159 protein-coding genes, 4 pseudogenes and 4 riboswitches (1 of these 167 running past the window's edge) are annotated in these 216164 nt (G+C 65.1%); of the genes and pseudogenes, 71 read left to right on the top strand and 92 right to left on the bottom strand.

Translation table 11 applies throughout. From position 1 onward, the window contains the following. The first annotated feature begins 143 nt into the window (after nucleotides 1–143). The 3 genes from WBP06_RS27860 to WBP06_RS27850 all read left to right on the top strand — a co-directional run bounded on the left by WBP06_RS27860 (nucleotide 144) and on the right by WBP06_RS27850 (nucleotide 3138). Entirely contained in the window at nucleotides 144–1031 is an 888-nt protein-coding gene (locus WBP06_RS27860; RefSeq protein WP_395335966.1) for a LysR family transcriptional regulator, read from the top strand. A gap of 87 nt (nucleotides 1032–1118) precedes the next feature. Then, nucleotides 1119–2138, top strand: coding sequence for a DUF1611 domain-containing protein (locus tag WBP06_RS27855; RefSeq protein WP_395335964.1), 1020 nt, complete (start codon nucleotides 1119–1121; stop codon nucleotides 2136–2138). Between the two features lies 1 nt (nucleotide 2139). Then, the gene (locus WBP06_RS27850; protein ID WP_395335962.1) at nucleotides 2140–3138 is read left to right on the top strand and encodes a dipeptide epimerase; all 999 of its coding nucleotides are present in this window, start codon (nucleotides 2140–2142) and stop codon (nucleotides 3136–3138) included. Between the two features lie 57 nt (nucleotides 3139–3195). Here WBP06_RS27850 and WBP06_RS27845 read toward each other — a convergent pair whose 3' ends face one another. The 3 genes from WBP06_RS27845 to WBP06_RS27835 all read right to left on the bottom strand — a co-directional run bounded on the left by WBP06_RS27845 (nucleotide 3196) and on the right by WBP06_RS27835 (nucleotide 28117). Further along, the gene (locus tag WBP06_RS27845; RefSeq protein ID WP_395335960.1) at nucleotides 3196–8802 is read right to left on the bottom strand and encodes a hypothetical protein; all 5607 of its coding nucleotides are present in this window, start codon (nucleotides 8800–8802) and stop codon (nucleotides 3196–3198) included. Nucleotides 8803–8908: 106 nt separating this feature from the next. Then, nucleotides 8909–27070: a hypothetical protein gene (locus WBP06_RS27840; protein ID WP_395335958.1), complete on the bottom strand. Its 18162-nt coding sequence runs from the start codon at nucleotides 27068–27070 to the stop codon at nucleotides 8909–8911. A gap of 252 nt (nucleotides 27071–27322) precedes the next feature. After that, nucleotides 27323–28117, bottom strand: a complete 795-nt coding sequence (locus WBP06_RS27835; RefSeq protein WP_395335956.1) for a SapC family protein — start codon at nucleotides 28115–28117, stop codon at nucleotides 27323–27325. Between the two features lie 479 nt (nucleotides 28118–28596). On the opposite strand from WBP06_RS27835, the gene WBP06_RS27830 reads away from it, so the two are divergent. Beyond that, nucleotides 28597–28896, top strand: a complete 300-nt coding sequence (locus WBP06_RS27830) for a hypothetical protein (RefSeq protein WP_395335954.1) — start codon at nucleotides 28597–28599, stop codon at nucleotides 28894–28896. A 56-nt stretch (nucleotides 28897–28952) separates the two neighbouring features. Here WBP06_RS27830 and WBP06_RS27825 read toward each other — a convergent pair whose 3' ends face one another. The 3 genes from WBP06_RS27825 to WBP06_RS27815 form a co-directional block, all read right to left on the bottom strand. After that, the gene (locus WBP06_RS27825; RefSeq protein ID WP_395335952.1) at nucleotides 28953–29450 is read right to left on the bottom strand and encodes a GNAT family N-acetyltransferase; all 498 of its coding nucleotides are present in this window, start codon (nucleotides 29448–29450) and stop codon (nucleotides 28953–28955) included. A 78-nt stretch (nucleotides 29451–29528) separates the two neighbouring features. Beyond that, complete coding sequence (locus tag WBP06_RS27820) at nucleotides 29529–29999, bottom strand: hypothetical protein (RefSeq protein ID WP_395335949.1); 471 nt, start codon at nucleotides 29997–29999, stop codon at nucleotides 29529–29531. A gap of 8 nt (nucleotides 30000–30007) precedes the next feature. Beyond that, nucleotides 30008–30805: a DUF4198 domain-containing protein gene (locus WBP06_RS27815; RefSeq protein ID WP_395335947.1), complete on the bottom strand. Its 798-nt coding sequence runs from the start codon at nucleotides 30803–30805 to the stop codon at nucleotides 30008–30010. Nucleotides 30806–31009: 204 nt separating this feature from the next. Here WBP06_RS27815 and WBP06_RS27810 point away from each other — a divergent pair, with 204 nt between their 5' ends. The 4 genes from WBP06_RS27810 to WBP06_RS27795 all read left to right on the top strand — a co-directional run bounded on the left by WBP06_RS27810 (nucleotide 31010) and on the right by WBP06_RS27795 (nucleotide 34961). After that, nucleotides 31010–33244: a TonB-dependent hemoglobin/transferrin/lactoferrin family receptor gene (locus WBP06_RS27810; RefSeq protein ID WP_395335945.1), complete on the top strand. Its 2235-nt coding sequence runs from the start codon at nucleotides 31010–31012 to the stop codon at nucleotides 33242–33244. Nucleotides 33245–33271: 27 nt separating this feature from the next. Then, a complete protein-coding gene (locus tag WBP06_RS27805) occupies nucleotides 33272–33874 on the top strand; it encodes a biliverdin-producing heme oxygenase (RefSeq protein WP_395335942.1) in 603 nt (200 codons plus the stop codon). After that, complete coding sequence (locus WBP06_RS27800; RefSeq protein ID WP_395335940.1) at nucleotides 33858–34310, top strand: YbaN family protein; 453 nt, start codon at nucleotides 33858–33860, stop codon at nucleotides 34308–34310. The genes WBP06_RS27805 and WBP06_RS27800 overlap by 17 nt, the downstream gene beginning before the upstream one ends. 258 nt (nucleotides 34311–34568) lie before the next feature. Continuing rightward, nucleotides 34569–34961, top strand: coding sequence for a hypothetical protein (locus WBP06_RS27795; protein WP_395335939.1), 393 nt, complete (start codon nucleotides 34569–34571; stop codon nucleotides 34959–34961). Nucleotides 34962–35155: 194 nt separating this feature from the next. Here the strand turns inward: WBP06_RS27795 and WBP06_RS27790 are convergent, their stop codons facing one another. Together WBP06_RS27790 and WBP06_RS27785 are read right to left on the bottom strand one after the other, a co-directional pair. Further along, nucleotides 35156–35755, bottom strand: coding sequence for a class GN sortase (locus tag WBP06_RS27790; RefSeq protein WP_395335936.1), 600 nt, complete (start codon nucleotides 35753–35755; stop codon nucleotides 35156–35158). Next, nucleotides 35752–37896: a marine proteobacterial sortase target protein gene (locus WBP06_RS27785; RefSeq protein ID WP_395335933.1), complete on the bottom strand. Its 2145-nt coding sequence runs from the start codon at nucleotides 37894–37896 to the stop codon at nucleotides 35752–35754. Before WBP06_RS27785 ends, WBP06_RS27790 begins: the two co-directional genes overlap by 4 nt. Nucleotides 37897–38077: 181 nt before the next feature. Here WBP06_RS27785 and WBP06_RS27780 point away from each other — a divergent pair, with 181 nt between their 5' ends. Then, on the top strand, nucleotides 38078–38866 hold the full coding sequence (locus WBP06_RS27780) for a multiprotein-bridging factor 1 family protein (RefSeq protein WP_395335930.1): 789 nt from the start codon (nucleotides 38078–38080) through the stop codon (nucleotides 38864–38866). 106 nt (nucleotides 38867–38972) lie between these two features. Here WBP06_RS27780 and WBP06_RS27775 read toward each other — a convergent pair whose 3' ends face one another. The 3 genes from WBP06_RS27775 to WBP06_RS27765 are packed head-to-tail and all read right to left on the bottom strand — an operon-like array spanning nucleotide 38973 to nucleotide 41097. Beyond that, nucleotides 38973–39242: a DUF3325 domain-containing protein gene (locus WBP06_RS27775; RefSeq protein ID WP_395335927.1), complete on the bottom strand. Its 270-nt coding sequence runs from the start codon at nucleotides 39240–39242 to the stop codon at nucleotides 38973–38975. Continuing rightward, nucleotides 39239–40789, bottom strand: coding sequence for a PepSY-associated TM helix domain-containing protein (locus WBP06_RS27770; RefSeq protein ID WP_395335924.1), 1551 nt, complete (start codon nucleotides 40787–40789; stop codon nucleotides 39239–39241). Before WBP06_RS27770 ends, WBP06_RS27775 begins: the two co-directional genes overlap by 4 nt. Then, nucleotides 40786–41097 (bottom strand): hypothetical protein, encoded by a 312-nt coding sequence (locus tag WBP06_RS27765; RefSeq protein WP_395335922.1) that lies wholly within the window; start codon nucleotides 41095–41097, stop codon nucleotides 40786–40788. The genes WBP06_RS27770 and WBP06_RS27765 overlap by 4 nt, the downstream gene beginning before the upstream one ends. A 280-nt stretch (nucleotides 41098–41377) precedes the next feature. Next, a riboswitch (cobalamin riboswitch) is annotated at nucleotides 41378–41624 on the top strand. Nucleotides 41625–41824: 200 nt separating this feature from the next. Between WBP06_RS27765 and cobW the strand changes: the two genes are divergently transcribed. The 4 genes from cobW to bluB are packed head-to-tail and all read left to right on the top strand — an operon-like array spanning nucleotide 41825 to nucleotide 47872. After that, the gene (gene cobW, locus WBP06_RS27760) at nucleotides 41825–42874 is read left to right on the top strand and encodes a cobalamin biosynthesis protein CobW (RefSeq protein WP_395335920.1); all 1050 of its coding nucleotides are present in this window, start codon (nucleotides 41825–41827) and stop codon (nucleotides 42872–42874) included. After that, nucleotides 42874–46611 (top strand): cobaltochelatase subunit CobN, encoded by a 3738-nt coding sequence (gene cobN, locus WBP06_RS27755; RefSeq protein WP_395335917.1) that lies wholly within the window; start codon nucleotides 42874–42876, stop codon nucleotides 46609–46611. The genes cobW and cobN overlap by 1 nt, the downstream gene beginning before the upstream one ends. Before the next feature lie 2 nt (nucleotides 46612–46613). Next, nucleotides 46614–47219, top strand: coding sequence for a cob(I)yrinic acid a,c-diamide adenosyltransferase (cobO, locus tag WBP06_RS27750; protein ID WP_395335914.1), 606 nt, complete (start codon nucleotides 46614–46616; stop codon nucleotides 47217–47219). 59 nt (nucleotides 47220–47278) lie between these two features. Then, complete coding sequence (bluB, locus tag WBP06_RS27745) at nucleotides 47279–47872, top strand: 5,6-dimethylbenzimidazole synthase (protein WP_395335911.1); 594 nt, start codon at nucleotides 47279–47281, stop codon at nucleotides 47870–47872. Here the strand turns inward: bluB and WBP06_RS27740 are convergent. Then, complete coding sequence (locus WBP06_RS27740; RefSeq protein ID WP_395335909.1) at nucleotides 47859–48743, bottom strand: ABC transporter substrate-binding protein; 885 nt, start codon at nucleotides 48741–48743, stop codon at nucleotides 47859–47861. The genes bluB and WBP06_RS27740 overlap by 14 nt on opposite strands. A 140-nt stretch (nucleotides 48744–48883) precedes the next feature. Here WBP06_RS27740 and WBP06_RS27735 point away from each other — a divergent pair, with 140 nt between their 5' ends. Together WBP06_RS27735 and WBP06_RS27730 are read left to right on the top strand one after the other, a co-directional pair. Beyond that, nucleotides 48884–49828, top strand: coding sequence for a FecCD family ABC transporter permease (locus WBP06_RS27735; protein WP_395337596.1), 945 nt, complete (start codon nucleotides 48884–48886; stop codon nucleotides 49826–49828). Further along, complete coding sequence (locus WBP06_RS27730; RefSeq protein ID WP_395335908.1) at nucleotides 49822–50604, top strand: ABC transporter ATP-binding protein; 783 nt, start codon at nucleotides 49822–49824, stop codon at nucleotides 50602–50604. The genes WBP06_RS27735 and WBP06_RS27730 overlap by 7 nt, the downstream gene beginning before the upstream one ends. Before the next feature lie 6 nt (nucleotides 50605–50610). Here the strand turns inward: WBP06_RS27730 and WBP06_RS27725 are convergent, their stop codons facing one another. Beyond that, nucleotides 50611–50772, bottom strand: a complete 162-nt coding sequence (locus WBP06_RS27725; RefSeq protein WP_395335905.1) for a hypothetical protein — start codon at nucleotides 50770–50772, stop codon at nucleotides 50611–50613. 121 nt (nucleotides 50773–50893) lie between these two features. Next, on the bottom strand, nucleotides 50894–51787 hold the full coding sequence (locus WBP06_RS27720; RefSeq protein ID WP_395335903.1) for a LysR family transcriptional regulator: 894 nt from the start codon (nucleotides 51785–51787) through the stop codon (nucleotides 50894–50896). A gap of 115 nt (nucleotides 51788–51902) precedes the next feature. Here WBP06_RS27720 and WBP06_RS27715 point away from each other — a divergent pair, with 115 nt between their 5' ends. The 3 genes from WBP06_RS27715 to WBP06_RS27705 all read left to right on the top strand — a co-directional run bounded on the left by WBP06_RS27715 (nucleotide 51903) and on the right by WBP06_RS27705 (nucleotide 58321). After that, complete coding sequence (locus WBP06_RS27715; protein ID WP_395335900.1) at nucleotides 51903–52700, top strand: SDR family NAD(P)-dependent oxidoreductase; 798 nt, start codon at nucleotides 51903–51905, stop codon at nucleotides 52698–52700. Between the two features lie 213 nt (nucleotides 52701–52913). After that, the gene (locus tag WBP06_RS27710; protein WP_395335898.1) at nucleotides 52914–55208 is read left to right on the top strand and encodes a DPP IV N-terminal domain-containing protein; all 2295 of its coding nucleotides are present in this window, start codon (nucleotides 52914–52916) and stop codon (nucleotides 55206–55208) included. A gap of 2 nt (nucleotides 55209–55210) precedes the next feature. Further along, complete coding sequence (locus WBP06_RS27705; RefSeq protein WP_395335896.1) at nucleotides 55211–58321, top strand: glycoside hydrolase family 2 TIM barrel-domain containing protein; 3111 nt, start codon at nucleotides 55211–55213, stop codon at nucleotides 58319–58321. Between the two features lie 58 nt (nucleotides 58322–58379). On the opposite strand, the gene WBP06_RS27700 is transcribed toward WBP06_RS27705, so the two are convergent. Beyond that, on the bottom strand, nucleotides 58380–59600 hold the full coding sequence (locus WBP06_RS27700) for an NAD(P)/FAD-dependent oxidoreductase (RefSeq protein ID WP_395335894.1): 1221 nt from the start codon (nucleotides 59598–59600) through the stop codon (nucleotides 58380–58382). 254 nt (nucleotides 59601–59854) lie between these two features. On the opposite strand from WBP06_RS27700, the gene WBP06_RS27695 reads away from it, so the two are divergent. The 5 genes from WBP06_RS27695 (at nucleotide 59855) to WBP06_RS27675 (ending at nucleotide 69001) form a co-directional block, all read left to right on the top strand. After that, the gene (locus WBP06_RS27695) at nucleotides 59855–60511 is read left to right on the top strand and encodes a GntR family transcriptional regulator (RefSeq protein WP_395335892.1); all 657 of its coding nucleotides are present in this window, start codon (nucleotides 59855–59857) and stop codon (nucleotides 60509–60511) included. 33 nt (nucleotides 60512–60544) lie between these two features. Beyond that, nucleotides 60545–61963, top strand: a complete 1419-nt coding sequence (locus tag WBP06_RS27690) for an amino acid permease (protein WP_395335890.1) — start codon at nucleotides 60545–60547, stop codon at nucleotides 61961–61963. A gap of 71 nt (nucleotides 61964–62034) precedes the next feature. Continuing rightward, nucleotides 62035–63579 carry a glycoside hydrolase family 27 protein gene (locus tag WBP06_RS27685; RefSeq protein WP_395335888.1) on the top strand — a complete coding sequence of 515 codons (1545 nt, stop codon included), beginning with the start codon at nucleotides 62035–62037 and terminating at the stop codon, nucleotides 63577–63579. A 102-nt stretch (nucleotides 63580–63681) separates the two neighbouring features. Beyond that, nucleotides 63682–65826, top strand: a complete 2145-nt coding sequence (locus WBP06_RS27680; RefSeq protein ID WP_395335886.1) for a molybdopterin-dependent oxidoreductase — start codon at nucleotides 63682–63684, stop codon at nucleotides 65824–65826. Between the two features lie 283 nt (nucleotides 65827–66109). Continuing rightward, nucleotides 66110–69001 (top strand): TonB-dependent receptor, encoded by a 2892-nt coding sequence (locus WBP06_RS27675; protein WP_395335884.1) that lies wholly within the window; start codon nucleotides 66110–66112, stop codon nucleotides 68999–69001. Nucleotides 69002–69113: 112 nt separating this feature from the next. On the opposite strand, the gene WBP06_RS27670 is transcribed toward WBP06_RS27675, so the two are convergent. The 9 genes from WBP06_RS27670 to WBP06_RS27630 all read right to left on the bottom strand — a co-directional run bounded on the left by WBP06_RS27670 (nucleotide 69114) and on the right by WBP06_RS27630 (nucleotide 83263). Beyond that, the gene (locus WBP06_RS27670) at nucleotides 69114–70166 is read right to left on the bottom strand and encodes a threonine aldolase family protein (protein WP_395335882.1); all 1053 of its coding nucleotides are present in this window, start codon (nucleotides 70164–70166) and stop codon (nucleotides 69114–69116) included. Nucleotides 70167–70222: 56 nt separating this feature from the next. Then, nucleotides 70223–70329: riboswitch (SAM-I-IV-variant riboswitch) on the bottom strand. Between the two features lie 157 nt (nucleotides 70330–70486). After that, entirely contained in the window at nucleotides 70487–71485 is a 999-nt protein-coding gene (locus WBP06_RS27665; RefSeq protein ID WP_395335880.1) for a 4-hydroxyproline epimerase, read from the bottom strand. 10 nt (nucleotides 71486–71495) lie between these two features. Further along, the gene (locus WBP06_RS27660) at nucleotides 71496–72410 is read right to left on the bottom strand and encodes a dihydrodipicolinate synthase family protein (RefSeq protein ID WP_395335878.1); all 915 of its coding nucleotides are present in this window, start codon (nucleotides 72408–72410) and stop codon (nucleotides 71496–71498) included. Nucleotides 72411–72630: 220 nt separating this feature from the next. Continuing rightward, nucleotides 72631–75366 (bottom strand): TonB-dependent receptor, encoded by a 2736-nt coding sequence (locus tag WBP06_RS27655; protein ID WP_395335876.1) that lies wholly within the window; start codon nucleotides 75364–75366, stop codon nucleotides 72631–72633. A 233-nt stretch (nucleotides 75367–75599) separates the two neighbouring features. Next, a complete protein-coding gene (locus WBP06_RS27650; protein ID WP_395335873.1) occupies nucleotides 75600–77192 on the bottom strand; it encodes a family 43 glycosylhydrolase in 1593 nt (530 codons plus the stop codon). Then, nucleotides 77182–78909, bottom strand: coding sequence for a DUF885 domain-containing protein (locus WBP06_RS27645; protein ID WP_395337595.1), 1728 nt, complete (start codon nucleotides 78907–78909; stop codon nucleotides 77182–77184). The genes WBP06_RS27650 and WBP06_RS27645 overlap by 11 nt, the downstream gene beginning before the upstream one ends. A gap of 73 nt (nucleotides 78910–78982) precedes the next feature. Next, nucleotides 78983–80011 carry an Ldh family oxidoreductase gene (locus WBP06_RS27640; protein WP_395335871.1) on the bottom strand — a complete coding sequence of 343 codons (1029 nt, stop codon included), beginning with the start codon at nucleotides 80009–80011 and terminating at the stop codon, nucleotides 78983–78985. Between the two features lie 11 nt (nucleotides 80012–80022). Then, entirely contained in the window at nucleotides 80023–82389 is a 2367-nt protein-coding gene (locus WBP06_RS27635; protein ID WP_395335869.1) for a beta-L-arabinofuranosidase domain-containing protein, read from the bottom strand. 142 nt (nucleotides 82390–82531) lie between these two features. Then, entirely contained in the window at nucleotides 82532–83263 is a 732-nt protein-coding gene (locus WBP06_RS27630) for a FadR/GntR family transcriptional regulator (protein ID WP_395335867.1), read from the bottom strand. Between the two features lie 138 nt (nucleotides 83264–83401). On the opposite strand from WBP06_RS27630, the gene WBP06_RS27625 reads away from it, so the two are divergent. Then, nucleotides 83402–85807, top strand: a complete 2406-nt coding sequence (locus WBP06_RS27625; protein WP_395335865.1) for a DPP IV N-terminal domain-containing protein — start codon at nucleotides 83402–83404, stop codon at nucleotides 85805–85807. A gap of 20 nt (nucleotides 85808–85827) precedes the next feature. Then, nucleotides 85828–88581: a DUF5695 domain-containing protein gene (locus WBP06_RS27620; protein WP_395335863.1), complete on the top strand. Its 2754-nt coding sequence runs from the start codon at nucleotides 85828–85830 to the stop codon at nucleotides 88579–88581. 245 nt (nucleotides 88582–88826) lie between these two features. On the opposite strand, the gene WBP06_RS27615 is transcribed toward WBP06_RS27620, so the two are convergent. The 3 genes from WBP06_RS27615 to WBP06_RS27605 all read right to left on the bottom strand — a co-directional run bounded on the left by WBP06_RS27615 (nucleotide 88827) and on the right by WBP06_RS27605 (nucleotide 95944). Continuing rightward, nucleotides 88827–89714, bottom strand: a complete 888-nt coding sequence (locus WBP06_RS27615) for a LysR substrate-binding domain-containing protein (protein WP_395335861.1) — start codon at nucleotides 89712–89714, stop codon at nucleotides 88827–88829. A 117-nt stretch (nucleotides 89715–89831) separates the two neighbouring features. Beyond that, nucleotides 89832–94019: a molybdopterin-dependent oxidoreductase gene (locus WBP06_RS27610; RefSeq protein ID WP_395335859.1), complete on the bottom strand. Its 4188-nt coding sequence runs from the start codon at nucleotides 94017–94019 to the stop codon at nucleotides 89832–89834. Between the two features lie 215 nt (nucleotides 94020–94234). Further along, a complete protein-coding gene (locus WBP06_RS27605) occupies nucleotides 94235–95944 on the bottom strand; it encodes a chloride channel protein (protein ID WP_395335857.1) in 1710 nt (569 codons plus the stop codon). Nucleotides 95945–96098: 154 nt separating this feature from the next. Here WBP06_RS27605 and WBP06_RS27600 point away from each other — a divergent pair, with 154 nt between their 5' ends. Next, the gene (locus tag WBP06_RS27600; RefSeq protein ID WP_395335855.1) at nucleotides 96099–96506 is read left to right on the top strand and encodes a MarR family winged helix-turn-helix transcriptional regulator; all 408 of its coding nucleotides are present in this window, start codon (nucleotides 96099–96101) and stop codon (nucleotides 96504–96506) included. Nucleotides 96507–96593: 87 nt separating this feature from the next. On the opposite strand, the gene WBP06_RS27595 is transcribed toward WBP06_RS27600, so the two are convergent. The 9 genes from WBP06_RS27595 to WBP06_RS27555 all read right to left on the bottom strand — a co-directional run bounded on the left by WBP06_RS27595 (nucleotide 96594) and on the right by WBP06_RS27555 (nucleotide 107334). Further along, a complete protein-coding gene (locus tag WBP06_RS27595) occupies nucleotides 96594–97817 on the bottom strand; it encodes a molybdopterin molybdotransferase MoeA (RefSeq protein WP_395335853.1) in 1224 nt (407 codons plus the stop codon). After that, a complete protein-coding gene (cobA, locus tag WBP06_RS27590) occupies nucleotides 97814–98593 on the bottom strand; it encodes a uroporphyrinogen-III C-methyltransferase (RefSeq protein ID WP_395335851.1) in 780 nt (259 codons plus the stop codon). The genes WBP06_RS27595 and cobA overlap by 4 nt, the downstream gene beginning before the upstream one ends. Beyond that, nucleotides 98590–98925, bottom strand: a complete 336-nt coding sequence (gene nirD / locus WBP06_RS27585; RefSeq protein ID WP_395335848.1) for a nitrite reductase small subunit NirD — start codon at nucleotides 98923–98925, stop codon at nucleotides 98590–98592. The genes cobA and nirD overlap by 4 nt, the downstream gene beginning before the upstream one ends. A 5-nt stretch (nucleotides 98926–98930) precedes the next feature. Further along, nucleotides 98931–101459, bottom strand: a complete 2529-nt coding sequence (gene nirB / locus WBP06_RS27580; protein WP_395335845.1) for a nitrite reductase large subunit NirB — start codon at nucleotides 101457–101459, stop codon at nucleotides 98931–98933. 219 nt (nucleotides 101460–101678) lie between these two features. Then, nucleotides 101679–102884, bottom strand: coding sequence for a hypothetical protein (locus tag WBP06_RS27575; RefSeq protein ID WP_395335843.1), 1206 nt, complete (start codon nucleotides 102882–102884; stop codon nucleotides 101679–101681). 74 nt (nucleotides 102885–102958) lie between these two features. Then, a complete protein-coding gene (locus WBP06_RS27570) occupies nucleotides 102959–104230 on the bottom strand; it encodes a nitrate/nitrite transporter (protein WP_395335840.1) in 1272 nt (423 codons plus the stop codon). Between the two features lie 288 nt (nucleotides 104231–104518). Continuing rightward, nucleotides 104519–105730 (bottom strand): ABC transporter substrate-binding protein, encoded by a 1212-nt coding sequence (locus WBP06_RS27565; protein WP_395335837.1) that lies wholly within the window; start codon nucleotides 105728–105730, stop codon nucleotides 104519–104521. Continuing rightward, nucleotides 105727–106308: an ANTAR domain-containing response regulator gene (locus WBP06_RS27560; protein WP_395335835.1), complete on the bottom strand. Its 582-nt coding sequence runs from the start codon at nucleotides 106306–106308 to the stop codon at nucleotides 105727–105729. Before WBP06_RS27560 ends, WBP06_RS27565 begins: the two co-directional genes overlap by 4 nt. Nucleotides 106309–106359: 51 nt before the next feature. Continuing rightward, nucleotides 106360–107334 carry a LysR family transcriptional regulator gene (locus WBP06_RS27555; protein WP_395335833.1) on the bottom strand — a complete coding sequence of 325 codons (975 nt, stop codon included), beginning with the start codon at nucleotides 107332–107334 and terminating at the stop codon, nucleotides 106360–106362. Nucleotides 107335–107439: 105 nt separating this feature from the next. Here WBP06_RS27555 and WBP06_RS27550 point away from each other — a divergent pair, with 105 nt between their 5' ends. Next, nucleotides 107440–108483, top strand: coding sequence for a Rieske 2Fe-2S domain-containing protein (locus WBP06_RS27550; protein WP_395335830.1), 1044 nt, complete (start codon nucleotides 107440–107442; stop codon nucleotides 108481–108483). Between the two features lie 47 nt (nucleotides 108484–108530). Here WBP06_RS27550 and WBP06_RS27545 read toward each other — a convergent pair whose 3' ends face one another. Beyond that, nucleotides 108531–108845, bottom strand: a complete 315-nt coding sequence (locus WBP06_RS27545; protein ID WP_395335827.1) for a TraR/DksA family transcriptional regulator — start codon at nucleotides 108843–108845, stop codon at nucleotides 108531–108533. 408 nt (nucleotides 108846–109253) lie between these two features. Here WBP06_RS27545 and WBP06_RS27540 point away from each other — a divergent pair, with 408 nt between their 5' ends. Continuing rightward, nucleotides 109254–111254 (top strand): hypothetical protein, encoded by a 2001-nt coding sequence (locus WBP06_RS27540; protein WP_395335825.1) that lies wholly within the window; start codon nucleotides 109254–109256, stop codon nucleotides 111252–111254. Between the two features lie 258 nt (nucleotides 111255–111512). Then, entirely contained in the window at nucleotides 111513–111926 is a 414-nt protein-coding gene (locus WBP06_RS27535) for a cupredoxin domain-containing protein (protein ID WP_395335823.1), read from the top strand. Between the two features lie 107 nt (nucleotides 111927–112033). On the opposite strand, the gene WBP06_RS27530 is transcribed toward WBP06_RS27535, so the two are convergent. Together WBP06_RS27530 and WBP06_RS27525 are read right to left on the bottom strand one after the other, a co-directional pair. Then, nucleotides 112034–114124 (bottom strand): TonB-dependent receptor, encoded by a 2091-nt coding sequence (locus tag WBP06_RS27530; RefSeq protein ID WP_395335821.1) that lies wholly within the window; start codon nucleotides 114122–114124, stop codon nucleotides 112034–112036. Between the two features lie 288 nt (nucleotides 114125–114412). After that, entirely contained in the window at nucleotides 114413–115837 is a 1425-nt protein-coding gene (locus WBP06_RS27525) for a fibronectin type III domain-containing protein (protein WP_395335819.1), read from the bottom strand. Nucleotides 115838–115854: 17 nt separating this feature from the next. Beyond that, nucleotides 115855–116030, bottom strand: a riboswitch (yybP-ykoY riboswitch). A 104-nt stretch (nucleotides 116031–116134) separates the two neighbouring features. Further along, a riboswitch (yybP-ykoY riboswitch) is annotated at nucleotides 116135–116301 on the top strand. Nucleotides 116302–116306: 5 nt separating this feature from the next. On the opposite strand from WBP06_RS27525, the gene WBP06_RS27520 reads away from it, so the two are divergent. Further along, complete coding sequence (locus tag WBP06_RS27520; protein WP_395335816.1) at nucleotides 116307–117314, top strand: sodium:calcium antiporter; 1008 nt, start codon at nucleotides 116307–116309, stop codon at nucleotides 117312–117314. A 48-nt stretch (nucleotides 117315–117362) separates the two neighbouring features. Here WBP06_RS27520 and WBP06_RS27515 read toward each other — a convergent pair whose 3' ends face one another. Beyond that, on the bottom strand, nucleotides 117363–118286 hold the full coding sequence (locus tag WBP06_RS27515) for a LysR family transcriptional regulator (RefSeq protein ID WP_395335814.1): 924 nt from the start codon (nucleotides 118284–118286) through the stop codon (nucleotides 117363–117365). Between the two features lie 93 nt (nucleotides 118287–118379). Between WBP06_RS27515 and WBP06_RS27510 the strand changes: the two genes are divergently transcribed. The 5 genes from WBP06_RS27510 (at nucleotide 118380) to WBP06_RS27490 (ending at nucleotide 122353) form a co-directional block, all read left to right on the top strand. Further along, nucleotides 118380–119531: an aldehyde dehydrogenase family protein gene (locus WBP06_RS27510; RefSeq protein WP_395335812.1), complete on the top strand. Its 1152-nt coding sequence runs from the start codon at nucleotides 118380–118382 to the stop codon at nucleotides 119529–119531. Next, complete coding sequence (locus WBP06_RS27505; RefSeq protein WP_395337594.1) at nucleotides 119450–119803, top strand: aldehyde dehydrogenase family protein; 354 nt, start codon at nucleotides 119450–119452, stop codon at nucleotides 119801–119803. Before WBP06_RS27510 ends, WBP06_RS27505 begins: the two co-directional genes overlap by 82 nt. A 28-nt stretch (nucleotides 119804–119831) precedes the next feature. Next, on the top strand, nucleotides 119832–120704 hold the full coding sequence (locus tag WBP06_RS27500; protein ID WP_395335809.1) for an SDR family NAD(P)-dependent oxidoreductase: 873 nt from the start codon (nucleotides 119832–119834) through the stop codon (nucleotides 120702–120704). Nucleotides 120705–120797: 93 nt separating this feature from the next. Further along, nucleotides 120798–121835, top strand: coding sequence for an alpha/beta fold hydrolase (locus WBP06_RS27495; protein ID WP_395335806.1), 1038 nt, complete (start codon nucleotides 120798–120800; stop codon nucleotides 121833–121835). Further along, nucleotides 121835–122353 carry a cytochrome P460 family protein gene (locus WBP06_RS27490; protein ID WP_395335803.1) on the top strand — a complete coding sequence of 173 codons (519 nt, stop codon included), beginning with the start codon at nucleotides 121835–121837 and terminating at the stop codon, nucleotides 122351–122353. The genes WBP06_RS27495 and WBP06_RS27490 overlap by 1 nt, the downstream gene beginning before the upstream one ends. A 95-nt stretch (nucleotides 122354–122448) precedes the next feature. On the opposite strand, the gene WBP06_RS27485 is transcribed toward WBP06_RS27490, so the two are convergent. From WBP06_RS27485 to WBP06_RS27475, 3 genes are read right to left on the bottom strand one after another with little or no spacing between them, the layout of a single operon-like run. Beyond that, the gene (locus WBP06_RS27485; RefSeq protein WP_395335800.1) at nucleotides 122449–123264 is read right to left on the bottom strand and encodes an alpha/beta fold hydrolase; all 816 of its coding nucleotides are present in this window, start codon (nucleotides 123262–123264) and stop codon (nucleotides 122449–122451) included. A gap of 12 nt (nucleotides 123265–123276) precedes the next feature. Beyond that, nucleotides 123277–123690 carry an organic hydroperoxide resistance protein gene (locus WBP06_RS27480; protein ID WP_395335798.1) on the bottom strand — a complete coding sequence of 138 codons (414 nt, stop codon included), beginning with the start codon at nucleotides 123688–123690 and terminating at the stop codon, nucleotides 123277–123279. A gap of 23 nt (nucleotides 123691–123713) precedes the next feature. Further along, nucleotides 123714–124967 (bottom strand): epoxide hydrolase family protein, encoded by a 1254-nt coding sequence (locus WBP06_RS27475; RefSeq protein ID WP_395337593.1) that lies wholly within the window; start codon nucleotides 124965–124967, stop codon nucleotides 123714–123716. Between the two features lie 224 nt (nucleotides 124968–125191). Here WBP06_RS27475 and WBP06_RS27470 point away from each other — a divergent pair, with 224 nt between their 5' ends. Together WBP06_RS27470 and WBP06_RS27465 are read left to right on the top strand one after the other, a co-directional pair. After that, nucleotides 125192–126298, top strand: coding sequence for a redoxin domain-containing protein (locus WBP06_RS27470; protein WP_395335795.1), 1107 nt, complete (start codon nucleotides 125192–125194; stop codon nucleotides 126296–126298). Between the two features lie 149 nt (nucleotides 126299–126447). Beyond that, complete coding sequence (locus WBP06_RS27465; protein ID WP_395335792.1) at nucleotides 126448–129336, top strand: ATP-binding protein; 2889 nt, start codon at nucleotides 126448–126450, stop codon at nucleotides 129334–129336. Here WBP06_RS27465 and WBP06_RS27460 read toward each other — a convergent pair. The 3 genes from WBP06_RS27460 to WBP06_RS27450 all read right to left on the bottom strand — a co-directional run bounded on the left by WBP06_RS27460 (nucleotide 129302) and on the right by WBP06_RS27450 (nucleotide 133053). Then, the gene (locus WBP06_RS27460) at nucleotides 129302–130084 is read right to left on the bottom strand and encodes a creatininase family protein (protein ID WP_395335790.1); all 783 of its coding nucleotides are present in this window, start codon (nucleotides 130082–130084) and stop codon (nucleotides 129302–129304) included. The two genes, WBP06_RS27465 and WBP06_RS27460, sit on opposite strands and share 35 nt — an antisense overlap. A gap of 372 nt (nucleotides 130085–130456) precedes the next feature. After that, nucleotides 130457–132862, bottom strand: a complete 2406-nt coding sequence (locus tag WBP06_RS27455; RefSeq protein WP_395335788.1) for a TonB-dependent receptor — start codon at nucleotides 132860–132862, stop codon at nucleotides 130457–130459. Next, the gene (locus WBP06_RS27450; protein WP_395335787.1) at nucleotides 132859–133053 is read right to left on the bottom strand and encodes a hypothetical protein; all 195 of its coding nucleotides are present in this window, start codon (nucleotides 133051–133053) and stop codon (nucleotides 132859–132861) included. The genes WBP06_RS27455 and WBP06_RS27450 overlap by 4 nt, the downstream gene beginning before the upstream one ends. Before the next feature lie 58 nt (nucleotides 133054–133111). Between WBP06_RS27450 and WBP06_RS27445 the strand changes: the two genes are divergently transcribed. Both WBP06_RS27445 and WBP06_RS27440 read left to right on the top strand, forming a co-directional pair. After that, entirely contained in the window at nucleotides 133112–134251 is a 1140-nt protein-coding gene (locus tag WBP06_RS27445) for an AraC family transcriptional regulator ligand-binding domain-containing protein (protein ID WP_395335785.1), read from the top strand. A 170-nt stretch (nucleotides 134252–134421) separates the two neighbouring features. After that, nucleotides 134422–135540 (top strand): zinc-binding dehydrogenase, encoded by a 1119-nt coding sequence (locus WBP06_RS27440; RefSeq protein WP_395335782.1) that lies wholly within the window; start codon nucleotides 134422–134424, stop codon nucleotides 135538–135540. A 31-nt stretch (nucleotides 135541–135571) separates the two neighbouring features. On the opposite strand, the gene WBP06_RS27435 is transcribed toward WBP06_RS27440, so the two are convergent. From WBP06_RS27435 to WBP06_RS27395, 9 genes are all read right to left on the bottom strand, one after another. Continuing rightward, nucleotides 135572–136207, bottom strand: coding sequence for a DUF1109 domain-containing protein (locus tag WBP06_RS27435; RefSeq protein WP_395335780.1), 636 nt, complete (start codon nucleotides 136205–136207; stop codon nucleotides 135572–135574). 1 nt (nucleotide 136208) lies between these two features. Beyond that, complete coding sequence (locus tag WBP06_RS27430; protein WP_395335778.1) at nucleotides 136209–136766, bottom strand: sigma-70 family RNA polymerase sigma factor; 558 nt, start codon at nucleotides 136764–136766, stop codon at nucleotides 136209–136211. A gap of 38 nt (nucleotides 136767–136804) precedes the next feature. Continuing rightward, nucleotides 136805–138082 (bottom strand): protein-disulfide reductase DsbD family protein, encoded by a 1278-nt coding sequence (locus tag WBP06_RS27425; protein ID WP_395335776.1) that lies wholly within the window; start codon nucleotides 138080–138082, stop codon nucleotides 136805–136807. A gap of 69 nt (nucleotides 138083–138151) precedes the next feature. Beyond that, entirely contained in the window at nucleotides 138152–138709 is a 558-nt protein-coding gene (locus tag WBP06_RS27420; RefSeq protein ID WP_395335773.1) for a peroxiredoxin, read from the bottom strand. A gap of 398 nt (nucleotides 138710–139107) precedes the next feature. After that, a complete protein-coding gene (locus tag WBP06_RS27415; protein WP_395335771.1) occupies nucleotides 139108–139383 on the bottom strand; it encodes an HU family DNA-binding protein in 276 nt (91 codons plus the stop codon). Between the two features lie 272 nt (nucleotides 139384–139655). Continuing rightward, nucleotides 139656–140384 carry a phospholipase A gene (locus WBP06_RS27410; protein WP_395335769.1) on the bottom strand — a complete coding sequence of 243 codons (729 nt, stop codon included), beginning with the start codon at nucleotides 140382–140384 and terminating at the stop codon, nucleotides 139656–139658. Nucleotides 140385–141331: 947 nt separating this feature from the next. Next, nucleotides 141332–143926 (bottom strand): TonB-dependent receptor, encoded by a 2595-nt coding sequence (locus WBP06_RS27405; RefSeq protein ID WP_395335767.1) that lies wholly within the window; start codon nucleotides 143924–143926, stop codon nucleotides 141332–141334. A gap of 270 nt (nucleotides 143927–144196) precedes the next feature. Further along, a complete protein-coding gene (locus tag WBP06_RS27400; RefSeq protein ID WP_395335765.1) occupies nucleotides 144197–144535 on the bottom strand; it encodes a hypothetical protein in 339 nt (112 codons plus the stop codon). Between the two features lie 179 nt (nucleotides 144536–144714). Continuing rightward, nucleotides 144715–145062 carry a hypothetical protein gene (locus WBP06_RS27395; protein ID WP_395335763.1) on the bottom strand — a complete coding sequence of 116 codons (348 nt, stop codon included), beginning with the start codon at nucleotides 145060–145062 and terminating at the stop codon, nucleotides 144715–144717. A 47-nt stretch (nucleotides 145063–145109) separates the two neighbouring features. Between WBP06_RS27395 and WBP06_RS27390 the strand changes: the two genes are divergently transcribed. From WBP06_RS27390 to WBP06_RS27365, 6 genes are all read left to right on the top strand, one after another. Beyond that, complete coding sequence (locus tag WBP06_RS27390) at nucleotides 145110–145325, top strand: hypothetical protein (protein ID WP_395335760.1); 216 nt, start codon at nucleotides 145110–145112, stop codon at nucleotides 145323–145325. Nucleotides 145326–145654: 329 nt separating this feature from the next. Then, nucleotides 145655–146545, top strand: coding sequence for a ThuA domain-containing protein (locus WBP06_RS27385; RefSeq protein WP_395335758.1), 891 nt, complete (start codon nucleotides 145655–145657; stop codon nucleotides 146543–146545). Between the two features lie 41 nt (nucleotides 146546–146586). Next, nucleotides 146587–147201: a gluconate 2-dehydrogenase subunit 3 family protein gene (locus WBP06_RS27380; RefSeq protein WP_395335755.1), complete on the top strand. Its 615-nt coding sequence runs from the start codon at nucleotides 146587–146589 to the stop codon at nucleotides 147199–147201. A 14-nt stretch (nucleotides 147202–147215) separates the two neighbouring features. After that, nucleotides 147216–148904 (top strand): GMC oxidoreductase, encoded by a 1689-nt coding sequence (locus tag WBP06_RS27375; RefSeq protein WP_395335753.1) that lies wholly within the window; start codon nucleotides 147216–147218, stop codon nucleotides 148902–148904. Continuing rightward, complete coding sequence (locus tag WBP06_RS27370; RefSeq protein ID WP_395335750.1) at nucleotides 148904–150025, top strand: ThuA domain-containing protein; 1122 nt, start codon at nucleotides 148904–148906, stop codon at nucleotides 150023–150025. Before WBP06_RS27375 ends, WBP06_RS27370 begins: the two co-directional genes overlap by 1 nt. A gap of 19 nt (nucleotides 150026–150044) precedes the next feature. After that, the gene (locus WBP06_RS27365) at nucleotides 150045–150764 is read left to right on the top strand and encodes a TetR/AcrR family transcriptional regulator (RefSeq protein ID WP_395335748.1); all 720 of its coding nucleotides are present in this window, start codon (nucleotides 150045–150047) and stop codon (nucleotides 150762–150764) included. Nucleotides 150765–150942: 178 nt separating this feature from the next. Here the strand turns inward: WBP06_RS27365 and WBP06_RS27360 are convergent, their stop codons facing one another. From WBP06_RS27360 to WBP06_RS27330, 7 genes are all read right to left on the bottom strand, one after another. Further along, nucleotides 150943–152685 (bottom strand): IS1634 family transposase, encoded by a 1743-nt coding sequence (locus tag WBP06_RS27360; protein WP_395337553.1) that lies wholly within the window; start codon nucleotides 152683–152685, stop codon nucleotides 150943–150945. Between the two features lie 964 nt (nucleotides 152686–153649). Beyond that, nucleotides 153650–154894, bottom strand: a complete 1245-nt coding sequence (locus WBP06_RS27355; RefSeq protein ID WP_395335745.1) for an NAD(P)/FAD-dependent oxidoreductase — start codon at nucleotides 154892–154894, stop codon at nucleotides 153650–153652. Further along, nucleotides 154894–156096 (bottom strand): 3-oxoadipyl-CoA thiolase, encoded by a 1203-nt coding sequence (gene pcaF, locus WBP06_RS27350; RefSeq protein ID WP_395335742.1) that lies wholly within the window; start codon nucleotides 156094–156096, stop codon nucleotides 154894–154896. Before pcaF ends, WBP06_RS27355 begins: the two co-directional genes overlap by 1 nt. After that, a complete protein-coding gene (locus tag WBP06_RS27345; RefSeq protein ID WP_395335740.1) occupies nucleotides 156096–156413 on the bottom strand; it encodes a ferredoxin in 318 nt (105 codons plus the stop codon). The genes pcaF and WBP06_RS27345 overlap by 1 nt, the downstream gene beginning before the upstream one ends. A gap of 26 nt (nucleotides 156414–156439) precedes the next feature. Beyond that, nucleotides 156440–157105, bottom strand: coding sequence for a 3-oxoacid CoA-transferase subunit B (locus WBP06_RS27340; protein ID WP_395335737.1), 666 nt, complete (start codon nucleotides 157103–157105; stop codon nucleotides 156440–156442). Beyond that, nucleotides 157102–157812 carry a CoA transferase subunit A gene (locus WBP06_RS27335; RefSeq protein WP_395335734.1) on the bottom strand — a complete coding sequence of 237 codons (711 nt, stop codon included), beginning with the start codon at nucleotides 157810–157812 and terminating at the stop codon, nucleotides 157102–157104. Before WBP06_RS27335 ends, WBP06_RS27340 begins: the two co-directional genes overlap by 4 nt. A gap of 5 nt (nucleotides 157813–157817) precedes the next feature. Next, complete coding sequence (locus tag WBP06_RS27330) at nucleotides 157818–159032, bottom strand: cytochrome P450 (protein WP_395335732.1); 1215 nt, start codon at nucleotides 159030–159032, stop codon at nucleotides 157818–157820. 292 nt (nucleotides 159033–159324) lie between these two features. Here WBP06_RS27330 and WBP06_RS27325 point away from each other — a divergent pair, with 292 nt between their 5' ends. Continuing rightward, nucleotides 159325–161499 carry a TonB-dependent receptor gene (locus tag WBP06_RS27325; protein WP_395335730.1) on the top strand — a complete coding sequence of 725 codons (2175 nt, stop codon included), beginning with the start codon at nucleotides 159325–159327 and terminating at the stop codon, nucleotides 161497–161499. A gap of 174 nt (nucleotides 161500–161673) precedes the next feature. On the opposite strand, the gene WBP06_RS27320 is transcribed toward WBP06_RS27325, so the two are convergent. Further along, nucleotides 161674–163158 (bottom strand): aldehyde dehydrogenase, encoded by a 1485-nt coding sequence (locus WBP06_RS27320; RefSeq protein WP_395335727.1) that lies wholly within the window; start codon nucleotides 163156–163158, stop codon nucleotides 161674–161676. Nucleotides 163159–163249: 91 nt separating this feature from the next. Between WBP06_RS27320 and WBP06_RS27315 the strand changes: the two genes are divergently transcribed. Beyond that, nucleotides 163250–164005 (top strand): SDR family NAD(P)-dependent oxidoreductase, encoded by a 756-nt coding sequence (locus tag WBP06_RS27315; protein ID WP_395335724.1) that lies wholly within the window; start codon nucleotides 163250–163252, stop codon nucleotides 164003–164005. A gap of 120 nt (nucleotides 164006–164125) precedes the next feature. Here the strand turns inward: WBP06_RS27315 and WBP06_RS27310 are convergent, their stop codons facing one another. The 5 genes from WBP06_RS27310 to WBP06_RS27290 are packed head-to-tail and all read right to left on the bottom strand — an operon-like array spanning nucleotide 164126 to nucleotide 169788. Further along, complete coding sequence (locus tag WBP06_RS27310) at nucleotides 164126–165298, bottom strand: SRPBCC family protein (RefSeq protein WP_395335722.1); 1173 nt, start codon at nucleotides 165296–165298, stop codon at nucleotides 164126–164128. A gap of 10 nt (nucleotides 165299–165308) precedes the next feature. Next, nucleotides 165309–166433, bottom strand: a complete 1125-nt coding sequence (locus WBP06_RS27305) for an acyl-CoA dehydrogenase family protein (RefSeq protein ID WP_395335719.1) — start codon at nucleotides 166431–166433, stop codon at nucleotides 165309–165311. Next, a complete protein-coding gene (locus WBP06_RS27300) occupies nucleotides 166430–167398 on the bottom strand; it encodes an acyl-CoA dehydrogenase family protein (RefSeq protein ID WP_395335717.1) in 969 nt (322 codons plus the stop codon). The genes WBP06_RS27305 and WBP06_RS27300 overlap by 4 nt, the downstream gene beginning before the upstream one ends. 11 nt (nucleotides 167399–167409) lie before the next feature. After that, nucleotides 167410–168552, bottom strand: a complete 1143-nt coding sequence (locus WBP06_RS27295; protein ID WP_395335715.1) for an acyl-CoA dehydrogenase family protein — start codon at nucleotides 168550–168552, stop codon at nucleotides 167410–167412. Between the two features lie 33 nt (nucleotides 168553–168585). Beyond that, nucleotides 168586–169788, bottom strand: a complete 1203-nt coding sequence (locus WBP06_RS27290) for an acyl-CoA dehydrogenase family protein (RefSeq protein WP_395335713.1) — start codon at nucleotides 169786–169788, stop codon at nucleotides 168586–168588. A 216-nt stretch (nucleotides 169789–170004) separates the two neighbouring features. On the opposite strand from WBP06_RS27290, the gene WBP06_RS27285 reads away from it, so the two are divergent. Together WBP06_RS27285 and WBP06_RS27280 are read left to right on the top strand one after the other, a co-directional pair. Further along, on the top strand, nucleotides 170005–170490 hold the full coding sequence (locus WBP06_RS27285) for a nuclear transport factor 2 family protein (RefSeq protein WP_395335711.1): 486 nt from the start codon (nucleotides 170005–170007) through the stop codon (nucleotides 170488–170490). A 2-nt stretch (nucleotides 170491–170492) separates the two neighbouring features. Then, nucleotides 170493–171275, top strand: coding sequence for an SDR family oxidoreductase (locus tag WBP06_RS27280; protein ID WP_395335708.1), 783 nt, complete (start codon nucleotides 170493–170495; stop codon nucleotides 171273–171275). On the opposite strand, the gene WBP06_RS27275 is transcribed toward WBP06_RS27280, so the two are convergent. From WBP06_RS27275 to WBP06_RS27255, 5 genes are all read right to left on the bottom strand, one after another. Beyond that, a complete protein-coding gene (locus WBP06_RS27275) occupies nucleotides 171260–172126 on the bottom strand; it encodes an alpha/beta fold hydrolase (RefSeq protein WP_395335707.1) in 867 nt (288 codons plus the stop codon). The two genes, WBP06_RS27280 and WBP06_RS27275, sit on opposite strands and share 16 nt — an antisense overlap. A gap of 2 nt (nucleotides 172127–172128) precedes the next feature. Next, on the bottom strand, nucleotides 172129–173355 hold the full coding sequence (locus WBP06_RS27270; protein ID WP_395335704.1) for an acetyl-CoA C-acetyltransferase: 1227 nt from the start codon (nucleotides 173353–173355) through the stop codon (nucleotides 172129–172131). A 25-nt stretch (nucleotides 173356–173380) separates the two neighbouring features. Further along, the gene (locus tag WBP06_RS27265) at nucleotides 173381–174154 is read right to left on the bottom strand and encodes an SDR family NAD(P)-dependent oxidoreductase (RefSeq protein WP_395335701.1); all 774 of its coding nucleotides are present in this window, start codon (nucleotides 174152–174154) and stop codon (nucleotides 173381–173383) included. A gap of 17 nt (nucleotides 174155–174171) precedes the next feature. Continuing rightward, nucleotides 174172–174948 carry an SDR family NAD(P)-dependent oxidoreductase gene (locus WBP06_RS27260; protein WP_395335699.1) on the bottom strand — a complete coding sequence of 259 codons (777 nt, stop codon included), beginning with the start codon at nucleotides 174946–174948 and terminating at the stop codon, nucleotides 174172–174174. A gap of 98 nt (nucleotides 174949–175046) precedes the next feature. After that, nucleotides 175047–175514 (bottom strand): PaaI family thioesterase, encoded by a 468-nt coding sequence (locus WBP06_RS27255; protein WP_395335697.1) that lies wholly within the window; start codon nucleotides 175512–175514, stop codon nucleotides 175047–175049. Between the two features lie 92 nt (nucleotides 175515–175606). Here WBP06_RS27255 and WBP06_RS27250 point away from each other — a divergent pair, with 92 nt between their 5' ends. From WBP06_RS27250 to WBP06_RS27240, 3 genes are read left to right on the top strand one after another with little or no spacing between them, the layout of a single operon-like run. Then, nucleotides 175607–176041, top strand: coding sequence for a Zn-ribbon domain-containing OB-fold protein (locus tag WBP06_RS27250; RefSeq protein ID WP_395335695.1), 435 nt, complete (start codon nucleotides 175607–175609; stop codon nucleotides 176039–176041). 59 nt (nucleotides 176042–176100) lie between these two features. Continuing rightward, complete coding sequence (locus WBP06_RS27245) at nucleotides 176101–177258, top strand: thiolase C-terminal domain-containing protein (protein ID WP_395337592.1); 1158 nt, start codon at nucleotides 176101–176103, stop codon at nucleotides 177256–177258. Continuing rightward, nucleotides 177258–178772, top strand: coding sequence for a class I adenylate-forming enzyme family protein (locus tag WBP06_RS27240; protein WP_395335692.1), 1515 nt, complete (start codon nucleotides 177258–177260; stop codon nucleotides 178770–178772). Before WBP06_RS27245 ends, WBP06_RS27240 begins: the two co-directional genes overlap by 1 nt. A 172-nt stretch (nucleotides 178773–178944) precedes the next feature. Here the strand turns inward: WBP06_RS27240 and WBP06_RS27235 are convergent, their stop codons facing one another. Continuing rightward, a complete protein-coding gene (locus WBP06_RS27235; protein WP_395335690.1) occupies nucleotides 178945–179517 on the bottom strand; it encodes a helix-turn-helix domain-containing protein in 573 nt (190 codons plus the stop codon). A 249-nt stretch (nucleotides 179518–179766) separates the two neighbouring features. Here WBP06_RS27235 and WBP06_RS27230 point away from each other — a divergent pair, with 249 nt between their 5' ends. From WBP06_RS27230 to WBP06_RS27210, 5 genes are all read left to right on the top strand, one after another. After that, nucleotides 179767–180993: a cytochrome P450 gene (locus tag WBP06_RS27230; protein ID WP_395335687.1), complete on the top strand. Its 1227-nt coding sequence runs from the start codon at nucleotides 179767–179769 to the stop codon at nucleotides 180991–180993. Nucleotides 180994–181004: 11 nt separating this feature from the next. Next, complete coding sequence (locus WBP06_RS27225; protein ID WP_395335685.1) at nucleotides 181005–181328, top strand: ferredoxin; 324 nt, start codon at nucleotides 181005–181007, stop codon at nucleotides 181326–181328. Between the two features lie 51 nt (nucleotides 181329–181379). Then, nucleotides 181380–182543 carry an SRPBCC family protein gene (locus WBP06_RS27220; RefSeq protein ID WP_395335682.1) on the top strand — a complete coding sequence of 388 codons (1164 nt, stop codon included), beginning with the start codon at nucleotides 181380–181382 and terminating at the stop codon, nucleotides 182541–182543. 46 nt (nucleotides 182544–182589) lie between these two features. After that, the gene (locus tag WBP06_RS27215) at nucleotides 182590–183780 is read left to right on the top strand and encodes a cytochrome P450 (protein ID WP_395335679.1); all 1191 of its coding nucleotides are present in this window, start codon (nucleotides 182590–182592) and stop codon (nucleotides 183778–183780) included. A 140-nt stretch (nucleotides 183781–183920) separates the two neighbouring features. Further along, nucleotides 183921–184238, top strand: a complete 318-nt coding sequence (locus WBP06_RS27210) for a 2Fe-2S iron-sulfur cluster-binding protein (protein ID WP_395335677.1) — start codon at nucleotides 183921–183923, stop codon at nucleotides 184236–184238. Between the two features lie 119 nt (nucleotides 184239–184357). Here WBP06_RS27210 and WBP06_RS27205 read toward each other — a convergent pair whose 3' ends face one another. Together WBP06_RS27205 and WBP06_RS27200 are read right to left on the bottom strand one after the other, a co-directional pair. Then, complete coding sequence (locus WBP06_RS27205; RefSeq protein WP_395335675.1) at nucleotides 184358–184918, bottom strand: metallophosphoesterase family protein; 561 nt, start codon at nucleotides 184916–184918, stop codon at nucleotides 184358–184360. Then, entirely contained in the window at nucleotides 184915–186393 is a 1479-nt protein-coding gene (locus tag WBP06_RS27200; RefSeq protein WP_395335673.1) for an enoyl-CoA hydratase-related protein, read from the bottom strand. Before WBP06_RS27200 ends, WBP06_RS27205 begins: the two co-directional genes overlap by 4 nt. Nucleotides 186394–186515: 122 nt before the next feature. Here WBP06_RS27200 and WBP06_RS27195 point away from each other — a divergent pair, with 122 nt between their 5' ends. The 4 genes from WBP06_RS27195 (at nucleotide 186516) to WBP06_RS27180 (ending at nucleotide 190710) form a co-directional block, all read left to right on the top strand. Continuing rightward, a complete protein-coding gene (locus WBP06_RS27195; protein ID WP_395335671.1) occupies nucleotides 186516–187487 on the top strand; it encodes an NAD(P)H-dependent flavin oxidoreductase in 972 nt (323 codons plus the stop codon). Further along, complete coding sequence (locus WBP06_RS27190; RefSeq protein ID WP_395335668.1) at nucleotides 187480–188211, top strand: enoyl-CoA hydratase/isomerase family protein; 732 nt, start codon at nucleotides 187480–187482, stop codon at nucleotides 188209–188211. Before WBP06_RS27195 ends, WBP06_RS27190 begins: the two co-directional genes overlap by 8 nt. Beyond that, nucleotides 188208–189818, top strand: a complete 1611-nt coding sequence (locus WBP06_RS27185; protein WP_395335665.1) for a GMC family oxidoreductase — start codon at nucleotides 188208–188210, stop codon at nucleotides 189816–189818. Before WBP06_RS27190 ends, WBP06_RS27185 begins: the two co-directional genes overlap by 4 nt. Nucleotides 189819–189888: 70 nt before the next feature. Beyond that, nucleotides 189889–190710, top strand: a complete 822-nt coding sequence (locus WBP06_RS27180) for an IclR family transcriptional regulator C-terminal domain-containing protein (protein ID WP_395335662.1) — start codon at nucleotides 189889–189891, stop codon at nucleotides 190708–190710. 18 nt (nucleotides 190711–190728) lie between these two features. Here WBP06_RS27180 and WBP06_RS27175 read toward each other — a convergent pair whose 3' ends face one another. The 3 genes from WBP06_RS27175 to WBP06_RS27165 all read right to left on the bottom strand — a co-directional run bounded on the left by WBP06_RS27175 (nucleotide 190729) and on the right by WBP06_RS27165 (nucleotide 193990). Next, nucleotides 190729–191532, bottom strand: a complete 804-nt coding sequence (locus WBP06_RS27175; RefSeq protein WP_395335660.1) for an enoyl-CoA hydratase/isomerase family protein — start codon at nucleotides 191530–191532, stop codon at nucleotides 190729–190731. Nucleotides 191533–191561: 29 nt separating this feature from the next. Continuing rightward, complete coding sequence (locus WBP06_RS27170) at nucleotides 191562–192758, bottom strand: cytochrome P450 (RefSeq protein ID WP_395335657.1); 1197 nt, start codon at nucleotides 192756–192758, stop codon at nucleotides 191562–191564. A gap of 74 nt (nucleotides 192759–192832) precedes the next feature. Next, nucleotides 192833–193990, bottom strand: a complete 1158-nt coding sequence (locus tag WBP06_RS27165) for an alpha-hydroxy acid oxidase (RefSeq protein ID WP_395335654.1) — start codon at nucleotides 193988–193990, stop codon at nucleotides 192833–192835. Nucleotides 193991–194122: 132 nt separating this feature from the next. Between WBP06_RS27165 and WBP06_RS27160 the strand changes: the two genes are divergently transcribed. Together WBP06_RS27160 and WBP06_RS27155 are read left to right on the top strand one after the other, a co-directional pair. Further along, a complete protein-coding gene (locus WBP06_RS27160) occupies nucleotides 194123–195475 on the top strand; it encodes an MFS transporter (protein WP_395335651.1) in 1353 nt (450 codons plus the stop codon). After that, nucleotides 195472–196317 carry an SDR family NAD(P)-dependent oxidoreductase gene (locus tag WBP06_RS27155; RefSeq protein WP_395335648.1) on the top strand — a complete coding sequence of 282 codons (846 nt, stop codon included), beginning with the start codon at nucleotides 195472–195474 and terminating at the stop codon, nucleotides 196315–196317. Before WBP06_RS27160 ends, WBP06_RS27155 begins: the two co-directional genes overlap by 4 nt. Before the next feature lie 51 nt (nucleotides 196318–196368). Here WBP06_RS27155 and WBP06_RS27150 read toward each other — a convergent pair whose 3' ends face one another. After that, nucleotides 196369–196686 (bottom strand): helix-turn-helix domain-containing protein, encoded by a 318-nt coding sequence (locus WBP06_RS27150; RefSeq protein WP_395335645.1) that lies wholly within the window; start codon nucleotides 196684–196686, stop codon nucleotides 196369–196371. Between the two features lie 437 nt (nucleotides 196687–197123). Between WBP06_RS27150 and WBP06_RS27145 the strand changes: the two genes are divergently transcribed. The 6 genes and pseudogenes from WBP06_RS27145 to WBP06_RS27120 form a co-directional block, all read left to right on the top strand. Continuing rightward, nucleotides 197124–197618, top strand: a complete 495-nt coding sequence (locus WBP06_RS27145) for a hypothetical protein (RefSeq protein WP_395335642.1) — start codon at nucleotides 197124–197126, stop codon at nucleotides 197616–197618. 98 nt (nucleotides 197619–197716) lie between these two features. Then, nucleotides 197717–198178 (top strand): annotated as a pseudogene (locus tag WBP06_RS27140) (IS21 family transposase); the annotation flags it as partial. A 5-nt stretch (nucleotides 198179–198183) separates the two neighbouring features. After that, nucleotides 198184–199593: pseudogene (gene istA / locus WBP06_RS27135) on the top strand (IS21 family transposase); the annotation flags it as partial. Further along, nucleotides 199590–200438: pseudogene (gene istB, locus WBP06_RS27130) on the top strand (IS21-like element helper ATPase IstB); the annotation flags it as partial. The pseudogenes istA and istB, both read left to right, overlap by 4 nt. An 82-nt stretch (nucleotides 200439–200520) precedes the next feature. Beyond that, nucleotides 200521–202080, top strand: coding sequence for a transposase (locus WBP06_RS27125; RefSeq protein ID WP_245892799.1), 1560 nt, complete (start codon nucleotides 200521–200523; stop codon nucleotides 202078–202080). Nucleotides 202081–202202: 122 nt separating this feature from the next. Beyond that, nucleotides 202203–202343, top strand: a pseudogene (locus WBP06_RS27120) (IS5/IS1182 family transposase); the annotation flags it as partial. Nucleotides 202344–202366: 23 nt separating this feature from the next. Here WBP06_RS27120 and WBP06_RS27115 read toward each other — a convergent pair. From WBP06_RS27115 to WBP06_RS27090, 6 genes are all read right to left on the bottom strand, one after another. Further along, the gene (locus WBP06_RS27115) at nucleotides 202367–202867 is read right to left on the bottom strand and encodes a lytic transglycosylase domain-containing protein (RefSeq protein WP_395335639.1); all 501 of its coding nucleotides are present in this window, start codon (nucleotides 202865–202867) and stop codon (nucleotides 202367–202369) included. Then, complete coding sequence (locus WBP06_RS27110; RefSeq protein ID WP_395335637.1) at nucleotides 202867–203448, bottom strand: restriction endonuclease; 582 nt, start codon at nucleotides 203446–203448, stop codon at nucleotides 202867–202869. Before WBP06_RS27110 ends, WBP06_RS27115 begins: the two co-directional genes overlap by 1 nt. A gap of 11 nt (nucleotides 203449–203459) precedes the next feature. After that, nucleotides 203460–206414, bottom strand: coding sequence for a MobF family relaxase (mobF, locus tag WBP06_RS27105; protein ID WP_395335634.1), 2955 nt, complete (start codon nucleotides 206412–206414; stop codon nucleotides 203460–203462). Further along, on the bottom strand, nucleotides 206411–208504 hold the full coding sequence (locus WBP06_RS27100; protein ID WP_395335632.1) for a type IV secretion system DNA-binding domain-containing protein: 2094 nt from the start codon (nucleotides 208502–208504) through the stop codon (nucleotides 206411–206413). Before WBP06_RS27100 ends, mobF begins: the two co-directional genes overlap by 4 nt. Continuing rightward, entirely contained in the window at nucleotides 208501–208800 is a 300-nt protein-coding gene (locus tag WBP06_RS27095) for a CopG family transcriptional regulator (RefSeq protein ID WP_395335630.1), read from the bottom strand. The genes WBP06_RS27100 and WBP06_RS27095 overlap by 4 nt, the downstream gene beginning before the upstream one ends. 355 nt (nucleotides 208801–209155) lie before the next feature. Next, nucleotides 209156–209983 carry a DUF5710 domain-containing protein gene (locus WBP06_RS27090; RefSeq protein ID WP_395335628.1) on the bottom strand — a complete coding sequence of 276 codons (828 nt, stop codon included), beginning with the start codon at nucleotides 209981–209983 and terminating at the stop codon, nucleotides 209156–209158. 254 nt (nucleotides 209984–210237) lie between these two features. Between WBP06_RS27090 and WBP06_RS27085 the strand changes: the two genes are divergently transcribed. Continuing rightward, complete coding sequence (locus WBP06_RS27085; RefSeq protein ID WP_395335626.1) at nucleotides 210238–210981, top strand: hypothetical protein; 744 nt, start codon at nucleotides 210238–210240, stop codon at nucleotides 210979–210981. 463 nt (nucleotides 210982–211444) lie between these two features. Here WBP06_RS27085 and WBP06_RS27080 read toward each other — a convergent pair whose 3' ends face one another. Then, a complete protein-coding gene (locus tag WBP06_RS27080) occupies nucleotides 211445–211792 on the bottom strand; it encodes a hypothetical protein (RefSeq protein ID WP_279729539.1) in 348 nt (115 codons plus the stop codon). Nucleotides 211793–211997: 205 nt separating this feature from the next. On the opposite strand from WBP06_RS27080, the gene WBP06_RS27075 reads away from it, so the two are divergent. Beyond that, nucleotides 211998–212234: a hypothetical protein gene (locus tag WBP06_RS27075; RefSeq protein ID WP_279729538.1), complete on the top strand. Its 237-nt coding sequence runs from the start codon at nucleotides 211998–212000 to the stop codon at nucleotides 212232–212234. On the opposite strand, the gene WBP06_RS27070 is transcribed toward WBP06_RS27075, so the two are convergent. The 5 genes from WBP06_RS27070 to WBP06_RS27050 all read right to left on the bottom strand — a co-directional run. Further along, a complete protein-coding gene (locus WBP06_RS27070; RefSeq protein WP_279729537.1) occupies nucleotides 212235–212756 on the bottom strand; it encodes a hypothetical protein in 522 nt (173 codons plus the stop codon). Between the two features lie 280 nt (nucleotides 212757–213036). Beyond that, nucleotides 213037–214020, bottom strand: coding sequence for a DUF2493 domain-containing protein (locus WBP06_RS27065; RefSeq protein ID WP_279776315.1), 984 nt, complete (start codon nucleotides 214018–214020; stop codon nucleotides 213037–213039). Between the two features lie 402 nt (nucleotides 214021–214422). Further along, a complete protein-coding gene (locus tag WBP06_RS27060) occupies nucleotides 214423–215433 on the bottom strand; it encodes a DUF2493 domain-containing protein (RefSeq protein WP_395335622.1) in 1011 nt (336 codons plus the stop codon). A gap of 83 nt (nucleotides 215434–215516) precedes the next feature. Further along, entirely contained in the window at nucleotides 215517–215798 is a 282-nt protein-coding gene (locus WBP06_RS27055) for a hypothetical protein (protein ID WP_279727980.1), read from the bottom strand. An 83-nt stretch (nucleotides 215799–215881) separates the two neighbouring features. Beyond that, nucleotides 215882–216164: the 3' portion of a DUF736 domain-containing protein gene (locus tag WBP06_RS27050; RefSeq protein WP_086493719.1), read on the bottom strand. Its footprint extends 185 nt past the window's final position; the window shows 283 of its 468 coding nt (coding positions 186–468); its start codon lies beyond the right edge, outside the window; the stop codon is at nucleotides 215882–215884.

The following is a 216164-nucleotide window of genomic DNA, read 5'->3' as shown; positions in this document are numbered from 1 at the left end:
CATCTCCAAAATGTGGCCGTTTTCCGCCGCTTCCAACCGCTTCGAACACACAGATGGGTATCGAGGGCCTTCGAATCAAGCCGCAGCCGATTCGCTCATTGCGAGGCTTGGCGCATTCCCGCGTGCGTTCTAAAAACGGCCCCATGAACCTGCGCCATATCGAAGTCTTCCACGCGGTCTACACCACAGGATCGGTCAGCGCGGCGGCGCGGCTGCTTCATGTATCTCAGCCGGCAGTCACCAGCCTGCTGCGCCATGCCGAGAGCGTGCTGGGTTTTCCCCTGTTCGAGCGGACACGCGGGCGACTGGTGCCGACCGCCGATGCCCATGATCTTTACGAGCAGGCCGACGCCATTCAGGACAAAGTCCGCCAGATGCGCGAAACCGCACGCAACATGCGGCACGGGCGCGGCACGACTTTGCGGCTTTCCACCCTGCCGGCGCTGGGCATGGAACTCCTGCCCGAAGCGCTGGCGGGCTATCTGGCCCGCCACTCCGGTGTTTCGATCGAACTGCACACGATCCATCACGACGACATGGCCGACAAGCTGCGCGAGCGTGAGACCGACATGGTGATCTGCTACACTCCGCCGCGCGACGCTCTGGTGGCAAGCACGCCCATCGGCGGCGGCGAGATGGTCGCCTTCTTCCGCGAGGGAGACTTTCCCAACGCGCCAGAGCGGTTGCCGTTGTCCGCTCTGGCCGGTCGCTCGTTCATCGCCACGTCCGACAGTGGGCCGCAAGGCCGCGCGGTTGCCGACGAAATGGCACAACAGGCGATCGAGACAGATCCGGTGGGCGCATCGCGCACCTTTTTCGTTGCCGCCGCCATGGCGCGTGCGGGATTGGGCTCCACCATCGTCGACCTGCACACCGCTTTGGCCATGCGTGCGCCAGGAATGGCGCTGCGTCCTCTCGACCCGCCGCAGCCTTATCAGATGCACGCCGCCTATCTGGAAGCCCGTCCGCCATCGCGGCTCGCGCTCGATTTTCTGGATCATTTGCGCAAATGCCTGCACGATTATAAGTGAAGGTTATGGATCGAGCCCATATCGCGATGATTCAAGCCGAGAGGGCCATGGTATTGCCCCGTCACTGACAGACGGAAAGCGAGTTTCATGATCCCCGGCCCCTTCCTCCTCTACATCGGCGACAAGCGTAACCCTTTGGACATCAAGACCTCTCGCGGGCTGGCGACATTCCGGCGCGAGGATTGCATCGGCGAACTGCGCGAGGCGGACAATCCCGTGACCCTCGGCCTGCCGCGCATGGATGTGGCAGAGGCCGCCGCAAAGGGGGCAAGGGCACTTGTCCTGGGCGTCGCCACCAGCGGCGGTCGCATGGACGAAGCAATGATCCCGCATATTCTTGCCGCGCTGGACGCCGGGCTTCATGTCGTTTCGGGCCTGCACCAGCACCTTTCCAGCGATCGTCGCATACGCGAGCGGGCTGATGAACTTGGACGCCAGCTGATCGACGTGCGCGCCGCGCCGGAAGGACTGAAAGTGGGCACGGGTGCACGCCGCCCCGGTCGCCGTATCCTGACGGTCGGCACCGACTGTGCGGTCGGCAAGATGTATACCGCCCTCCACCTTGCCGACGCCTTGCGCGCTCGGGGCATTCCCGCTCGTTTCCGCGCCACCGGCCAGACCGGGGTACTGATCGCCGGCGAAGGCGTGGTGGTCGACAGCGTGATCGCCGATTTCATCTCCGGCGCCGCCGAAGCACTTTCCCCCGCGCGGGACAGCAATGTCTGGGACGTGATCGAGGGGCAGGGATCGCTGTTCAACCCTTCCTTCGCCGGCGTTTCGCTGGGCCTGCTGCATGGCGCGCAACCGCAGGCGCTGGTCATGTGCCACGATCCCGCGCGCCCGCACATGCGTGGGCTGCCGCACATGCCGGTGCCCGGCATCGCCGCCTGCATCGAGGAAAACCTGCGCAGCGCCCGACTGACCAGCCCCGATGTCGAATGCGTGGGCGTTTCCATCAATGGCTCCGGCCTTGAGCCCGCCGCGGCCGAGGACTTGCGCGCCGCGATCTCGGCCGAAACCGGCCTGCCCTGCGTCGATCCCGTGGTCACCGGCATGGGTTCCGTGGTCGACCGACTGGTCGAACGCTTTCCGGCAAGCGCGTCCTGACGTGAGCCGCAGCCTCTCTGCCGCAATCGCCCATCACCGCCTAGCACAACCCTTCGCCATCGCGCGCGGCACGCGTGAGGCTATCGACTTGGTGCGCGTGACTATCGCGCACGAGGGGCGTGAGGGAAGCGGCGAAGGCGCTCCCAATGCCCGCTACGGCGAATCCGCGCCCGATGTCCTGCAGCAGATCATGGCGATGGCGCCGAGCATCGCGCAAGGCATCGGGCGGGAGGAGCTGCTTGCCATGATGCCGGCCGGCGCCACTCGCAATGCCATCGATTGTGCGCTTTGGGATCTTGAAGCCAAGCTTTCCGGCGTGCCGGTCGCCACCGAAATGCCGGCAGCACTGGTGACCGCCGTCACCGTGGGTATCGCCTCTCCCCGGGACATGGCCGAACGCGCCCGCATGCTGGTCGCACGCCACGGCGCGGATGGCCCGCCGCCGCTGCTCAAGATCAAGCTGGATGGGCATCATGTCGAAGACCGGATTGCCGCGATCCGCGCCGCCGCGCCGGGTGCGGTGCTGATCGCGGACGCCAACGAGAGCTGGGACATGGCGCTGCTTCGGCGCGTGCTGCCGGCCTTGGCGGCGGCGCGCGTCCAACTGTTGGAACAGCCGTTGCCCGCCGGGCGAGACGATGCGCTGGAGGGCTTTCGATCCCCCGTGCCGCTTTCCGCCGATGAATCCGCGCATGTTGCCGCCGATGTCGCGCAGCTGCGCCGACGCTACGCCTATGTCACCGTGAAGCTGGACAAGTCCGGCGGCCTTACCGGCGCGCTGGCATTGGCGCAGGCCGCGCGCGATGCGGGCATGGGCGTGATGACCGGGTGCATGCTCTGCTCCTCGCTCTCGGTCGCGGCGGCCTGGCCGTTGGCGGCGCAGAGCCGCTTCGTCGATCTGGATGGCCCGCTATGGCTGGAAAGCGATGTCCCTGGGGGATGCCAAGTTGAGCAAGGAATGTTGCGCGCGCCCGATGCGCTTGGCTGGGGTCGCCCGTAAGGAAAAGGGCCGACGCACCGAAGTGCGCCGGCCCTTTTCCCGCAACAATCGCGCCGTTTACCAGCGGACGGAGACACCCGCGCGGCCGGCAACGCCGCTGGAGCCCGATCCGGTGACGCCTTCGACCTTGACGAAGGCAGACAGGCCCTGCGAAGCGCCCTGGATGCCCACTTCCCAGCGCGCGCGACCACCTTCGGAGGCATCGCGGAAGTAGAGGTCCTCACCGCCGGAAGACAGCGTGGCGCCCGGACGGCCGTTCAACTCGCCTTCGTAGTTCACGCCGACATAGGGCTGCAGCGCCCAGTCGCCCGACTGGGTTTCGATGCCCGCACGCACGCCGCCGCGGCCATAGAAGCTCTGGACATGATCGAACTTGGCACCGACGCCGCCGGTCGCGGCGAAACCGTCCAAATCGGCATCGGTCCACGAGGCGCTGGCCGAAGGCTCTACGAACATCGTGCCGGCGCGGATGTGGTAGCCCGCTTCGATCTCCACGCCATAGCTGGTGCCGTTCGACTTCGGCGCGCTGGCGCCGTTGCCAAGGTCGTACTTCAGCGAATAGCGATCCAGCTTGGCCAGCGCGTGGGCGAACAGGCCATCTTCGCTGCGGTAGCGAGCATAGAGGCCCACGTTCCCGCCGCTCAGTTTGATCTTGTCGCCCGTCGACTTCACCTTGCCGTCCTGCGAGACGTAGCCGCCGGTCACGCCAAGGCCCCAGCCGGTGCCATTGGCTGCCGAACGGCCCCAGTCGAGTCCGAACTGGCCGCCGAACCAGCTATCCCTCACGTCGAGGTTCGGCGCGAAGCTGGTCGCGGTGCCCAGCACGGTTGCCGAATAGAGCGGACGCGAGCGATTGGTCTCGCTGCCGCCCAGCACCTGACCCCAGAACGCCATGCCGTCCTGCGGCGAAAGCGCGCGCATCTGTTCCGACCAGGCATCGCCCGAACGGCGCCAGTAATGGCGCACTTCGGCTCCCGTACGGACAAGCTCGAAGGCCTGCGTGCTGGGCACGCCGACCAGATCGAGATTGCCCGCTGCGTCGGTGGCCAGCTGGTAATCGACGAAGCCCTTGTTCACAGCGCCGCCTTCCAGAACGAAGGCGCCGTTGGCGATCGATGCAGCGTTGACCAGACGGATGCCGTCAAAGTTGAACTTCGCGCCGGTGGCGCCGCTCAGGTCCTTGATGGAGATCGTGGTCGTGCCGGTCACGGCGCCGACGGTCAGTTGGTCCGCCGTCTGCGCCGCACTGGCGCCCACGGCCGTCGAACCCAAGTTGGCCTCCAGCACCACGCGCGAATTGCCGCTTCCCACGAAAGCCGCATTGCCCAGATCGAGCACATCGCCGGTGTGGCCGTTGACAAGGCTGATCGTCCCGCTGTTGCGGAAGGTGGAGACACCGGTCAGCTTCATCGTTGCGGCGGCGGCTGCCGCGGCGTTGATGTTCAGCGTGCCGCTGTTGATCACCGTGGCATTGCCCGCGAAGGTGCTGTCACTGCCCTGCGCATTCCAGGTGCCGGCGTTTGTCAGCATGGTGGAGGCCGTGTCGAAGGTCATGAAGCCGTTGATCGTGCCGTTGTTGGTCAGCGTGGCCGCACCGCCCGAAAGCGCAACGGCATGGTTGCTGGCCGCACCCACCGTGCCCGAAAGCACCACGGTCTGCCCACCTGCGGCATCCGAGAGAAGGCCATAGGTCGCGCCCTGCAGCGTGGCGGTGCTGCCCTGCGTCACCGAAGCGCTGCCGCCTGTGGTGATGGCAAGGCCCGCACCCGTCTTCGAGACGGTGGCACCGCCGCTTGCCAGCGTGGCCGAGACATTGCCGCTGGTCGAAGTCAGGAACACGGCATCGCCGCTCGCCGCCGAAACGCTGCCGCTGGACAGCCCGATCGCGCCGCTGTCCGACGTGGCGACAACGCCGCGCGAACCCGCGCCAGTAACGGCAACGCTGGTCAGGGCCAGCGTCTGCGCGCCCGATCCGGTCTGCACAGAAACACCATCCGAACCCGCGCCGGTGGTGGTCACGGTGGCGCTGTTGACGGCGATCGATCCGGCGCCGCTAGCGCTGGCGGCAATGCCGAGAGAATTGGCGCCGGTGGTCGAAATCGTGCCGAGGTTGGTCAGCGTGCCCGCACCGTCGACAACCGCGAAAGTGACGCCATTGGCGTTGTCACCCTGGGTCGAGACGCCGCCGGTCGTGGCGGCGGCGGCGGCCGTCACGGTCCCGGTCGAGCGTACTGCCGCAGCCGCGCTGGCACCCACGGTGAGCGAGGTCGTGCCCGACTGCGATCCCTGCACGGTTACGCCCGTGGCGCCGGTGCCGATCGTGGCGACAGAGCCGAGGCTGGCGGTGATGTCGCCGCTGGAACCGGTGCCGGTCTGGCCAAGGTTCACGCCGATCACATCGTCGCCCGCCGTCTGGACATCGGCCAGCGAAACCGAGATCGCACCATCCGTGCCGGTGCCGATGACCGACACGCCGGTGCCGCCCACGCCGTTGACGGCAACCGAGCCGGCATCCGCCAGCGTAATCGCGCCGCTACCGGAGAGATCGACGCCCAGAACCTCGCCACCGGTCGCGCTGACGGTGACATTGCCCAGTTGCACGTTCTGCGCGCCGGTAAAGCCGGTGGACTGGACGCCCACGGCGTTGCCAGCCGCCGAAACGGTCACATCGGAAAGCGCGTCGATCGCCAGCGCCGCGCCGTCCGCGGCCTGGATGCCGACGGCATCCGCCGTGCTGCTGGTGACATTGAGGCCGGCCGCAAGGTCAAGGCTGGCCGTACCGGTGCCGTTGGCCAGGGCCACGCCCGCCGCGCTGCCCACGCCGTTGACGGTCAGCAGGCCGCCCAGCGTCGCAGTCTGGTCGGTGCCGCCGTCGATCGACAGACCAAGGGCATCGCCGTTGGCACTGGTGACGGTGACGGGCGCATTGGCCGCCAGTTCGATGGCGCCGGTATCCCCGGTAAGATCGAAGCCGGTGGCCGTGCCGTCCGCAGAAACTGTGACGGGACCGGTGAGCGCGATATTTTGCGCGCCGGTTCCCGCAACCGACACGCCCGTGGCGCTGCCGCCTGCCGAGGCGGTATCATTGGCCACGCTCAGCCCGCCGCCGAAGGTGAACTGCGCGTCGCCCGAAAGCGTCGCGACAAGACCCGTAGCATTGGCGCCGTTGGCTGAAACCGTCACGTCCTTCGCCAGCGAAACCGTGGCGTCATTGCCGTCCAGCAACACGCCGGTGACCGATCCGCCGTTCGCAGTCACAGTGAAGGTGCCGCCGACATCGAGGCTGGAGCTGTCCGCCGCGGCCGACTGGCCCACGCCGACCAGATCGCCCGTCGTGCCCGTCAGATCGAACGCGCCGTCAAGGACGATGGTCTGCGCGCTACCTCCGCCTTGCTGGAAGCCTTGCTGCAGTTCGGTACCGGTGAAATCGCCCGCGATGGTCAGCGAGATGGGGCCCGTGGCCCCGCCCTGCAGCGCGCCGATGCCTCCGCCGGAACTGGCGACGATCAGATCGCCGTCAAAGCGCGCGTCCTGCGACGTGCCACCCACCATATAAGCGCCGAAGACCAGGTTGCTGCCGGCGGTGACCGAGAAGTCATCCGCCGAAGTCAGCGAGAGCGCGCCGCTGCCGCCCACGAAGGCGCCGGCAGCGTAAGTGCCGCCCTGCACGTTCAGGCCCTTGGCGAAATTCACCGCAACGTCGCCATCGCCCGACGCCATGACGCCGATGGCGGTATTGCCCGTGCTGGTCACCGCGAAAGCGTCCGCAGCCGTGATCGAGACGTTCCCCTGGCTGTCCTGCGCCTGCACGCCATAGGATGCGCCGGTGCCGGAAACGGTCAGTGCGCCATTCAGCGCAACGGTCTGGCTGGCGCCATCGCGAACGAAAATGCCATTGCCCTGACCGGCGCCGCCATCCACGGTGAGCGTGCCGGTGCTGGTCACTGCCAGCGCACCGCTGCCGCCGTCCAGGCTGACGCCCATGGCGCCGCCCGCGCCGACAACGGTAGCGCCATTGCCCAGCGTAACCATCTGGTCGGTGCCGTCCGCCAGCGCCACGCCGGTGGCCGTGCCCGTCGTGCTGGTTACGGCCAGCCCACTACCGGCCGTCACAGCCAATGCGCCGGTGCCGCCTTCCAGGCTGATGCCCGTAGCGTCCGCCGACCCCGACACGGCCGCGCCGTTGGTCAGCGTCACCGACTGAGCGGTACCGTCGGCCAGCGAGATGCCGGTGGCCGTCCCTGCCAAAGTGCTGACGCTCAGGCGATTGCCGAAGCTCACACCCTGCGCGCCGCTCGCGCCGGAGGTGGAAACGCCGGTGGCATCGCCGCCGGCCGCCGAAACCGTTAGCGCCGCGCCCGTACCGCTCACCGCGATGTCGACCGAACTGCCACCCGTTACGTCGATGCCGATCGCGCTGCTGGCCGTGCTGGTTACCGAGAGGCTGGCGCCGGTGAAGCCGACCGAGACGGCATCGCTCGCCCCGCTGAGCACCACGCCGCTGGCATCGCCAGCCGCGCCCACCACCAGGTCACCCGAATAGGCGGTGCCACCCAAGGTGGCGGGCGCAAAGGCGACCGTCTGCGTGGTGCCGCCGGAAACCGAAACGCCGGTGGCGGAGGTCGTGCCGGTAACGCCGACCGCCTGACCCGAGCCTGTCACGCTGACCGCACCGGTTGCGTCGGTGACGGCAAAGCCCGTGGCATCGGCACCGGAAACCGTGAAAGTGCTGGCGGCGTTGGCGCGCGTGGCGGCCATGGTCACATCGGTGCCCTGATCGACAGACATGCCCGTCGCGCTGCCGCTGGTGGAGGTGACCGAAAGCGCACCGGTATTCGTCAGCGTGCTGGCTCCGGCGGAGCCGTCGCCGATGACGGCAAGGCCGGTGGCGCTGCCGGTATTCGACGATACGGTGAGCGTGGCGTTGTTGGCAAAGACGAAGTTGCCGGCACTCGGCAGGGTGCCGATGCCCACCGCGTCGGCCGCATCCGTGGCGACCGATACCAGATTGGAGTTGGTGGCCGTCAGCGTACCGCCGCCGAGGCCAGCGGCTCTGAGACCGAAGAACTGCCCTGCCCCGGCCGAATTGACGGTAACCTTGCCCTGGTTGACGATGCTACCGTTGGTGCCGGTGATGGCAAGGGCCGCCCCGCCGCTGACGCCCCCGGTGGACGGTTGGGTCACGGTGACGGTGCCGTCGCTGGCATTGGTGATCGTAGCCGAACCGGTGCCGAGCGCAGCGGAAAAGGCACCCAGGCCGCCGGCGTTGACGGTGCCGTGGTTCACAATATCGGCATTGCCGATCCCCGAAGTCTGCGCCTGCAGACCGGTCTGCGTCCCGGTGATCTTCGAGCCGTTGCGCGCACCGATCAGGGCGTTGTGATCCACCGATCCATTGATGCTGACCGCAGTGGGCGTGCCGGTCGCGTTGACGACGGCGGTGCCGTAGATGTCGATCTTCAGATTGGCAGGCGTGCCATAAGTCGACTGGTCGTAGCTGATGCCATTGGCGAAATCGGTGCTGTCGCTGATGCACGATGCCACGTTGGGATCAGCCGAAGTATTCGGCACGCCGCAACTGGTGGGGACCACCGCCTGGGCGACGCCGGGTGCAAACATCACGAGGGTCAGCGCCGACGCGCCGGCCATGAGCTTGGTCTTCAAGGCAATTCTCCTGTTAGCGCATTTTCTGTTGGCCGGGTCCGCGCGGACCCGGCCGAATTGGGGAAAGTTAGGAAAGCGGGGATGCAGTCATGGCGTGCGTCACGGATCACATGTGGAACCGGACGCCGACCATGGCCGTCACGTCGTTGTAGCCTTTGCCGATATCGGCCCCGATGCTGGCCTGCAGGTCGACGTTGCGCATCTGCAACGTCGATCGCAGGTCGATCCGTCCGGTATTGGCCGCCGCTTGCGCACCCGAAGTCGTGAAGCGGTAGTTCGTCGCCCCGGCAAAGGACGCGGTGACCGAGCGATCGGTATCGAAGTCATGGACCCAAGCCGCCCGCAGCGTGGTGACCAGCGCCTTGCCCTGCGACAGGTCGATGCGGCTCGCGACATTGGTGCCCAGCAGGCTGCGCACGCGTGTCCAGTCCTTTCCGAAGAAGGCCAGGCCCAGCGTGGCATTGTCCTGATCCTCGCCGTGGCCTTCGACGAAGTTCGGCAGCGACAGGCGAGTGGCCTCGATGGCGGCGAACGGCTGGAACACCACGTTGCCATTGCCGAACTGGCGGGCAACCTGGGCACGGCCGGACCATGCGTGCATCTTGAAGCTGCCCCGCGCCTGCACGTTTCCGTCGGCATAGAGCCACATGTCGCGCAAGTAATCAGTATTGGCCACGCTGTAGAGCAGGTCCGCGCTGAGCGTCCAGGCGCCGGGGTGGAAGCCGCCATAGGCGCCCACGGTGTAGACCCTGGCCTTGCCCGAAGTGCTTGCCCCCGGAACCGAGAAGCTCTGCGGATCGAAGCCGAAGCTGGCGCCGACCACGCTGCGCGCATCCGGGCGATAGTCCCAACCACCCTGCACCACGTAGCCATCGGTGCGCGTATCGTGCGCCCCGTCGGTTCCGTCCAGCCGCTGGCGGCCGCCCTGTGCCGACATCCACAAGTTGCCCAGCGGTTCCTTGCGCCAGGGCGCGGCGAAGGTGCCGACACGGCTGACGATCTGATTGTCGATCACATCGTGGTTGTTGCCCACCGCAGTTAGCGCCGCGCTTTGCGCCGCGACCACGCCTTCGCCGGTCAGACTGTCGTAGACCGTGCCCAGTGCCCCCACCGTCGGGATCGAGATGATCGCGGCGGCCGTGGGCGCGAAGGCATCGGTCGGCGTCTGCTGGATCTGGTCGAGCACGTTGCCAATCATCGACTGGCGCGCGCTCAACCCGGCCGGAGCGAATTCGATCGTGTAACGGATCGCCTGCTGTGTGGCCGAGGGATAGTCGAGGGCGAAGCTTGCCACTGCCGAATTCGGCGCGACCAGCGTGACCGAATCCTGCCCGGTGATACCGCCGGCTGCCTCCAGGATCACCGCCTCGTTCGCCCCGGTCCGGGCGTGGCCCAGATTGAGGAGATTGGTGGTGACCTTGCCCGCCAGCACCGCCGCACCGGATACGACGACCCGGTCCGCAGTGTTGGTCTTCATATCAAGGTCAAGGTTGTACTCGCTCTGCGCCGTCAGCGTCAGGCCACCCTTCACCGCCAGTTGCGACACGACGCCGCCACCGCCCGGATTGAGGATGCCAGAGTTCACGAACGAGCCCGCACCCACGTTGACCAGCGAACCGGCCAGGAAGATCCCGCCATTGACGTTGGTGAAGCTGTTGACGCCATCGCCCAGGTCGATCGAGCCGACGATGGTGCCGGAGTTGACGATCGTGTTGTTGCCGCCCTCTGCATAGATCACCAGGCCTTCCTGCCCGTCCATGGTCTGCAGCGTGCCCGCCGACGTCACCGTGTTGTCCGCACCGCCCAGCAGCGAGACGGCATGGCCGCCAAGGCCGCCGACGACGTTGACCGCGCCGATATCCAGCGCAATCGCGCTGCCGCCAAGGCCGCCCGTGCTCTGCGCGACGAGGGCGCTGGAACCGGAACCGGTGGTCACCACATCGGCCTTCACGGTCAGGTTCACCGTATTGCCGATGCCGGAGCTACCCAGCACGCTGGCGCCCGAACCCACGGCCGCACCGCCGCCACCCACGGACTGGACGACCACGCCGTTGGCATTGGCGCCGCTGGTGCGGATCGCCGCGCCCACGGTGACGTCGACCGAACCGGCATCGACGCCGTTGGCGATCGCTGCAGTCTGAGCGATGGAGGCCATGCGGGCCGCACGCAGCGTGCTGACCGCGCTTGCATCCACCACGTCGAGGGTCTGGACCGTGCCGTCCGCGCCGACCACGGATGCCGCGCCACCGCCGCCGCCGATCGACTGCACCAGCAGCGCCGTCGAACCCGCGCCGGTGGTGGTGATCGTCTGGTTGATTGCAACCGAAACATCGCCACCGCTGCCGGTCGCGCCGTTCGAAGAGCCCAGCGTCAGCGTGCCGTCGGCATTCGCACCCACGGTGCTGACGTAACCGCCACCCCCGCCGATCGACTGCACAACGACACCCGCCGCACCCGCGCCAGTCGTCTGGACACGGCCATCGAGGGTGAAGTCGATAGTGCCGCCCGAACCGCTGGCCGCGCCGCCGAGATCGACGTTGGTGACCGTGCCGGTGCCACCGGTGTTGTCGAGGGTCGCCAGACCGCCGCCGCCGCCGATGGACTGCACGAGGATCGCATTGGCGCCGGTGCCGCTGGTGACGACATCCGCCTTCTGGTCGAGCGTGATATTGCCGCCGTCACCGCCTGCACCGCCGGTAGAGCCAGCTGCCAGAGTGATGTCACCCAGCGCTCCGCCTTCCATCGAGGACAGCGTGGCAACGCCGCCGCCACCGCCGATCGACTGGACAACCAATGCCGAAGCGAGATTGCCCGAAGTGCCGATGGCACCGGTGGAGGTCGTGAAGGTCACGTCACCGCCGTTGCCCGCCGTGGTCTGCGAACCGCCGACATTCAGCGAAGCGCCCGAGAGCGAACCGTCGGCCAGGCCAAGCGCCATCGTGCCCACGCCGCCGCCACCGCCGACCGACTGGGCGAGCAGGCCAAGGGCCCCGTCGCCTTCGGTCACGATCGTCGCGCTGTTGGCGATGGTGATCGCCGCGCCCGAACCGGCCGAGTCTCCGCTGCCGCCGACCACGGTGGACCAAACGGCATCGCCGCTGCCGAACACCACGTCGCCGGTAACGCCCTCGGTACCGCCGCCGCCGCCGATCGACTGCGCCGCGAAGCCGATGGCGCCTGCGCCCTTGGTCTGGATCTCGTTGGCGTTGGTCACGTCGATGACGTTACCGTCACCGGCCACGCCGCCGGTGCTGCCCACTTGCAGGGTCAGACCGTTGGAGCCGACTTCCAGCGGATCGGGCACGGAGAGCGCGACGTTGCCGCCGCCCGCACCGATGGCCTGTGCCAGCAAGCCGTAGGAAAGCGCGCCCGCCGTCTGGAGCACACCGCCCGAGAGGTTGACGACGACCTTGCCCTGCTTGCCGCTGATCCCTTCGCCCTGCGCGCCCAGCGTCAGGTTGACGCCATCGAACGCGCCTGCCTGCGCCGCGATGGCATAGGCCGACTGGCCGCCGCCGCCCGCGATGGACTGGGCCAGCACGGCGATGGAATCGTCCGCCATGGTGACGATGCTGCCGGTCGAAGTGACAGTGACGTCGCCGCCGTCGCCACCCGCGCCGCCGGTCCCGCCCACTTGCGTGTTCAGCGAACCGCCGGTGACCGCCAGCGAGCCGGTGAAGCCGCCCGCACCGCCGCCGCCGCCGATGGACTGGGCCAGGATGCCGACCGACGCCGCGCCTTCCACCAGGATCGTGCCGGTGTTGGTGACGGTGATGTCACCGCCATTGCCGCCAGCACCGCCGCTGCCGCCGAGGGCAGAGGTAAGGCCGCCAAGCCCGGTGCTGAGCGTGCCGGAAACCACCATGCCGGCCGTGCCGCCACCGCCGCCGATCGACTGCGCGAAGACGCCGTAGGACAAGTCGCCCTTGGCATCGATCACGCCGCTGTTGCTGACCGTGATCGTGCCGCCGTCACCGCCGGCTCCGCCCGAGCCGCCAAGGCTGGTCGTCGTGGAGCTGCCGGTGCTGAGCGAGCCGGAGATCGACATGCCGCCAAGGCCGCCACCGCCGCCGATCGACTGCGCGAAGACGCCGATCGAATTGGCTTCCAGCGTCTGGATCACGCCGCTGTTGGTCACCGCGATGTCGCCGCCGTTGCCGCCGCCGGCACCCGCGCCGCCGATGCTCTGGCTGATCGCGCCGCCTGCGCCGACGGAAAGCCCGCCGGCAAAGCCGCCCGCACCGCCGCCGCCGCCGACCGACTGGCCGAAGACCGCGACCGAACCCGCGCCTTGCGCCAGCACGTTGCCCGCATTGGTTAGCGTGATGGCGCCGCCATTGCCGCCACCGCCGCCGGAGCCTGCGCCGAGGGTCGAATTGACCGCGCCGCCAGTGGCAATCGTACCGTCGACCGCGAAGCCGCCGGAACCGCCGCCGCCGCCGATCGACTGTGCGAACACGCCGTAGGACAGGTCACCATCGACCACGATGGTCGCGCCCGCCGCGTTGGAAACGCTGATCGCGCCGCCGTCACCGCCGGCTCCGCCCGAACCGCCAAGCGTGTTGGACAGGCTGGAGACCGCGCCGCTCGCCGCCAGCGAGAAGCCGCCAAGGCCGCCGCCGCCGCCGACCGACTGGGCGAAAACGCCCGCCGAATTGGCGCCGCCGGCATGGATCTGCCCGCTGTTGCTGACAGTAATGTCACCGCCCTGGCTGGCATCGCCACCGGCACCACCGATGGTCGAGCCGAAAGCGCCGTCGCCAGAGCCAGTGAGGCCACCGGCGAAGCCACCGGCACCGCCGCCACCACCCACGGACTGGGCGAAGACCGCAACCGCGCTGGCGCCCAGCGTTTCGATGGTACCGCTGTTGGTCAGCGTGATCGTGCCGCCAAGGCCGCCGCCACCGCCGGCACCGCCGCCGATGGTCGACCGTGCATCGCCGGTCAGGGCCACGGTGGCACCGGCCGCGAAGCCGCCGTTGCCGCCGCCGCCGCCGATCGACTGCGCCTGGATGCCGTAAGCGAAGGCGCCTTCGGTGTAGACTGCGCCGCTGGTGTTCACGGTTATGTCGCCGCCGATACCGCCCGCGCCGCCGCTGCCGCCGATCGTGTCGGACACGGCATCGAGCTGCGAAGCTGCACCGCCGACGGCAAAGCCGCCGACACCGCCGCCGCCGCCGACCGACTGGGCAAGGATCGCCACCGCCTGGTCGCCGGCCGTCGCCACGAGGCCGCTGTTGGAGACCGTGATATTGCCGCCCGCACCGCCGTCGCCGCCGGCTCCGCCAACCGACGAACTGGCCGAGGCGCCTTCGGCCGAAAGGCCGCCGCCTGCCGCAAAAGCACCGGCACCGCCGCCGCCGCCGATCGATTGCGCGAAGATCGCAATCGAGGCGTCACCCAGCGTGACGATCTGGCCGGCATTGTCGATCGCAATCGTGCCGCCAAGCCCGCCTGCGCCGCCGATACCACCGCCGACGCCGTTCTCCACGTCGTCGCCCAGCGCCAGTGCGCCGCCGGCCGCGAAGCCGCCCGCACCGCCGCCACCGCCAACCGACTGCGCGAAGACACCGTAGGAAATGGCGCCATCGGTCTCGATCTTGCCGCCCGCCGCGTTGCTGACGATGATGTCACCACCGTCACCCGCCGTGCCGCCGTCGCCGCCGACCGTCTGCGAAACCGCACCGGCCTTGGAGGCCGCGCCGCCGGTCGAGAAGCCGGCAACACCGCCGCCGCCACCCACCGACTGCGCGAAGAGCGCGGTCGCATTGCTGCCGAGCGTCAGGATCGATCCGCCGTTTTCCAGCGCGATCGTACCACCCGAACCGCCCGCGCCGCCCGAGCCACCGACCGTGTTCGACGTCGCGCCGCCTTCGGCCGAGAGACCGCCACCGGCCGCGAAGCCACCGGCACCGCCGCCGCCACCGATCGACTGTGCGAAGATCGCAATCGCGCCCTCGCCCGCCGTCTGGATCGCGCCGAGGCTGCTGAGCGTGACGTTGCCGCCGATACCGCCTCCGCTGCCCGCGCCGCCGCCGACGCTGGAGTCCACGTCGCCTTCAAGGCTCAGCGCACCGCCCGCAGCAAATGCGCCCGAACCGCCGCCGCCGCCAATCGACTGCGCGAAGACCGCGTAGGAGAAGTCACCCAAGGTGGTGATCGAGCCGCCCGCGCCGTTGTCGATGGAGACTTCGCCGCCATCGCCGCCAGCACCGCCCGAGCCGCCGACCGTGTTCGAGGCGCTATCCGCCTTCGATGCGCTGGCGCCGACCGAAAAGCCGCCGGCACCGCCGCCGCCACCCACGGACTGCGCATAGACCGCCGTGGCATTGGCGCCTTCGGTGCGGATCGAACCCGTGTTGACCAGCGAAACCACGCCGCCGGCACCGCCGATGCCGCCCGCGCCGCCAACCGAGTTGGAGGCTGCGCCGCCTTCGATGGTCAGGCCGCCGCCCGCCGCAAAGCCGCCGGCGCCGCCGCCGCCGCCCACCGACTGGGCGAAGACTGCGATGGAGCCGTCCCCGGCCGTGCCGATCTTGCCGGCATTGCTAAGCGAAACCACGCCGCCGATGCCGCCGCCGGCACCCAGGCTCGCGCCGACCGACGAATTCGCGTCACCTTCAAGCGAAAGCGCACCGCCGGCCGAGAAGCCGCCCTGGCCGCCGCCGCCGCCGACCGACTGCGCGAACACTGCGTAGGACAGCGTGCCCAGCGTGACGACTTCGCCGTCCGCGCCATTGGCGACGGAGACTTCGCCGCCGTCGCCGCCCGCGCCGCCGCTACCGCCAACCACGGTCGAGGCACTGTCCGCCTTGGACGCCGAGGCACCCACGGCAAAGCCGCCCTTGCCGCCGCCGCCGCCGACCGACTGCGCGAAAATCGCGGTCGCATTGGCGCCTTCGGTCTGAACCAGGCCATCGGTCGTGATCGAAACCACGCCGCCGGCTCCGCCCGCGCCGCCCGAGCCACCAACGCTGTCGGATGCGGAGCCGCCCTCTGCGGTCAGGCCTGCACCCACCGCGAAGCCACCCGCGCCGCCGCCGCCGCCCACGGACTGGGCGAAGACCGCCACGGAGCCCACGCCCTTGGTCGCGATCGTGCCGGTGTTGTCGAGGCTGACGAGACCGCCAGTACCGCCGCCACCGCCGCTGCCGCCGCCCACGCCGGACTCGGCATCGCCTTGAAGGCTGAGGCCCGCGCCGGCCGCAAAGCCGCCCGAACCGCCGCCACCGCCGACCGACTGCGCGTAGACCGCGTAGGACAAGTCGCCATCGGTCGTGATCGTGCCGCCGTTGTTGGCGATCGTGACGTTTCCGCCCGCACCTGCCGCACCGCCGCTGCCGCCGACGAGGTTGGAGGCCGCGTCCGCGCTGGCCGCTGCCGCGCCGGCGGAGAACCCGCCGGCACCGCCGCCGCCGCCCACCGACTGCGCCAGGATCGCGGTCGCATTGGCGCCCAGCGTCTGGATCGTGCCGCTGCTGGTGACCGAGACGAGGCCGCCGTCGCCTCCGCCCGCACCCTGGCCGCCGACCGCGTTGCTGGCCGCGCCGCCCTTGACGCTGAGGCCGCCTGAGACGGCGAAGCCGCCCGAGCCGCCACCACCGCCGATCGACTGCGCCAGCACCGCCAGCGAACCGTCGCCGCGCGTGCCTATGTCGCCCGCGTTGTTGATCGAGACCACGCCGGCCGAACCGCCCGCGCCGCCCGAACCCGCGCCTACAGTCGAGCTGGCATCGCCTTCGAGAGCGAGACCCGCGCCGACCGAGAAGCCGCCCGAACCGCCGCCGCCGCCGATCGACTGCGCCTGGATCGCGATCGACATCGCGCCTTCGGTAACGATCGTGGCGTTCGCCGTGTTGACCAGCGTAACGTCGCCCGCCGAACCGGCCGTGCCGCCGTCACCACCGATGGAGGTATTCGCCGCGCCGCCCTTGGCCAGCGCGCCGCTCACCGCGAAGGCACCGTTGCCGCCGCCGCCGCCGATCGACTGCATCAACACCGCCGTGGCGTTGGCGCCCTGCGTCAGGATCGTGCCGTCGTTGTAAAGCGAGACCGTACCCGCCGAGCCGCCGCTGCCCGCACCGCCACCGATGGCGTTGGACAGCGTGCTGTCGCTGCCGCCGGCAAGGCCCGCGCCGACCGCAAAGCCGCCCGAGCCGCCACCGCCACCGATCGACTGCGCGAAGACCGCCACGGCGCCGTCGCCGCTGGTCTGGATCAGGCTGTAATTGTTGACGCCGACATTACCGCCGTCACCCGCCGCGCCGCCTGCGCCGCCGCCGACCGAGGAAGTCGCCCCTTCGGACAGCGAGAGTGCGCCACCCGTGGCGAAACCGCCCGAACCGCCACCGCCGCCGATCGACTGGGCAAGGATCGCGTAACCGAAGTTGCCGGTGGTCACGACCGTGCCGGTCGAGCCATTCGCCACTTCCACCGTGCCGCCATCGCCGCCCGCGCCGCCGCTGCCGCCAACCGCGTCGCTGGCCGATGCCGCCTTCGAGGCTGCCGCGCCCAGCGAGAAGCCCGCCGAACCGCCGCCGCCGCCGATCGACTGCGCGACGATGGCGGTGGAGCGATCGCCCAGCACCTGGATATTGCCGGTGGTGACGACCTTGACCGCACCGGCATCGCCACCGACGCCGCCCGATCCGCCAAGGCTGTTCGCCACGGCTTCGGAAGTGGAGGAGATCGTCAGCGAGCCGGAGAAGCCGCCGGTGCCGCCGCCGCCGCCGATCGACTGCGCCACCACGCCGTTCGATGCCGCGCCGAAGGTGTAGATGTCGCCGGTGTTCTGCACGGTGACCGTGCCCGCGTCCTGACCCGAACCGCCGGCGCCGCCAGTAGCGCTCGAAGCCGCCTTTTCGCCCAGCGCCAGCGTGCCGGCCACGGCGAAACCGCCCGAACCGCCGCCACCACCGATCGACTGCGCCAGCACGCCATCCGACAGCGCGCCGTGCGTCTGGATCAGCGCACTGGTCGAGACGAGGACATTGCCGCCCACACCGCCATCGCCGCCCGATCCGCCGGTGACGGCGCTAGCGCCCTCACCATCCGATGCCGCCGCCAGGCCGAGCGAGAAACCGCCCACGCCCCCGCCGCCGCCGATCGACTGCGCAACCACCGCCGCCGAGCCATTGCCCAGCGTGCCGAGCGCGCCGCTGAGCGTCAGGTCCACATTGCCCGCGTCGGAACCGATTCCGCCCGCACCACCGACCGAGCTGACCGCTGCACCGCCGCCCAGCGCCGCCGCGAGGCTGCCCGAGAAGCCGCCCGCGCCGCCGCCGCCGCCAATCGACTGGGCAAGCACCGCGTTGGTGGCATCGCCCGAAGTCAGAACCTGACCGGCCGAAACGACCGTGACATTGCCTGCCGCATTGCCGGCGCCGCCTGCGCCGCCGACACTGTCGGACGCGCCCGAGCCCTTGGTGGCAATCGCGCCCGACACGGAGAAGCCGCCGGTGCCGCCACCGCCGCCGATCGATTGCGCCACGATGCCGCGACTGTGATCGCCATCGACCTTGATGTTGCCGATCGAGGTCACGGTCACATTGTCGGCCGAACCGGACGATCCGCCCGCGCCGCCGGTAGAGCTAGAAACCGCATCCGCGCCCGAAAGCGCAAGACCGGCCGAGACCGAGAAGCCGCCGTTACCGCCGCCGCCGCCGATCGACTGCGCGACGATGCCAGTGGAATTGGCGCCGTGAGTGTAGATGTCGCCGGTATTGGCCACGTCCACAGTGCCGGCATTGCCGGCCGATCCGCCCGCGCCGCCGCCGATGGCGGAATTCGCCTCACCCTCGACGCTCAGCGCGCCGCCGACCGAGAAGCCGCCCGAACCGCCGCCGCCGCCGATCGATTGTGCCAGGATCGCGCCCGATTGCGCGCCGAAAGTCTCGATGCCGCCAGTGTGGGTGACGGAAACGTCGCCCGCATCGCCTGCCGAGCCGCCGTCGCCGCCGGTCGATTCCGCCGTGGCGCCGCCGCTGCTGGACAGCGCCGCGCCTACCGCAAAGCCACCCGCACCGCCGCCGCCGCCGATCGACTGCGCCAGCAGCGCCACAGATGCCGCACCTTTGGTGACGACATTGCCGTCCACCGCAACGCTGACGTTGCCCGCATTGCCCGAGGAACCACCAGCGCCGCCGCCGGTCGCCGATTCCGCATCGCCTTCGATCGAGGCCCCGGCACCGACCGCAAAGCCGCCCGAACCGCCGCCGCCCCCGATCGACTGCGCGACGACGCCGCGCGCCTGCGCACCGTCGGTCTGGATATCGCCATCGACCGACACGCTGACCGAGCCGGCATCGCCCGAGGAGCCGCCCGCGCCGCCGGTCGAATCCGAGGCCGCACCGCCCGAGGAAGAGAGCGCCGCAGAGACCGAGAAGCCACCGACGCCGCCGCCGCCGCCGATCGACTGGGCCAGCACGCCATTGGCCGCCGCACCCGAAGTGATCACCGTGCCGGTCTGGTCGACCGAAACATCCGAAGCCGAACCCGCCGCGCCGCCGGCGCCGCCGCCGACGCTGGACTTGGCGTCCGAATCCATCGAGGCGCCAAGGCCCACGGCAAAGCCGCCGACACCGCCGCCACCGCCGACCGACTGGGCGAAAATGCCGTTGGCCGACGCGCCGGAGGTCTGGATATCGCCGTCATGGCTGACCGAAACCGTGCCCGCGCTGCCGCCCGCGCCGGCCGAACCACCGACGCTGGTGCTGGTCGCGCCGCCTTCAAGGCTGAAGCCCGCGCCGACCGAGAAGCCGCCCGAACCACCGCCGCCGCCCACGGACTGCGCGAAGATGCCGTTCGAATTGGTGCCGCTGGTAACAATCGTGCCCACGTCGGAAACGAACACGTCCGCGCCGTCGCCGGCCGTGCCACCTTCGCCGCCACCAACGCTCGATTCCGCATCGCCTTTCATGGATGCGCCAAGACCCACGGCGAAGCCGCCGTTGCCGCCACCGCCGCCCACAGATTGGGCCAGGATGCCGTTCGAATTGGCGCCGCTGGTGCCGATGTCGCCTGTGCGGTCTATCGTGACGGTACCGGCATTACCGCCGCCGCCGCCAGAGCCGCCCACGCTGTCGCTGGTCGCCGTGCCATCGAGGCTGAGGCCCGCGCCGACCGAGAAGCCGCCGTTGCCGCCGCCGCCGCCGACCGACTGCGCGAAGATGCCGTTGGCCTGATCGCCCAGAGTGACGATCGTGCCGGTTCCGGTCACGGTCACATCGCCCGCGTCCGAACCGGTTCCCGCGCCGCCGCCGCCAACCTTGGAATCCGCATCGCCCTTGATCGAAACACCGAGGCCCACGGCAAAACCGCCGTTACCACCACCGCCGCCGATCGACTGCGCCAGGATGCCGTTCGATCCGGTGCCCTTGGTCTGGATGTCGCTGTCGGCATGGACGGTGACGTTGCCCGCGATCGCGCCGCCCGCACCGGCGCCGCCGACGCTGGTGGAAGACGAACCGCCCTCGCTGGAGAAGCCCGCGCCGACCGAGAAACCGCCGTTGCCGCCGCCGCCGCCAACCGACTGCGCGAAGATGCCGGCTGCCGCCGCGCCTTCAGTCCAGATCGTGCCTTCGGTGGTGACCGAAACGTCGCCCGCGGTGCCGCCGAGCGAACCGTCGCCGCCGCCCACATTCGATTCCGCGTCGCCCTTCAGTGATACGTCGAGGCCTACGGCAAAGCCGCCCGAGCCGCCGCCGCCGCCGACCGACTGCGCGAAGACGCCGTTGGAACCATCGCCCTTGGTGGTAATGCCTTCGCGCGCCACGACCGTGACGTTGCCGGCGTTGCCACCCGAACCGCCACCGCCACCAACGCTGTCGCTGGTGGAATCGCCTTCCGCGCTGAAGCCTGCGCTGACCGAGAAGCCGCCGGTGCCGCCGCCGCCGCCGACCGATTGCGCCAGCACGCCGTTCGACGCGGCACCTTCAGTGTAGATCGCGCCGGTAGTGTCTACGCTGACGTCGTCCGAATTGCCCGCCGCGCCGCCTTCACCGCCGCCGACGCTCGATTGCGCGTCGCCCTTGATCGAAACGCCCGCACCGACGGAGAAGCCGCCGTTGCCGCCGCCGCCGCCGACCGACTGTGCGAAGATGCCGTTGGCGATATTGCCGGTGGTCTGGATCTTGCCGACGTTGACGACCTCAACGGTGGAAGCGTTGCCGCCTGCGCCGCCGCTGCCGCCCACCTGGTTGGACGATGCATCGCCCTCGCCCGAGAATGCGCCGCCGACCGAGAAGCCGCCGGAACCGCCGCCGCCACCGATCGACTGCGCGAGGATACCGTTGGAACCTGTTCCCGATGTGACGACGGAATAGTCCGCGATGCCTGCGTTGGCGCCGGCCGTGGCCGAGACGCTGACCGTGCCCGCGTCATTGCCGGTGCCGCCGTTGCCGCCGACGCTCTGGGTATCGGAGTCGCCCTTGGCCGACAGGCTGGCAGAGACCGAGAAGCCGCCATTGCCGCCACCGCCGCCGACCGACTGCGCGAAGATGCCGTTGGCGATTTCGCCGGTGGTCTGCACGGTGCCCAGGCTGGTCACGTCGACATTGCCGGCAAGGCCGCCGCTGCCGCCGGTGCCGCCGCTGCTGTTGCCGATCGACTGCCCCTCGACCGTGGCCGAAGCCGTCAGGCTGAAGCCACCGTTACCACCGCCACCGCCGATCGACTGGGCCTGAATGCCCGCCGCAAGGTTGCCCGAAGTGCTGATGTTGCCGGTCGATCCGAGCGAGACATTGCCGGCCGTATTGCCGGTGCCGCCCGATCCGCCAATGCCGACAGCCACGGCATTGCCCACCGACAGCGAGAGCGCGCCGGCGAAACCGCCATTGCCGCCGCCGCCGCCCACGGATTGCGCGAAGAGGCCGACCGAACTGGCGCCGCTGGTGGAAATATCGCCGGTGCTGATCAGCGAAACGTCGCCCGCCTCACCGCCCGAACCGCCCTTGCCGCCGATCGCGACCGAGGCCGAAACGCCGTCACTGCTGGCGGTCAAAGTGCCGGAAACGGCGAAACCACCGTTACCGCCACCACCGCCGATCGACTGGGCAAGGATGCCGTCCGCCTGATCGCCCAGCGTCGTAATGTTGCCTTCGGAAACAACCGAAACCGCCTTGCCGGCGCCGCCCGAGCCGCCCGAACCGCCCAGCGCCAGCGCCGCCGATGCATATTGCGCGCCCGCGACGGCGACCGAGAAGCCGCCGTTGCCGCCACCGCCGCCGACCGACTGCGCGAAGATACCGTTCGACAGCGTGCCTTCGGTGTAGATATCGCCAGTGTTGGCCAGCGTGACCGTGCCCGCGTCGTTGCCGGTGCCGCCGGTGCCGCCGAACGAGAGCGCTGCCGCGCCGTACTGCGCGCCTGCGACGGCAGCGGAGAAGCCGCCGTTACCGCCGCCACCGCCGATGGATTGCGCGACGAGGCCACTCGACTGGTCGCCCTGCGTAGCGATCCGCCCGGTAGAGGTGAGCGTTACGTCACCCGCCGTGCCGCCCGCGCCGCCCTTGCCGCCGAAGCCGATGGCCACAGCGCCGTACTGGCCGCCCGCCGCGCTGACGCTCCAACCGCCATTGCCGCCGCCGCCACCGATGGACTGGACTTGCGCGCCGGCGCTGAAGTCGCCCTTGGTGACGATATCGCCGGTGTTGGTGAGATCCGCGTCGCCCGCCGCACCGCCGGTGCCGCCGGTGCCGCCGAAGCCGATGGCCGCCGCGCCGTACTGTGCGCCTGCGGCGCTGACGGAGAAGCCGCCGTTGCCACCACCGCCGCCGACCGACTGGGCAAACAGACCCTGCGAATAATTGCCCTCGGTCCAGATATCGCCGGTCGAGGTCAGCGTGACGTCGCCCGCCGCGCCGCCCGTGCCGCCGTCACCGCCGAACGAAAGCGCGACGGCGCCGAACTGGGCGCCCGATGCAGAGATCGCAAAGCCGCCGTTACCGCCGCCCCCACCGATGGATTGCGCACGCACGCCGGCCGAGAAGTCGCCCGAAGTCGTCAAGTCGCCATCGGAATCGACCGACACGTCGCCCGAGGAACCACCGTGGCCGCCGGTACCGCCCATCGACAGGCTGACCGCGCCGAACTGGCCACCTGCCGCCGAAATCGCGAAGCCGCCATTGCCGCCGCCGCCGCCCAACGACTGCGCGAAGATCGCATCGGCATTGTTGCCCAGCGTCTGGATGTCGCCCGTGCTGTCGATGCTGACATCACCCGAAGAACCGCCGGCGCCACCATCGCCGCCGAACGAGGCCGAGATGCCGCCGCCCTGGCCGCCCGAGGCCGCGATGGCACCGCCGCCATTGCCGCCGCCGCCGCCAACCGATTGTGCGAAGAGGCCTTGCGAGCTGTCGCCCTCGGTCAGAATATTGCCGGTGCTGACCAGCGTGACCTTGCCGCCGGTGCCGCCATTGCCCGCGCCACCGCCGAACGCCAGCGAGGCGCCGCCGGCCCAGCCGCCGCTGGCCGAAATCGCCAGACCGCCGTTGCCGCCGCCGCCGCCGACCGACTGAGCCAGGATACCGGCTGCCGCCGCGCCTTGCGTCCAGATGCCGCCGTCCGAGGTGACCGAAACTTCGTCCCCATCGCCACCGTTCGCGCCTGATCCGCCCATCGACACGCCTGCCGCGCCGATGCCACCGCCAGATACGGCCGCCGAGAAGCCGCCGTTACCGCCGCCGCCGCCCACCGACTGGGCGAGGATGCCGTTGGACAAGTCGCCGATCGTGGTGATCGTGCCGGAGCTGTCGACCGTCACCTTGCCGGCCATGCCGCCGTTGGCGCCGCTGCCACCGAATGCCGCCGACATCGCGCCCACGCCGCCTGCCGAGCCGGACACCGCAAAGCCGCCGTTGCCGCCACCGCCGCCGACCGACTGCGCGAAAATGCCGTTGGAGCTGACACCCTCGGTCGCGAGATCGCCCGTCGAGGAAACGGTGACGTCGTCACCCGCGCCGCCGTTGCCGCCGCCGCCGCCGAAGGTCAGGCTGGCCGCGCCCGCCGCGCCGCCGGCAAGGCCGACCGCGAAGCCGCCGTTACCGCCGCCACCGCCGATGCTTTCAGCGAAGATCGCGTCGGACTGGGTGCCCTTGGTCGAAATGTTCCCCACGGAAACGACGGTGACCTTCGAACCGTCCGAACCGGCGCCGCCGACGCCGCCGAACGTCGAGGTGATCGCCCCGACGCCGATCGCCGCGCTCGCCGCGAAACCGCCGTTGCCGCCGCCGCCGCCGACCGACTGCGCGAAGATCCCGCGCGACTGTTCGCCTTCGGTAGAGATGGTCGTCGCGCTCTGCACGTCGACCAGGCCGCCCGTGCCGCCCACGCCGCCGGCGCCGCCGTAGCTCATCGTCAGCGAACCGCCGAGCGAGGCGCCCGCTGCGACCGAGAAGCCGCCGTTACCGCCGCCGCCGCCGACCGAGCTGGCAAGAATGCCATCCGAAAGATCGCCCTTGGTCGCGATCGATCCCTGCAGGCCCACGCGCACTGCGCCGCCCGCACCGCCGGATCCACCCGAACCACCGAAAGCGATCGACGCCGTCGCGCCAAGGCCTGCAGAGGCCGAAAGCGCGAAGCCACCGTTGCCGCCGCCGCCGCCGACCGACTGCGCGAACAGGCCGGTCGAACGGTCGCCGAACGTTTCGATATAGGCCGCGCCCATGCTGGAGCTGGCGGTTGTGCAGGCCGAGTTGGTATTGACGCAGATGTCGCCGCCGGCACCGCCGCCGCCGCCCGAACCGCCGAAGGCGGCGCTCACGAAGAGCCCCGCCGAAACTGCCGAACCACCATTGCCGCCGCCGCCGCCGACCGACTGCACGAAGATCGCCGTGGCATCGTCACCCGATGTGGAGACCAGGCCGGTATGGTCCAGGACGACCTTGCCGCCCTTGCCGCCGTTGCCGCCATCGCCGCCGATCGCCAACACGCCGGTGCTGGAACCGCCGTTGCCGCCGCCGCCGCCGATCGACTGCGCGATGATGCCCAGGGCCCCATCGCCCTTGGTAGTGATCGTCCCGCTGTTGGATACGGTGACGATCCCGCCGGCGCCGCCGCCGCCGCCCGAACCGCCGATCGAGATCAGACCGGTCGAGCTGCCACCGTCGCCGCCGCCACCGCCGACCGACTGGGCCTGGATGCCGATGGAGCGCACGCCCGCCGTCGAGATCGAGCCGCCGTTGGTCACCGTGACATTGCCGCCCGGGCTGGTGCCCGAACCGCTGCCGCCGATCGCGGCAAGGCCGGTCGAATTGCCGCCGGAACCGCCGCCGCCGCCAACCGATTGCGCGAAGATGCCGCGCGCATAATCGCCAGTGGTCTTCAGCGCGCCTTCATTGTCGACGATCACGGTGCCGCCAAGGCCGCCACTCGCACCCGAACCGCCAAGGCCGACCAGACCGACCGAACCGGAGCCCGAACCGCCGCCGCCACCGACCGACTGCGCGAAGATCGCATCGGCCCATGCGCCCGAAGTGGTGATCGATCCGCCGGACGTCTGGCTTACCTGTACCAGGCCGCCATTGCCACCGCCCGCGCCCGATCCGCCGAGCGAGACGAGCCCGCCAGTGCCGGCCGCCGAACCGCCGCCGCCGCCGATGGACTGCGCGAAGATGCCCTTGCCCGAATAGCCGGTGGTCACCATCGTCGCGCCCGAAGACACGATAACGGTATTGCCGTTGCCGCCGCCGGCGCCGGTGCCTCCCAGAGCCGCGAGGCCGCCGCTCACGCCGGCGTTGCCGCCGCCGCCGCCGATCGACTGGGCCAGAACGCCGTAGGAGCCGATCCCCGCCGTCGACACGAAGGCGCCTTCGTCGATGCTGATGTTGACGGTGCCGGCGTCGCTGCCCTGGCTACCGGAACTGCCCAGCGCGACCGCGCCGATCGTCGTGCCCCCGTTGCCGCCGCCGCCGCCCACGGACTGCGCGAAGAAGGCATGCGCATAGTCGCCGGTCGTCTTCGTGGAGGAATCGGAACTCGCGGTAATCGTGGCATTGCCGCCGGGGCCGCCCGCGCCGCCCGAGCTGGAGTCGGCGAAAACGCCGCCGCTGGTGCCGCCGCTGCCACCCGAACCGCCAATCGACTGAGCCAGCACGCCGTGCGCGCCATAACCCGATGTCTGGACGACGCCGTCCTGGTTGACCTGGACATCACCCCCCTTGCCGCCGAAGCTTCCGCCGCCGCTGGAAGCGACAAGGCCGAAGCTGTCGCCGCCGCTGCCGGCCGTACCGCCAAGGCTCTGCGCCAGAATACCGATCGAGCCGGCACCACTGGTAGCAACGCTGCCGTTGTTGGTTACCGCAGCGTTGCCGCCCACGCCCGGCGAACCACCGCCCGAACCGCCACCGGAAAGCCAGCCATCGCCGCCAGCACCGCCCTTGCCTGCCGAACTGCTGACCAGGATGCCGTAAGCATTGGTGCCGGTAGTGACGACGCTGGCATTGCTGACGAGATTGACGTTGCCGCCCACGCCGGCCGTGCCGCCGGTACCACCGTCGGAGCCCAGATAGCCGTCACCACCGTTACCGCCGTTGCCACCGATGCTCTGGACGATAACGGCCGCAAGCCCGCTGGACTGCGAGCTGATCGATCCGTTGACCGTATCGGTGATGTTCGGGCCATTGGAACCCGAACCGCCGTCTCCGGCGGAAATGAACAGCAGGCCGATATGACCGTTGCCGCCGCTGCGGCCGCGCTGGACGTTGCGGTAGGTATTGTCGCCTGGATTGCTGGGCAGCGCGATCGTATCGGCACCGGTGGCATTCGTCGCCGGCGCGATCGAGGTCACGGCGGCATTGTCGCTGATCTTGTCGTTGGCGGAGTTCGAGAGCTTGACCGAGGTCACCGTCCCGTTCCCGTCCTTGGTGACTTCGGTGACGGTATAAGTGGTGCCGGAAACTTCGAACGTCTGGCCGACCTCATCCGCCAGCAGGATGACGTTATCGCCGTCCGTCTTCACTTGGGCGGGCGACAGGACTTCCGTGACAGTCTCGAACGCGCCGGTTTCCGGGTTCTTGATCTGCGCGCCGACCTGCGGCGTCGTGATGGGAGATACCGCGGGCGTGGGCGTGGGGGCCGGAGTGGGCGTGGGCGTCGCGGAAGCTTCCATCGGCACCATGCCGCCCAGAACCATCATCGCCGCCAGCGTGGCGGCGGACGCCCCCATCCGAAGCTTGCGCGCCGGGCGGCTTGCCGCCTCAGCTTCGCTGGACAGACGGCTGGTCGCCTCGCCTTCGGTCGAACGGCCGGCGAATGGTTCAAAGATGTTCAAGGTAAGCCCCCCCGGCTCTGGACCGGTAATCCGCTCCGCCCACCCTCCCCGGGGCAGGTTTCCGAGGCTGTACGGCACGCGCCAAACAGCAGGAATCCGGAACAACACATAAAATTTCAGGAAAATTATTCTCTTATGCGAATTTCAAGAGAACATGTTTCCAGCCGTTTTCCTGGCGTTCGGGCGCAGGAAACCACCCCACCCGCTTTCACGCATGCACGAAAAGCGGGTGGGTGATGGATCGATTATGGATCAGGTTTGGCCGGCGATCGCCGCCAGCGCTTCCCACTTCGCCTGCGATGCGATCTGCGCGTGGATCGCCGGCAAGGCCCCGGCATCGCGCAGTCGCAGGAAGGAATCGGCCGGCAGTGCCTCGAAACGGGCGCGATCGACCGAGCGGTATTCCACCAGCAGGCTGGGCGCGGTGGCGCCGGGCGCGGTGTAATGAACGCTCTTCACCTCGAAGAGGTCGAATTCATCCAGAAGCTCAATCAGCAGGCGCGTGCGGGCCTGTGCTGCTTCGTAGTTTTCGCAGAAGCGCAGCGCCTGCAAGGTCAGTTCGGTGGGCGTGCCATCATCGAACAGCGCAACCGCGCCTTCATCGCCCTTGTTCGCCACACGGCCCGAAGCGTGATCGAGGCAGAGGATCAGACGATCGCTACCCTCGTCGCGCGCAAACACGAAGGGGTAACGGCGCAGGTAGGCGGGAATGTAGGCGCCAAGGCGGTATCCACCCTCCGTCACGAACAGGTTCTTTTCCGCTTCAAGCGCGGTGACCACGTAGGGTTGGCGATCATCGCCGAAGAACAGGATCGGATAGTCCAGCGCGGCGCGCTCGAACTCGTCGACCGAAAGCTGCACCATCGGCGCACCGGCGGCGAAACCGAAATCGGTGGGCGCAACGACCACCGCCGAATTGGCATGGGTGGCGCCATGAACCGGGCGCGGATCGCGATAGAGCGGCAGGCTGCCGTTCACTTGTGGAGCCGCCGCCGCCTTCTGCGCTGCGTCGGTTGCCTTGCGATTTTTCTGCTTCGATTCCGTCATATGCCCCACCAGTAAATTCCAAAGTCCGTCGCGCACCGGCCGCATCGCAAGCGATGCCCCATGGCCGGCAAATGAACATCGTTCACGTGTTAGATCAGCGACTTACAAGCCGCGCCCTTAGTGCAAAGGTTTACAGGGGCGCAAGCATGTGTGTCGCCTTTCTTTCGGCGTGTCGCCAAATTAGCGCAATCCGTTCATCTACTTATAGACGCAATCCCGCCAGGAACGGCGGTTTACGCGCTTTTAACCAAGCTTTTGCGGTGAGCCGAGAAAGGGGTGATTTCCGACATCGATGTCAGCAATTTGTCAGGCCTGTCGGATATTTCGAAATAGTCGTTTTTCAGCAGCGTGTTAACTGACGACCTGAGCCCGATCGCAAGCGCGATTGCATAAATCGATCCGATTACCGCCCTTGTATTCCTGGCGTGAACACCGCACTATGCTGCAATGCACAATTACTCGATCCCGGATGCTCGCGCATGAGCGAGACCCGCATGCAGATCATGGCTGCCATTGCACACCAGCGCACCGTGATGACCCAATACAACGGCGCCGCCATCAAGCTGGCGCCGCATCTGCTGTTCGAACGTCATGGCGATCTGTTCGTCAGCGCGCTGAACATGAGCAAGGCCTGGCGTACGCCCGAGGAGCAGCGGCTGGGTCAGTTCAAGCTGGCCGGGCTCTCGGAAGCGCAAATGCTGGAAGAAACGTTCGCGCCACTGCCCGGTTACGAAGCCACGTTGCCACGCGAAGGCGACAAGCTGGTACTGGCGCTCTGATCAAGGCAGACGTCGGAATTTGAGGGCTGCGGATAGTCTGATCGCCTTTTGGGCCGCTATCCGGAAGCAAGTTCCAACGCGTAAAATCGCGTGTCCACAGCCATGCGCGGAAAGCTTGCCGGAAGGTCTGCCACATCGATCAGGCGAAAGCCGTGCTTTTCGTAAAAGCGATGCGCGGCGAGGAAGCGGTCGGTCGTACCAAGATAGACCTCCCGCATCCCCGCCGCGCGCGAGCATTCGAGCAGCCGGGCCAGAAGCGCCTGCGCCACGCCGAATTCCCTGCCCCGGAATTCGGCCGTAACGAACATCTTGCGCAAGGCCCCCATCTTGCGTCCGATGTCCTTCATCGCGATCGTGCCGACGATCCGCCCGTCAAACTCCGCGATCAGGAATTCGCCGGAACCGGTCTGGTAAAAGGCCGGAACCGCGCGAAGATCGGGTTGATCGTCGGCCGTGATGGCAAGGCCGAATTCCTCCCGCTGGATCGGGAGGATCACGTCGACGACGCCCTGTTCGTCCGCAGGAACGAAGGGCCGGATCACAAGGCTGCTCATGCCCGCCGGTTAGGCAGCGCAACGGATCAAGGCAAGAGATCCGCCGCGCTGTCGCTGGGAGCCTTTATGAAGCCGTCATCAGGAATCCGCGTCCTGCTTGACGTTGGCGTCTTCCGCCGAGACGAAGCCATCGTGGTTGGCATCATGGCGCAGGAACATCGCCCAGCCCGATGCATCGAACTCGGCATGGGTGATGCCGCCGGACTTGTCGCTGTCGAGAACGCCGAAGCGCACCTCTGCCTGGCGCATCTGGCGGGTGCGCTCTTCCTCGCGCGAGGCGGCGGGTTCGGTCAGCAGTTCCTTTTCCAGCCGCTCGCGATAGTCACCGACATATTCGTCGTGAGACAGCACACCGTCGTGATTGCGGTCCATCCGCGCGAATTCGGCGTCGCGGCCGCGCTGGTATTCGTCCTTGCCAACCTTTCCGTCACCATCAAGGTCCTGCTCTTTGATGAAGGTGGCCCGGTCGTGAGAGGCGGCCTGGGCAGTGCCGAAGGCAGTCAGGGATGCTGCGAGGGCGAGGGCAATCTTGATCGTGTTCTTGGTCATGGGTCTTCTCATTCGCTTACGGAATAGGTCAGGGCATAGGTGTAGCTGCGTGCCGGATCGCTCCCGGCGGCGTTCACGCGATGGCGGGTCATCGCGAAGTAGAGGCCCGGCTCCGGCGCGGTGATGCTGAAGCGGCCTTGCGCATCGCTGGTGATCAGCGGCAGGCGGCGGTTCTCAAGCTCGCCCGGCCGGGCTGCCTCCACCTCAACATCGGCATTGGCCAGCGGCTTGCCGTTGAACAGAACCTGGAATTCGGCGGGCTTTCCGACGCGTATCGCCGCCGGGTGCGTGATCGCGCGATATTCGATGCCCTTGCCGGTGGGCGCCAGCGCTGCCTGCGTCGGGCTGCCACGGCTGACGTAGGTTTCCGCCTTGGTCATGCTCTGCATGTCCACCGGCGTCACCCCGGCGGGGAGCGGGCGGCGTGGGTCAATGAATTCCCATTCGCCATCTATCAGCGCGGCCTTGGCGACACGCCCCTGTCGTTCGCCACTGCTGATGCGATACGTGCCATCGGCCGGCGTCGGTACTTCCAGCACGGCAAGATCGCGGAGCATTACCGGCTTCAGCGGCGCTGCCTGCCCATCGGGACCGATCACCTGATAGGCGTCCGACGGCATGGCGATGGCCGGCACAAAGACATGTTCACTGAAGGCCGCTTCCACGGTCACGTGATCGGCCTGCCCCAGCGTGAAGGCGTTGGGCAGCAGATAGGGCGAATGCGCGAGCGCCGGTGCCGCCGCAAGCACCGGAAAGGCGCAGCCGGCCAGGGCGAGCGCCAGCCGGAGTCGGTTTGAACGAGTCATGTAATCCATCCCCTGAAAAAGCGAATGCGCGGCTCGTCTCACAAACTCTATTGCGAATCAATAGCAGTAAGATAAATGAGCGGCGTTGGCGCTCTTGGGGACGCGCCTGGGGCTCTCACTTTTCGGCGGGGAATCGCGGTCACTCGCGACGTTTCCGCCTCTTCTTATTGCTATTGCCTCGCATTCGTGGAAAGGAATCATGTGATGGATATGGGTCTGCTGACAGGAACGAGCAAAGCGAGCATCGGCTGGGCCGTTGCGGCGCTGATGTTTGCCGTTCCCTGCACCCCTGCGCTGGCGCAGACGACGGATGGCGCCTCGAAGGACAATGCGGTTCGCCTGGGCAGCTTCCCGGTCAGGGCGAGCGCGGAAACCGACGATGCCGATGCCGATCACAGCAGCATCGGCAAGCCGCGCGTGCTGACCACCACGACCACGGCAGAAACGCTGCGCGAACGCATGGTGGACAGCCTTTCGGACTATGCCCGCCGCGTCGATGCCGGCGTGAACTTCAATCCGAATAACAATTCGATCAACATTCGCGGGCTTGATTCGAACCGCGTGCTGACCACGATCGACGGCATTCGCACACCTTGGCTGGAAGACGGCGCGCGCGGCGTGCAGGGCGGCGTCGCCTCGTTCGATTTCAACTCGCTAAGCGCGATCGACGTGGTGAAAAGCGCCGATTCCAGCTTCTTCGGCACTGGCGCGCTGGCCGGTACGCTAGCGCTGCGTACGCTCGACCCGGAAGACCTGCTGGTAGACGGCAAGACGCAGGCCGGCCTTGGCAAGGTGACCTATGACAGCGCCAGCGACAGCATCTTCCTGAACCAGGCCGCCGCCGTGCGCAGCAAGGATACGCTGTTCCTGATCCAGGGCGGCTACCAGAACGGCAACGAGACCAAGAACCAGGGCAACACCGGCGGCACCGGCACCACCCGCACCGATCCGAACCCGGCCAGCTATGACCAGCTCAACCTGCTGGTAAAGCTGCACCAGTACCTGCCGGGCGGCCATCGCCTGGGCCTGACCGGCGAAATCTTCTCCCGCGATTACAACGAGAACACGCTGACCAGCGTCGGATCGACCTATTCCACCTACCTCACCGACGAGAAGACCAAGCGCAAGCGCATCTCCGGCAGCTACGACTATCAGGGCGAAGGCGGCACCATCCGCGAGGCGCATCTGGTCGGCTACTGGCAGCGCAGCAACCTGCAGACCTACACCGACGGCACGCGCAAGACCGCGCCGATCGGCCAGTACATCCGCGACAGCGACCTGCAGGTGGAGATGTTCGGCCTGAACGGCAACATCACCGCCGATTTCCAGACCGGCCCGATCTCCCACGCGGTGACCGTGGCGGGCGAAGCCTATCGCACCAACACCAGCCAGTACGCCGCTGGGCAGGACAACTGCACCGCCGCGATCTATTCCTGCTCGTTCCTCCATGTGAACCAGTCGGACATGCCCACCGTCCACGGCACCGACCTGGGCCTCGTCATCCAGGACCGCATCGGCTTCGGCGCGGCGGATTGGCTGCACGTGACGCCGGGCATCCGCTACGACTACTACCGCCGTTCGCCGCAGGACACGCCCACCTACACCCAGAACGCCGCCTATGAGGGCCTGCCCGCAAAGTCTTCGGACACGCGCTGGTCGCCCAAGGTCTTGGTGGAGGCGCAGGTACTGTCGAAGCTGACGCTTTACGGCCAGTATTCGCAGGCCTTCCGCGCGCCGTCGGCCACCGAGCTTTACCTTACCTACGGCGGCACCGGCAGCTACGTCAGCATCGGCAACCCGGATCTGAAGCCCGAAACCAGCAAGGGCTACGAGTTCGGGGCCCGCTTCGGTGACGACAAGCGGGGCCTGCGCGTGGCCTATTACCACAACAACTATCGCAACTTCATCGATACGGTGACGACCACGGCTGCCGCCGCCGGCCTGTCCGGCAGCTTCCCCTTCGGCGTGTTCAAGTACATGAATCTCGACCGCGTGCGCATCTACGGCATCGAGGCGAGCGGAAACTGGGAATTCTCGAAGAGCTGGCGGACCTGGACCTCGATCGCCTATGCCAATGGAAAGAATACCGAGGACGACTATCACCTGAACTCCATCCCGCCGCTGCGCGCGGTGCTGGGCGTGGGCTACAGCCACGAGAACTTCGGGCTGGACCTGTCCGGCACGGTCGCCGCATCGCGCAACAAGGTGGAAAATCCGGCGTCGGACCTGAACAAGACGCCCAGCTATGGCATCATCGATGCAACCGCATGGCTGCGTCCTGCGTTCGCGGAGGGCTTGCGCATTCAGGTCGGTGTCTACAACCTGCTGGACAAGACCTACTACAACGCGCTCGACCTGCCGGACAGCGGCAGCATCGGCAAGCTGTTCTATTCGCAACCCGGCCGCACCGTGAAGGCGACCGCGCTGATTTCATTCTGACCCGTTCTGAAAGGCCCTTACCGGATCATGACCCAACCTGCTGACAACGCGCTGGCACCCACCCTGGTGCAATCGCTTCGCGCCGGGACGCACGACATGCATGATCGCCTGGACAAGGCGATCATGGCCGCCGACCCCTTCGCCAGCGTGCCGGGCTATGCCCGCTTCGTGGAGATGCAGTACCTGTTCCACCGCGACATCGCCGCGCTCTATTCGGTGGAGGCCCTGCAGTACGTGCTGCCGGGCCTTGCCGAACGGCAGCGGATAGACCTGATCGCGGCGGACCTGGCCGATCTGGACCGCGAACTGCCAGAGGCCGATGGCCCTCCGGCATTCGCGGCCGGCACGGCAGTGGACGTGCCCACCGCACTCGGCTGGCTCTACGTTGCCGAAGGCTCGAACATGGGCGCGGCGTTGCTGCGCAAGGAAGCCGCCAAGATCGGCCTTTCGGACAATCACGGCGCGCGCCATCTCGCCCCGGCATCGGAAGGTCCGGCGGCGCACTGGCGCGCTTTCGTGGCGGGGCTGGATGCGGCCAATCTCACCGAAGAGGAAGAAGAGCGCGCCGTGGCGGGCGCCAAGGCCGCATTCGAACGCGTCCGGTCGCTCGCCGATGCCCGCTTCGCCTGAGCGGCCCGACACTACCGACGTCCTGCTCAAACGCGGGCGGGCAGCGCGCTGGGTCTGGCTGACGCTGGGCCTGGCGTTGGTCGGCGTGGGGGTGATCGGGATCTTCGTCCCGCTGCTGCCGACGACCGACTTCATGATCCTCGCCCTGCCTTGCTTCGCGCGGTCTTCACCGCGTCTGGAAGCCTGGCTGCTCAATCATCCCCGCTTCGGCCCCGGGCTTCGCGCCTGGCGGGCGGAGCGGGCGATCCCGCGTCACGCCAAATACGCTTCGTGGATCGGCATGACGATCGGCTTCACCTCATTTTGCCTGCTGGCACGGCCGAGCCTGATGGTGGCGCTGCCCGTGGCGGCGCTGCTGCTGTGCTGCGCCATCTGGGTAGGGCGGCGGCGAGAGCCGGGGCAAGTAACGACCGAAGTGGAAGCGGAAAACGCTTAGACGGGGTGATTAGCGTTCCTGCAGTCTGCGGCAGCTAACCTCAATTATCCTGTTCAATTTGCCATTCCGAATTCGCCAACGTAGCGGATAAAACCGGCCTGTCAGGAACCGCCAGCATGGCTGTTCATCGACAGAAAAGTCCCTGGATCGTAATGCTCTGGATCTTGCACTTCAAGGGACTTGGAAATGCGCTCTCGGCGTTGGGCTTCGTATTTGCAGACAATCTCAAAAATCAGAGCGATCTTTGGCATTTCCCCAATGTCTAATAAATATGAACCTGACACATTGGGCCTTACCCGCGAACTCTTAAGTTCAGTTCTCAGTCGGGCCGATTACACTGTGATTGGCAATGCCCCCCTAGATGATGGCGGGATTGATTTTGTCATATCCAAGAAAGATGGGCCGGCAGTCATTGCTATGATAGCTGTCGAAATCGATCATCTAGGCGACGCGCAACTTCGCGAGCACCCGACATATGGAATGCAGCTTAGCGATCGCTGGATAGCGGCATGTATTGAAGCTCAGCCGCAGCAGTCAGTCGTTCGGAGTGTTCTTCGAGATGCAGTCGACAATTTAAAATTGACCAAAGCGATTGGCGGTGTTGATAAAAAAACTGGTAATGTAGTGCTCACACCGGTAAATGTAGAATAAAACTCATCTTGATGATCTAAAAAATTGCCGATCCTCCGCCCTTGAGTCTCGAAAAGCGCGGCCTTCTGACACCATGAAATAGTTTTTTTGGCTATGCTTGCCGAAAGGCTTACCCGCACTCTCCGCTGTTCAACATCTCCCTCTAAACCACCAAAAGCAGGCGGTCATGCAAGTTTCTCCTCACGCCTAAAACCTTAAATCCGCTCCGTGTGGAGCACATAGCGCCACGGCCCGTGCCGAACCGCGTCGAAGGGCCAGCACGTGACGAGGTCCAACCGCTCGCCCGCAGCCAGTTCAGGCACTGCGTAGCCATCCCAGCGCACGACATCCGATCCGGTGACGCGATAGCGGCGCTTCAACCCGTCGCGCGTCTGGACGGTAATCTCGTCGCCCTTGTGCAGGTCGCGCAGGAAGCGGAAATGCGTATCGCGATGCGCGGCGACGACAGTGGTTCCGGTTTGACCGAAGGCTGCGCCACCGGGCAGCAGCGCAGGCCCGAACGCCATCGCCTGCCCCGATCCGCTGTCCAGCACCACCCTCGTCACGCCGAGCCGAGGCGCGGAAATCCGTGCAACCGGCGTCATGTCGGCCCAGGCCCAGGGCTTTTGCGGGGCATGGACGGCCAGGCTGCGATCGAAGGCCCGGTCCAGCAAAACCTGAGCGACCATCGCCTTCGCCGGGACATAGAGCCCGCGCCCGATCTCTGCGACGCCCGCAAGGCACAGCGCCGAAAGCAGGAGGACCAGAAGGCCGCGCCCGCGCGCGGCCTCCTTCAGCTGAGCCAACCGGATCATGCCGCCCTCCGGCGCAGCAGGATGGCAAGGCCGGTCAGGCCGGCCAGCAGCATCGCCAACCCCATGCCTACCAGCCCGACGAAGCCGGTGGCAGTCTGCGGCAGTTCCAGCGCGTCTGCCTGTGTTGCCGAAAGGTCTCCACCGGGCTGCGCCTGCAACGCATCCTTGCCGAACAACGTGCCGAAGTCCCAGCCGGCCGGCAGGTTGATCGGCAATTCCTCCTTCGTCAGCCGCGCGCCGGCGGGGCGTGAAGGTGTCTCGTCCACGGCGACGAGGCTGGTACGGCTGGTGACGATGCCGTTTTCCATGCCTATCCGTTCGACCTCGGCATCGGCGGCATCGTCCTCCAGCTTGCCGAGCGCGCGGTCGGCCTCGACATCGCTGATGCGGCGGTGGGCCCAAAGCTTCTCGATCGCGGGGCTCGGCAGGGCGGAGGCAAGGTCCACGCGCCGTTTCCAGTGCTTGCCGCCGATCGTGCCGCTGACCGTCAGGGTGCCGGCAAGGTGCGCGGTCCGCCCCACCAGCACCAGCGGCCGGCCGGCATAGACATCGGGCAGACGCGAGGGCGTGAGATCCAGCGAACCGCCCTCCACCCGCACCGAAAGGTCGCGCACCGCCGGATGGCTCAGCACGTCGAGCAACGGCATCATCTTCGCCGCCACCTCCGCCGGTGCACCGACATGGGTGTAGACGCCGCCGCCGATGGTCGACATCCGTTCCATCAGGTAATCGTTCGGCGCCGATCCGATGCCGACCATGAAGACATGGCTGCGCCCGCCGTCCGCCCCGATCGCCGCCATCATCTCGCGCTCGTTGGAGATCTCGCCATCGGTGAGGAACACGATCTGGCGCAGCGCATCGGGGCTGCCGCCGCTGCCCGCATCCTCCAGCGCGGCCTTCAGCGCGGGCAGCATCTCCGTGCCTCCCTGCGCCTCCAGCGATCCAGCGAAACGCCTGGCCAGCGCCACCTGATCGGGCGTGGCGGCGACGCTGTGCTCGAACAGGCGCGTCATGGTGTCGTCGAAGCGGATCACGTTGAAGTGGTCCTGCGGGCGCAAGGTGCCCAGCGCGTGGATCAGGCTGGCCTTGGCCTCATCCATCGAATCCCCGCCCATCGATCCGCTGTTGTCGATAACGAAAACCATCTCGCGCGGCGGCGTCGGCAGGTTCGAAAGATCGGCGGGCGGCGTGACCGAGGCCATGACATAGTCGCCCTTGTCGGTGTGTTGGGCGAAGAGGCCCAGCGTCGGGTCGGCCGAGGCAGAGCGCCAGTCGAGCACGAAATCGCGATCCGCCGGCACGCTGGCATCGGCCAGGTTGATCGTCCGATTGTCGAGCGGGCCCGTGATGTTCACCTTGTGATAGCGGCTGATGAGGTTCGCCACATCGAACCCGGGTGCGAGATGGACCGAGATCGTCGTGGGGTTCAGTCCGGTCCCAGTCTTCGGCCCTACCTTCGGATCAAGCACCGGTGCAGCCGTCACGGCGTTGGCGTCGGCCACGGCGGCCTGCGTATCCAGCGTGTGCGGCGGGGTGTAGCGCGGACCAACCACAAGCGGCAGGCGCAGCGAGAAAGTGCCGTTCGCCTGCACAACCGGGGCCTGATACTCGATCGAGATCAGCACCGTCTCACCCGGGCCGACATTGGCAACCATCGTCGTGAACATGTTGGGGCGCTGCTGTTCGACCAGCCCGGCCTTGCGGCCGCTGGCCTTCGCGGCTTCATACGTCTCGCGCGCCTTTTCACGCGGCTGGATGTGGCCGACGATCACCCGCTGGCCCACCACCATCTTCAGCGAGTCCACCGCCCCATCCTGTGGCAGCGGATAGAGGTAATGCGCCTCCATCCACGTGTCCGAGGTGTTGCGGAACGCCTGCGTCACCCGCACGCGGGCGACCTGCCCGGTCACCGTCATGTCCATGTCGGTGCCCAGGCGCACGGCGGGGAGGCTCCGGGCGATGCCCTGACCGGTCAGCATCAGGGTACCGGCCGCCGGGCCTTCGTCGCCATTGGCGGCAGCGTCGTCGGCATCGTCCGCGGCGACAGCGGCAGTGGTGTGAACGGCCAGCGCTACAGGCGCCGCCATCAAGAGCATGGCGGCGGGGATCAGGGCGCGGCGGAAAGTCAGGAAGTGCGGCATGACAGGCTCCTTCGTTGATCTGGCGATGATCTGGAGCCCTCCCTCTATGCGCAGGCCTGCCCGCACAGCCACGAGCAGTCTTGGCCACTTCTCGCCGTCCCCGTGCGGAATATGTGCGGGATATGCGCAATGCGCGGCGACCATTGACGAGATGTGCGCATTTGTGCGGAAATAGGCGGGCATGATTACGCCAGAACCCGACATCGCCGATTCCGCCGCCCTCTCCGCCGAGAATGCGGAGACTGCCCGCCTCGTGCGTGAGGAGATCGCCCGCCGCCGCATATCCCGCCAGGCGCTGGCGGACATGGCACGGATCAGCCTTTCCACGCTTGAAAAGGCGCTGGCCGGCAAGCGCCCGTTCACTCTGGCCACGCTGCTGCGGATAGAGGAGGCGCTGGGCGTGACCCTGCGCCCTGCCGACCCCGTCGCCCCCGCGCCGGCGGGCCGCGATGTCGCGCCCGATGACCTGGGCGCCTATGCGCACTCCGCCGTCGCATGGCTGGAAGGTTGCTATCTTACCCTGCGGCCCAGCTTCGGCACGCCGGGCGGTCTGTTCGCCTACCTGACCACGATCCGCTGGGACGCGGCCGGCGCCTGCCTGGCCTTTGCGGAATCAGGCCGATCCGACGGGCGGTTCGAGCAGACGGGGCGAGTTTCGATGCCCAACCTTTCAGGCCATATCTACCTCGTCACCAATGAGCAGGGGCAGTACCGGCTTGCCATCCTCTCGCGCCCGACGATCGACGGCGCGCTGTTCGGCATCCTGACCACGCTGGAGGTAGGCAAAGGATCGCAGCTGGTCCCCGCCGCCGCGCCGATCGCCTTGCGCAAGCTGGCCGAGGGGGAGGATCCCGCACTTGGACTGGTCATGCCGGACATGCCGCATTTCGCGCTCTATCGCGATATGCTGGGTCGCGCCGTGGAAGACGATTTCGCACGCCTGCACGCGCCGCCGCTCCCTGCGATCTAGGGCAGTTTCCGATCCGATTGCATCGGGTCTACTTGTCTAAATTTTTTGGTTTTTCACGATTTCCGAGTCACCAGGCGATTCCACCTGAGTAGAAAACGCTCGAGGGTCAGGCCTTGCGCCAGTGGAGCAACGCGATGGTCAGCCACGCCCCCACCGACAGGTGCGCGCACCAGGCCACCGCACCATAGCCACCGCCGAACGCCGCGATGTCCGCCACGAATGCCAAACCCAGCAGCGCATAGCCGCCTGCGCGGGCGGTGCGCGCCTGAGCTTTCGCCAGCACGCGCCCGGCAAGGTCGCGCTGGTGGCGCGACATCGACAGGGCAAGCGCGATGAACCCGCCCAGCGTCAGCAGGATCGCCAGAATGTGGATCATGCCCGCACCGCCCTGCCGCGCCGCGTGGTATTGCCGGCGACTGGCTTGCGCGAGCGGGCCGAGAGCTTGGCCGCGCCCAGTCCGAATATGACCGCAAGCCCCAGCATGACCAGATCGAACGAGACGAACAGCCGGTCCCCGCGCATGATGCTGGCCGGCAGGCCACGGCTGGTGGTAAAGGCGTTCACGACTGGAACTGCGGCATAGAGCAACGCGGCCAGCGCCAGCCCTTCCACCCAAGCGCGGGCAGCTGGGCGCACCAGCGCCCAGAGCAGCACGCCCAGCCAAACTGCAAACAATGTGTTGATCTCCCACTCCGGCCGATGCGCCAGGCCGGTGGGCACCACGCGGTTGGCCAGGAAATAGGCCGGAATGCCCGCGCCAAGGCCTGCGACCGCGGCGATATTCAGCCGTTCGACCAGCCGGAAACCGAAGTGGGGCCGCTGCGGATCGGGCAAGCGCTGGCGACGCTTCACCGTCCACAGCACCAGACCGGTACCGACCATGGCGGTGCCCGCAAGGCCGCTGAAGAAATAGAGCCAGCGCAGGGCGATCTGCGCAAAGCGACCGGTATGCAGCCCGATCATCACGCTTTCGGTCTGAAGTGCGGCGCCCTTCGGCAAGCTGCCGCCAAGGACGCGGCCGCTCGTGCCGGAGAACGTCAGCACGTCTCCGCGCGATCCCATCGCTTCGCCCGGCCCCCGCGTCAGCGCGACGGTTGCCGCCCTGTCGCCGGGGTTGTCGATCCGCACGAAGCCGACTTCGCGCCCGTCCCAATGCGCAGAGGCGGTCCGCATCAGCGGCGCGATATCGACCAGCGGCGCCTTGGTGCCGCTGCGCTCGGCCGCGACGGGCTCCCCGAAGACTTGCGCCTGGAACGTATCCGGCGCGGCGTAGTTCGCCAGGATGCCCCAGGGCACATACATCGCCATCAGCGTCACCAGACCGGTGAAGGTGATCATCAGGTGGAACGGCAGGGCCAGAACGGCAGTGACGTTGTGCGCATCCAGCCAGGATCGCTGCCCCTTGCCGAAGCGCAGCATGAAGAAATCCGCGAAAATCTTCTTGTGCGTGATCACACCCGAAAGGATCGCCACCAGCATGAACATCGCCGCGATGCCCACCAGATAACGCGCCCAGAGCACCGGCATGTAATGCAGGTCGAAATGGAAGCGATAGAGGAAGTAGCCGCCGCGCGTCTCCCGCGCGGTAACTTCATCGCCGTTTTGATCGACCACGGCCTGCGTCTGCGCATCGGCACCGTTGCCGGGATACCAGAACAACTGCGTGGTCGCGCTGCGCCCATTGGGCAGAGAAAGATACCAGAAGCTGGCGTCGGGCGCCTTGCGCTCAAGGAAACGGATCGCCCCTTCTGCCGATTTGACCGGATCGGCATCGCCGGTCACCTCCGGCTGCATCCAGCGCGTGATCTCGTCCTGGAAATAGGCCGAAGTGCCCGTCGCGAACATGGCGAACAGCAGCCAGCCGAGCACCAGGCCCGACCAGGTGTGGACCAGCGCCATCGATTGCCGCAGGCTATCCTTCACAGACGGCCTCCCGCATGCAGCGAAAGCCACAGCCAGCCGGCCATCACCGCTCCGGAAACGACCATCCCCAGCCAGAACCGCCCGATCGACCGCACGCCGAAGGCCACCAGAGCCAATGTCGCGAAGATCGCGAAAGACAACAGCGTGCCGGCCACGCTGGCCTCCGCGGCGGAAACGTTCAGGCCCTGCGCAAGGCCGCGTGCGATGCAGGCCGTCGCCAGCGAGGAGACGATATAGTTCGCCGGAATCGCGGCCGTCAGCCGGGCCGCGAGGTTCGCCTTGCCGATGCCGCTTGGCGGGGATGCCATGACTGCTTCGTTCCTCAGATCAATTTACCGGCAGGATTCGGCCGCTGGAGAGGGGAAGTTGTTGTTTTCACGCACACCACGTCCTCTCAAGCTGCTATTGCGAGCCATTCGCATTTTAACCGCTGCTAAGCGCTGACCGGGGCCGAGTCAATCGCGCCGTCCAAAAAGTTGCCCAAGGTGGATCGGCGCCGGAAGAGCAGCGGATCGGCGGCGAGGCTTGCGGGCCGGGGCCGCTGAGGCTAGGAGCCTGCCTGTCCGGCATCGCGGCGAAAGCGGCGGCGGCGGGCAAGATCGCGCCGGTGCCCCGCAAGGGGCTTAATACGGGAACACGGTCAGAGCGGCGCTGCCGCTCGAATCCGGGGCTGTCCCTGCAACTGTAAGCGGCGAGCGCGATGCACATCGCCGGCGGAACAAGGGTTTTCGCCGCAGCCACTGGGCCGGACGCTAAGTCATGCGGGGCCTGGGAAGGCCGTGCATCGTGCCGTGACCCGTGAGCCAGGAGACCTGCCGGCGTCGATGTCGCTCTCGCCCGGGTCCAGGGAATGGCCAAGGCACGGTAACTCTTCCGTCTGAGCGACGTGATGCACGCGGCCGGGGCCGCAACGGCATGCCACGTCGGGCGCCCGCGCGCCTGTCCGTCGTCGCAGCCGAGCGTCGCGTTTGGCTCGTCCGGACGCGGCGAGACGCTCCGCCCGCTTTCGAGTTACCGGCGCGCGGGAGAAGACCGTTGAGCAAAGTTCCCACCACCGTCATCACCGGCTTCCTAGGCGCCGGCAAGACCACGCTGATCCGCCACTTGCTGCAGAACGCCAAGGGCCGCCGCCTGGCGCTCATCATCAACGAGTTCGGCGACGTCGGCGTCGACGGCGAACTGGTGAAGGGCTGCAATGACGAGGCGTGCCCGGAAGACGATATCGTCGAACTGGCCAACGGCTGCATCTGCTGCACCGTCGCCGACGACTTCCTGCCGACCATGCAGAAGCTGCTCGACCGTGAGAACAAGCCCGATCACATCATCATCGAGACCAGCGGCCTCGCCCTGCCCAAACCGCTGGTGAAGGCCTTCCAGTGGCCCGATATCCGCACCCGCGCCACGGTGGACGGCGTGGTCGCGCTGATCGATGCCGATGCCGTGGCCGCCGGCCGCTTCGCCACCGATGAGGCCGCGCTTGCCGCCGCCCGCGCCGCCGATCCGATGCTGGACCATGAAAGCCCGCTGGAAGAACTGTTCGAGGAACAGTTGGGCTGCGCCGACATGGTCGTGCTCAACAAGACCGACCTCGTCGATGCCGATGCCCTCACCCATGTCGAGACGCTGGTGCTGGCCGAAACACGCCCCGGCGTGAAGATCGTGCGTGCCGATCATGGCGCCGTCGATATCGCCGCGCTGCTGGGCATCACCGCAGCGGCTGAGGACGATCTCGATTCCCGCCCCTCGCACATCGACGGGCTGGACGAGGATCATGACCATGACGACTTCGACAGCTTCGTCGTATCCGGCGGCGACGTGGCCGATCTCGACGCCCTGCTCGCGCGCCTCAAGGACCTGATCGCAGCGCACGATGTGCTGCGCGTGAAGGGCATGGTCGCGGTCGGCGGCAAGCCCAGTCGTCTGGTCGTGCAGGCCGTCGGCCCGCGCATCCAGCACTTCTACGATCGCGCCTGGCTCCCGCAGGAAGCGCGCCGTACCCAGTTGGTCGTCATCGGCCAGAAGGGGCTGGACCGCGCCGCCATCGAGGCGGGGCTGGCGGACGTTCTTGGTGCCGTAGACGCCTGATGCACCTGCTGTCCGCCACGCCGGGGACAATTTCCAACGGCGAGGAGGCGATCGACCTCGACCAGTCTCCCGGCGACATGGTGATCCTCACCGTGGCGGACAGCGAACTTGCCTGCTTTGCGGGCGCGGCGGCGCGTTTGCCGGAGGGCGCACCCCCCAATTCCACGCCAAGCGTCCGCCTCGCCAACCTGCTGCAATTGCGCCACCCCTACTCGATCGACCTCTATGTCGAGAAAGTGATCGCGAAGGCCAAATTCGTCTGCGTGATCCTGCTCGGCGGCAAAAGCTACTGGGGCTACGGCATCGACGAGATCGCCCGCGTCGCGCGCGAGAACGGCATTGCCTTCGCCGCCATCGCCGACGGGCGTGAGGCCGATCCCGCGCTCGATCGCGCCTCCACCCTCCCCGCCGAACTGCGCGAGCGGATGCGCGACTATCTGCGACAGGGCGGGACCGCCAATGCCCTCTCGTTCCTGCGCACCGCCGCCCGCGCGATCGGCCATGACGCGGGCGAGCCGGACGACCCGGTGCCGGTGGCCGACGCCGGGCTTTATCTGGCCGGCACCGAGCGTGCGGGCCTTACCGAAGTGCAGGCGGGCTGGGTCGAAGGTCGCCCGCTGGCGCTGCTGGTGTTCTATCGCGCACTGATGATCGCGGGAACGCTCGATGCCGTGGACGCCATGATCGCGGCGCTGCGGCAGCGGGGCTTCAATGTTGCGGCCGTGCATGTCCGCGCCCTGCGCGAACCTTTCGCGGTGGACTGGCTGGGCGGCCTGCTCGGCGAAATCGCGCCCGACGTGATCGTCAACGCCACCAGCTTCGCCTCCTCCTCGGCAGGCGACGACCGCAAGCCCGGCATTCTCGAAAAAGCGAACTGCCCGATCCTGCAAGTCGCCTACGCAGGCGTCGAGGAAACCGATTGGCAGGGCGCGGCGCGCGGCCTCGGCCCACGGGACCTCGCCATGAACGTGGCGCTACCCGAAGTGGACGGCCGCATCTTCACCCGTGCCGTCGCCTTCAAGGCGGCCGAGCGTTTCGACGACGTGACCCAGTGCGGCATCGTCGTCCCCCGCGTCGCGCCGGACCGGGTGGCTTTCGTCGCCGATCTGGCCGCCGCATGGGCCGACCTCCGCTGCAGCGCTCCGGCCGAGCGCCGAGTGGCCCTGGTGCTGGCGAACTATCCCAACCGTGACGGCCGCATCGGCAACGGCGTCGGCCTCGACACGCCCGCAAGCACCGCCGCCATCATCGCCGCGCTGGCCGAGGCGGGTTACGATATCGGCGATGCGCCAAGGGATGGCGCCGCGCTCATGCGGATCATGACCGGCGGTGTCACCAACGATCTTACATCGCTCGATCGGCCCGGCGAAGTCTCGCTACCGCTAGCGATATACGAAACCGCTTTCGCCGCGGTCCCCGAAAGCGCGCGCAAGTCCATGCTGGAGCGCTGGGGCGAGCCTTCCGCCGACCCCTTCGTGCGTGACGGCGCCTTTCGCCTACCGGTCCATCGCTTCGGCAAGCTCGCCATCGCGGTGCAGCCCGCGCGCGGCTACAACATTGATCCCAAGGCCAGCTATCACGACCCCGCGCTGCCCCCGCCGCACGCTTACCTCGCCTTCCATGTTTGGCTGGCGCAGGACTTCGGCGCGCAGGCGCTGGTCCATGTCGGCAAGCACGGCAATCTGGAATGGCTGCCCGGAAAGGCTATCTCGCTTTCGCGCGATTGTTTCCCGGAAATCTGCGCCGGGCCGGTGCCGCAGCTCTATCCCTTCATCGTCAACGATCCCGGCGAAGGCACGCAGGCCAAGCGCCGCATCAGCGCGGTGGTGATCGATCACCTCACTCCGCCGCTCACCCGCGCAGAGACTTACGGCCCGCTCAAGCAGCTGGAAGCGCTGGTGGACGAGTACTATCTCGCCGCCGGCATGGACCCGCGCCGCCTGGACCGCCTGCGGCGCGACATCCTCGACCTTGCCCGCAGCCATGGACTTGACCGCGATGCCGGAGCCAGCGGCGACGGGGACGACGCGCTTTCGGCCATCGACAACTACCTCTGCGAGTTGAAGGAATTGCAGATCCGCGACGGACTGCATGTCTTCACGCAATCCCCCGAAGGCCGGTTGCGGCGCGATCTGCTGGTGGCGCTGGCGCGCACCCCGCGTGGCTACGATCATGCCGGGCAAGCCTCGCTTCTGCGGGCCATGACAGCGGACCTTGGACTCGACTTCGACCCACTCGACTGCCGCATGGGCGATCGCTGGGACGGCGCGCGGCCGGAAGCGCTGGCGGCGATTTCGAATGAACCGTGGCGCACGCATGGCGATACGGTGGAGCGATTGGAACTGCTGGCGGCGGAACTGGTCGAAACGCCAGCCATTGACCTTGGCCCCCAGACCGCCGCCGTCCTCCACGCCATCGCCACAGACCTTGCGCCCCGCATTGACCTCTGCGGCCCACGTGAGGCCGAGGCGCTGATCGCCGGGCTCGACGGCCGCTTCGTCTTGCCCGGCCCTTCCGGCGCACCGACGCGCGGGCGGCCCGACGTCCTGCCCACCGGGCGCAACTTCTACTCGGTCGATACCCGAGCCGTGCCCACTGCCGTTGCCTGGGAACTGGGCCGCAAGTCCGCCGACCTGCTGGTTGAAGACTACCTCCAGCGCGAGGGCGAATACCCCGAGGCCATCGCCCTCTCCGCGTGGGGCACCGCCAATATGCGCACCGGCGGCGACGACATCGCGCAGGCCCTCGCGCTGATGGGGGCTCGGCCGCGCTGGGACTGGACGTCCGGCCGCGTGGTCGGCTTCGAGATCATGACCGTGGCCGAACTCGGCCGTCCGCGCGTGGACGTAACCTTGCGCGTCTCCGGCTTCTTCCGCGATGCCTTCCCCGAACAGATCGACCTGATCGACAGCGCCGCGCGCGCCGTGATGGCGCTGGACGAGCCTCTGGGCGACAACCCCGCGGCCGAACGCCACCGCGCCGAAGCCGCCGCACTCGTCGAGGGTGGCGAGGCTGAAACGCAGGCCACCCGCCGCGCCGGCGCGCGTGTCTTCGGATCGAAGCCGGGCGCCTACGGGGCCGGACTTCAGGCCATGATCGACGAGAAGATCTGGCACGAACGTGGCGATCTGGCGAATGTCTATCTCGATTGGGGCAGCTACGCCTATGGCGGCGGCGTGGAGGGCGATGCCGAGCGCGACCTGTTCACCGCCCGCCTCGCCTCGGTGGACGCCGTGGTCCAGAACCAGGACAACCGCGAACACGACCTGCTCGACAGCGACGACTACTACCAGTTCGAGGGCGGCATCGCCGCCGCCGTCGAGCATCTGAAGGGCCGAGCGCCGCTCAGCTACCACAACGACCACAGCCGCCCGGAACGCCCGGTGGTGCGCACGCTGGAGGACGAGATCGGCCGCATCGTGCGCGGGCGCGTCACCAATCCCAAATGGATCGCGGGCGTGATGCGGCATGGCTACAAGGGCGCGTTCGAAATCGCCGCCTCGGTCGACTACCTCTTCGCCTTTGCCGCAACGACCCACGCGGTGAAGGATCACCATTTCGACGCCGTCCACGCCGCCTTTATCGAAGACGAAACGGTGCGGGGCTTCATGGCGGAGGCCAACCCGGCGGCCTTGCGCGAAACTGCCACGCGCCTGGCCGAAGCGCTGGAGCGCGGCCTTTGGAAACCCCGATCGAACAGTGCGGGCCTGACGCTCGCGGCCCTCTCAGGAGTATGACCATGGTGCAGCGTACCGACGAACAGCACGCCGAGAAGATGAAGAAGAAGCAGGCCGCGCATGACAAGATCATGGCCGGCAAGACGGTCGAAAAGGGCCTGCTGATCGTCCACACCGGCAAGGGCAAGGGCAAGACCACCGCTGCGCTGGGCATGGTGGTGCGCATGATCGGCCATGGCAAGAAAGTGGGTGTCGTCCAGTTCGTGAAGGGCGCGATGACCACTGGCGAGAAAGTCGTCTTCGATGCCTTCCCCGATCAGGTGGAGTTCAAGCCGATGGGCGAAGGCTTCACCTGGAACACACAGGACCGTGCCCGCGACATCGAACTCTCACGCCAGGCGTGGGAGGAAGTGAAGCGCATGGTGGCCGATCCCGCCTACGACATGGTGCTGGCGGACGAGTTGAACATCGTGCTGCGCTATGACTATCTGCCACTCAACGAAGTGCTGGACGTGTTGACGGCGCGCGGCGCGATGAAGCATGTGATCGTCACCGGCCGCAACGCACCCGATGCGCTGATGGAAGCGGCCGATCTGGTGACCGAGATGACCCTGGTGAAACACCCGTTCCGCTCCGGCGTGAAGGCACAGGCGGGAATCGAATTCTGACTCGGGACGATCCCCAGGGGCCGCCCCGCTTCGGCCCCGATTTTCTGGACGACCTTGCCGTGCTGCTGGCGTGGCGGCGCGACGTGCGCCATTTCCGCCGCGATCCGCTGGACGAGCAAACGGTGGCCGAACTCATGGCAACCGCGCAACTGGCGCCGTCGGTGGGCAATTCGCAGCCCTGGCGCTTCGTCCGCGTGCGCTCTGCCGACTTGCGCGAGGCCTTGGCGCTTCATGCCGATGCGGAAGTCACCCAGGCCGGCGAAGCGATGTCGGAAGAACGGCGCGCCAGCTATTCCGCACTGAAGCTCCACGGAATGCGCGAAGCGCCCGAAGTGATCGCGGTGTTCTGTGATGAGGCAACGCCCATCGGCGGCGGCCTTGGCGCCGCAACGATGCCGGAAACGCGCGCCTTTTCGGTCGTGCTGGCGATCCACACGTTATGGCTGGCGGCACGGGCGCGGGGCCTGGGGCTGGGCTGGGTGTCGGTCGTGAAGGCGGATTACGTGGCCGGGCTATTGCAAGTGCCGCAGGAGTGGCGCCTGATCGCGCTGCTCTGCCTGGGCCATCCGCTGGAGCCGGACGTGGTGCCCGAACTCGAACGGCGGGGCTGGCAGGCGCGGCTGGATTGGCGCGACAATGTCAGCGAGCGCTGATCCCTTGGCGCTGCACTTGCGCCGCCAAGGTCCTGGCCGCCTTGACATAGGCGGGGCCGCCGCAGACCGTCCACGCCTGCGGGATGGTCAGGCGCGGAATGTCCGCCAGGATCGGGTGATGGATCATCTCGGTGCCCTGATCGGCCACTTTCACCGTGGCACTGTCCATCACGATGAAGTCGGGATGGGCGGCGGCCATTTCTTCCAGGCTCATCTGCGAAAGCGCGGGCTTGCCCAGCTTTGCGGCCAGATTGACAAGGCCGATGCGGGTCATGAGATCGTCCACCAGCGTGCCGGTGCCGGTAAGATAGCCGCGCCGCTGGTAATAGGCGGCCACGCGACCATGGCCCGCGCTGCGAAGGCCCGCCAACTGGGCATTCATCCGCGCGATCATCGCCTCTCCCCGCTCGGGATGACCCACGGCGCGGGCAACGTCGCGGATCGAGGCGAGGATGCCCGGATAGTCATGCGCCGACATGAGGTCGAGCGAGCGGTAATGCTGCCCCTTCAGCACGGCTATGGCCGGGTTGCGGCGGGCGGGCATGCCGATGACGAGGTCCGGATCGGCCGCCAGCACTTCCTCCGCTGCCCCGCCGAACACCGGCAACCCGCGGGCTGCGGCCGCGACGTCCGACATCTCCGGATCGGTGGCGTAGCGCGTAAGCCCGGCAATCTGGTCCCGGTCCGCCAGGGCGACGATCAACTGGTCCGCGCAGAGGTTGAGCGAGACGATCCGGTGCGGGCGCGCCGCCGTGGAGCGAGCCACTTGCGCCGGCGGTGTCGCCGCGCTTTCCACCGCCATGCCGGGCAGCACCGCAAGGGCGATACAGGCGGCAAGACGCAGGCGATGATGTATTTTTCCGAAGCCCATGGCATGGGCTCCTTACCAACACGTACCCGGGACACAAGCGTGACGGGGAACCCATCCAATGCGAGGTTTTCGTGCCGTCGTTCCACAGTTCTTCTTCCACCCGCCATCCGGCGCTGATCCCGGCGCTCGCCTGCGCGGTGATGGCGGTTGCGATCGCTTCCCTGGCGCTGGGTCCGGTATCCCTGGCGCCGGGGCGCATTCTGGCGGTGCTTCTGGGCGACGGGGACCGCGTGGCCCGCGCGATCCTGCTGGAACTGCGACTGCCGCGCACGCTGGTGGGGCTGATGGTCGGCGCCATGCTGGGCCTGTCCGGGGCGGTGCTGCAAGGCTATCTGCGCAACCCGCTGGCCGAACCGTCGGTGCTGGGCGTGTCCAATTCGGCAGCGCTGGGCGCGGTGATCGCACTCTATTTCGGGCTTTCCGAATGGCATAGCGCGATACTGCCGCTCTTGGCCATCATCACATCCCTCGTCGCGATCGGCCTGCTGTTCCTGCTGGCCGGCCGGTCCGAAAGTCCGCTGAGCCTGATCCTGGCCGGCATCGCGGTGGCAACGCTGGCGGGTGCCGGAATCAGCCTTGCGCTCAATCTCTCGCCCAATCCCTTCGCGGCGATGGAGATCATGTCCTGGCTGCTGGGCTCGATCGAGAACCGGGCGATGGAGCACGTCTGGATCGCGCTGCCCTGCGTGGTGATCGGCGCGGCATTGCTGCTGGTCGATCCGCGTGCGCTGGATGCCCTGTCGCTGGGGGAGGACGGTGCCCGGTCGCTGGGTGTGGACCTGCGCCGCACGCGCCTGCGGCTGATGCTGGGCCTGGCCATCGGCGTGGGCGGTGCGGTGGCGGTTTCGGGTGCCATCGGCTTCGTGGGCCTGATCGTGCCGCATCTGATCCGCCCGCTGACCGACCGCAGCCCCTCGGCCCTGCTGGTCCCTTCCCTGCTGGGCGGCGCGGTGTTGCTGACCGGGGCGGACATCCTGGTGCGCCTGATCCCCACCGACGCCGAGCTGAAGCTGGGCGTGGTGACCGCATTCCTGGGCGTGCCGGTCTTCCTTGTCCATCTGCTGCGGGAGCGCCGCCTGTGGTGACCATCGCCATCAACGATCTTGCGGTCCGCCTTGGCAAGCAGGACGTGCTGCACGGGATCGACGCCCGCTTAGAACCGGGCACGCTGGTGGGCGTGATCGGCCCCAATGGCGCCGGCAAATCCACGCTGGCGCGTGCGCTGCTTGGCCTGATCGACGCGCACCGGGGCACGATCACGCTGGACGGGCAGGATTTCTCCGCCCTGCCCGTGCGGGAACGGGCGCGGCGCATCGCCTATCTGCCGCAGGGGCAGACGCTGCACTGGCCGCTGACCGTGGAGCGGCTGGTCTCGCTGGGTCGGCTGCCCCATCTGGGGCCGATCTCGCGGATTACCGCAGCCGATCAGGCGGCGATCGATGAGGCGATGGACCGCGCGGACGTGCGCCACCTGGCCACCCGCGTCGCCACCGAACTGTCGGGCGGCGAACGCGCCCGCGCGCTGCTGGCGCGCGCGCTGGCGGTGGGGGCGGAGGCGCTAGTGGTGGATGAGCCGCTGGCCTCGCTCGACCCCGGCCATCAGATCGATGTGATGGAAATGCTTTCGCGGGAAGCGAAGGGCGGCGCGCTGGTGCTGGCCGTGCTGCACGATCTCAATCTCGCGGCCCGGTATTGCCACCGGCTGCTGGTAATCGATGAGGGGCGGCTGGTGGCCGATGGCTCGCCGGCCGAAGTGCTGTCGGAAGAGCTGCTGCGGACGGTCTACGGCGTCACCGGGTTCAGCAGCACGTTGGACGATGCGCCGTTGATCGTGCCGCTGGCGCGCTGTCCGAAGCGATAGCGGGGATCAGTGCATCCGGCGGCGGCGCAGCGCGCGATCGGCCAGAAGGCCGATGGCGACCATGGTGCCGCCGGTCAGCCCGGCGGTTCCCAGTGCGACGATCACGGGTTGGGCGATGTCGGCGAAAGGGCGGGTGCGGTCGCTGAGGGCTTCGATCATCCGGGTCATGGCGCTTCTCCTGCATGGTTTGCCGGAGGGGCCGGCTGCCGTGCAGCGGGAATGCGCCTTTATCGCTTATCCAAACAGACGGATAAACTTGCTCCAATCGTTCGATAAACTGGAAAAGAGATTACGGCAGCCGCAAGTCGGCCTCCAGAAAGTCCAGGAATGCCCGGATGCGTGAAGCCAGCCGCCGGTGGCCGACATAGAGGGCATGAATATCCTCTCCGTCCCCCGGGTGGAAGGCCGTCAGGATTTCCACCAGCCGCCCCGCCGCCAGATCGGCCGCGACGTGAAACCGCCCGAGCCGGGCAATGCCGCCGCCGGCCACCGCCATCATCCGCACCACTTCGCCTGAATTTCCCAGAAACGCCGCTTCCACCGGGCGCTGTACCAGCGCGCCGTCTACGCGGAACGGCCATGTGTCCAGCGAGCGACGGAAGCTGAATTGCAGGCACGCGTGCTGCGCAAGGTCGCGCGGATGGGCCGGCGTGCCCCGCGCGGCGAGATAGGCGGGGCTGGCAACCAGCGCCATGGCGCAGCGCCCCAGCTTCTTCGCCTTCAGCCCGGTATCGCGCAGCGGCCCGATACGGATGGCGATGTCCGCGCGTGATTCCACCAGATCGACCAGTTCGTCCGACAGGGCGAGGTTGACCTGCACCGAAGGATGGCGCGCCGTGAAGCGCGGCAGGATCGGCAGCAGACATTGCGTGCCGAAGGGTACCGAACTGTTGATCCGCAAGGGGCCGCTCGGCGTGTCCGGCGCGCCGCCAAGGTCACGCTCCACATCGTCCACTTCGGCCATCAACCCGGCCACGCGATCGCGATAGACCTCTCCCTCCGCCGTCAGCGACAGTGCGCGGGTAGTGCGTGCGATCAGCTGCACGCCCACGCGCGCCTCCAGCCGGGCGATCGCGCGGCTGACGGCGGAAGGCGTGAGGCGCAACGCCCGCGCCGCGCCGGCCAGGCTGCCGCTTTGCGCGACTGCCAGAAAAATCTGCATTTCACCGAAACGGTTATCCACCGCGTCACTCGTGATTTTGATGCAATTCTGAGATGCCTTGATACGATCTAATCATCAATCCCCGATCCGCCTATCTTGCGGCTGTTCCAACCTCTCCCCCCGAAGGAATTTCCGCATGGATCTGAAATTGAACGGCAAGACCGCCCTCGTCACCGGCTCCACCGCCGGCATCGGCCTTGCCATCGCCGAACGACTGGCCGCCGAAGGTGTCGACGTGATCATTTCCGGCCGCAACCAGGAAAAGCTGGACGCCGCTGCCGCGAAAGTGGCCGCCGTCGCGGCCAACGGTGGCAAGGTCCGCGCCGTGCTGGCCGATCCCGCGACTGCCGAGGGCGCCGAAACGCTGATCGCCGCCGCGCCGGATGTCGACATTCTGGTCAACAATCTGGGCATCTATGAGGCCAAGCCCTTTGCAGAGATCACCGATGCCGACTGGCACCACTTCTTCGAGGTGAACGTGGTCAGCGGCGCGCGCCTTGCCCGCCACTATTTCCCGAAGATGCTGGAGAAGAACTGGGGCCGCGTGATCTTCATCGCCAGCGAAAGCGCGTTGGTGATCCCCGGCGAGATGATCCACTACGGCATGACCAAGACCGCCCAGCTTGCCATCGCGCGCGGCCTTGCCGAACAGACGCGCGGCACCGGCGTCACCGTCAATTCCGTCATGCCCGGGCCCACACGATCGGAAGGGATCGTGGACTTCATCCGATCCGTGGTCGACAACAAGGACGCGCCCGAGGCTGAGCGCGAGGCGGAATTCTTCGCCAAGATGCGCCCGCTCTCGCTGATCCGCCGCCTGATCGAAGCGGACGAGATCGCCGCACAGGTGGCGCTGCTGGCCAGCCCGCTGGGTGCGATCACCAACGGCGCGGCGATCCGCGTCGAAGGCGGCATCGTCCCCACCATCGCGTGACCATGCCGTAAGCCCCGGTGCCGACCTGCGCGCCGGGGCTTACGGTCAATATCCCGGTTGCCGATACTGAAATATAGTATACGATACCAAAGTCACACTGTCGGGGTCTTTCTGCCATCATCGAAGGCGCACGCGTTTTGCAACCCATGCGGGTTGCGAACCGACAGCGTCGATCGGAAGGGAATCCCGGCAAAAGCCGAGGTATCGCTTCCGATGAAATCCCCCCCGCTTCGCTCCCGCCTTGCCGCCACGCTACTGGCCTGCACTGCCGTGCTGCTGCCGGTAGCCGCCATGGCCGCGCCGAGCGAGGCGGAGATTGCGCGCTCGGTCGCCCTGCGGGCGGACTGGCAGTACCTGACGCGGGAAATCGCCTGGCCGGCGACCTGGACGCCGGACGGCAGCGCCTTTTCCTATCGCAAGACGGTGGAGGGCGGCTTCGCCTTCGAAACCTACGACCTGCAGACCAAGGCCAAGTCGGCCGCGTTCGACCAGCAGCGACTGGCCAATGCGCTGGGTGATGCGATGGGCAAGCCGATCGATCCACTGCGGCTGCCGTTCGAACAGTTCTCCTACGCCGGTGATCGCCAGACGATCGCGTTCGAGATCGACTACGCCGGCTGGACCTGCACGCTGAGCGACTACCGCTGCGAGGCGCAGGTCGATCCGCGCCGCCCGCGCGGCTTCGGCGTGGTGCGCGATCTCTCCGTCGCGGCCGACAATCACCCCCGCCTGTCGCCCGACGGCAAGTGGGAGGCGACCGTGGAGGATAACAACCTCGTCGTCCGGCCTGCTAGGTCATTGGGGGCTGGTTCCAGGGAAGCTATCCGCCTCAGCAGCGACGGCACCGAGGGCAATTTCTACGATCCCGAGACCATCGAATGGTCGCCGGACAGCCGCCATGTGATGATCTATCGCGTGCGCCCCGGCTTCGCGCGCCACGTCCTGCGCGTGGAAGCGGCGCCCGATGGTCAGCTTCAGCCGGCGCTGCGCAGCCAGCTCTATCCCAAGCCCGGCGATGCCGTCGATCAGGAGCAGCCGGTGCTGTTCGACGTGGCCGCGCGGCGCCAGACGGTTGTCGACCCCACGCTGTTCCCCAACCCTTACCAGCTTTCCGAGGCACGCTGGCGCGCGGACAGCAAGAGCGTGGAATTCGATTACGACAAGCGCGGCTTCGGACAGGCGCGCGTGATCGCCGTCGATGCCGAGACGGGCGCCGCCCACGCCGCCGTCACCGAAGATGCCAAGACCTTCTTCTACGCCGACCGCCGCTTCGCGCATGACGTGAACGACCTTGGCAGCGAGATCGTCTGGGCGTCCGAACGCGACGGCTGGAACCACCTCTACCTGATGGACGGCAGAACCGGGAAGGTGAAGAACCGCATCACCACCGGCGCCTGGGTCGTGCGCGAAGTGGTGAAGGTGGACGACAAGAAGCGCCAGATCTGGTTCGCCGCCAGCGGCATGAACGCGGGCGAAGACCCCTATTTCCGCCATTACTACCGCATCGATTTCGACGGACGCAATCTCACCCCGCTGACGCCGGAACGGGCCGATCACACCGCCCGTTTCTCGCCCGACATGCAGTTCTACGTCGATACCTATTCGCGCGTGGACATGCCGACCGTCAGCGAACTCCACCGTGCCGGCGACGGCGCCGTGGTGGCGACGATCACCAAGGGCGACATCAGCCGCCTTACCGCCGCCGGGTTCCACGCGCCGGAAGTCTTCACCGCCAAGGGCCGCGACGGCAAGAGCGACATCTGGGGCTTGGTCGTTCGCCCGCATGACTACGATCCCGCCAAGAAGTACCCGGTGATCGAGAATATCTACGCCGGCCCGCACGACAGCTTCGTGCCCAAGACCTTCTGGCCCTTCGGCTACCATTCGGGCGGCGACAAGGTGATCGGCATGCAGGCGCTGGCCGATCTGGGCTTCATCGTCGTGCAGATCGACGGCATGGGCACGGCCAACCGTTCCAAGGCGTTTCAGGACGTGGCGTGGAAGAACCTGCAGGATTCGGGCTTCCCGGACCGTATCCTCTGGCACAAGGCCTTGGCCGCCAAGGATCCGTCCTACGACATCAGCCGCGTCGGCATCTACGGCGCGTCGGCGGGCGGGCAATCGACCCTCAATGCCCTGCTGTTCCATCCCGAATTCTACAAGGCCGGCGTCGCCATGGCGGGCTGCTACGACAACCGCATGGACAAGATCAGCTGGAACGAACAGTGGCTCGGATGGCCGGTCGACAAGAGCTATGCCGATGCCTCCGGCGTGGACAATGCCGCAAAGCTTCAGGGCAAGCTGTTCCTGATCGTGGGTGAGCAGGACAGCAACGTCGATCCCGCCTCCACCATGCAGGTGGTGAACGCGCTAGTGAACGCGAACAAGGATTTCGATCTCCTCGTCGTGCCCGGCGGCGAGCATACCGTCGGACGCTCCACCGGCCCGATCGACTATGTGACACGCCGCCTTTCGACCTTCTTCGTCCGCAGCCTTCAGGGTCAGTGAACATGCGATATCTTCTTCAGGGCTGCGCGATCGGCAGCCTCGCGCTTGGCCTATCGCTGGCGCCTGCCCATGCCGAAACCACGCCGCCCGAGTGGGAGCAGCCCGAAGTCATCCGCCAGGGCGCCGAGCCCATGCACACGACGTTCGACGGGTTCGAGACGCGCGCCGGCGCGCTTTCGCGCGACGTTTCGAAGTCGCGCTATCACCTCTCGCTCGATGGCGAATGGAAGTTCCACCTCTCACCCAATCCCGAGGCGCGCCCGGCGGACTTCTTCAAGCCCGGCTTCGACGTGAGCGGGTGGGAGACGATGAAAGTCCCCGGCATCCTGCAGGCCGAAGGACATGGCCGTCCGGTTTTCGTGGGCAGCGGCTATCCGTTCCCGCGCAACCAGCCGTGGATCGAGCATGACCTCAACGAAGTCGGCTCCTATCGCCGGGAATTCACGGTTCCGGCCGATTGGTCCGGCCGCAAGCTGCTGCTGACCGTCGGCGCGGCGGGCGCGGCCTATTACATCTGGGTCAATGGCCAGCGGGTCGGTTATTCGGAGGATTCCAAGCTTCCCGCCGAATTCGACGTGACGCGCTTCGCCCATGCCGGCACGAACACCGTCGCCATCGAACTCTATCGCTTTGCCGACGGCAGCTATCTGGAAGATCAGGACTTCTGGCGCGTCAACGGGATCGAGCGCAGCGTCACGCTCTACGCCGCGCCGGCAACGCATATCCGCAACCTGACCGTCGATGCCGGGCTTGAGAACGACTATCGCGACGGCACGCTGGGGCTGAAGGTCGATCTGGCCGGCCAGCCAACCGCCGTGCGGGTGCGCGCGACCGTGCTTGATGGCAAGCGAGAGGTGCTGACGCGCGAAGGTACCCCAAGCGGCACCACCGTCTCGCTCAACGCCAGCGTACCCACCGTGCGTACATGGTCGGCCGAGGATCCGCAGCTCTATACGCTGCTGGTCGAACTGCTCGACGCCCAGGGCAAGCTGGTGGAGGCAACCAGCCGCCGCATCGGCTTCCGCACGGTGGAGATTGCCGGCGGCGAAGTGCGCGTGAACGGCAAGCGGATCATGATCCGCGGCGTCAATCGGCACGAACACGATCCCAAGACCTTCCACGTCGTTTCCGAAGCGACGATGCGCCGCGATATCGAACTGATGAAGGCGGCCAACGTCAACGCCGTGCGCACATCGCACTATCCCAACGATCCGCGCTGGTACGACCTTGCCGACGAATACGGCCTCTACGTCATGGACGAGGCCAATATCGAGAGCCACGGCTACCTAAGCCTGTCGCAAGAGCACGACAACGATCCGAAGTACCTGCTGGCCAACGATCCCAAGTGGCAGGCCGCGCACCTCGACCGCGTCGAGCGCATGGTGGAGCGCGACCGCAACCACCCCTCGATCATCTTCTGGTCGCTGGGCAACGAAAGCGGCGTCGGCGCCAATTTCGAGGCAGCGGGCAAGTGGGTGCGGGCAAACGATCCTACCCGTCTGATCAACTTCCTCGGCTGGAGCATGAGCGGTTGGCGGCATCCGACCAACAGCTACGTCGATATCTTCGCGCCGATGTATGACGATGTGCCCAAGCTGATCGACTATGCGAAGGATCCGGCCTTCACCCAGCCGCTGATCCTGTGCGAATACGCGCATTCGATGGGCAACAGCCTGGGCGATCTGCAGGGTTATTGGGACACCATGCGCAGCTACCCAAAGCTGCAGGGCGGTTTCATCTGGGACTGGGTGGACCAGACCATGGAGTTGAAGAACAAGGACGGCCGCACCTACTGGGGCCAGGGTCTGGACTACGATCCCGATCCCAAGGCGCCGGGCGTGCATGGCGACGACAGCCCGGTGGGCGACGGCGTGATCCAGTCCGACCGCACGCCCGATCCGGAATACTACGAACTGGCCAAGGTCCAGGCACCGATCGCCTTCACGCATGACGCGAACGGCTACCGCGTGGTCAATCGCCACGACCATATCGACCTGTCGCGCTTCACCCTGGACTGGACGGTCATGGAGAATGGCAAGGATGTCGCTAGCGGTACATTGGCGACACCTAGCGTGACACCGGGTGCCTCCGCGCCGCTGATCGTGCCGGTTCCGGCCGCAAAGGACGCTTCTGCCGAGCGCATCCTGGTTTTGCGCGCCCGCGCCAAGGCCGGCGCGGTGCCGACTCAGCCTGCCGGCCACGTCGTCGGCTGGGAGCAGTTCGAACTTTCCGCCCCGGCGGTGGTGCCGGTCGCCGCCGGTGCGGTTGCCCCCAGCGAGACCGCTTCGACCCTGCGCCTTGCCAGTGGCGATGCCGTACTGGAGATCGACAAGGCGACCGGCCTCGTCACCCGTTACGAACGCGGCGGCAAGTTGCTGCTGACCGGGGGCGCGCCGAACTTCTGGCGCTCGCCCACCGATAACGACGTCGGTTCCGGCGTGCCCAAGAGCCATGCGATGTGGCAGTATTTCTCGGCGCACCGCCGGGTCGAGGCCATCGAGCGCGACGGCAATACCATCGTCGTCCATCACGACATGGGCGTCGGTTCGGTGAAGACCGAGACGCGCTGGACGATGGCCGCCGATGGTTCCGTGGGCGTCACCGTTCATTTCGAGCCGCTGCGCGATACCCTGCCCGATCCGCTGCGCGTGGGTCTGGCGTTCGAGACGCCTGCGATGCTCGATCAGGTCCGCTGGTTCGGACGCGGGCCGCAGGAGACTTATGCCGATCGCAAGACCGGCGGCCTGATCGCCCAATGGCAGGGCGCGCTGGCGGACCAGTTCCACGATTACGCAAGGCCGCAGGAATCGGGCAACAAGACCGATGTCCGCTGGATCGAATTGACCGGTGCCAAGACCGGCTTCCGCGTCACCGGCGCACAGCCGCTTTCGGTCAACGCGCTGGCCTTCCCTTATGCCGATCTGGCGATGAAGCCGCCTTCGCAGGCGCACAGTTCGGACATTCGCCCGCACGGCAATGGCACGCTGTTGATCGATGCCGCACAGGCGGGCGTGGGCGGCGATACCGGCTGGAATCTCGATGGCCGGGCGCACATGCCCTATCGCATCGCGCTGAAGCCGCTGACTTATTCGTTCACGATCGGCGCGCCCTGACGCGAAAAAGGGCGGCGGTTCCGCACCGCCGCCCCTTATTCACCCGCAAGTACGATCTTCAGCCGAACCGGCGAATGTCGAACGGTTCCAGCGGCACCGCCGGCTGCTCGCCCGCCATCATCGCCGCAACCAGCTTGCCGGTGATCGGCGCCAAGGTCAGCCCCAGATGCTGGTGCCCGAAGGCGTAATAGAGATTGTTCGCCTTGGCCGAGCGGCCGATCGCGGGCAGGTAGTCCGGCAAAGTCGGGCGGCAGCCCATCCAGCGCCGGAACGGCCCGCTGACCGGCAGCCCCAGTTCGGCGACATGCTGCTCCAGCCGTTCCCACTTGCGCGGATCGGCTGGGGCATCGACCTTGCCCAGTTCCACGAAGCTGGCCGCCTGCAGGCTGTCGCGATAGCGGGTGACGATCATCGACCGCTCCTCGAACACCACCGGCGGCATGTCCTTGGGCCATGCGGCCGCGTCCGCGCGGATGTGGTAGCCGCGCTCCGCGATCATCGGCACCTTGAGCCCCAGCGCCGCCATGATCGTGCGCGAGCGGACACCCGCGCAGACGACCACGCGATCCGCTTCCACCCCGTCCACCTCAACGCCGTTTCCGACGCGGCGAAGCGTTGCCGTGCCGGAAACGATCGTGCCGCCCCGCGCGGCGAAGGCGACGCGCAGGGCATCGCGCAAGTCGCCCAGATCGGCGATCTGTCCGCTGCCGGCGAAGCGGATCGCCCCCGCCACCGTGAAGCGGCCCAGCTTGCCCAGCGCTTCCAGTTCGGCCGGCGCGGCAGGCTTGACTTGCGCAACGCCGGTATCCGCCGATTCCCACGCAGCCTTGCCGGCAATCGCCTTGCGCGGCTCGTTCCAGAGCACGAAGTGGCCATCCTGCTTCAGCAGATCCGGCGCGCCGATCCGCTCCACCAGCGATGCCCAGGCCGGCATCGCCTGCTCCATCAGCGGACGCAGCGCCGCGCAGCCCTTGCGAAAGCGCGAAGGCGACGATGCCGCAAGCAGCTTCAGCCCGAACGGCAGCCATGCAGCCACCGCCGCCGGCGGAAAGGACAGCGCGCCGCCGCGCAGGAAGAGGCGCTGTGGCATCGACTTCACTGCCTCGAAAGAGGCCAGCGGCTCCACCTGTTCCACCGCAACATGGCCCGCATTGCCCCAGCTCGCCGCCTGCGCCGCATCGTCGTTGTCGATCAGGACGACCGCGTGCCCGGCATCGAGCAATTCGATCCCTACCGACAGGCCGACCACCCCTCCGCCGACGACTGCTGTGCGAACCACAAAAACTCCATTGCAAAGCTAGAATACGATCGTATACGATATAAGCACATCATGATTTCCACGCAAGGCGGCGCGTCGCGAATGGTTTCCGTTTTCCCCGGTACGAGCAGGCAACCCTGGCAGCGCCCCGCTGCATTGCAAAGCTTTGCGCGGTGGACGGCGAGATTGCGGGGCTTTGATACATCATCTACCGTATACGTCAGCCCTGACGCGGCATCGCGCCGCTCGGGGACGATCTATATGGAGACCCTCTGGTGACAATCGTCGTCCGCACGCTTGCCGAACGTATTTTCGACGTGATCCGTGAAAGGATCGTCGAAGGGAAGCTGCCTGTCATGGAGCCGGTCCGGCAGGATGCGCTCGCCGCCGAACTGGGCGTCAGCAAGATCCCGCTGCGCGAAGCGCTCGCCCGTCTGGAACACGAGGGTCTGCTGACCAGCCAGGCCAATCGTGGCTGGTTCGTCCGCCCGATGTCCAGCGACCAGGCCGAAGAAATCTACCAACTGCGCCTGTCGATCGAACCGGCCGCCGCTGCCTATGCCTCCACCCTTGCGGAAGAGGCGGACAGGGAAGCCGCGATCAAGGCGTTCGAAGTGCTGGACGCCGCCGCATCGGGCAACCTGACCGACGTGGCCGTGCGCAACCGCGAATTCCATGTCGCGCTCGTGCGCCCGGCCAAGCGCCTGCTGACCACCCAACTGGTCGAACGCCTGGAAGTGCTGGCCGAACGCTATGTGCTGGCCCATCTCGAACCGGCCGGCCGTGGCGACCGCGCGCATACCGAACACCGTGACCTGCTCGAAGCCTGGCTTGCCGGAGACGCGCCCCGGGTAAAGAGCCTGCTCACCAGCCATATCGCCAGCACGCTGGAAGACCTGCGTGCCCATTTCAACTCTGAACAGACCGGCTGAACAAACCGGCTGACATCATCCTTGGGGGACCGAATGCTCGGACCGCGTAAATCCATAGAAAAACTGTCGCAACGCGATTCCGGACATTCCCTGGCCAAGACGCTGAGCTGGCCGCACCTGATCGCCCTGGGCGTCGGCGCGATCGTCGGCACCGGCATCTACACGCTGACCGGCGTCGGTGCAGAGCGCGCCGGCCCGGCCGTGATCCTGGCCTTTGCGGTCGCCGGCGCGGTCTGCGCCTGCGCGGCGCTGGCTTATGCCGAAATGGCCACGCTGATCCCCGCCGCGGGCAGCGCCTATACCTTCTCCTACGCCGCGATGGGCGAAACCGTCGCCTGGGTGGTGGGCTGGAGCCTGATCCTCGAATATTCGCTGGCCTGTTCGACCGTGGCGGTCGGCTGGTCGGGCTATCTGGTCGGCTGGATCCAGTCCGCCGGCGTCCACTTGCCCCATGCCCTGCTGGTCGGCCCGCATGGCGGCGGTATCATCAACCTGCCCGCCGTGCTGGTGGCGCTGGCGGTGATGGGCATGCTGATCGCCGGCACGCGCGAAAGCGCCACGCTGAACATCGTGCTGGTCATCATCAAGCTGGTTGCCCTGTCGATCTTCGTCGCCTTTGCCGCGCCCGCCTTCACGGCCGACAACATGCACCCCTTCATGCCCTATGGCTTTGCCAGCACCGAAGTGGGCGGCATGCAGCGCGGCGTGATGGCCGCGGCGGCCATCGTGTTCTTCGCCTTCTACGGCTTCGACGCGGTTGCCACTTCGGCGGAAGAAGCCAAGAATCCGGGCCGCGACCTGACCATCGGCATCGTCGGTTCGATGGTGGTCTGCACCGTGATCTACATGGCCGTTGCCGTGACCGCGATCGGCGCACTGCCCTTCCAGCAGCTGGCCAACTCGCCCGAACCGCTTGCCCTCGTGCTGCGCCAGCTGGGCCAGCCGGTCGCCGCGCACCTGATCGCTCTGGCCGCCGTGCTCGCCCTGCCCTCGGTCATCCTGGTCATGATGTACGGCCAGAGCCGCGTGTTCTTCGTGATGGCGCGTGACGGCCTGCTGCCGCGTAGCCTGGCCAAGATCAGCCCGCGCACCGGCGCGCCCACCCGCATCACGCTGATCACCGGCATTTCGATCGCCCTGGTCGCCGGGGTGTTCCGCCTGGACGAGATTGCCGAACTGGCCAATGCCGGCACGCTGATCGCCTTCATCTCGGTGGGTGCCTGCCTGATGATCCTGCGCCGCCGCTTCCCCGAACTGCCGCGCCTGTTCAAGTGCCCGCAGCCCTACATTGTCGGCACGCTGACGATCCTGGGCTGCGCCTACCTGCTCTTCAGCCTGCCTTCGACGACTCTGGTGCGCTTCGGCATCTGGAACGTCATCGGCCTCGTCGCCTACAGCCTTTATGGCCGTACGCGCAGCGAAGCCGCCCGCGAAGCGAGCGTCGTGGCGTAAGCCACGGCGCCAGCCGCCCCCCTTTTTCCGCTCCACCCTTCCCGAATGCGACACGGTCCAAGGAGATCGCGATGAAACACGCCCTGATCAAAGCCGCTGCGTTTGCCCCAATGCTGGCAGGCGCCCTGCTTGCCAGCACTTCCCCCGTCCTTGCCAAGACCGCCTATGACGGCGTCTGGCTGTTCGACGATACCCCGCCGACGCCCGGCGTGACGATGATGGAAGTCACCTCCAAGGGTGGCAAGATCGCCGGTTCGGTGACCACCAAGTGGTACGGCCCGGTCGAGATGATGAACCCGCATATCGAAGGCGGCGTGCTGAAGTTCGAGGCGCGAAACCTCAACGACCGCGATCACCTGACCCGCCAGTGGAGCGTCGCCATCGAGGACGGCCGCGCCCACCTGAAGGGCCAGATCTGGGAGTCCGAAGTCGACAGCACCGGCCGCCCCGGCACCGCAACGGACGCCAAGGCGCGCGCCTTCCAGTTCTCCGCACTCCCCCCGCTGGGCGCACCGATCCCCAGCAAGCTGGCCGCCACGCCGCCGATGGGCTGGAGCAGCTGGAACAAGTTCGCCGACCACATCGACGACAAGACCGTGCGCGCGATGGCCGATGCCCTGGTCTCTTCCGGCCTGCGTGATGCCGGGTACATCTACATCAACATCGACGATGGCTGGCAGGGTGAGCGGGATGCCAAGGGCGTGCTCCAGCCCAATGCCAAGTTCCCGGACATGAAAGCGCTGACCGCCTATGTCCATTCCAAGGGGCTGAAGATCGGCATCTACTCCTCGCAGGGGCCGAAGACTTGCGCGGGCTACATCGGCAGCTACGGCCATGTGAAGCAGGATGCGGATACCTATGCCGACTGGGGCTTCGACTACCTGAAGTACGACCTCTGCTCGGGCGAATGGTTCTATGCCGATGCCGATACCGTGAAGCGCAGCTATTACGAGATGGGCAAGGCGCTGCAGGAAGCCGGCAAGCGGACCGGGCGCGACATCGTGTTTTCGCTCTGCGAGTATGGCCGCTTCGACGTGGGCAGTTGGGGCCGCGACGTGGGCGGGGTGCTGTGGCGCACCACCGGCGACATTACCGACGACTATCCGACGATGGCCAAGATCGGCTTCGACAAGAACGGCAATCCCGCCTGGGCCGGCCCGCATGGCTGGAACGATCCCGACATGCTGGAAATCGGCAACGGCGGCATGACCGCGGACGAGTACCGCACGCACATGTCGCTCTGGGCCATGTCCGCCGCGCCGCTGATGATGGGGCATGACTTGCGCGAGATGAGCGCGGAAACGATGGCGATGCTCACCAATCGCCGCGTCATCGCCGTCGATCAGGACGCGCTGGGCGTGCAGGGCAAGCCGGTGCGCAAGGCGGGTTCGCTGGAAGTCTGGGCCAAGCCGCTGTCCGACGGACGCGTGGCGCTCGCTCTGTTCAACCGGGGTGACAGCGCGGCGCCGCTGGCGCTGACACCTGCCGATGCCGGGCTTGCCTCGGTCAACGCGGTGGAAGACCTCTGGAGCGGTGCCAAGGCCGGCGCCCTGCCCGCCGGCTATCAGGTTCCCGCGCGCGGCGTGGTGCTGGTGGCGGTGCGCGGCGCCAAGTAAACCGGGCTCGATCGGGTCGTGGACGGCGGGCCTGCTTGCCCCTGACGGCAAGAGCCGCCGTCCGCCCTTTCATCGCCGATCGGGCGGTCGCATCGCTGGGCGATGGAGACCGTCCGCACCTTCTGCCGCAATTGCAGCGCCGCCTGCGCCATGGCGATCGAGGTCGATCAGGGCCGCATGACCGCCGCGCGGCCCGATGGCGAAGTCTCCCCCTATGGCGCCTATCTCTGCCCCAAGGGGCTGGCCTCGGTAGAGTTCCACAATGGGGCGGAGAACCGGCTGCTGCATTGCCTCTCCCGTAGTGCGGACGGGGCCTTCACACCCATCGCGGCGGGACAGGCGCTCGACGCCATCGGCGCCAAACTGGCGGCGCTGGTCGCGGAGCACGGCCCGCGTTCGGTTGCGGTCTATCACGGCACTGGCGCCTATCGCAGCACCCTGGGCGGGCTGATGGAGCGGGCCTGGGTCTCCGCGCTCGGCACGCCCAACTTCTTCTCGACGATGACGATCGACCAGTCGGCCAAATGGGTGACGATGGCGCGCTTGGGCACGTTCGCCAGCGGCCGCCATGCCTTTCGCGATCTCGACGTGGCGCTGCTGGCCGGCGGCAATCCGGTCGTCACGCATCAGGGCGCTCCTTTCGCGCTGATGGAAAGCGGCGCGCCCGGCCGGGCGCTGGAGGCGGCACGGGCGCGCGGGATGAAGCTGATCCTGATCGATCCGCGCCGCACGGAAACCGCGCGCCATGCCGATCTGCTGATCCAGCCCCTGCCCGGCCACGATGCCGCGATCTTCGCCGCCTTGGCCCACGTCCTCCTGCGCGATGGCGGATACGACAGCGGCTTCGTCGATCGCTGGTGCGCGGGGTTGGACGAAGTCCGCGCGCTGGTGGCCGAAGCGACACCCGAATGGGCCGCAAGCCGCGCCGACGTTCCGGCCGAACAGATCGAACTGGCGGCGCAATGGCTGGGAGAGGCGCGCAAGGTCGGTGTCGGCAGCGGTACCGGTCCTTCGTTCTCCGCCCATTCCAACCTTGCCGACCACATGATCGAGCTGGTGAACGTGCTCTGCGGCGGATACCGCCGCGCGGGCGACCTCGTGCGCAATCCCGGCACCTTGCGCCCACGCAGCTTCACCGAAATGGCCGTCCCGCCCTCTCGCAGCTTCGAACGCGCACCGAAATGCCTGAGCGCGGACACCGGCCAGCTCCTCGGCGAGTTTCCATCCGCACTGCTACCCGGAGAGATCACGGCAAACTCGCCGGAACGCATCCGCGCGCTGATCGTCTTCGGCGGGGATCCGCTGAAGGCCGTGGGCGATCCCGCGCTGGCCACCGCCGCTTTCGACACGCTGGACCTGCTCGTCTCGCTCGACTCCCGCCTCAACGAGACCGGAAAGCGCGCGCACTACGTGATCGCCGCCAGCCAGCCCTTCGAACGCCATGACCTGACCCTCGCCGCCGACGCGCTCTATCCCGAAGCTTTCGCGCAATATGCCCCGCCGATCGTCGCCAGGCCGCCCGGCTGCCTGCACGACTGGGAGTTCTTCTGGGAAGTCTCCACGCGCATGGGCCTGCCGCTGACCTTCAAGTCATGGAGCTACGGCCAGCGGTTCGAGGACATCGCCCGGGGCCTGCCGCTCAGCCTGACCGACAAGCCCGATCCCGAAGCACTCTGCCGCTTTCTGGCGGGCGAAGGAAAGGTCGATTTCGACAGCCTCGTCGCCCACCCCGAAGGCCTGCGGCCCGAGAGCGGACCGGCCTTCGTGCAACCCGCGCCCGACGCATCGGGCAGGCTTCAACTCATGCCCGCCGATGTCGCCGCCGAGTTCCTCGACTATGCCCGTGAGCCGCTGGACGATGGCTATCCGCTGCGCCTCACCTGCCGCCGCGTGCTCCATGCCCTGAACGGCGCCTTCCGTGACTCCCGCGCGGCGCGCAAGCGGCACCCGGTCAATCCGGCCTGGATGAACCCGCTCGACATGGCCGATCTGGGGCTGGCCGAAAATGCGCGGGTGGAGATCACCTCCCCACACGGCGCGATCCGCGCGGTGGCGCGCGGCGAGGACCGGCTGCGGCGCGGCGTCGTCTCGATGACGCACATGTTCGGCCCGCTGGTGGGCTCCGGCGATCCCGTCGCCGATGGCGGCTCCAACCCCGGTGAACTGACATCGCTGGTCGATAGGCTGGAGCCGATCAACTTCATGCCGCGCTTTTCCGGCATACCGATCCGCGTCACCGCCGCCTGACCCGCGCCCCCTTCTGCCATCAATAGTCTGACGATTCGGCGCACCCTGCGCAGGCCGAAACGGGCCTTGCCGGACTCCCGAGGTAGCTAACGAGGCCCTGTCGCCGTCCCCGAAAAGCCCGGAAATCCGCCTAACTTCATGCCATTGCGGCATTTTTGCGACAGATAACTTATTTCGTATACTATATTTGACATGACGCGAAATGTGTCGCAACACTGTGACATTGAACAAGGGAGTCATGCCCATGAGGGGTCGAAACAAGGCACTTTATTGCGCGGCAGCAATGTCCGCGATCATCGCGGGCACCACCTGCTCCACCACCACATTCGCGCAGGACGCGGCTGAAGCGGGCCCTGCCGCCGACATCGTCGTCACCGGCACCCGCATCAAGCGCGCCGATCTGGAGAGCAACAGCCCGCAGACGGTCGTCAGCGCCGACGAGTTCAAGTACCAGGGCGCGACCACGGTCGACCAGGTGCTGAACCGCCTTCCCCAGTTCACTGCCGACGCCAACGAGAACGTCTCGAACGGTTCGGACGGCACCGCCAAGATCAACTTGCGCAACCTCGGCTCCAACCGCGTGCTCGTGCTGGTCGACGGCCAGCGCCTGATGCCCTCGCAGGCGGTCAACACCAACTTCATCCCCAGCAGCCTGGTCGAACGCGTCGACGTGATGAGCGGCGGCGCTTCGGCCGTCTATGGTTCGGACGCGCTTTCGGGCGTGGTCAACTTCGTGCTGAAGAAGGATCTGGACGGCGTCCGCATCGACGCGCAGACCAGCTTCGCGCAGCACACCAACAACAACAGCTCGATCCGCGATCTGGTCAGCGCCCAGGGCTATGACCTTGCGCCCAAGTCGGTCGCCGATGGCGGCAAGCAGGACATCACGATCTCTGCCGGCAAGAACTTCGCCGAAGGTCGTGGCAACATCACCGTCTATGGCGGCTATCGCCATGTCGATCCGGTGAAGCAGTCCAGCCGCGACTATTCGTCCTGCGCACTCAACCAGCTCGACGATGCCGGCACCGCGCTCTATTGCGGCGGCTCCAGCAACACCCCTTACGGTTCGTTCGTGCCGCTCTCCGACAAGAGCGCCTATCAGGGCCAGACCCTGATCAACAACCGCGACGGCACGCAGACTTTCGTGCCCTACGACAACAGCTACGCCTACAACTACGCACCGGACAGCTACATCCAGCGTTCCGACGAGCGTATCAACCTGGGCGGCTTCGCGCACTTCGACATCAGCAGCGCCGCGCAAGTCTACGGCAGCTTCATGTACATGCGCGATCACACCTTCTCGCAGGTTGCGCCTTCGGCGATCTTCCTGGGCGAAGCGTTCCCGATCTCATGCAACAACCCGCTTGCCAGCGCCAGCCAGCTGCAGGCCATCTGCGGCGCCGATGCCGGCACCGCCACCACCGCGGATTCGCTGGTCGGCTACCGCATGTCGATCGCGCCGCGTCGTGACGACCTGAAGTACAACGACTATCGCTATAGCGCGGGCGTCAAGGGCGATCTGGGCAGCGGCTTCAGCTACGACGTCAACTACAACTACTCGCTGGTCCGCTTCGACGAGACCTACCTGAACAACGTGGATTCGGTGAAGGCGGCCCGCGCCCTCAACGTCGTCAACGTCAACGGCGTGCCGACCTGCCAGTCGGTTATCGACGGCACCGACCCGAACTGTATCCCGGTCAACGTGTTCTCGGCCGGCGGCGTCACCGCCGAACAGGGCCAGTACCTGTTCTCGCCCAGCCACACCTCCTCGCGCAATTCGCTGCGCGTGTTCTCGGGCAGCCTCAGCGGCGACCTGGGCAAGCTGGGCGTCACGCTGCCTTGGGCCAGCCATGGCGTGGGCATCGCGCTGGGCGCCGAACAGCGCCGCGAGACGCTGAACTACTTCGCGGATGAGGTTGCCCAGCAGGGCGGCGCCACCAATTCCGACGGCATCATCAGCGTGGCCGAAGCCTATGGCGAAATCGAAGTTCCGCTGATCGAGGACAAGCCGTTCTTCCGCTCGCTGACGATCAACGGCGGCCTCCGCTATTCGTCGTACGACAACAAGCAGGAATCGACCGGCATCAAGTCGGGCTATAACGTCTGGACTTACAAGGGCGAGCTGAGCTGGCAGCCGATCGACGATCTGCGCATCCGCGCCAGCTACAACCACGCGATCCGCGCACCCAACGTGGGCGAACTGTTCGCCTCGCAGTCGGTCGGCAACGTCGCCGCGCAGGATCCCTGCGCCGGCGCCAGCCCCAGCGCCTCGCTGGAAGCTTGCGAAATTACCGGCGTGACGGCTGCACAGTACGGCAAGATCCCCGAATGCCCGGCGGATACCTGCTCGGCACTGGGCGGTGGCAACATCGCGCTGAAGCCTGAAACGGCCGATACCTACACGGTCGGCTTCGTGCTGACGCCGAAGGCGCTGCGCCGCTTCTCGCTCTCGGTCGACTACTACACGATCAAGGTGAAGGACTACATCACCGCGATCCCGCCGTCGCTGTCGATCAGCCAGTGCGCGACCACCGGCGATCCGTACTTCTGCAGCCTGTTCCACCGCGATCCCCGCTCGGGCGCACTGTTCGGCACCAATGCCGGCTACGTCGTCTCGACCACGATGAACACCGGCTACCTGCAGACCTCGGGCATCGACGTCACGGGCGACTACACGTTCAACGTCGGCAATGCCGGCAGCGTGAACGTGAACATGGTCGGCACCTGGCTGGCTCAGCAGAAGTCGCAGCCGATCTCGGGCCTCGGCACCTATGACTGCAAGGGCCTCTACGGCTACACCTGCGGCCAGCCGAACCCCGAATGGCGCCATGTGGCACGCATGACCTGGATCGCGCCGAGCGAAACCGCAGTCTCGCTGTCGTGGCGCTACATCGGTGGCACCAAGCTCTCCAGCCTGTCGGACAATCCGTTCCTGGCCGGCACGCCGAGCGAAGTGAACCGCAAGATCGACGCCTACAACTACTTCGACCTGTCGCTGACGCAGCCGATCGGCAAGCAGTTCACCCTGCGCGCCGGCGTGAACAACATGTTCGACAAGGATCCGCCGGCGATCGCCGCAGGCATCCTGTCGGCCTTCGGCAACGGCAACACCTACCCGGGCGTCTACGACTCGCTCGGCCGCACGATCTTCGTGGGCTTCACCGCGAACTTCTGATCCCGTCCCGCACGGCGGCTTTCGTTCCGTATCCCGAAAGCCGCCGTGTCCCTTCCTCGGGATCTGTGCAAGGCCCGTCCGGTCAGCTGACCGGGCGGGCCTTTTCGCATGATCAGGCCGGAACCGTCGATGCGGCGGCGATCTCGCGAATGTCGCGCGCCAGTTCTTCCACGCGGGCAAGGTCGGTGTCCCAGGCGAACATGAAGCGGGCGCTGCCGCCGATGAAGGTGTAGAAACGCCAGCCGCGTTCGCGCAGGGCCTCCAGCACCTCGACCGGCGCCTCCAGGAAGACCGAGTTCGCCTGCACCGGGAACTTGAACGACAGCCCCGGCAGTTCGCCCACGAGGTCTGCCAGGCGGCGGGCGCAGGCATTGCCGTGCTCGGCATTGCGCAGCCAGGCGCCGCTCTCGATCAGGCCGATCCACGGCGCGGAAAGGAAGCGCATCTTCGAGGCGAGCTGGCCCGCCTGCTTGCAGCGATAGTCGAAGTCCGCCGCCAGCGCGCGGTCGAAGTAGAGGATTGCCTCACCCACGGCCATGCCGTTCTTGGTGCCGCCGAAGCAGAGCACGTCCACGCCCGCCTGCCACGAGATTTCCGCCGGGGTGCAGCCCAGCGTGGCGCAGGCGTGGGCGAAGCGGGCGCCGTCCATGTGCAGCTTCAGCCCCAGTTCGCGGCAGACGGCCGAGATTGCCTTGACCTCTTCGATCGAATAGACCTGCCCCGTCTCGGTCGGCTGGGTGATGGTGACCACGCGTGGCTTGGGGAAGTGAATGTCGGACCGGCTGGCGGCGAGCGCGCGGATGGCCTGCGGCGTCAGCTTCCCGTCCTCCGACTGGGCGACCAGCAGCTTGGAGCCGTTGGAGAAGAACTCCGGCGCGCCGCACTCGTCGGTCTCCACATGGGCCGAGGAGGAGCAGATCACGCTGTGGTAGGACTGGCAGAGCGAAGCCAGTGCCAGCGAGTTCGCGGCCGTGCCGTTGAACACGAAGAACACCTCCCCATCGGCTTCGAACAGGCTGCGGAAGCTGTTGGCGGCGCGCAGCGTCCACTCGTCGTCGCCATAGGCCACGGCCGAACCGGCGTTCGCCTCCATCATCGCGGCTAGCGCCTCGGGACAGATGCCGGCGTAGTTGTCGCTCGCGAACTGCTGGGGGTGCTGTGTCATGCTCGGTTCCTCAATGCTTCGAATGCAAGCACCGGATCGACGTATGACAGTGGCGAAAGGTCCCGTTTAGTTGCCGGCCCGGCCACATCCCTCCCTTCGGAGGCACCACCTTGCTCGGGGAGCAGGTTGGCGTCGGACGTCGGTCCGACTCTTGATGCTGAGCCGGTTGATAGAGGCGATTGCCCGTCAGCGCAAGACTGTTACGACAGGACGCACGAATAGTACGGCACAAAAAAAGCCCCCGCCGACAGTGCGGCGGGGGCTAAAAAGGGATCGGCGGAGAGGGAATTGCAGACCCGCCGATCGGGTGGGTATCGTAATCAGGTGACCTGGAAACCGGCCCAGAACGGGTCTTCGCGGTCGATCCAGATGGTGTTGAAGCCGGTGGCGATGGCCGAACCCTCGATCGAGGGGATGATCGCCGGCTGGTCGCCCAGCATGACTTCCTGCTCCACGCGGCCGATGAAGCGGCTGCAGATGTAGCTTTCGTGCACGAAGCGGTCGCCCACTTTCAGGCGGCCGGTGGCGTGCAGATGCGCCAGGCGTGCCGAAGTGCCGGTGCCGCAAGGGCTGCGGTCGATCGCCTTGTCACCGTAGAACACCGCGTTGCGGCCATCGGCGCCTTCATGCTTCGGCTTGTCGGCCCAAAGAATATGGCTGACGCCGCGGATCGTCGAATCGAGCGGGTGGACCGGCTCATACTTCGCGCGGACAGCCTCGCGGATGCGGCCCGAAAGCTCTATAATGCGCGAAGCGCCGAGATCGTCGAGGCCGGTGTAGGCACCCTGCGGTTCGACGATGGCGTAGTAGTTGCCGCCGTAGGACACGTCGATCGAGAGTGGGCCGATGCCTTCCACGTCCACCTCGATGCCGCGTTCGGCGACATAGGCGGGGACATTGGTGATGCGCACCGAAGTGACTTTGGGACCATTCGTCTCGTAGGCGATCTCGATCACGCCCGCCGGAACCTCGACGCGCAGCTTGCCCGGCGTCGCCGGCTGGATCAGCCCGTGCTCAAGGCCAAACGTGACCATGCCGATGGTGCCGTGCCCACACATGGGCAGACAGCCCGAAGTCTCGATGAACAGGATGCCGATGTCGTTGGCCGGATCGCAGGGCGGATAGAGGAACCCGCCCGACATCATGTCATGCCCGCGCGGCTCGAAGCAGAGCCCGGTGCGAATCCAGTCGAAGCGCGACAGGAAATCCTGTCGGCGTTCGGACATCGAGGCGCCCTTCAACAGCGGAGCCCCGCCCGCCACAAGGCGAACGGGGTTACCGGCTGTGTGGCCGTCGATGCAGAAGAAAGTGTGCCGCATCGACGCTCCCTTAGGCTGCTGCCGCGACCGTCAGGTCGGGGCGGGTGGCGGCGGCGCGCTCGACCATCGCGATCACTTCCGCGCGGCGCTCACCTTCGAGGACGTAGCGCGGAGGCAGAACGCGCTCCGAACCGCGACCCATGACCTGCTCGGCCAGCTTGATCGACTGCACCAGGTCATGCTCGGCATCGAGGTGGAGCAGCGGCATGAACCAGCGATAGATTTCCATCGCCTTGGCATGGTCACCACGCTCGAACGCCTTGACCAGCTCGACCGATTCCTTCGGGAACGCGTTGGTGAGGCCCGAAACCCAGCCCTGCGCACCGAGGTAGAGACCTTCCAGAGCCACGTCGTCGAGGCCGGCGAACAGCGTGTAGCGATCACCGAAGGTGTTGCGGAAATCGGTGAAGCGGCGGGTATCCGGCGCCGATTCCTTGACCGCGACGATGTTCTTCACGTCGATCAGGGCGGTCAGCACGGCCTTGTCGATCACCGTGCGGTAGGCCGGCGGGTTGTTGTAAAGCATGATCGGCAGGCCGGTCTGCTCCGCCACGCCCTTGAAGTGCGAGACGAGTTCGTGCGGCTTGGGCACGTAGACCATCGGCGGCAGCAGCATCAGGCCGTTGGCGCCGGCCTTTTCAGCGGCCTGCGCGTAACGCACCGCACGGCGGGTATCGAATTCCGAAACGCCGGTGACGACGGGAACGCGGCCGTTCACGGCTTCGACGATCGCGGTCAGAACCTGAACCTTCTCGTCGTATTCGAGCGAGTTGTTCTCACCCACGGTGCCGAGCGCGATGACGCCGGTAACACCGTCGTTGATGAGATCGTCGACGACGCGCTGCGTGTCAGCGAGATCGAGGGAGAGGTCTTCACGCACCTGAGTCGTGACCGCGGGGAACACACCCTTCCAACCAATTGCCATAATGAGAATCGTCCTGCGATGTTTCTGGTTAATCTAGATATCGTATACGATATTACAAATTAACCTGCAATTGCATTATTCGCACCACCAGGTGCGTGTGGAGTCAAACGAAATCCGGGGCTTGGCGCCAGTGGGGACAAATCCTCTCTGGCGAAAAACGAAAAAGGGGCGCCGAGCACGATGCCCGCCGCCCCCCTCTCCGGTCACGCCGAAAGGATCATCAGAAACGGAAGCGTACGCTGCCCTGAACCGTCCGCGCCATCGTGCGAACGCCCAGCGGCAGGAGTGCGCTGCTACCATGATAACGATAGATGTCGTTACCGAGGATGTTCGAAGCTTCCAAAGAAAGCGTCATGAATGCGACAGGTGTATAGTTGATCGCCGCATCGAGCTTGCCGGTATCATCCTGATAGGGCGAATATTCCGGATTATCCGTGAAGACGTTGATCCGGTAAGATGAGCGCCAGTTGTATGCCACGCGCGCACTGAACTTGGGCGTATCGTAGAACAGCGTTGCGTTAGCGGTCCATTTCGACGTGTTCGGTGAATCGTACGCGCCTGGGAAATCTTCAGGGTAAGGATATTCGATACGAGCCTTGAAGATGTGGCTCGCATTGAAGCTCACACCGAAGTTGCTGAACACGCCCGGCAGGAAATCGAAGAACGACTGTACCGTGCCTTCCATGCCTATGAAGGTGCCGTCACCAGCGTTGCGCAATTGTTCGACATAGCCGATGCCGGAAGTGTAGTTGGACAGGTCCACGCCATAATTGGCAAGTTCCTGAGCGCTCACCTGATTTCGGCTGTAGTACAGGAAGCCGGTCGCCTTCTTGTAGTAGCCTGCCAGCGAGATCTGCCCGCCACGACCAAAGTAGTATTCGGCACTGGCGTCGAACGAATGTTCACGCTGAGCCTTCAGGTCAGGGTTGCCGGCATAGACCACCGGCGATGCGCCACGCGTCTCCGCGTAGTAGTAGGGCCGCATGTCGTAAAAGCCTGGGCGCTGCACGTTGGTCGTGTAGGATAGACGAAGCTGGGTCTTGGGGTTGAAATGGATCAGTGAGGTGAAGCTGGGCAGCACGTCGAAGTAGTTGCCATGGCCCGGCGAAATCTGGACGATGTCCTGATAGCCGTTGGTCACGTCACCAGGACGGTAATTATAGCTGAGCGACTTGCCCCAGGTGTTGGTGTAGCGCACGCCGGCAAGGCCATCGACCTTGATCGTGCCCACATCGAATGCATAGTTCACTTGCGCATAAGCAGCGAAGTTGTGCTCTGTAGAGTTGAACGTCTGACCGTTGTCGCTGGGCGGATAGAGGCTGGCGAAACGCGCAGCGTCTGCCGGGTCGTACTGCTGGATATATTCGCGGATGTCCGCGATATTGGACATGACAACGGAACCCGGAATGCGATACCATTCCGTTGAAGAACCGCTGAAATCCGGACCGACCAGCGAAGCTGAGTCATAGCCAGGGAAAGTGCTGAGCGGCGCATAAGTGCCATTCACGCGCGGGAAGCCATCGCGATAGCCGTAATATTTGCTGGTCACGCGGCGATTGAAGCGGGCACCGATCTGCAGATTGCGCAGCAAGCCTTCAGGCATGATGTCCAGCGTCAGGTCGGCCTGCGCTGCGAATTCCTTGTTCTTCGAACCACCATGGTTGTCCTGGAAGCGATCCACCACGTACTTCGAGATGTCGGAGAGGTCGACATTGTTGAACGTGATCGAAGGCGCGCCCTTGCTGTACGCATCGGATGCAAAGTCGATATTCGCCGACGTCAGCGTGCCCGGCCGAATGATGGTTTCAACGAAGTAGTTGCCTTCGTTCGACCAGTTGTACTGAGCACTGGCATTGAGGTGCATGATGCCGGAATTGTAATGAGCGACAAAATTGGTCGTGTAGAGGTTCGAGTGGATTTTGTTGTACTGGCTATCAATGCCGGCCCCAACGCCATTGGGGTTGCTGTAGGTGGCCGATTTTACCGTGCGCCCGTCAGGCATCAGGACAATGTCACTGAGTTCGCCGACAAACGGCATGTCCTGCACGTAGAGGCGTTCCACCGAACGATTCTCACGCGAACCCAGGTATCCGCCCTCGAACACGAAATCGAGCTTGTCGTTGGCGCGCCATTGCAGCGACGCGTTGATCGCAGGCCGCTTCACGCTGCCTTGCTCGAGCCCGGTATAAGCTCGGTAGGGGATGACCACCTGCGAGCCATCGTCGAGATCGACCTCGTAAGGTGACTCGCTCTCAATGTAGTTTTCGCGGTAGTTGGTCTTGGTGTACGACGCGTTGACCAGGAAACCGACCTCGCCAATACCGGTATCGAAACGGTTTGCGACCAGAAGGCTGCCGAACGGGCTTACCTTCTTCGAAATGTCGTCATAGGCGCCGCGAAGGCTGCCTGCGATCGTCCACCCCTTCTTGAGATCGAAGGGCCGGCGTAGTTCGACATTGACGGTGCCGGCGATGCCGCCTTCGACCTGATCGGCAGTACGCGTCTTGTAGACGTCCACCTGCTTGAGCAATTCGGCCGGAATATCGGCGAGGTTGAGCGAGCGATCCTCGCCAAGGTTGGTGTTGTTGCCATTCACCGTGGTCTGGACTTCGGCAAGGCCACGGATGGTCAGGCTCTGGCCCTGGCCGCGTGCGCGATCGATCTGCACGCCGGTGACGCGCGCGAGTGCGTCCACCACGTTGTTGTCGGGCAGCTTGCCGACGTCCTCGGCCACAACCGAGTCAACGATCTGCTTCGACTTCTGCTTGTGGGTCGCGGCGGCCTCGACCGCGCCGCGCACGCCGGTGACGACGATGTCGGTCTTGGGTGCTTCAGTCTGGTCTGACAATTCGGCGTCAGAACCGGCTTGAGCCTGTGCCCATGCGGGCGCAGCGATGCCCATGGCGATCACGGATGTGAGCGCGGTGGAAAGCTTCAGTATCCCTAACGATTTCATAAGCAAAACCCCCTGTTTCGATCCCTGCCGCCGGCCTGCCGGTCGTTGTTTATATCGTATACGTCGTACGATATCTGAATCGAGTCAAGGCGTTTGTGACACTTCTTGTAATTTTTTGTCTGAGTAATGACGTCTGATGAGATTTCCGGAATGCGAACGCAAAACGGGGCGCAAGTCTGCTGACTTGCGCCCCGTCGAACGGCCGAACCGGGTCGGCCGGATTTCCGCGGTTATCAGGTGCAGGGTGTCGGCGCGGGGCCGTCCTTGCGAATGACGGGCGCCGTTGCCTTGCCCGCCAGCACTTCCCATTCCTGTACGGCCAGCGCGCCGTAGGTCTTGCCGTCGGTGGAGGCATCCATCACCGCACGAAGGCAGCGGGTGGTGATCGGGCGGAACGACACATTCTGGAAAGCGTCGGTCGCAGCGCCGTAAGTTCTGGCACCGGGGACCGGTTTCCAGCCCTTCTGCCAATATTCCAGGTGCCATTTCGCCGGCGGAGCGACGCCCACGCCCGAACCGGTGGGCTGGTCGTTCCAGAAGCGGATGCGCGATCCGTTCACCGTTACCGGCTGGTCCCAGCGATATTCGATCCACTGGCGGGGCGGGTTGTTCGGCGACCAGCTGCCCCACATGTCGGGCGGCAGCGGAGCTTCCTTCACCACGCCGTCGTTCAGCGACTTGATCCAGAACTGCACCGGCACCGGATCGTTGGAAGCCGTGGCCCAGGCGGAGCGTGCGATATTGCGCGTTGCTGCCAGCGGTGGCTGCGGGCGCAGCGTCGGCACCACCGGCAGGATGCGCGCGGGCGAGACGCTGTCGTCCCACTCCATCTTGTCCAGCGCGACGCTGCGGCGGAAGTGGCCGCCGCCCTTGGCGTCCGCCGTGTGGTAGGCAAGGTACCACTGCCCCTTGAACTCCACCGCGCCCGAGTGCGAGGTGGTGGAGGACACCGGCTTCAGCACCACCCCGCGATAGGTCCACGGCCCCATCGGCGACGGCGCCGTGCCATAGGCGATGCAGGCGTGATAGACGGCGGGCGTGCAATCCGAAGTCGGGCCGGCCTTGTTGCCGGCGTAGAGCATATAATAAGTGCCCTTGCGCTTCATGATCCACGGCGCTTCGAAGAAGCCGGTCAGCCCGTTCATCGCCAGCTCCGGCCCCTTGGGCGTGATCATGTCGCGCTCAAGCTCCATCCCGCGAAGCTGGCCGAACGTGCCCCAGTAGATGTAGACCCGGCCATCGTCGTCGATCATGATCGTCGGATCGATGTTCTGGATATCGTTGGCGACCGGCACCTTCTGCGAGATGATCGGGCCGGAGGGATGCGCATCGCGCCAGGGGCCGAGCGGGCTGTCCGCCACGGCAACGCCGATCGCGAAGCGGTCCTTGGCATCGCTGTTCTTCTCCAGCACCGGCGCGTAGAGGTAGTAGCGCCTGTCCCCATTTGGACTCTCGGGCGCTTGAATGATCTGGCCGGCATAGGCGCGGGCCTCTTCGGCCCAGGCGAAGACGTTCTCAGGCTTGATGATCGCAGGATAATGCGTCCATTTCCCGGAGGCCGGATCGGCCGTCTTCAGCAATTGCCATTCGGGCATGATGAAGTCGTTGACGTCGCTTGCCGCCTCGTCGCGGCCGGCGAGGATCCAGAGCTGACCGTCCGCCACGAAGGGCGCGGGATCGGTGGAATAGTAATCCCCGTCCGCCAGGATCGGGTTGCCCGGAATGCTCAGTTCGCGCGCGACGGGGGCCTGCTGCGCTTGAACGGGTGCCGAGGCGGCCGAGGCAATTGCCCCGGCCGCCAGAACCATTGCGAGACTATTCCTCATCGGGGTAAGGCCCCTTGCCACCATCCTTGATCAGCTGGTCGACACGCTGATCGATCACCGGCAGCGGTACCCCGCCCAGTTCGAGCACGGCATCGTGGAAGGCGCGGATGTTGAACTTCGGCCCCAGTGCGGCCTCCGCCTTCTTGCGGGCGTCCACGAAGGCCAACTGGCCCATGTAGTAGGACAGCGCCTGGCCCGGCCAGGAGATGTAGCGATCCACCTCGGTCTCGATCTCGTGATCGGAAAGCGCGGTGTTGTCGCGCAAGTATTGCTGCGCCTGTTCGCGCGTCCAGCCCTTGGCGTGGATGCCGGTATCGACGACCAGGCGCGAGGCGCGCCAGGCCTGATAGCTGAGCATGCCGAAGCGGTCATAGGGCGTGTCGTACATGCCCATGTCCTCACCCAGCGCCTCGCAATAGAGCGCCCAGCCCTCGCCGTAAGCTGAGAGGTAGGTGTCGCGGCGGAACGCCGGCAGGTCCTTGTTCTCCATCGCCAGCGGCATCTGCATGGCGTGGCCCGGCGCGGATTCGTGCAGGGTCAGCGCGATCTGCGAGTAGAACGGGCGGCTGGGCAGGTCATACGTGTTGACGAGGTAGATACCCGGCCCACCACGCCCGCCGGTGTAGAACGGCGCAACATCGTCTGGCACCGGCTTGATGGCGAAGCGGCTGCGCGGCAGGTGACCGAAGAACTGCGATGCCTTGCCGTCGAAGGTCTTGGCGATCCACGCGGCGCGGTAGAGCAGCTCGTTCGGCGTCTTGGGATAGAACTGCGGATCGGTGCGCAGGAAGTGCAGGAACGCCTTGAGGTCGCCCTTGAACTTCACCTCCTGCATCACCTCGTTCATTTGCGAACGGATGCGCGCCATTTCGCTGAGGCCGATCTGGTGGATCTCCTCCGGCGACTTGTCGAGCGTGACGAACTCGGCGATCTTCGACTGGTAGTAGGCCTTGCCATCGGGCAGGGCGTAGGCCGCCAACGTCTTGCGCGCCTGCTTCTCATACTCGCTGCGCATGAACGTCAGCAGCTTGGCGTGCGCGGGCACGACGCTGCCGGTGATCGCCTCACGCGCGGCCGCGCGCAGCTTTTCCTGCTCGGCAGCCGGGATCGTCGAGGGCAGCTTCCTGAACGGCTCGTAGAACGGCGAATCTTCGGGCGTCTTGGCGTCGACGACCAGTTCAATGCCCTTGTCGCGACCGGTCAGCGTCACTTGCGGGGCGGAGAAGCCGCGCTTCAGGCCCGCGCGCATATTGTCGATCTGCTGATCGTAATAGCGCGGCACTTCGCGCAGCATCTCGATGAAGTCTTCGGCGCCCTGCTGATCGCGCAGCGGCGTGCGGGCCCAGTCGGCCAGTTCGCCCCAGAAGCTGGTGTCGGCGTTGAAGGGCTTTTCGTAGTCGCGATAGCGCTGCGATGCCACGAAGGCGTCGATCTGGCCCTTGTAGACCGCGAAGTTGACGCGGTTCGCAGGCGAAAGCTTAGCCGGGTCGATCGCGGCCAGTTGCTTTTCCACCTTCTCCCACGCGGCGAGGCGATTGGCCTGCGCCTTGGCGCCCACGTCGGGAAGCGCAAGGCGCTGGGCCTTGGGGCCATCCTCGCTGGGGCCGCTCTGCTGCAGGCGCCAGGCGTATTCGGCGGTGTAGATCGCTTCGAAAGCCGCGTCGGGAGTCTGGGCTGCGGAAGTCTTTGATGCCGACTGAGCGGCGGGTGCGGCCATCGCGGCGTGGGCGACGCCCACGGCCAGCGCCGCGCCTGCCAGCAGCAGCGCGCGGCCAAGCGTATTCTTCACGTCAATTTCCCCTTTCGAGAATTTCGAGAATGTCCTGATGCAGCTGCGCCGGGATGCGCACGCCTTCCACTTGCGAGCGCGCGCGGGCCAGCAGGCGGCGCGAGCCCGGCAGGCGGGCGCCCTGCCCTTCGATGGTTTCGAACATCGTTTCGGCGCGCTGGAGATACTCGCCCACGCTGTCGCCCAGGAAGCCGACCGGATCGATGACGACGATCAGTTCGCCACCGATCGGCGAACCGCCGCGCCCTTCGTCCGCCGCCAGCGATTCCGCGCTGGTCATGTCACCGATCAGCGGCCCGGCCAGAAGTTCGACCATGGCGGCCAGCGCCGATCCCTTGTGCGCGCCGAAGGTACGCATCGCACCGTCGAGCACGGCCTTGGCATCGGTGGAGGGGCGACCATCGGCGTCATAGCCCCAGTCCGGCGGGATCGCCTTGCCCGCGCGGCGATGCAGTTCGATCTCGCCGCGCGCGACCGCGCTGGTCGCAAAGTCGAACACGAACGGCGCACGATTGGGGCGCGGCCAGCCAAACGCGATCGGGTTGGTGCCGAACACCGGCTTGGTGCCGCCTTCCGGCGCGACCCATGCGTGGCTGGGGGTGAAGGCCAGCGCGACAAGGCCCTGCTCGGCCAGCGCTTCCACTTCGGGCCAGAGCGCCGCGAAGTGAACCACGTTGTTCAGCGCCATGGCGGCAATGCCATACGCCTTGGCCTTCTCCACCAGCAGCGGCATGCCAAGCTCGAACGGAAGCTGGGCGAAGCCGCCCTTACCGTCCACCTTAACCAGCGCCTTGGCCGGCTCGCTCACTTCGGGCACCGCATCGGGCACCACCACGCCGCGCGCCACCGAATTGGCAGCGACCAGCAGGCGGTAGAGCCCGTGTGACGTGCAGCCGTCGCGCTCGCCCGAAACCATCGTTTGGGCCACCGCAGCGGCGTGATCGGGCGCCAGCCCGCAGGCCACCAGGACCTTGCGGGCCAGTGCATCGGCTTCGTCGAGCGTGAGCGCGACTTCGTTGAGGGCAGTCATTGTCTGTGAACTCACTTCGTCGTCTTCGCCGTGAACAGACGCATGCCGAAGATCGGACCGGCCGAGCTGCGGTCATGCGGCACGACGCGCACCTTGACCTGGCTCTTGCCCTTGGTCAGCGCCTCGGGCAGCGGATAGTCCACGTCCATGAACTTGCCCGGCGTGTCGTTGTCCAGCTTCTGGGTGGCGATCTTCACGTCGTCGACCAGGATGTCGAACACGCGCGAACGCTCGCTGCCCCAATACGTGGCCTGAAGCAGCAGCGCGCCGGGCTTCACCTTCATCGTGAACTCGAAATAGCCGCCCGAACGGGCATCGCGTCCATTGCGACCGCGATAGGAGACCGGGTACGAGATTTCCGAGGTAAGGTTGTGGTCGCGCTCGGGCTGCATTTCGCCCAGGTGCATGACGTCGATCGAGCGGGCGGCGATGTCCTTCTGGCGTGCCTGCTCTGCCAGGAACGAGGCTTCCTCGGTCTTCCAGCCGGCTTCGGTGAAGCGCTTGAAGTAGACGGCGCTGCGGCGGTCGTACTGGCTGTAGAACGGCACGAAAGTCAGGTCCGCCGGGCGCATCACGCCGGTGGTCTGGAAGCGCGGACGGTCGGAGACGATCGGCGAGAAGGCGGACAGCGGATTGTCGCCCACCATCGCCGGCTCCACACCGGTGAAGTCCATTTCGGCCGGGCCAAGGTCCGCCGCCATGACCAGCGGACCGCGCAGCACGGCCACCACGTCCTGCGAACCGGCTGCCGCCTCGAACCGCAGGTCGAGCGGCAGGGTCAGGGTGATCGTGTCGCCCTTCTTCCAGCGGCGGTCGATCACGGCATAGCCGTTCACCGCATTGGCGGGAACCGGCGCACCGTTGACGGCCACCAGCGCGCGGCCGTTGGCCCATGCCGGAATGCGCAGCGCGATGGTGAACTTGGCATTCTTCACCGCGTCCAGCGTCACGCCTACTTCGGACTTGAAGGGATATTCGGTGGCCAGCGTCAGCGCCACGCCCTTGGCCTTCCATTCCGCCTTCGACGGGATGAAGAGGTTGACGAACAAGGTATCGTCACCCTGCCAATAGATGGAATCGCCGTGCTTCGAATGGCTTTCCATGCCCGAACCGACGCAGCACCAGAACGCCTCCTCACCCGGCTGCGAATAGCCGCGCGGGGCGCCGCTCATCATCGGCGTCATATAGGTGAAGCCGCCTGTGTGCGGGTTGTGTGCCGACATCACGTGGTTCAGGTGCGCACGCTCGTAATAGTCGAACAGCGCGCCGTCCGGCTGCCACGAATAGAGCTGACGGGTCAGCTTCAGCATGTTGTACGTGTTGCAGTGCTCACAGGTCGATTCCGTGAGGTGCAGCGCGATGTTGTCGGGCTCGAAGAAGTACTCACGGTCGGCATTGCCGCCGATCACATAGCTGTGGTGCTGGGTCACGCGTTCCCAGAAGAAGCGGGCGGCGCGGCCCGGCTCGTCCTTGCCGGTCAGTTCGTGGATGCGCGCCAGGCCGATCAGCTTGGGCACCTGCGTGTTGGCGTGGAAGTTGGAGAGCTTGTCCTCCTGCGCCACCAACGGATCGAGCACCTTCTTGTCATAGATGCGTTCGGCCACCTTCAGCCAGCGCAGATCGCCGGTCTGGGCGTAGAGCTCGGCATAGCTTTCGTTGAGGCCGCCATATTCGCAGCCGAGAAGTTCCTGCATCTGCTTGTCGTCAAGCGCGGCGAAGACCTTCTCGAAGTAACCGCCCAGGCCGATGACCACTTCCAGCGCCTTGGCATTGCCCCAGGCCGAATGGATATCGAGCAGGCCGGCGAAGTACTTGTGCACGGTGTAGAGCGGCGACCACGAACCGTTGAGGTCGAACCCGCCGGACTTGATCTCTCCGCGCATGACTTCGGGGAAGATTTCCTGCCCGTCGACGACCTTGCCGTCCTTGGTCTTGCGGCCCAGCGCGCCGATGTAGCCATCGCTGCGCTGCGCCTGGCATTCGGCCAGTTCATCGACGATATAGTCCGCGCGGCGGCGGCATTCGGGATTGCCGGTCTGCTGCCAGGCCAGGACCAGCGCGGTCATGTAGTGGCCCAGCGTGTGGCCGGCGATCGTGTCCGATTCCCAGCCGCCGTAGATCGGCGCCTTGGGCTCAAGCCCCGCGTACTTGCGGAAGTTGTGCAGGAAACGATCGGGGCTGAGCGACATCAGGTAATCGACATTGACGTCCACCGCCGTCGCATAGTCCGACGGCGCCAGGCGCACGTCGGTCAGCGGCAGCGGCTTTGCCTTGATCGGCAGCTTGGGTGCGATGACAGCCGCGAAGCCCTTGAGAGGGACAGAGCTGACAGCCAGCGCCGCCACGCCAGCCATCCATTCGCGCCGATTGGCCTTCATCACCAGAAACTCCTATCGAATATCGTATACGGTTATTGATAAGTATCAGGGGCTGCGAGTCAACCCCGTCGAGCCGTGCGGTGGCAGCGACAGGTCGACCGCCTGCTTGGGAAATCCAGCGACGCCGGATTTTCAAACACCCTCAACGGCGAAGCGCGACGCGTGTGTCCGCATGGGCCAGATCGATCAGCGCGATCATCGCCTTGCGCGCCTGCTTGGCGTTGCCCTCCGCAATGCAGCGGTAGAGCGTATGGTGTTCGGGCATCGGATCGCGCGGCGAATCCTGCACGCGCTGCTTGATCGCGGTGGTGGAGGCGATGGCCGTGGAGATCGAGGTGGAGAGCGCCCGCATCAGTTCGTTGCGCGTCGCCTCCAGCACCAGTTCGTGGAAGCGGATATCGGCCGCGCGCCCCTTGTCGGTGGTGAGCGTGCAGCGCTCCATCGTTTCCAGCGCATTGGCCATATCGGTCAACTGCCGTTCGTCACGGCGCTGCGCGGCCATTTCGGCGGCCTGCGGCTCCACCACCATGCGCAGTTCGAACAAGTCGCGCAGGAATTCGTCGCTGGCGCCGCACTGGATTTGCCAGGCCAGCACATCGGGATCGAGCAGGTTCCAGCTCTTGCGCTCATTCACGCGGGTGCCGGCCTTGGGGCGGCTGCTGACCATGCCCTTGGCGGTCAGGATGCGGAAAGCCTCGCGCAGCACCGATCGGGAGACACCCAGCCGCTCCGCATGTTCGACTTCGGCCGGAAAGATGTGCCCGGCCGGCACTTCGCCGCTGACGATCGCGGTCGCCAATTGGCGCGCAACCGCATGATGAAGGCGGCCGCTGGCAAGTGGAAGCGCGGTTTCGGCCGGCAGTGGTGCGGTCATCTTTGTCATCCCCAGCCAATGGATCGAAGCAAGATTTGAAATGCTCCGATCATATATCGTATAATTTTTCTTGACCCTTTCCGTGATGGGCGTCAAGAACCCATGCATCTTTCCGAAGCCAAGCGATGGGTACATGCCATGAGCACCCCCTTGATTTCTCGTCATTTCGTTCGTGTCTTGAAAAAACCTGCCGCAGTCAGCCTGCTGGCGCTTGCGATGGCCCTGCAACCGGGCGCCGCGCAGGCACGCCAGACCCCTGCGGCCACGGCCCAGACGCCGCCGCCCAGCATAGCGGATCGCTATGCGGCGGCCGACACCTTCCTGGGCAGCGGCATCGCCGATCTGATCGACAATGCCAATGTCGCGCCCAGCTTCGTGGGCGGCGACAAGAACGCGGGCCTGTTCTACCGCACCGGCAACCGCAGCAGCCAGCGCTTCCTGTTCCTGGACCTTGCGACGCAGCAAGTGCGCGAAGTGGCGACCACCGCCAGCCTGATCGCCGCGCTGTCGCAGGCGAGCGGCAAGGCCGTGACGCTGGACGACGCGCACCTCGCCGATGTCGACTACGATCCGGACAAGGCCACGCTGGCCTTCGCGGCGCTGGACGCACACTGGCGGATCGGTGCCGATGGCAAGGCCGAGAAAGTCGCGCCGGAAGCACCGCAGCTCGATCTGCCCTCGCCCGATGGCAAGACCAGGATCGTCGCGCGCAACTACAACCTCTATGCGGTGGACGTGGCATCGGGCCGCGAAGTGGCGCTGACCACCGATGGTACGCGCGAACAGCCCTATGGCCGCTCGATCCCCGAACTCTCGCAGATCCTGCGCGAAGGCACCGAGGAACCGGCCATGCCCGTTTCCGGCGCCTGGTCGCCCGATGGTCGCTATCTGCTGAGCTGGCGGCTCGACACGCGCGATGTAAAGAAGCTCTCGATCACCCAGCAGAACCCACCGGGCAGCTTCTATCCGCGCAGCTTCAATTACGTCTATCCGCTCGCTGGCGCCGAAAAGCTGCCGCAGGCGACGCGTTTCGTCGTCGATGTGCAGGCCGCGCTGAAGACGGGCAAGGCAAAGGTCGTGCCGGTGCAGATGCCGGCCGAATCCATCCTCTATCCCTCCCCGCCCGACATGAACTGGGTGGACGGCAAGCCGCGCATGCAATGGACCGAGCGCGGCTATCGCCAGCAAGCCGTCTACGTGGCCGATCCGGCCACCGGCGCGACAAAGATCGTCGCGCATGAGGCGGTGAAGCCGGTCATCACCGTCACGTCCTCCATGATCTTCCCCGCTCCCGAACTGGGCGGCGAACTCTCGATCTCCGAGCGCAGCGGTTGGGCGCAGCTTTATCTCGTCACCCCGGACAACCCGGATGGCGGCCCAGATGGTGGTAGGGCGCTGACCACCGGCAACTGGGAAGTGCTCTCGGTCGACAACGTGGCGCAGGACAAGTCCTCGCTGATCGTCACCGGCGTCGGGCGCGAGGAAGCCCGCAATCCCTATTGGCGCGCGCTTTACCGCGTTTCGCTGAAGGGCGGCGGTTTGACCGAACTGACGCCCGAGCCGCTCGACCATGACGCGCAAGTCTCGCCCGACGGCAAGTGGATCGTCGACCAGATGTCGAGCCCGACCACGCCGACCCGTGCCGTGCTGCGCGACGGCACGACGGGCAAGATCGTGATGGAACTGGCCAAGGCCGACAACAGCCGCCTTCTGGCTGCCGGCTATACCCCGCCCGAACCGTTCAAGGGCGTGGCGGCGGACGGCAAGACGCCGATCTACGGCATGATCTTCCGCCCAGCGCATTTCGATCCGAAGCGCAGCTATCCGGTGATCGACAACGTCTACACCGGCCCCACCACCACCGACGTTCCCTCCACCTGGGGCATGGCGCTGCGCGTGCCGGGCAACAGCGTGGCGCAGATCGGTGCCGTGGTCGTGATGATCGACGGCACCGGCACATCGCGGCGCGGCCAGGCCTTCCGCCTTCCCGCCTACCAGAACCTGGGCGAAGTGGGGCTGGACGATCACATCACGCTGATCCGCCAGATGGCGGCCAAGTACCCCTACATGGACGTGAACCGCGTGGGCGTGTTCGGCGGCTCGGCCGGCGGCTACGACACCGCGCGCTTCGTGCTACGCCGGCCCGACTTCTTCAAGGTGGGCGTTTCCGCCTCCGGCAACCACGACCTCAGGCTGGACAAGACCTGGTGGCCGGAAGTCTCGATGGGCGAAGCGGATGCCGCGACGTGGGAGCGCAATTCGAACATGGCGGTGGCGAACCAGCTCAAGGGCCATCTTCTGCTCGTCCACGGCGATATCGACGACAACGTGCCAATCACCGAGAGCTTCCGCCTGGCCAAGGCGCTGATCGATGCCGGTCGCGACGTGGACATGGTGGTGGTGCCCAATGCCACGCACAACGTCTACCAGCCCTTCTTCTGGAAGAAGCTGCGCGACTATTTCACCCTTTACCTGCTCGGCGAGACACCGCCGCCGCTTGGCCCCGTGAAGCCTGCCGCCCCGGCAGTCGCGCTGGCCCACTGAATACCCACGAGGTCTTGAACATGAAGCGTCTTCTGAAGCCCCTCCCCCTGATCGCGCTGGTGCTGGCGCCGGTTCCGGCCATGCTGCCAATGGCGGCAGCGCAGGCACAGGAAGCCGAGAAGCCCAAGCCTGTATATGCGCCGATCCAGAAGACCGAGATGCAGACGCCCGCCTTCGATCTGGCGCTGCGGGCGGATACGCAGACGCTGGCGCACCTTTCGCCCAAGGGCAACGCCGCGTTCGACTTCGTGCCTGCGGGCCGTGAGGCGGAGCGCGCCGCCGACGGCTACGTCCACATCGGCGACATCCATATCCGCCTGAAGACGGCCGGTTCGGATTGGCAGGACTTCTCCTCTGCCCACGCGCGCAAGCAGATTGCCGCGCTGACCGGTGGCAAGGGGGTGCTCGCCGCCGCCGACATCACCGCCTCGATGGGAGCCGGAATCCCGCTGCGCGTGGAACGCCGCTGGGTGAATGAGGATGGCGTGCTGGTCCTGCGCTTCACGCTGGTCAACACCGGTAGCGCGCCGGTGGAGATCGGCGGCCTCGGCATGCCGATGGTGTTCGACAACATCATCCTCGACCGCGATCTCGACTCCGCGCACGCGCAGGCCAGCTTCGTCGATCCCTATATCGGCCGTGACGCCGGCTACCTTCAGGTCACGCGCTTGAACGGCGAAGGCCCGGCGCTGCTGGTGCTGCCCGAAAAGGGCACGCCGTTGGAAGCCTATCGCCCGATTGCCGAGGCGCGCGCCGCGCGCAATGGCGACATCTTCACCGACAAAAGCCAGCGCAGCCAGGTTTCCGAAGGCTTCTACGACTGGACCGTCGCCAGCAAGGGCTTTGCCGAAAAGGAATGGGCAAAGGCCGGCCAGCAGTGGAACGAGCCGACCAGCTTCACGCTTGCCCCGGGTGAGAGCCGCACGATCGGCCTGCGCTTCGTGACCGCGCCGAACATCCGCGCGATCGAGGATACCCTCGTTGCGCAGAAGCGCCCGGTCGCGGTCGGCATTCCCGGCTACGTCGTGCCTACCGACCAGACTGCCAGCCTGTTCCTGAAGACGCCGAGCAAGGTGGCCAAGATCGAATCCTTCCCCGAAGGTTCGCTGACCGCCACCTCGGAGAAGAGCGGAACCGGTTGGGCCCGCTACCAGATCAAGGCCAGCGGCTGGGGCCAGGCGCGCCTGACGGTTACTTACGCGGACGGGCAGAAGCAGACCGTCAGCTACTACATCACCAAGCCGCTCGATCAGGTGATGGCCGATATCGGCCACTTCACCACCACCGACCAGTGGTTCGAGGGCAAGGGCGATCCCTTCCACCGCAGCCCGGCGATCCTCTCCTATGACCGGGAGGACAACAAGATCCTCACGCAAGACGGCCGCGTCTGGGTTTCGGGCATGAGCGACGAAGGCGGCGCCGGCTCGTGGGTGGCAGCGGCCATGAAGCAGCTCGACAATCCGAACCCGGAAGAAGTCGCCAAGCTGGAACGCCTCGTCAACGAGACCGTGCTCGGCACGCTTCAGGTCAAGGACGGTCCGCACGCCGGTGCCGTCAAGAAGAGCATCTTCTACTACGATCCGGTCGAGTTCCCGAACTACTACGATCCCAAGATCAACTGGAAGAACTGGACCGCGTGGTCGAAGAAGGATTCGGACGATCTCGGCCGGTCCTACAACTATCCGCACGTCGCCATCGGCCACTGGGTGCTCTACCGCCTGGCGCGCGACAATGCCGGGCTGGTCAAGCAGCACGACTGGAAGTTCTACCTTGAGTGGGCCTACCGCACCACCGTCGCGATGATGCGCGATGCGCCGTATTATGCCGAATTCGGCCAGATGGAAGGCGACGTCTTCGTCGATATCCTGAAGGATCTGAAGCGCGAAGGCATGACGGCAGAGGCCACCGAGATGGAAGGGCTGATGAAGGCCCGCGCCGATCACTGGCGTTCGATGAAGTATCCGTTCGGCAGCGAAATGGCGTGGGATTCCACCGGCCAGCCCGAAGTCTATGCCTGGATGCGCTACTTCGGCTTCCAGCCGCAGGCGGACGAGACGCGCGAAGTGATCCTGGGTTACGACCCCACGATCCCCAGCTGGGGCTACAACGGCAATGCGCGCCGTTATTGGGACTTCCTCTACGGCGGCAAGGTTTCGCGGATCGAGCGGCAGATCCACCACTACGGCTCCGCGCTCAACGCGGTGCCGCTGTTCGACGCCTATCGCCAGAACCCGACCGATCTGCACCTGCTGCGCGTCGCCTATGGCGGCATGATGGGCGGCATCACCAACATCGATCAGAAGGGCTTCGGCTCGGCCGCGTTCCACTCCTGGCCGGACATGATGAAGTGGGATGCGATCACCGGCGATTACGGCATGGGCTTCTACGGCCATGCGATCACGGCGGCGAGCTACATGGTCAACGACCCGCAGTTCGGCTGGATCGGCTTCGGCGGCGACCTGACGACGAAGGGCAAGCAGGTGAACCTGGTGCCGAAGGACGGTGCCCGCCGCCGCCTGTTCATCGCGCCCGCCGGCCTGTGGATCACGCTGGAAGCGGGCCGCATCCAGAGCGCCAGCTACGACGCCGCCACTGGCAAGGTCGCCCTGACGCTCGACCCGGCCAGCGCCACCGATCCCGCCGCGCGCCTGCTGTTCCAGACCACCACCGCCGGTGGCCGCACTTATGCAACCGACACCGGCACGGCGGATCGCGACGGCTATGCCATCGCGCTCGGCGGCAATCCCACGGTGGTGACGCTGACACCGCGCTGAGCGGCGGCAAGCACCTAGAGCAGTTGATCCGATTGCATCGGATCAACTGCTCTAAGATTTTGGTTTGCCGCGTTTTCCGAGTCATCAGGTGATTCCACCTGATTAGAAAATGCTCTATCCCCACAAGAACCACGTCGCCCCCGCGCAGGCGGGGACCCCGCTTCCTTCTCGCTACGTCTGCAAAGAAAAGCGGGGTCCCCGCCTGCGCGGGGGCGACGTGGTTCAAGGCTGCAAAATTCTGCGCCTCACGGAAACTCCGCCCGCAATCGCACGCCCAGCCACGCTCCGAACGCGGCGATGGCATCCCGCCGGGGCTTGGGCGTATTGGCGTCCCAGACGAAGTGGTAAGCCCCCTCGAACGGGATCTCCACGTCCGAAAGCCGCACCAGCCGCCCGGCCTGAAGCGCATCGTGCGCGATCACGCGGCGCGCCAGCGCTATGCCGTGACCGGCGATGGTCGCCTCCAGCATCAGCGCCGCATCATCGTAAGGCAGGCTGTCGGCAGGTTCGGGCAAGGCGAGACCCGCGCGCTGGAACCACGGCGTCCAGGTCTGCCAGCTGTTGCGCAGCAGGCGACACCGCGCGAAGTCCGCCACGCTCTCGATCCCCATCCGCGCACGATATTCGGGCGAGCAGGCCGGGAACAGCATATCGGTCAACAGCCGCTCGGCGGCGAGGCCTGGCCAGTTCCCGCTGCCATAGCGGATCGCCGCATCAGCGCCATCCGCGCCGATCCGGCTGACATCGATCCGCGCGTCCAGCGCGATCGAGATGCCGAGATGCGCTTCGTGAAAGTCCGCCAGCCGTGCCACCAGCCACTGCGCGGCGAAGGAGGGCAGCACCGCGATCTTCAGGACCTGCCGCTCACCCTGCGGTGGAGGGGGAAAGATGCTGGCGATCAGCTCCAGCGACTGACGCACTGTCGGCAGGATCTGCCTCGCGGCCAGCGTCGGCTCCATCGTATTGCCGCGCCGCTCGAACATGACCGCGCCCAGTCGCTGCTCCACCTCGCGCACGCGGTGGCTGATCGCACCGTGGGTGATGCCCAGTTCCTCCGCCGCGCGGGTGAAACTGCGATGACGCGCTGCCGCTTCAAGCGCGCGCAAGGTGTTGAGCGAAGGCGGACGATACATGGCCCGGCCATACTTAGGTCTCAGAGTAACGGCAGTCCACCAATCGTGCCGAACAGGACGAAGGCGCTTGGCTGCAGTTTTTTGTGAGGACGCCTGCGGGAAGGGCTCATGCCGGGATCAATAGACATCGCGCAGGTACCGCTTGTCGCTCTGCATCTGCGCCACATAGTCCTTCGCCGCCTCTTCCTTCATGCCGCCGTGCCGCGCAACGATCGCCTTCAGCGCGCTGTCCACGTCCTTCGCCATCCGGCTGCCGTCCCCGCAGACGTAGAAGTTCGCGCCGGCCTCCAGCCAGCGCCACAGTTCCGCGCCTTCCTCCAACATGCGGTGCTGCACATAGATCTTGTCCGCCTGATCGCGCGAAAAGGCCAGGCTCAGCCGATCCAGATGGCCGCTCCGCCGCCAGTCGGCGATCTCTTCCCGGTAGTAGAAGTCAGTCGCCTCGTGCTGCTCCCCGAAGAACAGCCAGTTGGCGCCCGTCGCGCCGGAGGCTTGCCGGTCCTGCAGAAAGGCCCGGAACGGGGCGATCCCGGTGCCCGGCCCGACCATGATCGCTGCGCGCGCGGGATCGGCGGGCGGCCGGAAGTGGGACGACGATTGCAGGAAGATGCCCGGATTTTCCGCTTCGGCCCGGTCGGCCAGAAAGGCCGATCCCAGCCCCATGCGGCGGCGGCCCCGGCAGGTGTAGCGGACGACGGAGACCGTCAGTTGCACCTCGTCCGGCTCAACCAGCGGGCTGGACGCGATCGAATAGTAGCGCGGCTGAAGCGGCCGCATCACCTGCGCCAGATCGTTGGGGCTGAGCTGGACCCCGGTTTCATGCAGCACATCGGCGATCTGCCGGCCCCACAGCCACTGGTCGAATTCCGGCTTGCGATCGGGGTCGAGCAGCGGCGCGAAGGCCGCCTCCGGCTGCCGCTCAGCCATCAGTTCCAGAATGTTGCGGTTCAGCCGGGTGATGTCCCAGTGGCGGACAAACGCTTCAAGCAGCGGCAGTTCGCCGACTTGCTTCACCATGACCGGCGCCTCCGGCGAAAGGTCCAGCACTTCCAGCATCTCGCGGGCGAGCGCCGGACAATTGACTGGCCAGACGCCCAGTGAATCGCCCGCCCGATAGGCGAAACCGCGCCCGGCAATGCCCATGCCGATCTGCCTGACTTCCTTTTGCGCGCCCAGTCCGCTCAGCAGGACATTGCGCGACAGGGCGGTGCGGCACGGCGACTTGCGCGAATATTCGGCGAGTTGGACAGCCGTGGCCGGGACCGAAGCCTCGACTGTCGGTTGAAGCCCGGCCGAAACCGACACGGCGACTTCGCCGCCCGGATCCACGCCGCCCCGATTTCCCTCGGCAAGTGCTGTCGCCACCTTGTCCAGCCATTGTCCGGCGGTTTCCTCGTAGTCCGGCTCGCAATCGGCGCGCGGTGCCAGCCGTGTCGCGCCCAGTTCGTCCAGTCTGGCGTCCAGCTTGCGCCCGAAACCGCAGAACTGGTCGTAGCTTGAATCTCCGAAGGCCAGCACCGCATAGCGGAGGTCACCCAGGCGCGGCGCCGCCGGATCTGCCAGAGCCGACCAGAAGCTGCCGCCGTTGTCGGGGGCATCGCCATCGCCGAACGTGCTACAGACCAGCAGCACCACGCGCGCCGCGGCGATATCCGCCACTCGCGCCGCATCCATCGCCAGCAACCTGACATTGTGCGACCGTCCGGCAAGGTGGCTGGCGCATTGGCCGGCAAATTCCTCGGCATTGCCCGTCTGCGAGGCCCAGATCAGTAGCACTTCGGGCCCAGCCGTCTCGATCACGGGCGCAAGGTTCGCTTCGGCCGCCGCCGCGTGCTGCCCGTCTCCTGCCGGCGCGCGGGCGAACAGACCGGCCAGCAAGCCATTCACATAGTGGCGTCGGCCCGGCTCGAACGGTGCGCCGGGGGGCAGCATGGGAACCCCGCCCACCTGCCGCCCCTCGGCAGAGCGCAGCGAGGTCGTGAAACCTGCCAGATAGGCCCGCTCATCCTCGCGAAGCACCCACGGACGGTCATCGCCAAGCCCCAGCATTCCGGCGAAAGCATCCACCAGCGCCGGCTCCAACGATGCCGATGGCGAAGATGGGGCGGCAGGCGCCAGCGCGGGCGGTTCGCACACACCCTCATCCGCTTGCGGCAAGACCGCGTCCTCCACCGGGCCGGACAGGCGGGACAGCACCACGGCCGAACACTTGAATTCCGGCTGGAGCGAAATCGGATCGACGGCATCGCTGGTCACCGCATTGATCGCCAGGTTCTCTCCGAAAGTGTCGTTCCAGTGGAACGGCGCAAAGCAATTGCCCGGCCGCACACGGTCGGCGATCACGGCAGGAAGAATCGCGGTGCCCCGCCGCGATCGCACTTCGACGCGATCCCTTTCGGCAATTCCCAGCGCCGCCGCGTCCTCGGGGTGGATTTCCACGAAGGGTCCGGGGTTGAGCTTGTTGAGCGTGGGGACTTTCCCGGTCTTGGTCAGCGTATGCCATTGGTGTTGCAGGCGGCCGGTGTTGAGCACCAGCGGGAAGTCCTGATCCGGCATCTCCCGCGGCATCAGGTGCGGGCGCGCCCAGAACTGCGCCTTGCCGCTATCGGTCGGGAAAGTGATGGAGGCGGGCGTTTGGTCCTCATCGGCGCGCAAGTATCGGATCGGGTTGCGCGTCCCTTCGCCATCCGGCGCGCAGGGCCACTGCAACGGGCCTTCGCGAAGCCGATCGTGGCTGGCGCCGCGAATGTCGTATCCGGTGCGCGGGTTCCAGAACCGGCGGATTTCTTCGAACACCTCGGCTGCCGAGACATACGTGAAGCCTTCCACATATCCCATCTCGCGCGCGACCCGGGCGATGATCTCCCAGTCCGGCAGCGCCTCGCCCGGAGGGTCCACGGCCTTCTGCATCAAGGTGAGGTTCCGCTCCGAATTGATCATCACCCCTTCCGCCTCGGCCCAGAGCGCACCTGGCAGGATCACGTGGGCATAGCGGTTCGTCTCGGTATCGACGAAGACGTCCTGGCAGATCACCAGTTCGGCCGCTTCCAGCCCGGCGATCACCGTCTTGCGGTTGGACACGCTGGCCACCGGATTTGTGCAGATGATCCAGCAGGCCTTGATCCGGCCCGCCGCCATGTCCTCGAACATGCCGATCGTGCCCGAACCGCTCTCCGCGCGCAGCGTGCCGCGCGGGATGGCCCAGATGTCCTCCACGAAATGGCGGTCCGCCTCGCTCAGCGTCGATCGCTGGCCGGGCAGGCCGGGGCCCATGTAACCCATCTCCCTTCCGCCCATGGCGTTGGGTTGCCCGGTCAGCGAGAAGGGCCCGCTGCCGGGCCGGCAGATCGCGCCGGTGGCGAGGTGCAGGTTGCACAAGGCATTGGTGTTCCAGGTGCCATGCGTGCTCTGGTTCAGCCCCATGGTCCAGCAGCTCATCCATTCGCGGGCCTCTCCGATCCAGTCGGCGGCCTTGCGCAGGTCCTCCTCGGCGATGCCGGTGATCTGCGCGACGGCGGCGGGCGGATAGTCCGCCAGGAACGCCGGCATCGCATCCCATCCATCGGTATGGGCGGCAATGAACGCTTCGTCGATTTTGCCGTCCGCCAGCAGAAGATGCAGCAGGCCGTTCAGCAGCGCCAGATCGGTGCCTGGCTTCGGCTGCAGGAAAAGGTCCGCCTTGTCCGCCGTCGCGGTGCGGCGCGGGTCGACGACGATCAGCTTCGCGCCGGCCTTCACGCGGTCCATCATGCGAAGGAACAGGATCGGGTGGCAATCGGCCATGTTGGCCCCGGTCACCAGGAACAGGTCCGCCTTGTCGAAATCCTGGTAGGAGCCCGGCGGCCCGTCGGCGCCCAGCGAAAGCTTGTAGCCGCTGGCCGCGCTGGCCATGCAGAGGCGGGAATTGCTCTCGATATTGTTGGTGCCGATGAAGCCCTTGCACAGCTTGTTGGCCAGGTATTGCGCCTCCAGCGACATCTGGCCGGAAACGTAGAAGGACACCGCATCGGGGCCGTCCCGATCGATGATCGCGCGCAGGCCGGCGGCGGTGCGATGGATGGCTTCCGCAATCGGGATGGCGCCCTGATCCTTGCCGCCGGCGATCCGCGCATAGGCGGCCGCTGCCCGACCGGGGGCATCGACGGGGACGTTGCAGCTGCCGCCCTTGGTGCAGAGCCGGCCGAAATTCGTGGGGTGCGCCTTGTCGCCCGAAACCTTGACGATGCGGTTTCCGTCGACCTCCATCACGATGCCGCAGCCCACGCCGCAATAGGGGCATACGCTTTTTACAGTACGTTTCGTCACGCCGGCCGTCCCAACAAAAAAGGCGCCATCGACCGCATCCGTTGCCGGATGCGGTCGATGGCGCCTTTGCCATTCCATGGTGCTCTCAAGGAGCGGAGCCGTGCCCGCTGCGCTGCGGGTGGGGCTCGATATCTGGGCTTTATCCTGTCAAACCCGCCCGCCGGACGCAAGCCTCATTTTGCGTTGCAGCATTGCGCCCAGCGGATGCGCGATATTCAGCTCGCGTCCTGAACCAGACGAACCCGTCCGCGTTCACGCTCCTGACTGGAATGGGCCTTGCGAAGCTTCAGGATGTCCTGACGGGTCAGGATGCCGACCACGCGATGCGTCGCCGCGTCGACGATCGGAATGCGGCCGTGATCCGCCTCCAGCATCAGGTCGACGATGTGCGCCACCGGATCGGCAGGCACACCGCTGGGGCAGGACGCGTCCGACAGCGCTTCGGCAAGGGTGGCCGCCAGATCGGCCCCACACGTCCGCCAGCGCAGGGCATCGCCGCGCGAGACCAGGCCCTGAAGCCTGCCGGCCTCGTCGACCACCGGATAGCTGCGGTGCCGGGCGTCATTCTCGAAGAAGCCGATCACGTCCGCCAGCGCCATCTGCCCCGGCAGGGTTTCGGGCTGAACCGTCATCACCTGCCCCGCCTGCTGGAAATCCAGCGGATCGACCGAATACTCCTGCAGGACATGGCGGCCGCGCCGGGCGATCTTCTCGGTCAGGATCGACCGGCGCATGACCAGTACGCTGACGGCGTAAGCACAAGTCGATGCGGCAATCGTCAGCGGTATCATCGCGAAATCGCCGGTCAGTTCCACTGCGAACAGCGCGGCCATGATCGGCGCGCGCATGGCACCGCTCAGAATGCCGGCCATGCCGACAAGCGCCCAGACCGCGCTGCCACCGGGCAGGAAACACCCCAGCAGGAACCCAAGCGAACCACCCAGCAGCAGCAGCGGTGCCAGCACGCCACCCGAAGTGCCGGATCCCAGCGCGATCAACCAGATCACCGCCTTGACCAGCAGCAGCGTCACAACCGCGCGGATCGCGAACGAACCGTCCAGCAGGCTCTGGATGCTGCCATACCCCGCGCCCAGCGCATTCGCGTCCACCAGGCCGCCAATGCCCACCACCAGGCCGCCAAGCGCCGGCCACCACATCCAGTGCAGCGGCAACCGCGCGAACATATCCTCGATCCGGTACAGCGCGCTGGAAAGCAGCGATGCCTGCGCCCCCGTCAGCATGCCGACGACAGCCGCCACGGCGAGCATCGACGGGGTGATCGCCACGGCATGATGGACCGGGAACAGCGCGCCGGAACCGATCAGAAACGGGCGCCACAGCCATGAAACCATGACCGCGCAGACAACGGGCACGAAGCTGCGCGGCTTCCATTCGAACAGCAGAACCTCGATCGCCAGCAGGATCGCGGCCATCGGCGTTCCGAAGATGGCGGTCATCCCGGCTGCGGCACCGGCGACCAGCAGGGTCTTGCGCTCCGCCGCGCTGAGATCGAACGCCTGCGCGAGCAGGGAACCGATGGCCCCGCCGGTCATGATGATCGGCCCTTCCGCGCCGAACGGGCCGCCGCTGCCGATCGAGATTGCCGACGACAGCGGCTTCAGCAGCGCGACTTTCAGCGAGAGCCGGCTTTCGCCGAACAGGATCGCCTCGATCGCCTCGGGAATGCCGTGGCCGCGAATCTTTTCAGACCCGAAGCGCGCCATCAATCCCACGATCAGGCTGCCCACCACCGGAACGGCCACCAGCCACAGGCCCAGCGCGTTGTCTGTAATCGACAAAGGCGCGGCGGAAAGGCGGCCGAACCAGAACAGGTTGGTGGCGATGGCGATCGCCTTCATCAGCACCCATGCCCCCATTGCCCCTCCGCTGCCCACGACCAGCGCCCCCGCGGCAAGGAACAACATCCGGCGGTCTGCACTGTGATCTGCCAATGGGCGTGAAGAAGGGAGGAAAGAAGACATTATCAGATGACTCATGTTGAAGAATGCTGTGCCATTTATATCGTAATGCGATATAAATCAAGATTGACAAAATCACCCTTCGATGCGGACTGATACTATGCCTGCAGAACTGACCGACGCCGACTATGCCGCCCTTGCCGAATTTCGCTTCTCCTTGCGGCAATTCCAGGCTTTCAGCGAAATTCAGGCCGGCAATTGCGGGCTGACGCCGCAACAGCATCAGGCATTGCTGGTCATCCGGGCCGCGCCGCAGGGGGCGGCAACGGTGGGCCACGTGGCGGAACGGTTGATCCTGAAACCGCACAGCGCGACCGGGCTGATCGACCGGCTGGTCGCGCTGGGCCACGTGCAGCGGCTTCCCTCCCCGCACGACAAGCGGCAGTCCCTGCTTGAACTGACGCCGCTCGCGCATGAGACGCTGGAAAGCCTGAGCGCCGTGCACCGGGATGAAATCCGCCGCCTGCGCCCCATGCTGCTTGCCCTGCTGGACAAGCTGCAGGATTAGAACGTTTTCCAATCAGATGGCATCACCTGATGTCTCGGAAGACACGATAAATCAGAATCCTGGAGCAGTTGATCCGATGCAGCCGGATCAACTGCTGGCCAGATATCGCGACGGAGCGGTTGAAAATTGGGCATCCTCTCCGGACGAGGCGGGCCAGCCGAGCAGATCCGCCATTCTCGTTCCGAAATCGGTCTGGCGGCACAGCGCATTGGCACCCAGCAACGGGCTGAGTGCAGCGCTGTCCTCCATGCCGATGATATCGACGCCGTCCCCGGATCGCCGCGCGAAGCGGACCCGTTCGCCGCCAGTGCCGGCGCGGACCGGCATGGATGCGCAGGGGCGCCATGCCATCACCGGAGACAACCCCTGCGCGGCCATCAATGTGGGCACTACGAAAAGCTCCAGCGCGGCCAGCGCGGCGACGGGGTTACCCGGCAGGCCGACGACCAGCCGTTCTCCGTCCCGCCCCCAGCGGCCGAACCAGAACGGCTTGCCGGGCCGCATTCGGACGGCAGGAACCAGCACCTCCAGTCCCATCGGCCCCAGCGCGGCGCGCACCCTGTCATGCCGGCCGCCCGAAGCTCCTCCGGTGACGATCAACAGCCGCGCATCGGATGAAATGGCGCGATCGAAAATGCTGCCGTCGTGGTCCGGCGCCACGCCAAGATCGGTGATCGTCGCGCCAAGCTGCGTCATTCGCGCCCAGAGCGCGGGCGAAAGCGCATCGTAATTCCCGCCCGGCCCGGCCACCGCGCCGGACACGACAATCTCGTCCCCGGTCGCCAGCAAGGCCAGATTCGGTCGGCGCGCAACGCACAGATGGGCCAGGCCGGAGGCTGCCAGGCGGGCAATGTCGAAATGATCGATCTGCCGGCCGGCCGCCAGCAACAGGTCCCCCTTCCGGAAATCGCAGCCCCGTTGCCGCATGTCGCGCCCAGGCGCGATCTCCCCGGCGATGAGGGTCTGCCCCCTGACCATGCCGCGTTCGCGCCGGACGATCGCGGTGGCGCCTTGCGGGATCACCGCCCCGGTCGAGATATGGACGGCTTCCCCGGCTTCGATGGCCCGGTCGAAGCCCACCCCGGCGCGGCTCTCGCCCACGATCCGGTATTCATGGGCGCCTGCACCATCGGCGACGGCCCAGCCATCCATCGCCGAGGAATCGAAGCGGGGTTGATCGCCACCGGCGCGGATATCTTCGACGTTGCAGCGGCCGAACGCCTGGCGCAGCGGCACCGTCTCGGTCGCATGGGTCGCCGCGACGGCATGAGTGACGATCCGCCAGGTCTCGTCGATCGACAGTGCGTTCACGCCCAGCTTGCCACTGCCGCCTGTTCCGCCACTGCGGAACGTCGCGTGCCCACCGCCTCGCCGATCAGCAGCAAGGTGGGATCGTCGTCGCTGATCGTGGCGACGAGGAAGGCGAGTGCCGACAGCTTGCCGCGAACGAGGCGCTCATCGGGCAGCGAGACATTCACGGCAATCATCACCGGCGTATCGGGATCATGTCCGGCGGCGATCAGCGAGCGGCTGATTTCCCCCGCCGCCGCACGGCCCATATAGACGCCGAGCGTACTGCCCGGCCGGGCCAGCGTTTCCCAATCGAGCTGAAGCGGTTCGCCCGCCTTCAGATGCGCGGTCACGAACGTGACGCCGCACGCCACCCCGCGCAGGGTGAGCGAGGCAAGCCCGCTGGCCGCCGCCGCGCTGGCGGTGGTCACCCCGGGGCAGATCCGCACCGGCACGCCCGCTGCCGCCAGATGATCCATTTCCTCCCCCGAACGGCCGAAGATCGAGGGATCGCCGCCCTTCAGCCGCACTACGCGCTTGCCCGCGCGGGCCGCTTCCAGCAGCAAGTCGTTGATCGAACCCTGCGCCTTGCTGTGCCTGCCGGATCGCTTGCCGACGCCCACTTGCTCGACCCCCGCCGGGATCAGGTCCAGCACGCCGGGTCCGACCAAGGCGTCGTAGAACACCACGTCCGCCGCCGCGATCAGCCGTTCGGCCTTGCGGGTGAGGAGGTCCGGATCGCCCGGCCCGGCGCCGACCAGCCAGACCTCGCCCGGTTGGATAAGAACCGCGCTCAAGCGGCCACCTGCAAGGTCTGCGGGGGCGCGATCAGGATGCGATCGCCCTCCTGCCGCACCGCGATCGTCGGCGTGCAGCCCTTGTCCTCGCCCTGCGCCTCTCCGCTGGCGAGCGCGATGTTCCAGTTGTGCAACGGGCAGGCAACCGAGTGGCCGTGGACGATGCCCTGGCTGAGCGGCCCCTTCTTGTGCGGGCATTCGTTGACGAGCGCGAAGACGCGGTCATCCCCGGTGCGGAACACGGCGATCTCCTTCTCGCCCGCGATCTGCACGGTGCGTGCGCCGCGCAGGGGAATGTCGGACAGGGTGCCGATGTCGATCCAGTCGTTCATGTCATTCACTCCGCTGCGGCCAGTTGTTTGGGGGCGAGGGGTTCAAGGTGCTGGTGCAGTTCGGCCTGATGGCCAGCCGCGCGTTCGGCCCAGGGGTCTTCCTGGCTGAAGCTCTGCGAATAGAGGAAGCGGGCACGCAGGGCTTCGCGCCCCACTTCGTCCTCGACGATCCGCTGCTTCACGTAATCGACACCGACGCGCTCGATCCACGGCGCGGTGCGTTCCAGATAGCGTGCTTCCTCTCGATAGAGCTGGACGAAGGCCGCGCAGTAATCGAGCGCTTCCTGCTCGGTGGCCACCTTGCAAAGGAAGTCGGTGGCGCGCACGTGGATGCCGCCATTCCCGCCGACATGGAGTTCGTAGCCCGAGTCCACACAGACGATCCCGAAGTCCTTGATCGTCGCTTCGGCACAATTACGCGGGCAGCCGGAGACCGCGATCTTGAACTTATGCGGCATCCAGGAACCCCAGGTCATCCGCTCCGTTTTCACGCCCAGCCCGGTGGAATCCTGCGTGCCGAAGCGGCACCATTCGGACCCCACGCAGGTCTTCACCGTGCGCAGCGATTTGCCATAGGCATGGCCCGAGACCATCCCGGCGGCGTTGAGATCGGCCCAGACCGCGGGCAGGTCTTCCTTCTTGATCCCGAAGATGTCGAGCCGCTGGCCGCCGGTCACCTTGACCATCGGCGCATCGTACTTCTCCACCACATCGGCAATCGCGCGCAACTCGCGCGGGTTGGTGAGGCCACCCCACATGCGCGGGACCACCGAATAGGTGCCATCCTTCTGGATGTTGGCGTGCATGCGCTCATTGACGAAGCGGCTCTGCTGGTCGTCCTCGTACTCGCCCGGCAGCGCGCAGAGCAGGTAGTAGTTGAGCGCGGGACGGCAGGAAGAGCAGCCGTCTGGCGTCGACCAGTGTAGCTTCTGCATGACTTCGGGGATCGACTGCATCCCCTGCGCCACGATCTCCCGCCGCACGTCGTCGTGGGTAAAGCTGGTGCATTTGCACAAGGTCTTCGGGCCGGACTTCACCTCGTCGCCAAGGGTCAACGCCAGCAGGCTTTCGACGATGCCCGTGCACGACCCGCAGCTGGCCGAGGCCTTGCAGGTCGCACGCACGGCATCGAGGCTGCAGGCACCGCCCGCGATCGAGGCGACCACCTGCCCCTTGGAAACGCCGTTGCAGCCGCAGACTTCCGCATCATCGGGAAGCGCCGCCACCGCCGCCAGCGGATCGGCAGCGCCGCCCGAAGCGAAGGCTTGGCCAAGGATCAGGGAATCCCGGATTTCCGAAACATCCTCGCCCTTCCTGAGCAAGTCGAAGTACCAGTTTCCGTCCGCCGTATCGCCATAGAGCACGGCGCCGACCACCTTGTCGTCCTTCACGACAACGCGCTTGTAGACCCCGCGCGAAGCATCGCGCAGCACGATGTCCTCGCAACCTTCTCCGCCCGAAAAATCGCCGGCGGAAAACACGTCGAGCCCCGCGACTTTCAGCTTCGTCGAGGTGACGGAGCCGCGATAGCCGCTGTGGCGATCGGTCAGGCCATCGGCCAGGCTGCGGCACATATCCCACAGCGGCGCGACAAGGCCGTAGACATTGCCGTCATGCTCCACGCATTCGCCCACGGCCAGCACGGCGGGGTCGCTGGTGACCATGTGGTCGTCCACCTTGATCCCCCGCCCGACATCGAGCCCGGCATCACGCGCCAGAGCGGTAGAGGGCCGGATGCCGACCGCCATGACCACCAGGCTGGCGGGAATCTCGCGCCCGTCCTTCAGGCGCACGCCCTCCACCTTGCCCTCGCCGTAGATTGCGGCAGTGTCCGCGCCGGTCAGGATCGTCTGCCCACGTGCTTCCAGCGCCGTCTTCAGCAGCCATCCCGCCGCTTCGTCCAGCTGCCGCTCCATCAAGGTGGGCATCAGGTGGATCACGGTGACCTTCATGCCGCGCAAGGCCAGCCCGTGCGCCGCTTCCAGGCCCAGCAGACCGCCGCCGATCACCACGGCGTCGCCGCCCTTGCCGGCCGCTTTCAGCATCAGGTCCACGTCCTTCATGTCGCGGAACGAGATGACGCCGGGCAGGTCCTTGCCCGGGACCGGGATGATGAAGGGGTCGGATCCGGTGGCGATCAGCAGCCTGTCGTAATGGACCTTGCGACCCGACTGCGCGGTTACCGTCTTCGCCGCACGGTCGATGGCGACAACGGGATCGGAGGTGACCAGTTCGATGCCGTTGTCATCGTACCATTCGCGCGGGTTGATGACGATCTGGTCGAAGCTCTTCTCGCCCGCCAGCACGGGTGAGAGCATGATGCGGTTGTAGTTCACATGCGGCTCGGCCCCGAAGATGGTGACGCGGTAGCGCGATGCATCACGCGCCAGCAGTTCCTCCACCGCGCGGCACCCGGCCATGCCGTTGCCCACCACCACCAGATGTTCGCGCACATCGTCCGATGGTACGATCAGCGCGTCCTCATAGTCCGTCGCCAGGGTCTGCTGGGGTTCGATCCCGTCCTGAAATTCCATTCCCGCGCCTCCAGAAATTCAAAGGGGAGAACGAGAAAAGGCCGCCATCCAGACCCCCGGTTCGAAACCGGAAGTCTGGATGGCGGCCTTGCCATCGTTCGGGCCTCCACGACCCGCCGATGGGCCGCTTCGGCAATGTAGGAAGGACAACCTTGTCCTTTGCACTGCACCATATGTGGAAACGCCCGAGGGCTCAAGCGATTCCGTCACGCCTTTCGTTCAATAGGTCCAATCCAATTGAATCCAGTACTTATCGGTATCCGTGGCCATTTCGCGCGCGTCATAATGCGCATAGCGCAAGGAAATCGCGGTCCTGCGCAGCTTCGCAGATGCGAGAAGATCGACCTCGTTGCCATAGTGCTGGTCCAGCCGGTCGCTGTCGAAACGATGCCAAGCCGCTTGCAGCGATACGGCCGAAAGCGGACCCAACTGCTTCCAGCCATGGCCGCCGCCGAAATAGAGATCGCGCACGCCGTTGGCGGGCGTGGTCAGGAACTTGTCCGCCCAGCCCTGAAACTTGAAATTGGTGCCCAGCGGCGTCTGGAAACTGGTGAGCGCAATGCCGTTGTCGGCGCCCAGCACTTCATAACCGGCGTTCAGCTTCCAGCCCTTCGCATCCAGCGTGGCATCGGCCAGCCAGTAATCGGCACGATAGTCGTTGGGATTGTGGTGCCAGTCGGACTGGCGGGCGTAGCTTGCCTGATAGGCCAGCTTCACGGCCGGCGAAAAGGCGTGGCTGCCGGCCAGCCGCACGCCGTACGTCTGGCTGGACAGGCGAAATCCCTGCACCGGCGCCTCGTCCTGATCGACCAGATAGGCAAAGCCCGTCAGCGTGCCAATCGGCGTGGCATAAGAAAGATTGCCAAGGACGTTGTCTCCCGTGATCGCCTGCTGCCGTGCACCGTGCCCATCCACGCCCCAGATCGTCCGCACGCTCCAGGCATAGGACAGGTCCAGTTTCAGCCCCTTCAGCGGCGTCACTTCGGCCCGCATGGCGTCGAACGTCTGCGCATTGTCGCGAAACCCGACATTGCCGACGAAGCGCTCGTCATCCAGCGCGATCTTCTGCCGCCCGGCAGTGAGTGCCACGGCCTTGGTCCGGTACTGCAACTGCGCCAGATAGAGCGCGACGTTCTGTGGATCGGCCACCAGCGGACGGTTCGCCGCTCCGTGAAGGCCGTCGTAATAGTCATCCACCACGGCCAGCGTGCCCTGGGCGACCACGGTTGCGCTCAAGGCGCCCGTGGTGGCAGTGGCACCGCCGCGAACGCGCAAGATCAGCGCATCGGCGGCCTGATCCAGCCCATCCTGATCGACATGTTCGTACCGCGCGCGTGCTTCCACGATCGGCTTCAGGCTCACTTCCTGGGCGTGAGCGGACCCCGCGACGGCCAACGCGGCCGCCGTTCCCATCAGATATCGCATGGCTTGTTTCCCCCCTGGATCGCGGCGGCGGATCCAGCGCCGTGCCGCTGGATCCACCGCCCTTCCCTCTCCGATCAGATGCGTGCGGCGGTCTTCCAGGTTGCCCGCCAGCGCGTCTTCACCAGCGCCACGGAGGCAAGGGCAAGCACCGCCAGGCCGGCGAAGATCAGGAAACCGGGCGCGAAGCTGCCGGTCATCTGCTTGGCAAGCCCAAGCGAGCTGGCAAGGTAGAACCCGCCGATGCCGCCCGCCATGCCGACCAGCCCGGTCATCACGCCGATCTCCGCCCGGAAGCGTTGCGGCACCAACTGGAACACCGCGCCGTTGCCCGTGCCCAATGCCAGCATGGCCAGCACGAACATGCTGAGAGCGCTCGGCAGGCTGTGCGCCTGGGCCACGCCCACCAGCGCGATGGCGGCCACGGTATAGACCATCATCAGCGCCTTCACGCCGCCGATCCGGTCCGCCAGCGCGCCGCCCATCGGCCGCACCAGCGATCCGGCAAAGACGCAGCCCGCCGTGCAATAGCCGGCAACAATGGTGGTGAGGCCGAACTGATCGGTGAAGTAGATCGGCAGCGAGGCGGCAAGACCCACGAAACCGCCGAACGTCACCGCATAGAACGCCATCAGCCACCAGGCGTCGGCCTGCTTCAGCGGCTCGAAATAGTCGACCAGCTTGCGCGGCGCCGGCTGGTTGGGGGCGTCCTTGGCCAGGATCAGATAGACGACGAAGACCACCGAAAGCGGGATGCAGGCCAGCCCCAGCACCGCGTTCCAGCCGAAAGTCTTGGCCAGCATCGGCGCGAAAAGGGATGCCAGCACCGTGCCCGAATTGCCCATGCCGGCAAGCCCCATCGCCTTGCCCTGATGCTCGGCCGGATACCAGCGGCTGGCCAGCGGCAGCGCGATGGCGAAGCTTGCCCCCGCAAAGCCCAGGATCACGCCCAGCGCCAGCGTGCCGCCGAAGCTGTTGACGCCCATGAACCAGGCGAAGAACAGCCCGGCAATGACGATCAACTGGCTGATCGCGCCAGAGCGTTTGGGTCCGATGCGATCCACCAGCAGCCCGTTCACCACCCGCAGCAGCGCGCCCGCAAGCGTCGGCACCGCCACCATCAGGCCCTTTTCGGCAGGCGTGAGGCCCAGGGTTTTGGAGATTTCCGGCGCCAGCGGTCCCAACAGTACCCAGACCATGAAGGCCAGATCGAAATAGAGGAAAGCCGCGATCAGCGTGGGCGTGTGCCCGGCCTTCCAGAAGCTGGTTGCCGGTGCCACAGGTGCGATTTCGGGTGCATTTTCGGCCGTCGCGGCCTCTCCATCTCGTTCCCAGTAAGCGGTTGCCATCGTCAGGTTCCCCATAAAACGGACACGAAAAAAGCCGCAGGCCGGACATCACCCTTTGGTGAGCCCGGTCAGCGGCTTTGCTGCGAAATTCGGTGAGGATGGCGCTCCACCGTTGGAGCAGCGCATCCGAGTATGGTCACGCGGCGTCGCGTGAGGCCTGCATCATCAGGCGATTCGCGCCATGTTGCAAGGCACAAAATCCAAGCCCCGCCGATTAGCGCGGATCCAGTGTTTTTCAGCCAGGCACATGCTGCGCCGCCGCAAGCCGACGCTCCGTTTGGCGCCCGGTCAGCGGGGGGTAAAACCTGCCAGATAGTCGTCGATCCGCTCCGGATCGAACACGCGGCCGTCGAAGAAGCGATCCGGCCCCAGCGTCAGGTCCCCCTTGCGAGAACCGACGGCCAGCGGCGCATCCACCGCGCCTTCCAGCTTCATGCTGGCCCCCGGCATCGGCACGTCGCTGCCCGCCAGCGCCCGACGAAACACGTCGGGCCGGAACACCGCCCCGGCCTTGGCGGCGTTTTCGGGCGAGTGGTCCACCATGTTCCAGCGCACCAGTTGCGAATAGATCCACAGCGCCTGGCTGCGCCACGGGAACGAAGTCGCCTCGCGGGAGAACAGCACGAAGTCCGAACAATCGACCGCACCATCGCCCGCGCGCGGAACGATCCGCCCGGTCAGCGCCCGCAGGATCAGGTCCGCCGGTTGATCGACATAGCGCGGATCGGCCAGCAGATGCGCCAGAGCCTCGCGATTATCCGGCTCGTCGCACCACGCGGCGGCCCGGGCCAGCGCGCGCAGCAGGCGATCGACCGTCTCCGGGTTCTCCTCCAGCCACGGCTCGCGGAACGTCAGCACTTTCTCGACACCGCGCTGCCAGATCCGTTCGCCAATGGCGACGGCTTCGGCCCGGCCTGAATCGATCGCGGCACTGCCCCAAGGCTCGCCGGCGATGAAGCCATCGATCTCCTCGCCATGGATCGCCTCCACCGTCAGCGAAGGCGGCAGTACGCGCAGCACCACGTCGCGATCGGGATCGATGCCCGCACTCGCCAACCAGTAGCGCAGCATCAGCGCGTGGCTGGAAAAGCGATGGACCACGCCGATCACCGGCTTGCGCCGCCACAACCCGATGGCAGAGGCGAAGTCATGCGCGGTGCCCAGCGGATCGGCCAGACGGCGCACCGGATCGGGATCGAGCGCGGCGGCGAAATCGCGCGCCATCACCAGCATGTTGCCGTTGACGCCCAGCTTGTAGGGCGCGACCAAGGCGGCAGGCTGCTGGCTCAACCCCAGCGTCACCGCCACGGCCAGCGGCGCCAGCATGTGCGCGGCCTGCACCTGCCCGTAGACCAGCCGATCGCGCAAGGTCGCCCAACTGGTGGTACGCACGAGGTCCAGCGAAATGCCTTCTTCCTCGGCAAAGCCCCGCTCCCGCGCGGCGGCAAGCACGGCCACGTCGTTCAGCGGCAGGAAGGCGATGCGCACATTGGTCGTCATAGTCCGCCTCCCAGCAGGTCGCTGGCGGTAATCAGCGCCTGCGCCACGTCCACGATCTTCTTGCCCTGGTTCATCGCGCTGGTGCGCAGCAGGTTGTAGGCATCCTGCTCCGAAAGGCCGCGCTGGTTCATCAGGATCGACTTCGCGCGGTCTATCACCTTGCGGTCCCCCAGCGCCGTGCGCGCCTCTTCCAGCTCCGCCTGCATCTTCGAAAAGACGTTGAAGCGCCGCACCGCCAGTTCCAGCACCGGCTTCACCCGCTCCTTGCGCAGCCCGTCCACCACGTAGGCGGAGACGCCTGCATCGATGGCGGCACCGATCATCGCCTCGTCCGACTGATCGACGAACATCGCGATCGGCCGCGCCAGCGCGCGGCTGACCAGCAGCATTTCCTCCAGCGTGTCGCGGCTGGGGCTGCCAAGGTCCATCAGCACGACATCAGGCGCCATGCGCTCCAGCCGCGCAACGAAAGCGCCGCGCGGTGGGACGATATGGATATCGTCATAGCCCGCCTCACGCAGCCCTTCCTCAAGGACCGTCGCGCGCAAGCCACTGTCGTCGATGATGACGATTCTCATTCCACCCCACCCGGTGCCATGCAGCGCACATCGCCGAGCACCGGCCATGCGTCAATCCGTCAATGCCTTGGCGCTGCCGTCGAATGGCCGAAAGGCGGTAGACAAGAGAGAGGGATCCCGGCCCAGGAAAAGTTCGGCAATCAAGTTGCGAAGCCATTGCATCGAGGGCTCGCCATGCACGCGCCGATGCCAGAATTGCTGCAAGTTGATCATCGGGGACGGAAGCGGCGGCGCAATCAGCTGAAGCGGCGCCATTGTCGCAAAAATGGCGCCAACGGCGGCCGGCACGGTGCTGATCAAGTCCGACCCGGCGACGAGAAGCGGAACGCTCATGAAATGCGGCGATTGCAGCTGAATTCTTCGGGAAAGCCCTTTTGCAAGGAGCGCTTCCTCGAAAAGTTCCTGGCTTCGCCCGCGCTGGGCGACGACGATGTGCCCCAGATCCAGGAATGTATCCAGCGACCACCCCTCTCTGGCCGCGGGATGCCCATCACGGGCAATGCAGGTGAAGGGATGGTCGAAGAGCTTCTGGGTCAGAAAGTTACTGCCCAAAAGGTCTGGAAAATACCCAAGCGCAAGATCGACCTCCCCGTTCGACATCGCCAATCGAAGTTCGTCCGGCGCCATCGAGCGGGATTCCAGCGTTATGCCCGGGGCTCTCGCTTCCAGTTCCATCATCAGGCGCGGAAGAAAGACAAGTTCGCCGATGTCCGAGGTGCTGATCACGAATTTACGGGCAGCGGTTTCCGGATCGAACTTGTGCTCGGCCAGCACTTCATTTTCCAGCATGCCCAGCATTCTGCGCAGAGGATCGCGCACCGCCTCTGCAAGCGCGGTAAGCTGCATCCCATTGCCCGCCCGCACCAAAAGCGCGTCATCGAACTGCGTGCGCAGCTTGTTGAGGGCGAAGCTGACGTTGGGCTGGCTCATGCGCAGTCTGCGCGCCGTGGCGTTGACGCCCTTCTCCTCCAGCAAGGCATCGAGCACGATCAGCAGATTGAGATCAAATCGCCGGTAATCCATCATGCAATCCGCCAGAGTGATAACCTATATCACAACAACTCCTCCTGCGGATCAAGTTCGACGGTGATAGCCTTCCCGCGAAGAACACACCGGGCGAGAGGAAAATCCGTGGACGAGGCGCGTTACCTGAAGAATGTCTGGTATGTGGCGGGCTGGAGCAGCGAACTCGCGCCCGGCGATAAAGTCGCGCGCACATTTCTTGAACAACCCGTCGTGCTTTGGCGTTCCAGCGATGGCGCCGTGCATGCGCTTGCCGACCGCTGCATTCACCGGGCGATGCCCCTCTCCGCCGGACCTGTCGACGGGAACGTCATTCGCTGCCCTTACCATGGCCTTGAATACGGCCCTGACGGCAAATGCGTGAAGATCCCGGCCCAGGACAAAGTGCCGTCCAGCGCACGCGTGCGGGCCTATCCGATCGTGGAGCGACAGGGGCTGATATGGATCTGGATGGGCGAACATGACCAGGCGGAAACGGCCTCGGTGCCCGATTACCCGATCCACGACGATCCAAAGTACGCATGGCGGAGCGCCCATTATCCGGTGAACGGAAACTGGCAGCTACTCGTCGACAATCTGATGGACCTGTCTCACCTGCCGTACATCCACGCCAACACGATCGGCGGGAATCCGGAATTGCACTTCAAGACGAAGACGGAATCGGAAAAGCTGCCAAACGGCGTGCGCGTAACCCGTTACATGCCGGATTCCGTCCCTCCTCCAACGTACGTGGATGCAGGCGGCTTTACTGGCAGGGTGGACCGATGGCAGGAGATCGAGTTCGAACCCGTCCTCATCCGCATTCATACGGGCGCGTGCGATGCCGGCACCGGCGCCTATGAAGGGTTACGAGAGCACGGATTCTCGATGCGGGGTTTCCACGGGATTACGCCGGAAACCGCGACGACGACGCACTACTTCTGGTCGATGGCGACCAACAAGCTCAATGACGGGATGCCGGACGAGGTATTCGAACAAACCGCTCGCACGTTCAAGGAAGACCAGGACGTCCTTGAATTGCAACAGCTTCGGATGTCCGAAGACCCTACCGGCACAATGATCGACATCGCCAGCGACGTGGGCGGACGGCATACTCGCCAATTCATCGCCCGCCGACTTCGCGAGGAGGCGACGGCAACCATCGCAGCCTGACACGGGTTGACGCGCCCTCCCGCTGGAGCCGCGAGGGCGCGGCCAGGTTACTGCTCGGCGTTGGCGCAGTCGATGCAAAGGGCCGCTTCGGGGCGGGCTTCCAGCCGCGCCGGCGAAATTTCCTCAGCGCACCGCACACATTCGCCGTATGTCCCGCTGGCGATGCGATCCAGTGCACGCTCGACCGACGCAATCTCCCGTTGGATCAGCGCCGCCTGACCTTCCAGCGGCACGTCGTCCTCCGTTTCGACCGCTTGCTCAGAACTGTCGGGGTCCAGCGGTTCCGCCAGATCCTGCTCGATGCGGCCATACCGGTCCTTGAGCTCGGCCAACCGTGTTTCGAGACGCGCCTTGTTGGACATAGCAAACTCCCGTTCTCTTCGTGCCCATTCCTGCTGCGGCGACGCAAGCATGCCGACCGCCGTGCGGACCATCCCCTGAGTCAAGGCTGGCTCGCTATCGGGAAAAACCCGATGCCGGCTGGGCTTGGCGTTCGCCGTGGATGGGATCACCGTCTGATACCTGCAAGACATCCGGTGTCATGGACGGCGAATGCGGCACCGCGCGCCATTCCCTTCGCTAATTATGGCGATTAATCCAAAATGCGCGCGGAAGTTTTCTATATTACCAATTCGGACAGGTAATACGTCGGGCATATCTGCAATTTTTTTAGGGAAGAAGCATTTTATAAACCAAAAATTCCGACATTTCGATTCGCCAAAACCGAACCTCGATCGAATGTATCCGGAATTCGTACTTTAGACTTTAGCATGTTAAATTTTTTTAATCCTACAAGCCTCCTCTTCGGAGGAAAATTTCATCCAGGTGAATTGGAAGTGTGGTCGGTTATGTCAATTGGATTGGGTTTTGGTAGTCGGCTGAGTCCGGGCAAATTTCAGAGGTCGTCGCGCGCGTTTCTGATCGCAATACTTTCGACTTCCCTGCATACACCCAGTGTCGCCCAAGCCGTTTCCCAACAGGCTCTTTCCAATCAGACCGTTTCAAATCAGGCCGTGCCAGTACCCCCTCCGGTGCTGCTACCCGCCCCTCCACAGGCAACACTGCCCCCGCAGGCTTCCGTTTCGACACCCGCAAAGCCGCCATCAGAAGAAGCCAGTTTCCAGCGGTGCGATGGCTATTACGCTCCGAACGGCAAGGTCGACCACTTTGTCAGGGAATCGACTTTCTTTGGTTTGGCCTCGCAGAAGCAGGACCTCCGGCAAAGTCGGGATATTGCGCCTGGAGCGACGGGCGTGGCCGCGTGCGAGACTGCACTTGCCAGTCCGTTGCTCAAGCCGGAGTTTGCATATCGACGCTTGAACCTGATGCAGGCGCAGGCGGTCCACCTCATCGGTGCGGGCGACCCGGCGCGTGCCCTGGCGGTGCTTGAACAGGCAAGCCGGTTCACGGTCGAAATCCCTGCGACGTTGCGGGCGAAGGGTTTCGACCTGGCAAACAAAGCCATTCGAACTTACGCGCTGATCAAGTCCGGCAAACTCGACGGTGTTGAAACCTCGATCACGGAAATCGCCGCGCAGCGCCCATATTCGCCATCCGTTCAAGAACTTGCCGACCTGCTCAGGGTCGAACTTGCCAGCGCCCGGGGCAGCGCGCCGACTGCCGAATCCATGCTGGAATTGAGATGGCGCGAGGTGCCGCAGTCCCCTCAATACATCGCACCGATGTTGCTCTCTGCATTTCAATTATCGCGTTTCGCCGACGTCGCTAAATTAGGCGCAGGTTTCAGCATTTCCCAACCCATATCGCAGGGTCGCTGGGAATATCAGGGTGCCGTTTTCGACAAGGATGCACGGCTCGATCTGCGCATTCTTGTTGCCGGCATGACGGCGTATTCGGAAGCCGCCCTCGGCAAGACCGCAGCCGTAAACGACATCAACGCAAGGACGCTTGCATCGATCGACGCTGAAGCCAATATCCCGCCCCCTGACGAAAAGGGCGTGCTATTGGGCCTTATTCGGCCTTCCAAATCGGAACGCGAGCAAGATCTCAAGCGCTACCAAGGCTATCTGAAGCATCTGGAACGCGCCCGACTTGATCTGGCCGCCTGGAACCGGCTGATCGAGTTGAGGGAGAAGGCTGCCACACTGCCTGCGGCTGCTCTTCGTGCGGAAGTGATGTCTTTCGGGCCGAAAGGCATTCTCGTCCTTGCAGACATGCTCAGCCAATCGCCCGATCTGGCCACTCCAGAAGGACGAAAGCAGATAGATCTGCTGCAGAAGCTCACGCAGGCGCAGCGGCAGAATCTTGAAAAGTATTCGCTAACGAGATTTCTGAATTCGTTGCCTAGAGCCGAGATGCCGGAGACCCAACCGCACTTCATGGACGCCAAAAGTGGCGGTATCTTAAGACCTCTTGTGCCGCTTTCCGGGGGAACCGCAGAAAAGATGGACGCAGAAAACCATTGGACTGTGCATTACTCCGCCCCTCTGGCAAGTTCCGCGACAACAGAGGAACTTGCATTGTTAAACGCAGCTCTGCTGGCAAAAAGCCAAGGCTATGACCGTATCATTATCGAGTCACGCTTTGTTGTACTCAGAACATTGAATCTGCGCATAACCGGGCCCTATTATACTTCCAGTGCGATCAGCAACAATGCGGGACGTGACGCCATCATGACTGTTTGGCTGGTGAACAGCAATGAAGCCTTGCCGAAAGAGCTGTCCGGATCTGAGTGGAGGGAGATCGAAGTTGATCCGATCATCACCGATCTGTCGTCAGAGTATCATGACCTCATCAGCCAGACGGCTTAGAACAGTTTCCGAGCCAACAGGTGATACCGCCCGATTAGGAAGCGCGCTGGCACTGTACCGGAAAAGCAAGCTTGTCAGGCGGCCTGGTCTTGGAGGAGAACATTGACCTGACGGGCTTCCACTATGAAGAAAGAAGCTTTTGCAAGCGAGCCCGGGGCGAAGGCGAAATGGCGATATCCTCTTCAATTCGAACCCCGAAAATGCGATAATCCGCTGCAAAGTCAGGGTTCCCATTGGAGAGGATGCAGGAGGCTGGACATGATCGCTCGTCACATGGTTACCGCAGCGGCATTGGCACTTGTGGCGGCACAGGCGTCGTCGCAGGCGCCGCAAGGTACGACCGACTGGTCTCGCGCGGAGCCCGTCACCGTAGAGCTTTCGAATTTCAAGTTCTCGCCCTCCGCTATTCAGCTCAAACAGGGGCGGGCTTACGACCTGCGCTTGGCGAACATGGCGTCGGGAGGACACGACTTCTCCGCCGGTGAATTCTTCGCGGCCGCGCGGATCATGGATGCCGATCGGGCGAAGATCACCGAAGGAAGGGTTGCGGTCGCCGCTGGAAAAAGCGTCGACATCCATCTGGTCGCGCCCGCTCCCGGCACCTACAAGCTGCGATGCACGCATTTCATGCATAGCTCGTTCGGCATGACGGGGGAGATCGTGGTGCAGTAATGGGGCACACTGCCTGATCTCAAGCCTGAATGGCGCCCTAATCAAAGCAAGGCGAAGCCGGGCTCCTACAAGCCCGGCTTCGCCTGATGATCACAGCGCCCCGATGATCAAAGGGCGAAGCGGATTGTCCCCAGCACGGTCCGCGGTGCTCCCGGCAGGTTCAACAGCGGCGATGTGCCGTGCCCGGAAATGATGTAGTTCTTGTCGAACAGGTTGTAGACGTTGAGCTGCAGGCGGGCGGGACCAACCTGGGTCCATGCCATCGCATCGGCTGTGAAATAGTGCTCCAGAACCGTGGTGTTTGCCGGGTCGGCCCAGCGATTGCCGACGTAGTTCGCGCCCGCCCCGACACCGAACCTGTCGCCAAAGCTCTTCGTGATGAAGGCGTTTGCCGCGTTCTTCGGCGTAAGCGTCGCACCCTTGTCGACAAAGGCAGGATTGGCCGATTCCGTGACACGGGCATCGAGGTAGGCGTAACCCACGATGGCGCGGAAGCCCGATGGCAGGTCGAGCGCGCCGGACACCTCGATCCCGCGCGTGCGCTGGGTGCCGATCGGGATCACGACTTGCGGGTTGGCGGGATCGCTGCCCTTGATACCGCTACGGCGCAGGATGAATGCCGAAAGCTGGATGTTCAACCGGTTCTGCAGCAGCGTGTACTTGGCACCGATTTCCTTGTTTGTGGTCTTTTCAGGTGCGATATCAGTATTGTTCGCTGCCAGAGCGAAGGTTTCCGCCGATGGCTGGAAGCTGGTGCTCCACGATGCGTAGTAGGATTGCAGCTCGTCCGGCTGGAAGACAAGGCCGACACGCGGGCTCCACTTCTTGTCCGTGCGTTCCAGCGGCTGTGCCCGCGCAGGGATGATCAGGTCCGTCTTCTGCTTGAACCAGTCATAACGGATGCCGGCGAGCGCCTTGAAGCCGGCCCCCAGTTCGACGAAGTCCTGCACGTAAAGCCCGCGCGTATCGAATGTCGAAACCGACTTTGCGCTGAGAGCGGTAAAGTCGGCGTTCGAGATCGTGGGAAGCACGGGATCCAGGGCCGAGGTGATAGCGACGACGCGCGAAGCGATCGTATCGGCATCCTTCACCTGGCGCGAAATCTCCACGCCATACAGCATGGTATGCCGCGTGCCGCCCAGTTCGAACTTGTGCGTCAGTTCGGACTGGTTCGACCAACCGTCTTCATCGCGCAAGATGCCGCCGTGAGACAGCGTGACCGTACCGGCCGCAGCATTGACCGCGGTGGTATTGGTGTTGTGCCGGTCCAGCGTGTAGCGATAATGGCGGAAACCATTGCGGAACGACAAGGCGTCCGAAAAGCGATGCGCCAGCGTGAGCGTCTGCGAGAGCACTTCCGACCGGCTCACATCCGCATCGCGGGCATTGGCGGCGCCATAATACGTCGAGCGCGGGACGTCGACGACCTGGCCGTTGATCGCCGGAATGCCGAAATCGGTCAGCCGTCGATCCTTCAGGTAATCGGCCTGGATCAGGATGGTGGTGTCCTTCCCTTCACCCAGCAAAATCGACGGTGCAAAGGCCACGCGCTTGACGAATTGCTGGTCGCGGAAGCTGTCGCTGTCCTCCAAGGCTCCGGTGACGCGAAATCCCACGCCGGAAGCGGGATCGAACCGGCCCAGATCGATCTCTCCGCGCTTGGTATCCTGCGAACCATAAGTCAGCGTTCCCGCCAGCACGTCGACATCCGGCTTCTTGGTAACGCGATTGATCAGTCCGCCCGAAGAGCCGCGCCCGTAGAGTACCGCCGCAGGCCCCTTGATCACCTCCACCCGCTCCACGTTCGAAAGATCGCGGAAGTAGAGGCCGTCGTCGCGAAATCCGTCGACATATTGATCGGCAATGGCCGTAAAGCCACGAATCGTGACCTGGTCCCGCTGGCCGTCACCATGCGAAAACGAGACGCCGGGCACATTCTTGAGCGCATCCTGCAACGACAGCGCGCGCTGATCGCGCAAGACTTCGGAAGGGACGACCGCAACAGCTTGCGGCAGATCCTTCAACGGAATATCAATCTTCGCGGCGCCGGAATCCTGCGGGACATAGCCATCGTTATCGCGAGCGCCCGTGACGATGATCGAGCCATGTTGGTCACGATCAGTCGTCTCAGCAGCCGTCTCGGCCGAGGCCGCGGAAGCAATCGGGAAAGCAATGGCAGTTGTTGCAAGAAGGCGCACGAAAGCGCCCTTCGAAACGAAGAGTGAATGCACGGACAAACGGAGAATCCCTCATCAAATTTACTGCGACCGCGTATCAATAGCATCTCATCGTTGCAACAGATTGTTACATCTCGTTACACCGTGTCACCGCAAAATTGCCCGAGGATGGCACGCGAGCCGACGGGAAGAGACCGCAAACTGTCAGCCCCGCTGCAGGTGTCGGGTATTCCCTGCGACGTATCGTCCGACTCCCCAATGTTGCATGCCGGGGCAATCGGCCCCGGCATACCTTCGTCATGATAAAGGTTACTTCGCGCGTCCAAGGCAGGCCGCACCATCCGGCCCGGTGGCGCCCGAACAATGGCGCTCCGGAACGGTGGCAGCATCCGGAACACCCAGCCGGTTTGCACCCGATGCCGATCGCTCCAGATCGAACGCATCGTAAAGGCGGCCCGTCGCGGTGTACGACCGATACCGCAAGGTGGTCGCCCCGAAGTCGATCAATTGATAGAGCTGCGTATCGGCGGCGGCCTTGTCCGGCTGTACGGTGGCGCGATTGTTGAGCCCGTACATCTTCGATCCCACGACCGAGACAACGTAGACAGGACCCTGCGGCTTTCCTGCCGCACGGGCCGCATTCGACGCCGCCCGGCCCGCCGGATCGGTCACCCGGCTGTAGCAGTGATCGTGGCCCTGCAGGACCAGATCGACCTTGCGCCTCTCGATCACCGGCTTCCACGCGTTCTGGATCGCTGGAATGTCTTCAGGCCGCGCGCACGTAAAGATCGGTTGATGAACGACCACGACATTCCAGCGCGCCTTGCTGGCAGCCAGAGTACGGTCCAGCCACTCGGTCTGCACGGCAACCTTGCCGAGATCAGCCGCAGCCGTCCCGTCCAGCACCACGAAGCGCACGCCCTGATAGTCGACGTAGTAGGTCGTGGCCTCCAGTCCGGGAACGCCATTGCCGGGCAGGCTGAACTGGCGCGCCCAGTAGGCCCCTAGCTCGATTTTCTCGGTGCCGTCCGGCAAATCTTCCTTGGCATATTCATGGTTGCCGGTCGCCGGCATCTGCGGAACGATGGCATAGTTGTAGCCGCCCGCCTCGTTCCACTCGCCCCATTCGTCGTCATGGTCGAGATCGTCACGCTGGGCGACCTGATCGCCGGTGTGAATGGCCAGCGCGATGTCGCCGCCGGAATGGAACGCCTGCCGGATCACGCGAGAGGCGTATGGCAGAATTCCGTTCTGCACATCGGCCAGATAGAGTGCGCGGAACGGCCGGAAGCTTTCAGCCGCCGTGCGGAATTGCAGCCACTCGCTCCAGCCCGCGCTGCCCTTCAGGCGATAGGCGTAGACGGTATCGGGCTTGAGCCCCGTGAACTGGACATGGTGATAATTGGCGGCGCCGTTCGTCGTCTCGGCAAGCGTGCTCGTCCCGGAAAGGGTGCGGGCGCCCCGCTCCAGCGTGGGGCTGTCCACCGCCTCAACGATCTGCGCCTGTGCGGCGGCCTGTGCACGGTCCGTGCGATAGCTGACTGCCATGTCACGCGCGGGATTGGCCCCCGGAGTCAGGACGATCCGATCCGGCAACGCGCCTGCGGTGTAGGTCTTGCCGGGAGAACGAGGCACGGCTGCAGGTATTGGGGCGGCAGCGGCGGCCACGCCGGTGACAGCCAGACCGACTGTCGCAAGCGCCAGGCAGGCACGGATTTGGAGGGGGAACTTCAAAACGGGTCTCCGGGCCGGGCGGTTGCGAAAGCCAACAACACCGCACTCCCCGCCCGGCCTGGACGGAGATACGATGCCATTGGTCTCGCCCGAGCAAAACATGCTCCCGACGCGCCATGACCTCTCGGCCAAGTATGTTGACGCGCCAGCCCGCCACGTCGTGACGGTCGGCTACTCCCCAGATGACGTGAAAAGCCCGCTAGCCGAATAGAATGACAGTTTTGTGGCGTAACGATGATATCGCCGCCCATCGCCCGGGCGCGTTGACAGCCGGGTGCCGCTGCGTCAAAGGGGCGGCAACCCTTGGGGAGTAACCGCCCGCATTGCAGCGGGGCGCGCGTCAACAGACTTGGCTTCGGCCATGGCGCGTGCGGCCTTACAGCTTGGTGAGACCATGGACCGACGGAAACCCGGGGCCGGGATTTCCGCCTCGGTTCATGTCTGTCGTCTCCGGCCCCGAGGATTTTGAATGCACTCTCTCTGGATCATGGCCGGCTTGCTGCTGGTCTCTGCGGTGGTGATCTATCTCGCCTGCGAGTTCTTCGTGAACGGCGTGGAATGGGTCGGCCACAAGTTCGATGTCGGCCAGAAAGCGACGGGGACGATTCTGGCGGCCTTCGGTACGGCCCTGCCGGAAAGCATCGTTACGCTGGTGGCGGTCACTTCCGGCAACGGCCCTGCCTCGAAGGAACTGGGCATCGGCGCCGCGCTGGGCGGGCCCCTCGCTCTATCGACGATCGCCTATGCAACGGTCGGCGTTACCCTGCTGCTGTCGCGCCAGAAGCTGGGTCGCGATACCGGCGTGCAGAACATCTTCCGCCGGCTGAGCCGCGATCAGGGATGGTTCCTGGCGATCTTCGCGCTGAAGATCCTGCTGGGCTGCGTCGTTTTCGCCTGGAAGCCCTGGCTGGGCGTGGCGTTTCTGGCGGCCTATGCCCTCTATGTCCGTCAGGAAATGACCGGCGAAGCAGAGGAAGAGGAAGGCGAGCTGGAGCCGTTGAAGTTCCAGCCCAAGCGGGAAACCCCCGCGACCGCGATGGCCGTGTTCCAGACGCTGTGCGCCCTTGTCGTCATTTTCGTCGCCTCGCGGGTTTTCGTCAGTCAGTTGGAGGGTCTGGGCCCGGTCCTAGGCCTGCCTCCGCAATTGCTGGCCCTGCTGCTCAGTCCGATCGCCACCGAGCTTCCCGAGACGATGAACGCGGTGATCTGGGTGCGCCAAGGCAAGTATCGACTGGCGCTGTCCAACATTTCCGGCGCCATGATGATCCAGGCGACAGTGCCGACGGCGCTGGGCCTGTTCTTCACGCCCTGGCTGCTAAGCACGCCGCTGCTGGTCGCCGCCGGTGCCACCGCTCTGGCCGTCCTGATCATGTTCGTGGCTTTTCGCATGGGATATGTCGCCCGGCGACTGCTGGCCGGAATGGGACTGCTCTATGCCGTCTTTGCGGCGACCGTTGTGGCGCTTCACCTGGCCTGACGGTCATGCATGGGGAGGACGGAGCGGCGTCTTAACTGTCCTCCCCACTTAACTGCCCTGCCCAGTTGTGAACGACGCTCGCTGGGCATGACGGCGCGCGAGTTCGATGAAACTCCGCAGCTTGGCCGGGATATGGCGGCGGCCGGAATAATAGAGGCAAAGTGGCGGTTCTTGCGGCATCCAGTCCGCCAGCAGCCGGGTCAACCGGCCTTCCCGAACATGCGGTGCCACGGTTTCCTCGGCCAGATAGCCCAGCCCCATCCCGGCCAGCGCGGCATCGAGCATGAGCCCGCTGTCATCCAGGATCAGGCGGCCGGGTACGTCCAGTTCCAGCCGTTCGCCGTCCCGCGCAAATTCCCAGTGATAGATGCGCCCGCTCCCCATCCGGTAGCGGATGCACTCGTGCGCAAGGAGATCGCGCGGGACGATCGGCAGGGGGCGATCCTGCAGATAGCCCGGTGAGCCGACGACGACCAGGCGCACTTCGGGGATGATGGGCACCGCGATCATGTCCGGCGGAACGGCGTCTCGCAGCCGGACGCCGGCGTCGAAGCCCTTGCCGATCACATCGACCAGCGCCGCTTCGCTGACCACCTCCACCTGCATCCGGGGGTAGCGATCCAGATAGTCGCGGATCAGCGGCGCCATGATGAACCGCGCCGAGCCAGCCGCCATGTTGAGCCGCAGCAGTCCCGAGGGCTCCCCCGGATCGTCTCCCGCGTTCTCGATCGCCCCGTCGATCGCGGCGAGTGCGGGGAGAATTTCCTCAAGAAACCGCGCGCCTGCCGCCGTCAGCGCGACGCTGCGGGTGGTGCGGTTGAACAGGCGCACGTTCATGCGCTCCTCCAGTGCCGCAATGGCATGGCTCAAGCCGGAGGAAGACACGCCCAGTTCGCGCGCGGCGGCGCGAAACCCGCCCCGTCGCGAAACCGTGGCGAAGGCTTCCAGTTCGGCAAGACTTGCCTTGGGCATTGCGCAATATCTTTCATCAGCCTGTCCATCATTGTCCTACTAATCCGAACAAGCGGCCTGCGCCATATCCCCGATGCAGAATGGAGACGCACCATGCGGACTATCGACCAGATCTACATCGACAGCGCTTTCGTGACCCCGCACGGCAGCGAACGTTTCGACCTTTTCAATCCCGCCACCGAGGAAAGGATCGGTTCCGTCCGGCTGGGCGATGCGGAAGACCTGCGTCTGGCCGTCGCGGCGGCCAGGCGCGCGTTTCCCGCCATGGCGCGCACCACGAAGACGCAGCGGATCGCAATGCTCCACCGGCTTTGCGACGCGGTGCAGGCCCGAACCGACGACCTCATTGCCGCGATGACCGAGGAGTACGGCGCACCGGCTTACTTCACGCGATTTTCGGTGCAGAACACCGCCTCCGTCTTCGAGGTCATGGCCGCTGCGCTGGAAGATTATGCCTTCGAGCGGACTGCCGGGACCAGCGCGGTGACGATGCTGCCGCTCGGCGTGATCGGGGCAATAACGCCGTGGAACAGCAACTTCGGCTTCATCGCCACCAAGCTGGCCCATGCCATCGGCTCGGGATCGACGATCGTCATCAAGCCCGCGGAACAGAGTGCGATCCAGACGCAGGTCCTGCTCGAATGCCTGCATGAAGCGGGGCTGCCGAAGGGCGTGCTCAATGTCGTCAACGGCACCGGGCCGGAAGTCGGCGCGGCGCTGACGGCGCATCCCGACGTGGCGCTGATCACGTTCACCGGCTCCACCCCGGCGGCGAAAATCGTCCAGCGTTCGGCGCTGGAGACGATGAAGCGGCTGGTGCTGGAACTGGGCGGCAAAAGCCCGACCATCATCCTCGACGATGCCGATCTCGATGCGGCGATCCCCGTCGCGCTGATGAGCGGCTTTGCCAACAGCGGGCAGGCCTGCGTCGCCGGATCGCGCATTCTGGTGCCGCGTTCCCGCCGGGACGAAATCGTCGCGCGCCTGAAGCAGGAGGCGGAAAAGCTCAAGGTCGGCGCCCCTGCCGACCCGGAAGTGCGCATCGGCCCGCTTGCCAATGCCGCGCACTGGGAACGCGTGCAGGGCTGGATCCGGCTCGGCCTGGAAGAAGGCGCCAGCCTTCTGACCGGCGGTGAAGGACGGCCCGAAGGACTGGAGCGGGGCTGGTTCGCAAGGCCGACGATCTTCACCGATGTCACCAACACCATGCGCATCGCCCGCGAGGAAATCTCGGCCCGGTCCTGAGCGTCATCACTTATGAAGACGAGGCCGAAGCCATCGCGATCGCCAACGATTCCGATTTCGGGCTTCAGGCCTATGTCCTCTCCTCCGACGAAGACCGTGCCCTGCGGGTTGCCCGGCAGTTGATCGCCGGACGCGTGGTGATCAACGGCGCGCCGCACGATCCCCGCGCCCCCTTCGGAGGGTTTCGTCAATCCGGCCTCGGTCGCGAAATCGGGGCTTACGGCCTCGATGCCTTCCTGGAACCCCGCGCGATCCTGAAGCCCGCCGCCTGATTCCCGCCCTCACTCGAAAGATACGGATATGCAGAAGACCTGGATCATCACCGGAAGCGCGCGCGGACTTGGCCGCGCCATCCTGACCGCCGTGCTGGAAAGCGGCGACAACGTGCTGGCCACCGCCCGCAACCCCGCGCAGTTGGACGACCTCAAGGCGCTTTACGGCGACCGTCTGGAAGCCTTCGCGCTCGATGTGACCGACGAAGACCGCGCCCACACCGCCGCGAAGGCCGCCATCGCGGCTTTCGGACAGATCGACGTGCTGGTGAACAATGCGGGCTATGGCCATTTCGAGGCTTTCGAGCAGAAATCCTCCGCCGATTTCCGCGCCGAAATGGAGACCAACCTGTTCGGCGTCATCAACATGACCCGCGCGGTGCTGCCCTCCATGCGGGAGCGCCGTGCGGGGCACATCCTCAATGTCTCCTCCGTGGGCGGACGGGTCGGCACGCCGGGGCTTTCCGCCTATCAGGCCGCGAAATGGGCGGTCGGCGGCTTCACCGAAGTGCTGCGCGGCGAGGTCGCCCCTCTGGGCATCCGCATCGTGTCGCTGGAACCGGGCGGGATGCGCACGGACTGGGCCGATATTGCCGGCAATGCCGCCGCAAGCACGGTGTTGCCGGACTATGCCGATACCGTGGGTGCGACACGCGCGCGGATCAGGGCCTATGCGGGCAACGAAGTGGGCGACCCGGCGCGCATCGCGCAAGTCATCCGGGCGCTTGCCCGCCGCGATGACGTGCCCGCCCATCTGGTGCTGGGCACCGATGCGCTGGCCTCGTTCGACGCCGCCGAAGCCGAACGCCGGGAGGCCCATGCACGCTGGCTGGGCGTCAGCCGCGCCACTGTGTTCGACGGTCCCGAAAGCGAAGCGCTCGGCGCGTTGCTGCCGGGCTGACGATTCTAACAGGGCATCACAGGGCCTAACACCCGCCTCATGGCAAAGGGTCTATCACCGGGCTTCCAGTCACGAAGTCAAAGGAAACCACTCATGTCGAACAGGTCTCTCGGGGTTGCCGACCTGCCCCGCCGCGATTTTCTGCGCTTTGCCCGCCTTGCTGCCGCAGCCGCCACGACCCTGACGGCCGGAGCCTTTCCGGCGCGCGCCGCCACGCCGACGCCCGGCGTCGTGCCGGCAATCAAGCAGATCGACGCCGGCGTCCTGAACATCGGCTATCTGGAATATGGCCCCGCCTCCGGCACGCCGGTGCTGCTGTTCCATGGCTGGCCTTATGACATCCATGCCTTTGCCGAAGTCGCCCCGCTGCTCGCCGCCAAGGGCCACCGCGTGATCGTGCCGCATCTGCGCGGCCATGGCACCACCCGGTTTCGTGCGGACGCCACCATGCGCAACGGCCAGCAGGCCGCGCTGGCGGCAGACGGCATTGCGCTGATGGATGCGCTGGGCATCCGCACCGCGGTGGTCGCGGGTTTCGACTGGGGCGCGCGCACCGCCGATATCATGGCCGTGCTCTGGCCGGAGCGGTGCCGCGCGCTGGTGTCGGTCAGCGGCTATCTGATCGGCAGCCAGGCGGGCAATGCCAAGCCGCTGGCCCCCGCCGCGGAGCTGCAGTGGTGGTATCAGTTCTACTTCGCCACGGAACGGGGCAAGCTGGGCTATGCCGCCAACACCAGGGCCTTCAACAAGCAGATCTGGCATCAGGCCTCGCCCGAGTGGAACTTTGACGATGCAACCTTCGACCGCTCGGCAGCCTCTTTCGACAACCCCGATCATGTCGCCATCGTGATCCACAACTACCGCTGGCGCCTTGGCCTTGCCGAGGGCGAGAGCCAGTATGACGCAATGGAGGCCAGGCTTGCCGCCGCCCCGCCGGTGACGATCCCCGCCATCACCATGGAAGGCGATCGCAACGGCGCGCCTCACCCCGCGCCCGAAGCCTATCGCGCCAGGTTCACCGCCGCCTATGAGCATCGCACCATCAACGGCGGCATCGGCCACAATCTGCCGCAGGAAGCGCCGCAGGCCTTCGCCCAGGCCGTGCTGGACGTCAGCCGGAGGGCCGGCTGATGCGCACCGGCGCGCTGCTGGCGCTCTCCACCCTGATCCTGGGAGCCTCCGCCCTCTCCGCCACCGTGCGAGAGCGGGTGGAGGCTTCTCCCGTCTATGGCGTTACCCTGCCCAAGGACTATCGCCACTGGACTCTGATCAGCGTGGCCCAGGAAAACGGCAAGAACAACGATATCCGGGCCATTCTGGGCAACGACATCGCGGTGGAAGCCTATCGCAAGGGCAAGCGCCCCTTCCCCGACGGCGCCGTGATCGTGCGTCTGGCATGGCGCTATCAGTCCTCCTCGCGCAACGATGCGGTGTTTCCGGCGCCCCAGTCCTTCGTGGCAGGCGCGGCGACCAATGTTCAGGTGAGCGTGAAGGACAGCAAGCGCTTTCCCCGCAGCGGAGGCTGGGGCTATGGCCAGTTCGAGAATGGCGTGGCCAACCCCGATGTCACCCTGATGCAGTCCTGCTTCTCCTGCCATAACAAGCTGGAAAAGAGCGAGGATCTGGTCTTCACCGCCTGGTCGCCCTGATCCCCCCGCAGGGAACCACCCCTGCCCGACAGGTAACAAAAGGCCCGGTAACGCCAAAAGCGTTGCCGGGCCTTTTGTGTTTCGGGTGTCCGGGATCAGGGTGCCTTGGCGGCCTGTTCGATCAGGCCGGCAACCTCCATCGCATGGGAAACCATCACCACATGCGATGCGCCCTTCACCACCACCGTCTGGCGCGCCTTCGCACGCTTGGCCATGAAAGCCATCGCGGCGGGGGGAATGTTGCGGTCCGCATCGCCGTAGATGAACCACGAAGGCGTATGCTTCCACGCCGGGGCGGTTTCAGGCTCGTTCAAGGCCGCTTCGGCGATCGGGCGCTGTCCTGCCGCCATCAGCCGCGCCGCTGCAAGGGGGACGTCGGCGGCGAATTGGGCGGGAAACCGGTCCCGCTGGATGTAGAGGTCGTTGCCGCCGCCGGTCAGCTTCACCGGCGGGGCCAACGTAGGGCCAAGCGTGCTGCCGGGAAACTTTCCGGTGAGCCCGATGGCCGTCTCGCCCGCTTCGGGCGCGAAGGCGGCGACGTAGACCAGCGCCTTGACGTTCCCCGCGCCCTCGGCCGCCTCGCTGATGACGGAGCCGCCATAGGAATGGCCGACCAGCACCACAGGGCCGGCGACGTTTTTCACCACATCGGCAACGACATCGGCATCGGCCCGCACGCCGCGCAAATTGTTGGGCGCGGCGATAACGTGGTAGCCGTCATGCTCCAGCACGGCGATCACGCCGTTCCAGCTTGCGCTATCGGCAAAGGCGCCATGCACCAGAACCACCGTGGGTTTGGCGGATTCGTGCTCGGCAGAAGGCTGGGCCTGGGGCTGGGCTGGGGCCGTGGAAGCCATCAGGCCGGCGGCGAGCATCAGCCCGCCGCCCATCATCATCTTCTTCGTCTTCATGGTCGTTCCTCCTCAGGCCAGCGTGACGATGGCGTCGATGTTGCCCTTGATCGCCTTGGAATAGGGGCAGGTCCGGTGGGCTGCTTCGATGATCTGGCGGGCCAGATCCTCCGCCAGGCCGGGGACATGAACCGTAAGGCGCGCGGCCAGCGAGAAGCCGTCGTCGCCGCGGCGCAGTTCGACTTCGGCATCGATGGCAAGCGTCTCGGGCAAGGTCACGCCCTTTGCCTTGGCGGCAATGGCCATCGCGCCTTCGAAGCAAGCGGACCAGCCCGCCGCGAACAACTGCTCCGGGTTCGTGCCCGCGCCCGGGCCACCGGGGGTGGACAGGCTGACATCGAGGCGGCCATCGCTGCTTCTGGCGTGGCCTTCACGGCCGCCGACGATGTGGACATTCGCGGTATAGAGCGTCTGGGTACTGGACATGGACTTTCTCCTTGTATCGGGGGTCAGCGAAAGAGGCGGAAGGCAGCGCGCACTTCCTGAGCGAAGAGCGCGGGTTGTTCCCAGGCGGCGAAATGGCCGCCGTTGGTGACTTCGTTGAAGTAATGGAGGTGGGTGTAGCAGCGCTCGGCCCAGGTTCTGGGCGCGCGGAAGATCTCGCCCGGGAACACGCTGACGGCGACGGGCATGTCGATGATGCCGCGCGCGTTGAAATTGTTGGAATGGTCTTCCCAATAGATCCGGGCGGCAGAGGCCCCGGTCCTGGTCAGCCAATAGAGCGAGATGTCGTCAAGGATCGCATCGCGCCCCAGAACCTTCTCTGGCTGGCCGCCGCTATAGGTCCATTGCGCGATCTTCTCGTACATCCACGCTGCCGTGCCGACGGGGGAATCCACCAGCGAATATCCGATCGTCTGCGGCCGCGTGTTCATCATCGCGGCATAGGCGGCATTGTCGCGATAAAAGGCGGCAAGCTGATCGAACGCCCCGCGCTCCCTGGCCGAAAGCGCATCCGGCGCCGGATCGCCCGCGGCCAGAATGTGGGCGATCTCGGCCGGCACCACGGCGGGCATGTTGAGGTGAATGCCCAGCAGCCCGGGTACATGCTGCAAAGCCATGCGCTGCGAAATTACCGAGCCGCAATCGCCGCCCTGGCTGACATAACGGTCATACCCCAGCCGCAGCATCAGCGCCGACCATGCCCGGCCGATATGGTCAGACCCCCAGCCCACGACCCGGGGCTTTTCGGAAAAGCCGAAACCGGGGATCGAGGGGATCACGACATGGAAGGCATCCTCGGCCTTGCCGCCGTGGGCGGTGGGATCGGTCAGCGGGCCGATCACCTTCAGAAATTCCAGCACCGACCCCGGCCAACCGTGAGTCAGGATCAGCGGCATCGCCTTTTCATGGCGGGAACGGACATGGATGAAGTGAATGTCCAGCCCGTCAATCCGGGTCATGAACATCGGCAGGCCGTTCAGTTGCGCCTCCACCTTGCGCCAGTCATAGGCGCCCGCCCAGTAGGCCATCAGCGGCTGCAAGGTTTCACGGCGAACGCCCTGGCTATTGTCAGCGGCGGGCTCCGGATCGGCCCAGCGGGTTTCCGCTATGCGCCGCTTCATCGCCGTGATGTCGGCCTGGGGGATCGCCACCTTGAATGGGCGTATTTCCGTGCTGCCGGTGGCCTCGTTGGCCAGCCCCGGCATGGCGCCGAGGGCGGCGGCCATTGATGCGCCGATGGCAAACTGGCGCCGCGCCATGTTGATCTCGTACCCCACTGTTCGTCTCCTCGATTGGATGACGGCCAGTATAGGCAGGCGGTGCCGGGACGCCCGTTAGGTGGGGTGAGATGGTGTTAGCTGCACAAGAGGCCCCTCTCGCCAACTAACACGGCCATGCAGCGCCAAACGGGCGGACCGCAGGGAACGGCTTAGGATCAAGGCAACACAGCCGGATCACCTGGCCGTTCGCCCGGAGACACATCATGACCAAGCCCCGCTCGCTCAGCTTTATCCTCGCCGCCCTGATGACCGGCGGCATCATCACTGCCGCCTGTTGCGCCGAGGCGCTGGTTCCAGCGATGGCCAGCCCCCCACCGCTAGGCATCACGGCTGGCCCGATCGGCGCCACGGCACGCCCGATCGACGTGCTGGAACATGCCGGGCCATGGCTGGCCGAAGTGCCCGGCGGCGTTCAGGCGTTGCGCGGCAAAGTGGTGGTCGTCAATTTCTGGACCTATTCCTGCATCAACTCGCTGCGCGCCTTGCCCTATCTGAAAGCCTGGAACGCCCGCTACAAGGACAAGGGTCTGGTGGTGGTGGGGGTACATGCCCCCGAATTCCAGTTCGAGCATGACGCCGCCAAGGCCCGGCTCGCCGCCCGCCAACTGGGCGTGACCTGGCCCAATCTGCAGGACAACGGCTTCTCTACCTGGCAGCAGTTCGCCAATGAGGGCTGGCCCAGCATCTATGTCATCGACGCAAAGGGCCATATGCAGGGCTATCGCATCGGCGAGGGCGGTTATGAGCAGAGCGAAGGGCTGATCCGCAAGCTGCTGACGCAGGCCGGACACGACGTTTCGGGCGTGCCGACCACGCCTATCAGCGGCAGCGGGATCGAAGCCGGGGCCGATTGGGCCCAGCTTGGCTCGCCGGAGGCCTATCTGGGCTATGACAAGGCCGAAGGCTTCCGCTCCCCCGGCGGCCCCGCACGCAACCGCGCAAAGCCCTATCAGGCCGCCGCCGATCTGGCGCGCGGCAGCTGGGATCTGACCGGCACATGGACCATCGGCCCCGAATTCATCACGCCTTCCGGCGCGGATGCCGTGCTGCGATACCGCTTCCATGCGCGCGATGCCCATCTGGTGCTGGGTGGACCGGCCGATGGCCGCCCGGTGCGCTTCCGGGTAACCATCGACGGCAAGGCCCCCGGCCCGAACCACGGCTGCGATATCGACGCCGATGGCTGGGGAGAGCTGCGTGAGGATCGCCTCTATCAGCTTGTGCGCCAGCGCGGCGCCATTGCCGATCGCACCATCTCGATCCGCTTCGAACGGCCCGGCATTCGCGCCTATGTCTTCACCTTCGGCTGACGCATCGATATGGCAAAAAAGGGAATGACCGTGCTAGAGCGCTTTCCGATCGGGTGGAATCACCTGATCGGAAAGCGCGCCAAAACAAACTCATAGAGCGGAAACCGCTCTGGACCATCGCGCGAGCAACAAGGGAAGACAGCGCGATCATGGCCGACATCGAGATTTCGCCTCGGGTTGGAATGTCCTTCGGCCCGTTCTCGCTGTTCCCGGGCGAGCGGCTGCTGACACGGGATGATGTGCCGGTGGAGATCGGCGGGCGTTCGCTGGACCTGCTGATCGTGCTGACCGAGCAGCCGGGCCGGGTCCTGTCCAAGCGCGATCTGCTCAAGCGCGTATGGCATGACGTGGTGGTGGAGGATGGCAGCCTGCGCTTCCACATGGCCGGGCTGCGCAAGCTGCTGGGCGATGGCAAGGACGGCGCGCGCTACATCGCCACTCAGGTCGGCGTGGGCTATGCTTTCGTCTGCGAGGTGAGGCAGCACGGTCCGGCGCCCACGGCTGCCGTGGTTTCCTCGCCGCCGGAAGAGCCGGCAGCGGCGCCACTGAACCTGCCTCCCGGCCTGCAGCTGCTGATCGGGCGGGAGCGGGATATCGATCTGCTACGGCAGCGGGTCGCTGATACGCCGCTATTCACCATCGTCGGGCCGGGCGGGGTCGGCAAGACGTCGCTTGCGGTGGAAATCGGGCATCTTCTGGCTGACAGCTTCGACCAGCGGGTGGCCTTCATCGATTTCAGCATGTTGGACAATCCCGATCTGGTGCCCGGCATGTTGGCGGGTGGCATGGGCATCGCCGTGCAGGGTGGGGAGCCGGAGGCGGCCATCCTGGGCCATCTGCGGGAGTCCCGCTTTCTGCTGCTGCTCGACAATTGCGAACATCTGATCGAGCCTATCGCTCTGCTGGCGGAGCGGCTGCTGCACGCTGCACCGCAGTTGCGCATTCTGGCCACCTCGCGTGAGCCGCTGCGCGTGCGCGGCGAGCATATCCACCGCCTCGATGCGCTGGCCTGCCCGGAGGACGATCCCGCGCTGACCACGGAAGAAATCCTGTCCTACGCAGCCGTACGATTGCTGCACGATCGCGCCTGCGCCGCCGACAGCACGCTGGAAATCGACGATCATGCCGCGCGGCTGATGGCCGTCATCTGCCGCCGTCTTGACGGCATGGCGCTGGCCCTCGAACTGGTCGCCGCGCGGATCCCCACCCATGGCTTGCAGGCGACGGCGCGGCAGCTGGATGAACGCTTCAGCCTGGGCTGGGCGGGGCGGCGCACCGCGCTGCCGCGCCAGCAGACACTCCAGGCCATGCTCGACTGGAGCTACGCCCTGCTGACCGAAGACGAACGGATGGTGCTGGAACGGCTTTGCGTCTTCGTCGGCCCCTTCTCGGTCGATGCCGCGCTGGAAGTCGTGGCCGATGCCGCGCTGGGCAGCGACAGGGTGATCGCCGCACTGGACGAACTGGTGGCCAAATCGCTGATCTCTCCGGATCGTGCGCGGGGGGCGGGCAGCTATCGCCTGCTGGAAATGACGCGCACGTATGCCCGCCAGAAGCTGCAGGAGCGGGACGATGATGCTCTCCGCACCGCCGCCCGCCGCCATGCCGCCTATTTCCTGGCCGAACTGGAGGCGGTTGCCGCCCAGAACGAGGACGTGCTGCAGGACGCGCGTCCCCTGCGCCAGCAACTGGGCAATATACGCAGCGCGCTGGACTGGAGTTTCGGCCCGCAGGGCGACCGCCGCATCGGTGAACGCCTCGCCGCCGCCAGCACACCGATCTTCCTCAATCTTTCGCATTATGCCGAGTGCCAGAACTGGTGCGCGCGCGCTCTGGACGGAGCCGAGAAAGCGCAAGGCCCAACCGCGCTCGAAATGGAATTGCAGGGCGCGCTGGGGCTGTCGCTGATGTTCAGCAAAGGCAGCACGAAGGCAGCGGGCCAGGCCCTGACGCGCGCGTTGGAGGTGGCTACCGCGCTGGACGACGCCTGGGGGCAGCTGCGCATGCTGGGCCGCCTGCATAGCTATCATGAGCGGATCGGCGACTGTGCCATCAGCATGGAACACGCCCGCCGCGCCCTGGCGATTGCCGAGACGATGGACGATCCCGAAGCCATCGGGGTCGCCTGCTCGCTCCTGGGCATCTCGCACTATCTTGCCGGCAATCAACGCGGGGCGGTGGAAGATCTGGAACGCGCGCTGGCGCTTTGCCCCGTGCTCGACCGCGCCCGCACGCTCTACTACGGCTTCGATCATCGCAACCGTGCGACCATCGCGCTGGCGCGCAGCCTGTGGCTGTCCGGACAGGCCGGGCGAGCCACGGCCATGACCCATCAGGTGGTAGCTACGGCCGCGCGGCTCGATCAACCGGTGACCTTGTGCATCGCGCTGATCTGGCAGTACGCGCTGCATGTCTGGCAGGACGATCTCGAAGCGGCGCAGCAGACGCTGGCAACCTTTGCCGACTGCGCGCAGAGGAATGCCCTAGGCCCCTATATCATGGCCGCCGAAGGCTTTCGTGGCGATCTGGCCATTCGCCGGGGCCAAAGCGGCAGCGCCGTCGAGGACGTGGAGCGCTGCCTGATCCAGCTGCGCGCGGCGCGCTACGAACTGCTGACCACCGCCTTCTCCATCACCCACGCGCGCGGCCTGCTGCTCGACCGGCGCTGGCGGGAGGCGGAGGCGCTGATCGATGCCGCCATCGCGCGTTGTCGCAGTATCGGCGAGGGCTTCGCCCTACCGGAACTACTGGGCATGAAGGCCATCCTTGCCGAGGCCACGGGCGGGGATGCGCGAACATCGACCGCCTTCCTGAAACAGGCGCTGGATCTCAGCCGCGATCAGGGGGCCTGGGCATGGACGATGCGGACCGTTGTCCCGCTAGCCACTCAGCTTGCCGCCCAAGGCGAGCCGCAGGAGGCCATCCAGTGTCTGGAGAGCGTCATCGCCGCAACTCCAGACATGGATGCAATGCCCGATGCGCGACGGGCCGGCGAGTTGCTCGTCACCCTGCGTCAGGCGAGCGGCGTCCCGTCCTGAGATCCGCCACGATGCCTGTCAGCGCGTCCAGCACGTAACCGGTGATCGCCTCACCCTTGGCCGCCGTCGCCAAGGACGGATCTCCGGCCACGCCGCTGCCGCAGGTGCGTGTTTGCATCGAGCTATAGAGCGTGGCCCGCTCCGCCGTCAGCAGATCGCCGGCGGACCAGTCAAAGCCGTGATGATGGCAAGGGGGCGTATCCTTCTCGATCGGGCGAACCGCATCGGGGGCAGCGTGAAGCACGATCGAGGTCTCCAGGTCTCCGGCATGGGAATCGCGCGCCGCATCGGGCCCCCGCAACCGGCGCAGCTCGGGCGCGACCAGCAGCCACCAGCCCGCCAGCACGATCCGGCAATCCGGGTGAACGGACCCCACGCCCTCGATGATCAGATTGGCGACGGCCTGATTGCCGGCATGACTGTTGAACAGGATCACGTTGCGGAAACCGTGCATCAGCGCGGAATGGAGAATATCGGAGACATAGGCCTGAAAAGCCGCATGGCTGACGGTCAACGTCCCGGCGAAATCCATGTGATGATGCGAACAGCCGATGCTGACCTGGGGGAGCACCAGAATGTCACGCCCCAGCCGACGGTCCAGCGCGTCGAGGAAATAGGCGCCTATCAGCGAGTCCGTGGCGAGCGGCAGATGAGGCCCGTGCTGTTCGACCGCACCGATGGAAAGAAACAGCGGCGTATCGCGATCAACTGCCGCCAGTTCGCGTGTGGTCAGATCCTGCCATCTCATCTCTTGAACTCCTGCGCTTGGGCTTCGGAAAAGGAAACCGTGGTTCAGCCCGGCGTCGTGGCGCGGATATCGGTGACGACCAGATTGCATCCGGGTCGAAAGCGATGCCGCGTGCTGACGCCTAAGCTCGAACCGAGCTATCGCCCAGAAGCGAGGAAAACGCCCGTTATGCACTGTGAGATGGCGTTAGCAGGATCACTCTCGCATGATGCCGGGGCGATCGAAGCAAAACGCTTGCCATTCGCCGCGCGATCTCCGGGCGGCTGTGTCTGGCCACTTGCGGTTCGGGCCGGGCGAGATCACGTCCCCAAAAAAAGGGAGGCGGAGGCCGAAACCTCCGCCCAGGAGGGAGCTCTTGATCATCGCTCTCGATCAGCGGGAACCGAAAGCGTAACGCACGTTGATGCCGAATTCGCGCGGTGCGGTTACCGTCACGCCCGTGTAGGTGCTGGTATACGTCGTGGCCGCAAAGCGCGCGGCCGCATTGCGATATGATGTGAACAGCGGATCGGTACGCGTCAGCGTCTTGGTGGTATCCAGCAGGTTCTTGGCGAAGAGCGACACTTCCCACGCGCCTTCCGGATCACGGATACCGGTGAAGACGTTCAGCAGACCATAAGCGCCCACGTTGTCGTAGATGTTGGTGGGATCGGTCTGCGACTTGCCGTTGAAGCTGAACAGCCCGCGCAGATAGGCATCCACCTTTGCCGAAACCGCATAGTGGTATTCGGTGGTGAGCGTCGCGCTGAAGGGCGACTGGAAGCCCGAACGCTGCGAAACCTGGCACGAACCCACGTTGTTCGCGCCATAGGCGGTCTGAAGCTGCGCCAGCGTCGGCGCGCTGGTGATCACATCGGGCACGCCGTCCCCGTTGAGGTCGTTGCACGGGATCGTGCCGTTCTTGATCTTGCCCAGCGAGTAGCTGGCCGTCACGCCCAGCTTCCAGTTCGGGGTCACGTCGAAGGTCGCATCCCCTTCCACGCCGTTCACTTCCACCGGCACCGCGCCAACGAAATTGAACTGCGACACCTGTTGCCCGGACGACGTCGTCTCGATGTAATAGACGCCCTGCCCGCCGACGCGGTACGGATAGTTGCTGAACTTCTGGTGGAACGCCGTCAGGTTGAAGCGCGCGCGGCCGTCCATCAGCGTGCTCTTCAGGCCGATTTCATAGGACTTGGAGGTTTCCGCCGGCAGGTTCAGGAAGCTCTGCTCAAGCGCGGACTGCGCCAGGCTGAAATCGCCCACCACGTTGATGCCCGGGCGCCACGAACTGCCGGTGCTGGCATAGATCATCAGGTCCGGCGTGAAATTGTGCTTCACGGAAGCGGAATAGATCCACTTCTTCGCATCCTGCCCATCGGTGGAGATCAGCGAGCCGCCAACATAGAGGCCGTTGTTGGACGTATAGTCGATATGCCGCAGACCGCCGGAGATTTCCGTGCTCTCGCCGATATGCGCGGTCAGGTTGCCGAACACGGATTTCTCGTGGGACGAACCGGTGCGGCCCACATCGGTGTTCACCACGGCGGCGATGGCGCCGGTGGTGGCGCTGGTGGGATAGCCGATGATGGTCGGGCGGACGAGTTCGGTGGGCGCATCGTTCTTGTTGTCGAAGTAACCCACCACGTAGTCCAGCATGCCCAGCACGCGGGAATCGTTCTGCAGGCGCACTTCGTGCGACGTGGAACTGGGATGCGAATAGGTCAGCTGGTTGACGTCGCCGGGAAAGAAATTGCCGGTGTCCTGGTTCGCAGTGGAGGATATCTTCTGCGTGTAGTGCTGCCCCTGATAGATCAGCACCTGCCCAAGCAGCGAGATTTCCGACCGCCAGTTGTAGATGTCGTAGATCTGGCGGATCGGCCGCGCGGCTTCCTGGCTGGACAGTCGATCGGAAGAATCGATGTAGACCGGGCTGGCCGGCGCATCGGGATTGACCTCGCTGAACGAGGCGACCTGGTCGTAGGTATAGGCCTGCCGGTCCAGCCTTTGGTACAGCCCCTCCAGCCTCAGCCAGTCCGTCGGCTGGACAAGCGCGGAAACGCGGCCGCTCTTGGTGCGCGAGAAAGGATCGCGCCCGCCGCCGATCGGGCGCACGCGATCGCCCTCGTTCTCGTCCCAGACGCCGGCGATGCGGATCGCAGCAATGCCTTCGATCACCGGCAGGTTGACCGCGCCCTGCACGTTGATCGTGCCGATATCGTTCGCCGTGGAACTGACGAAACCGCCGACGCTGTAGAGATCGGGCTTCTTCGTCGTGACCGTGATCGAGCCGGAAGGCGCCGCGCGGCCGCGCAGCGTGCCCTGCGGCCCACGCTGCACTTCGATCTGGCCGATATCGTACATCTGCTGGAGGATGACGCCCGCGGTGATCGGGGCATCGTTGAAATAGAACTCCACGGTGGGGTTGTTACCGCTAGCCGTGATGTCGAAGTTGACGCCGCGCAGGCGCGCGTTGCCGCCGGTGCCGTTTGTTTCCGTCGTCAGTTGCAGGCCGGGCACGATCGCCGCCACGTCCTTGAAATCGCGGATGTTGAGCTTGGCCACCTGATCCGCGGTTACCGCATCGATCACCGCCGGAACCTGCTGGATATCCTCATCGCGGCGGCGAGCCTGGACGATGATGACGTCGGTCGACGCGCCCGTCTCCGCCCCCAGAGATACAGCGGCAGACCCCGCGGCAGGCGCCGCCTCCTGCGCTGCCGCAGGTGCCGAAACCAGCGCCGTCAGGCCGGCCATGCTCGACGAGCACAGCAATGCGACTGAAAAACCCCTCATTTTTCCTCCCATGATCCGATTGCTTTATTGTTGGGCGGCGAATGCCTTGCGGAACCGTCGATGCCGACACTTTCGCATTGCGTCCTCGCGCGCCCACCGTAATCGATCGCCACCGCCGCGACTTGCGCGATCGTGACAACCTCGTGCCCGCGATGTTTGCCGCTTGGGCAGGCGCGCCGCTTGATTGCCATGCACCGGCATTCCATGAACACGGAGGCGACAACGGCGTAACAGCCGGACGAGGATGCAATGGGAGATACGCACGCGACAGTGCCGTTCGGATCCCGGCCGCCCGGCATCACGCAGGGGGCAGGCATTGTCGCGCAGGCAAAGTTGCAACACGCCCCCTCCCCGCACTTCCACGTATTGCGCGCACGGCTGTTGCGGGATTTTCCGGCGCTCGTCCGCGATCTCGGCGGTTGCCCGTATGCAATGCTGAAGGACGCCGGCCTCACGCCGGACGACTGCAACCGGGAAGGCGCAGCCAGCTACGAACAGTGGATCTGGCTGATGCAGCGCGCGGCGCAGGACCTTTCCGTGGTGGACTTCGGCATGCGCCTTGCCGTTCGCCAGCATGGCGACGGAGTCTACGGCAAGCTCGGCACCGCCATGCGCAATTCGCGCACGTTCGGAGAGGCGACCTCCCATGCGGTGACCCACAATTCCGCCCATTCGCTGGCCGCGCGGGTGTGGAAGGAGGCCACCGCCTCCGGCCGTCACGTTTTCCTGGGCCATGACGTGCTGGTGGAGGCCATGCCCAATCGCTGCCAGGCGATCGAACAACTGCTTCTGCTGGGCCATCTTGGCGCCATGGCGATAACCGGGGGCAAGGTGCGCGCGCGGGAGATCCATTTCCGCCACCACAATCTGGCCCCGATCCGGACGTACCGCCGTTATTTCGGCTGCGCGGTGCGCTTCTGCTGTACCGAGGACGGCATCGCTTTCCGTTCGGAGGACATGGCATGCCCGATCCTCGACCCGGATGCCGAAACGCTCGCCCAGGTCATTGCGCAAATCCGCAAGACGTGCACGGGCCTTCGCCCTTCGGTCAGCGCGCTGGTGCGCGGCATGGTGATGCAGCGGTTGTGGACCAGCGAATGCGGCAGCGAGGATGTTGCACGGCTGCTGGCGATGCACCCGCGCACCCTGCATCGTCGCCTGCGCGATGAGGGTTCAAGCTTCCAGCGCATCAAGGACGAGGTGCGCTGCGACTACATGCTCTACTATCTTGAGCGGACCGACCTCGAACTGGGGACGATTTCGCATAAGCTGGGGTTTTCCGAACAGTCCGCCCTGTCCCATTTCGCGCGCAACATGATGGATGCCAGCCCCCGCGACTTGCGCGCCCGCGCCGGGCGCGGGGGCGCGCTGGCGCAAGGCGGCACCTGAAGGTCGCAGGCGAGCGCAAGGGACGCGAATGCCCGGGACAGCATGACCGTGGGTACCTCTCGCGGCGCCTGGCCTGCAAGACGAGCCGTTTGTCTGGAAGCGGTTGCAAGCCGGTTCCGCTCGGCTACCTTCGCCCGGCCACCTTCTAATGCCAACCAAGGAAGAGCTCGATGACGCTGACAGGCCGCGAGATGCGTACCCGTATCGACCAGGATGGAAACCTCACGCTTTCGCTGGAAGGTGTCACTTTCGGCGAGCCCGGTGACGATGAAGTGATCGTGCGGGTGGAAGCAGCCCCCATCAATCCCAGCGACCTCGGCCTTCTTCTTGGCCCCGCCGATATCGCCACGCTCAAGAGCTCGGATGACGGCGCCCTTCATTTTCAAGTGCCCGAGGCCCGGCTGCCGAGCGTGGGCGGCAGGCTCGGCCAGTCGTTGCCGATCGGCAACGAGGGGGCCGGAACCGTCATCGCCGCAGGTCGCAATGCCAAGGCGCTGGAAGGCAAGCTTGTCGGCATGATCGGCGGGGGAATGTACGCGGACTATCGCCGGATCGCGGCGCGCGATGTCGTCGCGCTTCCGGAAGGTGCCAGCGCGGCCGACGGCGCGGCCATGTTCGTGAACCCGCTGACGGCTCTCGGCTTCGTCGAGACCGCCATTCGGGAAGGCCACAAGGCCATCGTCCATACCGCCGCCGCCTCGAACCTTGGCCAGATGCTCCAGAAGATCTGCCTTGCAGACGGCATTGCGCTCGTGAACGTGGTACGCTCGCCGGAGCAGGCACAGATCCTGCGCGACATCGGCGCACGGCATGTCGTCAATAGCCGGGATGAGGACTTCACCGCGCAACTCACCACTGCGATCCGCGAAACCGGCGCGACGATCGCCTTCGATGCCATCGGCGGCGGCACGCTGGGCAGCGACATCCTGCGTTCGATGGAGCGTGCTGCGGTGGAAAATTCAAGCAGCTACAGCCGCTACGGCTCGGACACGTTCAAGCAGCTGTACATCTATGGCGCGCTCGACGTTGCCCCCACCACGCTCAACCGCATGACCTTCGGCTTTCAATGGTCTGTCGGCGGCTGGCTGCTCTTTCCGTTCCTGCAGAAGGCGGGGCCGGAAGTCGCTGCCCGGCTGCGAGCGCGGGTATTGGCCGAACTCACGACGACCTTCGCCAGCAAGTATACCCAGGTCGTCGGCCTGGCGCAGGCCCTGCAACCGGACATTCTGCGCCGCTATGAACGCAAGGCGACTGGCGAGAAGTTCCTGATCGATCCTCGGCTTGGATGAGCGCGAACTGCGTGCAGTTTTCGCAGAAAGCTCATATTCTGATCGCCGGGCGGCCAACGACAAGGAAAACCGCCCCAAGTGCCAGCGCAGCCAGGAGGTGCATCAGGAAATCGGCAACCGACATTTCCGCGGGATGGCAAAATGCCAGCAATCCGAACGAGAGAAATGAAACGGCCATGCCGGCAGCGACCAGCGATTGTTTCGGGCGGAGCGAACGGGTGCGGCGAAGCGCCGCGAGGGCGACGGCAATCATCGGCAGTCCGGCCGTGATGACGAAAGTGAAGCAATAGCTCCCCTCACCGACCACAACCGTGATAGGCCGCGACGACAGGGCGATGCTGACGGCCGCCAACAAGGCCCATAGAACCAGCCCGAGAGCCATCCAGCCCTTCGCCACGATCCGCCCGCCGGCAACGCTGACAGAGAGTGCCGCAGCGAACGCGGTGATGCCAAGTGCCAGCGAAAGCACGACGTTCGCGGCAGAGATTGCGGCGTAACCCCCCACCCAGTCAGTCGCCTGCCGATGAAGGAGAATGCTCGTCGACAAGTATCCAAGCGCCAGCGCCACGGGCGCCCAGCCCAGCGCCCTCAGCCACGCCGGAGCGACACGCCGAACCGGTTGCATTCCCCCCGCGAGGGCGTCGATCAATGGTTCATGGTCGCGCATTTCAGGGGTTCCCATGTTCGCGTAGCCTGGCGAAAGCGCGGTGAAGCAGCGACTTCACGGCCGACACGGACAGCCGGCTTTCCCGGGCCGCATCGTCAAGGGTCATCTCTTGCAGCTTTACCATTTCCACCATCATCCTTTGCCGTTCGGGCAGCAGGCCGAGCAGCCGGGCCACCTCGCGATTGTTGGCCAACACTTCCCCCGGCTCCGGCATCGCCGGATCTACGGCAGCCCCCATCGCTTCATCGTCGATCACTTCGAAGCGGCGTGCCCGACCGGACCGCCGCAGGGCATCGATCGATCGCGCGGATGTGATTGCCGCGATCCAGGGCAGCAACGGGCGCGTGGGATCATAAGTGTGCCGCAGCCGGTGAATGGTCAGCAACGTGTCCTGGATCGCGTCTTCCACCAGCGCATCGTCCGATATCCTGCGCCGCGCCATGTTGCGGATCACCGGCAACATGGCGCGCATGACCAACCGATAGGCTGACTGATCGCCGTCCTGCGCCCGCCGCATGAGTGCGGGCCAATCCTGTTCGCGGGGCAGATCGTTCGGCACGCTGGGCTACGACGATCTCGGGCATCTTTGGAACATCTTCAGCCTTTCTTGCTGGCCGCGGCGTCAAGTGCATCGACCACCAGGCCAGAGGTCAGAACCTGCGGCAGGATCACGGGATCGCCGCCTCCGGCCGGATAGACGAGGTAGAGCGGCAGGCCGGTCCGCCCCAGATCGCTCATAGCCTTCTCTATCCCGGCGTCATAGTTGGTGGAGTCGGCAATCATATAGGCCGCGTTGGTGCGCGCTATCGCCGCCTTGAATGCCGGTTTGGAAAGCACCGCCTTCTCGTTGACCTGGCAGGTCAGGCACCAGGCGGCCGAGAAGTCGACGAAGACCGGCCTTCCCGCCGAAGTCTCGCGAGCGACCCGCTCTGGAGACCAACGGACCGGGCGCGCGTCCATGATCGGCGTGTTGGTCGCCGCTGACGGCATGGCGGAGGCGCGGCCGGGCGCAGGGCCGGTCACCAGCGCCTGTCCGGGCAGGGCGAACGCGGCGACAATCACCGCCAGCCCGGATGCCGCCGCGAATGTCAGGCCGCGCGCCGATTTGCCGGCCATGGTGCGGCGTTGGGCCAGCCCGTAAAGCCAGCAGGCCAACGCAAGCAGCAACGCGCAACCAAGGATGAACGGCAGGCCGGCCGAGCCCGTCTGGCTGTCGAGCACCCAGACGAGCCAGGCAGCGGCGGCCAGCATCGGGAAGGCCAGCGCGTGCTTCAGCGTGATCATCCACGACCCCGGCCGCGGAAGGCGGCGCGCAAGCGGCGGGCAGAAGCACAGCAGAGTGAACGGTGCGGCCACACCCGTCGCCAGCGCTGCAAATACGGCGAGACCGACGATCGGCGGCTGGACCAGCGCATAGCCCAACGCGCTTGCCATGAAGGGCCCGGCGCAGGGCGTCGCCACCACCACGGCCAGCGCGCCCGTCAGCGCGGCGCCCAGCCAACCGTCATCGGCAGCCTTTCCGTTGGCCTCCTGGCCGATGCGCTGCAGGCCAAGCCCCATCTCGAACAGGCCCATCAGATTGAGCGCCGATCCGATCATGATGAGGACCAGCACGGCGACGACGACCGGCGACTGAAGCTGGAAGCCCCAGCCGACGGCTTCGCCGCCCGCGCGCAACGCGATGAGCAGGCCAGCCAGAGCCAGCATGGCAAACAGCGAACCACCCAGGAATGCCAGCCCTTCGCGGCGCAGATGCCCGGGGTCACCACCCTGCCGAACAAGGCCGAAGGCCTTCAGCGATATGATCGGGAAGACGCAGGGCATGCAATTGAGGATCAGTCCGCCCAGAAAGGCGGAGGCGATGGCGATGAACATCGTAAGCCTCATGACGATAGGAAAACGTCCGGCGCGGCAGGCGCGCCGGTTTTCAGCCACGCATCCGGATCAACCGTGCCTGGCGTTCCAGGCGCGGACGGCGGCCATCGTCTTGTCGATATGGGCCTGCGGATTACCGTCGGTGTAGCTCATCAGGATCTTGCCGTCGGGGGCAATCACGAACGAGGTACGTTCGGAAAGGGCCTTGCCCTGGTACTGCATCGCCGTCTTGTATTCGGCCGCGATCCGGGCGCCGGGATCGGCCACCACGGCGAACTTGTTTCGACATTCGAGCTTGGAAAACTCTGCCACGCGATCGACATTGCCGGCCGTTACCCCAACAACGGTAGCACCGAGCTTGGCAAACCGGTCCGTCGCCTCGGCAAACAGGTGCGCTTCCACCGTGCAACCTGCGGTAAAGGCGGCCGGGAAGAAATAGAGGACGACCGGGCCCTTGCGCAGCGACTGATGGAGCGAGAAGCGGAACGGCTTACCGGCCATCGCCGCATTCAACGCGAAGTCCGGAGCAGTGGCGCCTTGAGGCAGCGCGGCAAGACTGGGGGCAGGAAGGGACGCGATGGACAGCCCCAAGGCGAGCGATACCGCAAGGTTTTTCCGAAACTTCATCTGCTGTGCTCCAACTCGAAATCAGTCGGAGAAAACGATCGATTCCGTTTCCTCCAATCCCGGGTTCGCTGGGGCGCGGGCAAAAGTTGTGGTCGGAGGCAAAATTTTTCGGCGCTTGCGTCTTTTCGCCGGTGAGGCCTGCGGACGAGTAGGACCGACGATCTTCAGCTGGATGCTGCGATGAATAGCTTGATGCCGGCTCTTGATGGTGACGTGTGATGGTGGCGCTTGAAGCCGTCGTCCGCCCGGACAGATCGGCCACATGTTCCGATCGATAGATTTCGCCGGTTGGAAAGCTTCTTTGTTCGTGCATGCGCTGCTTAGATGTAGCGCATTTCAACGTCATAAAACCCGGCACTACGCCTTCAACGCAGTGCCGGGTTTTATTCATGCGGGCCTCAGCCGTTAAGCTTGTCCTTGATCGCCTTGGCAGGCGCAAAGGTCAGCTTTTTCGAAGCCGCGATCTGGATCGTTTCACCGGTCGACGGATTGCGGCCTTCGCGGGCCGGCGAATCCTTGACCTTGAATTTGCCGAAACCGTTGAGCGAAATCTCATCGCCAGCGGCTGCGGCATCGGCGATCGCGGCGAAGACCGCATCGACGGCCTTCTTGGCATCGGCCTTGGTCACGCCGGTTTCGGCCGCCAGCTTCTCGGCGATGTCTGCATTGTTCATAAGCGTATTCTCCTGCTGTTTTCGGGAATTCCGACCAAGAAGATTAGAGCGCGTCCGTGAAGCCAGCAATATCGTCCTGGTATACTCTGTGCACATCTGGTCCCATTGGCCGGCTTGGGGATTGCTCTCGCGCTCAACAAACCGCTGTCCCCCCCATCCGAATATCTCCATGAACCGCCCGGCGCGGTGCCAGCGGCCTTGCAGAATCGGAACCAAGTACGGGCATGGCCCGCCTGATCCGTGACCGGATAGGGCGCGCATTCCGGAAGCCCCTATCGGACCAGTGCAAAGCCGATCCGCAACCGGGTGATCGAACGGTTGTAATCGAGCAGATTCTCACCGTAGCCGGCGAAACCTTGCGCGAAAAGGTAGAAGTCCGGGCCGCCGCCCAGCAGGCGCGGCAGGGGATAGGAGACCTCGGTATTGATTGCGCCCTTGGCGGACGAGAAATTGAAGCGGGTATTGGTGGAGATGCGCAGTCCATTGGGGTCACCGACTTGCAGGAACAGCCCGGTATGGCCGCGATAGCGGACGATGTCGGGATTGTCGGACTTGTCTCCGACGTAGAATGACAGTCGGGGCGACACCAGCACGCGCCAGTCGCCGGACAGGGGGATCGCGGCCATCGGGGCGACGTAGAGTGAATTCACGCTGCGCGAATCTTCGCCATCCCGCCCATTGGATTCATGTCGGAGCCCGCCCTGGAGGGCCATCGAGATGCCGTTGTCCAGCACCTTAGCCGGCGTGACGTAGATGACTTCCGGCTGATAATCGATGTTGCGGAACGGCATCGACTTCGCACGCAGATCCCAGAACATGCGCTGGGTATAGGCGAAGTGGAGACCGTCTCGCCAGGAAGTCGGTAAGTCTTCGCTGCTGCGCGATCCGAACAGATGATATTCGAAGCTGAACTGGAGCCGAGCCTCGGTATCGGTGCCAGGACCATAGACCGCATAGATGGGCTCATAAGGCGCAAGGTTGCCGATAAAGGCATTGCCCACACTGCGGTCTGCTGGCGGACCGGCGCTTGGCGCGCTTGGTTCCGGAGAAGGCGCTGGCGGGGGAAGAGGCTCCCCGCGGTCAGCCATCGCCACTCTGACATCCGTCGGCTGATGCAAGGCGATCTCTGCGGTCTGCCATTGCGGGACGGAGATGAGGGCTCCATCCACCGTCACGCCGGGCGGCAGACGGTAACGGACACGGGCAAAGCCCTGTGGGGCTACGTCTACCGATCCGGCCAAATCCGGTGAGCGTTCAAGCCAGACCATATCCTGTCGCCCCGGCGAAACCAGCTTTGCGACAACCCGCTCGGGCAGCGGAACCATGACAGGTGAAGTGCCGGAGTTCAGAAATCGCAGTTCGATGGCAATTGAGCCATGGGCGTCCGCCGTGGACGAACTTGAGATCAGTGTCTCCACCGCCTCATCCGCATGTGCGGCGGCTGATACCAAAAAAGCACCCCATGCCAGCAGGCGAAACATTGTACGGCAACTGCGCGCGCCGGAGAGAGGGTCTGGCATTGGTCGTTTCCCTGTCCAGCCATTCCCCGAAACAGGATCGTCGAGGTCGGAGGGAAGGCTCTTGAAGGATATGCGTAGACAATTGAAAAAACAAATCTTCGGCGCGCGGAATTGCTCCGCGACGCTTCCAACGATACGTCGATGCCGACATGGCTCGGCAATCGGTCGCACTCTAATAGCCGGAAAGGCGTCGTTCAAACCGGTTCAACAAGCGCGAGGGGCAGGCGGCCCCGGATTTCGGTCGCAATAAACTTCGCCGCCTTCGAGAGCGTAGATGCACCAAGCCGGCATCGCGCCGAGCGCGGCTTTCAAGGCTCACGCATTGAACGACGGTGCGCTCGCACCCTCCGGACGCAATCAACCCGGTCGTAAGCAGGATGCGGGCGCGGCCTTTCCCGAAAAACCGCCGTGCCCGCCAAGGTAAGTCCTCAGAACTTGACGCGGGCGCCGATTTCGAAAGTGCGGTCGTAAGTACGGGTATCGCGCGGCGTGTTCGAATAGACGCCGTCCGAGTTCACGCCCTTGAAATAGTCGTGATAGGTGCGATCGGTGATGTTCGTGGCGTTGAAGGTCAGCGTCACGTTGTCGGTAAGATCGTAGCTTGCCGAGAAGTCGAGCTGGCCGGTGGGCCTGACCATGATCGTGCTCGCCTGGCTGCCACCAGAATTGTAGCTGTCGACATAGCTGGACCGCCAGTTGTAGGCGAGACGCGCGGAAATGCCGAACTTCTCATAGATCGCGACGGCATTGTACGACCAGTGCGAGACATTGACCACGCGCTGCTTGCCACCGTTGATCGGATCGTCAGTCATGCCGTCCGAATAAGTACCGTTGAGTTGGACGCCCAACCCGCTCAGCGCGCCCGGCAGGAAGTCGAAGAACTGCTGGTAGGCGACTTCGGCGCCGGCAAGGTAGCCCGCCCCCGTATTGCGCGGGCGGCTGACCAGATAGAGTTCCCCGTCGATCGTCTCGGGCGCCGAGTAGGTCTGGATGTAGCCCTTGATATCGCGATAGAAGCCGGCCACGGTCAGCGACGTGGAGCGCGCCGGATAGAATTCGAGGCTGGCATCGTAAGCCGTCGACTTGATCGGCTGCAGGTCAGGATTGCCGCCCGATCCGCTGCCATAATAAGTTTGGGTACCGGTGTCGCCGCTGGGCGCGTAGCTGACCAGCGGATTGAGCGCGGAAAATTCGGGGCGGGTGATCGTCTTGCCCCAGGCGAGGCGCAGGAACAGGTTGTCCGTCAGGCCAAGCTTGGCATTGATGCTGGGCAGGACGTTGAGATAGTTCTCCTTGGAACTCGCAGTGTTGCCGACAAGCTGCTCCACCGTATTGACGACGCGCGCACCTGCGGTTCCGGTGACGGGGATCGCACCAATGTCGAAGCCGTACTCGATCATGCCATAGAAAGCGTAAGTGCTCTCTATGTCTGCGAAGTAATTCGCCGGATCGTAGGCGCGATCGCCGTTGGACTGGCCGAACAGCTCACGGACCGCATCGGTATTATTCAACAGATAGTCCGGATCCAGCGTCAGGTACTGGCCGACGCCAAGCGCCCCCTTCACAAGCCCGGTCGGGGATGTCGTGTAGGCATCGGTGGACAGCATATCCAGGGTAACGGTGCCGTCCGATGCGATCCCGGTGGACGTCGTCGCTTGGGATTCGACCGAACGATGGGTGTAGCGCGTGCCTATCTTGAACTTCTTCAGAAAGCCGCCGTCGAACGCATATTCAAGGTCATTGCGCCAGGCCCACTGCTTGCTGGTGGACAGCGAATGATTATCGAACAGCGTGCGCACCGTGTAGTTCGACGGATCGGTCAGATCGACGCCCGAAATGTCCACGTTGGGCGTGCCGCCGTAGTTGTAGTTCACAGTCATCGACGGCGCATTGAACGACGTGTCGACGATGACGTTGCGATCCTTTATCTTGCTGTAGTTGTACGTCAGCTCTGACGAAAAGGTGACGTGGCCGCCGGTCCAGCGCGCGCCCAGGTTGCCCTGATAGCTCTGGGTCCGGTCGAGGTAGGCCTGCATGCTGGAAAGCGTATAGGCATTGGTCGTGGTCGAGCTTTCACCCAGGAAATCGTAGTCCTGGTAAGGCGTGATCGAGGTGACCGTGCCGGCCTTGGGCAGCCCGATGAAGTAGCTGTTGTTATAAAGGTTGCTGTACTTCGTGTAGAGCCCGTCGGCATGGACTTCCAGGTTTTCGGTGGGGCGCCACTGGTAGGCCAGGTTGATGCCAGTGCGCTTGCGATCGCCCGAGCTGTAGATGCCACCAACCGTATCGGGGATGGCCACCGGATCGCCCGAACTCACGTAGTTGAACGCATCTTGATCCTGATAACGGCGACGGTTGTAGGAAACCGATAGGAGCAGGCCCATCTCGCCAAGGCCGGTCTGCCAGCGGTCGCTCACAAGCGCGCTGCCGACATAGCTCATCTTGTCGGACTGGTCGGAGTAAATGCCGCGAACGCCGCCTGCGACATGCAGCCCCTCTCCGAAATCGAACGGGCGGCGCAGGCGCACGTTGATGACCCCGGCCACGCCGCCTTCGACAAGGTCCGGTGTGCTGGTCTTGTATACGTCGACGCCGCTAACGAGTTCGGCCGGAATGTCGCCGAGCGAAACGGCGCGGCTGGTGCCGGTGAAGGTTTCAAGCCCGTTCACCAGCGTGGCTACGTTGGGAAGGCCACGAATCTGGACCGAACTTGCCTCCCCGGCGGCACGGGTGATCTGAACGCCGGTGACGCGCTGGAGCGCATCGGAAACGGTATTGTCGGGCAACTTGCCGATGTCCTCGGCCACGATCGAATCGACAATGTTGATCGAGTTCTTCTTGATGTTCTGCGCCGACATCAGCGAGGCGCGGACCCCGGTGACGATAATGTCCTGCTCGCTGACGTCCGAGGCGCCGGAACTTGCGCTCGAACCCTGCCCCGAGGCGTCCTGCGCGTGAGCTGCCCCGCCCAGGACAAGCGCGACGGCCGAAGCCGAACAGAATACGAGTGGCCGAATTGCCATGATCATCCTTCCCTGAAAGGAGGACGATCGATGGCCCTCCGGTTTGCTTGCCGCTTTAGTCGGAGTTAATCCGCACAAGAAGATTTCGGCAATGTTGCAAAGGACGCAAAATGCATGTCGGCAGCGCTCGCTCGTGGCGCCATCGGCGGTCCGGATCGGTCGATCCCGGGACGTTCACCCGCTTCGATCGCGCCCGAATGGCGGGTTCTTTTTCGGCGGCCCGCAGCCAACCTGGCCGTTCGGGGCAGTGGGCATCGGTTCGGTGCGGATTCAGATCCGGCGATGGCGGCGGCGCCCGTCATGCCGTAGACTTCGCCAGAGATATAGCTGCCTTCCTGACTGGCCAGCGACTTGGAACGGTCGCCCCTCTTCGTCGATCTGCCAGGCCGGATAGCGATAGCCACGGGTCGCGCCCTGCAGGCCGAGGACCTGCTTGCCCACGCGCTTGGTGTTTATCGTCGCGCGGGTAGTACCGAGATGCTTGGCAAAATCCTCGGCGCTGAGCATGTCGGGCTGGGCAAGGATCTCAGCCACGCGGTCGCGGCCCCGGCTGCGGACCGTTGCGGCGTGCAAGGGCGTTCCTTCGCGGCGGGTGAGAGGCTCGTCCATGACACTGTGCGCCAGGAACAAGGCCGCTGAGTTGGCAACACCGTAGCGACTGGCACCGTTCTGAAGAGAGATTGGAGGGTGATCCGCTCGCCTGCCCATCAAGCGGCTCGGCGGGTTTCTCAAGATCAACTGATCAGAATGTCGCACGTAAAACGGTTATGCGCGAGCGGATTTGCGCCTTAATCAGGCGCCATCTGACAATTAGGGCCGACCCATTTACCGATCGACGTGTCGAGTTCGTTATCCATCATGGCAGCAGTGCAGACAGGATAGCGATCATCGCCGCGCCGGGCCATGCTGCGATCCCGATATCGGCGAACAAGCGTGTCGTGATCGGGCTGTTGCTGTTCCTGCTTCATCGAGCGTTGCATCACGCAATTTGCAAATGCATCCGTCCCCTCTTTGAAGCCGTAACTCGCGCACTTTGCCTTGTCTTTGTCGGTATGTTTGTCCGCCTGAGCCTGATCCATCGGCAAGATGACAAATCCGCTCGCTACCAGCGCTAACATCAACAGCGGTGCACGCATGCGTTGCCCTCTATAACAAACGGCACGTCGTAAGGAGGCATATATAGATGCCGAAAGCATTCCCGTTTTGCAACGTTAGAGAACGCTGTAACGGCCTTGCAGGTCTACCCGATCGACCGGAAGTCGCCTTCAGTTCAATCGCGTATTCAGTTTCGCTTGGGCGATGCTTCCGCCAGCTGCTCGAGCAATCCGGGTCGAAACTGGCGGACGTTCGCGAGGTCCTGATCGCTATCAAGGCGATCGGCGCCGCACCTTTGCAATGAAGCGTTGACCACGTCTTCGCGAACTGGCTTAATCGAACTTGCTGGTTCGAATAAATATCGATCGAAGCGACGAGCGCCGCAAGAGCGCCGATGGGAGATGCCATGAGAAGGTCCGCTACAGGCGAGGCAGTCATTCAGCGACGGTCGTTAGATCTTCGGAACCGGCGTATTGGGTCTGTGCCTCCCAGATGAAGCCTGAACTCCAATCCTGACATGATCAGTCTGCACGACGGCGGCAATTCTTCGCAAAGATCTCGCGCGGCGGGCCGCCATCATCAGCTTTCTGGCGACAGGAAGGCCTGATCAGCTCGTAATCAAGGGAGCGGCAAATGATCCGCAAGATCGTACGCGGCATTGTCATCGTCGTTGGATTGCTTTTGGCCATTCTTGCGATTCAGGCATTCCGCTACCGTGACACGATCCAGCGCGTGTTCCTGGGCGGCGTGAAGGTCTACGAAACACAGCCGCCGCAACTCCCGGCCAATTTGCCAAGGCCAGCGATCCTGGTCTTTTCTAAGACGAATGCCTTCCGCCATGCGGATGCCATCCCGGCAGCCAATTCGTTGTTCCGGCAGATCGCGCGCGACAAAGGGTGGGGCTATTTCCAGACCGAGAACGGCGCGGCGTTTCGCCCTGACATTCTCTCTCGCTTTGATGCCGTGGTCTTCAATAATGTGAGCGGGGATGTCTTTACCCCGGATCAGCGATTGGCGTTCGAGACATTCGTCAAAGACGGTGGCGGGTTCGTCGGGCTTCATGCTGCAGGGGACAATTCGCACGAAGCCTGGCCCTGGTACGCCGATGATCTGATCGGTGCGAGGTTCACCATGCACACCATGTCTCCCCAGTTCCAGACCGCGACCGTCAATCTTGAGGATCGCGCCAGCCCAGTGCTGGCCGGATTACCGCCTAGTTGGAGGCATAACGAGGAATGGTACTCGTTTTCGGCATCGCCTCGTCTGAAAGGATACCATGTCCTGATGACGGTCGATGAGCGCACCTACAATCCCGAGGGCATGTTCGGGAAGGATCTGCGCATGGGCACCGATCATCCCGTTGTCTGGTGGCATTGTGTGGGCAAGGGCCGCGCCCTCTACTCGGCGCTGGGCCATCAGCCCGAGGCATTCCGCCAAGCCGAATATGTCCGCCTGCTGACGAATGCCGTGGTCTGGACGGCGCGCCAAACGGGCAGTGAATGCGGTGATGAAGCCCGGCCTTGAGACGGCTTTGACGTATTCCAGCAGAGTTGGGAGAACGCACTTTGACAGATGCATTTCCGATGGATCGCCGCTTCCTGCTTGGAAGGATAGCGCTGCTGATCGGCGCCAGTATCGTTCCGGCCGAAGTGTTTGGGGCGGCGCTCAAGAATGAGTCCGCATTGTCTGCGGCAAATTTCAGCGTGCTGGAGGCCGTCTGCGACACAATGGTACCCGCGACCGACACGCCGGGCGCCGTGGGTGCAGGTGTGCCCGCGATGTTTGACGGATTGCTCCAGCACTGGGCGTCGACGGAAAGCCAAGAGGCGCTCATCGGTGCGATCGAGGCCGTCGACCGCGGGGCCATACAGGCCGGGGGCAAGGGTTTTGCCGCGCTCTCCCGCGATGAACGCACGGCATTTCTGAAAACTTACGATACAGCCGCACTCAAGCCGGTGCCCCGCAAGGAGAAGCTGACCGGTCTCGCCGCTCTCAAGGCCCTGCCCTCGGTGGTCGATCCCCATTACGCAAGGCTCAAAGATCTGATCGTCTCGCTCTACTACGGTTCCGAGGTCGGGCTCACGCAGGAACTTGTCTACGAGCATGTGCCGGGCCCCTGGGAGCCTTCGATCAAGATCACACCAAACACGCGCCCGTTCGGAAGTCCTGGCCTGTTCTAAACGGAGATCGATAGATGTTTGACGCGATCGTCATCGGTTCGGGCATGAGCGGCGGGATTGCCGCCAAGGAACTCTGTGAGCGTGGGCTCAAGGTCCTCATGCTGGAAAGAGGCAACAACGTAGATCCGGCCACGGACTACACCGATACCCTGATGCCGTGGGAGTTTCCCAACAACAACATGGTGCCCGAGGACGAGGCCCAGAACGACTACTACGTTCAGAGCCAGTGCTATGCTTTCAGCGAGGCGACGAAGAAGTTCTGGGTCAAGGACAGCGATCACCCCTATTCCACCCCGGAAGGAAAACCTTTCAGCTGGATCCGCGGCTACCACGTCGGCGGGCGATCCATCATGTGGGGGCGGCAGGCCTATCGTCTGTCGGACATCGACTTCGAGGCAAACGCGAAGGACGGGCACGGCTGCGATTGGCCCATTCGTTACGACGATCTCAAACCTTGGTACGACCATGTCGAAAAGTTCATCGGTGTGGCGGGTACGAAGGAAGGGTTGCCTCAGCTCCCCGACGGCGAATTTCTGCCTGGCTGGGAAATGAACGATGCCGAAAAGCAAAGCAAAGCGGTGGTCGAGGCGAAGTTCGAAGGCCGCAAGGTCATCATCGGACGCAATGCCAATCTGTCAGTCGCTCAGCCTTGGCATGAAGAACTGGGCCGCAACTCCTGTCAGAACCGCTCGATATGCGACCGGGGCTGCAGCTTCGGAGCGATGCATTCCACACTGACCTCGTCTCTTCCCGCCGCTGAGCGAACGGGCAACCTTACGCTAGTCACCGACGCGATCGTCCATTCGATCATTCAGGACCCCAAGACTGGCAAAGCCACCGGCGTGCGCGTGATCGACCGGAACACCAAGGCGGGCACCACGTACGAGGCCAAAGTCGTCTTCCTCAATGCCTCGGCCATCGCATCGGCCGTCATTCTCCTCAATTCCGCGAATGAAGCCAATCCGCGCGGGCTTGCCAACGGTTCGGATCAGGTCGGCCGCAACCTGATGGACCACATCTATTCGCTGTCTACCGCAGGCCTGTTTCCCGGCCCCAAGGACAGTTACTATAAGGGAAGGCGGCCGACCGGCATCTACATTCCGCGTTATCGCAACGTTACCGAACAGGCCGATGGCTATGTTCGCGGCTACGGTTATCAGGGCGGCATAATGCGATTGGACGGTCGGGCCATGGGAATGCAGCCGGGCGTGATTGGCGCAGACCTTAAGGCGGCCGCGCGCAAGATCGGCCCGTGGCTCGCCTACATTTCCGGTTTCGGCGAAATGCTGCCCAATCCCGACAACCGCGTGACGCTGAATACCAGCCGCAAGGACAAGTGGGGTATGGCGATCCCGCATATCGAATGTGTGCAGGGGCCGAATGAAAAGGCCATGTCGAGCCAGATTTTGGCCGATGGCAAGGCACTGATCGAGGCTGCAGGTGGCATGGTCGTCTCTCAAACGACCGATCCGGGCGTACCTGGCCTGGGCATCCATGAGATGGGCACGGCCCGCATGGGCAAGGACCCCAAGACCTCCGTACTCAATCAGTATAACCAGGCGCACGAAGTGCCGAACCTGTTCTGCACGGACGGCGCTGCGATGTCGTCGTCAGGCTGCCAGAACCCGTCGCTGACCTACATGGCACTTTCTGCCCGCGCGGCGGACCATGCGGTGCAGTTTCTCAAGGAAGGGGTAATTTGATGCGCAAGTCACGTTGGCTGCTGGCTGCGGCGCTTTCGCTGATGGTTGGGGGGCTGGCGAGCACGCCGGCGGCGGCGAAGCCTGTAACGGATTGCCCGCTGCGCGACGCTCCATTCTCCGTGGATTCCCCGCTCATCGATATTCTCCTGAGCCCTTCGGCGAAAGCGATAGTCGAGACGACGACTGGCAAGACTCTCGACAAGGGGCCGCCCCGTTTCGTGGGCACGACACCGCCGACTTTCGCGGCAATCCTCACTCTGCGTTCTGCATCGATGTTTACGGGGCTGAAGGCAGAAGCGCTTCCCGATATCGATGCGCGGTTGCGCAAGCTGCCCATAACCGACGAAGATCGGCTCGCACGCTGCGCAAGATACGACAACGATGTGCCGGCACTCAAGCTGCGGCCCGGAAAGCCGCACATCCTCCTGTTCGAGAAGATCAACGGTTTCAAGGACGAGCCATCGGTCAATGCCGCCCATACAGCATTTGTCGATATGGCGCAGCGTAAGGGCTGGGACCTCGTCACCACGGACAAGGCTGGCGCCATCAATCCGACAACTCTGAAGCAATTCGATGCCGTCGTCTGGAACAACGTGAGCGGGGATGTGCTCACGCTCTCCCAACGCGCGGCATTTCGCCGGTTTTTGGAAAGCGGCGGCGGCTTCGTGGGCGTGCACGGAAGCGCGGGCGATCCTTCCTATTTCTGGGACTGGTATGCTGACAAACTGATCGGCGCGCGATTTGAAGGGCATCCGATGTCCCCCCAGTTCCAGGAAGCGCGTATCGCGGTGGACACCACCAACCCGTTGTCGGCAGCTTTGCCGGCGGAATGGCGGATGACCGATGAATGGTACTCGTTCAGCACGAATCCGCGCAAAGCCGGGGCGAAAATCGTCCTGAGCCTGGATGAAAGCACTTACAATCCGGTCGGCCCGACGAACGTCGATCTGCGCATGGGGGATCATCCGCTGGCGTGGATGAACTGCATCGGAAAAGGGCGAATGTTCTATTCGGCGATCGGTCATCGACCGGAAACCTACAGCCAGCCCGAATATGTCACCCTGTTGGAGACCGGACTGGCCTGGGCAGTGACAGATCGCAAGGCTTGCTCCGCCGGATGACGAATTTCATCGCCCTGACATGACCAATCACTCCGGGAATTCGCCTTTGCGCCGTGCGAAAGCACCCGCCAAGGGACGCGCGGGCCGTCCCACCGCCGCCCGCGCTGCCGAAATCGATCAGGTTATCCTGAAGGCAGCGCGGGAGCTGTTTTTGGAAGTCGGAGCGGATGTCGCCAGCATGGATGCCGTTGCGGCTGCGGCCGGGGTTTCGAAAGGCACTCTATACACTCGCTTCACCAGCAAGGATGCGTTGATCGCTGCTGTCATCGACAAGTTGCTGGAGCAGATGGACACACGCGCCAGCGCGAAAAATCACCTCCTGCCGAGCGAGCTTGAACCACGCCTCAAGGAATATGCGCGCAGGCTCGTCGATGTCTTCAGCTGGACCGACTACCACCATCTGGACCGGTTGATGGCCACGGCATCACGGATCAACCCGGACCTGAAACATCGGTGGGATCGGATGGCGCTTGCCGGCTATGTGAAAACGCTCGCCGACGAGATGGAGCGTGCCGCTGGTATGCAGGGGCAGCCCGGCGTGGACTGGCATTCGCTCGCGCAGCTCTTTGTGTACGGGGTTTCGGGGCGATACCTCGATGCCGTGGGGAAGGAGGATTTCATCCAGACGGAGTTCGAAGTCTATTGCTCCACCGTCGTCGATGCGATCGTGGCGTACGTGGATCGCCGTCGAATGGGCGGAAGGGAGCCCGGTGTCGCCGATCTGGCCGACGATCGGTAAATCCATTTCGTTCGAAGTAAAATGCTGACACCGGACACACGGGCTTACAAGCTGATGTACGGGCAGTTAGGCCCAACTTGGACAGTGACTTTAGAAAATGCATATTTATTCAATGGCATGCGCGCACAGGCGCAAGTGTTACCACTACATTTTTGGGGTCGGTTGAGCTTGCAAAGGCTCAGGTTTGCGGTGGCAACTCGCTGATATTGGCCGGCAGCGCGATGCCGGTTGCCTTGAAGACATTCCCCACCTGGCCCGAGACGTGGGTACGGGTGGTAATGACCTTGCCGTCCTTTTCGATGGTGGCTTCCTGAAGACGATCGAGATCGTTGAGGAGCGGCTGCCATTCGGGCTGGAAGCCCTTTTCCTGACAAAGACGGGTGAGTTCCTTGGCCAGCGTCAGAGCGAGGAACGAGACAAACACATGGCCGCGGATAGCGGCATCGGACTGATGGAAGATGGGACGGGTATCGAAGCTCGCCTTGGCGACGCGGAACAGGGCTTCGACCTGAAGCAGGTCACGGTAGCGGATGACCGCCTGCAGCGGGGTGATCCGGGCATTGGTGCGCAGCACGCTGATACCATCGTAGCGGGCCTCGTCGGCAAGCTTGCCCATGTCGATCTCAAAGGTCTTGCCGCTGGCCTTGAGATAGCGGCGATAAGCTGAGTTACCAACCAGGGCCTTGTCACCCTTCTTCAGCTGGGTCTGGAGGCCATCGATGGTCGCTTGCCGATCGGCTTTGTCCTTCCTTGCCTCAGCTTCGTTGAGCGTGACGACGTAGCGTTGGGCATCTGCGCCTTTGCCAACGCGCACTTCCTTGACCCACAGCTGAGTGTCTCCTGCCTGCCGCTCGAGAACCAGGGGCACCATCGGGGCCGTGTCGTTCAGCACGACATCGCGGATGACGCTGCTGGTGCGCTCTCGCGCACCCAGGATGTATTCCATGCCCAGCTCTTCAAGGGAGGCGATTGTATCGGCGCTGATCATACCGCGATCGGCCACGACGCACGAGCGGGTGATGCCAAAGCGGGTGCGCAGGCGCGTGACGATCGGCATGAGCACCTTCACGTCGGCCGTGTTGCCGGGGACCATCTCTGTGCAGATCGGACGGCCCTGGGCGTCGATCACCACGGCCAGGATCATCTGGGCAAGCTCGGGCCGGTGGTCCTTGGAATGACCGCGCCGTCCCAGCGTGTCGCCGCCGGCGCCGTAGAACGAGAGCGACGTCGTATCCATGAATACAAGACTGAGGTCGGTGAACAGGTCCCGGCGGCGATCGAACAGCTTTTCCTCGATCACGTCCTTCACGCAGCGAGGTGCCAATGCGCCTTCGGCCTTCTCCTCGATCTCCTCGCCGAGCCAGGCCATGGCGCGATAGAAGTGATGGAGGGCAAGATCCTCGCTCCCGTCGATGGCGTAGCTCCCCATCCAGTCCAGGCAGGCCCGGTCCGAGCCGGAGACGAACAGGCGGTGCAGTGTGGCGACGAATACGGCGCGCTCCACGGCAAAGCCGAACTGGCGGCCCTCCAGCACCTCTTCCAGTACCGCATCGACACCAAGCCGCTGCCACAGGCGCCCGAACAGCAACGGGCCGCCAATCCTGCGAGCTGCGATCCGGCCTGCATCGATATCGGACAGAATGACGCTGCGTTCGGCGTGGCGGGCAATCGAGGCGGCCAGCCTGTCGAGTTCACCACTCGCGGCCAGCGCATCCTTGCGGCCCAGAGCCTTGATCGTGCGCTGACGGACGGTTTTGCCCTCGCGCACGCTCTCGACCAGGTAAAGATAGCGGTGCCCGCGAGCGACTCGTTCGACGACATACATGGTCAGGTTGTTACTACCTGAACCTGTGAAGATAAACCAAACCGCCAGCCACAGGCGAAATGTTGTTAGCACGACCCATTTTGCCGCCAAATCCACTGCCAGCAAAATCAGCTACTTAACGCCTGACGTTCCCCGCATGTTCTGCCAGCACTGTTCAACTTGGGTTAGGGTCCAGACATGACGGAGAAAACGGAGCGGCAGCTTTTCACCATGCCGATCCGAGAGTCGCGGGCACATAGCATATGCGAATGCTGCCCGCGCGAGGCCGAGTGTTGGAATGAATTTTGGGGAATGTCTTGGATGTGGTTGCGGGGGCTCACAACCACCGATACCGACAAACTTTGAAGGTGAAAATTTGAAGCGGCCCCATCCCAATTTCTGAAGTTCAGTAACCGATTCTAGCTTATCGGAGTTGGTAGGTTACCCAATCTCCTGCCCCTCACCACTTGTTGCGTTCATCTTGAACTGAGGCTCCTTCCCTCCACCGACATTACTCGGCTTGCTCGGTACTACGGGCCTCTCCGCCACCCCATCGCGCCCTTCCCTCCCTCGCGGGCGTTCGGTCGCCGATCACTCGGCACGCCATGGGGCTTTCCGTGTTGCGTGCACTTTCCTTGCGTGCATGCTGTCACCACTACCCCGGTGCAGCAGACTGGTTCAACGTCGCTCAAACTCGCCCGTCCATATCAATCTTCCCCGTATGGGTTAACGGGTCGGCCTGCACATCAGCATATTCGAGGATTGCTCAGCGTTCACTCACGTTACTGCCTGTAAGCTCGCACGGTCACTGACGTGACCGTTATCCGGGGGCTTCAGACATTTCGTCACCTCCATGCCTACCCCGGTTGCTTCCGGCTGGAGCGTCGCCGGGTGGGCCTCTCACCCACTAGAAAGTGCTGCCTTTGCACGGCGCACACCCTTTCCAGACGTTCAGCCGCAAAGTTTTCGATCTCAGGTCCGGACGTTCTGCTTTTGAGAGTAGCCGTGAACTATATCAGGAAAATGCTCCTACCATCGTTAGACCAGCGGGAGATGTGGGTGCCTTCCTTCGAGGCCGGCATCAAGACTCTTCTGCGGAAATCGCTAATTTGTTCAGCGGTACACTGGCGTCGGCGAGGCGCTCCACGTCAGGGGTGGCGCCGGCTTCCACCAGCTTGCGGCCCTGCACGTAGTCCTTGACCATGTTCACGCAGTCCAGCGCCACCACGCGACCGTCCTTGAGGTACACCACCGAGAACGAACGGCCCGCCACGTCGCCGCGGATCACCGTCCGGTCGAAGCCCATGTTGATCCCCGCCGTCTGCAGCTTGAGGTCGTACTGGTTCGACCAGAACCACGGGAACGCCTTGTAGGGCTTTTCCTCGCTGCAGATGCCCTTGGCCACGCAGGTCGCCATGTCGTTGGCGTTCTGCACCGATTCCACCCGCATCACCGTGCCGCCGGCATAGTCGCAGGCGAAGGCCGCACAGTCGCCGATGGCGTAAATGTCGGGCAGCGAGGTGCGGCACAGTTCGTCCACATCCACGCCGTTCGCGCCCGAGGCACCCGCCACGATCAGCGGGCCAACCGCAGGCACGATGCCGATGCCCACGATCACCGCCTCGGCAGGCAGGACTTCGCCGTCCGCCAGCTGAACGCCGGTGACCCGGTGCCCGTCCCCAACCAGGCAATCGACCGCCACGCCGGTGCGCAGATCGACACCGTGGTCCCGGTGCTCCTTCTGGTAGAACTCCGAGAGCTCCTCCCCGGCCACACGCGCCAGCACGCGCGGCAGCGCTTCGAGCAGGGTCACTTTGAGGCCCATCTTCGACAGCACCGCCGCCGCCTCGAGCCCAATGTAGCCGCCGCCGATGACGACGATGTTCTTCGTCCCCGCGTCGACCTCGGCCATCAGCGTGTCGCAGTCCTCGCGGGTGCGCACGGCGTGGATGCCGGCAAGGTCGGAGCCCGCGCACGACAGCCGGCGCGGATCGCCGCCGGTCGCCCAGACCAGCTTGCCGTAACCGAAAGTGCCCCCGGTCGAGAGCGTCAGCGTATTCGTCGCCGGATCGACCGCCGTCACCTCGGTGTTGAGCCTGAAGGTCACGTCCTTCTCCGCCCAGAACGTCGGCGGGCGGATGTAGAGTCGGTCGAACGTCTTCTCGCGCGCGAAATATTCCTTCGAGAGCGGCGGCCGCTCATACGGATGCTCCGGCTCGCGCCCGATAACGGTGATGGTTCCTACGAAACCGTTCTGGCGCAGGGCAAGCGCGCACTGCGCTCCGCCATGACCTGCTCCCACGATGACTACGTCTGCGGTTTCCATCACACCCGCTCCATCAGCACGGCAAGGCCCTGACCCACCCCGATGCACATGAACGCCAGAGCATGACGGCTACCGGTGCGGTGTAGTTCCTCCACCGCCGAAAGTGCGATGCGGGCTCCGGACATGCCTAGCGGATGGCCCAGCGCGATGGCGCCGCCGTTGGGATTGACGCGCGGGTCCATCGGATCGATCTCCAGATCGCGCAGGGTGGCGATAGCCTGGCTGGCGAACGCTTCGTTGAGTTCGATCACGTCGAGTTGATGCACACCCAGACCATTGCGATCCAGCACCTTGCGCGCAGCCTCTATCGGCCCTGCACCCATAATGCGCGGAGCGATACCGGCCGCTGCCATGCCGATCACCCGCGCCCGCGGTGTCAGGCCGTGCCGGCCAGCAGCCTCTTCCGTAGCCACCAGCATCGCCGCAGCGCCGTCGTTGAGGCCCGAGGCATTGCCAGCAGTGACAGTGCCGTTCGGTTTCACCACCGGCTTCAGCCCGGCGAGCGCTTCGAGACTTGTTGCACGCAGATGTTCATCGGCCGAGAATACGGTCGGCTCCCCCTTCCTTTGCGGGATCGAGACCGGAACGATTTCTGCCGCGAACCGACCTCTCGCCTGCGCTCTTGCCGCCTTTTCCTGGCTGGCGAGCGCAAAGCGGTCCTGTTCCTCGCGGCTGACCTGCCACTGTTCGGCAACATTCTCTCCGGTCTGCGGCATGGTATCCACGCCGTAGGCGGCTTTCATGACCGGATTGACGAAGCGCCAGCCCAGCGTCGTATCCTCGATCTTCTGGTCGCGGCCGAAGGCGCTACCCGCCTTGCCCAGCACATAGGGCGCGCGCGTCATGCTTTCGGCCCCGCCCGCGACGACAAAGTCCGCGTCGCCGCTGCGGATCGCCTGCGCCGCCATTCCGAGTGCATTGAGTCCGGAAGAGCACAGGCGATTGACGGTGACGCCGGGCACACCCTCCGGCATCCCGGCCAGAAGTACCGCCATGCGCGCAACGTTGCGGTTGTCCTCGCCCGCCTGGTTGGCGCAGCCGAGGATCACGTCGTCAAGCGCGGCCCAATCCGCCTGCGTATTGCGCTCCATCAGCGCCTTGAGCGGCAATGCAGCAAGGTCGTCGGCGCGTATGCCGGACAGCGCGCCGTTCAGCTTGCCGATGGGCGTGCGAATGGCGTCGCAGATGAAGGCCTCGCGCATCACTCCTCCGGAGCGATGGTGACGCGCAAACCGTCCAGCGCAGCCGCCATGACAATCTGGCATGACAGGCGTGAGTACGGGCCGCGATGATCCGAACTGTCCAGAAGGTCGTTCTCGTCCTCGCTTATCCCGCCCAGAGCCTCCTCCCAGTCGGGGTCGACGAAGACGTGGCAGGTAGCACAGGAACAGCACCCCCCGCACAGCGCAAGAAGTTCGTCGGAGCCACCGTCACGAATCGCCTCCATTACGGAAGCGCCTTCGCGCGTTTCAAGTTCGGTTTCGTTTCCCGTTCGATCGACGACGATTAATCTGAGCATGGATTGTCCTGTGGCTTTAAAGGTGATCAGGCCGCAGCCGGAACGGCCAGAGCAGCGCCGGTCTTCTCCCGCACTTGCACGTCGGTAACGCCGGGCGCGAGTTCCACGAGGGTGAGGCCTCCGTTCGCCCGGTCCACCGCGATGACCGCCAGGTCGGTTACGATGAGGTCGACGCACGCTTTGCCTGTCAGCGGAAGCGTACACTCGGGGAGAATTTTCGGGCTTCCATCCTTTGAGACGTGATCCATCACCACGACCACGCGCTTGACGCCCGCAACCAGGTCCATCGCGCCGCCCATGCCCTTCACCATCTTGCCGGGTATCGTCCAGTTGGCGAGGTCGCCGCTGGCCGAGACTTCCATCGCGCCCAGCACCGCCATGTCGATATGGCCGCCCCGGATCATCGCGAAGCTGTCTGCCGAAGAGAAAAAGCTGGAGGTCGGCAGCGCGGTGATCGTCTGCTTGCCGGCGTTGATCAGGTCGGGGTCGACGTCCTCGTCATAAGGAAACGGACCAATGCCCAGCATGCCGTTCTCGCTTTGCAACGTCACGTTCACGCCCTTTGGGACATGGTTCGCGACCAGCGTGGGAATGCCGATGCCCAAGTTCACATAATACCCGTCGCGCAGTTCCCTGGCGGCGCGGGCCGCCATCTGGTCGCGGGTCCAGCCCCCGGTTTCCTGGAACATCATGCCACTTCCCTTTCGCGCACCGTGCGCTTCTCGATGCGCTTTTCGTTGACGGTGGAGAGCACCACACGGTCCACGTATATGCCCGGAGTATGGATGCAGTCCGGATCAAAGCTGCCTTCGGGCACGATCTCCTCCACTTCGACCACGGTCATTTTGCCCGCAGTCGCCATGTTCGGGTTGAAGTTGCGTGCGGTCTTGCGGAACACGAGGTTGCCTGCCGGATCGGCCCGCCAAGCCTTGATGATCGAGAGATCGGCGCGCAGCCAGGTCTCGCGCACGTATTCCTCGCCCTCGAACACTTCGACCGGCTTGCCTTCGGCAACGACCGTGCCGACGCCGGTCTTCGTATAGAATGCCGGAATGCCCGCCCCGCCCGCGCGAATCCGTTCCGCCAGTGTGCCTTGCGGATTCAACTCCAGTTCGAGTTCGCCGGACAGGTGCTGCTGCTCGAACAGCTTGTTCTCACCCACGTAGGACGAGATCATCTTCCTGATCTGCCGGCTTTCGAGCAGCATCCACAGCCCGAAACGATCTGCGCCTGCGTTGTTCGAGATGACCGTCAGTTCTCCAACACCCGACTTGCGGATTTCCGGGATCAGGCTTTCCGGATTGCCCGACAGGCCGAAGCCCCCGGACATGATCGTCATCCCGTCAAACAGCAGCCCTTCGAGCGCGGCGGCAGGGCTTTCATAGATTTTCGTGGACACTGCGCTCAATCCCATTCCAGCCGGATGTCCGACAGCGCGGCGACGCCGCCGGTGCGGATCTGCGGCTCGGCTCCCGGCTTGCGGCGGAAGCGCGGGATGCGGCGTGTCCACTCCTCGACAAGGATGCGCATCTCGGTGCGGGCAAGGAAGTTGCCCACGCAAGTGTGCGGCCCCGTAGAGAAGGCGATATGCTTGCGCCCCTCGCGGTCGACATCGAAGGTTTCAGGGGATGTGTTAACCCGCTCGTCCATCCCGGCTGCCGGGAGCGAGCAGACGATCATGTCCTCGACCTTAAACTGCGCGCCGAACATCTCGACGTCCTTCTTCACGATGCGCGGCTGCTGCACGATAGAGAAGCGGCGCAGCGATTCCTCGACGAAACTGGTGATGTCGCCGGGGTTCGCGTGCAGCCGCTCCTGCACGTCCGGGCGCTGCGCAAGGTTGTTGAACGCGAAGCCCAACGTGTTGGCCACGGTGTCCAGCCCCGCGATAAAAAGCAGGAAACCGATCGAGTGGAGCTCGTCGGTAGTCAGCTTGCGACCACGCACTTCCTCCTGCAGCAGCTTGCTGAACAGGTCGTCGCCCGGCTGGGTGCGGCGCAGTTCAAAATACTCGGCAACGATGCCGATGATCTGCTCCTGCACTTTCACGCGGTCCGCCGCGACTATGTCGGGGCGGAAGAATTCGTGGACGATGGCACGGAATTCCTCGAAGCGCTCCAGCGGCCAGCCGACCAGTTGCATGAACACCGAAACCGGGAAGGCCGCGCCCACTTCCTCGCCGAACTCGCATTCGCCCCGGTCGATCACTTCGTCGATCAGGCGATTGGCCCATTCGCGAATGCCCGGCTCCATCGCGCGAATCTGCGCAGGGCCGAAGTGGCGCATCAGCACCATGCGGAAGGGCAGGTGCTGCGGCGGATCGAGGTTGAGCGGGATCATCACGTTGTCGCTGTAGATCCGCGGAATTTCCAGGACGCGGTTGGAGAAGTGCTCGGTATCCGACAGCACCTTCGACATCATGTCGAGGCGCGTCACCATCCAGAAGCCGCCGTTGCGCGGGGAATAGAACACGTCGGGCGCGGTCTTGTGCAATTCATGCAGACCAAGGCCCATGTCCTGCCGACTCAGGATGCGGCTGTCGCCGGTGTAGTCGTAATCGAACACCTGATCCGCGCGAACATGCGCGGGAACTTGCGCCAGCAACTGGGTATCGACCATTTCCAACCTCTCCAAAGGCGATCACCCGGCGTTCCGCGCCTGCATGGCGCAACAACAACCGGGCAACCCATTCGTCCGTTATTCGCACATATGTATCAATTAAGCACATACTGAATATCGGTCAATCCGTTTCCCGCAGGCATACCGGGACGATGGCGCCGAAGCCGGCGCGCATGAAATCTTCCCCTGCTGCCAGTCGCAAGCAGATTGACAGGTCCGGCGCCCTTTCGTAATGTTGATTTAACGAACACATGGTCGTTTATCGAACAACAAAGTGGGAGGGGAGAGTTCAGTGTCACATCAATCGATTACCCGTGGGTCGTCGCCCCTGCGCATACGTGCGGCGTTGATCGTCGGCACCGCGATCGCCGGTACGCTAGCCGCCGTACCGCAGGCCGCATGGGCGCAGGATGCGGCAACGCAGCCGCAGGACACCGCAGCGCAGCCCAGCACGAACGAGATCGTCGTCACCGCGCAGAAGCGCGCTGAAGCGCTCCAGGACGTGCCAATCTCGATCGCCGCCGTCACCAGCCAGCAACTGGCGCAGAGCGGCATCGAACAGGTTCTCGATCTTCCGCAGGCGGTGCCCTCGCTGCGCGTCAATTATGCGGGTACGTTCGTGCTGCCGACCATTCGCGGCGTCGGCTCGGTCGTCGCCCTGCCCGGCCTGACGCAGAACATCGCGACCTATGTGGACGGCTATTATGTGCCGACGCCGAGTTCGAGCAACTTCGACCTTGTCAGCGTGGAGAGCGTCAACGTCCTCAAAGGACCGCAAGGCACGCTGTTCGGCGCCAATGCCACCGGCGGCGCGATCCAGATCAACACGCGCGACCCTGAATACAAGCCCTCGGCGCTCGTGCGTTTCGGCTATGGTTCGTACAACACCGTCTCCAGCGCGTTCTACGGCACCACCGGGATCGGCGACAAGCTGGCGGTCAACGTCGCGGCAAATTACGAGTACAGCGACGGCTACGTCACCAACATCGTCGCCAATGACGACAAGGTCGCCAAGTACCACAAATACTCGGTGCGCACGAAGGCGCTGTTCGAACCGACCGACGGCATCAAGTTCGTGGCCGCCTACCAGCACAGCTACTCGAACGATCCGATCTCGCAGATGGTCGTCGCGCGTGACGGGATCTCGGCGGGCAATGCCTATCCCGGCACCGTGTTCAGCTACGACAGCCCCAAGCGGGTTGCGCTCGACATGCCGGGCTACGCGCGCTTCAAGCAGGACTCGTTCAGCCTCAAGAGCGAATTCGACATCGGCTTCGCCACGCTTACCTCTTACACCCAGTACCGCAAGGACGGTGTCGATCAGGGCCTGGACTACGATGCCTCGTCCGCGCCGAACAATTTCTCGTACTGGAGCGTGCGCGACAAAACCTTCACGCAGGAAGTCAATCTGGCCTCGAACGGTTCGGGTCCGCTCAACTGGGTCGTCGGCGCGTTCTACCTGAATTACAAGGATGCCTACGACTACAACACCTATGTCTACGCGCTCGAACAGGGCGTCGACGCGTTCCAGTCGCGTAACAAGACCGAGTCCTATGCCGGTTTCGCCGAAGTTACCTATCAGCCGGTCGAAAAGTTGTTCCTCACCGGCGGCGTACGCTACACCAAGGACAAGCCGCAAGTCGCCTACAATATTCAGGCAGCCGGCATCACCGGGGCTGGCGATGCCAAGTTCGACAACACCTCGTTCCGTGCGGTAGCGCGCTACCAGATGACGCCGCGTTCGAATGTCTATGCCTCGTTCTCGCAGGGCTACCGTTCGGGCGGCCTGCCGGGCTCGGCATTCTCGACGGTGCCGGTCAAGCCCGAGACGATCAACGCCTGGGAAGTTGGCTACAAGACCGCCGAAGGGCCGCTGCGCCTCAACATCGCGGGCTTCTACTATGATTACAAGGACATCCAGGTCACCAGCTACGGCGCGGGCGGCCAGTCGCTGACGGTGAACGCCGCCAAGGCGCGCATCTACGGCATCGACGGCGACATCACCTATGACATCACCCCTGATCTCTCGATCACTCTCGCGGGGACCTGGACCGACGCCAAGTACAAGGACTTCCCGAACGCATTGGGTCGCGACTTCGACACGCTCGAAGCGTTCAACGTCGATGCCTCGGGCTTCCGGGTAGAGCGTACGCCCAAGTTCGCCGGCAGCTTTTCGGCCAACTACGGCTTCGACCTTGCGGGCGGGCGCCTCGTGCTGAACGGCAACGTGTTCCATTCGGGCAAGTACTACTACGACCCCGCACATCAGCTGGACCAGCCCGCCTATACGCTGGTCAACCTCAAGGCGACCTGGACCGATCCGTCGGACCATGTGGACTTCTCTATCTTCGGGAAGAACGTGTTCAACGAGAAGTACTTCGTCGCCAGCTTCATCGATCCCTCGTCGGCCCGTGCGCGCTTCGGCGATCCGGCCACCTTCGGCGGCTCGATCACGTATCGTTACTGACCATCCATCAGGGCGGCCCGAAGCTGCCTGGAGCAGGACACAAAAAGGGGCCGGACGGTTATCGTCCGGCCCCTTCTTTTTCGCCTGCACCTGTCCCGACTTGCGGAGCGAAGCGATCCGGGGCTGGTTATGGTTCCCGGATCGCTGCTTGCCCCCCTTGCCGGAGCAGGAGGATCAGGCGGTTGGGAGATGGCTCGGCCGGTCGGCCAGCAGGATGGTCTTGGTTTCGAGGAACGGGTGCAGCCCCTCGACGCCGCCCTCGCGGCCGACGCCCGACTGCTTGAAGCCGCCGAACGCCATCATGAAATCGACGAGGTGGCCGTTGTGCCCCACCGTCCCGGTCCGCACCTGTCGCGCCACCGCATAGGCACGGTCCACATCGTTGGTGAACACCGCGCCGTTGAGGCCAAACCTGGAATTGTTGGCGATACGCACCGCATCCGTCTCGTCACGCGCCGGGATCACCGAAACCACAGGACCGAAGATCTCCTCCTGCGCGATCACGGACTGGTTATCTACCCCTGCGAACACCGTCGGCTCGATGAAGAAGCCCCGGTTGAGATGCGCCGGGCGCCCTCCCCCGGCGGCGACGCGGAAACCGGCCGCCTTGCCCTGCGCGATGTAGCCTTCCACCCGGTCGCGCTGCACCCGCGTGGCGACGGGGCCCATGCCGCTGGCGGGATCGAAGGGATCGCCGACGACGACTTTCGAGAACGCCGCACCCAGCGCATCGGCCATGGCGTCCGCGCGGTTACCCGGCACGACGATGCGGGTCAGCGCGGCGCAGACCTGCCCGCTCATGTCCACCATGCGTTCGGCCAGTGCATTGGCGGCGGTTTCGATGTCATAGTCGTCAAGCACGATCGCGGCCGACTTGCCGCCCAGTTCCATCGTATAGCGCGCCATGCGCCCGCCAAGGATTCCGGCGATGTTGCGGCCGGTGGCGCTGGAGCCGGTGAAGCTGATCTTGTCCACGTCCGGATTGCGCACCAGCGCCTCCGACGCGGCGCGGTCGGCGATGACGACGTTGATGACGCCCTTGGGCAGCCCGGCGGCAGCGGCGACTTCCGCCATCAGCAGCGCATGGCCGGGTGCCTCGGGCGAACCCTTGATGACCACCGTGCAGCCCGCGATCAGCGCCGGGGCGACCTTGAAGGCGGTAATCATGATCGGCCCGTTCCATGGCACGATCGCGCCCACCACGCCCACCGGCTCGCGTACCAGCAGACCTACCTTGGCGCCCGAGAAAGTACGGTGCTCCTCCTCGAACGGGTAGGTCTCGGCCAGTCCGGCGTAGTACTTGAAGACATGCCCCGCGCCTGGCGCGTAGGCGCTGGCGAGCGAGTGGAGGATGCCCATCTCGCTCGGCCAGATCGCGGCGATGTCAGCGGAGCGGCGCTTCAGTTCGGCGGCCATCGCATTCATGTACCCGGCGCGCTCGGCGTGGCTCATGCGCGGCCACGGCCCATTGTCGAACGCCTCGCGCGCGGCGGCGACGGCGCGGTCGACGTCGCTCGCCTGCGCGCTGGCAACGCGCATGTAGAGTTCTTCGGTCGCGGGAGAGACGACGTCGATCATCTCGCTGCCCGAAGCAGCGACCCAGGCGCCGTCGATGTAAAGCTGGCCGGGGTGCTCCAGCGGGGGTGAAAGTCGCGTCATTTCAGGTCTTCCTCTTGGTAGGTAAGGTCGATTATCGCCCTTGCGTTCTATTATCGCCTAACCTACCAAAGCCACAGGATAGATCAAGCGAATGGAGAGACGTGTGGGCGAAAGGCGTTCGGCAATCGTAACCGGCGGTGCGAGCGGCATCGGCAAGGCCTGCGTGGACCAGTTGATATCGCAAGGCTGGGCGGTAACCATCGCCGACCGCAACCCCGATGGCGAGGCGCAGGCCGAAGCGATCCGCGCGGCCGGAGGCACCGCGCAGTTCGTCGCCACGGACGTCTCGCGCGAGGAGGACGTGCGCGCCCTCGTCGCGGCGGCGACCGAGGCTTACGGGCAGCTTCACGGCGCGATCAACTGCGCGGGCGTGGTCGGCATGTCGAAGCCGGTGCATGAGATCGCCGTCGAGGACTACGACCGCATCCTCGCGATCAACCTGCGCGGCATGTTCCTGTGCATCAAGCATCAGGTGGCGGCGATGCTGCCCTATCGCGACGGTTCGATCGTCGCAGTGTCCTCGGCGGCGGCGCTCAAGGGGCTGCCGTGGAGTTCGGACTACTGTTCATCCAAGGCGGGGATCGACGGGCTGGTGCGCGGCGCGGCGATGGACTGCGCGGAGCATAACGTGCGGATCAACGCGGTGTTGCCGGGCGCCACGATCACGCCGCTGGCGATGAGTTCCAGCAATGCCAACCCGGCGCTCGCCAAGACCCGTACGCGGCCGATGGAGCGCATGGCCGAACCGTCCGAGATCGCGGCGGCGGCGGTGTTTCTCGTGGGACCGGGTGGGAGCTTCGTGACCGGGATTTCGATGCCGGTGGACGGGGGAATGGTGATCGCGTGAAGCGAGCGGTGGGCATGCCCACCGCCGCCTACTTCGTCATTGCGAGCGAAGCGAAGCAACCCAGGGCGGAGAAGTGCTGCCCTGGGTTGCTTCGCTTCGCTCGCAATGACGGAACCGGGGTTACGCCTCTGCCAGCCGCTCCGAAACAGCATCCTGGAACATCCGGATCTGCACTTCCATGCCTCCGAGGTTCACTTCCTTGATCGCGCCCGAAGCGATGCCTTCATGGCACATCGCAGCGGCCCAATAGTCCTCCTCGCCGAAGACCCGCGCCATCAGTTCCATCGAGCGGCGCAGGCGGCCTTCGGCCTTTTCGGTCTCGGGCTTTTCCGTCGCCAGCATATAGTAGTCGACCGCGCTTTCATCGACCGCGATCGGGCGCACCACGCCAAGGCTGATGTAGCCAGGGCTGACGACGATGATGCCGTTGGGAAAGCCGATGTAGCTAAACACCATCATCCGCCGCATCTCGTCATGACTGCGCGAGACGAGCGCCGGATCGAAGTTGCTGCGATGCGCGGCATTGCGGATATGCAGACCTATGCGGTCGATCTGGTTCTCGGAATCGACCGAGAACTGCGCCAGCGAATCCTTGTGAAGACGGGTGACGTGGTAGCTGTCGAGCATGGAATCCATGACCAGCTTCCAGTTCGCCTTCACCGGGAACGTCGCGTAGTCGTAAAGGTAGGCCCCGCCCATCTCCAGCGCATCGAGATCCTGCGCCAGTTCGCCGGTCACGCCCGAGAAGTCCGGCGCGTTATCGGCATCCAGCCCCACCCAGATCAGCCCGCCCGCCTCGACGCAGGGGAGTTCCAGCAAGCCAAGATCGGCCTTCGACAGCCCCGGGAACGTCTCCGAACGCGGCAGGCCGATCAGCGCGCCGTCGAGGTTGTAGGTCCAGGCATGGTACGGACACACGAGGCGCGGCGCCTTCTGCGTGCCCTCGACGGTGCATAGCTTCATGCCGCGGTGGCGGCACACGTTGGCGAAGGCCTTGACCTCTCCCGCCTTGTTGCGCGTCAGCAGCACCGGCATGCCCGCCAGCGTCAGCTGGTGGAAGGTGCCCGGCCCCGACAGCAAGGCGGACGGCGCGGCGATCGTCGGCCCGGCGCGGAAGATGCGCCGCACTTCCGCTTCATAGCGCGCCGGATCGATGTAGACATCGGCGGGGATGGTGTCGCGCACTTCGGGGTACCTGCAGTCGGACAGCGCGGGCATGGCCGAGAGCAGGCGGAACTGGCCGTCGGTGATCCGTCCGGCCACTTGCGGTTCCTGGGTCTGGGTTTCGCTCATGTCAGGTCTCTCAGGCTTGCAACAGAGGCGCCGGTTCGGCGCGGGCGGGAGCGTCGTGCGGCGCGAATGCCCCTTCGCAGAAAGCGAGACGGGCGACGCGCTCCTTGTGGTAGGTAGGGCTGCCGTAAAGCTGTTCGTTCAGCTTGGCGCGCTTGAGGAACAGGTGGCACGGGTGCTCCCAGGTGAAGCCGATGCCACCATGCAATTGCACCGCGTCCTCGGCGAACCCGGCGGCGATCTCAACGGCATAGGCCCGCGCGCCCGAGGCGGCAGCACCGGCCCCCCCCGCCTCCACTTGCGCGGCGGCGTGGCGCACCAGCGCGGTGGCGGCTTCCAGCTTCGCCTTCCAGTCCGCCATCCGCGCCTTGAGCGCCTGGAACGAGCCGATCGCCCGCCCGAACTGCTCGCGCGTCTTGAGGTAGTCCAGCGTCATCTCGAACAGCCCGCCGGCAAGCCCCACCGCGTCGGCGGCGGTGGCGATGGCGGCGTGGTCCTCCAGCGCCGACCATTCGGCGGCGGAAAGAGGCAGCACGGTGCAGCCCGCCAGCAAGACGGCGGCGAATTCCACCTCGGCGCTGCTACGGGTAAGGTCCACCAGCGGCCGTGCGGCGACATGCACGCCCTCGGCCACCACCGGGATCAAGGCGAGCGCGAAGTCAGGCCCGGCACGGACCGGCACCGCCAGCAGATCGGCGACATCGGCGAACGGCACATTGCGCAGCGAGCCGGAGACCTTGCCCCCCTCCTGCGTCAGTGCGCCGTGCGACGCGGGCAGCGCCAGCGCGGCAAGGCAGGTGCCCTCGACGATGGCTGCAAGGTGTCCCTCACGATCCGCCGCATCCGGGTGCGCCCCCAGCAGGCCCGCCAACGCCAGCGTGGAGAGCGCCGGAACCGGGGCCAGCTCGCGCCCCAGTTCCTCGTAGAGCACCGCCAGATGCGCGATGCCAAGGCCCAGCCCGCCGTCGTCCTCCGGCACGCCGAGCGCCAGCCAGCCGAGCTGCGCCATCTGCGCCCACAGCGCCCGGTCCAGCCCACGCCCTTCCTCGCCGGGGATCGCCCAGCTGTCGCCGCGATGGTCGGCAAGGACTTCGCGGACGCTGTCGCGCAGTTCGTTGGGTTCGATGGTGTCGCTCATGACCGGGCCATGCTCAGATGCCGTTCCTCAGGTTCGCTTAATCCATCATCCCACCGCGCCGCCGCGATGGCCAGCGCCGCCCGGGTCGGCCCGCCCGCCTCGGCCTGAAGCGCGCGGGCGCGGTAGATCCAGAAGTGCAGCAGATGCTCGTTGGTCATGCCCATGCCGCCGTTGAACTGATGGAGGTCGAACAGCAGTTCCTTCAGCCCCGACTGCGCGTGGCAGGCGGCGACTTCGGCGTCACTGGCCGTCCCGCTCCACGCCGCGCGCATCGCCAGGTAGTAGGCTGCCCTGGCATAGCCGTGGCGCTGCACCAGCCGGTGCTGGACCGACTGGAACGCGCCGATCGGCCGCCCGAAAGCCTTGCGGGTGCGCACGTAATCCACTGTAAAGTCGATCGCGGCGCTCGCGGCCCCGGCGATCTCGGCGGCAAGACCCACCCGCCACCACTTGCGCATCGCCTCGCCCGCTCCGGCGAAGCGCCGCGCGCCGTCAAGGGCAGGCGGCGCGGCGAAGCGACCATAGGGATAGGCGAGGATCGTCTCCACCGGTTCTACGACGCAGTCCGCCAGATCGAGCACCAGCACGTCGTCACCATCCTCGATCAGCAGCACGTGCGCGATCGGCAGGTTGCGGATCGCGTGGTGCAGCCCGTCACGCCGCGCCAGTGCCACCGGCCTGGACAGTTCCAGCCCCGGACAGGCGAGCGGGGCGACGAGGCCGCGCCCGATCGTCTCGACCGCGCCGATCGCCCGCGCCGTCTCGTAGACCACCAGCGCGCCCTCCAGCCCGCCGATGTCGCGCGCGGCGTCGAGGAAACCCATGGCTTCCAGTTGCGCCTGCAGGTCCGTGTCGCACCACTGGCTGTCGAACCGCGCGGACTGCGGGATCTGCGAATGGTCCTCCAGAATGGCCTGCAAGGCCGAGACCAGCGCCTGCTGGTCTTCCGACAGTTCAAAGTCCATGATGCCTGTGCCTACCCCCGCGGGAGCCCGAGGCCGCGCTGGGCCACGAGGTCCATCTGTATCTCGTTGGTGCCGCCGGTGATCCCCGCCGGAATGTTGATGCGGTAGTAATCCTCCAGCAGCAGGTCGCCGCCGGTCAGCGCTTCGGGCGTATATTCGGCGATGAAGTCCATCATCTCGTTTACCGCCGCCAGCGCGATCACCCGCGCGAGATTGGAATCGGTGCTCGGCGGTGCTCGCTTCACGCGCTGGTCGACGACGAGATAGGTCAGCATCCGCGCAGATTCGAACTGCGCGACGAGCCGCCCGGCCCGCGCCCGCACCACCGGATCGCCGTCCCACCGCCCTTCGGCCTTGAGCCGCTGCACTACCCGGTCGAGCGCATCCAGCCCGGTGTGATAGCGCGGCACGCCCACCCGCTCGAACGCGAGGGCGTGGCTGACGATCTCCCACGCTTGCCCCTCGGCGCCGACGCGGTTCTCCACCGGCACGCGCACGTCGGTGAAGTAGACTTCGTTGAGGTGCCCGAACTTGATGACGCCCGGATAACTGGTGACGGAGATGCCTGGGGTGTCCATCGGCACCAGCAGGATGGTGATGTCCTTCTTGCCCGGCCCGGTCCGCGTCAGCAGGAAGCACCAGTCCGCGCGCCGCGCATAGGACGTCCAGATCTTCGAGCCGTTGACGACGTAGTGATCGCCGTCAAGCTCCGCCCGGGTGCGCAGTGCGGCAAGGTCGGTGCCCGCGTTCGGCTCGGAAAAGCCCTGGCACCAGATCACCTTGCCGCCGGCGATGCCCTTCACGTGGCGCTCCTTCTGCGCCTCGGTGCCGTAGCGCATCAGCGTCGGGCCGATCCAGTTGACGTTCATGTACTGCGCGCCGCGCGGCTCGCCCGCCGCCTTCATTTCCTCGCCGAGGATGAAGTGGTTCCAGTCCGGACTGTCCGACCCGCCGAACTCGCGCGGCCAGTGCGGCACCAGCAGGCCCCGCTCGGCGAGGCCAGCGCAGAATTCGCGCGAGAAATCGACCTGGAGGTCGGACGCATAGCTCTGCGGCACGTAGACCTCGTCCCAGTCTTCGGGCAGCAGTTCGTCCAGCGCCTCGCGCACGCGGCGACGGTAGTCTTCCTGCTCGGGGGTCCATCCGAATTCCATCTGCGGGTGTGTCTTTCGCCTCTCGAGTTGGGGTCAGGCCGCCGCCGGTTCCCGGGGAAGCCCCAGGCCGCGTTCGGCGATGATGTTGCGCTGGATCTCCGAGCTTCCGCCCGAGATCGTCCACGCCCACGAATAGAGATAGTCCTGCATCCAGTAGCCGGTCTCGTTGGGACCACCCATGAGCACGTCCTCCAGATGCTGCGCCTCGATCCCCCGGATCGCGACGCCCAGATGAGTGAAGTCGCGCAGCAGATCGGAATAGTAGAGCTTTACGATCGAGGGCGCGACGCCGAGCGCCTCGCCGCGCAGCACCGCGCCCAACTGGTTGTTGACCAGCACCCGCAGCGCCTCGATCCGCACATGGATATCGACGAGGCGGCGCCGGGTCTCGGCATCGTCGTAAGGCACGCCATCAGGGCCGGGCACCCGCGCATCGGCAAGCAGCAGCGCGAAGCCCTGCTTCATCCGCTCGGCCAGTTCGAGGATCGACAGCCCGCGCTCGGACGAAAGCGTGGACTGCGCCACCTTCCAGCCCTCGTGCTCCGGCCCGACGAGGTTCTCGGCCGGGATGCGCACGTCGTCGAGGAAGATTTCGTTGAAGTGCGAGGCCCCGGTCATCTGCTTGATCGGACGCAGGGTGATGCCCGGCGTCTTCATGTCGAGAATGAAGTACGAAATCCCGCGCGACTTGGATGCCGCCGGATCGGTGCGCGCCAAGAGCAGGGAGAACTGCGCATGGTGCGCGTTCGACGACCAGGTCTTCTGCCCGTTGACAACGTAATGGTCCCCATCGCGCACCGCGCGGGTGCGCAGCGAGGCGAGGTCGGAACCGGCGTTCGGCTCGGAAAAGCCCTGGCACCAGATTTCCTTGCCCGAAAGCACCGCGGGCAAGTGCCGCTCCCGCTGGGCCTGCGTGCCCCAGTGCAGCAGCGTGCCAGGTACGTGGTGCAGCGCGACGAAGTAATGGATCAGGCGAGGCGCACCCGCGCGGGCGATCTCTTCGTAGAGGACGATCTGCTGCGCGAAGCTGAAGCCACTGCCGCCCCATTCGGCGGGCCAGTGCGGCGCGCCGTAGCCCGCCGCCATGAGCTTGCCGAACCACCATTCCTGAAAGGCAACGTGATCCGCCTCGCTCGCGCCGAGCATGCGGCGGCGCCAGTCGGACGGCAGGTTCGCCGCCAGCCAGCCGCGCACTTCGGCGCGGAACGGCTCAAGTCTTTGCAGTTCTTCCAGCATGAGCGCTGCGACGTCCTCCCCTAGTCCTTTCGCAAAGGCGGAAACGTGGCCGCTTCACCCTGCACCGAGGACATATCGTGCGAATAACGCCCCGATGTTCCATATAGAACCATTGAGCCACTTGGTTCAGCCTGTCAACTCTTGCCTCCTTTGAAAAGTGGAATATTGTGCGTTTATCGGTCATATGGTCGATCAACGCACATTTTGGAGAGGGTCATGGAGCAGCAGGAACCACCAGCCGAAGCGGGCTGGCAGGCCCTGGAAGCGATCCGGCAGGTCAAGGCGCGCTACTTCCGGCTGGTCGATGCCAAAGACTGGAATGGACTAGCGCAGGTGTTCACCCCCGACGCGCGGTTCGACCGGGGTTGCGGCAGCTCGGCGCGCAATCCGGTGACCGGTGAATGGCCCGGCGCCGAGCCGCAACCGGACATCGTCGAAGGGCGCGAGGAAGTGATCGCAATGATCCGCCGCGCGGTGGAGCACCTCTGGACCATCCATCAGGGTTTCATGCCCGAACTCACGCTGCTCGGCTCCGACAATGCCGAAGGCATCTGGGCGATGTCGGACGACTTGCGCGGCGCCGATGGCAGGCGCCTGTTCCTCGGGCGCGGGCACTACCACGACACCTACCGGCGCGAGCAGGGCGTCTGGCGCATAGCCTCGTCGCGGCTGACGCGGCTTCACATCGAGAAAGGGAACTGACCATGGATCTGGGCATCACCAGCCGCCACGCGATCGTCTGCGCGGGAAGCAGCGGCATCGGGCTGGCGGCGGCGCACCGCTTCGCGCGCGAGGGCGCGGCGGTCACCATCGTCGCGCGCGATCCGGCCAAGCTGGCCTGCGCCGCCGAAGCGATCGCCGCAGACACCGGCGCGAGCGTCACGCATTTCGCGGCGGACCTATCTGCGCGCGCGGACCGCGAGGCGCTGCTCGCCGCCCACCCCGCGCCGGACATCCTCGTCGCCTCACCCGGCATTCCGCAGCGGTCGGTGGCCTATACCGACCTGGACGAAGCCGCGTGGCGCTGGTGGTTCGAGGCGCACTTCCACGCCGCGATCGACCTCATCCACGGTTACGCGCCCGGGATGTGCGCGCGCGGGTTCGGGCGCATCGTCAACGTCAGCGCCAACTTCATCAAGTTCCCGCAAGCCGGCGCGGGCCCCTCGCACGCGGCCCGCCTTGCGCTGGCGGGCGCCATAGCATCGCTCGTGCGTGAAGTCGCACCGCGCAACGTCACCATCAACAGCGTGCTGCCGGGCCTGATCGCCACCCCCGCCCTGCGCGCCGCCCTCAGCGAACGGGCAGATGCGCTGGGCGTGCCTTATGTCGATGTGGAAGCAGACGTGCGCAAGCGCTGCGCCGCCGACCGTCTCGCCAGCCCGGAGGAAGCCGCCGACCTTATCGTCATGCTTTGCGCCGCGCAGATGGGCTACGTGACCGGGCAGAACATAGTCAACGACGGCGGGGCCTATCAGGGGCTGTTCTGATCCGGTGCGCGGAGTGCGGGGAAATGTCGGCGCAGAAACGCAATCAGCCCGGCATTGAACGCATCGTTGCGGTCGCCCGCGACCATGTGCCCCGCGCCCGCGACGTCATGGACCTCCAGCGCCGAGAGCACGTCGCGCAGGATGGCGATGCCCTCGTCGCTGACAACGTCGCTGCTCGTACCCCGGATCAACAGCGTCGGCACGTCGTGGGCACGGCGCGCGCCTTCGATGGTTGCGGTGAGTTCGGTCAGTTCATCGTCGATCTCACGGCCAAGGAACGCGGGGTCCCAATGCCAGACGTAGCGCCCTGCCTTGTTAAGGCGCAAATTGCGCATCAACCCGCCGGTGTCGCGCGGGCGGGGGCGATGGGGGTTATAGGCGGCGATGGCGTCGGCAACTTCGTCCAGAGTGTCGTAACCCTCAGGCCGAGCCTGCATGAAGGCACGGATTCGCGCGACGCCCGCCGGGTGGGGGTTGGGGACGATGTCCACCAGCACCACCGCGTCCGGCTGCATCCCCTCGGCCATGGCCCGAAGCGCCGTGACGCCGCCGAGCGATGCTCCGACGAGGGCGTAAGACCCCTCGATGCCCTCAATCACGCAGGCAAGATCGGCGGCGCTGCGACCAAGGTCGTAGCCGCCCGGCCCGGCCCAGTCGCTTTCGCCGTGGCCGCGCGCGTCGAAATTGACGATACGGTAGCCTGCCGCGACAAGTTCCTCTCCCGCCCGCGACCAAGAGGCACGCGTCTGTCCGCCGCCATGCATCAGCACGACGCACGGCGCCGCCGGATCTCCTGCAATGTCAGCCGCAAGGCCAATGCCGTCTACAGTCTCGATACGTATGGTCTTCAAGATCAGATCCGCTCGATCACCACTGCCGGGGCAAGCCCGCCCGCCGCGCACATGGTGACGAGGCCGACAGTCTTGTCCTGCCGCTCCAGTTCGTCAAGCAGCGTGCCGGCCAGGATCGCCCCCGTCGCGCCGATGGGATGGCCCAGCGCCATGGCGCCGCCGTTGACGTTGACGATCACCGGATCGAGGCCGAGGTCACGGGTGAACTTGAGCGGGACGACCGCGAAGGCCTCGTTGACTTCGAACAGGTCGACGTCGCCCACTTCCATGCCCGCCAGCGCCAGCGCCTTGCGCGCTGCGGGGACCGGGCCGTTGAGCATCAGCGTCGGATCGTCGCCCACCGTCGCGCTGGCGCGGATGCGCGCGCGCGGCTTGAGGCCATGCGCCCTGGCATAGTCCGGCGAGACGACGAGCAGAGCCCCCGCACCGTCCACCACGCCCGAACTCGTCGCGGCGGTGTGCATGTAGTGGATTGCGATATCGGGATAGGCCTTGCGCACAAGGTCGCCGTAGGTCGTGCCGTCCGGATCGATGGCGCGATCGAAAAAGGGCTCGAAGGCGGCCTTGAGGTTCGCCAACCCTTCGGCGGTGGTCTGCGGCCGGGGGTATTGCTCGCGATCGAGCAGGACTTCACCATCCTCGCCCCGGACCGCGATCAGCGAGCGATCGAAGCGGCCTTCCCGGATCGCCCGGTCGGCGCGCTGCTGGCTCGCGAGTGCCACCGCGTCGAGTTCATCGCGGGTGAAGCCTTCCAGCGTGGCGATCAGATCGGCGCAGATGCCCTGATGCGGCTGCGGGATACGCTTGCGCAGGCCCATGTTGCCCGAATCGAGCATGAATTCACGCGACAGGGTGCGGGCATGCGACATCTGCTCGACGCCGCCGCCGATCACCACCTGCTGCGCACCCGATTGCACGCCCATGGCGGCCAGCGTCAGCGCGGTCAGGCCCGAGCCGCAGAACCGGTCGAGCGAGAAGCCCGGCACCGTCGCCGGAAGCTCGGCGTCGAGCACCGCCATGCGCGCGAGGTTGAGGCCCTGCTTGCCCTGCTGCGTATTGACCCCGGCGATCACGTCGTCGATCGCCGCCGGGTCGATCCCGGTACGCTCGACCAGCGCGGTCAGGAGCTGCGAATAAAGCTGCTGCGGGTGCAGCGAGGCCAGCGCGCCCTCGGCCTTGCCGAGCCCGCGCGGGGTGCGCACCGCATCGATGATCCAGGCTTCCGTCATCCTCTCTCTCCCTTACATCCGGCCCTTACATCCGTATCGCGCCGTCGAGCCGCACGTGCTCGCCGTTGAAATAGGCGTTGCGGCACATCTCGACCGCGAGGCTGGCGAACTCCGCCGGGTGGCCCATGCGGCGCGGGAACGGCACGCTGTCGCCCAACTGCTGGCGCAGTTCGGGGCGGGCGGTGGCGAACAGCGGGGTGTCCATGATGCCCGGCAGGATCGTGTTCACGCGGATGCCCTCGCGCCGCAGATCGCGCGCGATCGGCAAGGTAAGCCCGACGATCCCCGCCTTGGACGAGGCATAGGCCGCCTGCCCCGCCTGTCCATCGGTCGCCGCGACCGATGCGGTGTTGACGATCACCCCGCGCTCGCCGTCGACATTGGCCGGGTCCAGCGTCAGCATGCCTGCCGCCGAGGCGGTGATGCAGCGGAAGGTGCCGACGAGGTTGAGCATCACGATGCGCTCGAACTCAGCGATCGGGAAAGTGCTGATCTCTCCGGTGTCGCGGGCGCGCTGCGCGGTCTTGAAGGTGTTGCCACGCCCGGCGCAGTTGACCAGCACGCGCTCCTGCCCCAGCACGGCGCGCGATGCGGCGAAACCGGCGGCGACGCTTTCGTCGCTGGTGATGTCCACTTGCGCAAAAGTGCCGCCCAGTTCGGCGGCCAGCGCCTCGCCCTTCTCGGCGTTGAGGTCGAATATCGCGACCCGGGCACCCTGCGCTGCAAGGGCGCGGGCGGTGGCTTCGCCGAGGCCGCTCGCCCCGCCGGTCACCACTGCGGTCAGTCCGTTCAGTTCCATGGCATTCCTTCTCTCGTTCAGTCCTGTGCGGCGAAAGCCGCAGCGATGGCGTCGATGTCGGGCGGTCGGCGCAGCGACATGCCGCCGTCGGTGTGGATGGTCTCCCCGGTGATCCAGCCCGGCGCGGTGCAGAGCCAGGCGACGGCATCGGCCACGTCCTGCGGCCCGGCGACGCGCCCCAGCGGCACCTCGTGCGCCACCACCGCCCCGGCGCGCGGATGATCGACGAGGTAGCGCGCCGCCGGGGTCGAGATCGGCCCCGGGCACACCGCATTGACCCTGATGCGGCGATCAGCGAACTCGATCGCGGCGTATTTCACCAGAGTCTGCAATGCCGCCTTGGCAGCGCCATAGGCGAAATAGCCCTGCCACGGATTGGTCGCCGCGATCGAACTCATCAGCACGATCGCCCCGTCCTCCTTCATCCGCCGCGCGGCATGGCGCAGGAAATGCACGGCGGCATGGAAGTTGAGCTTCATGCAGTGCTCGAAGTCCTCAGCCGGCATGGCATTGATCGTGCCGCGAATGCCTGCCCCCGCAACCAACACCGCGCAGTCGAGTTGTCCTTCGCCCGCTGCGGTGGCAACGAAGGCCTCGACCTCGCTCTCCACGGTGGCATCGCACTGCGCGGGCATGCCGGAAATCTGCGAGGCCAGCTTCGTCAGCCCCTCGATTCGCCGCGCACCGACCGTGACGTGGCAGCCCTGCGCCGCAAGGGTTTCGGCGATGCACCAGCCGGTGCCGCCTTCCTCGGAGGCGCCCAGAACCGCCGCCCTTCGCTGTGCTTCGCTCATTGCCGCTCAGCCCGTCCCATGGTTACAGATAGTGCGTTATTCGCTCGTATGCTCGAATAACGTTCATTCGGTGAATTGCAAAGCACTTCTGCAAATTTTCAGCGCACACTCTCGGACGCATAGATCCGGTAGACCGCGCTCGCCCGCAGGATCATCGTCTCGCCGACATGGAGCGTGACGTGGGTGAACGCGAGGGTGGACGTCAGCCGATCTATGCGCACAATGGCTTCGACCCACCCGCCCAGCGGGGCAGGCGCGAGGTAGTCGATGGAGAGATTGACCGTCGGAATAGACGTGCGCGGCGGCCCGGTAAGGATGATCGCCTTGGCCATGACCACGTCCACGAACGTCGCCAGCATCCCACCGTGGCAGGTCGGGCGCAAGTTGCAGTGGACCGGCTCGACGCGAAAACCGAAGCGCGGGGGGACGGTGCGGTCTTCGCCCTCCCCATTGGCCTCCCATGCATAATAGAAGGTGGCGCTGTGATCGGTGAAGGGGCCGCCGTTGGCGGTCGGCAACCAGAGGCGATCATCGGGCAGGACGGAAGGTGCAGCGGGGATTGCCAAGTCAAACTCCTTGTCGTAAATCGCACTCTTGTTACATAGTCGTACAAATCGACACGCCATCGCGCAAGCCGCGACGCGCCACGGAGAGACGGATGGGGTACAGTTTCGAGCAGCATAAGATCATCGGCGCGATCGAGGCCGACGACGGATTCTGGCGCGCGCTGGAAGACGGCAGGCTGCAACTCCCGCGCTGCACCGGCTGCAACCACTGGACCTGGCCCGCACACCACCGCTGCGGCCATTGCGGATCGTGGGACTTCGCCTGGACCGACGTCGAGCCGCAGGGCACCGTCTTCACCCACACCCGCACCCGCTACGCCTTCGACCGCGTGCTGGAGCGCAAGGACGAGGTGCCTTACGTGACGCTGGTGGTCGAACTGCCCGGAGCCGACGGGGCGCGGGTGATGGGCGTCCTCACCGGTGACGAGAGCGGCCTTGCCATCGGCGCGCAGGTACGCGGCCACATCCGCCCGCCCAGCGCGAAGACCAAGCACTACCCCGCCATCGAATGGGAACTGGTGCGCTAGGCGCGCCCCTTCGACCGACGGATCAAGAGGACAATCGTGGAGAGCAAATCGTGAGCAGGATGCGCGGCGCGGCGGCAATCGTCGGGATCGGCCAGACCCCCTACTACAAGCGCGGCACCTCGCCGGAACCCGAACTCAAGCTGGCGCTGCGGGCGATCACCGCCGCCGCCGAGGACGCCGGGATCGACGTGCGCGACATCGATGGCTTCGTCTCCTACGCCTCGGAACGCAGCGACGCGCCCAAGCTGATGCCGGCGCTGGGCACGCGCGAGTGCTCCTTCTCTTCGCTGGTGTGGTTCCACGGCGGCGCCCTTCCCGCCACGCTGAACCTCGCCGCGATGGCCATCATGTCCGGTCAGGCCGAGATCGTCGCGGTCTATCGCTCGATGGCCGAGACCAGCAGCCAGCGCCTGCGGGTGATGGTGGCGCAGAACGACACTTCGGCGCAGTATCTGGTGAACGGCCTCGATTCCCCCGCGCAGATCCTTGCCCTGCGCGCGCAGCGGCTGATGGAATACCATGGCGTCCCGCAGTCCGCGCTGCTGGCGACGACGCAGGCGTCCTACTTCCACGCGCACAACAACCCCCGCGCCTATGGCCGCAACATCGAGATCACCGACGAGGTCTACGCCAATGCGCGGATGATCTCCGAACCCTACCGTCTGTTCGACTGCTCGCGCGAGAACGACGGCGCCGCCTGCGTCATCCTCGTCTCGGCCGAACGCGCGAAGGACTTGAAGCAGAAGCCCGCCTACGTCCTCTCCGCGCCGATGGGCACCATGGAAGGCGGCGGCGCGCTGGAGGAGAACTGGCGTCCCTACTATGCCACGGCGGGCCAGAAGGAACTGGCCGACCGCATGTGGCGGGAATCGGGCTATGGCCCGAAGGACGTCGACGTCGCGCAGGTCTACATGAACATGAACGCGATGGGCATCGGCTCGATGATCGACCACGGCTTCTTCAGCTTCGAGGAAGCGGGCGAATTCTGCACCCTCGATAACCTCATCGCGCCCACCGGACGCCTGCCGATCAACACCTCGGGCGGCGATCTTGGCGAAGGGTTCATCCACGGCATGGGCCTGATCCCCGAGGCCGTGCGCCAGATCCGCGGCACCTCGACCAATCCGGTGCCGGATGCGAAGCTGTCGCTCGTTACCGGCGGCCCCGGCGATATCATGAGCAGTACCGCCCTGCTCGGCAGCGAGGAGACCCTCTGATGGCCGTCACGATCGAACGCGCGCTCAAATGGTGGGCGCGCGACAAGCCCGAGGCACTGGCGCTGCATTACGACGGCGAGACGCTGACCTTCGGCGAACTCCACGCCTGGGCCTCGCGCATCGCTGCGTTTCTTGGCGAACAGGGCGTTCGACCGGGCGACCGCGTCGCGATGGTGGCGAACAACGCGCTCGACTACGCGGTGCTGATCGTCGGCACCGTATTGTCTGGCGCGATCGCCGCGCCACTCAGCTTCCGCGCCAGCGCGCGCGATCTCGCGAAGTCGTTCGCGATCACGCACCCGGTGCTCGTCTTCAGCGACACAGACCGGGCAGGCGCGGTCGTCGATGCGCTGGCACCGGGCATGCGCCATGTCCCCCTCGCCATCGTGCGCGAACTGCGCGGCGCGCCCGAGCCGCACGCCCCCGCCTTCGAGGCACGCGCCGAAGACCCGCTGTTCATCATCGGCACCAGCGGCTCCACCGGCTTTCCCAAGGGTGTGATCTACAGCCACGGCGCGACGATGACTTACGCCGCCGAATTCGTGCTGATGCAGCCCGCGACCGGCCACGGCGGCGGCGCACTCGTCACCGGACCCTACAGTTCCGCGTCGGGCACGCTGTGCATGCTGCAGTTCCTCGCCGTGGGCGCCACGGTCTATTCCGAAAGCCGCTTCTCGCCCGAAAGCGCGCTGCGGCTGCTGCGCGATCACCGGATCACCACCTTCCTCGCCTCCACCATCTTCTTCGAGCGCATCGCCGCGCTTCCAGAATTCGAGAGCGCGGACTTGTCCTCGATCGCCTTCGCCCAGATCAGCGGGGCGCGGGTGAACCCCGCGCTCCTCGAACGCTACCGCGACAAGGGCGTGGTGCTGCGGCAGGCCTACGGCTCCACCGAAGCCGGCGGCGCCTGGGCCGCGCGGGACGAGACGGCAGTGGTCGCACCTGAAAAGTGCGGCCCCGGAGCGATGTTCTCGCGCTTCAAGGTTGTGCGCGCGGACGGTTCGCCCGCCGATCCGGGCGAGGCGGGCGAGATCCTGATCGAAAGCGATGCGCTCGCCACCGGCTACTGGAACGATCCCGAGCAGACCGCCGCCACCTTCCGGGACGGCTGGCTGCACACCGGCGATCGCGGCATGCTGGATACACGCGGCAACCTGACCTTCATCGACCGCATCAAGGACATCATCATCACCGGCGGTCTCAACGTCTCGGCTATGGAAGTCGAAGGCGCGATCTGCGAGATGGAAGAGGTCGAGGAAGCCGTTGTCATGGCCGTGCCCGACGACGATTTCGGTGAAGCGCCGCTCGCCATCGTCCACGGCCCGGCGGCGGACGGCATCGAACCCGCCGCCGTGATTCGCCACTGCAGGGTGGCGCTGGCGAGCTACAAGGTGCCGCGCTACGTCGCGATCGAGCCTGAGCCGTTCCCGCGCCTGCCCTCGGGCAAGATCGACAAGACCACCGTGCGCGCGAAATACGCCGAGCGGCACAAGGTGCTGGAGAAGCTGCGGTAAAGCATTCTAGACTCGGCCGTAACAGCCGAATCCAGTTTGCGTCCCATGAAGAATGAACAGAGCATCATCCGATTAAAGCCAATCGGATGATGCTCTAACGACGTGCCCGCGCCGCGGCCCTGCCCACGGCGTCGGGATGATGGTACGGGCGGCCAGCGGCCGAGGAAATCCTTCAGGTCTTCTTCACGACCCGATTGCGCTCCAGATAGCCCAGTATGATGGCTGTCAATTCATCGACGATCTCGTCCGGCGACAGCGTCGTACTGGTGCTGAGCACATAGCGCCGGATCACTTCCGACATGATAGCGTCTATATAGAAGACGTGAGCATCAGCCCGGGCAAAGTCGAACTCCGGGTGCTGTGCCATAAACAGCCGAATCGTGCTGCGGTTTAAGGCTTCGAGGGAGGTGTGGCGGATAACCTGCTCGATCTGTCCGACCTGCATCGGCATTTCCACGAGAACCAGCCGCTCGCGTACATAAATGTCCAGAAGCCGTCCGATCGCGATTCGCACCGAGTTTCCGGTCGAAAGGTCCATCACATCCATCGTGGTGAGACGAATTTCCTGGGCGGCTTTGAGCGAGACGCGCTCGTACCATGCGAAGAGTATGGCCTCGTACGTCGGGAAATACTGGTAGAGCGACCCCACGCCGACACCGGCGCGCTCGGCAATCATGCGCGTCGTCACGCAATCAAACCCCCTCGCCTCGACCAGTTGGCGGGTCGCCTCGATGATGGCGTCCACGGTATCCCGCGACCGCCTCTGTCGAGGCAGTCTCCTGCGCTGGAACTGGCTGCGGCCACGTTCCGCGGCCTCGTCGTCACGATCACCCTGCATGGTGCTAACGTCATCGCACGGACGCGATCTCGATGCGAGTAGAATGTGAACATTGTTCTGGTTTAACTCATCTCCAGAACTGGACGTCAGAATCCAACGGTCGAATCGAGATGCCTGCGAAGCCATCCGTCGCCCCGCAGGAAGAGAGGAAACAGCGTGAAGATAGAAGCCAATGTCGCTTCCCCCTGCCCGGTCGGGGAAGAACGCCAGACGGTCGACTGGGACATCTACTCCCAACCCGAACTGATCGAGGACATCCACTTGGGATGGCACTCGCTGCACGACAGTGCGCCCGATGTGTTCTGGACACCTCGCAACGGCGGTCACTGGGTCATCACCCGGTTCGAGGACCAGTGCCGGGTGCTGAAGGATGCCGAGCACTTCTCCAGCCGCGAATTGCACATCCCGCCGATGTTCAACGGCACGGTGATGATACCGCTCAACCTCGACCCGCCGGACCATACCCGTTACCGTGCCGTGCTCATGCGCTACTTCGGACCTGGCGCGATCAAGGCCATGGAACCCAAGCTTGTCCTGTGGGCGAACCGGCTCATCGACCAGGTGATCGACAAGGGTGAGTGCGACTTCACCGAAGCGCTCGGCGCGGGCTTCCCGGTCTCGGTGTTCATGGAACTCATGGGCATGGACCTTTTCCGTTTCGACGAGTTCCGCACCATCGTCACCGAATACTTCGGCAACATCAGCGTCACCCGGCGAACCGAACTTCAGGAACAGATCTTCGCGATTATGCGCGGCCTCTTCGAGGAAAAGCGCCGCCACCCCGCACCCGATCTCGCCAGCGCGCTGCTGGCCGAAAAGGTCCGCGGCGAGCCGCTTACGCAGGCCGAGCTGGAATCCATGGGCTTCCTACTGTTTCTCGGCGGGCTGGACACGGTCGCCAATGCGCTGACGTTCGCCTTCCGTCACCTCGCGCACGATCCTGCGCTGCAGGCTAGGCTTTCGGACCATCCGGAACGGCTGAGCGATTTCGTCGAGGAATCGCTGCGCCGCTATGCCGTGGTCAACCAGACCCGGATCGTCAGCAAGGACATCGCGATCGGCGAGGCATATTTGCGCGAAGGCGAGATGGTCATCTGTCCGCTGACCGCAGGCGGCCTCGATCCGCGCCGCAATCCCCACCCCGAGCAGTTCGACATCGACCGCGAGGATCGCGGCCACATCACTTTTTCGATCGGAGCACACACCTGCATCGGCAACATGCTGGGGCGGATGGAAATGCGCATCTTCACTCGCGCCTGGCTGGAGCGCGTGGGGCCCTTCGCGATCGCAGGCGACCTCCGTCCGAAATGGCGTCCGGGCATGGTCATGGCGCTCGAACATCTGCCGCTGCGGTGGACGCCGGGTGGATGGGCCACGACATAGGAGGACAGCCCGTGCCAAAACTCAATGTCATCAAGCGTTCGGGCCAGCAGATCGAGATCGACGCCACGTTCGGCCTCAGCGTCAAGGACGTGCTCCTCGAAGCCGGGATCGACGAGGTGCATGGAATCACCAACTGCGGAGGCTGTTGCTCCTGCGGCACCTGCCATGTGATCTTCGAAGGTCAGGCGATCGCGACGCTGCCCGCCATCGGCGAATGCGAGGAGGATCTTCTCAACATCGTCGATGGGCGCGAGGCGGGCTCCCGGCTCGCCTGCCAGGTCAGCTTCGGCGACGCGCTCAACCATGCCACGGTGCGCATTGGCCCCCAGTCCTGATCCTATCCCCGGCCCTGCAACCTTAACCTACAAGCACGAGAGGGAATGACCATGTCCGAGGTCATCGAAGCACCGCGAGAACTGCACCTCACGGCAAGCCAGCTTGCGCAGTTCAACAGCGTGGAGGATTCCAATCCCACGCTCGTCGGCAAACGTGTCGACCAATTGCCCACCGACGTCTATGTTTCGCCTGAAAGGTACGCGCTCGAACAGAAAAAGCTGTTCCGGGGACGGCCTATCCCGGTGGGCGTGTCGAACATGTTGCCAGGGCCGCGAACCCGCGTCGCGGTCGACGACTACGGACCATCGATCCTGCTGACCCGCGACGAGGAAGGCCAGGTCCATGCCTTTCACAACATCTGCACGCACCGGGCCATCAAGCTGTGCCAGTCCCATGAAGCCGTGAAGGGCGGGCTCGTCACCTGCCCCTACCATGCCTGGAGCTTCGACATGAAGGGGCAGCTCAAGTCGCTGCCGCGCCCGGAAGTGTTTCCCGGTCTGGACAAGCACGCGATGGGCCTGAAGGAACTGCAGTGCGTCGAGGCCGGGGGCGTGATCTGGGTCAACCTGGACCGCGACGTCGACGCCGACTTCTCCGTGGTTTCCGGACCGCTGGCGGCCGACTTCGACGCCATTGGGCTACCGCAGCAGAAAATCTGCCATCACCTGCGCGTGGAAGTGATGGCGAACTGGAAGCTCATCGTCGACAGCTTTTCCGAAAACTATCACGTCACCCGGCTCCACGCCAATTCGCTGGGAAGCATGTTCATCGACCGTGCGACCTCTTGCGAAATGATCGGGGAGCATATGCGCGTGATGTCGGGGCGTGCCGGCTTTCGCCAAGGAGAGGAGGTGGAGACGTTCGAACAGTTCCGCCGCTCGGCCGTGGTCCACTATACGATTGTTCCCGGGGCGCTCATCATAACCAGCCCGACTTACATCAGCGTCATGCTCTTGGCGCCGGCCGGCATCGACCGGACCATCGTGAACTACTACCTGCTCGTCGATCGCCTGCCGGAAACCGAGCGCGAAACCGTCCATTACGAAAAGTCTTTGGCGCTCATGAAACGCGTCACCACCGAGGAAGACTTCTGGGTCGCCGAACTTGGAACTGCCGCCGCACGCGAAGGCGTGATCGAGCACATCACCTGCGGCGGGATGGAACGGGAAATCGTGCGCTTCCACGAAACCGTGAACGCCATTCTTGCACAATAATACAACAGACTCCGGGAGCCCGGCTCCCTCAACGGGTGAAGATGCTATGACGACACAGCAGACACTTGAGACATTCGACATCCACGCGCCGCAAGCCCGCTCGGGCGCGGAATGCCTGTGGGCGAAGATGCGTGAAATGCAGGGCTTGTACCGGAACGAAAGCTACGGGGGCTACTACGTCGTGTCCCGTTACGAGGACGTGCTGAAAGTGCTGACGAAGCCCGCGCTGTTCTCCTCGGCGCACGGAATAACATTGCCCCCGCCGACATCCGTGCGCAGCCTGCACGTCCCCGCCGAAGTCGATCCGCCGATGCACGGGCAATACCGGGCGCTGATGATGCCGTTCGTGATGCCGGAGAAAGTGCGCATGAGGGAACCCGTCGTCCGGGCGATGGTAGAGCGGCTTCTCGCACAAGTGCCGGACGGGGTGTCCTTCGACTTCGTGCGGGTAGTGGGCCGTCCCCTGCCGATCCTCGTCGCTCTCGACCTGCTCGGCATGCCCGCCGAAGACGCTGCGGATCTGGAACAGCTTGTCGGCCAGTTGCACAGCGATGTCGCCGCCGGCAAGTCCAGCGGCGCGATCGGACGGATTGAGGACTACGCCAAGACGATCCTCGACCGCCGCCGCCCCACCGCAACCGACCCCGTCGAGGATCTTGTCTCGTCGGTCCTGCTGGGCAAGGTCGATGGCCGCCCGCTGACCGAGCATGAACAAGTTTCGATGATCCGGCTCCTTCTGATCGGCGGCTTCGACACGACTTCGGCGACCCTGACCGAAATGATGCGCTGGATCGCCAGCGAGCCCGAGCAGGCCCGTCGTCTGCGCAAAGACCCCTCGCTGATCCCCGGCGCCATCGAGGACGTTGTGCGCTTCACCTCGCCAGCCACGTATCTGCGCCGGGAAGTAACAGAAGATGTCGAACTGGGCGGCACCCAGTTGAAGAAAGGCGATTCCGTGCTGGTGGCATTCGGGTCCGCGAACCGGGATCCGAACAAATTTCCTAACCCCGACACGATCGATCCAACTCGCAAGCCCAACATGCATGTCGGCTTCGGCGCGGGCAATCACCGGTGCATCGGATCGTTCCTCGCCAAGATGGAACTGACGACTGCATTCGAAGAGATATTCTCGCAATTCAGTGAATTTTACGTCGATCGCAGTAAGTCCGTAGCGTACACTAGCGGGCTTGGTCAGGCCATCATCTCGCTGCCGATGATATTCAAGCGAAAGTCTTGAATATCGGCACAGAATATGAAAGCGGTTTCCGATCCACCCGTGTCGGATAAATTTCCATAAGCGACTGATTTACCAAATTTTCTAAACCTTCAGGTGATTCCACCTCATTGGGAAATGCCCTAAATAATCGGGATGATGTCATGAGTTTCATTTTAGTGCGCGATCGTCAGGGTATCGAGCAGACCGTCTCTGGCGACAACGGCCGTTCGGTGATGGAAGCGATCCGCGACAGCGGCCTCGACGAACTCCTGGCGCTGTGCGGCGGGTGCTGTTCCTGCGCGTCCTGCCATGTCTATGTCGATCAGGATTTCGTCGGTCATCTGCCGCCGATGTCCGACGACGAAAACGATCTGCTTGATGCCCTGCAAAGCCGCAACGACCTGTCCCGACTGGCCTGCCAGATCAGGCTCACCACGGAACTGGACGGCCTCAAGGTGACGATCGCCCCCGAGGAATAAATATTCCGCAGGAATGCAGAAGGCCATTTTCCGTACGAAAAGTCGTCATTCCGGATCGTGCGCGGGATGACGATCCCGAACAACGGCCCCCTTGACCGGGGCGCCATCGGCTGTGCCGCCTAATCGAGATCCATGATCCGGCCTTCGCCGGTTGTCGTGTCCAGAACGGCGCAACTGCGTACGAACCCGCGCGGCTCGGGACGGCCTTCGCCGACCGAGCCGGGGTTTATCACCAGGGTGCGGCCCAGACGGCGCACCACCGGCACATGCGTGTGCCCGTAGATCAGCACGTCGGTTCCCTCCTCCTCGAACCCGGCGAAGCGCGGGTGCGCGGGGGTGACATAGGCGAAGTCACCTGCCCACGGCGTCGCATGGACGACGCGCACCCTCAGGCCGCCGAGATCGAGGCGCAGTTCCTCCGGCCGTCCGGCCAGCCAATCTCCGGTCATCGCATCGATACGGCCGCGCGCGCCCTCGCCCGACAGGAAAGCAAGGTCGTGGTTACCGAGGATAGTCTCCGCACCCAGTGCCTGCAGCAAAGCGACTGTGCGGCTGCAGAACCGGCTCTGGTCGATCACGTCCCCGGCGCAGACCAGCCGGTCGATCGCGCCCATCCGCGCGACCGCCAGTGCCAGCACATCGTGCCGGCAATGAAGGTCCGAGACGATCCCGATCCTCACAGTCCGCCGACGAACGCCGGGCCGCCTCGCCACAGCGGCCATAGCCCGCCCTTCACCGCTGCAACGTCGATATCTGAAGCCCGCATGACCCGCCCTTCGGCGACGAGCGCCCGGGCTTCCGCCACCCCCGCCGAGACCAGCGTCTCGATGATCGCCTCATCCACCGCGCCGCCGCCCTCGCCGGGAATCGCCTCAGGGCCGAAGCCGTAGTCCCGCGCGGAAGCAACGATGTCGGCCATGTCGCGCCCCTCGGCCAGCAGCACATCGACTGCGCGGGTCAATGCCGCCGCAAGGCGATCGGCCACCCGTACCGCGCCGAGCCTGACGAAGATCGACTGCACCCCTTTGCTGCGCAGCATGGCCATCACGCCCAGCGCCACATCCGGCGCTGTGCAGTCGCCGAGTGCGATCTCCCACAGGCCCTCGCCCGTCGCGATTCCGACCACGCGCGAAGGGTCAGATTCTGACGATGCCTCAAGTCCAGCCGCATTGCACCGGATCACCGCGTCCTGCCCATCCGGCAAAGCCAGCTTCAACAGGCGGTCATCCACCTCGCCCTGCAGCGTGACGCCTGCCAGCGGGTGGGGTTGCACGGCTTCGGCTCCCGCCAACTTCGCGGCCGCACGCTCGGCGAAGAACAGGTGGCGCTGCGCCGCCGATTCCGGGCTGGCCGTCAGGGCGCGGGCAATATCGCGTTCGCGCACGATGCCTTCGTCGAAAGACAGCGTCGCGGCGGCCTCGATCGCCTGCAGCGCGCCCTCCGGTGCCTTCAGCCCCACGAACATCTCGGGGTGGCGCTTGCGGAAGCCTGCGAAGATCCTTTCGATCTCAGCCGCATCGCCGTGCATCACCACATCGCGCACCCGCCGCAGCGAGCGACCTTCGCGCAGCACCTGTTCGGCGAAGGCGACCGCCTGCTCCTCTAGCCTGCCCTCCTCCACCACCGCATCGATCAGGCCAAGTTCGAGCGCCTCTGCCGCGCCGACCTTGCGACCCAGCGCGATCATCTCCACCGCCGCCTCGACACCTACGATGCGGGGCACCCGCTGCGTTCCCCCCGCCCCCGGCAGCAGGCCCAGCGCGACTTCGGGCAGGCCCACCGTAGTCGAGGGCACCGCCACGCGGAAATGCGCCGCCAGCGCCACCTCGAAACCGCCGCCCAGCGCCGTGCCGTGCATCGCCGCAATCACCGGTTTGCCGGACGCCTCGAACGCGGCCATGACATCGCCCAGCAGCGGCGGCTCTATCGGACGATTCAGTTCCTTGACGTCGGCTCCCGCAAAGAACGTCCGCCCCGCGCACTGGATGATCAGCGCGCGGATCGATTCGTCCGCAAGCACCTGATCGACGCCCTCGCACAGTGCCACGCGAACATGGTGGCTGAGCGCGTTGACCGGCGGATTGGTTACCGTGAGTACCGCTATGGTGCCGTTGTGTGCCGTTAGGTGCGCGGTCTTTGCCGTCGCTGCGCTCATTGTGTCCTCCCCAATCCATCATACACGTCGATGATCTGCTTGACGCTGATTGCCTCAAGACGGCAAAAGGTGCAATAAGTGACCAACAGAGCGATTAACGCACAATAATCAAGGAGAGGGTCTTGACGCTGGCATCCGATATCCGTGCCCGCCTGGTACTCCCGGCAATCTGCGCGCCGATGATGCTGGTCTCCGGCCCGAAACTGGTCGGCGCCGCTGCCAAGGCCGGGATAATGGCCGGATTGCCGCGCCACAATGCCCGCACGCACGAGGAATTCGCGCAGTGGCTGGAAGAGCTGCACCGCGACCTCTCAATGCACCGCGAACGCCATCCCGAAACCCGCATCGGCCCGATCGCCGCCAATATCATCGCCAGCCGCCCACTGGAGGAAACCCTCCCCGACATCCGCTTGTGCATCGCGCGCGGAATCACGCACTTCATCACGGCACTGGGAAACCCCGCCGAGATCGCCAAGGCCATCCACGACCACGGCGGCACGATCCTGCACGACGTCACCAACCTGCGCTTTGCCGAAAAGGCTATTGCGGCGGGTGTTGATGGACTGGTGTGCATCGGCAGCGGCGGCGGAGGACATTCGGGCACACTCAACGCGCTTGCCTTCCTCCCGCGCGTCAGAGCGACGTGGGACGGCCTTGTCGTATTCGCAGGCTCGGTCTCGTCGGGCGCGGCGATCCGGGCAGCCGAAGTGCTGGGGGCTGACCTCGTCTACCTCGGCACGCGCTTCATCGCCACGCAGGAATCGGGCGCCCCACCCGAATACAAGGCAATGCTGGTCGATCACGCCTCGGCCGACCTTGCCTACACACCCGCGATCACCGGCGTGCCCGCCAACTGGCTGCGACCCTCGCTCGATAGCAGGGGTATCGCCCCCGAGATGCTGGCACCCGCCACGCGCAATCATGCGCACTTGCCCGAGGGCACCCGCCCCTGGCGCGACTTGTGGAGCGCAGGCCAGGGCATCGACCTGATCAACGACGTGCCCGACGTCGGCACTCTCGTCGGCCGCCTGCGCCGCGAATATGCCGAAGCCTGCGCCGTCCCGGACATGGCCCAGATCGCTGCGCATGCCTGATCCCGAATCACCGATTCTGATCGAGGATCGCGACGGCATCCGCCGAGTCACGTTCAATCGCCCTGCGGCACGCAATGCGTTGACGCGCGCGATGCGCCGCGACTTCGCCGCGCTAATGGCCCGAACCGCGGAGGACGCGGGCATCGGCGCCGTCATCCTGACCGGCGCGCAGGGCTGTTTCAGCGCCGGAGTGGACCTCAAGGACCGGCCGGACGGCGCCGCACCGGTCAAGCCCGATCCGGCAGCCGCATTGCGCTCGCTGGGCAAGCCGGTGATCGCCGCCATCGACGGGCCCTGCCTGACCGGCGCGCTGGAGATGACGCTGTCCTGCACGATGGCGATCGCAACCCCCGCCTCACGCTTCGCCGATACTCATTGCAAGGTCGGCTTCTTCCCGCGCTGGGGCGGCGCTTCGCTGCTGGTACGCGCCATCGGCACCCAGCGCGCGGCGCAGATGATGCTGACCGGAGAACCGATCGACGCCGCGACCGCGCTCGCCTGGGGCGTCGTCAACGAAGTGGTCGCGCCTGAAGCTCTGCTGCCCCGTGCTGAGGCACTGGCGACAGCGATGATGGCCCGCGCAGCCGCGCAGCCGCTTGCATTCGACCTTCACATGCAGTTCCTGCGCGATGCCACAGCAGGAAAGGACACCATGCGCTCCGAAGCGAACATGCTCTCCCTGTTCGACGAAGTCCGCCACGAGAGGACCATCACCACGCCATGACTACGCTCGACGGCTACGACTACATCATCGTCGGCGCAGGCTCTTCGGGCTGCGTGCTCGCCAATCGCTTGAGCGAAGATGCGAAAGTCCGCGTGCTGCTGCTGGAAGCAGGCGGCAGCGACAGGCATCCGTTCATCGCCATGCCGCGCGGTCTCGCCAAGATCATGGCGAACATGCGCTATATCTGGCCGTTCATGACCCGGCCCGAGCGCGGATCGAACGACACTGCCGAATTCTGGGCCCGCGGCCGGGTTCTGGGCGGATCGAGTTCGGTCAACGGCATGGTCTACAACCGCGGCAGCGCGGCGGACTTCGACGAACTCGCCGCGCTGACCGGCCCGGAATGGAGTTGGCGCCACATCGGCGAGGCCTATCGCCGGATGGAGAACCACGAACTTGGCCCCGACGCGACGCGCGGCGATGCCGGGCCGCTGCGCATCTCAATGCCGGAAACGCACAATGCGCTGACCGAAGCTGTGCTCGACGCGGGCGCGACGATGGGTCTCGCCAAAGTCGAAGACGTCAACGATCCCGCCGATGCGCCGCGCATCGGTTATGCCCCGCGCACGATCTGGAAGGGCCGCCGCCAGAGCGCCGCGACGGCTTTCCTGCTGCCGGTGCTGGACCGCCCGAACCTGACGGTGGAAACGGGCGTCGTCGTCGATCGCGTGCTGTTCGAAGGCAAGCGCGCAGTGGGCGTGATCGCACGCCGGAACGGGCAGGAACTGCGCCTCGCGGCCGAGCGAGAGGTGATCTTGAGCGCCGGAGCGCTCGCCAGCCCGGCGATCCTACAGCGCTCGGGCGTCGGTCCTGCCGCCTTGCTCGAACGGATCGGCGTGCCAGTGGTCCACGACAATCCCGCCGTGGGCGAAAACCTGTTCGAGCATCGCGGCGTCGTGTTTCAGTGGCGCGTGCCCGATGCGATGTCGCAGAATCGCGAATTCCGGGGCCTCGGCCTCGTGCGCAGCGTCCTGCGCTATTATCTGAAGCGCAAGGGGCCCATGGCAGGCGGCGCTTACGACTTGGGCGCCTGGCTCAAATCCGACGCGGCCCTTGCGCGGCCGGACATGCAATTGTTGATCTCACCGTTCACCTTCGACTTCACCGCAATGCCGATCAGGGTGGAGAAGCACGGCGGCCTCAACATCTGCGTCTATCCTATCCGCCCGAAGTCGCGCGGACATCTAACCATCGCATCGCGCGATCCCGAGGCGCTGCCTGACATCATGCCTGCCTATGTCACCCATGACGACGACCGTGCGATGGTGACGACGATCTTCGCCACCGCTCGCCGCTTCGTCGCGCAGCCGCCGCTCGCCACCTATATCAAGGCCGAGACCCGTCCCGGTCCAGAGCACACCAGCGAAGAGGCGATCGAGGCGGCCTATCTCGCCACCGGCTACACCAACTACCACGCCTGCGGCACCTGCCGGATGGGTAACGATGCAGCCTCTGCCATCGACCCGCGCCTGCGGGTGCGGGGCGTCGACGGGCTGCGCGTAGTCGATACCTCGATCTTTCCGTTCATGCCCGCCGGCAATACCAACGCGCCCGCGATGGTCGTGGGCTGGCGTGCCGCAGATCTAATCTTGGACAAGGAAGAGTGACGCGCAGGACTTGTCGAACGCCCTGCAACCGTACAATAATCGCACAGTTGATTGGTAAAGGGTAACGTACATGGCGGGCGCCAACGTGGAAGAACTAGTCGAGGCGGGTGCCGCCATAACGGAAACGGGCAAGAAGCCAGTGCGCGACGTCGACCGGATGGGTGGCTTCGCCAAGGGCCTCGCGGCGATCGAGGCCTTCGGCAAGGGGCGCGACCGGCTGACGATCGCCGAAGTCGCGCGCCTCAGCGGCCTCGACCGCGCCTCGGCTCGCCGCTGCCTGCTGACGCTGGTGGAATTGGACTATGCCGTCGCCGACGACCGCTATTTCGAGCTGACCCCCCGCATCCTGAAGCTGGGCCAGTCATACCTTTCGGCCTCGCTACCGCAACTGCTGCGCCCGGCGCTGTCGCAACTGGCCAACCGCATCGGTGAGAGCTGCTCGGCCGCCGTGCTCGACCATCACGAGATAGTCTACATCGCGCGCGACACGCAGCATCACATCGTCGGCACCGGCCTGCACCCGGGCAGCCGCCTGCCCGCCTACTGCACCTCGCTCGGCCGCGTGCTGCTGGCGGCGCTGCCGGTGGAAGCGGCCAAGAAGACCATCGAGGGTAGCGTGCGCCAGCCCCTCACCGGCCACACGCTGACTTCGGTGAAGGACATCATGGCCGAGATCGCGCGGGTGCGCGAACAGGGCTATTCGATCATCGACCAGGAAGTTGCGCCCAATTCGCTGTCGATCGGCGTGCCGGTCATCAACAGCACCGGCAGCACGATCGCCGCGATCAACGTCGGCTTCCACGCCTCGCGCGGGAGCAAGGAGCGAATGGTCGAGGAAATCCTGCCCGCCATGCTCGACGTCCAGCGCAATCTGGCGGAGACCCTGCCCTGAGTGGCAGGGCCATCCTGCTCAGCTTCCCTTGAACACCGGGTCGCGCTTTTCGAGGAATGCGCGCGCGCCCTCCTTGTGGTCGTCGGTGAACAGCGTCAGTTGGTCATAGGCCAGCGAAGTCTCGAATGCGCCTGCCGTCATCTGCTTGAGCAGCAGGTTGACCGACATCTTGCCGTAGGAGATCGCCAGCGGCGGCCCCGCCGCCAGACGGCGCGCATAGCCGTCGACGAAGGCGTCTAGTTCGCCATCGGGAACGCAGTAATTGATGAGGCCGATCTCGGCCGCCTTCTCGGCGACGATCGGTTCGCCCAGCATCAGGTACTCCTTGGCGCGGTGGAAGCCGAGCAGCAGCGGGAAGAAGGCAACCCCGCCATCGCCCGGCGCGATGCCCATGCGCACGTGGGAATCGCAGAACTTCGCGCCTTCCGCCGCGATCACCATGTCGCAGGCGAGGGCGATATTGACGCCCACGCCGTAAGCCGGGCCCCGCACTTTGGCGATAATCGGCTTTTCCGCATCCAGCATGTTCCAGAACAGGCGGCGCGCGCTCTTGGTCGGCGGACGTCCCTTGCGACCGGTCTGGTTCTCGCCGTCCTGCATCGACAAGTCAGTGCCCGCACAGAACGCGCCGCCCTCACCGGTCAGGATCACCACGCGAATGTCGTCGTCGCGATCGACGTCGTCCCAGATACGCTCGATCTCCTGGTGCATCGGGCGTGACACGGCGTTCTTGCGGCGCGGATTGTTGAGCGTCAGCGTACAGACGCCGTCGTTCTTTTCAATCTTGATCCACTGGTACTGACTGGGATCGATGGCAGGCACGTAAATTCCCTTCTAGTAACGAAATGACGTCAACCCGCGCGCCGGTGGAAACGCATCGTCATCGACATGATGCCCTGCCCCAGCCCGCTTGAATAGCTGATCGGCGGCTCGGTCTCCAAAGCGAAGCCCTCGAAGCGATCGAGCAGTTCAGTGAAGGCCACGCGCATCTGCGCCTTGGCGACGAACGAGCCGACGCACCGATGCCGCCCCGCCCCGAAACCGACATGCATGTTCGGCTTGCGCCTGGCATCGATGCTTTCGGGGCAGGCGAACTTGGCCGGATCGCGATTGGCAGCGGCGAAAGCGACGAGCACCGAGTCCCCCACCTCAAGCGGCGTTCCGGCCAGTTCGGTCGGCGCCATGACCTCGCGGCGCAGGTAAGTGGAGGGCGAGGAGAAGCGCACGATCTCTTCGCTCGCGGCATCGATCGCAGCAGGGTCGGCACGCAGACGCGTGGCCTCGTCCGGGTTCTCGGCCAGCCACTTCATCATCGTCGCCAGCGCGATCGACGTCGTGTCGAAGCCGCCGACGAGGATCTGGCGCACCATCGACATCTGCTCCGCTGCGCTGAGCGCCCTCCCTTCCACCTGCCCGCGCAGGATCGAAGCGACGACGTCGTCGTCCGTATCGCTCAGCGTACGGCGGCGCTGCGTGATCACGTCCTCGGTGAAAATCCTGAGCCGCTCGGCCGCACCGGTCGGAGTACCGGTGGCGACTTCGTGGTGAAGATCCTCGACCATCTGTTCAAGTTCGGCAGCATGGCTGCGATCGATCCGCATGATGTCGAGCGCAACCACAATCGGCAGCGGCCGCGCGAAGAAGCGCACGAAGTCGAACGGCTCGTCGTCGGGAATGCGCGCGATCAATCCGCGCGCGATCTCGCTGATCGCGGGCTCCAGCGCGCGGGCGTGCGGACCATCAAGCAGCGGCTGCATCAGCGCGCGGTATTCGCCGTGGAGCGGCGGGTCGATCTCGGCCGGGATATGAAAGCTGCGGATGCTGCCAGGCGGTGGCAGGGTGATGCCTTTGCCCGATCCGAAGACCGCAGGCGTCATCAACACCTTAAGAGCATCCTCATGCCGCGCAGCGACATAGAACCCTCCATAACGCGCGGAGTGGACGAGTCCGTCGTGTTCACGCAAACGGCTCCAGACGCACGGACCGCGCTCGTAGGCATCGGCCGCGTGGATATCGAGATCGATGTCATGGCTCGGATCTTCCGCCATCCCAACTTCCTTTTTGAGCGATAGTCGCCCTATTGTTTCTTATTCGACCATTGACAGCATTCGGGCCTTCCCTGTCAACCCGCTTCGTGCATGGCCACGCCGCCGTTCCGCCAGAGGGCCGAGCCATCGACCTCGTCGAACCGCGACAGATCAAGGTTGGCCAATGTCGCCGAGAGGCTGCGACGGAACAGGTCGAGGATCTGCGCGACACCATGCTCCCCGCCTGCTGCGAGGCCCCAGAGCCACGGCCTGCCGATCAGCGCGGCATTCGCCCCAAGCGCGCGGGCACGCACGAGATCGGCGCCGCGCCGCAAGCCGCCGTCGAGCAGGACTTCGCAGCGCCCTCCCACTGCGTCGATAGTGGCGGGCAAGGCATCGAGAGTCGCCGCCGATCCATCGAGCACCTTGCCACCATGGTTCGATACGACGATGCCATCGACCCCGCACTCCAGCCCCTTGAGCGCATCGCCCGGCCGCATCACGCCTTTGAGCACCAGCGGACCCGACCAGCGCTTCCGCACCCAGCGCAAGTCGTCCCAACTCATCGGCGTTCGCGTCAGCAGCCGCCCGGCATCGGCCACACGCAGCATCGTGCCATCATCTCGCCGGGGCGCGTTCGGCGCCGGCATGGCAAGGCCGCCGCGCAGCAGCGACCACAGCCAGCGCGGCCTGCCCAGCGCCGAAGGAGCGAAGCGCAGGATCGAGGCCCGATCACTCGGATCGGGCAGTGGCGGCGCGATCCGGTCGGCGGGCGATACCCCGGCGATGTCGGCCGTCACCACGAGGACGCGGCATCCGGCCTCGCGCGCCAGCTCGATGCAATAGACGGCGCCTTCACGGCCACCGATCATGTAGAGCTGGAACCAGCAGTCGGGGTTAGCCGCCACCACATCCCCCGCAGGCGCACTCGCCCATGTGCTGATCGCGATCGGCAGACCATGGTGTGCCGCCGCCCGCGCCGCGCCGAGTTCTCCGTCAGGATGGACGATGCGCACGAAGCCAGTCGGCGCGATGGCCAGAGGCATCGCGCATTTGCGGCCCAGAATGGTCGCCTCCAGATCGGGCCGCATCGCGGTCGGGCAGGCTGCGGGCAGGAAACTCCACCGGGTAAACGCCGCTTCGTTGGCGCGCACGGTGGCCTCGTCCTCCTTGCCGCCATCGACGTAGTGAAACACGGCAGGAGGCAGGCGCCGACGCGCGATTTCCCTTGCTTCCGCAACACTTCGGAACATCCGGCCTCTCTCCTTCCCCGTGCTTGGCCAGATCGGCAGCCACGATCAATGTTTGATTATCGCTCATTTGTTCAATATAGAATCATACCAAGCAAGCATAAAAGCGGCGAACCGCGTCATCCGGGAGAGAATATGTCATCGATGCCTGAGGGCTCCCCAGTGCCTGCGGACCTGCCACCGGCCAGCGCGCGGAGTTGGCTCGTCGCCGGACTGCTCGCGTTCTGCTACACCATCGGGTATCTCGACCGGCAGGTCATCAGCCTGCTGATCGCGCCGATCCAGACGGCGTTGCATATCGACGACACCCGGTTCGGACTGCTCCAGGGCGTCAGCTTCTCGCTCTTCTACGTCGCCGCGACGCTGCCGCTGGCATGGCTGGCTGACCGCACGCGCCGTTCGCGGGTGATGAGCGGGTGCGTCGCGGCCTGGAGCGTGATGACGATGGCCTGTGGCTTCGCGGGCACCTTCGGCCAGATGATGACTGCCCGCATCGGCGTGGCTGTGGGCGAGGCTGGTCTCACCCCCGCCGCGCTGGCGACGCTGTCAGACCGCTTCAACCGCCGCCAACTGGCCACCGCGACCTCGTTCTACATGCTCGCGCCGTTCATCGGCGGTGGTTTCGCTCTCGGACTCGGCGGGGCGATCTATGCCTGGGCGGATGGTCTCGAACCCGGCTCGGTGCCGGTACTGAGCACCATCGACGCCTGGCAGGCGGTGTTCCTGATCGTCGGCGCGCTGGGCCTGATACCCGCTGCCCTTCTGCTGCTCATCATCGACCGCAAAGCTGTACCCTCACGGAAGGAGAACCCGCCCGGCTTCGGCGAAGTCTTTGCGCTGTTCGGCCGTCACTGGCAGATTTTCGTGCTCTACCAGCTTGCCATGGCGGCGGTGATGATCCTTCTCGCCAGCTACATCAGTTGGCTCCCCGCCGCGATCATGCGCTCCAAGGGCATCGACGAGGCGGAAGTGGGACGGCTGTTCGGCCCGGTCTACCTCATCTGCGGAGCCGCCGGGACTCTATCCGCCGGAATGCTGGTATCGCGCCTTGCAAGGCAGGATCCGGCGGGGACGGTACTGCGGGTCATCCTGTGTGCGCTGGCTCTGGTCTGGCCGCTCGCGGCGTTCGGGCTGCTGACATCCTCGCTCTATCTGGAACTGACGCTGATGGGCGCGGCACTGTTCCTCGTCAGTTGCGTGACGAGTCTTTCCTCGCTCACCTTTCAGTACGTCACTCCGCGCCATCTGCGCGCGCAGGTCATGGCGATCATGGCTATGACCGCCGCGCTGCTCGGCACCGGACTGGGACCGATCCTGTCCGGCTACATGAGCGATCGCCTGACCGGCTTCACGCACCCGCTGTCGGCCTCGCTGGCGATCATCGGCGCCATCACCGTGCCGCTCGCCTTCACCCTGATGGCGCTGTCGCTGCGGTATCACGCAAGGACGCGGCTCGACCTTCACCTGCAAGCACCGGAGCAAGCATGACCAAACCTATCGCCTGCATTCTCGGCGCCGGCTCGGGCATCGGCCGCGCCACGGCCGAAGTCCTTCATCGACAAGGCTACGAACTGATCCTCGCCGACCTTTCGACCGCGCCGCTCGATCCACTTCGCGCGGCATTCGGCGCGCAGGCCACCGCGCTGGACATGTCGGACGAAGCGGATCTCGCAACTTTCGCCGACAGCCTGCCCGAAATCGACGCGCTGGTGATAACGGCGGGCCTATCCCCCAGCATGGGCAGCTTCGAGCGCATCCTTGCCGTCAACCTCACGGCCACCGCCGTCGCCGTGGAACGGCTCGGCCAGCGCCTCGTCCGTGGCGGCGCGGCGATCGTCATCAGTTCGATGACAGCGCATACCGCGCTGGTCGAGAACGCCGAGATAACCGCCATGCTCGACCAGCCGGACCAACCCGATCTCGCCGCACGGCTAGCCGGGATCGTCGGCAGCGAAGCCGCCTTGCCGGGCATGGCCTATGCGCTGTCCAAGGCGGGTATCCTGCGCATGGCACGGCGGCTCGCCGCGCCTTTCGGGAGAGAGGGGCGCCGGATCTGCTCGATATCTCCCGGATGCATCGATACGCCGATGGGACTGCTGGAAATGGGGCGCAGCGAAGCCTCTCGCGAAGCCTTGCTCTTCGCCCCGATCCCGCGCTCGGGAACAGCCGCGGAAGTGGCGGAGGCGATCGCCTTTCTTGCGTCTCCGCAGGCGAGCTATGTGACCGGATGCGACTTACAGGTCGATGGGGGCTGGATAGGCGCCTCGCAAGCAATCTCGGCAAATTCTCCTCTAAGCGAAGCCGTCGCGGCGGCTCGCTCAAAAGTGTAGATCGCCGCTCATCATGCTCGAAGAAAGTTATGGAAGAATCATGCATCGATATTAAGATCGGAGAACCGACTTTGCGGCGTAGCTTGGCCGATACTGCGTGTACCAGTGATAGCGAGCAAGCCAGCTTGGGGCGCAAGGCACGGTCCCATGCCGCCCGATCGGACGCGGTCGCCCGACACCGTGCAACGCCGCCATTGGTCTGATTTCCCGGCTGATCGTCGAAGGCGCCCGGCCCAACCGCCGTGCTATCGCACGCGAGGGTTCAGTGACGCTCTGGCCCCGCGATATCTCCTCCCGCTCGGCAAGGCTCAGCGCACGACTGACACGCTTGCGATCGGCGGGCCGGATGCCGCCGGTCGGCGAAATCACCGAAAATACCGACGATGACTCTCGATCAAACCCTGGCTGGTCGGTAGTCCAAGTTGCTGGAGCAGCCAATAGGCCTTGCCTTGCTCAATGCGTTGCTCCAAGTCGAGGTCGAGATGGTTTCGCTCGCGATCTACGACGAGCTTTGTCGAACAGAGAGAGGCGCATGAGCACAGTTCGCACAATCGATGCATAGCGCCTGAGCCTGATGCTCGGTCAGGCATCTCAGCATAACCCGGAAATGGAGACAGTTCAGGCGTTGCTCGCTGGTCTGCTCACCTGTGGCCGATGCGGAAGGCGATTGTCTGTTAGTGATAGGGGGGGCCAAGCCATCCCTATTATCAATGCAAGACTATCAACCCGAAATGCCGGAGAACCGCCAAACCCCGATGCATGACTTTTGGCGCGTCTCGGATCGATCCTGCTATCGGCAAAGAGTATTGAGCGCCATAACGCCAATAGCAATCGAGGCCGCGACAGAAGCTGACCGGGTGCATCGGGATAATCTGGAAGAGCGACACCGCATGGTGGAGCTGGACTTGCAGCAAGCACGATACGAGGCATCTCTCGCCGAGCGCCGCTATGCCGCTTGCGACCCTGACAACCGCCTGATCACAGCCCAACTCGGGAAGGGTTGGGAAGCGGCGCTCAGGCGTGTGGAAACCTGCGAAGCTGCTTTGACACAGGCACGACAAATCGACCTTGGCATCCCGATCCCGGATTTTGCGGGCATTGCCACTGACCTGGAGGCTGCTTGGCGCGCACCAAACGTCGATATGCGTTGTCGCCAGCAACTCCTGCGCGCTCTCGTGACTGATATCGTCGCCGATGTCGACGAAGAGCAACGTACAGTCATTTTGACGATCCACTGGAAAAGTGGTCAACACTCTCAACTGCGTATTCGCAAGCCGAACCCTGGCGAACATGGCCAGTGAGAACACCGGGAATAAAAGGGGCCACGGACCGGACCGGAGCAGCGGGATAAAAAAGGGCCAGTCCTGTTAGACCTTCGCTTTTGTGCGGAGGTGGAAGGATGAAGAGAGTGGAGCTTTATCAGAAGGTCCGCCGCGCCGTACTGATTGACGGGATGAGCCGTCGCGCTGCCGCCCGGTATTTCGGGATCGACCGCAAGACTATCGACAAGATGCTGTGCTTTCCGGAGCCAGCTCCACATGGCCGAAGTGGTCGCACCTACGGTCGTAAGCTGGCCGGATTTACGGACATTATCGACAAGATCCTGGAGGATGATCGCACGGTCCATAGCAAACAGCGGCACACTGCTGCCCGTATCTTCGAGCGGCTGCGCGATGAGCATGGCTTCACCGGCGGCATAACGATTGTTCGCGATTATGTGGCCGGTGCCAAGCTGCGCAGTCGCGAGGTATTTATCCCGCTGAGCCACAAGCCGGGCCACGCCCAGGTGGACTTTGGCGAGGCCGACGGGATCATCGATGGCAAGCTGGTTCGGTTTCACTATTTCTGCATGGACCTGCCGCATAGAGCCTGGCGACCGGCTATCGGGTGCTGCAGGATGCGCGCCTGCCTTCCCAGCGACAGGCACCGCGCGGCCGACGGCGCCCTGATCCGCTATCGGGCATTTTCGAAGAGGTTGTCGTGCCGATGCTGGAGGCCGCCCCCGGTCTTCGTCCTGTCGCGATCTTCGAGGAACTGCGCCGCCGGTACCCGGATACCGAGTTCGGCTCACGACGAACCCTGGAGAGGCGTATTCGCGACTGGCGAGCTCTGAACGGCCAGGATCGGGAAGTCATCTTCAGGCAGGTTCATGAGCCGGGGCGGCTCGGCATGTCCGATTTTACGTGCATGAACGATCTGGAGGTCGCCATCGCCGGGGCGCCTTTGGACCACTTGCTCTATCACTTCCGCCTGCCTTGCGGCGGCTTTGAACATGGGCACGTCATTCTAGGCGGCGAGAGTTTCGTCGCCCTGGCCGAAGGGCTGCAGAATGCGCTCTGGTCTGCCGGCGGAGCGCCCAGGCTGCACCGTACCGACAGCTTGTCGGCCGCCTTCCGCAACCTGGACGCAGATGCGAAGGCCGACCTGACCAAGCGCTATGACGCCCTATGCGCCCATTATGGAATGGAGCCGACGCGCAACAACACAGGCATTGCCCACGAGAACGGTGCGATCGAGAGCGCCCACGGCCATATCAAGGCTGCAGTGAAGGACGCGCTGTTATTGCGCGGGACCACGGACTTCACCGACCTTGCCGCTTATCGCCGCTTCATCGACGAAGTCGTGACCGCAAGGAACCGGCGCCACGGTCCCGGCATCGATGCTGAGCGCAAGGCGCTGCAACCCCTCCCGAACGCACGGACTACCGATTACGAGGAAGTCCTCGTGACAGTGACGTCCTCGGGCGGCTTCACCCTGCGCAAGGTGTTCTACACGGTCCCCTCGCGCCTGATCGGACATCGCCTGCGCGTGCGCCTTTACGACGACCGTCTCGATGTCTTCATCGGCGGCACAAGGCTCATGACCCTGCAGCGCGGCCGCGCCGGTGTGAACGGTAAGCACGGCCACGTTGTCGATTATCGCCATGTCATTCATTCCCTGCGCCGCAAGCCGATGGCGCTGCGGGGATTGGTCTATCGTGACAGCCTGTTCCCCCGCGCGCCCTACCGCCTCATGTTCGAGCACTTGCTGGAAGCTGTGGGCGAGAAAGAAGCCTGCCGGATCATGGTCGAGCTTCTGGCCATGGCCCACGAGCGCGCCTGCGAGGCGGAGCTGTCCCATATCCTGGAGGAGGACCTGGCAATCCGCAGGATCCCATGCCTGTCGGCACTTCGGGCCCGCTTCAGCCCCGATCCCGCCACTTTGCCTGAAGTCGTGGTCGAGATGGTCTCGCTCTCGATCTACAACGGGCTGATCGAACAGGGAGAAGCGGCATGAGCACGGCTCCGATGATCGACGCACAGCGCCTGGGCCTGATGCTCAATGAACTGCGCTTGCCAACCATCAAGCATATCTGGGGCGATTTTGCAGCCCAGGCGGACAAGGAAGGATGGCCCGCGAGCCGGTTCCTTGCAGCTCTCGCCGAACACGAACTCGCCGAACGCGATCGTCGCCGGATCGGGCGTCATCTGGCTGAAGCCCACCTGCCGGCGGGCAAGACGTTGGACTGCTTCGCCTTCGAGGCCGTGCCGATGATCTCCAAGGCACAGGTCATGGCCCTGTGCGCCGGCGATGGTTGGCTCGACCAGGGTTCCAATCTCATCCTGTTCGGCCCGCCAGGCGGGGGCAAAAGCCATCTGGCGGCGGCGATCGGTCTGGCATTGGTGGAAAATGGCTGGCGAGCACTGTTCACCCGCACCTCTGACCTCGTCCAACGTCTGCAGGTGGCTCGCCGCGAACTGACGCTAGAATCCGCAATCGCCAGGCTCGACAAGTATCATCTGCTCATTCTCGACGACTTCGCCTACGTCTCACGCGACCAAGCGGAAACCTCTGTCCTCTTCGAACTGATCAGTGCCCGATACGAGCGCAGATCCCTGCTCATCACCGCCAACCAGCCCTTCGGTGAATGGAACCGCGTCTTCCCGGACCCGGCAATGACGCTCGCTGCGGTCGACAGGCTCGTGCATCACGCCACGATCTTCGAGATGAACGTGGAAAGTTATCGCCGGCGCACGGCTCAGGCCCGCCGCACCGGGGCTGGACGTCCTGCCGCCTACACCACTCCGAAAGTCCTCGAGACCATCCGCGACAATCAGGATGAGAACGAGATCCTTGCCGCATTGCCTCGCCAGAAATGCTCCTTTGAATTGAGTGTTGCCTCATCAGAAATGTTCCCGAGCCAGCGGCGTCGGGAGAATCAGAATGAGGAAGGTGAGCATGGCAACACGGGAGGAGTTGATCTCGGCGGTCCGAGATCGATATCGGTCAGCGGGGCGCAGGGAAAAGAGCCGCATCCTCGATGAATTTGTCCGGATCACAGGCTATTGCCGCAAGCATGGGATGCGCCTGATGCGATCAGAACGGGCCACGCCCCAAAGCTCTCGTCTTGGTCGACGCCTTTACAATGATGCGGTCCGCGAGGCGCTGACGGTACTGTGGGAGGCCTCCGACCGCATCTGTTCGAAACGATTGAAGGTGATGATTCCGATTTTGGTGCGCGCGATGGAACGCAGCGGCCATCTCGAGCTCGACGGTGAAGTAAAAGAGCGACTGCTGCAGATGAGCCCGGCGACGATCGACCGCGCCTTGAAGGAAATCCGCGCGACGGCGACAGGCGCCCCGCGGCGCCGGACTGCCAGGCAATCCGCCCTACGGCGTAGTATCCCGATCCGGACATTCGACGACTGGGATGATCCGGCGCCCGGCCATTTTGAGGCAGATCTGGTCTCGCACAGCGGGCCAGTGGCGAAAGGGAGCTTTGCACAAACGCTGGTTTTGACGGATATCGCCACGGGCTGGACCGAATGCGCGCCACTGTTGTTCCGTGAGCAGAATTTACTGGTGGCGGTGCTCAACGAATTGCGCGGACAGCTGCCGATGGCGGTGCTTGGCTTCGACACCGACAATGACAGCGTCTTCCTCAACCCGACGGTGCGCGACTGGTGCGTGGCGAACTCGATCACCTTCACCCGTTGCCGACCCTACCGCAAGAATGACCAGGCTTGGGTCGAACAGAAAAATGGGGCCATTGTGCGCCGCATAGTCGGTTATCGCCGCTTCGAGGGTATCGCGGCGACCAGCGTGCTGGCCGAACTCTATGCTTTGCAACGGTTCTACGGGAACTTCTTCCAGCCATCCTTCAAGCTCGCGGAAAAGCACCGCGACGGCGCTAAGGTGACGAAACGATATCACAAACCGGCGACGCCGGCCCAACGCCTGATCGATGATCCCAGGACGACCGATGCGGTTCGTTCCCAGCTCGCCGAGACACTGGAACGCCTCGATCCCGTGAAGTTGCTGCGCCAAATCCGAGACTGTCAGGAGCGGCTTGTCGTGCTGGCCGACAAGCCCGGTGAGGCCGTCGTGGCGAATGACACAACGCTCGATCAGTTCTTTGTGGGTTTGCGGACTGCCTGGCAGCTCGGGGAAGCAAGACCAACGGCTCGAGCAAAATCGCAGACCAAGCGCGGCCGACGCCGGCCGGACCCGGTGGTGGCCGTCACAGATCAGCTCCACGCCTGGTATCGGGCCGAGCCATGGCGGACAGGGCGCGAACTTATGGAACGCTTGCAGCGGGAGCACCCTGGTCAATATCCAGACAAGCTTTTGCGGACCATTCAGCGCCGGCTCAAGATATGGCGAGCCGAAGAAGCACAGCGCCTGGTCTTCGGCCCCCGGACCGAGGCTGGCGAAATTTTTGCACATGTGGGGCGAGAGCCGGCTGCGCTACGCTTCGCCGGCTCTCGCCCCACATGTCCTTGAACTGGCTTGCAGAATACAAATCTGCTAAGGGAACATTCCGCTGAGGCAACCGAACCATCGGTCGGGAACATCTCTCAGTGAGGCAATACGAATCCTCATCCTGTTTGTCGCGCTACACCCATCTCTATAAGGAATGCAACCGCGTCGAGCGCTTCTTTGCCAAACTCAAGCAGTTCCGCCGTGTCGCCACCAGATATGACAAGCTGCTCGTCAACTTCACGGGGTTCGTCAAAATCGCGGCCATCGCCATGTGGCTCAAATAGTTAAATCGTCACTACGCCCTAGTTCACCGAAAAACATCAGCTCCAAATCTTCCCCGTAAATGCTGAGCCACGGCGTTCGTATATCGACGCTGGCGCCATAATGTGGGACTATGATAGACGCCTACCGCCTTCCAATAATCTCCTGTCGATCGCAGGGCCGACAAGAATACCCAGCGGGCAGCTTCCGCGTTGAAACAGGCGTCGAAGCGCAACCAGTTGCGCACCTGTGCTTCCGTTCGCTGCACCTTTGCAGCGATGCGCGGGACCCACCAACTGTTGATCTGAAGGGGTCCGAGATCATGGGAGCCGTTGCTGTTGCGCACTTGCGCTCCAATCCAGCCCGCTTCCTGATCGCGCAATCCCCACAGCGTCTTTTCCAGCCAGGGTTGGCCGAGCGACGCCTTGCGAATGCAAGAGCCGATGAGACGCTCATCGTCCCCGCTGCGCGCCTTTGCCAATGCCGCGTGCGGCAAGAATATGATGCTGAACAGGATAGCCCATGCGAATGGCAGATATTTCTGCATCAGCGGATCTTCCTTATCTGCGGCGTGGAACGCACCGGCTCTACGCCTGCCGTCAGGGTCAGGTCGGAAATCGGCCCACCGGTCAGCAAAGCAAGCAACGCCCGCCCGGAAATGATCCGAACGACGCCGGAATGGCTGACGGAAAGCCGGCTTTGCGGCCCAGTGCGCCCGGTGTGGATGAACAGGCCACGACATCTGCGGGACTGGCAGAGCGTATCGAAGGCAACGACATGCTCGGACCGAATGGCGCCTGCATAGCGCTTCGCCTGGATCAGCCATGTCGCGCCGTCGATCACGACCTGGCCATCGATCCCGCCATCGCCCGTATATCGGCGGTTGCCCACCACCTTGTGACCCCGCCGCTCAAAGCTTTCCAGCAGAAGCTCTTCAAAGGCGAGCGGGTCCATGGCCCGCAGCCGGGCATAAAGGAGCTGGGGAGGCTGCAGCCGGTCGCGGCCACAGAATTGCGAGGCCATGACCCTTGCCTGCCGTCGTCGCCAGCGATGGCGAAGGGGCGTCCGATAGTGCCGCAGAGCGAGCAGAAGAAGAATGAAAATGAAGGCAATGACCGGAAGCAACATGGGTGATGACCTTATCGTTCGGGACCGTGGGAGGGTTCGGGCTGTGGCACGGGGGCGCGGCTTGCCTGGTCCGGGCTGGCCTGGGCGGTGTCCCGCTGCGTGCGTGCATGATCGAGAATCCCGCCCAGGAACCGGTCGAGAACCTGCGCGATGCTCCGCGCCCCTTCCGCGAGATGCTCGGCCGCGCCACGGGGTGGTCGTTCACGCTTGTCGAGCTGGCGTTCGAGCGCCCGGTCGCGCCGCTCGGCTCGCATGCGCTCCTGCTCGGTCTTGAGACCCTCCAGATGGTCTGCCTGGCGTTTCGAGAAGGCGCCCACGCGGTCCGCTTGCATGCGGTCCAGTCCTTCCGAGGATGAGGTCTTCTCTCCTGACTGGCGTTCGAGCTTCGCGATCAGTTCCTTGACATTGTTGGTCCAGAGCCGGACGCCGAAGGCCGCGCGGGTGATCGCGGTGTAGAAATTCTGAGCGTTGACGAGCGGAGATTCGACCGGCGCCAGCACGAAGACACGCGGATAGGTCTTGGACTGGGAGGAATAGACGGTTTCCGCATAGCCATGGTCCCAGGTCCTGTGCTCCGACAGATCGACCTGCTGCGTTTTGCCGGTCCGGTCCCAGCGGATCGTCGCCATAGTTCCATCCAGTTTCTCGACCGTGCCGCGCTCGGCATTGCGCAGATCGAGCTCACGATTGACCAGGCGCCACTGGATGCGATCCCCTTCGGCGAGTTCCCGCTCCTCGGGGTTGAAGATATTGATGTGCCGGGCTTTGGTTGTCTGCGGATCCCAGCGGATTGTGCGTCCATTCTCGTCAACGAGCCGCACGACCTGCCGGCCATTACCGTCCCTGCCGAGCCCCACGACACGATAGTCGGCGCCCCGGGCAACGCCGAGCCGCGTCACATCGCGGTCGAAGCGAACGACCTGACCTGTGGCATAGAAGCGGGCCATATGCTTTTCGATGTCGGTGAGGCCCGCCGGGGCAAGGATCGAAAGCCTGCTGTCCTCGGCCGCCAATCCGCTCTCGGCCTTCAACGCCTCGCGGATCTTGCTATTGACGATGAGCCGGGTCGCATTGTCGAGAACGAGAATATTGGTGCCGGCCCGCGAATCCGGCTTGAGCCGAACCCAGGCCGCAACCACCTGCTCGGCCATTTTCTCATTGTCGGTAACGGTGCTGACGCTGTCGAGCTTTGCCAGCGCCTGCGTAAAATCACCGGTACGCGCGGCGGTGACGGCCGCCTTGATCGACCTGGTCTCCTGTCGCACGGCCTCGGTCAGCTCGACCGTCGGCAAGCCAAGCCTGCGCATCAGCCAGAAGGGTTTGCCCTGCTCGATCGCCCCGGTCTGCTTTTCATCGCCCAGGAACAGAAGTCGCGCGCCCGTCGCCCTGCTGATCTCCAGTAGCCGCTTAGCCTGGCGGTTTCCCAACTGCCCGGCCTCATCGAGCACCAGCACATGGCGATCGGTGATCCCCTGCCCGCCCCGGGCCACGAAGCTGGCGACGGTATGGGAGGCGATGTTCGCCTTGCTACCCAGTTCGGCGGCCGCCGAGGATGTGGGCGCCAGCGCGATCAGCGTCGTTCCGGGTTCAGCTGCTTCTCCCAGAACCCGGACCAGCGTTGATTTGCCGGAGCCAGCGACACCGTGAATCGCGGTGACGCGATCACGTGTGAGCCCGGTCTCGACAAGCGCGCGCTGTTGTTCGCTGTTGAGCGACGTCCCTTCCAGCACGGCCAGAAGGCGGTCGCTCGAAGCGATCGGGCGGCCATCGCCAAGGCCTAGCGCGATATGCTGGGTCAGCGCGAGTTCCAGTCGCCAGGATCTGCGGCTGGTGCGTCCCCGGGTCAGAATCCTGTCGCCGGTCTGCTCATGGGTGGGCAGCAGCTTGCGCACGACTTCATGACTCTCAATCCGGGGGCGGACATCCTCAAGCCGGACCTCGCCGACATGCGCGGCAAGACCGGTGCGCAGGATATCGCCCAGATTGTTGACTGCCTCGGCCGTCTCCAGTTGGCGCAAGCCGAACAGCGCGGCCCGCGATGCCTCGCGTTCGCTGGGCGCGGCATGTTCGCCTTCCTGGCTCCGGGAGACGGATGCGGTCTGTTCCAGCGTATCGAGAAACTTGCCGGCCCGTTGATGCCATTGCCCCATGAGGGCATCATAGGCGATCTTCACCTTGGCCTTGCGGGTTGCATAGAAGGACGCCCGCTGCGCCTTCTGGCCGACCAGGCCATGTTCGCGGGCATGCTCCTCGATCTGCTCCGCACGCTGGGAAAAATTCTCCATCAGTTCCCTGGGGACGCCGCGTATTTCGAACAGGCCCGTGCGCGGATCGAAGTCGATCTGGTAGCCAGCCTCCCGCAAGGCGAAGGCCAGGGCATTGCGATAGATCTGCCCCGCGACGCGCTGCTCCCCGTACATGACCCGGCTTTCCAGGCTCGCCATGGGATCACCGTCCTGGCGATTGGTCATATTGAGGACGACGAGATGGGTATGAAGATGCGGATCGAGTTCCCGGCTGCCATGCTCGGTGAAACGGGCGACCAGAATGCGGCCTGTCGTCTCGTGGACGATCTCGCCCTCGGCCCGATGACGCAGTTGCGCCTGTTCCTCCAGATAAGAAATGGCGGCGGTCACGCCAAGTTCATGGGCGGCGAGCACTCGTTCGTCGCCCGCCACCAGCGCCATAATGGACACGGACTTGGGTGCATTGACGGCAAAATCCCAACCCGGATGATGCTGGATTTCGCCGTTCGCGCGGTGACGACCGAGTTGCTGGTCGCCGACCTTTCCGGCAAGCAGGTCACGCAGCAGCTTCGGCTCGACGGCGCCGGAGAGACCGAGATCGGCTGCAAGCTTGCCACCCCATTCGGACGGCTCGTTGCCGCCCTTGGTGTAATAGTCGCCAACCGTATAATAGCGCGCAATATTGGCCGGCTTGCCATGAAGGCGCTGGGGCTGGATCATGCCGGCCTCGCCGGTTCACGCGGACCATCGTCACGGCCATGCTGGACAAGGTCGGAACGGATTTCTCCCTGCCTGCCCGCCAGCATCGTCCAGAGCGTGCGAGCCGGCACGCCAAGCTCCGCATTCTCGCCGTTCAGCAATATTTCTTCTACTCGGGCCGGATCGATATGCCCCGATGGAGGCACGAACAGGTCCGGCTGTGCGGGGGGCGTGGGAGTCGCATCGGAGGCCGCTGGCGATCCTGTCGATGGCTTGCCTTGCGGCTTCGGGGGCGACTGGGGAGGCTGTGACCCCTCGCGCTCCATCGCCTCACGCACGACCGCCTCGGCATGGGCGATGCGGACCAGCGTCTTCGCCTTGTCGATATGAATGGGCGGCGCCGTGCGTTCGAGAAAGGCTGGCCCCAGCGTCGGCACCTCGTTAAATCGACTGTCGAACCGGACCACTGGGAGGTTACGACCGAAGCGCAGGAAGCCGACAAGGTTGGGCAGATTGGTGACCTCGGTCGGCATGACCAGCGGCCGCGTCACCTGCATGCGCGACAGATTGACGCCGTCGCGCATATCGTTGACGCCGTAGGACATTCCTTCGTTCGCCTCGACCTGTTCGACCTGACCTAGATTTTCAGAAACATGTTTGGCGGTCGCCGTGTCATTGGCGCGCAGTGCTACCCAGGTCGAGCAATAGCCGGTGATAGCGGCCGCATCCTGAATACCATAGGTGGCTTCGAGTTGCGGATAGGACTGGAAACCCAATATGCCGCAACCGCCATATTTGCGGGCGCGGGCCAGAAAGTCCGAGAGGCTCGGCAGTTTTTGCAGGGTGGGCAATTCGTCGATCACGCAATAGAGGCGCCGATCGCGATCGGGCGTCAGGCTCATGATCGCGCTGATCGCGATATCGAGCCAGACGGTGATCAGGGGTCGAAGAGAGGGAAGCTGATCGGCCTTCACCGTGATGAAGAGCCAGCTTCCCTCCGCGCCTTTCTCCACCCAATCCCGGATCGAGAAGCCGTCTTCGGTATCATCCAGATAACCGAAGCTGCGCATCACCGAGGCGAGTTCGGCCTGGATGCCGGCGGATGTGCGCTCGCCCTCGGTGCTGATGAAGGCGGCTGCATCCGTTCCGGTCACGAAGGCGGCTAGGTCCTTGAGCTTCGAACGGAGCAGCCTGTCGAGGAGGACCGAGACATAGGTATGCTGCTGGCGGGCGAGCTTGCGCATCACCGCGACCAGTGTGCCCCGCGCGGCCTTCGCCCAGAAGGGATCGCCATGCTTGTCGGGGATCGTGGATTCGGCAATCTGGTCGTAGTGATAGTCGCGCGGGACATCGACCCAGGGCGACCAGCGGGCCGTGCGCTGATCGAGTGGATTGAGCAGCATGTCGGTGCCCTGGCGGTAGAATTTCTCGACGAAGGTGCCCGCCGTATCATAGACGATGGCGCGCCGGCCCGACTTGCGGATACCCTCGAGCATGCCGACGATGAGGTTGGTCTTGCCGGTACCGGGCGCACCGCAGAGCAGGATATGCTCGGGTTCATAGGCCTGCGGCACCGGGACATTGCCGATCACCAGCGGCCCCTTGGTCTGACGCCACAGGGCGCGCTTCACCTGCCGGATGGTGCCGAAACGCGCACCGCGCAGATATTCGTTGGAGCCAAGGCCTCTCCCCGTTCGGGTGAAGTAGAACCAGGCCCAGCCCAGCATGGCGAGCGCGAACAGGCCCGAGATCAATGCGCCATGGAGAAGATAGACCTCGAAAGCATGGAGGGTCTTTTTCGCCAGGGGAGAAGCGACCAGCCAGTCAGCCGAGGTCCAATAGTCCCGCCCTTCCGGTGTGCGGAACTGCACCGGATCGTTGGTGCCACCCGCCGCATCGACCTTGATCATCGCTTCGGCGAGCTTGACCAGGACGAACCGTTCATATTCGGTCGATTTTTCGAACGCATACCAGACGGTGCCGATCAGCCATATGATGAAGCCGGCCAACAGGGTCTGGTAGAAGACCTGCGTGGTCATGCGGACATTGTGGACGATCGCCTGCCCGCCCCGCGTCCATGAGCCGAGCGTATCGTTGCGGAAGATGCTCACCGTCCTTCCTCCTCGCCGAGGAGCCCACGCTCGGCGAGAATGCTGCGGGCCTGGGCCATGCCCTGTTCCAGGGCCTCGGGCGAACGACCTCCTACCGAAGTCGCCAGGATCGAGAGGATCTGGATGGAGGTGGCGAGGATTTCATCCTGCGAGGAGAAGACATAGCGCTTGCGCTCGTCGATCGCCTGTTCGAGCACCTGGCGAATGAAGCGGGACAGCGGTAGGTTGGCAGCGCGCGCACGCCGCATCAGCGCGAGGTGCAGCGCTTCCTCAAGACGGAAATTGACTTTGGGCACACGAAGGACCTTCCGGGTTCGGATACCTTCGCAGCTGTCATGAAGCCCCTATTTTGTACTACGCCTCCACCGCATTTTCAAGCACCCACAATTTGCATGGTCTTTGTTCGGAGCAGCCGAAGCAAGCAGGTTTCAAAAGGTGGACCGCGCAAGGCAGTGGTTGCCGGTGGCGCTTCCCATGGATCACTCTCCTGACGGGTGCGCCTCTGGCCGTGGCTGTCTCCCCTTGACTGAATGACTGATCCGGGTTGGATCATCCGTCGGCCGGTGTCAGGGAAACACAGGCACATGCGAACAATCGCGCCAACCAACATCCATGATGGGATAATGGTGGCAGCAAACAGGTGCAGGGGAATTACCTGTTTGTGAGTTTCTGCAGATAGCCGAGGATCGACGATGGTGTCAGCCGTCGCATGCCGGTAGTCGATTCGGGGTCGGGCTCCACGGGCCACTCGTTCGAGAAGCGCCGGGTTTCCGCCTCTCGTTCGAACACCCCGGCACGCTCGGCTGCCTTCTCAACCAGTTCCCGATTGGCGGCCTCCGCTCGTCGCTCTCCCTCGGCATCCGGCCGAAAGCCATGAACCCGCGTCACCCAGCTATAGTCGCTCTCCCATTCGTGGCGTGAACGCCGTTCCCACTGATCGAACGCGAAGGCGACAGCCTCCTCCGCTTGCACCCGGGTCCAGCGGTTGATGCGCATCAAAAGGGCAAAAGCCTGTTCTTCATGACCATCGACCATCGTCTTGCCCCAGTGACGAATATGGTGGCAATCCGGGCATAAGGCGATGACGCCTTTCAGCGTTTGCGTCCGGGTTTCGTCATCATATTCCCACCCCTCGTCCGCCTCGACCGGCCATTGGGGACCACGCCCTCCGCAGACACGGCAGCGATTCCCGCTGGCCGCATAGGCGGCCTTGCGAACGACATCCCATTCGTTCCTGGGCAGGAGGGCCCGGAGATTCTTGCCCCAAACCGTCGGCGGAACCATCCAGAGCCGAATAAAGGGAGGACTCAGATCCGGACGATATATTCGCGGCACGAATTGTCTCAGCCGCGCATAGGCGTCTGTCGAAAGAAGTGCGACCTCACAGGTCCAGGCTCGCTGCGTGGCATCCCATCGAGCGCCCGCCCGACGCGCCTCGTCCTTTCTCTCGAAGGGAACACAAAGAGGAATAGCCGCCATCAGTTCATTGTGATCGGAGTATCCCTGTTCGTCCAGACTTTAGGCCTCAATTGAGCGCCTCTTCGGGACGGAATTTGCTTCTGGGCCCACGACGGCCCTTCCGATTCCGGAACTTTCGCGAAAGAAATGTCTCCTATTCTTCGCTGGAAATGTGCATTCCTTACGAACGCCTAACCCAAAACTATCCGCACGATGCGGGTGGATCATCCCCTCCATGGCCTCTATTGCGATTTGCGTGATGAAAGGAGCTATTCATGGAGATCGATGCGCAGGCCGTCCATGCTCTGGCCGCCGACATGTTCTGGTTGTTCGCCCAGGAGGTGGGTGTCGCTGAAGCCAACAGACGTGTTCTCGACAGCGAGGGCATGTGCCTGCTCGAACATCGGTTCGACAATGAATTGTTCCTCAAGCATCCCATCATGGACCTCGCCGACGAAGACAGACTTCGCTTTCTCCATGCCGTTGCGCGGGAAGCGACCATGGCATGCGAGGAAGAACGCAATCTGCTGGGCATCATCTATCTAGAGGATCTGATCGCCGGACGGTCTCCCGATGCCGGCCAAATCGATACGGCGCCACTGAAGAGGATTCCCGCCTCCTGGCGATCCAGTCATCCCCTCGAGCGGACAGGTTCGCTTTGCATCCGCCACCCGCTTCCGGCGCTGGTAGCCACATCGTCCTTACCGGAAAGCCGACTCATTGAAGTCGCCGACACGCAGACCGCCCTCGGTTTCCAGATGCCCCTTTTCCTGCAGATAACGGATGCCGGGCAGGCCAGCGCAAACACCTATTTCCTGGCGGGCTATTTCGTCATTCCAGTGCCCAATGCGCAGCAGGGTGACAGATGGAACGGGGTGATCCTCAACTCGCTGCGCACCGTTTCCGGCATGACATTCCAGGCCCCGGAGGGGGAGATCGAACTCGCTTTCGGCTGGGATAGCGCTCCAGCCGGGGCCAAACGATCGGTCTTCCAATCGCTCAAGCGTCTGCTCAGGTGACGTGCCAACCGGCCTGAAGCGGCGCCGACCACGTTTCGCTCGTTTACCGGCCCCGGATGTCCCGCCTCTCGGTCGGCCGATATCGCGTCTGACATGTAATACCAAAAAATGTAGTTCAGTATGAATGGGTTAAGTGAGTCAAACCTTAGCCTTGCCCTACGTGTACGACAGGATACAAGATCCTTGCCCCACAGGTGATACAGACATATCCAGTTGAATTTACAAGATTTATTTGCCTGGAGCACCCGTGCGTAGGGTCCATTACAAAACGGCCTCGCGCCGTGCGTCCCGCCTTACGCAGCGCGCCCGCGCTGCGCAGCCTCGTACCGGCAGGGGCGGGGCACCCTTGCTGCAGTTTCGCGGTGGTGCGTGGTAAGGAGATTGGAGGAATGGCGTTCATGGGTGGGGTCTCCCCGAAAGCAAAAAAGGGACCGGGCATCAGGCCCGGTCCCGGGGTATGTGATCAGCCCTGCTGGGCGACCAACGCGTGCGCTTCCAGGATGAGCATGGCCGCCTCGTCGTCACGGCCCTGTGCCCGGATGATCCGATATGCATTGGAGCGGGCAGCTATCCGGGCGAGCTCCGAAGCCCGGTTCCATTCCGCCTCGTATTCCTCGTCGCACTCGCCGGTTATCACGAAGTCACCGGTCTCGTGATCGGTGTAACCATAGTACTGGCCCGCGTAGGAATTAGCCCGTTTGAGGTGGCGCTCGATCCGGCGAATGAGAGCGAATCCCCTCGCCTGCGCATGGAAGTAATGCGGTTCATGGGTTTCAACGAAGCGGTCGTAATCGGAGTCGATGGTGAGCATGGAAGCCTCCTCATGGGGGTGTCCGCGGACGACAGGCACCGCGGACCGATGGATGGGATGGGATGTGGTCGGTGACGGACCGACAGGAGCAGCCAGGCGCGAAGCCCCGCCGGTTCCGCAGGAAGCGGCAATCCCCGCTTGCGCCGATCCGCCGATGTGGCACAGTCGCAAGCGACGGGCAGGCCATCGGGGAAGGACGATGGACATGCCGAAGATGACGGAAAGGGATCGGCTCGCCGATCTCGAAGCGCGTCAGCGCAAGATGAACGATGAACTGGAAAGCGCGCGCCGTGCGCTGCGGGGCAGATATGCCGCGATGATCGCGGAGATGCCGGTCGAGAAGCTCACGGAAAGGGAATTCCGCGAGCTTCTCACACAGGCGATCCGGGTCGGTGGCAGCGCGGCGCTGACGGCGATTAAAGGACTGCCGGCAGCGATCTGATCACGCGCTGGTCATCACCAGGTTCCGGCAGGGATGCGCCTCGAGAAAGCTGTCCCTGTCGGAATCCGATCTCAGGGTGATGAACCGCGCTTCGGGCCCGAACCAGATCATGATGAAGCGCCGCTGCGCCGCCAACCGGTGGATATTCGCAAGGCTGCCCCGGCTGCGACCATCCCAGATCACGAGACCGAGGGCGGCATCGCGCGCCATCGCCGCATCCTTCGCGGCATGGAAGGCGGCAGTGCCCTTTCGCCCGGAAGTAGGAATGCGCCGGACAGGCCAGCCGCCCAGATTATGACGCGGTTCCTCTCCGGAACAGTAGACCCTGACAGCAGCGATCTCGCGATCGGAAAGATGGCGCTGGACCAAGCGATCGACGCCGCGCGCGTCCCCGATCCAGATGGGAAGCGCACGGTACAGGATGCCGTCGATGCGTTCGATGACGGGTTCGGGAAGCGCGGTAATGGACAGCGACCCGGAAACGAAGACGGCCGAATTAGAAAGGTGCAGATGCTCGGACATGGCTTTAATCTCCTCGAATGAGCCACCCCTCTCTGCCCTCCTCTCCTCTGGTGGCAGGACGCGGCCTCGCCCCTCAGCCAACCCCGCCCAGACCGCACCCGGAGGGTGTCCCTGCGACGAGCACGGCGAAGCCGCGCGCAGGAGGCCGGGACCGCCTGGCGGTCCCGCATCGCGCCCGCGACGGACCCGCCTGCGGGTCCCTGAGCGGGGGCGAGAGCTACGCTTGATAAAGAGAAATGAGGACCGGCACGGCGAACCGGACCGATCCTCTGGCGGAACCTCACTGCGCCTCCCATGCCTGATCGCTGAGCCTGACGAACCGCGCCGGGATACGCTTCTCCTTCACGAGGCGCGCGAGGTGGGACTGCAGGCCCGACCCTTCGCAGACCAGCGCCTCGACGGGTCGCAGTCCGACCATCTGCTCGTTCCGGACGAACCCTGCCCTCTTCCCCAGCTTGGCGCTGAGGCGGAACGTGATGAGCGTCACCTTACGCGAGGCGGCCCACGCTGCGGCCATCGCGTCGCATCCCTTATCCTGTGCGGTGGTCGCCAGCACCATCGCCGGGTTCCGGGATTTCGCGTCGTCGAGTTTCGCCCAGATCAGGCGGTCGTCAAACCAGCAGTCCGCGCCGCCCGAGAAGATCACGATGGGCCCTCGCGGGTTATGCGCGTCGGTGCGGCGCTGGCGGCGGGCGGCCAGGAAATCGGTGGCGGCGATGACCGAGGCGGTGCGCTTACTCGAGACCAGCGACCCCTTCGGTGCCGACCACGGCCGTCCGGTTTCGGTGTGGAAAACGTCGGCGGCATGGTCGCGCATGCACCGCAGCGCGTCGGTGGCTTCGTCGAGGAATTCGAGTTCGCCCTGTGCCTGCTCGAGTTCGACGCCGTGGATTTCGCTGCCGTCGGCGCGCCGCAGCAGGTCCTGGACGTCGCGCGTCGCCTTATCGGCCTGCCCCTGCCACTGGTCGGCGACGTGATGGAAACTGTTCACGATGCCCCATGCGAGGCGCTCGGCGGCAGGCTGCAGCCGCGTGTCGCGCAGCAGGTCGAAGAGGGTCGTGACGATCAGCTCGACGGCAAGCTGGGCTTCGCGCGGATCGGGCATGTCGGTCGCCATCTCCTCCTCACCGCGCCCGATGCGGACCCCGTCGAGATCGGAGGAGAAGGCAGCGTGGAAGTCGTCGGTGGCGCCCGCCATCGTCTCGTGCGCGATGAATTCGGCGATGTCGGAGAACGGGCGGACGCTGCGGTGGATCTTCGTCATGGGAACCTCCTGTAGAAGCGAAAGAGGTTCCCCCCTGGGCACGGGCTCCGAGCGGCGGGGTCAAGGATCGCGGAACGCGACCGGCGCAGCCGGCGATGGGGGTCACGATTTTTCCGGGCGGCCACAATGTCCGAGTGGAAGCATGACGCCCGACCAGCCCGGAAAAATGGTGGGGCCCCGTCGTCCTTGAGGCCGACGCGGTCCCGTGCCACCATTGGAATTCTTGAGAGAGAGAAGAGGCTTTGCGAATCTGGGGCTCGATGCCCCTGATTCGCAACGGGTGCCTCCAGACACATGCCTCTCAGTGGAGCGCCCGCGACCTCGAGACCCTGCACGCCCCTTGCGCAAAAAAGGGGGACGGCGCGGCGCGCCGCCCCCCGAAAATACGCTGAGACTTCGGTGTCAGGCGACACGCCGGGAGCGGCCCCGCGGCAGCGCGGTGATCTTCTCGGCGGGTGCCTGATCAGCCTTTCGGAAGGGATGGATCGGAACCCCGACCTTTCGCAGCGCCTGATAGAGGTTCGCCTGGATGCCCGACCCCTCGCCCAGCACGGCTTCGACGGGTTTCAGTTCGACCAGCTTGCGATTACGGGCAAAGGGCGCGCCGCGCCCCGCGCCCATCAGCGAGTAGGTGACGAGCTGGACCTCGCGGCTTCCCGCCCATGAGGCCACGATCGCATCGAAGCCCTTACGCTGCGCGGTCGTCACCAGCGTCATGTGCGGGATCCGCGCGAGGATCGCATCGAGCCGGTCCCACAGCATCTGCCAGTCATGCCATTCGGCATGGCCCGAGGCGACGACGATCGGGCCACGGGGGCGATAGCGCTCGCGCTCGGCGAGTTCCCGGGCGCGCAGGAAGTCCTGTATCGCGACCTGCGTGGCGGTAGCGACCTTCGAGACCCGCGAACCGCGTGCGGGCGACCAGGGACGGCCCGAAAGCACGCGGAAGGTGTCGGCCGCATAGTCGCGCATGCACTCGACTGCTTCGCGCTGTTCGAACAGCGACTGGCACAGCAGCTGCTTCTCCTCGAGCTCGGTGTTAAATACCTCGGAAAGGTCGGAGCGGCGCATCATGTCGCGCAGTTCGTCGGCCAGCAGGTCTTCCTGCCGCTCGAGCTTTCCGGCGACGAAATGGAAGCTGTTCACCATGCCCCATGCGATCTCGGGGGCGAGCGCATCGAGGCGGGTGTCGGTCAGCAGGTCGAAGATGGTGGCGATAACCCCGGCGCAATCGGCCTGTGCGTGGAGTGGCTCGGGCATGTCGTGCTCGCCCGGTTCATCCCCCGGGCTGATGATCGAGAGGGGGATCGGATCGCCGAACGCGCGCTGGAATTCCGGGGTCGCGGTCACTTCGGCGAACAGCGCGGGCAGGTCAGCGAAGCGGCTGATGCTGCGCGAATGGTCGTGGCTCATGGAACTTCTCCCTGTCAGGGGCAAAGGAAAGAGGCCGCGAACGCGAGGGTAGCGTCGCGGCCCTGCATGGGTGTCGTGCCGGGTCAGTGCCTGCTCGCCCTAGCGGGCGCGGCGAATGCCGCGCGTGTCAGGACGGCATCGACGATCCCGGCCGCATGCGGCGCGAGCGGCGTATTCTCGAGCAGGTCGTAGATGGCGGCGATGATCTCGCCGCAGGTGATGCCCGCCGGGATGTCCGGTACGGGAGACGCGCCCTCGACATGCCGCGCGAGCAGGTCGCGGATCGAGGGGCTGGCCATGATCGCCGCGGAGAGCGCGGCAAGGTCGGTCAACGGGGCGGAGTGGTACAATGAAGAGCGGCGCATGGGATGTCTCCTCATGGGCAAAAAAGAAAGAGGCCGGGGAAGCCTGACGCCTCCCCGGCCCGATGGGACTGATCAGCGCGTGATCAGAACGGGTCTTCCTCCTCGAACGAGGTGTCCGAACCCGACCGTTCGCCGCCGGCACCCACGGTGCTGTCGCCGAAGCCGCCCTGATCGCCCGGGCCGCGATCGTCGTACCGGCCGCTGCTCGCGCCCATGCCGCCACCGAAGTCGGAGCGCATGGTGTCGCGGCGCCAGGCGACCATGTAGCCGCCATGATCGGCCGGGAAGAGCGCGATCGGCAGCGGCTCGGGCAGGCTGGGGTCGTCGATGTTCCCGGCGAGGAACACATCCCCCTGCTTCGACACG

This window comes from Novosphingobium mississippiense (assembly GCF_044029535.1).
GTDB lineage: Bacteria > Pseudomonadota > Alphaproteobacteria > Sphingomonadales > Sphingomonadaceae > Novosphingobium.
Note: the sequence above shows the minus strand (reverse complement) of the source record. Positions and strands in the feature narration are given on the sequence as shown.

Bases quoted from the DNA above. Each gene is read 5' to 3' on its own strand.
- WBP06_RS27860 (WP_395335966.1), top strand. From the start codon at position 144: ATGAACCTGCGCCATATCGAAGTCTTCCACGCGGTCTACACCACAGGA.
- WBP06_RS27855 (WP_395335964.1), top strand. From the start codon at position 1,119: ATGATCCCCGGCCCCTTCCTCCTCTACATCGGCGACAAGCGTAACCCT.
- WBP06_RS27835 (WP_395335956.1), bottom strand. From the start codon at position 28,117: ATGACGGAATCGAAGCAGAAAAATCGCAAGGCAACCGACGCAGCGCAG.
- WBP06_RS27830 (WP_395335954.1), top strand. From the start codon at position 28,597: ATGAGCGAGACCCGCATGCAGATCATGGCTGCCATTGCACACCAGCGC.
- WBP06_RS27825 (WP_395335952.1), bottom strand. From the start codon at position 29,450: ATGAGCAGCCTTGTGATCCGGCCCTTCGTTCCTGCGGACGAACAGGGC.
- WBP06_RS27820 (WP_395335949.1), bottom strand. From the start codon at position 29,999: ATGACCAAGAACACGATCAAGATTGCCCTCGCCCTCGCAGCATCCCTG.
- WBP06_RS27815 (WP_395335947.1), bottom strand. From the start codon at position 30,805: ATGACTCGTTCAAACCGACTCCGGCTGGCGCTCGCCCTGGCCGGCTGC.
- WBP06_RS27810 (WP_395335945.1), top strand. From the start codon at position 31,010: ATGGATATGGGTCTGCTGACAGGAACGAGCAAAGCGAGCATCGGCTGG.
- WBP06_RS27805 (WP_395335942.1), top strand. From the start codon at position 33,272: ATGACCCAACCTGCTGACAACGCGCTGGCACCCACCCTGGTGCAATCG.
- WBP06_RS27800 (WP_395335940.1), top strand. From the start codon at position 33,858: ATGCCCGCTTCGCCTGAGCGGCCCGACACTACCGACGTCCTGCTCAAA.
- WBP06_RS27795 (WP_395335939.1), top strand. From the start codon at position 34,569: ATGTCTAATAAATATGAACCTGACACATTGGGCCTTACCCGCGAACTC.
- WBP06_RS27790 (WP_395335936.1), bottom strand. From the start codon at position 35,755: ATGATCCGGTTGGCTCAGCTGAAGGAGGCCGCGCGCGGGCGCGGCCTT.
- WBP06_RS27785 (WP_395335933.1), bottom strand. From the start codon at position 37,896: ATGCCGCACTTCCTGACTTTCCGCCGCGCCCTGATCCCCGCCGCCATG.
- WBP06_RS27780 (WP_395335930.1), top strand. From the start codon at position 38,078: ATGATTACGCCAGAACCCGACATCGCCGATTCCGCCGCCCTCTCCGCC.
- WBP06_RS27775 (WP_395335927.1), bottom strand. From the start codon at position 39,242: ATGATCCACATTCTGGCGATCCTGCTGACGCTGGGCGGGTTCATCGCG.
- WBP06_RS27765 (WP_395335922.1), bottom strand. From the start codon at position 41,097: ATGGCATCCCCGCCAAGCGGCATCGGCAAGGCGAACCTCGCGGCCCGG.
- cobN (WP_395335917.1), top strand. From the start codon at position 42,874: ATGCACCTGCTGTCCGCCACGCCGGGGACAATTTCCAACGGCGAGGAG.
- cobO (WP_395335914.1), top strand. From the start codon at position 46,614: ATGGTGCAGCGTACCGACGAACAGCACGCCGAGAAGATGAAGAAGAAG.
- WBP06_RS27740 (WP_395335909.1), bottom strand. From the start codon at position 48,743: ATGGGCTTCGGAAAAATACATCATCGCCTGCGTCTTGCCGCCTGTATC.
- WBP06_RS27735 (WP_395337596.1), top strand. From the start codon at position 48,884: ATGGCGGTTGCGATCGCTTCCCTGGCGCTGGGTCCGGTATCCCTGGCG.
- WBP06_RS27725 (WP_395335905.1), bottom strand. From the start codon at position 50,772: ATGACCCGGATGATCGAAGCCCTCAGCGACCGCACCCGCCCTTTCGCC.
- WBP06_RS27715 (WP_395335900.1), top strand. From the start codon at position 51,903: ATGGATCTGAAATTGAACGGCAAGACCGCCCTCGTCACCGGCTCCACC.
- WBP06_RS27710 (WP_395335898.1), top strand. From the start codon at position 52,914: ATGAAATCCCCCCCGCTTCGCTCCCGCCTTGCCGCCACGCTACTGGCC.
- WBP06_RS27705 (WP_395335896.1), top strand. From the start codon at position 55,211: ATGCGATATCTTCTTCAGGGCTGCGCGATCGGCAGCCTCGCGCTTGGC.
- WBP06_RS27690 (WP_395335890.1), top strand. From the start codon at position 60,545: ATGCTCGGACCGCGTAAATCCATAGAAAAACTGTCGCAACGCGATTCC.
- WBP06_RS27685 (WP_395335888.1), top strand. From the start codon at position 62,035: ATGAAACACGCCCTGATCAAAGCCGCTGCGTTTGCCCCAATGCTGGCA.
- WBP06_RS27680 (WP_395335886.1), top strand. From the start codon at position 63,682: ATGGAGACCGTCCGCACCTTCTGCCGCAATTGCAGCGCCGCCTGCGCC.
- WBP06_RS27675 (WP_395335884.1), top strand. From the start codon at position 66,110: ATGTCCGCGATCATCGCGGGCACCACCTGCTCCACCACCACATTCGCG.
- WBP06_RS27670 (WP_395335882.1), bottom strand. From the start codon at position 70,166: ATGACACAGCACCCCCAGCAGTTCGCGAGCGACAACTACGCCGGCATC.
- WBP06_RS27665 (WP_395335880.1), bottom strand. From the start codon at position 71,485: ATGCGGCACACTTTCTTCTGCATCGACGGCCACACAGCCGGTAACCCC.
- WBP06_RS27660 (WP_395335878.1), bottom strand. From the start codon at position 72,410: ATGGCAATTGGTTGGAAGGGTGTGTTCCCCGCGGTCACGACTCAGGTG.
- WBP06_RS27655 (WP_395335876.1), bottom strand. From the start codon at position 75,366: ATGAAATCGTTAGGGATACTGAAGCTTTCCACCGCGCTCACATCCGTG.
- WBP06_RS27650 (WP_395335873.1), bottom strand. From the start codon at position 77,192: ATGAGGAATAGTCTCGCAATGGTTCTGGCGGCCGGGGCAATTGCCTCG.
- WBP06_RS27645 (WP_395337595.1), bottom strand. From the start codon at position 78,909: ATGGCCGCACCCGCCGCTCAGTCGGCATCAAAGACTTCCGCAGCCCAG.
- WBP06_RS27640 (WP_395335871.1), bottom strand. From the start codon at position 80,011: ATGACTGCCCTCAACGAAGTCGCGCTCACGCTCGACGAAGCCGATGCA.
- WBP06_RS27635 (WP_395335869.1), bottom strand. From the start codon at position 82,389: ATGAAGGCCAATCGGCGCGAATGGATGGCTGGCGTGGCGGCGCTGGCT.
- WBP06_RS27630 (WP_395335867.1), bottom strand. From the start codon at position 83,263: ATGACCGCACCACTGCCGGCCGAAACCGCGCTTCCACTTGCCAGCGGC.
- WBP06_RS27625 (WP_395335865.1), top strand. From the start codon at position 83,402: ATGAGCACCCCCTTGATTTCTCGTCATTTCGTTCGTGTCTTGAAAAAA.
- WBP06_RS27620 (WP_395335863.1), top strand. From the start codon at position 85,828: ATGAAGCGTCTTCTGAAGCCCCTCCCCCTGATCGCGCTGGTGCTGGCG.
- WBP06_RS27615 (WP_395335861.1), bottom strand. From the start codon at position 89,714: ATGTATCGTCCGCCTTCGCTCAACACCTTGCGCGCGCTTGAAGCGGCA.
- WBP06_RS27605 (WP_395335857.1), bottom strand. From the start codon at position 95,944: ATGTTGTTCCTTGCCGCGGGGGCGCTGGTCGTGGGCAGCGGAGGGGCA.
- WBP06_RS27600 (WP_395335855.1), top strand. From the start codon at position 96,099: ATGCCTGCAGAACTGACCGACGCCGACTATGCCGCCCTTGCCGAATTT.
- nirD (WP_395335848.1), bottom strand. From the start codon at position 98,925: ATGAACGACTGGATCGACATCGGCACCCTGTCCGACATTCCCCTGCGC.
- nirB (WP_395335845.1), bottom strand. From the start codon at position 101,459: ATGGAATTTCAGGACGGGATCGAACCCCAGCAGACCCTGGCGACGGAC.
- WBP06_RS27575 (WP_395335843.1), bottom strand. From the start codon at position 102,884: ATGCGATATCTGATGGGAACGGCGGCCGCGTTGGCCGTCGCGGGGTCC.
- WBP06_RS27570 (WP_395335840.1), bottom strand. From the start codon at position 104,230: ATGGCAACCGCTTACTGGGAACGAGATGGAGAGGCCGCGACGGCCGAA.
- WBP06_RS27565 (WP_395335837.1), bottom strand. From the start codon at position 105,730: ATGACGACCAATGTGCGCATCGCCTTCCTGCCGCTGAACGACGTGGCC.
- WBP06_RS27560 (WP_395335835.1), bottom strand. From the start codon at position 106,308: ATGAGAATCGTCATCATCGACGACAGTGGCTTGCGCGCGACGGTCCTT.
- WBP06_RS27555 (WP_395335833.1), bottom strand. From the start codon at position 107,334: ATGATGGATTACCGGCGATTTGATCTCAATCTGCTGATCGTGCTCGAT.
- WBP06_RS27545 (WP_395335827.1), bottom strand. From the start codon at position 108,845: ATGTCCAACAAGGCGCGTCTCGAAACACGGTTGGCCGAGCTCAAGGAC.
- WBP06_RS27540 (WP_395335825.1), top strand. From the start codon at position 109,254: ATGTTAAATTTTTTTAATCCTACAAGCCTCCTCTTCGGAGGAAAATTT.
- WBP06_RS27535 (WP_395335823.1), top strand. From the start codon at position 111,513: ATGATCGCTCGTCACATGGTTACCGCAGCGGCATTGGCACTTGTGGCG.
- WBP06_RS27520 (WP_395335816.1), top strand. From the start codon at position 116,307: ATGCACTCTCTCTGGATCATGGCCGGCTTGCTGCTGGTCTCTGCGGTG.
- WBP06_RS27515 (WP_395335814.1), bottom strand. From the start codon at position 118,286: ATGCCCAAGGCAAGTCTTGCCGAACTGGAAGCCTTCGCCACGGTTTCG.
- WBP06_RS27510 (WP_395335812.1), top strand. From the start codon at position 118,380: ATGCGGACTATCGACCAGATCTACATCGACAGCGCTTTCGTGACCCCG.
- WBP06_RS27500 (WP_395335809.1), top strand. From the start codon at position 119,832: ATGCAGAAGACCTGGATCATCACCGGAAGCGCGCGCGGACTTGGCCGC.
- WBP06_RS27495 (WP_395335806.1), top strand. From the start codon at position 120,798: ATGTCGAACAGGTCTCTCGGGGTTGCCGACCTGCCCCGCCGCGATTTT.
- WBP06_RS27490 (WP_395335803.1), top strand. From the start codon at position 121,835: ATGCGCACCGGCGCGCTGCTGGCGCTCTCCACCCTGATCCTGGGAGCC.
- WBP06_RS27485 (WP_395335800.1), bottom strand. From the start codon at position 123,264: ATGAAGACGAAGAAGATGATGATGGGCGGCGGGCTGATGCTCGCCGCC.
- WBP06_RS27480 (WP_395335798.1), bottom strand. From the start codon at position 123,690: ATGTCCAGTACCCAGACGCTCTATACCGCGAATGTCCACATCGTCGGC.
- WBP06_RS27475 (WP_395337593.1), bottom strand. From the start codon at position 124,967: ATGGCGCGGCGCCAGTTTGCCATCGGCGCATCAATGGCCGCCGCCCTC.
- WBP06_RS27470 (WP_395335795.1), top strand. From the start codon at position 125,192: ATGACCAAGCCCCGCTCGCTCAGCTTTATCCTCGCCGCCCTGATGACC.
- WBP06_RS27465 (WP_395335792.1), top strand. From the start codon at position 126,448: ATGGCCGACATCGAGATTTCGCCTCGGGTTGGAATGTCCTTCGGCCCG.
- WBP06_RS27460 (WP_395335790.1), bottom strand. From the start codon at position 130,084: ATGAGATGGCAGGATCTGACCACACGCGAACTGGCGGCAGTTGATCGC.
- WBP06_RS27455 (WP_395335788.1), bottom strand. From the start codon at position 132,862: ATGAGGGGTTTTTCAGTCGCATTGCTGTGCTCGTCGAGCATGGCCGGC.
- WBP06_RS27450 (WP_395335787.1), bottom strand. From the start codon at position 133,053: ATGGCAATCAAGCGGCGCGCCTGCCCAAGCGGCAAACATCGCGGGCAC.
- WBP06_RS27445 (WP_395335785.1), top strand. From the start codon at position 133,112: ATGGGAGATACGCACGCGACAGTGCCGTTCGGATCCCGGCCGCCCGGC.
- WBP06_RS27440 (WP_395335782.1), top strand. From the start codon at position 134,422: ATGACGCTGACAGGCCGCGAGATGCGTACCCGTATCGACCAGGATGGA.
- WBP06_RS27435 (WP_395335780.1), bottom strand. From the start codon at position 136,207: ATGCGCGACCATGAACCATTGATCGACGCCCTCGCGGGGGGAATGCAA.
- WBP06_RS27425 (WP_395335776.1), bottom strand. From the start codon at position 138,082: ATGTTCATCGCCATCGCCTCCGCCTTTCTGGGCGGACTGATCCTCAAT.
- WBP06_RS27420 (WP_395335773.1), bottom strand. From the start codon at position 138,709: ATGAAGTTTCGGAAAAACCTTGCGGTATCGCTCGCCTTGGGGCTGTCC.
- WBP06_RS27415 (WP_395335771.1), bottom strand. From the start codon at position 139,383: ATGAACAATGCAGACATCGCCGAGAAGCTGGCGGCCGAAACCGGCGTG.
- WBP06_RS27405 (WP_395335767.1), bottom strand. From the start codon at position 143,926: ATGGCAATTCGGCCACTCGTATTCTGTTCGGCTTCGGCCGTCGCGCTT.
- WBP06_RS27400 (WP_395335765.1), bottom strand. From the start codon at position 144,535: ATGGACGAGCCTCTCACCCGCCGCGAAGGAACGCCCTTGCACGCCGCA.
- WBP06_RS27395 (WP_395335763.1), bottom strand. From the start codon at position 145,062: ATGCGTGCACCGCTGTTGATGTTAGCGCTGGTAGCGAGCGGATTTGTC.
- WBP06_RS27390 (WP_395335760.1), top strand. From the start codon at position 145,110: ATGCCGAAAGCATTCCCGTTTTGCAACGTTAGAGAACGCTGTAACGGC.
- WBP06_RS27385 (WP_395335758.1), top strand. From the start codon at position 145,655: ATGATCCGCAAGATCGTACGCGGCATTGTCATCGTCGTTGGATTGCTT.
- WBP06_RS27375 (WP_395335753.1), top strand. From the start codon at position 147,216: ATGTTTGACGCGATCGTCATCGGTTCGGGCATGAGCGGCGGGATTGCC.
- WBP06_RS27370 (WP_395335750.1), top strand. From the start codon at position 148,904: ATGCGCAAGTCACGTTGGCTGCTGGCTGCGGCGCTTTCGCTGATGGTT.
- WBP06_RS27365 (WP_395335748.1), top strand. From the start codon at position 150,045: ATGACCAATCACTCCGGGAATTCGCCTTTGCGCCGTGCGAAAGCACCC.
- WBP06_RS27355 (WP_395335745.1), bottom strand. From the start codon at position 154,894: ATGGAAACCGCAGACGTAGTCATCGTGGGAGCAGGTCATGGCGGAGCG.
- pcaF (WP_395335742.1), bottom strand. From the start codon at position 156,096: ATGCGCGAGGCCTTCATCTGCGACGCCATTCGCACGCCCATCGGCAAG.
- WBP06_RS27345 (WP_395335740.1), bottom strand. From the start codon at position 156,413: ATGCTCAGATTAATCGTCGTCGATCGAACGGGAAACGAAACCGAACTT.
- WBP06_RS27340 (WP_395335737.1), bottom strand. From the start codon at position 157,105: ATGATGTTCCAGGAAACCGGGGGCTGGACCCGCGACCAGATGGCGGCC.
- WBP06_RS27330 (WP_395335732.1), bottom strand. From the start codon at position 159,032: ATGGTCGATACCCAGTTGCTGGCGCAAGTTCCCGCGCATGTTCGCGCG.
- WBP06_RS27320 (WP_395335727.1), bottom strand. From the start codon at position 163,158: ATGACGCGACTTTCACCCCCGCTGGAGCACCCCGGCCAGCTTTACATC.
- WBP06_RS27315 (WP_395335724.1), top strand. From the start codon at position 163,250: ATGGAGAGACGTGTGGGCGAAAGGCGTTCGGCAATCGTAACCGGCGGT.
- WBP06_RS27310 (WP_395335722.1), bottom strand. From the start codon at position 165,298: ATGAGCGAAACCCAGACCCAGGAACCGCAAGTGGCCGGACGGATCACC.
- WBP06_RS27305 (WP_395335719.1), bottom strand. From the start codon at position 166,433: ATGAGCGACACCATCGAACCCAACGAACTGCGCGACAGCGTCCGCGAA.
- WBP06_RS27300 (WP_395335717.1), bottom strand. From the start codon at position 167,398: ATGGACTTTGAACTGTCGGAAGACCAGCAGGCGCTGGTCTCGGCCTTG.
- WBP06_RS27295 (WP_395335715.1), bottom strand. From the start codon at position 168,552: ATGGAATTCGGATGGACCCCCGAGCAGGAAGACTACCGTCGCCGCGTG.
- WBP06_RS27290 (WP_395335713.1), bottom strand. From the start codon at position 169,788: ATGCTGGAAGAACTGCAAAGACTTGAGCCGTTCCGCGCCGAAGTGCGC.
- WBP06_RS27285 (WP_395335711.1), top strand. From the start codon at position 170,005: ATGGAGCAGCAGGAACCACCAGCCGAAGCGGGCTGGCAGGCCCTGGAA.
- WBP06_RS27280 (WP_395335708.1), top strand. From the start codon at position 170,493: ATGGATCTGGGCATCACCAGCCGCCACGCGATCGTCTGCGCGGGAAGC.
- WBP06_RS27270 (WP_395335704.1), bottom strand. From the start codon at position 173,355: ATGACGGAAGCCTGGATCATCGATGCGGTGCGCACCCCGCGCGGGCTC.
- WBP06_RS27265 (WP_395335701.1), bottom strand. From the start codon at position 174,154: ATGGAACTGAACGGACTGACCGCAGTGGTGACCGGCGGGGCGAGCGGC.
- WBP06_RS27260 (WP_395335699.1), bottom strand. From the start codon at position 174,948: ATGAGCGAAGCACAGCGAAGGGCGGCGGTTCTGGGCGCCTCCGAGGAA.
- WBP06_RS27250 (WP_395335695.1), top strand. From the start codon at position 175,607: ATGGGGTACAGTTTCGAGCAGCATAAGATCATCGGCGCGATCGAGGCC.
- WBP06_RS27245 (WP_395337592.1), top strand. From the start codon at position 176,101: ATGCGCGGCGCGGCGGCAATCGTCGGGATCGGCCAGACCCCCTACTAC.
- WBP06_RS27240 (WP_395335692.1), top strand. From the start codon at position 177,258: ATGGCCGTCACGATCGAACGCGCGCTCAAATGGTGGGCGCGCGACAAG.
- WBP06_RS27220 (WP_395335682.1), top strand. From the start codon at position 181,380: ATGTCCGAGGTCATCGAAGCACCGCGAGAACTGCACCTCACGGCAAGC.
- WBP06_RS27215 (WP_395335679.1), top strand. From the start codon at position 182,590: ATGACGACACAGCAGACACTTGAGACATTCGACATCCACGCGCCGCAA.
- WBP06_RS27210 (WP_395335677.1), top strand. From the start codon at position 183,921: ATGAGTTTCATTTTAGTGCGCGATCGTCAGGGTATCGAGCAGACCGTC.
- WBP06_RS27200 (WP_395335673.1), bottom strand. From the start codon at position 186,393: ATGAGCGCAGCGACGGCAAAGACCGCGCACCTAACGGCACACAACGGC.
- WBP06_RS27190 (WP_395335668.1), top strand. From the start codon at position 187,480: ATGCCTGATCCCGAATCACCGATTCTGATCGAGGATCGCGACGGCATC.
- WBP06_RS27185 (WP_395335665.1), top strand. From the start codon at position 188,208: ATGACTACGCTCGACGGCTACGACTACATCATCGTCGGCGCAGGCTCT.
- WBP06_RS27180 (WP_395335662.1), top strand. From the start codon at position 189,889: ATGGCGGGCGCCAACGTGGAAGAACTAGTCGAGGCGGGTGCCGCCATA.
- WBP06_RS27170 (WP_395335657.1), bottom strand. From the start codon at position 192,758: ATGGCGGAAGATCCGAGCCATGACATCGATCTCGATATCCACGCGGCC.
- WBP06_RS27165 (WP_395335654.1), bottom strand. From the start codon at position 193,990: ATGTTCCGAAGTGTTGCGGAAGCAAGGGAAATCGCGCGTCGGCGCCTG.
- WBP06_RS27160 (WP_395335651.1), top strand. From the start codon at position 194,123: ATGTCATCGATGCCTGAGGGCTCCCCAGTGCCTGCGGACCTGCCACCG.
- WBP06_RS27155 (WP_395335648.1), top strand. From the start codon at position 195,472: ATGACCAAACCTATCGCCTGCATTCTCGGCGCCGGCTCGGGCATCGGC.
- WBP06_RS27125 (WP_245892799.1), top strand. From the start codon at position 200,521: ATGAGGAAGGTGAGCATGGCAACACGGGAGGAGTTGATCTCGGCGGTC.
- WBP06_RS27115 (WP_395335639.1), bottom strand. From the start codon at position 202,867: ATGCAGAAATATCTGCCATTCGCATGGGCTATCCTGTTCAGCATCATA.
- WBP06_RS27110 (WP_395335637.1), bottom strand. From the start codon at position 203,448: ATGTTGCTTCCGGTCATTGCCTTCATTTTCATTCTTCTTCTGCTCGCT.
- mobF (WP_395335634.1), bottom strand. From the start codon at position 206,414: ATGATCCAGCCCCAGCGCCTTCATGGCAAGCCGGCCAATATTGCGCGC.
- WBP06_RS27090 (WP_395335628.1), bottom strand. From the start codon at position 209,983: ATGGCGGCTATTCCTCTTTGTGTTCCCTTCGAGAGAAAGGACGAGGCG.
- WBP06_RS27085 (WP_395335626.1), top strand. From the start codon at position 210,238: ATGGAGATCGATGCGCAGGCCGTCCATGCTCTGGCCGCCGACATGTTC.
- WBP06_RS27080 (WP_279729539.1), bottom strand. From the start codon at position 211,792: ATGCTCACCATCGACTCCGATTACGACCGCTTCGTTGAAACCCATGAA.
- WBP06_RS27075 (WP_279729538.1), top strand. From the start codon at position 211,998: ATGCCGAAGATGACGGAAAGGGATCGGCTCGCCGATCTCGAAGCGCGT.
- WBP06_RS27070 (WP_279729537.1), bottom strand. From the start codon at position 212,756: ATGTCCGAGCATCTGCACCTTTCTAATTCGGCCGTCTTCGTTTCCGGG.
- WBP06_RS27065 (WP_279776315.1), bottom strand. From the start codon at position 214,020: ATGACGAAGATCCACCGCAGCGTCCGCCCGTTCTCCGACATCGCCGAA.
- WBP06_RS27060 (WP_395335622.1), bottom strand. From the start codon at position 215,433: ATGAGCCACGACCATTCGCGCAGCATCAGCCGCTTCGCTGACCTGCCC.
- WBP06_RS27055 (WP_279727980.1), bottom strand. From the start codon at position 215,798: ATGCGCCGCTCTTCATTGTACCACTCCGCCCCGTTGACCGACCTTGCC.